The sequence below is a fragment of the Amycolatopsis sp. NPDC114503 genome, assembly GCF_055633655.1.
Map to the genome: position 1 here is coordinate 688,697 of NZ_JBVKDT010000002.1, position 227,032 is coordinate 915,728.

General features: G+C 69.7%; 205 protein-coding genes, 3 pseudogenes and 1 riboswitch (1 of these 209 only partly in view). Of the genes and pseudogenes, 93 read left to right on the forward strand and 115 right to left on the reverse strand.

All coding sequences use genetic code 11. The features are described from left to right. Positions 1-238: 238 nt before the first annotated feature. Together ACZ7OI_RS10970 and ACZ7OI_RS10975 are read right to left on the reverse strand one after the other, a co-directional pair. Positions 239-1,216, reverse strand: coding sequence for an arsenic resistance protein (locus ACZ7OI_RS10970; RefSeq protein WP_470263987.1), 978 nt, complete (start codon positions 1,214-1,216; stop codon positions 239-241). A gap of 136 nt (positions 1,217-1,352) precedes the next feature. Next, positions 1,353-1,895, reverse strand: a complete 543-nt coding sequence (locus ACZ7OI_RS10975) for a TetR family transcriptional regulator (protein ID WP_470263988.1) — start codon at positions 1,893-1,895, stop codon at positions 1,353-1,355. 48 nt (positions 1,896-1,943) lie between these two features. On the opposite strand from ACZ7OI_RS10975, the gene bioB reads away from it, so the two are divergent. From bioB to ACZ7OI_RS10990, 3 genes are all read left to right on the forward strand, one after another. Next, complete coding sequence (bioB, locus tag ACZ7OI_RS10980) at positions 1,944-3,002, forward strand: biotin synthase BioB (RefSeq protein ID WP_470263989.1); 1,059 nt, start codon at positions 1,944-1,946, stop codon at positions 3,000-3,002. Further along, the gene (locus tag ACZ7OI_RS10985) at positions 2,999-4,144 is read left to right on the forward strand and encodes an 8-amino-7-oxononanoate synthase (protein ID WP_470263990.1); all 1,146 of its coding nucleotides are present in this window, start codon (positions 2,999-3,001) and stop codon (positions 4,142-4,144) included. The genes bioB and ACZ7OI_RS10985 overlap by 4 nt, the downstream gene beginning before the upstream one ends. A 192-nt stretch (positions 4,145-4,336) precedes the next feature. Next, the gene (locus ACZ7OI_RS10990; protein WP_470263991.1) at positions 4,337-4,684 is read left to right on the forward strand and encodes a single stranded DNA-binding domain-containing protein; all 348 of its coding nucleotides are present in this window, start codon (positions 4,337-4,339) and stop codon (positions 4,682-4,684) included. A 62-nt stretch (positions 4,685-4,746) separates the two neighbouring features. On the opposite strand, the gene ACZ7OI_RS10995 is transcribed toward ACZ7OI_RS10990, so the two are convergent. After that, positions 4,747-5,226 (reverse strand): DoxX family protein, encoded by a 480-nt coding sequence (locus ACZ7OI_RS10995; protein WP_470263992.1) that lies wholly within the window; start codon positions 5,224-5,226, stop codon positions 4,747-4,749. 161 nt (positions 5,227-5,387) lie between these two features. Here ACZ7OI_RS10995 and ACZ7OI_RS11000 point away from each other — a divergent pair, with 161 nt between their 5' ends. The 3 genes from ACZ7OI_RS11000 to ACZ7OI_RS11010 all read left to right on the forward strand — a co-directional run bounded on the left by ACZ7OI_RS11000 (position 5,388) and on the right by ACZ7OI_RS11010 (position 7,655). Beyond that, positions 5,388-5,888, forward strand: a complete 501-nt coding sequence (locus tag ACZ7OI_RS11000; protein WP_470263993.1) for a COG4315 family predicted lipoprotein — start codon at positions 5,388-5,390, stop codon at positions 5,886-5,888. A gap of 143 nt (positions 5,889-6,031) precedes the next feature. Then, positions 6,032-7,234 carry an NAD(P)/FAD-dependent oxidoreductase gene (locus ACZ7OI_RS11005; protein WP_470263994.1) on the forward strand — a complete coding sequence of 401 codons (1,203 nt, stop codon included), beginning with the start codon at positions 6,032-6,034 and terminating at the stop codon, positions 7,232-7,234. Positions 7,235-7,295: 61 nt separating this feature from the next. Continuing rightward, on the forward strand, positions 7,296-7,655 hold the full coding sequence (locus tag ACZ7OI_RS11010) for a hypothetical protein (RefSeq protein ID WP_470263995.1): 360 nt from the start codon (positions 7,296-7,298) through the stop codon (positions 7,653-7,655). Here the strand turns inward: ACZ7OI_RS11010 and ACZ7OI_RS11015 are convergent. Then, on the reverse strand, positions 7,652-8,206 hold the full coding sequence (locus ACZ7OI_RS11015; RefSeq protein ID WP_470263996.1) for a TetR/AcrR family transcriptional regulator: 555 nt from the start codon (positions 8,204-8,206) through the stop codon (positions 7,652-7,654). The genes ACZ7OI_RS11010 and ACZ7OI_RS11015 overlap by 4 nt on opposite strands. A 65-nt stretch (positions 8,207-8,271) precedes the next feature. On the opposite strand from ACZ7OI_RS11015, the gene ACZ7OI_RS11020 reads away from it, so the two are divergent. After that, positions 8,272-8,730, forward strand: a complete 459-nt coding sequence (locus tag ACZ7OI_RS11020; protein WP_470263997.1) for a cupin domain-containing protein — start codon at positions 8,272-8,274, stop codon at positions 8,728-8,730. A 7-nt stretch (positions 8,731-8,737) separates the two neighbouring features. Here ACZ7OI_RS11020 and ACZ7OI_RS11025 read toward each other — a convergent pair whose 3' ends face one another. From ACZ7OI_RS11025 to ACZ7OI_RS11040, 4 genes are all read right to left on the reverse strand, one after another. Further along, a complete protein-coding gene (locus ACZ7OI_RS11025) occupies positions 8,738-9,511 on the reverse strand; it encodes a hypothetical protein (RefSeq protein ID WP_470263998.1) in 774 nt (257 codons plus the stop codon). 74 nt (positions 9,512-9,585) lie between these two features. Beyond that, entirely contained in the window at positions 9,586-9,819 is a 234-nt protein-coding gene (locus tag ACZ7OI_RS11030; RefSeq protein WP_470263999.1) for a hypothetical protein, read from the reverse strand. Between the two features lie 11 nt (positions 9,820-9,830). Then, a complete protein-coding gene (locus ACZ7OI_RS11035; protein WP_470264000.1) occupies positions 9,831-11,444 on the reverse strand; it encodes a hypothetical protein in 1,614 nt (537 codons plus the stop codon). Next, positions 11,437-11,676 carry a hypothetical protein gene (locus tag ACZ7OI_RS11040; protein WP_470264001.1) on the reverse strand — a complete coding sequence of 80 codons (240 nt, stop codon included), beginning with the start codon at positions 11,674-11,676 and terminating at the stop codon, positions 11,437-11,439. The genes ACZ7OI_RS11035 and ACZ7OI_RS11040 overlap by 8 nt, the downstream gene beginning before the upstream one ends. Positions 11,677-12,160: 484 nt before the next feature. Here ACZ7OI_RS11040 and ACZ7OI_RS11045 point away from each other — a divergent pair, with 484 nt between their 5' ends. Continuing rightward, positions 12,161-12,694, forward strand: a complete 534-nt coding sequence (locus ACZ7OI_RS11045) for a hypothetical protein (RefSeq protein WP_470264002.1) — start codon at positions 12,161-12,163, stop codon at positions 12,692-12,694. A 105-nt stretch (positions 12,695-12,799) separates the two neighbouring features. On the opposite strand, the gene ACZ7OI_RS11050 is transcribed toward ACZ7OI_RS11045, so the two are convergent. After that, positions 12,800-13,021, reverse strand: coding sequence for a hypothetical protein (locus tag ACZ7OI_RS11050; RefSeq protein ID WP_470264003.1), 222 nt, complete (start codon positions 13,019-13,021; stop codon positions 12,800-12,802). A 148-nt stretch (positions 13,022-13,169) separates the two neighbouring features. Here ACZ7OI_RS11050 and ACZ7OI_RS11055 point away from each other — a divergent pair, with 148 nt between their 5' ends. Genes ACZ7OI_RS11055 through ACZ7OI_RS11065 form a run of 3 tightly spaced genes read left to right on the forward strand, consistent with a single transcriptional unit; the run spans position 13,170 to position 15,168 of the window. Then, the gene (locus ACZ7OI_RS11055; protein WP_470264004.1) at positions 13,170-13,505 is read left to right on the forward strand and encodes a DUF3040 domain-containing protein; all 336 of its coding nucleotides are present in this window, start codon (positions 13,170-13,172) and stop codon (positions 13,503-13,505) included. Continuing rightward, the gene (locus ACZ7OI_RS11060) at positions 13,490-14,542 is read left to right on the forward strand and encodes an SDR family oxidoreductase (protein WP_470264005.1); all 1,053 of its coding nucleotides are present in this window, start codon (positions 13,490-13,492) and stop codon (positions 14,540-14,542) included. The genes ACZ7OI_RS11055 and ACZ7OI_RS11060 overlap by 16 nt, the downstream gene beginning before the upstream one ends. After that, a complete protein-coding gene (locus ACZ7OI_RS11065; protein WP_470264006.1) occupies positions 14,539-15,168 on the forward strand; it encodes a phosphoribosyltransferase in 630 nt (209 codons plus the stop codon). The genes ACZ7OI_RS11060 and ACZ7OI_RS11065 overlap by 4 nt, the downstream gene beginning before the upstream one ends. Here the strand turns inward: ACZ7OI_RS11065 and ACZ7OI_RS11070 are convergent, their stop codons facing one another. Both ACZ7OI_RS11070 and ACZ7OI_RS11075 read right to left on the reverse strand, forming a co-directional pair. After that, positions 15,169-16,164, reverse strand: coding sequence for an inorganic phosphate transporter (locus ACZ7OI_RS11070; RefSeq protein ID WP_470264007.1), 996 nt, complete (start codon positions 16,162-16,164; stop codon positions 15,169-15,171). Further along, complete coding sequence (locus ACZ7OI_RS11075; protein ID WP_470264008.1) at positions 16,165-16,779, reverse strand: DUF47 domain-containing protein; 615 nt, start codon at positions 16,777-16,779, stop codon at positions 16,165-16,167. Positions 16,780-16,881: 102 nt separating this feature from the next. On the opposite strand from ACZ7OI_RS11075, the gene ku reads away from it, so the two are divergent. Further along, on the forward strand, positions 16,882-17,781 hold the full coding sequence (gene ku, locus ACZ7OI_RS11080; RefSeq protein WP_470264009.1) for a non-homologous end joining protein Ku: 900 nt from the start codon (positions 16,882-16,884) through the stop codon (positions 17,779-17,781). Here ku and ACZ7OI_RS11085 read toward each other — a convergent pair. Continuing rightward, the gene (locus ACZ7OI_RS11085; RefSeq protein WP_470264010.1) at positions 17,778-19,730 is read right to left on the reverse strand and encodes an aconitate hydratase; all 1,953 of its coding nucleotides are present in this window, start codon (positions 19,728-19,730) and stop codon (positions 17,778-17,780) included. The two genes, ku and ACZ7OI_RS11085, sit on opposite strands and share 4 nt — an antisense overlap. Before the next feature lie 99 nt (positions 19,731-19,829). Between ACZ7OI_RS11085 and ACZ7OI_RS11090 the strand changes: the two genes are divergently transcribed. From ACZ7OI_RS11090 to ACZ7OI_RS11110, 5 genes are read left to right on the forward strand one after another with little or no spacing between them, the layout of a single operon-like run. Then, positions 19,830-20,165, forward strand: a complete 336-nt coding sequence (locus tag ACZ7OI_RS11090) for a plasmid stabilization protein (protein ID WP_470264011.1) — start codon at positions 19,830-19,832, stop codon at positions 20,163-20,165. A gap of 12 nt (positions 20,166-20,177) precedes the next feature. Next, positions 20,178-21,992: a glycoside hydrolase family 15 protein gene (locus tag ACZ7OI_RS11095; RefSeq protein WP_470264012.1), complete on the forward strand. Its 1,815-nt coding sequence runs from the start codon at positions 20,178-20,180 to the stop codon at positions 21,990-21,992. Between the two features lie 52 nt (positions 21,993-22,044). Beyond that, positions 22,045-23,838 (forward strand): thiamine pyrophosphate-requiring protein, encoded by a 1,794-nt coding sequence (locus tag ACZ7OI_RS11100; RefSeq protein ID WP_470264013.1) that lies wholly within the window; start codon positions 22,045-22,047, stop codon positions 23,836-23,838. After that, complete coding sequence (locus tag ACZ7OI_RS11105) at positions 23,835-24,947, forward strand: enolase C-terminal domain-like protein (protein ID WP_470264014.1); 1,113 nt, start codon at positions 23,835-23,837, stop codon at positions 24,945-24,947. Before ACZ7OI_RS11100 ends, ACZ7OI_RS11105 begins: the two co-directional genes overlap by 4 nt. After that, a complete protein-coding gene (locus tag ACZ7OI_RS11110) occupies positions 24,944-27,895 on the forward strand; it encodes an FAD-binding and (Fe-S)-binding domain-containing protein (RefSeq protein WP_470264015.1) in 2,952 nt (983 codons plus the stop codon). Before ACZ7OI_RS11105 ends, ACZ7OI_RS11110 begins: the two co-directional genes overlap by 4 nt. 56 nt (positions 27,896-27,951) lie before the next feature. On the opposite strand, the gene ACZ7OI_RS11115 is transcribed toward ACZ7OI_RS11110, so the two are convergent. Beyond that, positions 27,952-28,809 carry an SDR family oxidoreductase gene (locus ACZ7OI_RS11115; RefSeq protein WP_470264016.1) on the reverse strand — a complete coding sequence of 286 codons (858 nt, stop codon included), beginning with the start codon at positions 28,807-28,809 and terminating at the stop codon, positions 27,952-27,954. 359 nt (positions 28,810-29,168) lie between these two features. Between ACZ7OI_RS11115 and ACZ7OI_RS11120 the strand changes: the two genes are divergently transcribed. The 5 genes from ACZ7OI_RS11120 (at position 29,169) to ACZ7OI_RS11140 (ending at position 33,402) form a co-directional block, all read left to right on the forward strand. Further along, positions 29,169-29,579: a phage holin family protein gene (locus ACZ7OI_RS11120; RefSeq protein WP_470264017.1), complete on the forward strand. Its 411-nt coding sequence runs from the start codon at positions 29,169-29,171 to the stop codon at positions 29,577-29,579. After that, the gene (locus ACZ7OI_RS11125; protein WP_470264018.1) at positions 29,576-29,896 is read left to right on the forward strand and encodes a DUF3618 domain-containing protein; all 321 of its coding nucleotides are present in this window, start codon (positions 29,576-29,578) and stop codon (positions 29,894-29,896) included. The genes ACZ7OI_RS11120 and ACZ7OI_RS11125 overlap by 4 nt, the downstream gene beginning before the upstream one ends. Next, positions 29,890-30,168, forward strand: a complete 279-nt coding sequence (locus ACZ7OI_RS11130) for a DUF3040 domain-containing protein (protein ID WP_470264019.1) — start codon at positions 29,890-29,892, stop codon at positions 30,166-30,168. The genes ACZ7OI_RS11125 and ACZ7OI_RS11130 overlap by 7 nt, the downstream gene beginning before the upstream one ends. Before the next feature lie 82 nt (positions 30,169-30,250). Next, positions 30,251-32,041, forward strand: coding sequence for an APC family permease (locus ACZ7OI_RS11135; RefSeq protein WP_470264020.1), 1,791 nt, complete (start codon positions 30,251-30,253; stop codon positions 32,039-32,041). Positions 32,042-32,253: 212 nt separating this feature from the next. Beyond that, positions 32,254-33,402, forward strand: a complete 1,149-nt coding sequence (locus ACZ7OI_RS11140; protein ID WP_470264021.1) for a hypothetical protein — start codon at positions 32,254-32,256, stop codon at positions 33,400-33,402. A 60-nt stretch (positions 33,403-33,462) separates the two neighbouring features. On the opposite strand, the gene ACZ7OI_RS11145 is transcribed toward ACZ7OI_RS11140, so the two are convergent. Together ACZ7OI_RS11145 and ACZ7OI_RS11150 are read right to left on the reverse strand one after the other, a co-directional pair. Then, positions 33,463-33,831 (reverse strand): darcynin family protein, encoded by a 369-nt coding sequence (locus ACZ7OI_RS11145; RefSeq protein WP_470264022.1) that lies wholly within the window; start codon positions 33,829-33,831, stop codon positions 33,463-33,465. Positions 33,832-33,847: 16 nt separating this feature from the next. After that, positions 33,848-34,729: an NAD(P)H-binding protein gene (locus ACZ7OI_RS11150; protein ID WP_470264023.1), complete on the reverse strand. Its 882-nt coding sequence runs from the start codon at positions 34,727-34,729 to the stop codon at positions 33,848-33,850. Positions 34,730-34,842: 113 nt separating this feature from the next. Between ACZ7OI_RS11150 and ACZ7OI_RS11155 the strand changes: the two genes are divergently transcribed. Further along, a complete protein-coding gene (locus ACZ7OI_RS11155; protein WP_470264024.1) occupies positions 34,843-35,781 on the forward strand; it encodes a LysR family transcriptional regulator in 939 nt (312 codons plus the stop codon). Positions 35,782-36,082: 301 nt separating this feature from the next. Then, positions 36,083-36,715 (forward strand): SRPBCC family protein, encoded by a 633-nt coding sequence (locus ACZ7OI_RS11160; RefSeq protein ID WP_470264025.1) that lies wholly within the window; start codon positions 36,083-36,085, stop codon positions 36,713-36,715. A gap of 186 nt (positions 36,716-36,901) precedes the next feature. Here the strand turns inward: ACZ7OI_RS11160 and ACZ7OI_RS11165 are convergent, their stop codons facing one another. From ACZ7OI_RS11165 to ACZ7OI_RS11190, 6 genes are all read right to left on the reverse strand, one after another. Continuing rightward, the gene (locus ACZ7OI_RS11165; RefSeq protein WP_470264026.1) at positions 36,902-37,330 is read right to left on the reverse strand and encodes a MarR family winged helix-turn-helix transcriptional regulator; all 429 of its coding nucleotides are present in this window, start codon (positions 37,328-37,330) and stop codon (positions 36,902-36,904) included. Further along, positions 37,327-37,740: an SRPBCC family protein gene (locus tag ACZ7OI_RS11170; protein WP_470264027.1), complete on the reverse strand. Its 414-nt coding sequence runs from the start codon at positions 37,738-37,740 to the stop codon at positions 37,327-37,329. Before ACZ7OI_RS11170 ends, ACZ7OI_RS11165 begins: the two co-directional genes overlap by 4 nt. An 85-nt stretch (positions 37,741-37,825) precedes the next feature. Next, positions 37,826-38,236 carry a hypothetical protein gene (locus tag ACZ7OI_RS11175; protein ID WP_470264314.1) on the reverse strand — a complete coding sequence of 137 codons (411 nt, stop codon included), beginning with the start codon at positions 38,234-38,236 and terminating at the stop codon, positions 37,826-37,828. Positions 38,237-38,293: 57 nt separating this feature from the next. Further along, entirely contained in the window at positions 38,294-38,554 is a 261-nt protein-coding gene (locus ACZ7OI_RS11180) for a hypothetical protein (protein ID WP_470264028.1), read from the reverse strand. Between the two features lie 16 nt (positions 38,555-38,570). Further along, the gene (locus tag ACZ7OI_RS11185) at positions 38,571-39,740 is read right to left on the reverse strand and encodes an iron-containing alcohol dehydrogenase family protein (protein ID WP_470264029.1); all 1,170 of its coding nucleotides are present in this window, start codon (positions 39,738-39,740) and stop codon (positions 38,571-38,573) included. Continuing rightward, on the reverse strand, positions 39,737-40,837 hold the full coding sequence (locus ACZ7OI_RS11190; protein ID WP_470264030.1) for a mandelate racemase/muconate lactonizing enzyme family protein: 1,101 nt from the start codon (positions 40,835-40,837) through the stop codon (positions 39,737-39,739). Before ACZ7OI_RS11190 ends, ACZ7OI_RS11185 begins: the two co-directional genes overlap by 4 nt. Before the next feature lie 58 nt (positions 40,838-40,895). Between ACZ7OI_RS11190 and ACZ7OI_RS11195 the strand changes: the two genes are divergently transcribed. Further along, positions 40,896-41,696 (forward strand): IclR family transcriptional regulator, encoded by an 801-nt coding sequence (locus tag ACZ7OI_RS11195; protein ID WP_470264031.1) that lies wholly within the window; start codon positions 40,896-40,898, stop codon positions 41,694-41,696. Positions 41,697-41,769: 73 nt separating this feature from the next. Next, the gene (locus ACZ7OI_RS11200; protein ID WP_470264032.1) at positions 41,770-42,207 is read left to right on the forward strand and encodes a hypothetical protein; all 438 of its coding nucleotides are present in this window, start codon (positions 41,770-41,772) and stop codon (positions 42,205-42,207) included. A 785-nt stretch (positions 42,208-42,992) separates the two neighbouring features. Here the strand turns inward: ACZ7OI_RS11200 and ACZ7OI_RS11205 are convergent. From ACZ7OI_RS11205 to ACZ7OI_RS11225, 5 genes are read right to left on the reverse strand one after another with little or no spacing between them, the layout of a single operon-like run. Continuing rightward, a complete protein-coding gene (locus tag ACZ7OI_RS11205; protein WP_470264033.1) occupies positions 42,993-44,111 on the reverse strand; it encodes an acyl-CoA dehydrogenase family protein in 1,119 nt (372 codons plus the stop codon). A gap of 1 nt (position 44,112) precedes the next feature. After that, entirely contained in the window at positions 44,113-44,910 is a 798-nt protein-coding gene (locus ACZ7OI_RS11210) for an enoyl-CoA hydratase/isomerase family protein (protein ID WP_470264034.1), read from the reverse strand. Beyond that, positions 44,907-45,836, reverse strand: a complete 930-nt coding sequence (locus ACZ7OI_RS11215; RefSeq protein WP_470264035.1) for an acyl-CoA dehydrogenase family protein — start codon at positions 45,834-45,836, stop codon at positions 44,907-44,909. The genes ACZ7OI_RS11210 and ACZ7OI_RS11215 overlap by 4 nt, the downstream gene beginning before the upstream one ends. Next, positions 45,833-46,753, reverse strand: coding sequence for an acyl-CoA dehydrogenase family protein (locus ACZ7OI_RS11220; protein WP_470264036.1), 921 nt, complete (start codon positions 46,751-46,753; stop codon positions 45,833-45,835). Before ACZ7OI_RS11220 ends, ACZ7OI_RS11215 begins: the two co-directional genes overlap by 4 nt. Positions 46,754-46,755: 2 nt before the next feature. Next, positions 46,756-47,895, reverse strand: coding sequence for an acyl-CoA dehydrogenase family protein (locus ACZ7OI_RS11225; protein WP_470264037.1), 1,140 nt, complete (start codon positions 47,893-47,895; stop codon positions 46,756-46,758). 262 nt (positions 47,896-48,157) lie between these two features. Between ACZ7OI_RS11225 and ACZ7OI_RS11230 the strand changes: the two genes are divergently transcribed. Genes ACZ7OI_RS11230 through ACZ7OI_RS11245 form a run of 4 tightly spaced genes read left to right on the forward strand, consistent with a single transcriptional unit; the run spans position 48,158 to position 52,554 of the window. Then, positions 48,158-49,519, forward strand: coding sequence for an MFS transporter (locus ACZ7OI_RS11230; protein ID WP_470264038.1), 1,362 nt, complete (start codon positions 48,158-48,160; stop codon positions 49,517-49,519). After that, a complete protein-coding gene (locus ACZ7OI_RS11235) occupies positions 49,510-50,868 on the forward strand; it encodes an amidase (RefSeq protein WP_470264039.1) in 1,359 nt (452 codons plus the stop codon). The genes ACZ7OI_RS11230 and ACZ7OI_RS11235 overlap by 10 nt, the downstream gene beginning before the upstream one ends. Beyond that, positions 50,865-51,023 (forward strand): hypothetical protein, encoded by a 159-nt coding sequence (locus tag ACZ7OI_RS11240; RefSeq protein ID WP_470264040.1) that lies wholly within the window; start codon positions 50,865-50,867, stop codon positions 51,021-51,023. The genes ACZ7OI_RS11235 and ACZ7OI_RS11240 overlap by 4 nt, the downstream gene beginning before the upstream one ends. Positions 51,024-51,036: 13 nt before the next feature. Further along, positions 51,037-52,554: a class I adenylate-forming enzyme family protein gene (locus ACZ7OI_RS11245; RefSeq protein WP_470264041.1), complete on the forward strand. Its 1,518-nt coding sequence runs from the start codon at positions 51,037-51,039 to the stop codon at positions 52,552-52,554. 1 nt (position 52,555) lies between these two features. Here ACZ7OI_RS11245 and ACZ7OI_RS11250 read toward each other — a convergent pair whose 3' ends face one another. The 5 genes from ACZ7OI_RS11250 to ACZ7OI_RS11270 all read right to left on the reverse strand — a co-directional run bounded on the left by ACZ7OI_RS11250 (position 52,556) and on the right by ACZ7OI_RS11270 (position 57,330). Further along, on the reverse strand, positions 52,556-54,088 hold the full coding sequence (locus tag ACZ7OI_RS11250; RefSeq protein ID WP_470264042.1) for an AMP-binding protein: 1,533 nt from the start codon (positions 54,086-54,088) through the stop codon (positions 52,556-52,558). An 11-nt stretch (positions 54,089-54,099) separates the two neighbouring features. Beyond that, on the reverse strand, positions 54,100-54,972 hold the full coding sequence (locus ACZ7OI_RS11255) for a cyclase family protein (RefSeq protein WP_470264043.1): 873 nt from the start codon (positions 54,970-54,972) through the stop codon (positions 54,100-54,102). 29 nt (positions 54,973-55,001) lie between these two features. Beyond that, a complete protein-coding gene (locus ACZ7OI_RS11260; RefSeq protein ID WP_470264044.1) occupies positions 55,002-55,730 on the reverse strand; it encodes an SDR family NAD(P)-dependent oxidoreductase in 729 nt (242 codons plus the stop codon). Positions 55,731-55,818: 88 nt separating this feature from the next. Beyond that, positions 55,819-56,559, reverse strand: a complete 741-nt coding sequence (locus ACZ7OI_RS11265; RefSeq protein ID WP_470264045.1) for a FadR/GntR family transcriptional regulator — start codon at positions 56,557-56,559, stop codon at positions 55,819-55,821. 129 nt (positions 56,560-56,688) lie between these two features. Continuing rightward, positions 56,689-57,330 (reverse strand): TetR/AcrR family transcriptional regulator, encoded by a 642-nt coding sequence (locus tag ACZ7OI_RS11270; protein WP_470264046.1) that lies wholly within the window; start codon positions 57,328-57,330, stop codon positions 56,689-56,691. A 223-nt stretch (positions 57,331-57,553) separates the two neighbouring features. Between ACZ7OI_RS11270 and ACZ7OI_RS11275 the strand changes: the two genes are divergently transcribed. Genes ACZ7OI_RS11275 through ACZ7OI_RS11285 form a run of 3 tightly spaced genes read left to right on the forward strand, consistent with a single transcriptional unit; the run spans position 57,554 to position 59,771 of the window. Then, on the forward strand, positions 57,554-57,826 hold the full coding sequence (locus ACZ7OI_RS11275; protein ID WP_470264315.1) for a hypothetical protein: 273 nt from the start codon (positions 57,554-57,556) through the stop codon (positions 57,824-57,826). Next, positions 57,823-58,704, forward strand: coding sequence for an alpha/beta hydrolase (locus ACZ7OI_RS11280; RefSeq protein ID WP_470264047.1), 882 nt, complete (start codon positions 57,823-57,825; stop codon positions 58,702-58,704). Before ACZ7OI_RS11275 ends, ACZ7OI_RS11280 begins: the two co-directional genes overlap by 4 nt. Then, positions 58,701-59,771 (forward strand): saccharopine dehydrogenase family protein, encoded by a 1,071-nt coding sequence (locus ACZ7OI_RS11285; protein WP_470264048.1) that lies wholly within the window; start codon positions 58,701-58,703, stop codon positions 59,769-59,771. Before ACZ7OI_RS11280 ends, ACZ7OI_RS11285 begins: the two co-directional genes overlap by 4 nt. Before the next feature lie 157 nt (positions 59,772-59,928). Here ACZ7OI_RS11285 and ACZ7OI_RS11290 read toward each other — a convergent pair whose 3' ends face one another. The 4 genes from ACZ7OI_RS11290 to ACZ7OI_RS11305 form a co-directional block, all read right to left on the reverse strand. Beyond that, complete coding sequence (locus ACZ7OI_RS11290; RefSeq protein WP_470264049.1) at positions 59,929-62,226, reverse strand: FtsX-like permease family protein; 2,298 nt, start codon at positions 62,224-62,226, stop codon at positions 59,929-59,931. Beyond that, positions 62,223-62,912 (reverse strand): ABC transporter ATP-binding protein, encoded by a 690-nt coding sequence (locus ACZ7OI_RS11295; RefSeq protein WP_470264050.1) that lies wholly within the window; start codon positions 62,910-62,912, stop codon positions 62,223-62,225. The genes ACZ7OI_RS11290 and ACZ7OI_RS11295 overlap by 4 nt, the downstream gene beginning before the upstream one ends. Beyond that, positions 62,912-63,433, reverse strand: a complete 522-nt coding sequence (locus ACZ7OI_RS11300) for a PadR family transcriptional regulator (RefSeq protein ID WP_344264414.1) — start codon at positions 63,431-63,433, stop codon at positions 62,912-62,914. Before ACZ7OI_RS11300 ends, ACZ7OI_RS11295 begins: the two co-directional genes overlap by 1 nt. Before the next feature lie 140 nt (positions 63,434-63,573). Then, on the reverse strand, positions 63,574-64,446 hold the full coding sequence (locus ACZ7OI_RS11305) for a MurR/RpiR family transcriptional regulator (RefSeq protein ID WP_470264051.1): 873 nt from the start codon (positions 64,444-64,446) through the stop codon (positions 63,574-63,576). A 94-nt stretch (positions 64,447-64,540) separates the two neighbouring features. On the opposite strand from ACZ7OI_RS11305, the gene ACZ7OI_RS11310 reads away from it, so the two are divergent. From ACZ7OI_RS11310 to ACZ7OI_RS11335, 6 genes are all read left to right on the forward strand, one after another. Beyond that, positions 64,541-65,287: an amino acid ABC transporter ATP-binding protein gene (locus ACZ7OI_RS11310; RefSeq protein ID WP_470264052.1), complete on the forward strand. Its 747-nt coding sequence runs from the start codon at positions 64,541-64,543 to the stop codon at positions 65,285-65,287. Between the two features lie 14 nt (positions 65,288-65,301). Continuing rightward, on the forward strand, positions 65,302-66,222 hold the full coding sequence (locus ACZ7OI_RS11315; RefSeq protein ID WP_470264053.1) for a transporter substrate-binding domain-containing protein: 921 nt from the start codon (positions 65,302-65,304) through the stop codon (positions 66,220-66,222). A gap of 13 nt (positions 66,223-66,235) precedes the next feature. After that, positions 66,236-66,874 (forward strand): amino acid ABC transporter permease, encoded by a 639-nt coding sequence (locus tag ACZ7OI_RS11320; protein ID WP_470264054.1) that lies wholly within the window; start codon positions 66,236-66,238, stop codon positions 66,872-66,874. Beyond that, complete coding sequence (locus tag ACZ7OI_RS11325) at positions 66,871-67,683, forward strand: amino acid ABC transporter permease (protein ID WP_470264055.1); 813 nt, start codon at positions 66,871-66,873, stop codon at positions 67,681-67,683. The genes ACZ7OI_RS11320 and ACZ7OI_RS11325 overlap by 4 nt, the downstream gene beginning before the upstream one ends. Beyond that, positions 67,680-69,158, forward strand: a complete 1,479-nt coding sequence (locus tag ACZ7OI_RS11330) for a serine hydrolase domain-containing protein (protein ID WP_470264056.1) — start codon at positions 67,680-67,682, stop codon at positions 69,156-69,158. Before ACZ7OI_RS11325 ends, ACZ7OI_RS11330 begins: the two co-directional genes overlap by 4 nt. A 107-nt stretch (positions 69,159-69,265) precedes the next feature. Then, positions 69,266-69,556 (forward strand): DUF1918 domain-containing protein, encoded by a 291-nt coding sequence (locus tag ACZ7OI_RS11335; protein WP_470264057.1) that lies wholly within the window; start codon positions 69,266-69,268, stop codon positions 69,554-69,556. A gap of 303 nt (positions 69,557-69,859) precedes the next feature. Here ACZ7OI_RS11335 and ACZ7OI_RS11340 read toward each other — a convergent pair whose 3' ends face one another. The 9 genes from ACZ7OI_RS11340 to ACZ7OI_RS11380 all read right to left on the reverse strand — a co-directional run bounded on the left by ACZ7OI_RS11340 (position 69,860) and on the right by ACZ7OI_RS11380 (position 81,884). Further along, positions 69,860-72,232: an HAD-IC family P-type ATPase gene (locus ACZ7OI_RS11340; RefSeq protein WP_470264058.1), complete on the reverse strand. Its 2,373-nt coding sequence runs from the start codon at positions 72,230-72,232 to the stop codon at positions 69,860-69,862. A gap of 84 nt (positions 72,233-72,316) precedes the next feature. Then, positions 72,317-72,790, reverse strand: a complete 474-nt coding sequence (locus ACZ7OI_RS11345; RefSeq protein ID WP_470264059.1) for a nuclear transport factor 2 family protein — start codon at positions 72,788-72,790, stop codon at positions 72,317-72,319. After that, positions 72,775-73,527, reverse strand: coding sequence for a hypothetical protein (locus tag ACZ7OI_RS11350; protein WP_470264060.1), 753 nt, complete (start codon positions 73,525-73,527; stop codon positions 72,775-72,777). The genes ACZ7OI_RS11345 and ACZ7OI_RS11350 overlap by 16 nt, the downstream gene beginning before the upstream one ends. Before the next feature lie 63 nt (positions 73,528-73,590). Next, positions 73,591-73,785, reverse strand: coding sequence for a hypothetical protein (locus tag ACZ7OI_RS11355; RefSeq protein ID WP_470264061.1), 195 nt, complete (start codon positions 73,783-73,785; stop codon positions 73,591-73,593). A gap of 95 nt (positions 73,786-73,880) precedes the next feature. Next, the gene (locus ACZ7OI_RS11360; RefSeq protein WP_470264062.1) at positions 73,881-74,600 is read right to left on the reverse strand and encodes a DinB family protein; all 720 of its coding nucleotides are present in this window, start codon (positions 74,598-74,600) and stop codon (positions 73,881-73,883) included. A gap of 227 nt (positions 74,601-74,827) precedes the next feature. Next, the gene (locus ACZ7OI_RS11365; protein ID WP_470264063.1) at positions 74,828-75,493 is read right to left on the reverse strand and encodes a (2Fe-2S)-binding protein; all 666 of its coding nucleotides are present in this window, start codon (positions 75,491-75,493) and stop codon (positions 74,828-74,830) included. Beyond that, positions 75,490-76,329, reverse strand: coding sequence for a CbtA family protein (locus tag ACZ7OI_RS11370; RefSeq protein ID WP_470264064.1), 840 nt, complete (start codon positions 76,327-76,329; stop codon positions 75,490-75,492). Before ACZ7OI_RS11370 ends, ACZ7OI_RS11365 begins: the two co-directional genes overlap by 4 nt. A gap of 25 nt (positions 76,330-76,354) precedes the next feature. Continuing rightward, complete coding sequence (locus ACZ7OI_RS11375; RefSeq protein ID WP_009077103.1) at positions 76,355-76,564, reverse strand: CbtB domain-containing protein; 210 nt, start codon at positions 76,562-76,564, stop codon at positions 76,355-76,357. Between the two features lie 42 nt (positions 76,565-76,606). Beyond that, a riboswitch (adenosylcobalamin (AdoCbl) riboswitch) is annotated at positions 76,607-76,691 on the reverse strand. A 123-nt stretch (positions 76,692-76,814) separates the two neighbouring features. Next, positions 76,815-81,884 carry a leucine-rich repeat domain-containing protein gene (locus ACZ7OI_RS11380; protein ID WP_470264065.1) on the reverse strand — a complete coding sequence of 1,690 codons (5,070 nt, stop codon included), beginning with the start codon at positions 81,882-81,884 and terminating at the stop codon, positions 76,815-76,817. A gap of 114 nt (positions 81,885-81,998) precedes the next feature. Here ACZ7OI_RS11380 and ACZ7OI_RS11385 point away from each other — a divergent pair, with 114 nt between their 5' ends. Continuing rightward, entirely contained in the window at positions 81,999-83,627 is a 1,629-nt protein-coding gene (locus ACZ7OI_RS11385) for a GMC family oxidoreductase (RefSeq protein ID WP_470264066.1), read from the forward strand. Positions 83,628-83,643: 16 nt separating this feature from the next. Then, positions 83,644-85,218 carry a succinic semialdehyde dehydrogenase gene (locus tag ACZ7OI_RS11390; RefSeq protein ID WP_470264067.1) on the forward strand — a complete coding sequence of 525 codons (1,575 nt, stop codon included), beginning with the start codon at positions 83,644-83,646 and terminating at the stop codon, positions 85,216-85,218. On the opposite strand, the gene ACZ7OI_RS11395 is transcribed toward ACZ7OI_RS11390, so the two are convergent. Beyond that, positions 85,205-85,867: a TetR/AcrR family transcriptional regulator gene (locus tag ACZ7OI_RS11395; protein ID WP_470264068.1), complete on the reverse strand. Its 663-nt coding sequence runs from the start codon at positions 85,865-85,867 to the stop codon at positions 85,205-85,207. The genes ACZ7OI_RS11390 and ACZ7OI_RS11395 overlap by 14 nt on opposite strands. A gap of 84 nt (positions 85,868-85,951) precedes the next feature. On the opposite strand from ACZ7OI_RS11395, the gene ACZ7OI_RS11400 reads away from it, so the two are divergent. Beyond that, the gene (locus ACZ7OI_RS11400; RefSeq protein ID WP_470264069.1) at positions 85,952-87,448 is read left to right on the forward strand and encodes an acyl-CoA synthetase; all 1,497 of its coding nucleotides are present in this window, start codon (positions 85,952-85,954) and stop codon (positions 87,446-87,448) included. Positions 87,449-87,513: 65 nt separating this feature from the next. Here the strand turns inward: ACZ7OI_RS11400 and ACZ7OI_RS11405 are convergent, their stop codons facing one another. Continuing rightward, positions 87,514-90,081, reverse strand: a complete 2,568-nt coding sequence (locus tag ACZ7OI_RS11405) for a glutaminase domain-containing protein (RefSeq protein WP_470264070.1) — start codon at positions 90,079-90,081, stop codon at positions 87,514-87,516. A 240-nt stretch (positions 90,082-90,321) separates the two neighbouring features. Between ACZ7OI_RS11405 and ACZ7OI_RS11410 the strand changes: the two genes are divergently transcribed. Then, positions 90,322-90,762, forward strand: coding sequence for a MarR family winged helix-turn-helix transcriptional regulator (locus ACZ7OI_RS11410; RefSeq protein WP_470264071.1), 441 nt, complete (start codon positions 90,322-90,324; stop codon positions 90,760-90,762). A gap of 20 nt (positions 90,763-90,782) precedes the next feature. Continuing rightward, entirely contained in the window at positions 90,783-91,349 is a 567-nt protein-coding gene (locus ACZ7OI_RS11415; RefSeq protein WP_470264072.1) for an isochorismatase family protein, read from the forward strand. A gap of 412 nt (positions 91,350-91,761) precedes the next feature. Here ACZ7OI_RS11415 and ACZ7OI_RS11420 read toward each other — a convergent pair whose 3' ends face one another. Further along, positions 91,762-93,546, reverse strand: coding sequence for a gamma-glutamyltransferase family protein (locus ACZ7OI_RS11420; RefSeq protein ID WP_470264073.1), 1,785 nt, complete (start codon positions 93,544-93,546; stop codon positions 91,762-91,764). 71 nt (positions 93,547-93,617) lie between these two features. On the opposite strand from ACZ7OI_RS11420, the gene ACZ7OI_RS11425 reads away from it, so the two are divergent. Next, the gene (locus ACZ7OI_RS11425; RefSeq protein ID WP_470264074.1) at positions 93,618-94,517 is read left to right on the forward strand and encodes a LysR family transcriptional regulator; all 900 of its coding nucleotides are present in this window, start codon (positions 93,618-93,620) and stop codon (positions 94,515-94,517) included. Here the strand turns inward: ACZ7OI_RS11425 and ACZ7OI_RS11430 are convergent. The 5 genes from ACZ7OI_RS11430 to ACZ7OI_RS11450 all read right to left on the reverse strand — a co-directional run bounded on the left by ACZ7OI_RS11430 (position 94,460) and on the right by ACZ7OI_RS11450 (position 98,522). Beyond that, complete coding sequence (locus ACZ7OI_RS11430) at positions 94,460-94,897, reverse strand: lasso peptide biosynthesis B2 protein (protein ID WP_470264075.1); 438 nt, start codon at positions 94,895-94,897, stop codon at positions 94,460-94,462. The genes ACZ7OI_RS11425 and ACZ7OI_RS11430 overlap by 58 nt on opposite strands. Then, positions 94,894-95,145 carry a lasso peptide biosynthesis PqqD family chaperone gene (locus ACZ7OI_RS11435; protein ID WP_470264076.1) on the reverse strand — a complete coding sequence of 84 codons (252 nt, stop codon included), beginning with the start codon at positions 95,143-95,145 and terminating at the stop codon, positions 94,894-94,896. The genes ACZ7OI_RS11430 and ACZ7OI_RS11435 overlap by 4 nt, the downstream gene beginning before the upstream one ends. Then, entirely contained in the window at positions 95,129-96,934 is a 1,806-nt protein-coding gene (locus ACZ7OI_RS11440; protein ID WP_470264077.1) for an asparagine synthase-related protein, read from the reverse strand. The genes ACZ7OI_RS11435 and ACZ7OI_RS11440 overlap by 17 nt, the downstream gene beginning before the upstream one ends. Before the next feature lie 16 nt (positions 96,935-96,950). Further along, complete coding sequence (locus ACZ7OI_RS11445) at positions 96,951-97,088, reverse strand: lasso RiPP family leader peptide-containing protein (protein ID WP_470264078.1); 138 nt, start codon at positions 97,086-97,088, stop codon at positions 96,951-96,953. A gap of 162 nt (positions 97,089-97,250) precedes the next feature. After that, entirely contained in the window at positions 97,251-98,522 is a 1,272-nt protein-coding gene (locus ACZ7OI_RS11450; RefSeq protein WP_470264079.1) for a YbiU family protein, read from the reverse strand. Positions 98,523-98,623: 101 nt separating this feature from the next. On the opposite strand from ACZ7OI_RS11450, the gene ACZ7OI_RS11455 reads away from it, so the two are divergent. After that, the gene (locus ACZ7OI_RS11455; RefSeq protein WP_470264080.1) at positions 98,624-99,706 is read left to right on the forward strand and encodes an ROK family transcriptional regulator; all 1,083 of its coding nucleotides are present in this window, start codon (positions 98,624-98,626) and stop codon (positions 99,704-99,706) included. On the opposite strand, the gene ACZ7OI_RS11460 is transcribed toward ACZ7OI_RS11455, so the two are convergent. Then, the gene (locus ACZ7OI_RS11460) at positions 99,696-100,418 is read right to left on the reverse strand and encodes a S1 family peptidase (RefSeq protein ID WP_470264081.1); all 723 of its coding nucleotides are present in this window, start codon (positions 100,416-100,418) and stop codon (positions 99,696-99,698) included. The two genes, ACZ7OI_RS11455 and ACZ7OI_RS11460, sit on opposite strands and share 11 nt — an antisense overlap. Before the next feature lie 123 nt (positions 100,419-100,541). Then, positions 100,542-101,615, reverse strand: a complete 1,074-nt coding sequence (locus tag ACZ7OI_RS11465) for a hypothetical protein (RefSeq protein ID WP_470264082.1) — start codon at positions 101,613-101,615, stop codon at positions 100,542-100,544. Positions 101,616-101,719: 104 nt separating this feature from the next. Here ACZ7OI_RS11465 and ACZ7OI_RS11470 point away from each other — a divergent pair, with 104 nt between their 5' ends. Together ACZ7OI_RS11470 and ACZ7OI_RS11475 are read left to right on the forward strand one after the other, a co-directional pair. After that, entirely contained in the window at positions 101,720-102,037 is a 318-nt protein-coding gene (locus tag ACZ7OI_RS11470) for an ArsR/SmtB family transcription factor (protein WP_470264083.1), read from the forward strand. After that, positions 102,034-102,438, forward strand: coding sequence for an SRPBCC family protein (locus ACZ7OI_RS11475; RefSeq protein WP_470264084.1), 405 nt, complete (start codon positions 102,034-102,036; stop codon positions 102,436-102,438). The genes ACZ7OI_RS11470 and ACZ7OI_RS11475 overlap by 4 nt, the downstream gene beginning before the upstream one ends. Before the next feature lie 5 nt (positions 102,439-102,443). On the opposite strand, the gene ACZ7OI_RS11480 is transcribed toward ACZ7OI_RS11475, so the two are convergent. Together ACZ7OI_RS11480 and ACZ7OI_RS11485 are read right to left on the reverse strand one after the other, a co-directional pair. After that, positions 102,444-103,085, reverse strand: a complete 642-nt coding sequence (locus ACZ7OI_RS11480; protein WP_470264085.1) for a class I SAM-dependent methyltransferase — start codon at positions 103,083-103,085, stop codon at positions 102,444-102,446. 1 nt (position 103,086) lies between these two features. Further along, positions 103,087-104,484: an FAD-dependent monooxygenase gene (locus ACZ7OI_RS11485; protein ID WP_470264086.1), complete on the reverse strand. Its 1,398-nt coding sequence runs from the start codon at positions 104,482-104,484 to the stop codon at positions 103,087-103,089. A gap of 113 nt (positions 104,485-104,597) precedes the next feature. On the opposite strand from ACZ7OI_RS11485, the gene ACZ7OI_RS11490 reads away from it, so the two are divergent. From ACZ7OI_RS11490 to ACZ7OI_RS11500, 3 genes are all read left to right on the forward strand, one after another. Further along, positions 104,598-105,563: an Lrp/AsnC family transcriptional regulator gene (locus ACZ7OI_RS11490; protein ID WP_470264087.1), complete on the forward strand. Its 966-nt coding sequence runs from the start codon at positions 104,598-104,600 to the stop codon at positions 105,561-105,563. A gap of 136 nt (positions 105,564-105,699) precedes the next feature. Then, positions 105,700-107,763 (forward strand): phosphocholine-specific phospholipase C, encoded by a 2,064-nt coding sequence (locus ACZ7OI_RS11495; RefSeq protein WP_470264088.1) that lies wholly within the window; start codon positions 105,700-105,702, stop codon positions 107,761-107,763. A gap of 295 nt (positions 107,764-108,058) precedes the next feature. Continuing rightward, entirely contained in the window at positions 108,059-110,155 is a 2,097-nt protein-coding gene (locus ACZ7OI_RS11500) for a hypothetical protein (protein WP_470264089.1), read from the forward strand. A 25-nt stretch (positions 110,156-110,180) separates the two neighbouring features. Here ACZ7OI_RS11500 and ACZ7OI_RS11505 read toward each other — a convergent pair whose 3' ends face one another. From ACZ7OI_RS11505 to ACZ7OI_RS11525, 5 genes are all read right to left on the reverse strand, one after another. Beyond that, a complete protein-coding gene (locus tag ACZ7OI_RS11505; RefSeq protein WP_470264090.1) occupies positions 110,181-111,314 on the reverse strand; it encodes an MFS transporter in 1,134 nt (377 codons plus the stop codon). A 108-nt stretch (positions 111,315-111,422) separates the two neighbouring features. Then, the gene (locus ACZ7OI_RS11510; RefSeq protein WP_470264091.1) at positions 111,423-111,953 is read right to left on the reverse strand and encodes a Chromate resistance protein ChrB; all 531 of its coding nucleotides are present in this window, start codon (positions 111,951-111,953) and stop codon (positions 111,423-111,425) included. 20 nt (positions 111,954-111,973) lie between these two features. After that, positions 111,974-112,465: a TetR/AcrR family transcriptional regulator gene (locus ACZ7OI_RS11515; RefSeq protein WP_470264092.1), complete on the reverse strand. Its 492-nt coding sequence runs from the start codon at positions 112,463-112,465 to the stop codon at positions 111,974-111,976. A gap of 26 nt (positions 112,466-112,491) precedes the next feature. Then, positions 112,492-112,686, reverse strand: a complete 195-nt coding sequence (locus ACZ7OI_RS11520; RefSeq protein WP_470264093.1) for a hypothetical protein — start codon at positions 112,684-112,686, stop codon at positions 112,492-112,494. A 41-nt stretch (positions 112,687-112,727) separates the two neighbouring features. Next, positions 112,728-113,351: a class I SAM-dependent methyltransferase gene (locus tag ACZ7OI_RS11525; RefSeq protein WP_470264094.1), complete on the reverse strand. Its 624-nt coding sequence runs from the start codon at positions 113,349-113,351 to the stop codon at positions 112,728-112,730. A gap of 51 nt (positions 113,352-113,402) precedes the next feature. Between ACZ7OI_RS11525 and ACZ7OI_RS11530 the strand changes: the two genes are divergently transcribed. The 4 genes from ACZ7OI_RS11530 to ACZ7OI_RS11545 all read left to right on the forward strand — a co-directional run bounded on the left by ACZ7OI_RS11530 (position 113,403) and on the right by ACZ7OI_RS11545 (position 115,991). Further along, complete coding sequence (locus ACZ7OI_RS11530) at positions 113,403-114,161, forward strand: class I SAM-dependent methyltransferase (RefSeq protein WP_470264095.1); 759 nt, start codon at positions 113,403-113,405, stop codon at positions 114,159-114,161. 65 nt (positions 114,162-114,226) lie between these two features. Then, on the forward strand, positions 114,227-115,123 hold the full coding sequence (locus ACZ7OI_RS11535; protein WP_470264096.1) for an RNA polymerase sigma-70 factor: 897 nt from the start codon (positions 114,227-114,229) through the stop codon (positions 115,121-115,123). A 122-nt stretch (positions 115,124-115,245) separates the two neighbouring features. Next, the gene (locus ACZ7OI_RS11540; RefSeq protein ID WP_009077073.1) at positions 115,246-115,512 is read left to right on the forward strand and encodes a GlsB/YeaQ/YmgE family stress response membrane protein; all 267 of its coding nucleotides are present in this window, start codon (positions 115,246-115,248) and stop codon (positions 115,510-115,512) included. Positions 115,513-115,709: 197 nt separating this feature from the next. Continuing rightward, the gene (locus tag ACZ7OI_RS11545; protein ID WP_470264097.1) at positions 115,710-115,991 is read left to right on the forward strand and encodes a DUF3040 domain-containing protein; all 282 of its coding nucleotides are present in this window, start codon (positions 115,710-115,712) and stop codon (positions 115,989-115,991) included. A 31-nt stretch (positions 115,992-116,022) separates the two neighbouring features. Here the strand turns inward: ACZ7OI_RS11545 and ACZ7OI_RS11550 are convergent, their stop codons facing one another. From ACZ7OI_RS11550 to ACZ7OI_RS11560, 3 genes are all read right to left on the reverse strand, one after another. Next, the gene (locus ACZ7OI_RS11550; RefSeq protein WP_470264098.1) at positions 116,023-116,502 is read right to left on the reverse strand and encodes a hypothetical protein; all 480 of its coding nucleotides are present in this window, start codon (positions 116,500-116,502) and stop codon (positions 116,023-116,025) included. Between the two features lie 300 nt (positions 116,503-116,802). Then, positions 116,803-117,747, reverse strand: coding sequence for a hypothetical protein (locus ACZ7OI_RS11555; RefSeq protein WP_470264099.1), 945 nt, complete (start codon positions 117,745-117,747; stop codon positions 116,803-116,805). A gap of 407 nt (positions 117,748-118,154) precedes the next feature. Next, entirely contained in the window at positions 118,155-118,778 is a 624-nt protein-coding gene (locus tag ACZ7OI_RS11560; protein ID WP_470264100.1) for a superoxide dismutase, read from the reverse strand. Between the two features lie 213 nt (positions 118,779-118,991). Here ACZ7OI_RS11560 and ACZ7OI_RS11565 point away from each other — a divergent pair, with 213 nt between their 5' ends. After that, on the forward strand, positions 118,992-119,360 hold the full coding sequence (locus ACZ7OI_RS11565; protein ID WP_470264101.1) for a hypothetical protein: 369 nt from the start codon (positions 118,992-118,994) through the stop codon (positions 119,358-119,360). A gap of 57 nt (positions 119,361-119,417) precedes the next feature. Then, a complete protein-coding gene (locus ACZ7OI_RS11570) occupies positions 119,418-119,987 on the forward strand; it encodes a DUF305 domain-containing protein (protein WP_470264102.1) in 570 nt (189 codons plus the stop codon). 527 nt (positions 119,988-120,514) lie between these two features. Here ACZ7OI_RS11570 and ACZ7OI_RS11575 read toward each other — a convergent pair. Beyond that, positions 120,515-127,468 carry a COG1361 S-layer family protein gene (locus tag ACZ7OI_RS11575; RefSeq protein WP_470264103.1) on the reverse strand — a complete coding sequence of 2,318 codons (6,954 nt, stop codon included), beginning with the start codon at positions 127,466-127,468 and terminating at the stop codon, positions 120,515-120,517. Between ACZ7OI_RS11575 and ACZ7OI_RS11580 the strand changes: the two genes are divergently transcribed. Then, positions 127,434-127,973, forward strand: a complete 540-nt coding sequence (locus ACZ7OI_RS11580; protein ID WP_470264104.1) for a hypothetical protein — start codon at positions 127,434-127,436, stop codon at positions 127,971-127,973. The two genes, ACZ7OI_RS11575 and ACZ7OI_RS11580, sit on opposite strands and share 35 nt — an antisense overlap. Positions 127,974-128,434: 461 nt before the next feature. Here the strand turns inward: ACZ7OI_RS11580 and ACZ7OI_RS11585 are convergent, their stop codons facing one another. From ACZ7OI_RS11585 to ACZ7OI_RS11600, 4 genes and pseudogenes are all read right to left on the reverse strand, one after another. Beyond that, complete coding sequence (locus tag ACZ7OI_RS11585) at positions 128,435-128,596, reverse strand: DUF6307 family protein (RefSeq protein WP_470264316.1); 162 nt, start codon at positions 128,594-128,596, stop codon at positions 128,435-128,437. A gap of 60 nt (positions 128,597-128,656) precedes the next feature. Beyond that, a pseudogene (locus ACZ7OI_RS11590) lies at positions 128,657-128,776 on the reverse strand (RGCVC family protein); the annotation flags it as partial. After that, the gene (locus tag ACZ7OI_RS11595; protein ID WP_470264105.1) at positions 128,773-129,240 is read right to left on the reverse strand and encodes a DUF5994 family protein; all 468 of its coding nucleotides are present in this window, start codon (positions 129,238-129,240) and stop codon (positions 128,773-128,775) included. The pseudogene ACZ7OI_RS11590 and the gene ACZ7OI_RS11595, both read right to left, overlap by 4 nt. After that, on the reverse strand, positions 129,237-130,277 hold the full coding sequence (locus ACZ7OI_RS11600) for a fatty acid desaturase family protein (protein ID WP_470264106.1): 1,041 nt from the start codon (positions 130,275-130,277) through the stop codon (positions 129,237-129,239). Before ACZ7OI_RS11600 ends, ACZ7OI_RS11595 begins: the two co-directional genes overlap by 4 nt. A gap of 926 nt (positions 130,278-131,203) precedes the next feature. Between ACZ7OI_RS11600 and ACZ7OI_RS11605 the strand changes: the two genes are divergently transcribed. Together ACZ7OI_RS11605 and ACZ7OI_RS11610 are read left to right on the forward strand one after the other, a co-directional pair. Then, positions 131,204-131,632 carry a DUF5994 family protein gene (locus ACZ7OI_RS11605; protein ID WP_470264317.1) on the forward strand — a complete coding sequence of 143 codons (429 nt, stop codon included), beginning with the start codon at positions 131,204-131,206 and terminating at the stop codon, positions 131,630-131,632. Between the two features lie 152 nt (positions 131,633-131,784). After that, on the forward strand, positions 131,785-132,075 hold the full coding sequence (locus ACZ7OI_RS11610; protein ID WP_470264318.1) for a methyltransferase domain-containing protein: 291 nt from the start codon (positions 131,785-131,787) through the stop codon (positions 132,073-132,075). A 98-nt stretch (positions 132,076-132,173) separates the two neighbouring features. Here ACZ7OI_RS11610 and ACZ7OI_RS11615 read toward each other — a convergent pair whose 3' ends face one another. The 11 genes from ACZ7OI_RS11615 to ACZ7OI_RS11665 all read right to left on the reverse strand — a co-directional run bounded on the left by ACZ7OI_RS11615 (position 132,174) and on the right by ACZ7OI_RS11665 (position 142,992). Continuing rightward, entirely contained in the window at positions 132,174-132,839 is a 666-nt protein-coding gene (locus ACZ7OI_RS11615; RefSeq protein ID WP_470264107.1) for a DNA alkylation repair protein, read from the reverse strand. A gap of 218 nt (positions 132,840-133,057) precedes the next feature. Continuing rightward, positions 133,058-133,687, reverse strand: a complete 630-nt coding sequence (locus ACZ7OI_RS11620) for a flavin reductase family protein (protein WP_470264108.1) — start codon at positions 133,685-133,687, stop codon at positions 133,058-133,060. Positions 133,688-133,693: 6 nt separating this feature from the next. Next, complete coding sequence (locus tag ACZ7OI_RS11625) at positions 133,694-135,316, reverse strand: amidohydrolase (protein ID WP_470264109.1); 1,623 nt, start codon at positions 135,314-135,316, stop codon at positions 133,694-133,696. Further along, positions 135,313-136,338, reverse strand: a complete 1,026-nt coding sequence (locus ACZ7OI_RS11630; RefSeq protein WP_470264110.1) for an ABC transporter ATP-binding protein — start codon at positions 136,336-136,338, stop codon at positions 135,313-135,315. The genes ACZ7OI_RS11625 and ACZ7OI_RS11630 overlap by 4 nt, the downstream gene beginning before the upstream one ends. Further along, positions 136,335-137,153 (reverse strand): ABC transporter permease, encoded by an 819-nt coding sequence (locus ACZ7OI_RS11635; protein ID WP_470264111.1) that lies wholly within the window; start codon positions 137,151-137,153, stop codon positions 136,335-136,337. Before ACZ7OI_RS11635 ends, ACZ7OI_RS11630 begins: the two co-directional genes overlap by 4 nt. After that, the gene (locus ACZ7OI_RS11640; protein WP_470264319.1) at positions 137,146-138,027 is read right to left on the reverse strand and encodes an ABC transporter permease; all 882 of its coding nucleotides are present in this window, start codon (positions 138,025-138,027) and stop codon (positions 137,146-137,148) included. Before ACZ7OI_RS11640 ends, ACZ7OI_RS11635 begins: the two co-directional genes overlap by 8 nt. Beyond that, positions 138,024-139,064: an extracellular solute-binding protein gene (locus ACZ7OI_RS11645; RefSeq protein ID WP_470264112.1), complete on the reverse strand. Its 1,041-nt coding sequence runs from the start codon at positions 139,062-139,064 to the stop codon at positions 138,024-138,026. Before ACZ7OI_RS11645 ends, ACZ7OI_RS11640 begins: the two co-directional genes overlap by 4 nt. A gap of 11 nt (positions 139,065-139,075) precedes the next feature. Then, positions 139,076-140,353 carry an aminotransferase family protein gene (locus ACZ7OI_RS11650; protein WP_470264113.1) on the reverse strand — a complete coding sequence of 426 codons (1,278 nt, stop codon included), beginning with the start codon at positions 140,351-140,353 and terminating at the stop codon, positions 139,076-139,078. A 24-nt stretch (positions 140,354-140,377) separates the two neighbouring features. Then, the gene (locus tag ACZ7OI_RS11655) at positions 140,378-141,817 is read right to left on the reverse strand and encodes an aldehyde dehydrogenase family protein (protein WP_470264114.1); all 1,440 of its coding nucleotides are present in this window, start codon (positions 141,815-141,817) and stop codon (positions 140,378-140,380) included. 193 nt (positions 141,818-142,010) lie between these two features. After that, positions 142,011-142,553 (reverse strand): TetR/AcrR family transcriptional regulator, encoded by a 543-nt coding sequence (locus ACZ7OI_RS11660; protein ID WP_470264115.1) that lies wholly within the window; start codon positions 142,551-142,553, stop codon positions 142,011-142,013. Between the two features lie 157 nt (positions 142,554-142,710). Beyond that, the gene (locus ACZ7OI_RS11665) at positions 142,711-142,992 is read right to left on the reverse strand and encodes an alkylmercury lyase (protein ID WP_470264116.1); all 282 of its coding nucleotides are present in this window, start codon (positions 142,990-142,992) and stop codon (positions 142,711-142,713) included. A 179-nt stretch (positions 142,993-143,171) separates the two neighbouring features. Here ACZ7OI_RS11665 and ACZ7OI_RS11670 point away from each other — a divergent pair, with 179 nt between their 5' ends. Further along, positions 143,172-144,308, forward strand: coding sequence for an FAD-dependent oxidoreductase (locus ACZ7OI_RS11670; protein WP_470264117.1), 1,137 nt, complete (start codon positions 143,172-143,174; stop codon positions 144,306-144,308). Here ACZ7OI_RS11670 and ACZ7OI_RS11675 read toward each other — a convergent pair. The 4 genes from ACZ7OI_RS11675 to ACZ7OI_RS11690 are packed head-to-tail and all read right to left on the reverse strand — an operon-like array spanning position 144,295 to position 147,618. Further along, positions 144,295-145,233 (reverse strand): GNAT family N-acetyltransferase, encoded by a 939-nt coding sequence (locus ACZ7OI_RS11675; protein WP_470264118.1) that lies wholly within the window; start codon positions 145,231-145,233, stop codon positions 144,295-144,297. The two genes, ACZ7OI_RS11670 and ACZ7OI_RS11675, sit on opposite strands and share 14 nt — an antisense overlap. A gap of 12 nt (positions 145,234-145,245) precedes the next feature. Continuing rightward, complete coding sequence (gene cuyB / locus ACZ7OI_RS11680; protein ID WP_470264119.1) at positions 145,246-145,923, reverse strand: cysteate racemase; 678 nt, start codon at positions 145,921-145,923, stop codon at positions 145,246-145,248. Further along, positions 145,920-146,924, reverse strand: coding sequence for a D-cysteate sulfo-lyase (gene cuyA, locus ACZ7OI_RS11685; RefSeq protein ID WP_470264120.1), 1,005 nt, complete (start codon positions 146,922-146,924; stop codon positions 145,920-145,922). Before cuyA ends, cuyB begins: the two co-directional genes overlap by 4 nt. A 37-nt stretch (positions 146,925-146,961) precedes the next feature. Further along, positions 146,962-147,618, reverse strand: coding sequence for an IclR family transcriptional regulator (locus ACZ7OI_RS11690; protein ID WP_470264121.1), 657 nt, complete (start codon positions 147,616-147,618; stop codon positions 146,962-146,964). 151 nt (positions 147,619-147,769) lie between these two features. Here ACZ7OI_RS11690 and ACZ7OI_RS11695 point away from each other — a divergent pair, with 151 nt between their 5' ends. Then, entirely contained in the window at positions 147,770-149,650 is a 1,881-nt protein-coding gene (locus ACZ7OI_RS11695) for an FAD-binding monooxygenase (RefSeq protein WP_470264122.1), read from the forward strand. 94 nt (positions 149,651-149,744) lie between these two features. Here the strand turns inward: ACZ7OI_RS11695 and ACZ7OI_RS11700 are convergent, their stop codons facing one another. After that, positions 149,745-150,899 carry an epoxide hydrolase family protein gene (locus ACZ7OI_RS11700; RefSeq protein WP_470264123.1) on the reverse strand — a complete coding sequence of 385 codons (1,155 nt, stop codon included), beginning with the start codon at positions 150,897-150,899 and terminating at the stop codon, positions 149,745-149,747. Between the two features lie 83 nt (positions 150,900-150,982). On the opposite strand from ACZ7OI_RS11700, the gene ACZ7OI_RS11705 reads away from it, so the two are divergent. The 4 genes from ACZ7OI_RS11705 to ACZ7OI_RS11720 all read left to right on the forward strand — a co-directional run bounded on the left by ACZ7OI_RS11705 (position 150,983) and on the right by ACZ7OI_RS11720 (position 153,928). Next, a complete protein-coding gene (locus ACZ7OI_RS11705; RefSeq protein ID WP_470264124.1) occupies positions 150,983-151,558 on the forward strand; it encodes a CGNR zinc finger domain-containing protein in 576 nt (191 codons plus the stop codon). Positions 151,559-151,680: 122 nt separating this feature from the next. After that, a complete protein-coding gene (locus ACZ7OI_RS11710) occupies positions 151,681-152,478 on the forward strand; it encodes a helix-turn-helix domain-containing protein (RefSeq protein WP_470264125.1) in 798 nt (265 codons plus the stop codon). 32 nt (positions 152,479-152,510) lie between these two features. After that, the gene (locus ACZ7OI_RS11715; protein WP_470264126.1) at positions 152,511-153,626 is read left to right on the forward strand and encodes a WD40/YVTN/BNR-like repeat-containing protein; all 1,116 of its coding nucleotides are present in this window, start codon (positions 152,511-152,513) and stop codon (positions 153,624-153,626) included. After that, a complete protein-coding gene (locus ACZ7OI_RS11720) occupies positions 153,623-153,928 on the forward strand; it encodes a MoaD/ThiS family protein (RefSeq protein ID WP_275291770.1) in 306 nt (101 codons plus the stop codon). Before ACZ7OI_RS11715 ends, ACZ7OI_RS11720 begins: the two co-directional genes overlap by 4 nt. A gap of 681 nt (positions 153,929-154,609) precedes the next feature. Here ACZ7OI_RS11720 and ACZ7OI_RS11725 read toward each other — a convergent pair. After that, positions 154,610-154,894: pseudogene (locus ACZ7OI_RS11725) on the reverse strand (DUF3140 domain-containing protein). Between the two features lie 59 nt (positions 154,895-154,953). Beyond that, a complete protein-coding gene (locus ACZ7OI_RS11730) occupies positions 154,954-155,733 on the reverse strand; it encodes a FadR/GntR family transcriptional regulator (RefSeq protein WP_470264127.1) in 780 nt (259 codons plus the stop codon). 54 nt (positions 155,734-155,787) lie between these two features. Between ACZ7OI_RS11730 and ACZ7OI_RS11735 the strand changes: the two genes are divergently transcribed. Continuing rightward, positions 155,788-158,571: an FAD-binding and (Fe-S)-binding domain-containing protein gene (locus ACZ7OI_RS11735; protein WP_470264128.1), complete on the forward strand. Its 2,784-nt coding sequence runs from the start codon at positions 155,788-155,790 to the stop codon at positions 158,569-158,571. A gap of 9 nt (positions 158,572-158,580) precedes the next feature. Here the strand turns inward: ACZ7OI_RS11735 and ACZ7OI_RS11740 are convergent, their stop codons facing one another. Beyond that, complete coding sequence (locus ACZ7OI_RS11740) at positions 158,581-159,258, reverse strand: GntR family transcriptional regulator (protein ID WP_470264129.1); 678 nt, start codon at positions 159,256-159,258, stop codon at positions 158,581-158,583. A 230-nt stretch (positions 159,259-159,488) separates the two neighbouring features. Here ACZ7OI_RS11740 and ACZ7OI_RS11745 point away from each other — a divergent pair, with 230 nt between their 5' ends. After that, positions 159,489-160,364 (forward strand): HTD2 family dehydratase, encoded by an 876-nt coding sequence (locus ACZ7OI_RS11745; protein ID WP_470264130.1) that lies wholly within the window; start codon positions 159,489-159,491, stop codon positions 160,362-160,364. A gap of 73 nt (positions 160,365-160,437) precedes the next feature. After that, complete coding sequence (locus tag ACZ7OI_RS11750) at positions 160,438-161,250, forward strand: enoyl-CoA hydratase/isomerase family protein (protein WP_470235738.1); 813 nt, start codon at positions 160,438-160,440, stop codon at positions 161,248-161,250. 19 nt (positions 161,251-161,269) lie between these two features. On the opposite strand, the gene ACZ7OI_RS11755 is transcribed toward ACZ7OI_RS11750, so the two are convergent. Beyond that, a complete protein-coding gene (locus tag ACZ7OI_RS11755; protein WP_470264131.1) occupies positions 161,270-162,034 on the reverse strand; it encodes a GntR family transcriptional regulator in 765 nt (254 codons plus the stop codon). A gap of 90 nt (positions 162,035-162,124) precedes the next feature. On the opposite strand from ACZ7OI_RS11755, the gene iolC reads away from it, so the two are divergent. From iolC to ACZ7OI_RS11780, 5 genes are read left to right on the forward strand one after another with little or no spacing between them, the layout of a single operon-like run. Next, on the forward strand, positions 162,125-163,072 hold the full coding sequence (gene iolC, locus ACZ7OI_RS11760; RefSeq protein WP_470264132.1) for a 5-dehydro-2-deoxygluconokinase: 948 nt from the start codon (positions 162,125-162,127) through the stop codon (positions 163,070-163,072). Next, a complete protein-coding gene (locus ACZ7OI_RS11765) occupies positions 163,069-163,935 on the forward strand; it encodes a Cgl0159 family (beta/alpha)8-fold protein (protein ID WP_470264133.1) in 867 nt (288 codons plus the stop codon). Before iolC ends, ACZ7OI_RS11765 begins: the two co-directional genes overlap by 4 nt. Continuing rightward, positions 163,932-164,738: a 5-deoxy-glucuronate isomerase gene (gene iolB / locus ACZ7OI_RS11770; RefSeq protein ID WP_470264134.1), complete on the forward strand. Its 807-nt coding sequence runs from the start codon at positions 163,932-163,934 to the stop codon at positions 164,736-164,738. Before ACZ7OI_RS11765 ends, iolB begins: the two co-directional genes overlap by 4 nt. Next, positions 164,735-166,588 (forward strand): 3D-(3,5/4)-trihydroxycyclohexane-1,2-dione acylhydrolase (decyclizing), encoded by a 1,854-nt coding sequence (gene iolD, locus ACZ7OI_RS11775; RefSeq protein WP_470264135.1) that lies wholly within the window; start codon positions 164,735-164,737, stop codon positions 166,586-166,588. Before iolB ends, iolD begins: the two co-directional genes overlap by 4 nt. A 43-nt stretch (positions 166,589-166,631) precedes the next feature. After that, a complete protein-coding gene (locus tag ACZ7OI_RS11780; protein ID WP_470264136.1) occupies positions 166,632-167,978 on the forward strand; it encodes an MFS transporter in 1,347 nt (448 codons plus the stop codon). Here ACZ7OI_RS11780 and ACZ7OI_RS11785 read toward each other — a convergent pair. Next, positions 167,967-169,139 (reverse strand): DUF418 domain-containing protein, encoded by a 1,173-nt coding sequence (locus ACZ7OI_RS11785; RefSeq protein ID WP_470264137.1) that lies wholly within the window; start codon positions 169,137-169,139, stop codon positions 167,967-167,969. The genes ACZ7OI_RS11780 and ACZ7OI_RS11785 overlap by 12 nt on opposite strands. A gap of 153 nt (positions 169,140-169,292) precedes the next feature. On the opposite strand from ACZ7OI_RS11785, the gene ACZ7OI_RS11790 reads away from it, so the two are divergent. The 4 genes from ACZ7OI_RS11790 to ACZ7OI_RS11805 all read left to right on the forward strand — a co-directional run bounded on the left by ACZ7OI_RS11790 (position 169,293) and on the right by ACZ7OI_RS11805 (position 175,369). Further along, positions 169,293-169,832: a hypothetical protein gene (locus ACZ7OI_RS11790; RefSeq protein ID WP_470264138.1), complete on the forward strand. Its 540-nt coding sequence runs from the start codon at positions 169,293-169,295 to the stop codon at positions 169,830-169,832. Continuing rightward, positions 169,829-170,500, forward strand: a complete 672-nt coding sequence (cseB, locus tag ACZ7OI_RS11795) for a two-component system response regulator CseB (RefSeq protein ID WP_470264139.1) — start codon at positions 169,829-169,831, stop codon at positions 170,498-170,500. The genes ACZ7OI_RS11790 and cseB overlap by 4 nt, the downstream gene beginning before the upstream one ends. Then, entirely contained in the window at positions 170,497-171,699 is a 1,203-nt protein-coding gene (locus ACZ7OI_RS11800; RefSeq protein ID WP_470264140.1) for a sensor histidine kinase, read from the forward strand. The genes cseB and ACZ7OI_RS11800 overlap by 4 nt, the downstream gene beginning before the upstream one ends. A gap of 388 nt (positions 171,700-172,087) precedes the next feature. Continuing rightward, entirely contained in the window at positions 172,088-175,369 is a 3,282-nt protein-coding gene (locus ACZ7OI_RS11805) for a GH92 family glycosyl hydrolase (RefSeq protein ID WP_470264141.1), read from the forward strand. A 77-nt stretch (positions 175,370-175,446) separates the two neighbouring features. On the opposite strand, the gene ACZ7OI_RS11810 is transcribed toward ACZ7OI_RS11805, so the two are convergent. Continuing rightward, positions 175,447-177,462 (reverse strand): glycosyltransferase, encoded by a 2,016-nt coding sequence (locus tag ACZ7OI_RS11810; RefSeq protein ID WP_470264142.1) that lies wholly within the window; start codon positions 177,460-177,462, stop codon positions 175,447-175,449. Next, complete coding sequence (locus ACZ7OI_RS11815; RefSeq protein ID WP_470264143.1) at positions 177,459-178,079, reverse strand: DUF998 domain-containing protein; 621 nt, start codon at positions 178,077-178,079, stop codon at positions 177,459-177,461. The genes ACZ7OI_RS11810 and ACZ7OI_RS11815 overlap by 4 nt, the downstream gene beginning before the upstream one ends. A 383-nt stretch (positions 178,080-178,462) precedes the next feature. On the opposite strand from ACZ7OI_RS11815, the gene ACZ7OI_RS11820 reads away from it, so the two are divergent. Further along, the gene (locus ACZ7OI_RS11820) at positions 178,463-179,035 is read left to right on the forward strand and encodes an OmpA family protein (RefSeq protein WP_470264144.1); all 573 of its coding nucleotides are present in this window, start codon (positions 178,463-178,465) and stop codon (positions 179,033-179,035) included. Continuing rightward, positions 179,032-180,204 carry a polysaccharide pyruvyl transferase family protein gene (locus tag ACZ7OI_RS11825; RefSeq protein ID WP_470264145.1) on the forward strand — a complete coding sequence of 391 codons (1,173 nt, stop codon included), beginning with the start codon at positions 179,032-179,034 and terminating at the stop codon, positions 180,202-180,204. Before ACZ7OI_RS11820 ends, ACZ7OI_RS11825 begins: the two co-directional genes overlap by 4 nt. Here ACZ7OI_RS11825 and ACZ7OI_RS11830 read toward each other — a convergent pair. After that, a complete protein-coding gene (locus tag ACZ7OI_RS11830) occupies positions 180,197-181,513 on the reverse strand; it encodes an MFS transporter (RefSeq protein ID WP_470264146.1) in 1,317 nt (438 codons plus the stop codon). The two genes, ACZ7OI_RS11825 and ACZ7OI_RS11830, sit on opposite strands and share 8 nt — an antisense overlap. 145 nt (positions 181,514-181,658) lie before the next feature. Next, a complete protein-coding gene (locus ACZ7OI_RS11835) occupies positions 181,659-182,399 on the reverse strand; it encodes an IclR family transcriptional regulator (protein ID WP_470264147.1) in 741 nt (246 codons plus the stop codon). Positions 182,400-182,517: 118 nt separating this feature from the next. Here ACZ7OI_RS11835 and ACZ7OI_RS11840 point away from each other — a divergent pair, with 118 nt between their 5' ends. After that, positions 182,518-183,708, forward strand: coding sequence for an acyl-CoA dehydrogenase family protein (locus ACZ7OI_RS11840; protein WP_470264148.1), 1,191 nt, complete (start codon positions 182,518-182,520; stop codon positions 183,706-183,708). Further along, complete coding sequence (locus ACZ7OI_RS11845; protein WP_470264149.1) at positions 183,708-184,898, forward strand: CaiB/BaiF CoA transferase family protein; 1,191 nt, start codon at positions 183,708-183,710, stop codon at positions 184,896-184,898. Before ACZ7OI_RS11840 ends, ACZ7OI_RS11845 begins: the two co-directional genes overlap by 1 nt. Before the next feature lie 218 nt (positions 184,899-185,116). On the opposite strand, the gene ACZ7OI_RS11850 is transcribed toward ACZ7OI_RS11845, so the two are convergent. From ACZ7OI_RS11850 to ACZ7OI_RS11865, 4 genes are all read right to left on the reverse strand, one after another. Then, positions 185,117-185,326 (reverse strand): hypothetical protein, encoded by a 210-nt coding sequence (locus ACZ7OI_RS11850; protein ID WP_470264150.1) that lies wholly within the window; start codon positions 185,324-185,326, stop codon positions 185,117-185,119. A 6-nt stretch (positions 185,327-185,332) separates the two neighbouring features. Continuing rightward, positions 185,333-189,217: a Pls/PosA family non-ribosomal peptide synthetase gene (locus ACZ7OI_RS11855; RefSeq protein WP_470264151.1), complete on the reverse strand. Its 3,885-nt coding sequence runs from the start codon at positions 189,215-189,217 to the stop codon at positions 185,333-185,335. Positions 189,218-189,488: 271 nt separating this feature from the next. Beyond that, positions 189,489-190,922 (reverse strand): LCP family protein, encoded by a 1,434-nt coding sequence (locus ACZ7OI_RS11860; RefSeq protein ID WP_470264152.1) that lies wholly within the window; start codon positions 190,920-190,922, stop codon positions 189,489-189,491. A 134-nt stretch (positions 190,923-191,056) separates the two neighbouring features. Beyond that, the gene (locus ACZ7OI_RS11865) at positions 191,057-192,394 is read right to left on the reverse strand and encodes an MFS transporter (RefSeq protein ID WP_470264153.1); all 1,338 of its coding nucleotides are present in this window, start codon (positions 192,392-192,394) and stop codon (positions 191,057-191,059) included. A gap of 97 nt (positions 192,395-192,491) precedes the next feature. On the opposite strand from ACZ7OI_RS11865, the gene ACZ7OI_RS11870 reads away from it, so the two are divergent. The 10 genes from ACZ7OI_RS11870 (at position 192,492) to ACZ7OI_RS11915 (ending at position 200,990) form a co-directional block, all read left to right on the forward strand. Next, entirely contained in the window at positions 192,492-192,977 is a 486-nt protein-coding gene (locus tag ACZ7OI_RS11870; protein WP_093577102.1) for a MarR family winged helix-turn-helix transcriptional regulator, read from the forward strand. A gap of 61 nt (positions 192,978-193,038) precedes the next feature. Then, on the forward strand, positions 193,039-193,959 hold the full coding sequence (locus ACZ7OI_RS11875; RefSeq protein ID WP_470264154.1) for a hydroxymethylglutaryl-CoA lyase: 921 nt from the start codon (positions 193,039-193,041) through the stop codon (positions 193,957-193,959). Between the two features lie 21 nt (positions 193,960-193,980). Next, positions 193,981-194,697 (forward strand): enoyl-CoA hydratase/isomerase family protein, encoded by a 717-nt coding sequence (locus tag ACZ7OI_RS11880; RefSeq protein WP_470264155.1) that lies wholly within the window; start codon positions 193,981-193,983, stop codon positions 194,695-194,697. Then, positions 194,694-195,884, forward strand: a complete 1,191-nt coding sequence (locus ACZ7OI_RS11885; protein ID WP_470264156.1) for a CaiB/BaiF CoA transferase family protein — start codon at positions 194,694-194,696, stop codon at positions 195,882-195,884. Before ACZ7OI_RS11880 ends, ACZ7OI_RS11885 begins: the two co-directional genes overlap by 4 nt. Beyond that, positions 195,884-196,624, forward strand: coding sequence for an enoyl-CoA hydratase/isomerase family protein (locus ACZ7OI_RS11890; protein ID WP_470264157.1), 741 nt, complete (start codon positions 195,884-195,886; stop codon positions 196,622-196,624). Before ACZ7OI_RS11885 ends, ACZ7OI_RS11890 begins: the two co-directional genes overlap by 1 nt. After that, on the forward strand, positions 196,621-198,192 hold the full coding sequence (locus ACZ7OI_RS11895) for an AMP-binding protein (protein WP_470264158.1): 1,572 nt from the start codon (positions 196,621-196,623) through the stop codon (positions 198,190-198,192). The genes ACZ7OI_RS11890 and ACZ7OI_RS11895 overlap by 4 nt, the downstream gene beginning before the upstream one ends. Then, a complete protein-coding gene (locus ACZ7OI_RS11900) occupies positions 198,189-199,154 on the forward strand; it encodes an NAD(P)H-dependent flavin oxidoreductase (RefSeq protein ID WP_470264159.1) in 966 nt (321 codons plus the stop codon). The genes ACZ7OI_RS11895 and ACZ7OI_RS11900 overlap by 4 nt, the downstream gene beginning before the upstream one ends. A 53-nt stretch (positions 199,155-199,207) precedes the next feature. Further along, positions 199,208-199,807 (forward strand): SMI1/KNR4 family protein, encoded by a 600-nt coding sequence (locus ACZ7OI_RS11905; protein WP_470264160.1) that lies wholly within the window; start codon positions 199,208-199,210, stop codon positions 199,805-199,807. After that, entirely contained in the window at positions 199,804-200,403 is a 600-nt protein-coding gene (locus tag ACZ7OI_RS11910; protein WP_470264161.1) for an SMI1/KNR4 family protein, read from the forward strand. Before ACZ7OI_RS11905 ends, ACZ7OI_RS11910 begins: the two co-directional genes overlap by 4 nt. Continuing rightward, a complete protein-coding gene (locus ACZ7OI_RS11915; RefSeq protein ID WP_470264162.1) occupies positions 200,400-200,990 on the forward strand; it encodes an SMI1/KNR4 family protein in 591 nt (196 codons plus the stop codon). Before ACZ7OI_RS11910 ends, ACZ7OI_RS11915 begins: the two co-directional genes overlap by 4 nt. On the opposite strand, the gene ACZ7OI_RS11920 is transcribed toward ACZ7OI_RS11915, so the two are convergent. Together ACZ7OI_RS11920 and ACZ7OI_RS11925 are read right to left on the reverse strand one after the other, a co-directional pair. Next, positions 200,987-201,871, reverse strand: a complete 885-nt coding sequence (locus ACZ7OI_RS11920; RefSeq protein ID WP_470264163.1) for an SDR family oxidoreductase — start codon at positions 201,869-201,871, stop codon at positions 200,987-200,989. The two genes, ACZ7OI_RS11915 and ACZ7OI_RS11920, sit on opposite strands and share 4 nt — an antisense overlap. 31 nt (positions 201,872-201,902) lie before the next feature. Continuing rightward, positions 201,903-203,531: an AMP-binding protein gene (locus ACZ7OI_RS11925; protein WP_470264164.1), complete on the reverse strand. Its 1,629-nt coding sequence runs from the start codon at positions 203,529-203,531 to the stop codon at positions 201,903-201,905. A gap of 91 nt (positions 203,532-203,622) precedes the next feature. Between ACZ7OI_RS11925 and ACZ7OI_RS11930 the strand changes: the two genes are divergently transcribed. After that, complete coding sequence (locus ACZ7OI_RS11930; RefSeq protein ID WP_470264165.1) at positions 203,623-204,468, forward strand: LuxR C-terminal-related transcriptional regulator; 846 nt, start codon at positions 203,623-203,625, stop codon at positions 204,466-204,468. Here the strand turns inward: ACZ7OI_RS11930 and ACZ7OI_RS11935 are convergent. The 15 genes and pseudogenes from ACZ7OI_RS11935 to ACZ7OI_RS12005 form a co-directional block, all read right to left on the reverse strand. Continuing rightward, entirely contained in the window at positions 204,465-205,520 is a 1,056-nt protein-coding gene (locus ACZ7OI_RS11935) for a 3-deoxy-7-phosphoheptulonate synthase (RefSeq protein WP_470264166.1), read from the reverse strand. The two genes, ACZ7OI_RS11930 and ACZ7OI_RS11935, sit on opposite strands and share 4 nt — an antisense overlap. Further along, positions 205,521-206,831 (reverse strand): DHA2 family efflux MFS transporter permease subunit, encoded by a 1,311-nt coding sequence (locus ACZ7OI_RS11940; RefSeq protein WP_470264320.1) that lies wholly within the window; start codon positions 206,829-206,831, stop codon positions 205,521-205,523. Between the two features lie 41 nt (positions 206,832-206,872). Then, positions 206,873-216,712, reverse strand: coding sequence for an amino acid adenylation domain-containing protein (locus ACZ7OI_RS11945; RefSeq protein ID WP_470264167.1), 9,840 nt, complete (start codon positions 216,710-216,712; stop codon positions 206,873-206,875). Between the two features lie 16 nt (positions 216,713-216,728). After that, complete coding sequence (locus ACZ7OI_RS11950; protein ID WP_470264168.1) at positions 216,729-217,505, reverse strand: ABC transporter ATP-binding protein; 777 nt, start codon at positions 217,503-217,505, stop codon at positions 216,729-216,731. Next, positions 217,502-218,524: a FecCD family ABC transporter permease gene (locus ACZ7OI_RS11955; protein WP_470264169.1), complete on the reverse strand. Its 1,023-nt coding sequence runs from the start codon at positions 218,522-218,524 to the stop codon at positions 217,502-217,504. Before ACZ7OI_RS11955 ends, ACZ7OI_RS11950 begins: the two co-directional genes overlap by 4 nt. Then, positions 218,521-219,504 carry a FecCD family ABC transporter permease gene (locus tag ACZ7OI_RS11960; protein WP_470264170.1) on the reverse strand — a complete coding sequence of 328 codons (984 nt, stop codon included), beginning with the start codon at positions 219,502-219,504 and terminating at the stop codon, positions 218,521-218,523. The genes ACZ7OI_RS11955 and ACZ7OI_RS11960 overlap by 4 nt, the downstream gene beginning before the upstream one ends. Further along, positions 219,501-220,502 carry an ABC transporter substrate-binding protein gene (locus tag ACZ7OI_RS11965; protein WP_470264171.1) on the reverse strand — a complete coding sequence of 334 codons (1,002 nt, stop codon included), beginning with the start codon at positions 220,500-220,502 and terminating at the stop codon, positions 219,501-219,503. The genes ACZ7OI_RS11960 and ACZ7OI_RS11965 overlap by 4 nt, the downstream gene beginning before the upstream one ends. 27 nt (positions 220,503-220,529) lie before the next feature. Continuing rightward, positions 220,530-221,387, reverse strand: coding sequence for a siderophore-interacting protein (locus tag ACZ7OI_RS11970; protein WP_470264172.1), 858 nt, complete (start codon positions 221,385-221,387; stop codon positions 220,530-220,532). Next, positions 221,384-221,626, reverse strand: a complete 243-nt coding sequence (locus ACZ7OI_RS11975) for a phosphopantetheine-binding protein (protein ID WP_470264173.1) — start codon at positions 221,624-221,626, stop codon at positions 221,384-221,386. Before ACZ7OI_RS11975 ends, ACZ7OI_RS11970 begins: the two co-directional genes overlap by 4 nt. Continuing rightward, the gene (locus ACZ7OI_RS11980) at positions 221,623-222,285 is read right to left on the reverse strand and encodes an isochorismatase family protein (RefSeq protein WP_470264174.1); all 663 of its coding nucleotides are present in this window, start codon (positions 222,283-222,285) and stop codon (positions 221,623-221,625) included. Before ACZ7OI_RS11980 ends, ACZ7OI_RS11975 begins: the two co-directional genes overlap by 4 nt. 3 nt (positions 222,286-222,288) lie before the next feature. Then, positions 222,289-223,887: a (2,3-dihydroxybenzoyl)adenylate synthase gene (locus tag ACZ7OI_RS11985; RefSeq protein WP_470264175.1), complete on the reverse strand. Its 1,599-nt coding sequence runs from the start codon at positions 223,885-223,887 to the stop codon at positions 222,289-222,291. Beyond that, positions 223,884-225,233, reverse strand: coding sequence for an isochorismate synthase (locus tag ACZ7OI_RS11990; protein WP_470264176.1), 1,350 nt, complete (start codon positions 225,231-225,233; stop codon positions 223,884-223,886). Before ACZ7OI_RS11990 ends, ACZ7OI_RS11985 begins: the two co-directional genes overlap by 4 nt. A gap of 154 nt (positions 225,234-225,387) precedes the next feature. Next, the gene (locus ACZ7OI_RS11995; RefSeq protein WP_470264321.1) at positions 225,388-226,158 is read right to left on the reverse strand and encodes a 2,3-dihydro-2,3-dihydroxybenzoate dehydrogenase; all 771 of its coding nucleotides are present in this window, start codon (positions 226,156-226,158) and stop codon (positions 225,388-225,390) included. Between the two features lie 243 nt (positions 226,159-226,401). Next, a pseudogene (locus ACZ7OI_RS12000) lies at positions 226,402-226,560 on the reverse strand (SDR family NAD(P)-dependent oxidoreductase); the annotation flags it as partial. Between the two features lie 77 nt (positions 226,561-226,637). Continuing rightward, positions 226,638-227,032: the final stretch of a heavy metal translocating P-type ATPase gene (locus ACZ7OI_RS12005; protein ID WP_470264177.1), read on the reverse strand. 1,849 nt of this gene lie beyond the right edge of the window; 395 of the gene's 2,244 nt are visible here — the last part of the coding sequence; its start codon lies off the right edge, out of view; its stop codon occupies positions 226,638-226,640.

Below are 227,032 nucleotides of genomic sequence, written 5' to 3' on the forward strand. Positions count from 1 at the left end.
CCCCCTACCAAGAAGAGAAACGCGCAATCTGTTCAGTGCTCCGCGCCCCCCACCCCCCGAACACCCCCCCCCCCCCCCACCCACGCCGACTAAAGGCGATCCCGCACGCGACGGCGGAGCCGGCGCCATCAAACACAGTTCTGCCGCACTACCAGCCCCACCCCACCCCAGTCCACTAAGGACAGTCACCACAGCACACCCCTACTACCCACCCGCCAGAAACAGCCACCCGACCCCCCTACCTCCGCCCATCCAACGGCACCAACCAAGGCACCACCCGCACAAAACAAACCATCCCCACCACCTCCACCAACGTCTGCGCAACCACCACAACCACCACAACCGCAAACTCACCCGGCAACGCCAACACCACCGGAAGCACCACCAACGAGTTCCGCGTAGCCCCGGTGAACACAACCGCCCGCCCCGCAGCACCGTCCACCCGAAACAACCGCGCCACCCCAACCCCAGCGAACGCCATCACCCCCAGAAAAACCACATAAAACGGCACCACCGACACAACCGCCCCGAGCCCCCCGTTGAGCTTCGGCACCTGCGACGCGACAACCGTCCCCAACGTCGCCGCCATCAACGGCACCATCCCGCCCCCAGCCGCCCCGACGAACCGACCCCCACCCTCGCGCCGAGCCGCCCACCCTTGGGTCAGCCAGGCCAGCACCAACGGCATCACAATCAACACCAGAAACGCTTCAAGAAACGGCCCAACCCGCAAGACCCGCGCCAAATCCCCGCCGAGAAAAAGAAACAAGAACCCAGGCAAAAGAACCATCTGCGCAAGCAACAACAACGGCGTCACAGCAACCAGGCGACCGCTGCCCCCAGCCAAGCCACTGAACACGATCACGTAATCGACGCACGGAGCCAACAACACGAGCAGCATGCCCAGCCGCAGCCCCTGCCCCGCCGGGAAAAAGGGGAACATCGCCGCGACAACCACCGGCACCACGACGAAGTTCACCACCAGCACAGCGCCGAGAAACCGGCCGTCGCGCAGCGACCGCCCCAGTTCGGCGACAGGCACCTGCAGGAACGTGACGTACAACAGCACCGCCAGCACCGGATTGATCGCCGGCTCCAACCCCGGCCCGACCGCCGGGGCAAGCCAGCCGAGCAGCGCCCCGACGGCCAGCGCGCCGAGATAAATAGCGACCTGGTGCCGTTCCATCCGCGACACCAGACCGGATGATTGCGACAACAGACACGCTCCTCCGCGAAATCCAGGTACCGGACCAGCGTAACGATCGACCCGGAAAAGCAGGCTTCTTGACGAATCCTAACGCTGGCAAGACCCGTTCCACCCGCCGGAGAAAGAACGGCCCAGCACCGAACAATCAGCCGGACAGTCCACTAAGGATCGCATCGATCCCGAACCCGAACGCCTCGTCCGAATCCCCGCTGTGCGCCGGATCCTCCTCGACGATCCCCGCACGCACCAGCTCGGCGTGGTTCTGCTCCTCCGAGACAAAGCCGAGTACATAGTGGACAACCGTCCGCGCCGCCCACTCCGCGCGCCGCTCGTCGAACTTCCCGGTGAACAGCTGCCGCAACGCGTGCGTAGGCACCAGCAGATCCGGCCGATAGGCCTGCACGAACGACACCACCTCGGCGCCGTCGCGGACTTGCAGCAGCGCCGAGCGAAAACCCTCGGCCGCCTCGCGCGGGTCCTTCGCCACTCCCGGCAGCCCCTTCAGGATCCGCGCGGCGACGACGGCGAGCAGCTCCTGTTTGTTGGCGACGTGGTAGTACAGCGCGCCCGGCTGGACCCCCAGGTCGAGGGCCACCCGCCGCATCGACAAGCTGCTCAGCCCGGCTTCTCGCAGCAGCTCGTACGCCCGGTCGACGATCTGGTCTCGCGTCACCTTCACCCCTCTCATTCTGCCTGCCGCTTGCTTCGCGCCGAGCGGCCGCCTAGGATTTGACAGGTGTTCAAAACCTTCGACGACCTGGCCGACCGGCAGCTGGCCGGCGGCGTACTCGACCGAACTGACGCCCGCGCGGTGCTGGAAGCGCCGGACGAGGACGTGCTCGGCCTGGTCGCGGCTGCCGGGCGGCTGCGGCGCGCGCATTTCGGCAACCGGGTCAAGGTCAACTACCTCGTCAACCTGAAATCGGGCCTGTGCCCCGAGGACTGCGGGTACTGCTCGCAGCGGCTCGGGTCGTCCGCGCAGATCCTCAAGTACTCGTGGCTGTCCGCCGAGGAAACGGCGCGCCAGGCGAGCGCGGGCGTCCAAGGCGGGGCGTCGCGGGTGTGCCTGGTCGCGAGCGGGCGCGGGCCGAGCGACCGCGACGTCGACCGCGTCGCCCAGGCCGTCGAGGCGGTGAAGTCCGCCCACGCCGACGTGGAGGTGTGCGCGTGCCTCGGGCTGCTCAAGGACGGTCAGGCCGAGAAGCTGCGCGAAGCCGGCGTCGACGCCTATAACCACAACCTCAACACGAGCGAGTCGCGGTACTCCGAGATCTGCACGACGCACGGGTACGACGACCGGGTGGACACCGTCGAAAAGGCCAAGTCCGCCGGGCTTTCCGCGTGCTCCGGCCTGATCGTCGGCATGGGCGAGACCGACGACGAGCTGATCGACGCGATCTTCGCGCTGCGCGACATCGACAGCGATTCGATCCCGGTCAACTTCCTGATGCCGTTCGAGGGCACGCCGCTCGCCGGGACATGGGAGCTGAACCCGTTGCGCGCGCTGCGAATCCTCGCGCTGGCGCGATTCGCTTGCCCGGCAAAGGAAGTCCGGATGGCCGGCGGTCGCGAGATGCACCTGCGGTCGCTGCAGCCGGTCGCGCTGCACGCGGTGAACTCGCTGTTCCTCGGCGACTACCTCACCAGCGAAGGCCAGGCCGCGAAGGCCGACCTGGAGATGATCGCCGACGCCGGGTTCGAGGTTCTCGGCGCGGGCGAGCAGCAGCAGGCCGGGCACTCCGCGCCGTCCCTGCGGGAACGCGGCGCGGGCACCGCCGCCGCACCCAACGCGTGACCGCCGTGGTGTCGATGCACGACTGGCTGACCGCCGCCGAACGGGACCGGCGCGTCGCCGGTCTCGTCCGGCGGACCGATGATCGGCGGCATCCGCGAGCGTCCACATTGGACCTCGCGTCGAACGATTATCTGAGCCTCAGCACTGATCCGCGATTGCGCGCAGCCGCCGTCCGAGCCGTCGAGAAGTACGGCGCGGGCGCGGGCGCGTCGCGAGTCGTCACCGGCACCACGCCGTGTCACACCGAACTGGAACGCGAACTGGCCGCCCTCTCCGGACAACCGGCCGCGCTCGGGTTTTCCAGCGGCTACACGGCGAACATCGGCGTCATCACCGCACTCGGTTCGCCGGACACGTTGCTGATCACCGACGCGCACATCCACGCGTCGCTGATCGACGGCGCGCGGCTGTCCCGCTCCCCCGTCGCGATCTGCCCGCACGGCGACCTGGACGCGCTGGCGCATCTGCTGCGCGACCGGTCGCAGGAACGGGCGATCGTGGTGGTCGAATCGATCTATTCGGTGCTCGGCGATGCCACGGATCTTGTTCGCACCGCGGCATTGTGCGCTGAACACGACGCGTTCCTGGTGGTGGACGAAGCGCACAGCATCGGCGTCGCGGGCAACGGCCGGGGCGCGGTGCACGCGGCCGGTCTCGCGGGCGCACCGCACGTCGCGGTGACGGCCACCCTGTCGAAGGCATTGGGCGCGCAGGGCGGTGCGGTGCTGGGATCGCCGCTGCTGCGCGAACACCTGGTCAACACCGCGCGGACGTTCATCTTCGACACCGGCCTCGCCCCCGCCGCGGCGGCGAGTGCGGCGGAAGCGTGCCGGATCATCGCGGCCGAGCCTTCGCGCGTCGAGGAGTTGCACCGCGCCGCAGTCGCGATCGCCGACGCCGCAGGGGTTTCGCGGGCGCCTGGTGCGGTGCAGTCGATTCCCGCCGACTCGCCCGAGCAGGCCGTGGCCGCCGCGAACCTGCTGTACGAACGAGACATCGTCGTCGGCTGCTTCCGCCCGCCGAGCGTCCCGGACGGCATCTCCCGGCTCCGGCTGGTCGCACGCGCCGGGGTTGATTTGGACCGCGCTCAGGAGGCCGCGCGGCTCGCTGCCCTGTGGTCGCGTGCCGCGAGCATCGTCTGACCGATTCCTGGCTCCTCCGCGCTCAGGGAACGGATCTAGGACGAATCTAGGACGGCGGCTCTTAGCCTCGATTTCGCACCACGGCCCCGAAACGGGCCGTCCTGCACTGAGCGCGGCACGGGGGCTCGCACACTCCTCGGCGGCGCTTGCCCGGGAACCGACCCACCAAGCACACATCGTCAGGGGAGACACATGAATCTTGCCCGAAGACTGGCAACCGGAGCCATCCTCGCCACTGTCGGCGTCCTCGTTGCGACAACCCCGGCCGACGCCAAGGTCGTGAACTCCACGTGCAACCTCTCGAGCGTCGTCCGGGTCTATTTCGGCAACTCCGGCCACTCCTACTGCTACGTCTGGGACGGCGACAGGAACTCCAATGAAGGCTGGATGGACCTCCCGGGCGTCTATGCGGTGCACTCGGACAGCTATGAGGGATACTTGCGGGACAACCAAGGACACACCCACCCTTTCTACCGCGGCGCGACCAGCGACAGCTTTGGCACGGTGTGGGCGACCGGGATCTTCTTCACCGGCAACTGAGGTGAACAGGCCACGGCATCGGCAGCCCGCGTGCCGAGCATCTGAGGCACATTGACACGACGTCACAAAGGCGCGCGTTCGGCGGATCGCAGTCCGCCGGGCGCGCGCCTTTCGCTTGCCTCAGCGCCAGCCCCAGTCGCGCCCTTCCGGAACAACGCATCAAGCGCCAGCGCACCCGGCCCGGTGAAGGCCAGCAACAGAAACGCCCAGCAGAACATCGCCGCGGGCTCGCCGTGGTTCTGCAGCGGCAGCAACCCGTCCGGCTGGTGGACGACGAAGTACGCGTACGCCATCGAGCCCGACGCGACCAACGCCGCGACCCGGGTGCCCGCCCCGAAGGCCACCAAGAGGCCGCATCCGAGCTGGATCACCGCCGCGTACCAGGACGGCCACACGCCGACCGCGACCGTTCCGCCCTTCGGGCCGCCGCCGAAAATCCCGAACAGCGCCGCCGCGCCGTGGGCCGCGAAGAGCAGCCCGACGACGATCCGGAACAGGCCGAGCACGAACGGGACGGCCCGGTCGAGCACACGCTCTGGCATGGGTCCTCCTCGAAGAGTGACTAAGGTAAGGCTTGCCATACCGTACGGGGCGGGTCCGCCTCCGTCCAGACGCTGTGACGCTCGACAAACCCGGCTGAACCGTTCCGGCGCCGGCCTCGTGTCGGAGTAAGGGCATCACCCACGCACTGTTGGAGGCTGGGATGAAGGTCAAAACTCTGGCGACCCCAAGAACTTCCGGACTGCTGGCCGCACTGGTCGCGGCGGGCCTGCTCGCCGCGGCGTGCAGCAGCGGAACCACTAGCGGCAACGGAGGCGGGAGAGCAGCCGCACCACCCGCCGCGCCGACGCATTTGACCGACAGCAAAGGCGACACGATCTACCTGTTCGCCGCGGACCACGGCGGCCAGTCCGCCTGCGCCGCGAGCTGCGCAAGCTACTGGCCCCCGGTCGCCGCCGGCACCCCGCTCACCGGCCCGGCCCAGGGTGCCGTCGGCTCCATCACCCGGCCGGACGGGTCCAAGCAGGAAACGCTCGGCGGGCATCCGCTGTACCGGTACGTCGGCGACAAATCCGCCGGGCAGACCAACGGCCAGGGCCTGAACCTCAACGGCGGGCAATGGTGGATGGTCGCCTCGGACGGCGCGGCGGTCACCACTACCAGTTCCGCGCCGGCGGGCGGGTACGGCGGAGGCAGCTACTGAGCGGCGAGGTAACGCCCTTCCGGGTAGGCGCAGCCTCAAAGGGGTACCTCTGATCAGGGGAACTTGACCGAGCGGCTGAATAAGACCAAACTTCGCTAGTGATATAAGTACTCCCGTCGTCCCCGCATCGAAGGAGTTCTTCAGTGACCTCGCCGTTCGTCATCATCGGAGCAGGGCTGGCCGGAGCCAAGGCCGCGGAAGCGTTGCGCGACAAGGGTTTCGACGGGAAAATCATCATCGTCGGCGACGAGCGGCACCTTCCCTACGAGCGTCCGCCGCTGTCGAAGGACTACCTCGCGGGCAACGCCGAGGCCGAGAGCTTCCAGGTGCACGACGCCGCGTGGTACGCCGAAAAGAACGTCGAGCTGCGCCAGGGCGTCAAGGCGACCGCGATCGTGCGGGACGAGAAGCAGGTGACGCTCGACGACGGCACGAGCCTCGGCTACGACAAGCTCCTGCTGGCCACCGGCGCGAGCCCGCGCGTGCTGCCCGACACGGCGGGGATCCACTACCTGCGCCGGATCGAGGACTCCGACCGGCTCCGGGAACTGTTCGGCACCGCAGCCAAGCTGGTGGTCGTCGGCGGCGGCTGGATCGGGCTCGAAGCGACCGCCGCCGCGCGCCAGGCCGGAGTGGAGGTCACCGTCGTCGAGGCGCTCGAACTGCCGCTGATCACCGCGCTCGGCCCCGACGTCGCCCCGGTGTTCGCCGACTTGCACCGCGCGCACGGCGTCGACCTGCGGCTCGGCGTCCAGGTCGAGCACATTTCCAACGGCGGCCAGAGCAAGCGGATCCGCCTGAGCGACGGCAGCGTCCTCGAGGCGGACGCCGTGCTGGCCGGGATCGGCGCGAAGCCGAACGTCGAACTGGCCGAGGCGGCCGGCCTCCGCGTCGACAACGGCGTGGTGACCGACGCGAGCCTGCGCACGAGCGACCCGGACATCTTCGCCGCCGGCGACGTCGCGAACGCTTACCACCCGTTCCTGGGCAAGCACCTGCGCGTCGAGCACTGGGCGAACGCGCTCAACCAGCCCGCTGTGGCCGCCGCCGGGATGCTCGGCAAGGAGGAGTCGTACGACGAGCTGCCGTACTTCTTCACCGACCAGTACGACCTCGGCATGGAGTACCTGGGCACCATCGAGGGCCACGACCGCGTGGTGTTCCGCGGCGACGTGGCCGGGCGCGAGTTCATCGCCTTCTGGCTCAAGGAGAACCGCGTGCTGGCCGGGATGAACGTCAACGTCTGGGACGTCACAGACCCGATCAAGGCGCTCATCCGCTCCGGCAAGGCAGTGGACCCGGAGCGGCTGGCCGACCCCGGGGTTCCGCTGGAGGACCTCGCCTGATTTCGGTGCCGGCGGGCCGTTCCGGACTGGTTTCCGGGGCGGCCCGCTAGGCTTTCCCGCCGTGGCGACCGAAATCCTCTCCGCCGGGTGGGACTCCCCGTGTTACGTCGTCCAGACCTCGGCCTTCGACGCGAAGTTTCTCGTCGGCGGCGGCGAGAAACCGGACGAGGTGGACAATGTCGACGTCGAGGTCCACTACCCCGACGGTTCCCGGTGGAGCGCGACGATGTTCACCCTCGACGAGGTGGACCGGATCATGCGCCGCTGGGAACGCACCGGCGAGTGCGCCGGTGGCAGCTACTTCGCCGTTCCAGACGGGCTGATCGTCCGCGAACCCGGCGTGCGGAAGATGACCGCCGTGCTGATCGCGATGCACGACATCGGCGAACTGAACTCATACCTGGTGCGCTTGGACGACTAGTCCCGGGGCAGCAGCCCTTCCAACGCCAGCTCCAGAAACCGCCGCCAGTCCCCGCTCCCCGTGCGGACCACCGACGACAGACAGCCGACCAGCAGATACACGTCGCCCACCGTGCAGTCCGCGCGGAGCACCCCCGCCGCCTGGTCCGCCGCGATCGCCTGCGCCACCACGATTTCCAGCTCTGCCAAGGCGTCGCCACGCGGTTCGCTCCCCGCCGACCCGCGCGCCGCCTCGATGGCCGACGACAGCGCCCGGTCCCCGGACAGCACCTCGCCGACGTGCCGCAGATAGCGTTTGACCCCGGACTTCCCGTCGAGGCACCGCTTCCGCGCGTACTGCGCGATCTCGGCGAACCGCTGCTCCGCCAACGCTTCCACGAGCGCCCGGCGGTCCGGGAAATTCCGGTACACCGTCCCGACGCCCACCCCGGCGACCCGCGCGATCTCCGGCAGCTGGACGTCGTCGTGCTCGGCCAGCAGTGTGCGGGCCGCCTCCAGGACCCGTGCCCGGTTGCGTTCCGCGTCCGCCCTCGGCTTGCGCTCCGTTGACAACCGACGCCCTCCTCCGGCTAATCTGGAAACGGACTCCGCTTCCACTATGTCTGCGAGGATACCCCATGACGAAGAACCGCTTCCTGCTGCTGCAGCCCGGCGAGGCACGCCCGGGCCGGGTGCCGCTGCCGCCCGCGTTCGCGGTGAAGGCGATGACGGGCGACACCGAGGCCCGGTTTTCCCTGCTGGAGGTGACGCTGGCGCGAGACATCCCGCGCCACGTCCACCACGAGGCCGACGAATGCATTTACGTCCTCGAAGGCGAACTGGGCATCGACTTCGCCGACGAGACGCACGTCGCGACGAAGGGGATGTTCGTGCTGCTGCCGCACGGGGTCCCGCACGCGCTGCGGGCGGTTTCGGATCCGGCGCCGCGGTTGCTGCAGATCTCGTCGCCGGGCGGGTGGGAGCATTATCTGGAGGATCTGTTCGAGGCGGGTCCCGCGGTGCTGACAGACGGCGCGGTGGACCCGGTGAAGATCAATCCGGTGGCGGCTCGGTACTCGATCGCCTATGAGGAATAACCGACCGTCAGTGCTGCAGCACCGGCCAGACCGCCGCCGGATGGCAGTGCTCCGGGCACGCGAACAAGTACAACGCGTTGCCGAGGAACAACACATAGGCGTCAGAATAGGAGCTGTCCGGCTGTTCGGGCTGGCCGGGCCGCATCGCGAAACCGACGTCCTCCGGAATCCCGCCCAGGAATCGCATCTCGGCACCGCATGCGCAGCGGTGGCTTTCCGGATCCTGAAGCCAGCGCGGCAGCCCTCCGACTTTGAACTCGCTCCGGCCGACGCCCTGGGCGGCGAACAATTCGTCGTCGGTGGCGTACCGAGCGCGGGTCTCGTCCCGCCAGACGGTCTCCGTCTCGAACTCCGGACGGAGCACCAGCTCGGAGGCGGCGAGAAACGGTTCCTCCGCTTCGGCCGGGCCGGTCGGGTCCCGGTGCAGCATGATCCGCCAGAACGCGCCGGGGTGGCCGAAAATCCTCGGTTTTTCCCAGTACCGCTCCGGAAGCTGCTCCTGGCCGCCTTCGAGACAGGCCGCGTCGTTGTGCACCGGGCACTGGAACACGAGCAGGTGGTCGCCGCCGAACCGCGCGATGTCCGGCGGGACGTCCAGCTGGAAAAAGAACGTCATCCGCTCGCCGCAGTAGCAGTCCGGCCAGTTCTCGCCCTCGGGCAGGATCGGCCGGCCGCCGAAAGTGTTCCGCGTACCGGGACTCACCGGATCGCACAGGTTTTCCACCGCATACATCGGAAGTTCTGATCGGCGGACCACGGACGACGGCTCGAAGACAGTCACCGGATCAGCTTACGGTGCCGCGAAACTCCATAACCGGCGGCGGACACCGGCGGAAACCGGTGCCCGCCCGCTGTTCACGCCGTCCGCAGCCGCCGCCACTCCCACGCGGCCAGCCCCGCGAACAAAACCGTCGCCACGCAAGCGACCGCCGTGAGCAGCCACTCAGCCTCTCCGCCCCCGCCGTCGGGGGACGCGCCGGTCGTGCGCTCGATCCAGTCCGGAACCGCCAGCGTCAGCACCAGCACGACGGCACTGAGCGCGCCAAGCGCCGCCTCGGCCGCGATCCGGAACTTTCTTGCAGTGTTCACGAGAACCTCCCTCAGTACTTCGCCGCGTTGAGGCGCGTCCGCCAGGTGTTGCCCGCGCCGGCGTATTCGCCGTAGCTCCACACGGTCCGGGAATCCGAGGGATCCCGGCCGATGCCGAAGTAGTCGCCCCATCTGCCGCCGGTGTAGGCGCTCTGCCCGGCGATCACCGAGGCGCTGCCCTGCAACGTTCCCGGCGGGTCGGTGGCGAGGCGACCGGTCTGGCGGAAGTGGCCGTACTCGTCGTCCGCGGACCGGCCGAACGCCACGTGGGCGTTGCGGGAAATGTCGGTCTGGACCACCGGGAAGAAGTAGTGCCTGCGGGGCGCGCCGAACGCTCCTTGCTGCGTGATCGAGCGGCTGGGCACGTCGATCTCGTACCACTGCACCACCGACCGCGCCTCGGAGTCGCCCGGCCAGCTGTACGCGGAGGTGTGCGTCGTCCACAAACGCTGGGTCCGGCCCGCCGCCTGGAAGACCGCGTTGAGCAACCGGGTGTCGTTCGTGGCGATTCGCGTTGTCCCGCCGTCCTTTTGCACCGCGCCGGGCGGCAGGTTGTAGCTGCGGCAGCTGACCGCGGCCGAGGCGAGCGCCGGCGCGCCGCCGGACCACAGGCCGAGCGGGTTCGACAGCGTCCAGAGGGTCAGGCTCGATCCCGACGGGAACAGCGAGTTCACCAGGTAAGCCCGCGGATTCCCGCCTGCGCCTTGAAAATGGCAGCACGGCTGCACGGAAAACGCGGCGCTCCCGTCCGGGTTCTTCAGGCCCCAGAAGTCCCACCAGCGGATGGTGTGGCCGCCGCCCGCGCCGCCGCCGTACAGCTCCGCCTTGTTGAAGATCCGCAGTTTCGCGTAGGCGAACCCGCCGCCGAAGGCGAACTGGTTGGTGGACACGTAAATCGCCTGGGAGTCGAAGCCCAGCATCGGGTAGTCCGACCAGTTGCCGGTTCCGGTGGACCCGTTCGCGGTCGCGTCGGTGCTCCAGATCCAGTACCCGCCCGCGGGGTCGCCGGTCTGCGAGACGCCGAGCATGATCCACGAGCCCCGCGGGTTCGCGCGCCGGGCGGCGATGCAGACGATCCACCGGCCGCTGTAGTGGTCATACGCCAGCTTCGGGTCGAAAAGCTGTGCCCCGGCGGGCAGAACCGGGTTGAACATCGCGGTGAAATTCGCCCACCGGAACTGCTGCAGACCGGTCTTGTCGTACCCGACCAGGTCGACGTTGACCGCCGCCATCACCTGCTTCGGGCCGACCGCGACCGTGCAGTCCGGCGGCCGGAACGCGGTTTGCGAGACTCCCTCGAAACTCGCCGACGCCGCCGGGGCCCGTCCCTCGACGAACTCGTCCTCGGGCGGATTGTCCTCCGGCAGTTCCGCCGCCGCCTCCTCGTCGAGCTGCACGTCGGGCGCGTCCACTGGCGCCAGCGCCTCCGCGCCGTGCTCCCGCGCCCCGGTCTTCAGCTGGTCGTACTCCTCGACCGGCACCGGAAACCGTTGCGCGAACAACGGAGACCGCTCCGGCGACGGCGGTTCGGCGAGCAGTTCGCCGACCGTCAGATCCGCCATCTCCCGCGACGCGCCGCCGGCCGTTTCTCCGGCTTGGCCCTCGAGCACCTGTGCTTCAGGCATCACGGTGATCACCCTCTTCCTCCGCGGCCTCGTCGCCGGCCCGTGCCGGGGCGTCGGCCTCCTCCCGATCGCGGTGCCGCCGCGCGGCCGCCTTCAGCCGCTCCATCTCGGCTGCCGGAACCGGCATCCCGATCGGAATCTCGTATCCCGCTGCCGGTTCGGCGGGCGCGTTTTCGTCCGCCGGGCCGCTTTCCGCGCCCTCGCCGCGTCCCGCACCGGACCGTTCGCCCATCGCTCACCCCCGGGGAATCCGCCGGAAAAGATCCATTCCGGCGGCGTTCACGAAAAAGGTCGCACAAAAGCCGGAAACAGATACGGCACCCCGCAACCTTCAGCCGAACGGCGCAGCGGAAATCGATTTCACCATTTTTTCCCGAACTCCCGCCGAAGGCGCATAAAAACCGACCGGAAACAGTTTCCAAGAACCTTTCCAGGCGCCGGGAGCCTCCGGCCCACTCCTGCCCGGCATGCCCGAATGCTGGCGGATCAAGCACTTCAAGACCCGTTCGGCCAGGTTCGACCGGATTGCCCGGCATTGGCGGATCATCCCGCCGCCGCACCTCGGGAGCCCCTCGGATTTACGTCCACCTTGTGCATTTTGCCGTCCGTCAAGTTGAGCACCCGGTTAATTCTTCACGCATTCCTTCGAAGGTAGGTAGTGCGTTCACCCGGTCTCGGCGGACGCTGGCGCGACCGTGACCGAGGAGGAGATTTCCATGTCCCGACTTGCCCGTTTCGCCGCGTCGGCCACCGTTTTGGCCGGTTCGCTGACGCTGATCGCGCCAGCCGCGCACGCCGACGTCCCGCACACCCTCGCCGCCAAGTGCTCGCAGTCCTATCTCCCGCTGCCCGACCCGGCCTGCACGCCGGGCGCGACCAACCCGGACGTCACCCAGGACACCATCGACGACACGATCTGCGTTTCCGGCTGGACGGCCACCATCCGCCCGCCGACGAGCTACACCAACCAGCTCAAGAAGCAGGGCATCATCGACTACGGCTACTCCGACACCTCGCTCAGCTCGTACGAGGAGGACCACTTCCTGCCGCTCGAACTGGGCGGGGCGCCGAGGGACCCGAAGAACCTCTGGCCCGAACCGCACGACGGCGACCAGAACGCCTACAGCAAGGACTCCGTCGAGAACGCGGTCAAGAAAGCGGTCTGCGCGGGGAAGGCCACGCTGGCCGACGCGCAGCACGCGATGCTCACGAACTGGACTACCGCGGAGTCCGTGCTGGGCATCGACTGAGCCGGGATTCCGGCTGCCGCGCAACGTCCGTGAAGGGCTCCTTGAGGGAATCTGATTCCCTCAAGGAGCCCTTCACGGACCTTCACCGACTCCGCGACGGCAGTCCTAAGGGCGGCTTTCGGCGGGCCGCGAAAGCATCGCCAGCCGAGGACGTCGCGTCTCCCCCAGCCCCGGCCCCGGCCGATGAGCGCGGCACACCGTGCACACCACCGCGTGGCTGACCGGCGTCCCGTCTTCCTGGACCAGCCTGCCCACGTGCACCGCCTCGCGTCCGCACTGTCCACAAGGGACGGTCGCGCTTTCCGGGTCCACCAGCAGCCTGCTCATTTCGTGCTCCCTCCGAGGAGTTCTCCGGCGATTGCGCTCCCCCGCCCGGTTACCCTTCGCCCTCCCGGGCAAACCGGACGCTTCCGTCCTTCCGGTTTGCCCTGGCCGGAAGCGGGTAAGCCGTCGGTCAGGCGGAAGGGAGCAGGCGATGGCGCCACACCGGCAGCCGGATCCCCACCGGGCGCTGCGGTCGATGGAACGAGATCTTCTCGCCACCGACGCACTGTGGGTGCGCCGCGCCTTCGGCCGGTCGGCGTGGCCGCTGCGCCGGGCGTGGCCGGTGGCGTGCTGGACCCTCACCGCGATCGCGGCGGGGCTCGTGGCCTGCGGGATCGCCTTTCCGCCGGAGGTGCCGCTCGCGCTGCTCGGCTTCGTGCTGGCCGCGGTCGCGGTGTGCGGGCACGTCGCCCGCCAGGAGTGCCTGCGTCCGCCGACCCGCCGGACTCCCGGTCCGGGGAAAGGATTCCCATGCCGCCCGTCGTAGTCGTGACCGGGGCCAGCGCCGGAGTGGGCCGGGCCGTCGCGCGTGCTTACGGAAGCCGCGACGCGAAAGTCGCCCTGCTGGCGCGCGGCGAAAAGGGGCTCGCCGCCGCGGCGGAAGACGTCCGTGAAGCCGGCGGCACGCCGCTTGAGCAGCCGACGGACGTAGCCGATTTCGCCCAGGTCGACGCCGCCGCGACCCGTGTCGAGCGAGAACTGGGGCCGATCGACGTCTGGGTCAATGTCGCGTTCAGTTCGGTGTTCGCTCCGTTCGCTGACGTCAAACCCGAGGAGTACCGCAGGGTCACCGAAGTGACTTACCTCGGTTTCGTGCACGGCACAATGGCCGCGCTGGCCCGGATGAAACCGCGGAACGCGGGCACTGTCGTCCAGGTCGGCTCGGCGCTCGCGTATCGCGGAATCCCGTTGCAGAGCGCGTACTGCGGGGCCAAACACGCGATTCAGGGCTTCAATGAAGCGCTGCGCTGCGAACTTCTCCACGAGCGCAGCGCGATTCGCACGACCATGGTGCAATTGCCCGCGGTCAACACTCCGCAGTTCACCTGGCTGCTGTCCCGGCTGCCCGAGCACGCCCAGCCGGTTCCGCCGATCTACCAGCCCGAACTCGCCGCCCGCGCGGTGCTGCACGCCGCCGATCATCCGCGCCGCCGCGAGTACTGGGTCGGCACGAGCACCGCGGCGACGCTGCTGGCCAACGCCGTCGCGCCCGGGCTGCTCGACCGCTACCTCGCCCGCACCGGCTTCGGCGCGCAGCAGACCGGCCGGCCCCAGCCGCCGAGCCAGCCCGCGAACCTGTGGGAACCGGCGGACGGCCCGCGCGGGTACGACTACGGCGCGCACGGGGAATTCGACAAGCAGGCGAAAGCGCACGACGTCCAGCCGGTGCTGAGCCGCCGTCACGGTGCGGTGGCGGCCGGGCTGACCGCCGCCGTTCTCGCGGCCGGACAGCTGCTGCGCCGCACCCTCAAGTCCGGAAAGGACCGTCGATTCCGCTGGCGTGCGGGGAAAGGCCGCCGGTGAGACCGTTCCGGAACCGTGCCGAAGCGGGTGCCCGGCTCGCCGCCGCACTGGTCTGGCGGGAGTGGGCCGACCCGGTCGTCTTCGGGCTCGCCCGCGGCGGTCTTCCGGTTGCCGCACCCGTCGCCCGTGAACTGGACGCACCGCTGGAACTCCTGGTCGCCCGCAAGATCGGCGCACCGGGACAGCCGGAGCTCGGCCTCGGCGCCGTCGCGGCGGACGGGCCGCCGTTCTTCGACCGCGCCGGGCTTCGCGCACTCGGGCTGACGACCGGCGACATCGCCCATCTCGTCGACCACGCCCGCACCGAAGCCCGCGACCAGGTCCGCCGCTACCTCGGCAGTCGCGTCCCGCGCTCGCCGGCCGGGCGCGACGTGGTGGTGGTCGACGACGGCGTCGCCACCGGTGGGACCGCGATCGCCGCGCTGCGAACCCTTCGGTCGTACGCGCCGCTGCGGCTGGTCTTCGCCGCTCCGGTCGGCGCGCCGTCCGCGTTGGACAAGCTGGCTCGCGAGGCGGACGAGGTGGTGTGCCTCAGGGAGCCGGAAGACTTCCGCGCGGTCGGCGAATTCTACGCGGACTTCAGCCCGACCAGCGACGACGAAGTCCTCGCCCTCGTTCCCCGGTGATCAGCCGAACGCCGACAACAGCCAGAAAGCCAGCGCCGCGACCCCCGCCGCGGCCGGGAACGTGAGCACCCACCCCAGCACGATGTCGCGCGCGATCCCCCACCGCACCGCCGAAAGCCGCCGCGTCGCGCCGACCCCCATCACCGCCGCCGTGATCACGTGCGTGGTCGAAATCGGCGCCTTCACCGCGAAAGCAGTCAGGTACAACACCGAAGCCCCCACGGATTCCGCGACAAACCCGTGCGGCGGATCGAGCGGGAACACCCGGCGGCCGAGCGTCCGCATGATCCGCAGACCGCCCGAGCAAGTACCGAGCGACAACGCCCCGGCGCACACGAGCGTCACCCACAGAGGCACCGAAAACGTGTTCTGCTTCCCCGCCGCGATCAGCGCCAGGACGAGCACGCCCATCCCCTTCTGCGCGTCCTGCAACCCGTGCCCGAGCGCCAGCGCCGAAGCCGACACGATCTGCAGCCGCCGGAACACCCGGCCGCTGCGGTGCGGATTCGCCCGCCGCAGCAACCACAGCACCGCCACCATCGCCGCATACCCGAGCACCAGCCCGAGCAGCGGCGAAGCGACCATCGGCACCAGCACCTTCTCGACGATGCCCGTCCAGTGCACCGTGCTCGCCGCGGCCAGCGCGGCCCCGACCATGCCGCCGATCAGCGAATGCGACGACGAGGACGGCAGCCCGAAATACCAGGTCACCAGGTTCCACGCGATCGCGCCGACGAGCGCGGCGAGCACCACGGTCAGCGCGCCAGGACCGGCCGGGACGTCGATGATTCCTTTCGCGACAGTCGCGGCGATCCCGGTCGACAGCAGCGCTCCGGCCAGGTTCATCACCGCGGCCAGCACGAGCGCGGTGCGCAGCGGGAGCGCCCGCGTCGACACCGCGCTGGCGATCGCGTTGGCCGCGTCGTGGAAACCGTTGGTGTAGTCGAAGAAAATCGTCAGCGCCACGACCGCGACCAGCGCGGCGGTGCCGTCCACTCAGGACTCCTTGACCGCGATCGTCTGCACCACGTCCGCGACGTGCTCGAATCCGTCGGCCGCCAGTTCGAACTGTTCGACGACTTCCTTCGCCTTCATCACTTCGAGCGCGTCCGCCCCCGGCTGGAAGAGGTCGGCGAGCATCCGCCGGTAGGTGTGGTCCGCCTCGTTCTCCAGCGCGTTGATCTCGATCCAGTACGGCGAGAGCTCGCCGACCTTCGCCAGCCCCGGCATCGCTTCCGCGGTCAGCTCCGCGGCGCGGCACAGCACCCGCAGCATCCCCTTCGTGCCCGGCGGAAACTCCTCCAGCCGGTACAGCACCGCGAGGTCGGCGGCGGTGTCCAGGAAGTCCAGGACGTCGTCGATCCGCGCGGCCAGCGCCTGGATGTCCTCGCGGTCGAACGGCGTGACGAACGTGCTGTTCAGCTCGACCATGATGGTGTGGGTCAGGTCGTCGCCGGCGTGTTCGACCTCGTGCAGGCGGGCGGCGATCGCCTCCCGGTCCGGCGGCGCGGCCTCGGTGAGATCGCGCAGCAGCGCGGTGGCGGTGACGAGGTTGGCCGCCGCGTCCGCGAGCAGCTGGAAGAACTGGCTTCCGCGAGGTTTTATGCGCATCGGAGGATCAGTTACCCCGAATGCCGCACGCTTACACCGGCGCGGTGTGCCGATCGCCCGCACCGGGTACCCAGCGGGCAATCAGGGAGGAAGGAGCTGCCGATGCGTCCGGTGTGGCAGGGTGCGCTGTCGTTCGGGCTGGTGAACGTCCCGGTGCGGATGTACAAGGCGGTCGAGGACCACGCGGTGCACTTCACGCAGTTCCAGCGCGGGACGCGGGACCGCATCCGCTACCGGCGGGTGAACGAGCGGACCGGCGACGAGGTGCCCTACGACGACATCGTGCGCGGCCGGGAGGTCGGCGACGACGAGTACGTGCTGGTCGAGCAGGAGGAACTGGACGAGATCGCGCCAGGCCGCTCGCGCTCGCTCGAGGTGGAGAGCTTCGTGGACCTCGCCGACGTCGACCCGATGTACTTCGACCGCGCCTACTGGCTCGCCCCCGCCAAGGAGGAGGCGCAGCGCCCGTACGTGCTGCTGCTCGACGCACTCTCCCGCCGGGACAAGGCGGCCGTCGCGAAGTTCGTCTTCCACGGCCGCGAGCACCTCGCGCTCGCCCGCGCCGGAGACGGCGTGATCGTGCTCAACACGCTGCACTACGCCGCCGAGATGCGCAGCGCGGACGACGTGCCGCAGCTGCCCGCCAAGGCCAAGACCAACCAGAAGGAGCTGGACCTCGCGGTGAAGCTGATCGACGCGATGTCCGAGCCGTGGCGGCCGGAGGAGTTCCACGACACCTACCGCGAGCGGGTGGAGGAGCTGATCGAGGCGAAGAAGGCCGGGAACACCGTGACGCCCGCCGCGGAGCCGGAGCAGCCGACGAAGGTGGTCGACCTGATGGAGGCGCTGGCCAAGAGCGTGCGGGGCAGCCGTCGGCCGCGTACCCCGGATCTGTCGGAGCTGTCCAAGACGGAACTGCGGAAGCTGGCGAAGGAACGCGACGTCAAGGGCCGATCGAAGATGTCGCGCGCCGATCTGGAGGCCGCGCTGAAGGCGTCCTAGCTCAGCGCCCTCGCCAGCTGCGGGATTCGCCCGCCTGCCAGCAAGACGTCGACTTGGCGCGGCGACAACTGGTGTTTCGCGCGGTATTCCTCGTCCCGGGTCTGGTTCCGGACGGTGAACTCCGCCGTCTCGGCCAGCCGGTGCAGCCCGGACACGCACAGCACGTCGTCGCGCTGGATCTTCTCGCCGTCTTCCGGATCGGCGAATTCCAGCGGCAGCACCCCGAAGTTCACCAGGTTCTGCCAGTGGATCCGCGCGAACGACCGGGCCACAACCACCCGCAGGCCCAGGTACCGGGCAGTGATCGCGGCGTGCTCGCGCGACGAACCCTGGCCGTAGTTCTCCCCGGCCACCACGAAATGCGCCGGACTGCCGGCCGCGCGCTTCGGGTAGTCCTCGTCGATCCGGGTGAACGTGAACTCCGCCAGCTTCGGGATGTTCGAACGGAACGGCAGCGCGCGTGCGCCGGCGGGCGAGATCTCGTCGGTCGACACGTCGTCTCCGGCCTTCAGCAGGACCGGCCCCTCGATCTCGTCCGGCAGCGGCTCGAAGTCCGGCAACCCGGCGACGTTCGGGCCCTTCACCAGCTCCTCCCGCAAGGCCTCTTCGTCGGGCAACGGAGCGGTGAAGACGCGCGGGTCGGCCGCCGAGCGGGCTGGTCCGGAGACGCGCGGATGCGCCAGATGGTGAACGGTGGCGTAGTCGCGCGGATCGGTCAGCACGCCGGTCAGCGCCGACACCGCCGCGGTTTCCGGCGAACACAGCCAGACCGAATCGTCCGAGGTGCCGGACCGGCCGGGGAAGTTCCGCGGGAACGTGCGCAGCGAGTTCGTGCCGGGCGCGGGCGCCTGGCCCATCCCGATGCAGCCGAGGCAGCCTGCCTGGTGCACCCGCGCCCCGGCGGCGACGAGGTCGGTGAGGTGTCCGCTGCGGGCCAGTTCGACGAGGATCTGCCGCGAGGTCGGGTTGACGTCGAAGCTCACCGAATCGGCTGTCTGCCTGCCCCGGACCGTGGCCGCGGCGACCGCGAAGTCCCGGAACCCGGGGTTGGCCGACGAACCGAGCACCACCTGCGCCACCGGAGTGCCCGACACCTCGCGCACCGGCACCACGTTGCCCGGCGAAGACGGCTTCGCCACCAGCGGCTCCACAGTGGACAGATCGATCTCGTCTTCGATGTCGTAGGAAGCGTCGCGTCCGGCACGCAGGTCGCGGAAGTCGTGCTCGCGTCCCTCCGCTCGCAGGAACGCGCGGATCGCTTCGTCGGCCGGGAACACGGTTGCGGTCGCGCCCAGCTCAGCGCCCATGTTCGCGATCACGTGCCGGTCCATCGCGCTCAGACACGCGAGCCCCGGCCCGTGGTACTCGATGATCCGGTGCCGCCCGCCGCTCACGCCGTGCCGGCGCAGCATCTCCAGCACGACGTCCTTCGCCGACACCCACGGCGGCAGCTCGCCGCTCAGCCGGACACCCCAGATCTCCGGCATCCGCAGGTAGAGCGGTTCCCCCGCGATGGCCAGCGCCACCTCGAGGCCGCCGACGCCGACGGCGAGCATGCCCAGCGCCCCGGCCGCGCAGGTGTGCGAATCGGACCCGGCGAGGCTCTTGCCGGGTATTCCGAAGCGCTCCATGTGCGTCGGATGCGAAACCCCGTTGCCCGCTTTGGAGAACCACAGCCCGAACCGGCGGCACGCCGAACGCAGGTAAGCGTGGTCCTCGGCGTTCTTCTCGTCCGCCTGCAGCAGGTTGTGGTCGACGTACTGGACGCTCAGCTCGGTCCGCGCGCGGTCGAGCCCGAGCGCCTCAAGCTCCTGCATCACGAGCGTGCCCGTGGCGTCCTGGGTCAGCGTTTGATCGACCCGCAGGCCGATTTCGGTCCCTGGTTCGAGCCGGCCGGCGACCAGGTGGTCGGCCAGCAGCCGCCCGGCGAGAGTCTGTTCGCGTCCCACGCCTGGGCGGGTACCCGTTCCGGGCGCGGCGAACCGCCCATGTTTCCGCTGGGTCCACGCGGGCAATCCGGGGATCAAGAACGGCGGAAGGAGACTGGGATGCCGCAGCAGGCCTGGAGTTCGAAGCGCGAACGGCAGTACCAGCACATCGAGGAGTCGCAGGAGGAGCGCGGCGCGAGCAAGAAGCGCGCGAAGGAGATCGCCGCCCGCACGGTGAACAAGAACCGCGCGCAGTCGGGCGAATCGGACCGCGCGAGCAAGACCTCGGTGCGCGACAAATCGCCGCAGCAGCGCGGCGGGCACCGCTCCGGCAAGGGGCTGGGCCCTGGTGGTCCGACGCGCGACCAGTTGTACAACGAGGCCAAGCAGCGCAATATCCACGGCCGGTCCACGATGACGAAGAAGGAACTGGCGAAGGCGCTCGGGCGGGGCTGACTTTCCTCCGCGATGAACCAGCGCCCGATCGAGGACTACGCCCTGCTCGGCGACCTGCACACCGCGGCGTTGGTGTCACGGGACGGTGCGGTCGAGTGGCTCTGCCTGCCGCGCTTCGACTCCCCCGCGTGCTTCGCCGCGTTGCTGCACGACGAGCGCGCGGGGGTCTGGCAGCTCGGGCCCGCAGCGGGCGGACCGGCGACGCGCCGAGGTTACGTCGGGGATTCCCTGATCCTGGCCAGCGAATGGGAAAACTCCGACGGTGCCGTGCGGGTGCTGGACTTCATGCCGCCACGGGACGGGGCCGCTGATCTCGTGCGGATCGTCGAGGGGCTGCGCGGCCGGGTTCCGATGCGGAACTGTCTGCGGCCGCGGTTCGACTACGGCTCGGTGCGGCCGTGGGTCCGGCACGTCGACGGCCGTTTCGACGCAGTAGCGGGACCCGACGCGGTTCGGCTGACCACGCCGGTCGAGGTGTCGACCGAGGACGACGCCGAGTTCACCGTCGCCGAGGGCGAACGAGTGCCGTTCGTGCTCACCTACCACGCGTCCTACCGGGAGCGCCCCGATCCGGCGGACGCCGAGAAAGCGTTGGCGCACACCGAACGCTTCTGGGCGGACTGGATCGGCCGCTGCCAGTACGACGGCCGGTGGCCCGCCGCGGTGCGTCGGGCGCTGATCACGTTGAAAGCGCTGACCTACGAGCCGACCGGCGGCATTGTCGCCGCGCCGACGACGTCGCTGCCGGAAAAACTCGGCGGCGAACGCAACTGGGACTACCGCTACTGCTGGCTGCGCGACGCCACCTTCACCTTGCAAGCGCTTGTCGGCACCGGCTACCCCGACGAGGCGCGGGCGTGGCGCGAATGGCTGGTGCGCGCGGCGGCCGGAGATCCGTCCGAACTCCAGGTCCTTTATGGACTCGACGGTTCCCGCCGGGTGCCGGAGTCCACTCTGGACTGGCTGGACGGGTACGCCGGTTCCACTCCAGTCCGCATCGGGAACGCAGCCGCGGGCCAGATCCAGCTGGACGTATGGGGCGAAGCGCTCGACGGCCTGCATCTGGTCCGCGAGGCCGGGCTCCCGGTGACGCATCCGGCATGGGATCTGCAACGCGGGCTGCTCGATTTCCTCGAAGGCCATTGGGATCAGCCCGATCGGAGCCTTTGGGAAGTACGCGGCGAACCGCACCATTTCGTGCATTCCAAAGTAATGGCATGGGCAGGCATAGACCGCGCTGTCCGGACAGTGGAACGCCACCGGCTCGACGGCCCGGTCGACCGCTGGCGCGCGCTGCGCGACCGGATCCACGAGGAAGTCTGCCGCGAAGGTTTCGACGCCGACCGCAACACTTTCACCCAGTTCTACGGCTCGCGCGGTCTCGACGCCGCCTTACTGCTCATCCCCCGCGTCGGTTTCCTTCCCGGGAGCGATTCCCGCGTGCGCGGAACCGTCGACGCGGTGCGGAAAGAGCTGTCGCGAGAAGGATTCGTCCATCGTTACGACCCGGACGCCGACAATGGCCTCGGCGAATTGCGCGGCGGCGAAGGAGCGTTCCTCCCGTGCAGTTTCTGGCTCGCCGACGCCCTGCACGACACCGGCCGGACCGAGGAAGCCGTCGAGGTTTTCGAGCAGATGCTGGCGGTCCGCAACGATGTCGGGCTGCTGAGCGAGGAATACGACGTCGCCGCCGGGCGGCAGCTCGGGAACATACCGCAGGCCTTCAGCATGGTCGGGCTCGTCAACACCGCGCGCCACCTCGACGGCGCGGACACCACCACCACCAATGCCATCGGGCCCCAGCAGGGCCTGCGACGCGACGTGTAACGCCGCCGACCTCCGGGTAGCCGGGGAGGACTCAACGCACGGGAGGATTGCCATGACCGAGACCGTCGGCGACTACCTGCTCTCGCGGCTGCGCGATTGGGGCGTGGAGCAGGTGTTCGCGTACCCCGGGGACGGGATCAACGGTCTCGTCGCGTCCTTCGGCAAGGCGGACAACCAGCCGCGTTTCGTCCAGGCCCGGCACGAGGAGATGGCCGCCTTCTCCGCGGTCGGCTACGCGAAGTTCAGCGGGGCCGTCGGCGTGTGCATGGCGACGTCCGGGCCCGGCGCGATCCATCTGCTGAACGGGCTCTACGACGCGAAGCTCGACCACGTCCCGGTCGTCGCGATCGTCGGGCAGACCGCGCGCACCGCGATGGGCGGCAGCTACCAGCAGGAGGTCGAACTCCAGGCGCTGTACCGGGATGTCGCGAACGAGTACTGCATCGAGGTGAACGTCGCCGAGCAGCTGCCCAACGCGCTCGACCGCGCGTTCCGGGTGGCGCAGGCGTCCCGCACGCCGACCGCGCTGATCATCCCGGCGGACCTGCAGGAGGAGCCGTACGAGCCGCCGCAGCACGCGTTCAAGCAGATGCCGTCGAGCCCGCCCGGGACCGCGTGGCCGAATCCGGTGCCGCCCGAACCCGCCATCACCGAGGCGGCCGACGTGCTCAACGCCGGGGAGAAGGTCGCGATCCTCGTCGGTCAGGGCGCTCGCGGCGCGGCGGAGGAGGTGCGCGAGGTCGCGGACCTCACCGGAGCCGGCGTGGCGAAAGCGTTGCTGGGCAAGGATGTCCTCGCCGACGATCTGCCCTATGTGACCGGTGCGATCGGACTGCTCGGCACGCGGCCGAGCTACGAGATGATGCGCGACTGCGACACGCTGCTGATCGTCGGCTCGAACTTCCCCTACAGCCAGTTCCTGCCGGAGTACGGCCAGGCCCGCGCGGTGCAGATCGACCTCGACGGCCGGTTCATCGGCATGCGCTACCCCACCGAGGTCAACCTCGTCGGCGACGCCGCCGCGACCCTGCGCGCGCTGCTGCCGAAGCTGAACCGGACCGAAAACCGTTCGTGGCGCGAGAAAATCGAGAAGAACGTCGCCGACTGGTGGACCACAATGGACCAGCAGGCCGCCGTCGACGCGAAACCGGTCAACCCGATGCGGATCGTGCACGAGCTGTCGAAGCAGATCCCGGACAACGCGATGGTCACCGCCGATTCCGGCTCTTCGACGAATTGGTACGCGCGCAACCTCCGGATCCGCGACGGCATGCGCGCCACGCTGTCCGGCACGCTCGCCACGATGGGCCCCGGCGTGCCGTATGCGATCGGGGCCAAGTTCGCGCATCCCGACCGGCCGGCGATCGCGCTCGTCGGCGACGGCGCGATGCAGATGAACGGGCTGGCGGAGCTGATCACCATCGCCCGGTACCAGGGGCTGTGGCCGGATCCGCGGTGCATCGTCTGCGTGTTCCACAACAACGACCTCAACCAGGTCACGTGGGAGCTGCGCGCGATGGGCGGCGCGCCGAAGTTCGAGGAATCGCAGTCGCTGCCGGACGTCGACTACGCCGGTTTCGCCCGCAGCGTCGGCCTCGAAGGGATCAACGTCGACGACCCGGACGATCTCGCTTCGGCCTGGCGGACCGCGTTCGCCGCGGACCGGCCGACCGTGCTGGACGTGCGGTGCGACGCCGAGGTCCCGCCAATTCCTCCGCACGCGACTTTCGAGCAGATGAAATCGGTGACCGAGTCCGTGCTGAAGGGCGATCCGGAAGCGTTCCATCTGATGTTCCAGGGCGCGAAGACGAAGCTGCAGGAGTTCTTGCCCGGACGGTCGCGGTGACGGTCGCCGCCCCGCACATCGAACGAATCGACGCGCGCGCCTACCGGGTGCCGACTCCTTCTCCGGAGGCCGACGGCACGCTCGCCTGGGATTCCACGACGCTCGTCGTGGCCCGGGTGCGGGCCGGCGGCACCGACGGACTCGGCTGGACGTACGCCGATTTCTCCTGTGCCCCGCTGATCGAAGGCAAACTCGCCTCCGCGATCGCCGGAATGCCGGTCCTGGATCCGCCCGCGTGCTGGAGCGCGATGCAGCACGCGATCCGGAACCTCGGCCGCGGCGGTCTGGTCTCTTGTGCACTGTCCGCTGTGGACATCGCGATCTGGGACGCCGCCGCACGGCTGCTCGACGTTCCGCTGAGCCGCCTGCTCGGCCGGGTGCACGACGAGGTCGAGGTCTACGGCAGCGGCGGCTTCACCTCGCAGGACGACGACGAACTGGCCGCACAGCTGGAATACTGGGTCCGCAAACAGCGCATTCCGCGGGTGAAGATCAAGATCGGCGAGGCCTGGGGCAATGCGGTCGCCCGCGACATCGGCCGGATCCGGCTGGCGCGCGAGACGATCGGCGACGACGCCGCGCTGTACGTCGACGCGAACGGCGGCTACTCGGTCGGCCGGGCCCGCCGGATCGCCGACACGTTGCGCGAGTTCGGCGTGACCTGGTTCGAGGAGCCGGTGTCCAGCGACGATCTGCCCGGGCTCGCGCAGTTGCGCACGTCGGACGGGCCGGACATCGCGGCCGGCGAGTACGGCTACGACCTGCCGTACTTCGCCCGGATGCTGCCTTCGGTCGACTGCCTCCAGGTCGATGTGACGCGGTGCGGCGGCTACACGGAATGGCGCCGCGTCGCCGCGTTGGCCGCCGCGGCGAACCGCGAGGTGTCCGCGCACTGCGCTCCGAATCTGTCCGCGCACGCGGCCGCGGCGACCCCGAATTTCCGGCACATCGAATGGTTCGCCGACCACGACCGGATCGAACGGGAACTCTTCTACGGCGGCCTCGACCCCAGCGGCGGCCGGGTCGCCCCGTCGATGTCCATTGCCGGGCACGGGCTGCGGCTACACGCCGACGCTGCCGCCGAGTACGCGGTCAAGGAGGGCCGATGAGCACCGCCGAACTCCCCAATCCCGTTGTTCGCGTGCCGGAACCCGCCGAAATCGACCCCGAAGTCCTCGCCGCCGCCCTCCGCGAACGAGTCAAAGGCGAAGTCCGCTTCGACGACGGCAGCCGCGCCGCCTACTCCACCGACGCATCCAATTTCCGCCAAGTTCCCCTCGGCGTCGTCGTGCCGCGTTCTCCCGACGACGCCGTTGAAGCGCTGGCCGTAGCGAGGGATTTCGGCGCGCCCGTGCTCTCGCGCGGCGGCGGGACGAGCCTCGCCGGCCAGTGCACCAATACCGCCGTCGTGCTCGATTGGTCCAAGTACTGCTCCGAACTGGAATCCGTCGACACCGAGCGCCGCACCTGCGTCGTGCAGCCGGGAATCGTGCTGGACGACCTCAACCGCCAGCTCGCCGACACCAATCTCCGCTTCGGCCCCGAGCCGGCCACGCACATGAACTGCACCCTCGGCGGCATGATCGGCAACAATTCCTGCGGCGCGACCGCCCAGCGCACCGGCAAGGTCGTGGACAACGTCGTGCGCCTGGAGGTGCTGCTCGCCGATGGAACCCGGTTCTGGTGCGGCAAAACCAGCGACGACGAATACGCCGAAATCGAGCACCACGGCGACCGGCGCGCCGCGATCTACCGGCAGCTGCGGCGGCTGCGCGACGAATACGCCGACGAAATCCGCCGCCGTTTCCCGGACATCCCGCGCCGCGTGTCCGGCTACAACCTCGACTCGCTGCTGCCCGAACACGATTTCGACGTCGCCGGTCTGCTGGTCGGCAGCGAATCGACGCTGGTCACCGTGCTGCGTGCGGAACTGAAGCTGGTCCCGGTGCTGCCCGGGCGCGCGCTGGTCGTGCTCGGCTACCCGGACATCGCGACCGCCGCCGACGCGGTGCCGGACATCCTGCCGCACGAGCCGATCGCGCTCGAAGGCGTCGACCACCGGCTTCTCTACGACGAACGGCTGAAGCACCTCAACGAAAAGGCGCGCGAACAGCTGCCGCGCGGCCGGGCGTTCCTGATGGTCCAGTTCGGCGCGAAGACGCTTGAGGAAGCCGACAAGCAAGCTCGCGGGCTGCTCGACTCCATCGAGGACGCCGAGGTCGCTTTCCTCGACGATCCGGCGAAGGAAGCCGAACTCTGGCAGGTCCGCGAGGCCGGTCTCGGCGCGACCGCGCACGTCCCCGGCGAGGCGGACACCTTCGAGGGCTGGGAAGATTCCGCGGTAGCGCCGGAAAAACTCGGCGACTACCTGCGTCGGCTCGACGCGCTGTACGCGGAATTCGGCTACGCCGACGAAACCGGGCCGAGCCTGTACGGCCACTTCGGACAGGGCTGCGTGCACACGCGGATCCCGTTCGACCTCTACACCGCTTCGGGCGTCACGACCTACCGCCGGTTCATGGAACGGGCCGCCGACCTGGTCGCGGAGTTCGGCGGCTCGTTTTCCGGCGAGCACGGCGACGGGCAGAGCCGCGGCGAACTGCTGCCGCGCATGTTCGGCAACGACCTGGTCACCGCGTTCGGCCAGCTCAAGGCGATCTTCGACCCGGGCGACCGGATGAACCCCGGCAAGGTCGTCGCGCCGTACTCGCTGGACGAAAACCTGCGGCTCGGCGGCTCGTGGTCTCCCGCCGAGCCGCAGGACCTGTACTTCCGCTTCCCGAACGACGGCGGCTCGTTTTCTCAGGCGGCCAACCGCTGCGTCGGCGTCGGCCGCTGCCGTCAGTCCACTTCGGACAGCGGCGACGTGATGTGCCCGTCGTACCAGGTCACCGGCGAGGAGGAGCACTCCACGCGCGGCCGCGCCCGGCTGCTGTTCGAAATGCTCGACGGGCACCACGACGGCCCGATCTCCGACGGTTGGCGCTCCGCCGAGGTCCGCGACGCCCTAGACCTGTGTCTTTCCTGCAAGGGCTGCAAATCCGACTGTCCGGCCGATGTGGACATGGCCACCTACAAGGCGGAATTCCTCGCACATCACTACGAGGGCCGCCCGTGGAAACGACCGCGGTCGGACTACACGATGGGCTGGCTGCCGCTGGTCGCCCGGCTCGTCGGGAAAACCCGCACCGCGCGATGGGTGAACCTGCTGGGCAAAACCCGGTTCGCCACCCGGGTCGCCGGGGTCGAGGACCGGGAAATCCCCCGCTTCGCCCCGAAAACGCTGCCGCGATGGTTCGCCCGGCATCAACCCGCCGGCACCGGCGCGCGCGGCACCGTCATGCTCTGGCCGGACACCTTCACCTCCTACTTCCATCCGCACGTCGCCGAGGCCGCCGTGCGGGTCCTGGAAGACGCGGGCTGGCGGGTGACGCTGCCGGAGCCGTCCGTATGCTGCGGCCTGACCTGGATTTCCACCGGCCAGCTGGGAATAGCGAAGCGGGTGCTGACGCGCACCGTGCGCACGCTGGCCCCGCATCTGCGGGACGGCGGACTGGTGCTCGGCCTCGAACCCAGCTGCACCGCGGTGTTCCGCTCCGACGCGGCCGAGTTGTTCCCCGGCGACCAGGACGTCCGGCGGCTGCGGGACCAGACCGTGACGCTCGCGGAACTGCTGACCCGGCACTCCCCCGGGTACCGGCCGCCGCGGATTCCGGGGCACGCGCTGGCCCAGGTGCACTGTCATCAGCACGCGGTGCTGGGCTGGGACGCGGACCGCGCGCTGCTGCAGGCGGCCGGAGTGGAGGTCGAACGGCTGGATTCGGGATGCTGCGGCCTCGCCGGGAACTTCGGGTTCGAGCGGGGCCATCTGGAGGTCAGCAAGGCCTGCGCGGAACGAGTCCTGCTGCCCCGGGTTCGCGAGGCGGACCGGCGGACGGCGGTGCTGGCTGACGGTTTCAGCTGCCGCACCCAGCTGCACGAACTGGACAGCGGGGGCCGCGAGGGCCTTCACCTCGCCGAACTCCTCGCCGCCGGGCTCGCCTCGGGGAACCGGTAAAGGTCCGTGAAGGACTCCTTGAGGGAATCTAATTCCCTCAAGGAGTCCTTCACGGACTACCCGCCCGGAACCGTCTCGCCGCCCAAAGCCGCCAGCACCTCGCCGCTGTAATACGACGAAAGCCGGTTCGACGCGAGAAACACATACGACGGCGCGAGATCGTCCGGATGCGCGGCCCGCTGGAACGGTGCCTGCAGGCCGAATTTCTCCACCTTCTCCGGAGGGAACGTGGACGGGATGAGCGGTGTCCACACCGGACCCGGCGCGACGCAGTTCACCCGGATCCCGCGATCGGCCAGGGCCTGCGCCATCGCGTACGTCCAGGCGTGGATCGCGCCCTTCGTCGCCGAGTAGTCGATGAGGGTTTTGTTGCCGCGCAAGCCGTTCACCGAACCGGTGTTGATGATGACGTCGCCGTCGCCGAGATGCGGCAGCGCGGCGGCGGTCACCCGGAAGCAGCTGTGCAGGTTCACGTCGAACGTGCGCATCCACTGCTCTTCGGTCAGATCCTCGGGACGGTCGACCGGCCATTGCGTCGCCGCGTTGTTGACCAGGATGTCGAGTCCTTCCAATTCGGACAGCGTGTGGTCGACGATCTCCCGGCAATGGCTGGCGTCGGCGAGATCACCGGGAAGCAGCAAGCATTCCCGGCCCTCGGCGCGCACGCGATCGGCGGTGTACTCGGCGTCTTCGTGCTCATTGAGATAGGAGATCGCGACGTCCGCGCCTTCTTTCGCGAAGGCGATCGCGACCGCGCGGCCGATCCCGGAGTCGCCCCCGGTGATCAGCGCGCGTTGTCCGGCGAGCAGACCCCTGCCCTCGTAATCGGTCATCGAATCGCGCGGCTGCGGATCCATCTCCGCGGTGGTGCCCGGCGGTTCCTGCTGCTGCGGCGGTCGGATGCGGTCTGCCACGGGAGTCCTCCCCGGAAAGTCGGTGCCGTTGCTTCCCGGCTACCCCCCGCGCCGCGGTTCAATCACCCGAACGGCCGCGCAACCGTCCCCCTGCGACGGTTGCGCGGCCCCTCGCCCCCTGGTCCGCGCTGCGGCTGCGCGGCGGTTACCCCGATCCGCGGCAGGCAAACCCGGGGGCGATCAGCAATCCCCGGCTACCCGCGTATCCAGGCTTTACGCCTGCCCGGAGCTGTTCTCCCCGCCAAGCCGCAGCTGATCGACGCACTCCGCCAAGCACTGCCCCGCCGAAATCCGCACAACACTGATCCGTTTCGCCGTCCCCAAGCCGGGTAAGCCTCGAGCAGGAAGGGAGGAGAACTGTGCTGGAGGAAATGAACCGGACGCCCGCGGAGGAAAAATCCACCGCGGACCTCGCGGCTGATCTGACCGCTTCCCTCAAACGCCTGCTCCAAGACGAGTTCCGCCTGGCACTGGCCGAACTCCAGACGAAGGGCAAGCGTTTCGGCATCGGAGCCGGGCTCGTCGGGTTCGCCGGTGTGCTCGCGCTTCTCGGCGGCGCGACCCTGATCGCCGCGGCCGTGCTCGGCCTCGCGCTCGTGGTGCCCGGCTGGCTGGCCGCGCTGATCGTCGGCGGCGCGTTGCTGCTGGTCGCGGGCCTCGCCGCGCTGGTCGGCGGCAAGGAGGCGAGCCGCGCGGGCGGGCCGGTGCCGGAGGAGTCCGTGGACAGGGTGCGCGAGGACGTCGAGACGATGAAGCAGGTGCGGTCATGACCGAACGCAAGGTGGAAGAGGCCCGCGCGGACCGGGACGTCACCCGCGAGGAACTGGCCGAAACGCTGGACGCGCTGGGACACAAGCTGGACGTCCGCACGCGCGCCAGCGAGAAGGTGGACGAGACGATCGACCGGGCGGCCGCGCAGGTGGAGAAGACCGTTTCGACCCCGGCCGCGGAGAAGGTCCGCGCCGGCGCGGAGGCCGTCCGGAACAACCCGCTCCCGCTGTTCGCGGCGGTCTTCGGCGGGGTGTTCGTGCTCCGGTTCCTCCTCCGCCGCCGGCACGCGCACCGGAAGCAGGGCGGCGCATGCTGACCGACCGGGAACAGCGTGCTCTGAACGAAATCGAACGCGGTTTGGGCGAGACGGATCCGCGGCTCAGCGCGAAGCTGGACCGCGGATCCGGCCGTCCGCGCCGTCGCCGCTCCGCACTGGAGGTGCTGGCGACGATCACCAGCCTCGTGCTGATCGCGACCGGCGCGTTCGACACGCGGCCGGGCATGATCGTGGCCGGGGTGGTCGGGCTCGCGGTGCTCGTCGGCGGGCCGTTCGCGGTGCGCCACTGGAAGGCCGGGTCCTCGCGCTGACCCGCCGGGGGTTCGCTAGATCACTGTCAGGAAACCGTCAACGACTGCTGCTCCGCCGCCTCCGGAGGGCCAGCCTGACCGGGTGACCGCAACCCTGTCCCGCCCGGAAACGCCGCGAGCCACTGACCGGCACCGGCTTTCCGTCGTCGGCGGCCTCGCCGCGCTGTCCCTCGACGCGATGGCGTCGGTCGCCTACGGACCCGAGGCGATCGTGCTCGTCCTGGCCGTCGCCGGCGGCGCCGGACTCGGCTTCGCGCTGCCCGTCACGCTCGCGATCGCCGTCCTGCTCGCCGTGCTGACGTTGTCGTATCGCCAGGTCATCGCCGCGTTCCCGGACGGCGGCGGGGCCTACGGCGTCAGCCGCACCCACCTCGGCCGCCGCGCGTCCCTGGTCGCCGCAGCGTCGCTGATCGTCGACTACGTGCTGAATGTCGCGGTCTCCGTCGCCGCCGGGGTCGCCGCGCTGACGTCGGCGTTTCCCGCGTTGCTGCCCTGCAAACTCCTGCTCTGCCTCGGCGTGCTCGCGCTGATCACCGGTGTCAACCTCCGCGGCATCGCCGAGAGCGCGCGGGCGTTCATCGTGCCGACCGTGGTGTTCGTCGGCTCGATCCTCACCGTCGTGGTGGTCGGTCTCTTCCGCGACACTCCGGCCGCGAGCATCGCCAGCGGGCATCTCCCCAGTCTTCAGACGGTCGGAATCCTGTTGCTGCTCAAGGCTTTCGCGAACGGCTGCGCGGCACTGACCGGTGTCGAAGCGATCGCCAACGCCGTCCCGTCCTTCCGCAAGCCGCGCGTGCGCCGGGCGCAGCGGGCGGAGGTCGCGCTCGGCGGGCTGCTCGCGGTGATGCTGCTCGGGATCGCCGTGCTGATCGGGAAGTTCTCGATCCGCCCGGTCGACGGCGTGACCGTGCTGTCGCAGGTCACCGCCGCGTCGCTCGGGAACGGTTTCGGTTACTACGTAGTACAGTTCTCCACCGTGGTCCTGCTGGCGCTGGCTGCGAACACTTCCTTCGGCGGGCTTCCGGTGCTGGCGCAACTGCTCGCGAAACACAACAACCTGCCGCACGTTTTCGCCTTGCGTGCCGAACGCCAGGTGTACCGCTACGGCGTCGGTTTCCTCGCTGTCGCTTCCGCTTTGCTGCTGATTCTCGCGAACGGCGACATGAACACCCTGGTGCCGCTGTTCGCGATCGGCGTGTTCGTCGGTTTCACCCTTTCGCAGATCGGAATGGTGCGGCATTGGTTCGGCGCCCGCCCGCGCGGCTGGCGGGGAAAGGCCGCGCTCAACGGTTTCGGCGCGCTGCTCACCGGACTCGCGGCGATCGTCGTCACCGCGACGAAGTTCGGCGAAGGCGGCTGGCTGATCGTCCTCGCGCTGCCGGTGCTCGTGCTGGTGATGGAATGGGTCCACCGCAATTACCGGCACATCGGCGACCGTCTCGAACTCGGGCGCATCCCTCCCCCGCCGAGGCCCGACCGGTCGCTGGTGATCGTCCCGGTCCATACGGTGTCGCGGCTGACCCGCGACGCGCTCTCCGCCGCGCTGTCTCTCGGCGAGCACGTCGAGGCCGTGCACGTGACGCATCCCGAGGAGGAAGCATCCGCGCGCGAGTTCGTCGAAGCGTGGGAACGGTGGCGCCCGGACGTCACGCTGGTCCAGCTGCACGACGAACGCCGCCGCCTCGGCGAGCCGATCGCGGAGCACCTCCGGCGGCACGACGGATGCCACGTTTTCGTCCTGGTCGCGGAGGTCGAGCCGGAGCACTTCTGGCAGCGCGTCCTGCAGAACCGCCGCGGCGCGGTACTGGCCCGGGTGCTGCGCCGCCGCTCCGACGCGGTCGTCTGCCGGATGCGGTTCCGGGTCAAGGCTTGACCGAGCCCATTTCGTCCCGTTTTCCCGAATGCCCGTTTTCCCGGAGCCGGCGGGGCGTTGCCCGATAGTACTTTCGGCCGATGTCCGCAGGGCGAAAACCCGCCGAAAGGCGTGGGCCATCCCGGGGGACTTTCCCTCGCCCCGGTTCCGGCGCCCAAGATCGTCTTAGGGTTGGGCGTACTTCGTGATCTTGAAACCGGAATGAGGGGCCCATGCGGAAACGGACCAGGATTCTCGGCAGAACGCTCGCGGCGGCAGGCGCCCTCGCCGCGCTGACGGCGGCCACCGCCGTGCCGGCGATCGCGGCGCCGCAGGCGAAAGCGGCCGAACCCACGTCGGTCGAGCAGGACATCGCGCAGCTGTACCAGGACGTCGAGGACCTCTACAACGGGCTGCCCGCGAACGCGCTGCGCGGCGTCGACCCGCTGTTCGACTCGCCGGTCAAGCGGCCGGGCCAGCAGGCGCACGCCGCGCAGGGGCCGATCCCGGGCTGCACCGAGGGATCGCTGCTGACGTATGCGAACAAGCTCGCTTCCACGCTGACCCCGACCGAGGGCCAGGCGCTCAGCGCGCTGAGCGCGATCGGCCAGCTCTACACCCAGGCCGTCGCCAGCGACAAGACCCCGCAGGTCTTCGGCACCGACGGCCAGTACACGCCGCGGGCCGGCTCGACGATCGACAAGCTGCGCGGGTTCTGGGACATCGAGAGCTGGAACATCCAGCTGGTCGCCTGGAAGGGCACCGACCTGGGCAGCCAGGACCGCACGACGCAGACGTTCAAACTCGGCCTCGACCCGAAGCGGGCCGCCGAGGCGGGCGCGCTCGCGGTCAAGGTGCTCTACGAGGTCCCGGCCCTGCAGGGCGGCCGCCACCCGCTGCTGACCCTGAACGCGTTCTCCGCCCCGGCCGACAGCCTCGGCGGCAAGCGCGTCATGCTCGGCGACGGCCTGCTCGACGTGGTCAACCACCTCGGCTTCGACGACGTGTCGGTGGAAGCGGTCGTCGGCCACGAGTACGGCCACCAGGTCGACTTCGCGCACAACAACTACCCGCGCAACGAGTCCAGCGAAATGGGCCCGGACGCGTACGGCGGCTACTTCGTCGCGCACGCCAAGGGCGAGGCCTGGAATGCCCGCACCCAGCAGGAGGTCACCTACCTCGACGCCTCCATCGGCGACTGCTTCCACAGCCACGGCACCCCCGACCAGCGCAAGGCCGCCGGCGCGTGGGGCGAGAAGCAGGCCGTGAGCCAGAACAACCCGAACCGGATCATCCCGTCCGCGAAGATGATCGAGAAGTTCCAGAAGGAATACCCGAAGCTGATGCCGCCCGCCACGGCGGCGCTCGCCGCGGCGCACTGATCGCCCTTGCCGGGGAAAGGCCCCGTCTCCGCTTTCCGGGAGACGGGGCCTTTCGCGTCCTCAGGTGGCGATGGTGGCCAACGGGTCCAGACCATACGTGCGCGCGTAGCCGTTCTCGGTGCCGACGAGCAGGTCGACGACCTCGAAATACCGGTCCCAGAAAGGAGTTTCCCGCAGCGCGTCGATCAAAAGCTGGTACGCCTGGTGATCATCGGCTTCCCAGACCCAGACGTCGGTGACGCGTGCGGAGTAGAACTCGGTGTCGTAGAAGCGCGACCGGACTCCGGCGGTTTTCGCCTCGATCGCCGGGACGACCTGAGTGGCGAAGGCGTCGGCCCGTTCCTGCGGCGTCAGGGCAAGCCATTCCGGCGTGGTCTTGACGAGCAGGAACGCGGTGACCGGTGGTTCCTTTGTTTCCTTTGTGGACATTGCGGATCCTTGTCGGTCAGGCTTCGAAGGCGGGCTTGAGGGTTTCGGCGCACCACTGTTCGAAAGCGGTCGGAGACGCGGTTTCCGCGGTGCGCGTGACGCCGGCGTCGAGGCCGTTGTCCTTGGCGTGCTTCATGTCCGCGATGCCGTGGACGAAGGCTTCGTTGAGGCCGTATCCGATCAGCGTGGTGCGCAGGTCGTCCAGCGACTCGCGCTCGTAGCGGACCGGAAAGCCCAGCTGCTCGGTCATGATCCGGGCCGCGTCGCGGGGAGACAAGTCCTCCGGCCCCAGAACCGGGACGTCGGCGAAACCGGTCCACGACCGGTCCCGCAACAGCCGGGCGGCGACCGCGGCGATGTCCGCGACGGCGACGAGCGGGGCTTTGCGGTCCGGGTCCAGAACGTCGGCGTAGACGCCCTTCTCCCGGATCGAGTCGACCTCCTCCAGAAAATTCTCGAAGAAAGACGGATTGGCCAGCGCCCGATACGCGACGCCGGTTCCCGCGATCAGCTCGTCCATCGCGAGCGACGCGGTGACAAGCCCCGCCTGATCGGCGACCGCGGTGCCACGGCCGAGCGCCGAGACACCGACGACGTGCCCGACGCCGTGCGCGGCAAGCGCTTTCGCGGCCGGGCCGGTGAAGCCGCTCCAGCCGTCCGCCGGAGTCCGCGACGAATCCGGCGGGACAACCCAGAAAACGGCGTCCGCGCCCGCGAAGGCCCGGTCGACGACCTCGGCGTCGCCGTGCGAACCGACGACGACCTCGACGCGCTCGCGCACCGAATCCGGGAGCCGGGCCGGGTCGCGGACGATCACCCGCAGATCCTCGCCCGCGTCGGACAGCAGGTTCAGCACCCGGCTGCCGATGTTCCCGGTGGGGGCAGTGATGACGATCATGAAAACCTCGTGGATTAGGACCGATGGGTACGCCCTCGATCCTGCTGAGCGCGGCGGTGATGCCACAATGGGAACTTTGGCACGCAATCCTTGCCTGAAATGGAATTACCCTGGTGAACAGCCTGAACCCGGCGCTCGACGCCAACCTCGCCGTCGCCTTGGACGCCCTGCTGACCGAGCAGAGCGTCACCCGGGCCGCCGCGCGCCTGCACACTTCGCCGGCCGCGATGAGCCGCACGCTCGCCCGGCTGCGGCGCATCCTGCAAGACCCGCTGCTGGTCCGCGCCGGACAAGCGATGGTCCCCACGCCGCGCGCCCAGTCCCTGCGCGAGGAGGCCGCCGCCGTGGTGCACAGCCTGGGCGCGCTGCTGAGCCCCGGCACCGTCGTCGACCCGGCGACCCTGCGCTCGACCTTCACGATCCAAACCGCCGACCTGGTCGGCGCCGCTCTGGCCGTCGGACTCCTGCGACTCACCCGGGAGGAAGCCCCCGGCATCTCCCTGCGAGTCCGGGCCGAGGAATGGGAAGCCGGTTCCGCCCTCCGCGACGGACGGCTCGATCTCGAGGTCGGCTCCATCGACCACGTCGACCCCGAAACGCAGGTCGAGGAGCTGCTCACCCTGCGCATGGTGGCCGCCGTCCGCCCCGGCCACCCCCTGGCTTCGGCCCCCTTGACCCCGGCCCGTCTGGCGGCGGCCGACCACGTCGCAGTCAGCCGCCGCGGCCGGTTCACCGGCCCCCTCGACACCGCACTGGCCGAACACGACCTCCGCCGCCGCGTCGCGATAGTCCTGCCGAGCCACCTGGCCGCGATGGCCCTCGCCGCGCGCAGCGACGTCGTCTGCCTGATCCCCGCGTCGCTCCCCGGCGAACCTCCGTCGCCGCTCACCGCCGACGCCACCGCGCTCGGCCTGCGCCTTCTCGACATCCCGGTTCCGTTGCCTCCCTTGACGATCGGCATGGCGTGGCATCCGCGCCAGTCCGCCGACGGAGCACACCGCTGGCTCCGCGACGCGGTGCGGCGGACTCTTCGCGCGAGCCCACGTCCGTGAGGGGAAGCCTGATTCCCTCAGGGTTCCCCTCACGGCTGTTTCCGCCGGTACCAGCGAGACGTCCACCGCGCCCTGCTCACGATCGAGGTCCGCGGAACCGGGCCCGTGGTCGTCGCGGAGTACCGCGCGGAAAGCCGGACGTCGGTGCGATCTCAACCAGCCTGCGCCCACACCGGGGTGCTGGCCTCCGCAGCGCCGACGCGATAGTTAATGCCCTTCACTTTTCCTATTGACGTTCACCGACACGCGGCGATAGGGTTTCACCATAGTTAATGGCATTAACCATCAAGAGGAGAAGCCCATGCGCAGCACCGACCCGGCCGTCTCGCCCGCCCCTCGTCGCCGAGGCCCGCGAACCGCCGTGCTCGCAGTCCCGCTGACTGTCGCCGCCGTCCTCGGAGCCGCACCCGCCCGAGCCGCCACCCCCGGCCCCGTTTCCCTGACCTGCCAAGGCAAAGGCGTCGACCAGGCCGCGAAAGCCCGGCACCGGGCCGAAATCCTCGTCCACGCACCGCTGCGCGCGATCTGGGACCTGCAGACCGACGTGGAAGCCTGGACGTCCTGGCAGAAACCCGCCGCCCCGATGACCGTGCGACGCCTGGACCCCGGTCCGCTGCGCAAGCACTCGCGGTTCCAGGCGACCGTCCACGTGCCCACGACTCCCCCGAGCACCGTGGTCATCAGCTCCACCGTCCAGCAACTCCAGCGCGGCAAGTGCGTCCGCTGGACCGGCCCCGCCGACAGCACCGGCTACCACATCGACGGCGTCCACGTCTGGACGTTCACCCCCGTCCGCGGCGGCGTTCTCGTCCGCACCGAGGAAAGCCACTCCGGCCCGCAAGCCGACCCGACCTCCGACATGGGCCTCGAAACCTGGCTGACCGACCTCAAGACCGCCGCCGAAACCTGTCCTGACCGACCGCACGCGAACTGAACCGACACCACCGCGGACCGGGCTGAACAACACCCGCCGCGCCACCGTTGCGGACCTCAGCAGGACATTGCCCGAGTTGCCGAACCCCGCGGTTTTCCGCGGCAACGGACCCGTTCGGCCATCGCGGCGAAGATCGCCCCGCCTCCGTCCAGCCCGCGCCCGGCCGGGGCGGGAGGCGGCGCAAGATCACTCCGCGTCAAGCACCGACTTCAACGTCCGCAGCAACGGCCCGGCCTCGGCGCCGAACATCTCCACGTCCACCCGCTCCACCTCGGTCACCGCCCGACCGGCCAGATCGCGGCCCTTTTCGGTCAACCGCACCAGTTTCGCGCGCGTGTCGCCGGAGTCGACCGTCCTCGTCACCAGTCCGGCCGCCTCCAGCCGCGCGATCACCTGGGACGTCATCTTGATATCGGTGCCCGCCCGCGCGGCCAGTTCCTGCTGCCGCGGGGGCGCGCCGTGCGTTTCCATCCACCAGCAGCACGCGAGCAGCACGAACTGGACGTGCGTGAGACCCAAGGGGTCGAGCGTCTGCCGAATTCGCCGCTGCCACGCCAAAGTCACGTGCCACAGCAGGAAACCCGGACTGTCGCCCGGGCCCGCGAACCGCGTCATCGCGCCGACCGCTCCGCGCTGGCCAGCAAATCGCTCATGGCGACCGGGAAATCCTCGCTGATCTGCGGCCCCAGCTCCGGACCCGCCGCCCCCTCGATCTCCAAGCGGTGCGTGACGCGCGTGCCGCCGCCCGAGAGCGGGGCGAGCGTGTGCCGGAAGCGCAGCACCATCTCGCCGAATCGCGTTTCGTCCTCGTAAATCTCGTTCTCGGCCAATTCCGTGATGCGCGAACGGAAGGTGTCCTGTCCCTGCGGCGTGACCGACAGTTCGGTCCCCTTCTCGAACGGCCCGTGCAGTTCGAACCGGTCGCTGCGCTCGCTCAGCGGCGTGCCGCTGTGCAGGGCCCGCAACGCCGCCCACACCGCCTCCGGACTCGCCCCGGTCTCCGCGCTGTAGTCAGTGGTCCACATGAGTCTTCCTCCCAGTTAGTCTTCGCAGAGACTATCTTCGCGCAGACTAAATGGCAAGCCCTTCCCCGACAGCCGAACGCGGCGGTCAGGCGGAGTCCAGCCCCAGCACAGCCTCGTCATACTGCGCTCGGTCGAACCGGAACGGCCCGAACCCGCGATAGTCCCGCGCCCGCCGGTGCGGTTGCGCGAACGAATCCCAGACGACCTCGGCACCGGTCACCGTGATGCGCGCCAGCAGCGGCCAGCAGCCCCAGTCCCCGCACGCGCAGGCGAGCAACGGCGTTTTGCCTTCCTCGAAGTCGAGGCCGTGGAAATGCTCCGTCATCGTGCCGTCGTAATGGCCCAGGATCAGGCCGCCGTAAGCATCCCCGGCCGGGGACATGCCTTCGGCGAGTTCGAACCGGTCGACCAGGTCGGTGAGCGCGACGTCGTCGACGTAGGGCACCGCGACCGGGCCGCCCCGTTCACCGGGCGGACGGAACTCGAAGCGAAGCATGGCCACCACCCGAATTATCCCCGACGCTCACGCCGGGTCTCGTCCGGCTCCCGCCGCTCAGCCCAGTATGGCGATCGCACCGGACGGGGCCGCGCCAATGAACGCGATCTGCAGCAGCACGTACAGAATCCCGGTGAGCACGGCGTTGCGGTCCTTGTCGAGCCTCTCCAGCCAGGAGGCAGATAATTCGCGGCATAATGGACCACCGCGAGCACCTCGATCGCCGACGCCGCCCGAATGCGGGAACAACGAGCCCAATTCGGCGTAAGTCATCCCGATCAGCACGAACGTTGCGACACAACGGCATTCGCGAGCCATGCCCAATATCGCCGGGCTACCAAGTTGCGCGGAGAATCCCCGTGACGTCCGCCGCCGAGACCTCGCGCGGGGTGTTCGCCAGCACCCCGTCCGCCAGGGTGTCGGCCACCAGGTCCGGCAGGTCTCCTTCGCCGATGCCGAATTCGCGCAGCCGCCCGGACAGTCCGACCTCCGCGACCAGCCGTTCGATCGCGGCGATCGTCGCGTCCGCGTTGTGCGCGAACGATTTCCGCGCGTCGGCGACGCCCAGCGGCTCCGCCAATCGTGCCAACCGTTCCTCCCGCACCGCGCGGTTGAACCGCAGGCATTCGCCCAGCACCAGAGCCAAAGCCTGGCCGTGCGGCAGATCGAACCGGCCGCCCAGCGAGTGACCGACACCGTGCACCAGGCCGAGTCCGGTCGTCCGCATCGCCAGGCCCGCCGTGTGCGCGGCCAGCATCAGATTCGCCCGTGCCGCCAGATCTCCGCCGGAGGAAACCGCGCGCCGCAAGTTCTCCGCGACCAAGCGGACGGCTTGCAGGTCCAGACCATCCGCCCACGGATTCGGCCGGGCGGAAAGAAAGGACTCCACCGCATGGGTCAGGCAGTCGATTCCGGCGGCGGCGGTCGCGCGAGGCGGCAGGCTCAGCGTGAGCGCCGGGTCGAGAAGCGCATACCGGGCAAGGCAAGTCGGGCCGCCCAGATAGCACTTGCGCTGCCGCGAAAGGTCCGTGATGACGCCGAGGTCGTTGCACTCCGAGCCGGTGCCGGACGTGGTCGGGATCGCCACGATCGGCAACGCGGGCGCCAACTCCGTCGAATCCTCGGTGCTCCAGCTCAATTCGGCGGCCGGACGGTCGTTGACCGCAGCGAGCGCGATCGCCTTCGCAGCGTCCAAAGCGGACCCGCCGCCCAAAGAAATCACTGCCTGCGCACCGGATGCCCGCACGAAGGCACCGCCCGCGTCGACGTCGTCGGTGGTCGGATTCGGGTGCACCTCGGAGAAAACCTCGACCGCCAAACCGTCTCGCCGCACCAGCTCCGCCGTCTGCTCCGGCAGCGGCGTCGCGACCAGTCCGCGGTCGCTGACCAGCACGACTTTCCGCACTCCGATCGTCCGGACCAATCGCGGCAATTCCCCGACCGCGCCGGCGGCGAAGGTGGCGGCCGGATAAGGGCCGATTTCCACGGCCGGGATCTCTGTCATGACTTCCTCCCGAACCGTTCCTCGTCGACGTCGGCGCCCAGCCCCGGCTCGGAAGGCACGTGCAGCAGGCCGTCCGCGTCGATGTCCAGCGGCGCGGCGAGCAGGAAATCGCGCCGCCGCGGCGTCCACACCGGTGGGTCGTAAGGGAATTCGAGGTACGGTCCCCCGCCCACCCCCGCCGTCACGTGCAGGTTCGCGAGCAGGCCGAGGCCGTTCGACCAGGTGTGCGGCGTGAAGAGCCGGTTGCGCGCCAGCACCAGCTCGGCGAGAGTCCGGCCGCGCAGCATTCCGGCGGCGAGCGCGACGTCCGGCTGGTAGACGTCGAGGGCGTCGGATTCCACCAGGTCCAGCAGTTCGCTGAAGGTCCGGACCATTTCTCCCCCGGCGACGCGAATCCCGGTGTCCCGCACCGCGCGCAGGCCGGGCCGGTCGTCCAGCGGCAGCGGTTCTTCGAGCCAGAACACGTCCAGTTCGCGCAGCGCCTCCGCGAACCGCCGGACCGCCGCCGGGTCGAGCGAAGGCCGCACGTCGCCGGGCATCCGCCACGCCTGGTTCAGGTCGGCCATGAGCGTCATCTCCGGCCCGACCGCCTCCCGCGCCGCCCGCATAGTGGCGATTCCACCGGCGAAATCGTCCGCGGCCAGCCGGATCTTCGCCGCCCGGAACCCTTGGTCACGGATGCCGAGCAGCACCTCGGCCCGCTGCTTCGCGGGCAGGATCCGGCCGGTCGACGCGTACGCCGGAATCGCGTCCGCCGCGCCGCCGAACAGCGTCGCGACCGGGACGCCGAGCACCTTCCCGATGACATCCCACAGCGCGATCTCCAGCGGCCAGTAGCGCCCGGCGTGGAACGCGATGGTCTCCAGAGCCCGCACGTGCCTGCTGATCGCCATCGGATCCTGGCCGAGGAACAGCTCCGCGTACGGCTCGAAGCCGGCCATCGTGTCGCCGGAGCCGTAGCCGACCACGCCCTCGTCGGTCACGACCTTGACCACCGTCGCGTCGAACCGGGTGCGCGGAACCGGATCCCACGCCGCGTCGAACGGCGGATCGAGCGGCAGCGTCCCGGGCAGCAGCTGGATGTCGGCGATCTTCACACTCCGGACGGTAATCGCGGATTGACGCTCGCCCAATCGTTGTTGCACAGTCCTCAACATGGCGAACCAGCGCACCTACGGTTCGGGTCTGGTCCGCGACGTCGACCTGCTCGAAGTCCTCGCACTGCCGGAAGCGCGCGACGGGCTCGGCGTGTCCCGCGTCGCCGAACTGTCCGGCCGGGACAAGGCACAGGTCTCGCGGGCCCTCGCGACGCTCGCCGACGCCGGCCTGGTGTCGCGCGACGAACACACCCGCGCGTACCGGCCGGGATGGCGGCTGTTCGCGTTGGCCACGCACGCCACCGAAACGCACCTCGCGCACCTGGCCGCGCCCTTTCTGCGCACGATCGTGGCGCGGCTGAACGAAACAACGCATTTGTGCGTCCTGCGCGCCGGCCAGGTGTTCACCCTCCGAAGCGAACTCGCGTCCCACGCCTTTCGCGGACTCGGCTGGGAAGGCGTCGGCGTCGACCCGTTCACGACCTCACCCGGACGGGTGCTCTTGAGCGAATGGGACGAGGAAACCGTCGGGCAATGGTGGCGGACTTTCGCCGGTGCCGCCGCGCACCCGCTCCCCGACCTTCCCGGCGTCGCCGAGGAACCGCCGCCGCTCACCCTCGGCCAGTTGACGGCGAAGCTGGCGGGGATCCGGAAACGCGGCTACGAAACGGTGGACGAGGAGTTCGAGCCGGGCTTGGTCGGCGTGTCCGCGCCGGTGTACGGCTTCCGCGGCGACATTGTCGCGGCAGTCAACGTGTCCGCGCCGAAATCGCGCCTCGGCGGACGACTGCCCGCCGCGGGCCGGTTCGCCCGCACCGTCGCCGACCGGATCTCCGCCGCGCTCGGCGCCCCTCGCTGAACCGCGACCTGCAAGGCCCCGCACCGTTCATTTATGCTTCGCGAAATCGTCGTTTTCCCGGCAGGTGGTCGCCATGTACGAAATCCCGCCCACTGCGGCCATGCAACGCTGGTCGGTTTCGGTCGACGGGACCAGCGCGATCTTCGCCTGCGCGCCGTGGCTCGAGGACCACACCGCCGACCGGGTGCTGCCGCGCGTGTGGCCGGGCCGCGGACTGGGCGTCAGCGACACCGACGCCGCCGGTTTCGCCGCCGCGATCGCCGAGACGATGAAGGCCCCGAACTACTGGATCGCCAGCCACGCCGCGGCGCGCGCCTGGCAGGACCAGCCGTGGTCCCCCGCCCGCCGCGACCAGGACGACGGGTTCGTGTACTTCGCCGGGCCGTGCGGGGACGCCGGTGCCGCGGTGGGCTACCGCCCGGCTTATCACCTGCCGCTCGCTTTGCGCGACTTGCGAGGGCTGCGAATCCGGCTGGCGGCTTACCTGCGCGGGGCGCGGGTGCTGAGCTGAGCCGAGCCGAGCCGATCAGGCTGGGCTTTCGCCGGGCGGGGCAGCTGCCGTTCGTTTCGGGGGATCGCATGCGGCGTGGGTGCCTTGCGATCGCCGAAGCCGTCCGACCGCTGCTCGTGAACCGGCGGCCGGACCATGTCCTGCTGCGCGATCGACTCATGCATAAAGCGCCGCCCGGCTGCCACTCGCCCCAGCGGCTGCAGGTCCGTTCGGCGAGCGCCTCCACGGCGCACTTGCCCGGAGCCAGCCAGGGTTCCCTGCGAACGAAAGCACGCCGGGGCGCCGCCCGATCGGTTGCCGTGACCACAGCCCCGCCCCGGAAGGGGCGACTCGATCTCCTGGCAGCAGCCGGCCGCCACCCCCGCCCGGCCCGGATTCCGCCCTCAAAAAGATCAACTCGGCCTCCCGGCGGCAGCCGCCCCCACGCACAATCCCCGCCGACCGGCTGCCACCAGCCCACCCGGATTCCGCCCTCACACGGTCAGCTCGAACTCCCGGCGGCAGCCGCTCCCACGCATAATCCCCGCCGACCGGCTGCCACCAGCCCGCCCGGATTCCGCCCTCAAACGGTCAGCTCGAACTTCCGGCGGCAGCCGCACCATGCATAATCCCCGGCCCCGCCCGCCGAGATCGGCAGCCGCCCCAACCTCACGTCCGCACGGACCAACCCGGCCCCCGCCCAGCAGCCAACCCAGCCAAACCCGGCCACCCCGCAGCCGACCCAGCCAAACCCGGCCACCTCGCAGCCAACTGCCCTCGACTCCCCACCAGCCACCGACCCCGCCTCAAGCAGGCAACCCGAACTCCTGCCGCCCGATCAACCCCCGCATCACCTCCGTAGTCCCGCCCCCGATCGTCTCCAGGATCGACTGCCGCCACAAAAACTCCGTATCCGTCCCCGCCACCAGCGCATCCGCCCCGCCGAACTCCACCCCCGCCCGGGCGATGTCCTGGGCCAGCACGGTGCCCGCCAGCTTGTGATACGCCGCCGGAACAGCCGCCGGTTCTCCCCGGATCACCTCGCCCAGCAGGGCCAGCGCCAGCGCGTCGACCTCCGCGAGCCGCACCGCCAGCTCCCCGACCCGCCGTCGCACCACCGGGTCCTCGGCGACCCCGGCCTGGTCCAGCGCGGCCGTCAAGTCGTGCAGGTCCCGGCGCAACCGCTTCGGCGGGAATTGCACATGCCGCTCCACCGCGAGCGCCGACGCGACCACCTGCCACGCCTCGTTCTCCGCGCCGACCCGATCGGCGACCGGGACCCGCACGCGATCGAACCGGACCTCGTTCAGCCGTCCGCCGTCGAGGGTCGGGATGGGCGACACGGTGATCCCGGGGCTGTCCAGCGGGACGATCAGCACGCTCAGCCCCCGCGAACGGCTGTCCGGAGCCCCGGTCCGGCACAGCAGCCAGACGCAGTCCGACCAGTGCGCATTGGACGTCCAGCACTTGGCCCCGTCGACCACGTAATGGTCGCCCTCGCGACGGGCCTTCGTGCGCACGGCGGCAAGGTCCGAGCCCGCGTCGGGTTCGGAGTAGCCGAGGCAGAAGTTGAGCCGGCCGCGGCGCAGGTCGGCGAGGTATCGCTCGCGCTGCTCGTCGGTGCCGTGCGTCATCAGGGCTTTGGCCACCAGGCCCGGGCCCATCGGCGGGCGCGCCACCCGCGCGTAGGCCATCTCGTCCCAGAGGATGAACTCATAAGCGGGCGACCGTCCGCCGCCGCCGAACTCGACCGGCCAGGACAGCGACAGCCAGCCCCGGTCGCCCAGTGCGCGGTAGACCCGGCGGACGCCTTCCGCGGTGTCCTTGCCGCGATGGAAGTACCCGTCGGTGTCCCGGTACTCCCACAGGAACTCGAGGACCTCCGCCCGGAACGCCTCTTCCTCAGCGGTGAAGCCGAAATCCATCTCACTGCTCCCCGGTCGTCCATTTGGGCTCGCGGCCTTCGGCGAACGCGCGCGGGCCTTCTTTCGCGTCCGGATGCGCCCAGTGCATGCGCAGCAGCGACCAGCCGTATTCGCACGCCTGCCCGTACCCCATTTCCAGCGAATTCCAGACCGCCTGCTTCGACAGCGACACCGCCTCCGGCGAGTTCCGCGCGATCGCCTGCGCCATCTCCTCGGCGTCGGCCATCAGATCGTCCGAAGTGGACAGTTCGTCGACAAGCCCGAGCTGGTACGCGCGCTGGGCGGGCATCTGGTAGCTCTTGCCCATCAGCGTCATCCGCAGCGCCGACCCGAGCGGAAGCCGTTTGGCCAGCCCGATGTTCTCCATCGCGCCCACGAGACCGACGTTCACGTGCGTGTCCATGAAAGCCGCGTGATCGGCCGCGAGCACGATGTCCGCGTCGACCACGAAGTGCAGCCCGGCCCCGGCGACCAGCCCGTTGACCGCGCTGATCACCGGCTTCCACACCCGGTTCTGCCGCGGCGACCAGAACACCTCGTCGCTCAGCGGCCCGTTCCCGGTGCTCATCCCGCCGCGCCCGGCGACCGCGTGCACGTCGGCCCCGGTGCAGAAATGCCGCTCCCCTGCCCCGATCACGATCGCCGCGCGGATCCACGGGTCGTCGCGGACCTCGGCCCACATCTCGCGGATCACCGGCATCATCGACCCGGTCAGCGAGTTGCCCCGGTGCGGGCGGTTGAGCGTGAGGCAGGCGACGTGGTCGCGCTTTTCGAACAGCACCTCGGGCGCGTCGCTCATCGTTCCTGGCCTTTCCGGCGGTATTTCGCCGCTACCTTGTCCGCGCACCCCGGCCGCAGTGCCTGGTGCCTGATCCGCTGCGAAAGCGGCCCGATCGGTCCCTCCGCGGAGTACCCGATCGCGCCGAACGTCTGATGCGCGACTTCCGCCGCCTCGACCGCCGCCCGTCCGCCCGAACACCGCGCCGCGGCCGCCAGCGCGGTCCCGTCGGGATGCTCGTCGTCGAGTGCGAGCGCCGCCATCGTGGTGAGCTTTTCCGCCGCAGTGAGGGAAAGCCCGGCGTTCACGAGAGGATGCGCCACGGCCTGGAATGTCCCGATCGGACGTCCGAATTGGACTCGCGTGCGCGCGTGTTCGACGGCGAGGTCGAGCAACCGCCGTCCCGCACCGCTCAAGTACGCAGCCGCCGCGATGTCCGACAGCGCCGTCGCCGCCTCGACGCGTTCCAGCGGGTGAACCCGGGTCAGCGCAACACGACCCCATTGTTCGCCGCCCAGCACCTCGACCGGTTCGACCGAACCAGCCTCGGCAAGCCAGGCGCCAGCACCGTCCGTTTCAACGAAAACGCCCGCCACCGGAGCCCACGGCATCAAGGGCGGCGCACCGACCGAGGCCACGCAACTCCCGTCCGCGACCTGGACCGACAGCTCCGGCGGCAGCACCTGGGCCGCGAACACCGTCTCCGCCAACGGCCCAGGCGCGGCGGCCCGGCCGAGTTCCGTACAAGCAAAAGCTATGTCGCCCGCTCCACCGCCCTCGCCCGGCACAGCCAGCGAGAGCACTCCGAGCGAAGCCAACCCGCGCCAGAACTCCGCCGGGAACGCGCCGGAGCGCCAAACCTCGTCCGTACAGTGCGTCCGGCAGAAACTCCGGACCACCTCGGCCAGCGCCCGCTGTTCCTCGGTGGGCGTCAACGCGACACTCATGCCGTCGCCCACCGTGCTTCGGCGGCGGCCCGGCTCGGCGTCCGCCAACTGCCCAGTTCCGCGCGCAACGCCTGCAGCCTGAGCGTCCACAAGTGCAGGTCGTGTTCCGCGGTCAACCCGATCGCGCCCATGATCTGGTGGGTTTCCCTGGTCACTCGGCCGAGCGCGGACATCGTGTGCGTCGCGGCGACCGCGGCGGCTTCAGCCGGAGCCCCGGCGAACGCGGCCTCGTACACCAGCCAGCGCGCGCCTTCCACCAGCACGTTCACCTCGGCCAGCCGGTGCTGCAGCGCCTGGAACGAACCGAGCGAACGGCGGAACACCTTGCGGTCCTTGGCATAGGCGACCGCGATGTCGGAGGCTCGGCGCATCATGCCGACCGCCTCCGCGGACACGCCGACCCGCCACCAGTTCGCCATCGTCGCGGCGCTCCCGGGAGCCAGTTCCTCCCGGACCCCGGCGACCACCCGGGCGAGCGGGTAGCCGCAGGCCGACGGAACCCGTTCAGCCGCGCCAGAATCGAGGTCGGCGGCGAAACACCGGTCACCGTCCGCGAGCAGCATCCGCGTCGCCTCGCCGCCGTAGCGCACCGGACCCGGATCACCCGCCGCGAGCACCACCGGCCCGGCCGGGCGGTCGAGGCCGAGGGCGGGCAGCACCAGCAGGTGCGGCACCGCGCTGACCGCTCCGAGTTCGGCGGCGATCGTCTCCGCCGCCAGGGTCGCGTCGAGCGGACCGGCGTCCTCCGCGGCGAACAGGTCGAGAAAACCGTCGCGCCGCAACGCTTCTTCGAGGTTCCAGTCGTATTCGCCGCCAGCCGCCAGCTCACGGCTGCGTTCCGGTCCGGCGTGCCGGGCCAGCAGAGTGCCGAGCGCGTCGAGCACCGCGCGCTGGGTCGAGGTCGGTTCGAAATCCACGGCTAGTCCTTCGGCAGTTCGAGGATGAGACGGCTGATCAGATTGAGCTGCACCTCGTAGCTGCCCGCGGCGATGCCCGCGCCGAGAGAGTTGCGGAACTGGGCGTCGCCCAGCGCTCCTTCGACGAGCGCTTCGCTGCCCAGCACGTCCAGCGCGAGGTCTCCCACCGCGCGTTCGGCCTGCACCATCGCGGCGCGCGCCTGATACGCCATCGGCGACGGTTCCTTGGCTTTCGCCCGCTCGTCGATCACCCGGTACACCAGGACGCGCGCCGCCTCGCATGCTGCCCGCGCGCGGCCGAACTGCTCCTGGATCCCCGGGTCGGCGAGTTTCCCCGACGCGCGGACCTCGGCGGCCAGCCGGTCCAGCACCAGCGCCGCCCGCGCGTACCGGGGCGCGCCGACGCGTTCGTAGGCGAGCGTGCGCCGGACGATTTCCCATCCCTTGTTCTCCTCCCCGAGCAGGCAGTCCGCCGGAATCCGGGCGTCGGTCAGGAAGAGCTCGTTGAAGGAATGATCGCCCACGAACCCCGGGATGCGCCGGACCTGCGTGCCCGAGGTGTTCAGCGGGAGCAGGAAGACCGAGATGCCGTCGCGGCCGTCGGCGGCCGATCCGGTGCGCGCGAGCAGGAAGCAGTAGTCGGCGACGTTGGCGTAGGACGTCCAGATCTTCTGTCCGTTGAGGACATAGCTGTCGCCGTCGCGCACCGCCTTCGTCCGCAGGGCGGCCAGGTCGGTGCCCGCCTCGGGTTCGGAGAAGCCCTGGCACCAGTAGACCTCGCCGCGCGCGATCGGCGGCAGCAGCTTCCGCCGCTGGTCCTCGGTGCCGTACTTGATGATCGCCGGCCCGACCCAGTTGACGTTCATGTACTGCGGCCCGCGCGGCTCCCCGCGCCGCCACATCTCCTCGCCGAGCACGAAATGCTGCCACGCGCCCTGCCCGCCGCCTCCGTACTCGTGCGGCCAGTGCGGCGTGAGCCAGCCCTTTTCGGCCAGCCTGCCGACGAACCCGCGCGAAAAATCGCTGTAGACGGCGCTGCCGAGGCCGGTCTCGGACCGGTCCCATCCCGCCAGCTCGCGGTCGAGGAAGTCCCCGAGTTCGCGCCGGAACGCGACGTCGGCCTGATCCCACGCGAACTCCATCAGCGTCCCTCCGGCCCGCGGCGCCGTCGCTCGTCCAGTCGGTGCACGTCGCCGACTCCTTCCACCTCGTTCGATAAATAAAGGATACTCAATTAGCTCCACTACGCAACCATGCGCGGGACACGAAGCTCTCTCACTGCACCAAAGTCGCCGGTCATGGCCGTGGTAACGGAATCGCATCCGGAGGGCGCGCCTCTTGCACTCCGGCCACCTATCAGTATCCTCAACTCGGTCGCCCACCGCCCCTTCTCCGGAGGTCCCGATGGTCTCGCCAGAACCCCAGCCGCCCGCCCCCGGCGGCGCCGCGTCCCCCGAACTGCGCAAGGTGACGATGTCCAGCCTGCTGGGCACCGTGATCGAGTACTACGACTTCCTGATCTACAGTTCGATCGCCGCGCTCGTGTTCGGGCCGCTGTTCTTCCCGTCGCTGAACTCCTCGACCTCCACCATCGCCGCGTTCGGCACCCTCGCCGCCGGGTATGTCGCGCGGCCGCTCGGCGGGCTCGTCTTCGGCCACTTCGGCGACCGGCTCGGCCGGAAGTCGATGCTGATGGTGACCATGACGCTGATGGGCGCGGCCAGCTTCCTCATCGGCGTGCTGCCGACCTACAGCTCGATCGGCATCGCCGCGCCGCTGCTGCTCGTCTTCCTCCGCGTGGTGCAAGGGATCGCGGTCGGCGGCGAATGGGGCGGCGCGGCGCTGATGGTCGTCGAGCACGCGAGCGCGCGCCGGCGCGGACTGTGGGCGGGCATCATGCAACTCGGGTCGCCGCTCGGGTCGTTCCTGGCGACGCTCGTGTTCGCGCTGGTGAGCCTGCTGCCGAAACCCGCGCTGTTCTCGTGGGGCTGGCGGCTGCCGTTCCTGCTCAGCGCGCTGCTGCTGATGATCGGCCTGTACGTGCGGCTGCGGGTGTCGGAGAGCCCGGTCTTCCGCGAGCAGGCGGCGAAGTCGGGCGACAAGAAGCCGGCCGTCCCGGTGCTGCAGGTGCTGCGCCGCCCGCGCGCGCTCATCCTCGCCTGCGCGGCCGGGATCGGGCCGTTCGCCCTGACCGCGCTGGTCAGCTCGCACAGCATCGCCTACGCCAAAACCCTCGGCTACGACGTGTCCGACGTCGCCCGCGCGCTCCTGTTCGTCGCGGGCGTCGGGATCATCTGCATCCCGACCTTCTCCGCGTGGTCGGACCGGGTCGGGCGGCGGACGGTGAGCCTGATCGGCGCCGTCGGCACGATCCTCTACGCGATTCCGTTGTACGCCATGGTCACCAGCGGCTCAGTGCTGTGGCTGACGGTCGGCCTCATGGGCGCGCAGGTGCTGCAGAACCTGATGTACGCGCCGCTCGCGCCGATGCTGTCGGAAATGTTCGGCACCGAGGTGCGCTACACCGGGGTTTCGCTGGGATATCAGCTGGCCAGCCTGATCGGAGCCGGGTTCACGCCGCTGATCGCGAGCAGCCTGGTCGCCGGGTTCGGCGGGTCGAGCCTGCCGCTGAGCGCCATCGCGGGCATCGGGGCGGTGATCACCATCGTGGCGATCTGGCGGATCTCGGAAACCCGCGGCAGCGACCTCACCGCAGCGTCCGAATCGGACTCCCCTTCCGCCGAACCGGCCGCGCGATGGTCCTGAGCATCGCCGAAGCCGCGGTGGCCCTCCGGACCGGGAGGACCACCGCGGCGGCGTTGGCCGAATCCGCGTTCGCCGCCGCCGACAAGCACGACGCCGCACTGGGCATCTACCTCTCGCGGTTCGACGGACCGGCACGGGCGGCCGCGGAACGCGCCGACGCTGAGCTGGCGGCTGGTCTCGACCGCGGGCCGCTGCACGGAATCCCGGTGGCGGTAAAGGATCTTCTCGCCACTGACGAGGGTGAGACGACCGCGCAAAGCCAGGTGCTCGACCGCGCGTGGGGCAAGCGCGGCGACGGACCGGCGGTCGCCCGCTTGCGTGCCGCGGGCGCGGTGCTCACCGGGAAGACGACCACAATGGAGTTCGGGATCGGGGCGCCGGACCGGACGAAGCCGTTCCCGCTCCCGCGCAACCCCTGGCGTCCCACGCACTACACCGGCGGATCCAGCTCCGGCAGCGCGAGCGCGGTCGCCGCGGGCCTGGTGTTCGGCAGCCTCGGCACCGACACCGCGGGCAGCATCCGCTACCCCGCCGCGCTGTGCGGAGTCACCGGGCTCAAACCGACCTACGGCCGGGTGCCGAAGAACGGCTGCGTCCCGCTCGCGCCCGGCTTCGACCACGTCGGCCCGCTCGCCCGCAGCGCGGAGGACTGCGCGATCCTTCTGACCGTGCTCGCCGGGTCCGATCCCGGAGATCCGTCCTCGGCCGACCGGCCTTTCGAGGACTGCCGCAGCGGGCTGACCGGTTCGCTGTCCGGGCTGCGGATCGGGGTGGTGCCGCACGCCGAGGCCGGTGTTTTCGAGCAGGCAGTGGCTGTCCTGCGCGACGCGGGCGCGCACACGAGGCCAGTCGAACTGCCGTACTACACGGAACTGAAGACAGTGACCAAATTCGGTCTCGCCGCGGAGGCTTTCGCTTGGCACCGAACGAATCTCCAGCACCGGTGGTCCGATTACGGTGCTTCCACGCGGATGGCGATCGCGAAAGGCGCGCTGGTCTCCGCCGCTGATTACGTGCAGCTGCAACGGGTTCGACGAGCCGGACAGGTGAAGCTCGCACAGCTGTTCACCGAAGTCGATCTGGTAGTGACGCCGACCGCCACCCGCGGCGCGCCCGAGATCGCTGAGCTGAGCACGTCCGGGATGGCCGAAACCGCGCTCACCTCCTACTGGAACGCGGCAGGCAATCCAGCTTTGTCGGTCCCGATGGGCTTCACCGGCGACGGGCTGCCGCTCGGCCTGCAGATAGCCGGACGGCCGTTCGACGAAGCCACCGTGCTCGCCGCCGGATACGCCTACCAGCAACGGACCAGCTGGCACCGCCAGACGCCGCGGGAGCGCGTCCGATGACGGTCGCGGCTCTGCTCGCCGCGGCCGGGCTGTCCCCGGCTCCAGCCGAGATCGCCCGGCTGGAGGCCGACTATCCCGCCTGGGCAGCCGAACTCTCCGCACTGGACGAGGCACTATACGAGGAGCCCGCCCCGATCTTCCGGGCGGAGCTGTGAAGGAGGAACGACCGTGGGCAACGACCTGACGCTGCCGAGCTGGCTGCGGACGATCGGCGGGCAACCGCACGGCGCGCACCGGCGAGCCCTGGCCGACGAGCACGGCGAACTCACCTTCGCCGAACTGGTCGCCGCCATGGACGCTACCGCCGCCGCGCTGCGCGAGTCCGGGGCCAAGCCGGGCGACCGGATCGTCACCGCGATGGAGCCGTCGGTCCCGCACACGGTCGCGATCCTCGGCGCGCTGGCCGCCGGAATGGTGGCCGCGCCGTTGAACATCCGGCTGACCGCGCCGGAAGCTCGCGCCTACCTCAGCGCCCTCGAACCCACCGCGCTGGTCGCCGACCCCACGTACGCTCCGCTCGCCCGGGAAACCGGGTACCGCGTCATCGAACTGCCCTCGGCGAACCAGCCCGCGCCGATCGCGCGACGCCTGGCACCGCTGCACAATCCCGGCGGCGAACCGACCGCCCCGGACGAGGACGACTACGCGATCATCTTCGGCACCGGCGGCACCACCGGCAGTCCGAAGGGTGCCGTGCACACCCACCGCAGCCTGTGGTTGTGGCTGAACACCTGCGCACACGGCAATCCGCGCGTCCCCTCCGACGTCGAGCTGCTCTTCTCGCCGTTTTTCCACATCACGCTCGGCACGAACCTGCTGACGCCGTTGTTCGCCGGCGGCGAGGTCTGGATCCACCGGCGCTTCGATCCCGCCGCCGCGCTCGCCGCGATCGACCAGGGGGCCAGCAGGCTCATGGGCGCGCCGACGATGTTCGCCGCGCTGCGCGCCCGGCCCGAGTACGCGTCGGCACGCCGGGAGAACGTCACCGCGATCCGCTTCGGCTCCGCCCCGTCCACCGGCGATTTCGTGCGGGATCTGCTGCGCGACTTCCCGAACGCCCGCATCCGGGCCGGTTTCGGCGCGACCGAATTCGGCTCGGTGATGGGATTCGACCACGACGACCTGCTGGCCGGACGCTTCGCCGGGGTCGGAAGGCCGCTGCCGGGCGCGACCGTGCGGATCCTCGACGCCGACGGCCGCGAAGCCGCGCCCGGTGTCGTCGGCGACCTGGTTGTGTCGTGCCCGTGGCAGACGCATGGCTACTACGGCCTCGCTTCCGAAACGGCCTCGACTTTCCAGGCTGACGGTGTCCACATTGGAGACCTCGCGTCGCGAAGCGAGGACGGCTGGGTGACCATCGCGGGCCGCCGCAAGGAAATGATCATCAGCGGTGGGGAGAATGTCTATCCGCGCGAGGTGGAGGAGGTCGTGCTCCGGCACCCGGATGTCGCCGACGCGATCGTGTACGGGATGCCGGACGAGCACTGGGGAGAACGGGTCGAGGCGAGCGTCGTCGCGGTGGCGGGCCGGACTGTCGAGCCGGCCGCGCTGCGGGAGTACTGCCGCGCGGAACTGGCGGGGTACAAGATCCCGAAGACGGTCCGGCTGATCGCCGCGGTGCCGCTCACCGCGAACAACAAACCGGACCGCCGCCAAGCCCGCGCCGACGCTCTCGACCAGGGCTGAGTCACTCCGCCAGTTTGCGCAGCTCCGCCTTGCGGATCTTCCCCGTCGACGTCTTCGGCAACTCCGCGAACCGGATGTCCCTTGGCACCTTGAAATGCGCCAGCCGCTCCCGCAACCACCCGATCAAGTCCACATCGGACACCTCGGCTCCGTCGCGGAGGCGGACGAACGCGACCGGCACCTCGCCCCACTTCGGATCCGCCTTCGCGACCACCGCCGCCTCCGCGACCGCCTCATGGTCCAGCAGCGCGTTCTCGACCTCAATCGACGCGATGTTCTCCCCGCCGCTGATAATCACGTCCTTGAGCCGGTCGCGAACCTCCACATACCCGTCCGGATGCCGCACCGCCACATCCCCCGTATGCAACCAGCCGCCGGCGAACGCCGCCTCAGTCGCTTGTGGATTGTCGAGATACCCTGCCATCACCGTATTCGAGCGGATCACCAGCTCGCCCAGGGTCTCCCCGTCCGCGGGAACGTCCTCGAACTCCGGAGTCACCACCCGCGCCGATTCGACGTTCACCGTCCGAACCCCTTGCCTGGCCATCATTTTCGCCCGCTTCTCCGGTCCGAGCTCCTGCCACTCCGGCCGGGGAACGCACATCAGCGAAGGCCCGTACGTCTCCGTCATCCCGTACAGGTGAGTCACCTCGATCCCGATCCCGGCCATCGCCGCGATCGCAGCCGGCGACGGCGGCGCTCCCCCGACCGCGAACTGCACCCGCTGCGCGAACCGCGCCCCGACGCTCGCCTGCACCAGCGTGTCGAGCACCACCGGCGCACCGCTGAGATGCGTCACCGCTTCCTGCTCGATGAGTTCGAACGCCCGCGCCGCGTCCACTTTCCGGAGCGTGACGTGCCGTGCTCCCGCCGCGGTGACTGCCCAGGTGTAGCACCAGCCGTTGCAGTGGAACATCGGAAGCGTCCACAGATAGCGCGAACTTGCTTGCAGGCCAGTGGAAACGACCTGGCCGAGCGCGTTGAGGTACGCGCCGCGATGCGTGTAGACCACGCCTTTCGGACCGGCCGTGGTGCCCGAGGTGAAGTTGACCGCCAGCGGCTGACGTTCGTCGCTCGGCAGCCGCAACGGCACCGGATCCGCCGTGCGCAGCCAATCCTCGTAATCCTCGCCGATCACCACTACTGCCCGCAATTCAGGCGTTCGCTCGAGAACCCGCGCGGCCAGCGACTGGTCGACGATGAGCACCTTCGCGCCGGAAAGCCGCAGCAGCTGCGCGTATTCGTCCGGCGAGAGACGCGTATTGAGCGCCACCAAAGCACATCCGGCCCCAGGCACGCCGTAATGCGCTTCCAGCAACGGAACATCGTTGGGGGCCAGCACCGCGACCCGGTCGCCCTCGTCGAGTCCTAGCTCCCGCAAGCGTCCGGCCAGCCGCTCCGCGCGGTCCGCGAGCCGCGCCCACGTCATGCGTTCCCCGGCGTCGGTGACCACGCCGATCCCGTCGCCGTCGAGGTCGACCGTGCGCCGCAGGAAACTCAGGGGGCTGAGCGGCACGTCGTTGGCGAATTCCATCTCGGTTCCCTTCACACGACAGCGATCGGGCGCAGCGGCGAACCGGTCCCGCCCCGCAGCGTCAGCGGCAGCGCGACGAAGAGGAACGTGACGACGCCGTCCGCCGCCAGGTCCTCGCAGTTCACCCATTCCATGATGTGCACCCCGTGCCGCTGCAGCAAAAGCACGTGCACCGGCAGCGGATTGCCCGGCACCGGCGACGGCCGGACCTCGAACGACATCGTGTCCGCGCCGACGTACCGCACGCCCTTCGACACCAGCCACTGCGCCCCGTCCACGCCGACGCCGCTGCCGCCGCTGCGCTCGGCGATCCGCGCGGTGTCCGGCCAGAACTTCATCTGCCCGGTCCGCACGAGCACGATGTCCGACCCGGCGATCGTGACGCCGCCCGCCTCCGCCGCCTGCCGGAGATGGTCTTCCCCGACGGCGAAATGCGGTGGCAGGACGTCAAGACCGAGCACCTTCGGGATGTCCAGCAGAACGCCGCGGCCGATGATCGGCCCGAGCTCGGACGCGTCGCCGCGCAGCGCGCCGTAGTCGCCGAGCCCGTTGTTCGCCGAGGTTCCACCGTGCCACTCGTCCTCGCTGCCGCACGTGACGTGACAAAGCGCGTCGATGTGCGTTCCGGTGTGCAGGCTGCCGGAGACGAGTTCGGACACGTAGCCGAACTCGACGTCGTTCGTGCCGGGCGAGTCGAACGGGAACCGGCCTTCGGCGCGCTGGCCCTGCGGGGAGTTGTAGGTGACGACTTCCAGCTGCGGGTTGCCCGCGAACGTCGGCATGTGCCGCCACCAGCCGGTCGACAGGTCGTACACCGAGCCGGTCGCGGGCAGGCCGAGGCTGCGCACGAGGCCGGCGTCGGGCGGGGTGCTTCGGGAACTCATGAACACTTCCTTGTGCCAGAGGGGAAAGATCAGACGGTGACGGACAGCCCGGCGTCCACCGGGACGACCGCGCCGGTAATCCCCGCGGCCGACGGGGAAGCCAGGAACAACACGGCGGCGGCCACCTCGGCGGGCTGCACGGCTCGCCCGCGCGGCGTGCGGCCCACCATGCGCCTGCCCGTCTCCGAGGGCAAGAACTCCTTCATCCGCGGCGTTTCCACCAGGCCGGGCGCGATCGCGTTCACCCGCACCCCGAACGGCGCCTCCGCGGCGAGATACCTGGTGTAGCCGAGCACGCCCGCCTTCGCCGCGGAGTACCAGCTCACGCCGCCGCCGATCACCGTGCCCGCGATCGACGCGACGTTCACGACCGCGTCCGCCCGCTCCCGCACCCGGTCGAGCCAGGACGTCGTGACCAGTTCGACGAGCCCGAGCACGCCGACCACACCGTCCGCGAACGGCCGCGGCCGCTGGCTCGACGGACCGGCGTTGTTGACCAGCATTCCCGGCGTGCGCCACGCCAGCGTGCGGTCGAGTGCCGCGGCGACCGACGCTGGGTCTCCGGCGTCTGCCCCGACGGGCAGCACCTCGCCGCCCGACTCCTGGGCGAGGCTGGTCACCGCCGCGAGGTCGAGGTCCCACGCGGCCACCGCGACTCCCAGTTCGGCCGCGCCGAGCGCGATCGCGCGACCGATCCCGCTGCCCGCGCCGGTGACCAGGACACAGCTTCCGGTTTCAAAACCCATGGTGGTCAGCATCAATACAGTATACTCTTTTGCCGAACCTGAAGCCAGAATTCTGCAGCGCTGCCGATAAGGGATGAAAGAGTGTACTCTGCGAGACGGGTCAGGCTTCCGGCCGCAGCAGCGCGGCGATGGCCTGCAGGTGCCTGCGCATCCGGTGCTGACCCAGCGGAGCGTCCCCGGCGACGAGGGCCGCCACGATCGCTTCGTGCGCCTCGTGCGATTCGCGGGCCGCGTCGCGGTGTTCGCCGCCGGACGATTCGGCGTCCCATTCCCGCTGCACGATGTCCTGATCGAGTTGCGCGAGGACTTCCACGAACAATGTGATCGCCGGGTTTCCGGCGAGTTCGGCGATAACGCGGTGCAGATTGCGCGCGTGCCCCCGGGTGAATCCCTGCTCGATGAGTTCGCGTTCGGATTCGAGCGCTTCTTTCAGCCGGACGATTCCCGATTCCGTGAGATTCTCCGCGGCCAGCGCGATGCCCGCTACCTCGAGCGCGGTCCGCGCCTCCATCAGCTGACGGCGGCTCACCTCAGCGTGGCGCAGGTACACCCGCGCCGCGTTGCGCACGACGCCCGGATCCGGTTCTGTCACCACGAGTCCGCCGCCGGGACCGCGGCGCATCGACGCCATCTGCTGGTGCTCGACCAGCCGCACCGCCTCGCGGAACACCGCCCGGCTGACGCCGTACCGCTCGATCAGCTCCGTTTCCGAGCCGAGCACCGATCCGACGCGCCACCCGTCGTCGATGATGTCTTTTTCGATCTGCTCCGACACCTTTTCCGCCAGCCGCCGATTGCCGCCTTTTTCCCCGGCCGGCGTGGCGTTCTTCTTGCTGGTCATCGGTCGACCCCTGTCGGTGCGCGTGCGGCGAATCGGTAATCACGTGGGCCGCGCCAGTCTATACCACGGCGGATTTCCGGCGGGGACGCGGCAAACCACATTTCCCGCGTCCGACGCCTCCGGTATCCCTCAGCCGAGATACGGCGCCAGCATCGCTCGGGCCAGCCGGCGCGCGGTCGCCGCCGCGTGCGCGGCATCGCCCTCGACCAGGCCGAGCAGCGGGTCCAGCCCCTCGACGTGCGGGGCCAGCGCCAGATGCGGCAAAACCAGCAGCATCAACGACAGCACGATCTCGACGTCGGTGTCCGCGCGCAGCTGCCCCGCCGCCACCGCGCGTTCGACCAGCGGCCGCAGCACCGCCAGGTAGTGGCTGTTGACCGCCTCGCGCACCGGCGTGCGGGCGACCGGATCGGGTTCGAGGTTGGCCGCCGCGGTCATCGCGCGCTCGAGCGGATGATCGTAGAAATACCGCACCCACGCGTCGAGCAGCAGGTCGAGCGAACCGGCGAAATCCTTGTCCCACGGGAGCTTCGCGATCTCGGCCTCCATGGCCGCGCGGATCCGCACGCTCGCCAGCTCGGCGAGGTGGACGTACATGTCGGCCTTGTCGGCGAAGTACTGGAAAAGGCTGCCCTTCGACACGCCGGCCTCGCGGCAGATCGTGTTGAGGCTGCCGCCGCTGAAACCGCGCGCCGCGAACTCCGCCTCCGCCGCCGCCAGCACGGCCGCCCGCCGTTTCTCCGGCAGCCGCTCCCACGTTCCCGTCGGCACCGCCGACCTCCTCTTCTTGACTCTCCCCGCCCTCCGATCGTACTCTATGACCAGTGGTCATGTGACCAGTGGTCATAAGGAGGAGAGCGCATGCCCGCGAACAGCTTCCGGGTCTGCGTCGTCGGTACGGGCTCATCCGGGATCGCAGGGAAAGAATGGCTCCCCTCGGCACTGCGCTGGCCGATCGCCCGCCGGTTGACGGCCGCCGGGTCGCTGCTGACAGCTGCTCGGCGCGATCATGCCGATCACGGAACGGCAAGCCCTCTTGATCGCCGACCATCCGCAAGACCGCTACCGCCTGCCCGGCGCAACCGAGACGGAGCGCGAAATCGACACCCACCGACGCCGGATTTCGCGGCGTTACCTCGCGTCCAAACGGCACACCATCCAGGTTGACTACGACGACTACATGCGCGACCTTCGGCTCGAACGGCGTCACACCCCCGCCGACCGCCTGATGGCCAGCGCCGAAGCCCGAAAGGAGATCCCGGCATGAACGTGTCCTTCCCGGTCGACGGCGACCAGTGCGCGGCCACGCTTTATCTTCCAGCCAACGAAAACCCTCCGGTGACAGTGATGGCGCACGGGCTCGGAGCGGTCCGCGAAATGGGGCTGGCCGCCTACGCCGAACGCTTCACCGCTGCTGGATATGCGTGTCTCGTGTTCGATCACCGGCATTTCGGCGACAGCGAGGGCACTCCGCGCCACCTGCTGTCCCCACGGAAACAACTCGCCGATTGGTCCGCCGCAATCGCCTACGCCAGAACGCTCCCCCAGGTCGACGGCGACCGCGTTATCGCCTGGGGCACGTCCTTCGGCGGCGGGCACGTGCTCGCCACCGCCGCGAGCCGCCCGGCCGGGCTCGTCGCCGCGATCGCGCAATGCCCGTTCACCGACGGCATCTCTTCCGCGCTGGCCATGCATCCGGCCAGCGCGGCGAAGGCCACGGTCGCCGCCGCGCGGGATGTCGTCGGGCACTGGCTCGGGCGGCCGCCGCATCTGATCGCCACCGCCGGACCTCAGCGGGGCACCGCGCTGATGACTGCGCCGGACGCCGAGCCGGGGTATCTTGCGCTAGTGCCGCCGGGCAGCGATTTCCGCAACGAGGTCGCGGCCCGGGCGGTGTTCGACATTCTGCGGTATCGGCCGGGTCGAGGTGCCGGGAGGATCGAGGTGCCGACGTTGTTCGCGGTGTGCGAGAAGGATTCCGTCGCTCCTGCCGGACCCACGCTGCGGTACGCCGCCCGTGCGCCGCGCGGCGAGGTCCGGACTTATCCGGACGGGCATTTCGCCGTCTACCAAGGCGATCCGTTCGAGCGGGTGGTCGCGGATCAGCTCGACTTCCTTCGCCGGCACGTCCCGGTGACGGCATGACCGGGCGGATCGTGGTCTTCGGCGCGACCGGCTACACCGGCGGCCTGGTCCTGGAATCGCTGGTGCGGCGCGGGGTGCGGCCAGTTCTCGCCGGACGCAATCGGGCCGCGCTGGAGGCTCTTGCGTCAGGCCGCGGCGACCTGGAGATCGCAGTCGCGGACGTCGACGACCCCGCGAGCCTTCGCTCGCTGGCCGGGCCCGGCGACGTTCTGATCGCCACCGTCGGCCCGTTCGACCGGATCGGCCACGCGGCCGCGCAGGCCGCCGCCGACTCCGGAGCGCACTATCTCGACTCCACCGGCGAGGTCGGTTTCGTTCGCGCTCTCCGCGCACGACACCATGAGCGAGCGGCGGAAACGGGCGCGGCGATGGTCCCGGCCTTCGGTTACGACTACGTTCCCGGGATCCTGGCCGGCGCACTGGCCGCGCAGGAAGCCGGTGCTGACGTGCGCACGCTGGAGATCGGATATTTCGCGACCGGGCCGCTCTATCGCGGGTTGAGCCAAGGCACTCGCGCGACCATGCGCGACGGCCTGACCTTGCCGTCGCTGCGCTGGCGGGGGCGGCGACTGGTCGAGGAACGAACCGGCAACCGAGTGCGGGCGTTTTCCGTCCGGGGACGGTCCAAGTCGGCTTTTCTGGTTTCCGGAACCGAAGTGCTGTTCCTGCCGGGGAACTTCCCGTCGCTCGACGAGGTGACTGTCTACAATGGATGGTTCCCCGCCTTGAGCCGGGCGATGCCCGCGGTTTCCGCGCTCGCCGCTGTCGCAGGACCGGTGATGCAGGCTGCGAGCGGGCTGATCAAGGGGCCGTCCGGAGGACCGGACGCCGCCGCGCGAGCGAAGACTGGCGCACAGGTCGTCGCAGTCGCCGATTCCCGGGTCGAGGTGCGACTCGAAGGGCCGAATGCGTACACGCTCACCGGGGAATTGCTTGCGTGGGCCGCGATTCGGTTGAGCGCCGACGGCCCGGCAACACCAGGCGTGGTGGGCCCGGTGGACGCGTTCGGGCTGGAGCCCCTCCTGGACGGATGTGCGGAGCTGGGGTTGGTACGCCAGGAGTCCTGAGCGACAACGCCATGCCGCGAAGATCCCTCCGGGACCTCGGCGAAGTGTTCTCGCTGCGCCAAGACGCCACTGACCGCCCACGAAAACCGGGAGGGCTCCTTGAGGGAATCCCATCCCCCTCAAGAAGCCCTCCACGGACTGCCCCGCACCCCCGGGTCTACTCCGAGCGCAACGTGTCCAACCGCGTCACCTGGCGCAGCAGCGGCAACGTCAACGCCGTCACCAGCAGCACCGCACCGACCGCGGCGCCGGCCAGCCCGGCCAGGACCGCGCCGTCCACCATCATCGGCATTTTCGCCAGCCGCAGGATCGGAGCCGTCAAGCCCAGCCCCGCCCCGACGGCCAGCACCACCCCGACGACCACCGGAACCGCCGTCTGCCACAGGGATCCCCGAGCCAGCACGCCGATCGGCACGCCGGACGCGGACAGCGCCGCCAGCGGACGCCGTCGCTCGCTGATCTGCTCGATCGACAGCATCAGCAGGCTCATCGCCGCCACCGCCAGCACGAAGAGCGACGCCGTCAGCAGCACCGCGCGGAAGCTCGCCAGCATCCGGTCGTCGCGGCCGGTGTAGTCGGACATGAAGTCCGTCTTGCCGACCTCGGCCTTCCACGCCAGCGATCGCAAGGCGGGCGCGACCCGGTCGGTCAGCGCGTCGACTCCGCCGGGGCCCTCGACGAACAGTTGCAGGTGCCCCTCCGGCGCCTTGGTCTCGCCGAGCGCGCCGGGCGTCACCAGCAGTTCGCTGGACGACACCTTCGCGCCGTTGGCCGAGGGCACCACCCGGATGTTGTCCGGAGCCGTCCACTTCGGACCGGGGACCTCGTTGCCCTTGCGGTAGCCGGTCATCTGCAACTCGCCCTTGGGAGCGGGCTGGGACGACGAGCCCGCGACATAGAAGACGTCGCCGTCCGCGCAGGTGCCGATGTTCGCCTGCGTCTTCAGCGCCACGCAGTCCCCGAGAGTCCCGAAGACCTGCTGTTCACCGGACCTGAACTGGATGGACTCGGCGCTGTGCACGCCGGTCACCCCGGGCACCCCGGTCAGCCGCTGCCGGACCTCGGCCTCGTGCGCGGCCGTCGTGTCCACCCGCACCGGCGCGGCCGCGACGCCGTCCGGCGCTTGGTACGCCCTCGACGTGCGGTTGGTCATCGACGTGAGCACGCCCTGGATCAGGATCGTCCCGGCCAGCACCACGACCAGCCCGGACACCACCCGGCTGGCGGTGCCGCTGTCGAGCTGCAGCCGCCGCACCGCGAGCTGCCACGACGGCGGGCCGCCCTGCAGCCGTTCCACGATCCGTTCGACCAGCCACGGCAGCAACGCCGCGACGCCGATGAGCAGGAACACGCTGCCCACCGCGAGCGCCATCGCCGCGGCCTGGTCCCCCGACCCCGGCGACACGACGAGCGTCCCGAGCAGGAACACCGCGCCGATCCCGGTGATCGTCCAGCGCCACCACATCCGCCGCCGCACCGGTTTGCCCTGGCGGACCACGCCGAGCGGTTCGACGATCGTCCGGCGCAGGCCGAACAGCGCCGAGCCGACCGCGAGGCCGGGCACCAGCAACACGATCACCAGCAACGAAATCCACGACGGCGTGAAATCGTCGGCGAACACGCGCAGGCCGAACGGCAGCCAGTTCCCGATGAACGGACGCAGCGCGTAGAACAGCGCACCGCCCGCCACGAGCCCGATCACCGCGCCGACCAGCGATTCCGCCGCCGCGACCCGCTTGATCTGCCGGGCGTCCACCCCGATCAGCCGGAGCGCGGCGAGCCGCCGTTCGCGTTGCGCCGCGCCCATTCGCGACGCGGTGGTCACGAAGATCAGCAACGGCAGCAGCAGCACCGCGGCGATCGGCGCGATGACCATCCACATCACCAACGGCAGGGTGAACCCCTCCCGAGGCTTGCCGTAGGCGTAAACGCTGCTGGCGTTCTCGCCCTCGGCCTTGATCTCCGCGGCGGTCGACCCGTAGTACGCCGTCAGGTCGGCGGCGTCGCTGACCCCTGGCTCGGCGATCTGGCCGACCACGTTCCCCGGCAGCCGCGCCTTGATCAACGAGCCCTCGGCCGAGTTCAGCTTCTCCGCCAGCGCCGGCGACACGATCACCTCGCCCGGCGCGGGCAGCCGGGAAAGCCCCGGCGGCACCGGGGAGTTCTCCCCGGTCGCCGCGACGGCGGTCAGCTGGAGGAAGTCCTCGCCTGCCGACGGGTACCAGCGGTAGGTCGCCAGCGGCGCGATCCCCTCGCGCGGCGAGGTGTCCTGCTTGATCGCCGCCGCCCGGTCCGCCCGGGCGTCCACGAGGTGGCTCACCGAGGCGGCGGGCAGGAGCACGGCGACCGCGAGCGCGATCCCGAACGCGGTCATCGCGAGCCGCAGGAGCGCCGAACCGGACATCCGGCCGCCCCCGACGGCCAGCCGGAGTCCCAGCAGCAGATCCCGCATCATGCGACCAGCTCCCGGTCGACCGTGCGCCCGTCCCGCACCACGATCTCGCGGTCGGAGTACGCCGCGACCCGCGGTTCGTGGGTCACCAGCACCACCGCGGCGTGCGTTTCCCGCGCCGCCTGGGTGAGCATCTGCATGACCTTCTCGCCGTTGAGCGAGTCGAGCGCGCCGGTCGGCTCGTCGGCGAAGACGACCTTCGGCCCGGTCACGAGCGCCCGCGCCACCGCGACCCGCTGCGCCTGCCCGCCGGAGACGTCGCCCGGACGGCGCTTCGCCAGGTTGTCGACCTCGAGCCGGGCGAGCCATTCGGTCGCCTTGGCCTCGGCGGGCCCCCGCTTCGCCCCGGTCAGCCGCAGCGGAAGCGCGACGTTCTCGAGGCAGGTCAGCTCGGGGACGAGCTGGCCGAACTGGAACACGAAGCCGAATTCGGTGCGCCGCAACGCGCTCCGGCCCTTGTCGTCCATCGCGACGAGGTCCTGGCCGCCGTAGGTGATGACGCCCGAATCCGGCCGGACGATCCCGGCGAGACAGTGCAGCAGCGTCGATTTCCCCGAACCGGACGAGCCCATGATCGCGAGCACTTCCCCCGCCGAGACGGCCAGCGCCGCCCCGTCGAGCGCCCGCGTCTGGCCGAACGACTTGTGCAGCCCGTTGCCTGCGAGCAACGGAGTTCCCGGCCTGGTCATCAGCGCACCGCCTTCTCGAGTTCGCCGAGCCGGGCCGCGGTGAGCTCGAGCCACCGCAGGTCCGCCTCGAGATGGAAGAGCGCGTGGTCGCAGATCAGCTGATCGGCGAGGTCGCCCTCGTACTTCCGCTTCGTGAGCGAGCGCATCACCTTGAGGTGCTCGCTGCGCTGGACGTCGAGCACGTCGGTGGCGTCGCGGCCGGACAGCAGCGCGAGGACCACCTTCGTGTACAGCGTGTTCTGCAGGTACGGCTCCGGGTTTTCCGGAGTGCCCAGCCACGTCTCGACGTCGGTGACCCCGGCGTCGGTGATCGTGTAGCGCTTGCGCTCGGGCCCTTCTCCGCTCTCGACCCCCGCGACCTCGACCATGCCGTTGCGCAGCAGGCGCGACAGCGTCGAGTAGACCTGGCCGTACGCGAGCGGGCGGTCGTGCCCGAACTGCTCGTCGTACGCCCGTTTCAGGTCGTACCCGTGTCTCGGCCCCGACTCGAGCAACCCGAGCAAGGTATGTGAAACCGACATTCCCCTGTTCCTCCCTTGACCCCGGAATCCCGGGGGTGAAGATCACTATACAGCAGGGGTATACGCGACGTGTATACCACCGCAGAATAGTGCGTTAGAGCAGGTCAGAGAGTTTCTGTCGGCGCGTCGGCGGGGAGCGGCTACTTCCGCTCGCCGAGGTCCGCCCGGAGGCGCGTCAGGAGGTCCGCGGTCGTCTTCGCGCGGCCTGGCTCCCGGCTCGCGATGGTGTGCGCGAGGATGTCGGTCACGATCGAGGCGGTCAGGGTTTCGCCGGTGAATTTCGTCGGGGAGTCCGGCGCCGGCAGCACTACGCGGACCCGGGCTTCGAGGTCCGCCGGCAGCTGGCTCGTCACGAGCACTACCGCCGCGCCGACCTCCTCCGCGTAGCGCAGGATCAGCTCGACATCGCGGTTCTGCCGGGCCGGGACGTACACGAGCACCGCGTCGTCGGCGCCCAACGGGAGCAAGGCGTCCGCGAGCCGGAAGCCCGTGTCGTCGCAATGCCGGGTCACCAGCCCGCGGCGGGCGAGCCGGAAAGCGGCGTACTCAGCGCACACCGACGACAACCCGAGCCCCCAGGTGAACACCATCCGCGCGTCAAGCAGCAGTTGCGCCGCCTCCTCGACCGCCTCCGGCGCAAGCTGCCGCTGCATTTCCTGCAGCCGTTCCGCGCTGTCGGCCATCACCCGGTCGATCTGGCGCGACCCGGTGGACCCGAGGTTCTCGATAGCCGCGCTCAGCCGGACAGTCGGCTCGGTGCGTGCGGTGAACGTCTGGCCGAGGTGGCGCTTCAGCTCCGGCAGCCCCGAATAGCCGAGCGCTTTCGCGGTGCGGACGACGGTCGCGTCACTGGTCCCGGCCGCCGCGCCGAGGTCGCCCGCCGAGGAGAACAGGACCTCGTTCGGGTTGGCCAGCATGAACCGGGCGACCTGGCGTTCCGCGGGCTTGAGGTCGTCGAGCCGGGCGCGGACGTGGTCGTCGAAGTGGTCGCCGCCGAGATAAGTAGTGGACATGACACCCTTGACTGGACGTAGTGGCTACTACAAGATGCCGGAAGGTTCTCCGTTGTGTAGTGAACCCTACCTGCCGGCTCGACGAGGAGCACTCATGAGGACAGATCAGCCCCTGGTACGGCTGCGCGGCGTCGGCAAGTCGTTCGGATCGGCCCGGGTGCTGACCGGGATCGACCTCGACGTCCGGCGCGGCGAAGTCGTCGTGGTCATCGGCCCGTCCGGGTCCGGGAAATCGACGCTGTGCCGCTGCGTCAACCGGCTCGAGACCGCGGACGAGGGCTCGATCGAAATCGAGGGCCGCCCGCTGCCCGCCGAGGGCGCGGACCTCGCCCGGCTGCGCGCCGACGTCGGCATGGTGTTCCAGTCCTTCAATCTCTTCGCGCACAAAACGGTGCGGGAGAACGTGATGCTCGGCCCGGTCCGCGTGCGCGGGCTCAGCCGCGCCGAGGCGCACGAACGCGCCGACGAACTGCTGGAGCGGGTAGGCGTCGGCGCGCACGGCGACAAATACCCGGCGCAGCTGTCCGGCGGTCAGCAGCAGCGGGTCGCGATCGCCCGCGCGCTGGCGATGGAACCGCGCGTGCTGCTGTTCGACGAACCGACCAGCGCGCTCGACCCCGAGATGATCCACGAGGTCCTCGACGTGATGACCGCGCTCGCCACCGACGGCATGACCATGATCGTGGTGACCCACGAGATGGGCTTCGCCCGCAAGGCCGCCGACCGCGTCGTGTTCATGGCTGAGGGCCGCATCGCCGAATCCGCCGCGCCGGACGCCTTCTTCGGCTCGCCGCAGACCGAACGCGCCCGTGATTTCCTCGCCCGCGTGCTCAGCCACTGAGCCTGGAGGCCCTCATGTCCGCTCTCCTCTCCCGCCGGACCGCGCTGCTCGCCGCCGGCGCGATCCCGTTGCTCGCGTCCTGCAGCGGCGGCACCACCCGCACCGCGGGCAATCCCGCCTACGCCACGCTCGACCAAGCCGACGCCGTCGCGCGCGGCCCCGTCGGCACCGACCTGCCGGAAACGCCGACGCTGCGCCGGATCCGCGCCCAAGGCGTGCTGCGGCAGTCCGGTTCGGTGACCACGCCCGGGTTCGGCATGATGAACCCGGCGACCGGCAAGATCACCGGGTTCGACATCGGAATCGCCCAGCTGCTGGCCAAATACCTGCTCGGCACGCCCGAGGTGGACACCGTCACCGGCGGCGCCGACACGCGCGAAGCGATCCTGCAGAACCAATCCGTCGATGTCGCCGTCTGTACTTACACGATCAGCAAAAGCCGGGCGCGGCTCGTTTCCTTCGCCGGGCCGTACTACGTCGCGCGCTCCGGCATCGTCGTCGGCGCCGACGGTCCGCAGGTCACCGCCGTCCGCGACCTGGCGGGCAAAGACGTCGCGGTACAGCCTGGCGCGGCGCAGGAAGCGCTGCGGAAGGCGTGTCCGCAGGCGCGCGCGGTGGTGTTCGAGGAGTCGAGCCAGTGCGCCGCCGCGGTACGGCAAGGCCGGGTCCAGGCGTGGTCGGCGAACACCGCGATCCTGCTCGGCAAAGCGGCGGTCGACGCGCGGCTGCGGATGACGCCCGCGACGTACGGCAGCAGCCCGTTCGGCATCGGGCTGCCGAAGGACGATCCGGTGTTCAAGCAGATCGTCGTCGGGTTCCTGCGGCGCATCGCCGCCGACGGGAGCTGGCGGCGGCTGTGGGAACAGACCGTCGGCCCGCTCGTGTCCGGCCCCTCCCCCGAGCCGCCTCTGCCCGGCTCAGTCCCCGGCTCCTGAAGGGAGATCGCCCGTGCTTTCCGGTCATGCTGGGGAAATCCTCGGCGGTTTCACCACCACATTGCTGCTCACCGCGTGCGCCTTTCCGCTCGCGCTCGTCCTCGGCTGCGTCGTCGCGATCTGCCGGATCAGCCCGGTCCGGCCGCTGCGCATCGCCGGCCGGCTTTACGTCGATCTCCTCCGAAACTCGCCCCTGCTGCTCATCGCCGTACTGCTCATCTTCGGGCTGCCGGACGCTGGCGTACTGATTCCGCTGTTCTGGTGTCTCGTGCTCGCGCTCGGCCTCTACTTCGCCGCGTACGTCTGCGAGACCATTCGCTCGGGCATCCGCGCGGTGGATCGGGGGCAGGTCGAGGCAGCCAGGGCGATCGGGCTGCCGTTCCGCCGGGTCGTGCTGGATGTCCTGCTGCCGCAAGCGTTTCGGGCGATGGTGCAGCCGCTGGGCACGATCCTGATCAACGTCGCGCTCGGATCGGCGCTCGGCGCCGCCGTCGGTGTGGACGAACTGACCCTCGAAACCCGCTCGTTCAACCTCGAGACCGCCGAGCCGATCCTGGCCTTCGCCGTCGCGGCCTGCGGGTATCTCGTGATCAACCTGGCCGTCAGCGGGGTCGTGCGGCTCGTCGAGCGAAAGGTCCGGGTGCTCCGGTGAACGACGACATCCTCTTCGACGCGCTCGGCCCGAAGGCCAAAGCCCGGCTGCGCACCGTGTCGATCCTGTGCGGACTCGTGCTGCTCGGACTGCTGACCCTCGTCTTGGTCCGGCTCGGTGCGTCCGGCCAGCTCGATCCGGCCCGCTGGGCGATCCTGGCCGACGGCGCGATGCTGCGATTCCTTTTGCAGGGCTTGGCGATGACGCTGCTGGTCGGCCTGGTGTCCACCGTGCTGTCGGTCGCGATCGGCGTAGTGCTCGCGCTCGGCCGGTTGAGCCGGAAGCGGTGGCTGAGCTGGCCGTCGGCCACCGTGATCGAGTTCTTCCGCGCGATGCCGCTGCTGCTGATCCTGTTCTTCTTCATGTTCGGGCTGCCGCTCCTCGGCGTCCGGGTGCCGATCTTCTGGCAGCTGGTGCTGGCGATCGTCGCGCACGCCGGCGCGATTTTCGCCGAGATCGTGCGGGCCGGGATCCTCGCGGTGGGCCGAGGGCAGAGCGAGGCCGGGCACGCGATCGGCCTGCGGTACTGGGAGACCATGACGTTCGTCGTGCTCCCGCAGGCGGCCCGCGCGCTCGCGCCCGCGCTGATCAGCCAGACCGTGCGGGTGCTCAAGGAATCCAGCCTCGGCTACGTCGTCGGCATCGCCGAACTGCTGAACAACGGCAAGGTGCTCGGCGAGTTCAGCGGCGATTTCATCCAGGCGTACGTCGGGGCCGGGCTGCTCTACATCGTCGTCAACATCGCACTCTCGCGGGTCGCCGAACGGCTCGCGAACCGCAAGAAAACACTCGTCCGGGAGCCTTCGTGACCTCTGCTTTCCCCTCTGCCGCCCCGTCCGAAGCATGCCTCGACGCCCAAGGCGTGCGCGGTTTCCTGCAGCGGCTGACCGCCGACGGGATCTCGCTCGACAGTCTCCTGGTGTACCGGTCGGGCAAACTGGCGTTCGAGCACTACTGGTGGCCGTATCGCGCGGACCGTCCACATACGACACATTCGGCAACGAAGTCCTTTGTCGGCACGGCGATCGGGCTCGCGCTCGACGAAGGTTTGCTCCGGCTCGACGATCATCTGGTTTCGTTCTTTCCGGAACTCACGCCGTCCGACGCTTCGGAGCACCTGCGCGCGATCACCGTCGAAGACCTGCTGACCATGCGGACCGGACACCGCGTCGGCCTGTCCGGCAAAACCTGGCGGCTTCTGAAGACCAGCTGGGTGCGGGAATACCTGCGCACCCCTGTGGATCTGCCGCCGGGCAAGGCATTCACCTACTCCAGCGCGACGTCGCACATGCTGTCCGCCATCGTGCAGCGGACGTCCGGCCACTCAGTGTTCGACTACCTGCAGCCGCGGCTGTTCGAACCGCTCGGTTTCGCCGGGCACAGCTGGGACACCGACCCGGAAGGCATCTGCTCCGGCGGAAACGGCCTCAGCCTGCGCAGCATCGACTTCCTGAAATGGGGCGTGCTGCACCTGCACGACGGACTCTGGCAGGGCGACCGGATCCTGCCGGCGGGCTGGGTGCGCGAGGCCACGGCATGGCACGTCCAGCACGCCGACGCCGGAAACTGGAACGGCACCGAATTCGTCCCGGTTTCCTCGGCCGACAGCGACGAACGCCCGGAAGGCTACGGCTACCAACTGTGGTTAGACGCCGACGGCGGATACCGAGCGTCCGGAATGTTCGGCCAGGACGTCTTCGTACTCCCCCAACACGACGCGGTGATCACCACGACCGGCAGCATCACACACGGCAAGCACCGATTGCTGTCCGGCCTGGTGCACGACCTGCTCGTACCCGCATTCGACGGCACTCCGTCCACTATGGCCGACGCATCGTTGGCTGCCGACCTCGCCACTGCGGCCGCCCCCGCACTTTCACCGACCACCGTTGAGCTTGACGGCCATCGGTACCGCTGCGAGTCCAATGAGGACGGACTCTCGGAGATCTCGTTCACTGTGGACGAAGATGTCCTCATGGTGACTTTGGCCGACGCCCGCGGACGCCATTCAGTCCGCTGTGGACTGTCCACTTGGGTCGAGTCAGACACCGGCGTCAGCACCTGGCAGCTGCACCACTCCTACCAGGCCGAATCGACGCGCGTCCTCGCCGCCGCTCAGTGGCGTACTCTGCAAGAGCTGGTACTGGAGTGGTACTTCGTAGAATCACCGTTCCATGACACGGTCACGATCGAGTTCGTCGACGGGGATTTGCACTGGCACCGCCGCACCAATGTCAACAGCGGCCCGACCGAACGTCCAGTAGTCACGGCGAAGCTCGTCTGACGGCGTACGAAAGTCACCTGCTTACACCTGATCGGACCACTCCGAGGTTTCACCTCACGCGCAGCGAGGTATCGCTCCAGTCGTCGCTATCCGGGACAGGAGGAACCATGCACGCACAACGCGGAGATTGGCTGATAGTAAAGGGAATCCACGTCGACGTACCGGAGCACCGAGGCCGCATCGTGGCCGTAGGCTCGCCGGAAGGCGACCCGCCGTTCACCGTCCGCTGGGAAGGCGCAGACCACGACTCGACCGTCTTCCCGGGCCCCGACGCGATCGTGCTAACCGACGCCGAACTGGCCGCCCAAAACGCACACGACCGCGAACGCTCCGCACATCTGGGAGCGCTGCAGCAAACGCAAGCAGCAGTCCATGAGGGGAACCCTGACGGACGCTGATTCCCCCGGGTTCCCCTCACGACCACCACCAGGCCGCAGGGGACCCCTTCACGTACTCAGATTCCCTCAAGGAGCCCTTCACAGCCCGCCCGCAAACCGCCACCAACGCCCCCCACCCATCGAGGCACCCAGCCCCTCCCCGCACCCCGATACGAAGCTCCCCTGCGGTTCGGGGGTGCTTGTCAAGGCATCTTTCCCGCCTTGACAAGCACCCCCGAACCGTCAGCACAATCAAGCTTCGGGGTGCCCCACGCAACGCACCCACGCGCAATGTCGCCGCCAGGCGACGAGCCGCCCAGCAACCTACCTCCCGATCCGATTCCCCACCCACCGCCCAATCTCGATCAGCCCCACCCCCGCCACCGCACAACACACCGCAGTCAGCGTGTACCCCGCATTACTAGGATCCAGCTCAAAAGTCTCCCGAGTCCAAGGCAGCAGAAACATCAACGCCGAAACCACCGCCATAGTCCCCACCAACGCAGCCTTCCACCACGTATAAGGCCGCGCGACAACCGCCAATACCCACAACGCCAACGCCATCAACGTCATCAACGCCGTAGTACTCGCCTGCACCTGCGCGACATGGCTAGTCGCGCTCCCAGGATGAACCAGGATGTACGACACAAACGACGCCACCCCGATCACGACCCCCGCCGGAACCGCCATCCGCAGCACCCGTCCGACGAACCCACTCCGCGCACGATCATTATTAGGCGCCAACGACAACACGAACGCAGGCAGACCGATCGTAAACCAGCCAACGATCGTCACATGCCGGGGCAGGAACGGATACGGCATCGCATCCAGCCCGATCAACCCAGGCACCCCGACGATCAACGCCAGCAACACCGAATACACGGTCTTGGTGAGGAACAAATTCGCGACGCGTTCAATATTCCCGATCACCCGACGGCCTTCGCCGACAACATACGGCAGAGTCGCGAAAGCATTGTCCAGCAACACGATCTGCGCAACAGACCGCGTCGCCGGACTGCCCGCGCCCATCGCGACCCCGACGTCGGAGTCCTTCAACGCGAGAACGTCGTTGACCCCGTCCCCAGTCATCGCGACGGTATGCCCACGAGCCTGCAACGCCGCGACCATCGCCCGTTTCTGCGCGGGCGTCGCGCGGCCGAACACCGCGGTCTCTTCAAGCTGCGAAGCCAGCTCCCCGGGGTCCTCGGACAGCGTCCGCGCGTCGACCGGAGCCTCGCCGCCGGGCAGCTCCAGCACACGGGCCACGCCGCCGACCGACACCGCGTTGTCGCCCGAAATCAGCTTCACCGCAACGCCTTGGGCGGCGAAGTAGTCCAGCGTCTCGCGGGCGTCGCCGCGGATCTTCTGCTCCAGCACGGCCAGCGCGACCGGCGTGACCTTGCCCGGACCGTCCGGCGCGTCGACGGCGTTCGCCGCGCGGCCGAGCAACAGCACCCGCAGGCCCTGCGCGCCGATCCGTTCCGCTTCCGCGCGCTCCTCCGATTCGGCGGGCAGCAGCACGTCCGGCGCGCCGAGCACCCAGTCGCCGTGCTCGCCGAACGCCGCGCCGCTCCATTTCCGCGCCGACGAGAACGGCACCACGGCGGTCGCCGTCCAGTCCGGCGCGGCCGGGCAGCCCTCGGCGATCGCGGCCAGGCTGGCGTTCGGGCGCGGGTCGGCGGCGGCGAGCGCGGCCAGCACCGTCTCCGGAGCCTCGCCCGCCTCGTGCAGCCGCCGCAGCTCCGACAGCCGCATCGTGTTCTCGGTGAGCGTGCCGGTCTTGTCCGCGCAGACGACGTCCACGCGGGCCAGCCCCTCGATCGCGGGCAGCTCGTTGACCAGGCATTGCCTGCGGCCCAGCCGGATCACGCCGACCGCGAACGCGACCGACGTCAGCAGGATCAGCCCCTCCGGGACCATCGGGACGAGCGCCGCGACCATCCCGCGCAGTGCGGCGGGCAGCGCCTGCGAACCGGAAAGCGCGTTGTAGATCGACAGCGCGCCGGCCGGGATCAGCAGGTACGTGATGACCTTGAGGATCTTGTTGATCCCGTTCCGCAGCTCCGAATCGACCAGCGTGAACCGGCCCGCCTCCTCGGCCAGCTTCGCCGCGTACGCCTCCGAGCCGACCTTCGTCGCCCGGTACGCGCCGTTCCCGGCCACCACGAAACTGCCGGACATGATCGGGTCGCCCGCGTGTTTCACCACCGGGTCCGATTCGCCGGTGAGCAGCGATTCGTCGACCTCGAGCGCGTCCGCGGACAGCACCTCGCCGTCGACCACGACCTGGTCGCCCGCGCCGATCTCGATCACGTCGTCGGCGACGACCTCCTCCGGGGCCAGCTCGCTGCTCGTCCCGTCGCGGCGCACGCGCGGGCGCACCTGGCCGACGATCGCGAGCCGGTCCAGCGTCCGCTTGGCCCGCAGCTCCTGCACGATGCCGACGACGCTGTTCGCCACGATCACCCCGGCGAACAGCCCGTCCAGCAGGAAACCGGTCGAGAAGATGATGACCGCGAGCACCGCGAAGATCGCGTTGATCCGGGTGAAGACATTCGCCCGGACGATGTCCCACGCGCTGCGGCTCGTGCGCGAGGGCACGTCGTTGGTCCGTCCCGCGGCGACCCGCTCGGCCACCTCGGCCGCGGTGAGCCCGCGCGTGCTGTCCTGCGTGAGCAGGCCGTCTTCCCCTGGCATGAGCTCGACCTTACGCAGTTTTCGGGCAACCCCGTCGCGTCCCCGCCCCGGACGGGTCCGCCCGTTCGGGTGACTCGGCGCAGGTCACCGGCCGAGGCGGGACGCGCGGATCTCCCTCGTTCCGATCAGATCGAGGTGCACCTCGCGGCGGGCGAACCGCCATTCGCCGCCGATCTTCGCGTAGCGGTCGAGATAGCGCAGATGCCACACCGCGTCGGCGAAGCGTCCGTCGCGCGGGGTGATGTGGTGGGCGACGCAGGCGATCCTTCCGCGGGCGGTCGCGGGGTCGTCGCCGGGATCGAAGACCGCACCGGTGATGCTGTGCGCGGTCAGCGGCACCTCGTCCAGGACCGACAAAGCCGCTGCGACGCCTTCGGGACCGCGATGCTCCTGCACCGGGCCGAAATCGCGAGGCGGGTCTGGCAGCACGAGCACGCCGTCATCGCCGAACAGCCGGGCGACTCCGGCGAAATCGCGCTCGTCGACGCGGGCGGCGTAACGGTGCACGAGATCGTGCAGCGCCGCCCACTCCTCGACCGGAATCACCAGTCCTGCCACGGGACGATCGTGCGAACCGGTCCGGACAGCAGCACCCGCTCCGCTTCCGGATGCGGCGCGGGCTCCCCTTCCTGCTCCCGTTCGGCGATTCCGCGGCTCACCTCCACCGGATCCTCGTCCAGGTACAGCAGCCGGACCCGCAGCGAACCCGGCTCGCGTTCCTCTTCGGAGCCGATCTTCAGCGTCGAATGCTGCTGCCTGCCGAGGAAGGAGAACGTCCAGGCTCCGGCGACGCCCGGGCAGGTCAGCAGGTCCGGAATCCGGCTCCGGTCCTGCCAGGCGAATTGCGCGTGCGCTTCGCCGCCGTGCGTTTCGGCCAGCTCGGTGACCGTGACGTGCAGGCCGCGGTTCGGCCGGAACGGCAGCGCGTCCGCGGACAGCCGGACGCGCGGCGCGACGTAGCCGAGCACCGGCGTGAAGAACCCCAGCAACGGCCGCCGCACGCCGGGGATCAGCGGTCCGCGGCCCCATTGGAACGAGTCCTCGCCGAGCTTGCGCCACTGCGCCACGCTTTGCTCGTACGGCGGGCGGAACCAGTACATCGCCACGTAGTCGACGCCGGCCAGCTCCGGGCTCGCGGCGCCGTCGCCGGTCCAGGCCCAGCGGTCGCCGTGCGCGACGCCGGGGAGGCGCAGGTTCTCCGGCAGGTGGTCGAGCTGATGCCACTCGTTGTACTCGCGTTTCCGCGCGGCGTCGGCCAGCGCGACGAAGGAGAAAAACGCTCGTTCGGAGAACACCGGGCCGACCTTACGAACAACGGCGCCGCGGCGGCCGCGATCGTCTCGGCGACCGGGACGGGTTCAGCTCAGCCACTGCTTCGGAGGCGGGTACACATACCGCGCGATGGTGGTGCTCACCCAGCCGATGCAGAAGCCGCCGAACACCGGCAGCACGACCTGCACCTCGTGCTTGCCGCGGAGCAGGCCGACGAGCAGGAAGACCAGCGCCCACGCGACGAGCAGCCCGGCGCTGTAGGTCCAGTAGTTCCTCCGCATGGCAAACCTCCCGACACTCTCCTTCGCCAGTGTTCCCCGCGCAGATCTCGATCGCAGGCCCATTGAGGCGGTCTCGGCAAGCTCGAGGTCAGGCCCTACTCCGCGTCCTGGGCCTCGATCAGGCCGAGGTCGCGGACGCAGAAGCCGTGGTGCTCGAAGGTCTCATTGAGCACCGTGCGAAGGCACTGCCGCACGGAGCGGCCCCGGGCGTACGGCGGCCAGACATCGTCGTCGGGCACCGGCGCTGGTGCGGCGAGCTGCGCGGCGGTGACCTCGTCGAGCCAGGCCTCAAGCTCGGCTTCCTGTGCGGCACGCACGCGCACGATCTCGTCAAGGGACGGATCGAGCGAGCGGTCCAGCCCGTGCGCTTCGCGGTAGGGCTCGGCATCCGGCCCGATGCCCATCGGCGTGAACAGCTCCGTCGAGCCAAGACAGCAGCGGCGGAACCACGAGTCGTGGACGAAGACCAGGTGGCGCATCGTCTGTACCGCCGACCACTCGTCGTTCACGCTCCGGCGCTCGATGCCGGGCGTACGCCGGATGCGCTCGACGGTGGCGGCCCAGCCGGCCCGGAGCTGACGCGCTGCCTCGCGCAGATCGGCAGGGTCCTCGGAGCGGACCAGCACCCGCACCGGATGCCGCCGGTCCAGCTCCGCCTCGACGTACTCGCCGACCTCGACCCCGTTCACCACGAGGTTGGAGACGAGCCCGTCGATCACAGCGTCCTGCATGACGACGCCGATCAGGCGCGCCCCGGTCAGATCGCACTCGCGGAACTCCGCGCCGTTCAGGTCCTCGTCGACATACCGTTTCATGCTCCGCATCCTAGGTCCGGGCACCGACAAAAACGGGTTCCCCGGCTTGCCGGAGGATCTTCCTGGCTGCTCGTCCGCGCCGTCGCCTCCGCCGCGCCTGTCACCGCCGCTCCCCGACGCCCCGCTGGATCTCACGCAGTTCACGACCAGCCCCTGCGGCCTGATGACCTCTCACCAGCTGGCCATGTTCTTCGTCGACAATCAGGCCAATCGAGCCCCGTGACCGGTCAGGCCAGCACGCAGTCCCCGCATTTCGGACCGTCGCGATCCGGCGTCGCGCGATAGAACAGGCAGCAGCTGCGACGCCGAAACCGACCGTCCTCCCGAGTCGCAGTACCGGCAAGCTCCGGCAATTCCTCCAGCGCGGCAACGATTCCGGCGACCCGATCAGTCCACTCTGGACGCTCGGACCGCAACACCGTCACCGCCCCGTTCAGCGCCGAAGCCACATTCCCCCGCCGGACATTCTCCGCCAGCGAGAACTGCGCCATCGCCTTGTCCAACCGCGCCAACGGACCGCGCAGCACCCGTTCCGCAAAGGCAGCGACCACATCGGACTCAACCGGCGGATTCTCCGTCAAGGACAACGGAAACGCACCGCCGAGTTTCGGCTGCCACCAAGCCGTCGAGTAGTCCGGAACCGCGCCTGCCCCGACAGCTTGGCCTAACGCGGGCGAGATGAGCCGCGCCGCGAGCCCGAGATGCGCGATCGACGCCGCGACCCGCACTTCGACGAAATCGCCGCCGAGCACGGCCCGGTTCTGCGCGATCCGTTCGCGCAGAACCGGGCCGTCGTCGAGGACTTCGGACAGCGGACGCCACGGCGAGGCCGGTTCCTCGGCCGAATGCGTGTCGACGGCGAAGAACGGGCCCAGTCCGGTCAGCGGGTTCACGCCTCGACGGTAACCGCGCGCCCGCGGTCGAGCACGCGTTCGGCGAGCGGGCCGAACACGAGCGCGATGGTCGCCCAGAGGATGACCTGCGCCAGCACCGAGTAGAGCCGGAATCCGACGAGCGTGTCGGCGGGGAATCCGGGGTACACGATCTGGCCGTCCGGACCCTTGAGCGGCAGCGGGGTTTCGCTGGTCTGCGGGCCGTACTCGGCGACGTTGCTGGCCAGCGACCCGAGCGACGGCAGCAGCGCCATCAGGAGCGCGGACAGCACGACGAACCCGGCGCCCGCGACGAGGGTCGCGTTCCAGTTGCCCAGCTTCGGCGCGAGCCGTTTGCCCACGACGACGGCCGCGACCAGGAAGACCACCGACGCGACGACCATCGTCAGGTAGAGCCCGGTGCGCGCGCCGATGGTGGCCTCGTGCCCGACCGCCGGCGGGTTGGCCGGGTATTTCAGGAACGGCACGAGGTACAGCGACAGGAAACCGGCCCCGGCCACGAGCACCGCCAGCACCCGCGCGCGGATCCGGCCGACGCGGCCCAGCAGCACGGTGTAGGTCACCGCGAACAGCAGGCCCATCGCGACCCCGAAGAGCACCATGCCGAGCCCGATGCCGAGGTTGCCCTGCACCGCACGGCTGAAGATCTCGTGGCCCTCGTGCTCGGTCGGCACGCCGGCGGCCTTGTCGAGCGCCATCTGCGCCTCGTCGCGGCCGGATTCGTAGTCGATGGCCGCCTGGGTCAGCGGTTCGGCGAAGACCCGGGCGAAGACGAACGCCAGCAATCCGCCCAGCGCTCCGGCGAGGAGGCCGCGCAGAATCAGCTTGTTCTGCATTGTTCGGTTGTCCGTTCCGGGCGCGTCAGTGGCAGGGGAAGCCGAGGAAGTGCCGCGCGTCGTGGACGAACTCGTGCACGTGGGTGTCGCTGCCGAAGATCGAGACCGCGCCCTGGTCGACGCCGATGAAGTAGTACAGCAGCAGCGCGCCGACGATGGTGGCGCCGAGCAGCAAAGCGGCTTTCGACACGGGCAAGACGACCGGGGTGGACCGGTCGGCCGGAATGGTGGCCATGGCTCTCCTTCGGGATGACGCGTCCCTTGCGGGTGGACCTGACGACGGCTCCTCGACCTGACTTGCCCGGGATGGGCACACAGTGGCGCGACCGTGCCGGAATCTCACCGGCTTCGGGAAGCCGTCGCGCGAGCAGCACGGTACGGCGGTGTCCGGCCGGTCGTCAATCGACCGAGGGTCCGACGTGTCGCTTATCGCCTGGTTTGCCCAGCCGGTGTGCGCGGGGTCGCACCGAACGGAGCAAGGCCGCTCACGCGGGGTTGCGGTAGAAGGCCAGGTGCTCGGGGCACAGGTAAAGCGTCAGTCCCTCCGGCGTGTCGTAGCGCGACAGGCCGCCCCATTCCTCGTCCGGGTCGAGTTTGCCGAGCATCGCCTTCAGCGCGCGGAAGTCCGCGTCGGTCTTCGCGTGCGGCTCCGGAAGGTCGTCGTCGGACCGGTCCGCACCGGGCAGCACGCGCTCGCGGTGCAGGTCCTTCGGCAGCTGCGCGGCCAGCTCCTTCATCAGGTCGGTGTCGGATTTCAGCTGCTCGTTCAGCACGCCGGCAGCGACCCCGAGCGCCGGCCCGGCCAGCGGCGCGGCGTGTTTGAGCACCCGGATGAGATGCTCCAGGTACGGCCCGAGCTTCACGAACCACTCGTGCGGCTGCGAAACCGGGTAGACGCCCTTGTCGCCGTCCAGCCGATGCCAGGCGCCGGGTTCCTCGCAATAGAGGTGGATCTCGTACGGCGAGCCGGTGATCCGCCGCCGCCCGGCCGGGACGACCGCGAACACGCTGGGGCAGCGGGCTTCCTGCTGGTGCTGCGCGAGCCGTTGCAGGCGAAGGAACATCCGCTGGTGGTAATCGCTCTGCTCCTCCAGCCGCTCGCCGAACTGCTCGACGGTCCGGGTCAGCTGCTCCATGGACGCGCGCGTCGAATCGCGCTCGGCCGGCGAGAGGCCGAACAGCAGCTCCGGCACCGAAACCTGCTCGCCGGAGCGATGGCATTCGATCTCGTGCTTGGGCGGCGTGCGCTCCAGCCGGGCGCGGAGGTTCTCGTAGTCGAACAGCTCCGGGCAGTCCGGCTCGCACCGGCACGGCACGCGGCGCGTGATGTCCAGGCCGGGAAAGCGTTCCAGGGTCAGGTTGAGGCCCTCGTCCAGCACCATGAAGAACCCGACCGGCGACGGCCCGCGCACGGTCAGCTCGACGGTGTTGTGCTGGCGATCCGCGCTGACGAGCGCGAGATGGCGGCCGTCGCGGTGGCCGAGCAGCGCGCCGGTGCGCCAATGCACGTCGCGGCTGAACCGGTGCGACCGTGCGATGAACCAGGTCGGAATGCCCGGCGGCATGGTGTTGAGCCGGTAGATGACCTTGATCTGCTGGGAATTCTCCCGCGCGGCCGCCCATTGCGGTTCGTAGTCCGGCGGATTCCACTGCAGCCGCTCGACGACCAGGCTGAGGTCTCCCCCGCCGCTCGACTCGACGCGGTAGGACAGGTCGTATTTGTCCATCATGCCGAGGAAATGGTCGCGGATCCCCTTGTCGAGGTCGTGCCACAGCGCGGTCAGGTGTTCCCTCGTGAGCAGCCCGTGCTTTTCGGCGACCTCGTCGCTGTCCAGGACGCGGCTGATGTAGTCGTTGACCCACGACGGCCGCAGCACGACCGTTTCCTGCAATTCGGGATCCTCCGGGTAATAAAGGATGTCGCCGAGTTCGTGCAGCGCCCGCGCGATGAACCGGCTCGGCTCAGCACCGGTGACCCCGGCTTTAGCCATGCTCTGCCACATCCGGCCGACGGTGATGTGGTTCTCCTGGGTCTGCCGCACCGCGTCCGCGGCGGCCAGCCACGACGTCGGCCATTCCGAACCCATGAGCGGCAATTCCGCCGCATGCCGTGCGAGAAGGTCGCGGAGTTCTCCGACACCGTCGCGTGTCGCGTTGTCCACGTGCACACTCGCGACGATTCTCAGGTATTTCGCCCGCAATTCGGCGAGCGGCAGATCCACCGGACGGCCGTGAATGTGCGTGGCCACCAGAACGATCGGCGATTCCGGCGCGCGGGCAGTGATAATGTCGAGCCAGTAGTGGAGTTTGCCTTGTTCCCAGCCCAGTCGCGAATTCCACAGGAGGACGAAGAGGGAACGGTTGGTGAGGAAGAACTGATGGGTGGCGTGGTAGATCTGCTGGCCGCCGAAATCCCAGGTGCTCAGGCGCATCCGGACGTCGCGGCCCGGATGGTCCAGTTCGAGGTCCCGGACGAGGAGGCCGTGCGTGGAGGGTTCATCGGGGTCGTGCGCGTCTTCGGCGAGGGCCCGGACAAGGGAGGTTTTGCCTACGCCGCCTTCGCCTACTACGAGGAGTTTCGAGACCCATTGGGCGGTGCTTCCGCGCTCGCATTCACGGAGGAATTCGAGGACGGATTCGGAACCGCTGGCGGTGATTTCCGGGGGCGGGCTGATGAAGGGGTTTCCGGAGACGCTGAGGGTGGCGAGGTTGGGGAGTTCGGCGAGGGCGGAGGGGAGACTGCGGAGGTGGTTGTCGGAGAGGAGGAGGGTGGTGAGGCGGGTCAGGTGCGGGAGAGTTTCGGGGAGGGCGGTGAGTTGGTTGCCGCGGACGTCCAGGCTTTGAAGACCAGCGACGTGTCCCAGGGACTCCGGGAGTTCGGTCAGCGAGTTCTCCGCCACGGACAAATTGCTCAGGCTCACGAGCTTGTCGAGATGCGCCGGGAGGGCGCGCAGCTGATTGACCGACAGGTCGAGCATTTCGAGGCTGGCCAGGTCGGTCAGGCTGTCCGGCAGGTCCGCGAGATCGTTCCGCCCGGCTCGCAGCCACCTGAGCTTGGCGAGAGCGCCGATCTTCGCCGGAAGCGCGCGTAGCTGGTTGCCTCCCAAGGACAAGCTGGTGAGAGCCGTCAACTCGCTCAGCCACTCAGGCACCGCGGCGAGTTCGTTGTTGCTGACTTCGAGAAATCGCAATCTCGTGAGCTGAGCCAACGTGTCCGGCAGCTCGCCGAGCGAACACCGGGCGAGGTACAGACTGCGAAGCCCGGCCAGCCCGCCGAAGTCGAAAGCGGTCAAGTCCAGCGGGTTCCCGTCGGCCGAGAGGTAGCGCAACCCGCCGAAGTCCTCCAGCCACGAGGGCAGCTCGGTGATCCCGATGTCGTCGAACTCGAGCATGACGAGACCGGTCAGCTCGCCCACCACGTCCGGCAGCCGGTTCAGCGGATTCGCGCTGATCCGCAGATCGGTCAACGCCTGGCACGAACCCAGCCACTGCGGCAGTTCGGCGATCTGGTTGTTCCGCACGGAAAGCGACATCAGGTGTTTCAGCCCGGCGAGCTCCGCGGGGAGGACGGCCAGCTTGTTGTTGTCCAGCCGCACGTCGGTCAAGCTCTCGAGTTCCGGAAACCAGCCGGGAAGCTCCGCGATCCGGTTGCCGCTCAGGTCCAGTCCGTCGAGCCGACGCAAGCCGCGCACGCAGCCGGGCACCGCGTCGAGGTCGCAGCGAGCCAGGTCCAGCCTCGTCAGCGCCGGGAAATCGCCCAGCCATTCCGGCACCCCGCTGAGACGGTTGTCCCCCAGCGACAGCTCGCGAAGGTCGGAGCACTGGCGCACCCAGCTCGGCACCTCCGCGATCCGATTGACGAGAACGGAAAGAACGCGCAGATTGACGAGCGGGCCGGGCAGCTGTGCCAGCCGGTTGAAGTTCATCCGCAGTTCGGTCAGCCCGGTCAGGCGGCCGAAAGAACCGGGAAGGTCCGGCAACTGGTTCGAGGACAGCTGGAGGATCTGCAGCGACGTCAGGTCCCCGAACCAGTCGGGCAGCTCTTTCAGCCCGCAATTGCCGAGGCTCAGCTCGGTCAGCTCGGTCGCCCGCAGCCACGACGGCAGCTCGGCCAGCGGCAAGGAGTCGAGGTGCAGCGTGGTGAGCTGGGCCAGCTCGCCCAGCCAGTCCGGCAGTTCGGCGAGCTGGGTGTTGTCGAGCCTGAGCTGCACGAGGCTCTCGAGCCGAGCCAACCAGCCCGGCAGCTCGCGCAGCGGATTGTCGTTCAACCACAGGACTTCGAGCCCGCGCAACCCGTTCAGCCACTGCGGCAGCTCGGTGAGACCGCATCCGCCGGCGCCGAGCGTGACCAGTCCGGTCAGCTCGCCGAGCCACCCGGGAAGTCCGCGCAGCAGGTTGTTGCCCAGATACAGCCGACGGAGATCGCGCAGGCCGCGCAACGACTCCGGCAGCTCGGCCAAGCGGTTGTCGTTGATCCACAAGGCTTTCAGCGCGGTCAGCTCGCCGAGCCACTCCGGCAGCCCGGTCAATTCGTTCCGGTCGACGTACAGCCCCGTCAGGCCGGTGCAGCCGCGGACCCATCCGGGCACCTCGCCCAGCGCGAGGTCGCTCAGGGCCAGCGTCGTCAGCCCGGTCAGGGTCGCCAGGTGGTCGGGCAGCTCCGGGAGCGGGTTCGACGCGAGGCGCAGTTCCCGGAGCCCGGACGGCAGCCGCGGCACCGTGCGCAGCCGGTTCCGCGCGACGTTCAGCACGGTCAGCTTCTCCAGGCCGCCGATCCAGTCCGGCAGCTCGGCCACCTGGTTTCCGTCCAGGTCGAGCCGGGTGAGGCGGTCCAGCCCGGCGACCCACCCGGGAACCTCGGCCAGGCGCAAACGGACCAGGCTGAGTTCCGTCAGCCCGTTCGCTTCGCCCAGCCAAGCGGGCACCTCGGCCAGCGGGTTGTCGTCGAGGTACAGCTCGACGAGCGGCAGGCCACGCATCCAGTGCGGCAGCTCGGTCAGCAGGTTGTCATGCAGGTACAGCTTCGCCAGGCCGGGGATCTCGCCGAGCCAGCCCGGGAGGCTCTCGAGCCTATTGCCGTCCAGATCGAGCCGGACCAGGTTCGGCAAGCCGCGCACCCACTCCGGGACGCTGGCCAGCCCGCAGCTGCCCAGGTCCAGCATCCGCAGGCTGGTGATCCCGCCGAGCCACTCCGGCGGCTCGACGGGGTTCCCGCTGACGAACAGCTCGGCCAGCTCCAGCCCGGCCATTGATCGAGGCAGTTCGACGAGCCGGTTCTCGTTCACCTCGAGGCTGCGGAGACCGGCCATCGTCCCCAGCCACTCCGGCAACCGCACCAGGCGGTTGCGGCGGAGGTCCAGCTCCCGCACCGGAAGCCCCGCGAGCCATTCCGGCAGCTCGCGCAAGAAGTTGCCCTCCAGCACCAGCTTCTCGAGGCCGCCGATCTCCGCCACCCTGGGCGGGACCTCCGTCAGCTGCAGCCCCCGCAGATCCAGCGTCGTCTCCTCGGCGGCGAGCGCGGCGTCGATGCGGCGGTTCGCGTCCTCGGTCCCCATGGGGCAAGTCAATCAGGTTCGCGCGCGAAGCGTTGCGCGTCCGGCGGGAAAGCTATACCGTGCCTGAACTAGAACAGGTTATAGTTTCGGCGGTGCGCGGGACGAGGAGCGGACATGGCAGCCAGGGTGGCCCGGAGCAACGAAGCCGACTACGTGGTCGTCGGGTCGGGCAGCTCGGGAGCTGCCGTCGCCGGACGGCTTGCGGAGTCCGGGGCCAGCGTGATCGTGCTCGAAGCGGGCAAGAGCGACGAGCAGCTGCTGTTGCGCAAGCCGGGGCTGGTCGCCCCGCTGCACGCGGTGCCCCAGCTGAAGCGGACGAGCGACTGGGGGTTCTACTCCGTCCCGCAGAAACATGTTCTCGATCGGCGCATGCCGGTGCCGCGCGGGAAGGTGCTCGGCGGCTCCAGTTCGGTCAACGGGATGGTCTACGTCCGCGGCAACCGGGCGAATTTCGACTCCTGGGCGGCCGAGGGCAACACCGGCTGGGACGCCGACAGCGTCAACGCCGCGTACAAGCGCATGGAGGACTTCGAGGACGGCGAGAACGCCTTCCGCGGCGCGGGCGGGCCGATCAAGATCACCCGCAACAAGATCCCGCAGGAAGGCACGCTGCAGTTCCTCGACGCGACGGCCGACGCGATCGGCTGCGAGATCATCGACGACTACAACGGCGAGTCGCAGGAAGGCGTCAGCCGGATGCAGCAGAACGCTGCCGACGGCCTCCGCTACAGCGCCTCGCGCGGCTATCTGCACCACCTCGCGCCCCGGACGCTCGAGATCCAGTCCCGCGTGTTCGTGCGGAAAGTGGTGGTCGAGAACGGCCGCGCGACCGGGGTCGAGGTGACCGACGCAGGCGGCAAGCACCGCACGATCCGGGCGGGCAAGGAGGTCATCCTCGCCGCCGGGTTCGTCGGGTCGCCGCAGCTGCTGATGCTGTCCGGGATCGGGCACGCCGAGCATCTCAAGGAGCACGGCATCGACGTGCTCGCGGATCTGCCGGTCGGCGACAACCTGCACGACCACATGTTCCACGCGCTGACGTTCCAGGTGTCGTCGTGCAAGAACAAGGGCACCGCGCCGTATTTCGCCCGCGGGATGGCCCGCGAGCTGCTCAAGCCGGGTTCGACGTTCCTGGCGAACTCGGTGTTCGAGGCGCTCGCGTTCCTCAAGACGTCGCAAGCCGACACGGTGCCGGACCTGCAGCTGCACCTGCTGCCGTGGGCGTACGTTTCGCCGAACCAGGACGCGCCGATCCGGCATGCAGTCGACAAGCGGCCGGCGCTGACCGTCCTCACCACGCTCATCTACCCGAAGAGCCGCGGCACGATCCGGCTCGCCTCGGCGGATCCGGCCGCGACGCCGCTCATCGACCCCCAGTACCTCGCGGACCCGGCCGACCTCGAAGTCCTCGGCGAGGGGTCCGAGATGGTGCGCGAGATCTTCGCGTCGGGGGCGTTCAAGGGTTCCGTCAACGAGGAGATCCACCCGGGCAAGCACCTGCGCGGCCAGGAATTGCGCGACGCGATCCTCAACCGCGCGACGTCGGTGTACCACGGTGTCGGCACCTGCCGGATGGGTGTGGACGACCTGGCCGTCGTCGGACCGGACCTCAAGGTGCGCGGCGTGGACGGGCTGCGGGTCTGCGACGCCTCGATCATGCCGTCGATCACCGGCGGCAACACCAACGCGCCCTGCATCATGATCGGCGAAATGGGCGCGCAGCTGGTTCTTTCCGGCAACTGAGAAGGAGCGGAAGACCATGACCCTCACCCCGGTCCGGCCCACTCGCCCGGCCTCGGCGACCGACGAGTTCCTCCGGCAGCTCGTCGCGCGCGTGCCGGGCTCGGGCGGCGCGGTGTGGCCGCTCACCGAGGTCTACACCGGCGACGTCCTGGTGGATCTGCCGCAGTCGACGCCCGCTGACATCGAGCAGGCGTTCGCCACCGCGCGGGCGGCACAGGCGAAATGGGCCGCGACGCCGGTCAAGCAGCGGCTCGCGGTGTTCCGGCGGGCGCATTCGCTCTTCATCGACCGCGCGCGGACGATCGCCGACCTGATCCAGGTCGAAAGCGGCAAGAACCGGCGGATGGCGATCGAGGAAACGTGCGATCCGCCGATGATCATGAGCCATTACCTGCGGCGGGCGCCGAAACTGCTGGCTCCGACGCGGCGCGGCGGACCGGTGCCGCTGGTGTCGTCGTCGACCGAGATCCGGGTGCCCAAGGGCGTCGTCGGCATCATCGCGCCGTGGAATTTCCCTTTCGCCACCGGTATTTCCGATGCCGTTCCGGCGCTGATGGCGGGCAACGCGGTGGTGTTGAAGCCGGACAACAAGACCGCCCTTTCGCCGCTGTACGGCGTGCAGTTGCTGGAAGAAGCCGGGTTGCCGAAGGGCCTGTTCCAGGTCGTGTGCGGCGAGGGTCCGGACGTCGGCCCGACCCTGATCGGCCAGGCCAACTACGTGATGTTCACCGGATCCACCGCGACTGGCAAGGTGATCGGCGAACAGGCGGGCCGGAACCTGATCGGCTGCTGTCTCGAACTCGGCGGCAAAAACCCGATGATCGTGCTGCCGGACGCCGATCTCGCCGACGCCGCGGCGGGCGCGGTGTTCGGCGCGTTCGGCAACACCGGGCAGATCTGCATGCACATCGAGCGGATCTACCTGCCGGAATCGCGCTACGAGGAATTCAAGGAAGCCTTTGTCGCCAAGGCTTCTTCGTTGGACGTACGGGCGGCTTACGATTTCGGGCCGGAAATGGGATCGCTGGTTTCGGTGGACCACCTGAACCGGGTAAAGTCCCATGTGGACGATGCGGTTTCCCAGGGAGCCACCGTACTGTGCGGCGGACGTCCCCGCCCGGACCTGGGCCCGGCGTTCTTCGAGCCGACCATCCTGGAAGGCGTTACGAAGGACATGCTGTGCGGGGTCACCGAAACCTTCGGTCCCGTGGTGGCGTTGCACCGGTACCGGACGGTGGACGAGGCCGTCGAGCTGGCGAATGACACCGACTACGGGCTGAACGCTTCGGTGTGGGGCAAGGATCTTCGCGCGGCTTCCGCGGTGGCTGCTCGGTTGGAGACGGGCAACGTCAACGTGAACGACAGTCTGGCGACGGCGTATGCCGCCAAGGGAACGCCCTCTGGTGGGGTGAAGACGTCCGGAGTCGGTGCCCGGCACGGGGATCAGGGGCTGTTGAAGTACACCGATGTGCAGAACCTGGCAGTGTTGAAGAAGCCGGTGATGAGCCCTCGGCCGGGACAGAAGTACGAGAAGTACGTGGAAGGAATGCTGTCCGGGCTGAAGATGATGCGGCGGTTCAGGATCCGGTAACGTCCGCAATGGACTGACGCACGACCCGGGTCACCTTTCCGTCCGCTTCGGTCAGCGCGCTGAGCCGGGCCCGTCGCGTCAACAGCCCGCCCAGGACCAGATCGACCAGCTGCGCGCCCACCTGCTCCGCGGACACCGGGCCCTCCGGGTCGAACCACGTCCACGCCCATTGCGCCGAGCCGAAGATCAGCAGGCTCTGCACCTCGACGTCGCACGAGCGGAACTCCCCCGCCGCGACCCCTTCGGACAACACCGCCCGGACCAGATCGAGGTATTCCGCGCGCATCCGGCGACCCTCAGCCATCGCCTCGTGGTCGGCGAGCCGGACGACCTCGCGCTGGAACGCGACGGTCGCCTCCCGGTCCACCACCTGGTACAGCACGAACGCCTGCAGCAGCCCGGCCAGTTGCTGGGTCGGCGTCGCGAGGCGCTCGCGGATCAGCGCGGCCTCGGCGAGCCTGCGGCGCATGTACGACTCGTGCAGCGCGGCGAGCAGCCGGTCCTTCGTGCCGAAGTGGTGCACGATCGTGCCCTTCGACAGCCCCAGCTCGGCGGCGATGTCGGAGAAGTTCGCGGCGTCGTATCCGCGTTCGGCGACGTAGCGGGTGAACGTCGCCAGGATGTCCCCGGCGCGGCCTTTGGGTGGCATCGGCCCACTGTAACCGAAAGTTTGACCACTGACCGTCCGTACGGTTACCTTCGTCGGGGTCCCCGGCGACGAAGGAGTCACGGCATGGCATCGAGCTTGGCGCACTGGATTGCCCGGCGCAGCACCGTCACCCCGGAGTCGATCGCCCTCGTGGCCGCGGAGACCGGAGAACGGATCACGTACGCCGACCTCGAACAGCGGGTCGCGCGGCGGGCGGCGGCGCTGCGCGGGCTGGGCGTGCGCAAGGGCGACCGGGTGGCCTTGCTGGGGTTGAATTCCACCGGCTACCTCGAAACGCTCTTCGCGGTCGCCTGGCTCGGCGCGATCACGCTGCCGATCAATTTCCGGCTCGCGGCGGCCGAAATCGAATACCTTCTCGACGACGCCCGGCCAGTGGTCGTGGTGCACGACGACACCTTTGCCGCGCTCGCCCGGGAAGCCTCCGGCGGTCGAATGCTGGTCGACAACAGCGAACTGTCCCAAGAGGACCGCGTCGAACCCGAACCGACCGGGCCGGACGACGTCGCGGTGCTGATGTACACCTCCGGCACCACCGGACGGCCCAAGGGCGCCATGCTCACCCACGGCAATCTGGAGGCGAACGCGATCAACGTGCTCACCTCCGGGGAAGGCCTGCTCCCGTCCGACATCACGCTGACGGTCGCCCCGCTTTTCCACATCGGCGGGCTGGCGCTGTTCACCCTGCCGTTGCTGTACGCGGGCGGCACCGTGGTGGTCGCCGGGAAGTTCGATCCACAAGAGACACTCGCGCTGATCGAGCAGGAGAAGGCCACCGTCCATTTCATGGTGCCCGCGATGTGGGCGGCGATGACGCAGGTCCCGGACTTCGATTCCTACGACCTTTCCCGCTTGCGCTACCTGTTGTGCGGCGGTGCGCCGTGCCCGTTGCCGGTGATCGAGTTCTACGAGGGCAAGGGATTGACCTTTGTCGAGGGTTTCGGGATGACCGAACTCTCCCCCGCCGCGCTGGTGCTGGAATCGGCGTTCGTGCGCTCGCACGCCGGGTCCGTCGGACGGCCCTTCCTGCACGTCGAGGCGCGGATCGTGGACGAACGCGACGACGACGTCCCCACCGGAACGGTCGGCGAACTGGTCCTGCGCGGCCCGAACGTCTTCGCCGGCTACTGGGGCCTGCCCGAAGCGAGCGCCGAAACCCTGCGCGGCGGCTGGTTCCACTCCGGTGACCTCGCCCGCTGCGACGCGGACGGCTTCGTGACTTTGGTGGACCGCAAGAAGGACATGATCATTTCCGGCGGGGAGAATGTCTATCCGATCGAGGTCGAGCAAGTCCTGCACCGGCATCCGGGCATCGCCGACGTCGCGGTGATCGGCGCGCCGGATCCGCAGTGGGGAGAAACCGTGGTGGCGGTGGTCGTTCCGGCCGACGACTCGCTCGACGGGGACGCGGTGATCGCCTATTGCCGGGAGCGGATCGCCGCTTTCAAGTGTCCCCGCCGAGTCGAGGTGGTCGCCGAGCTTCCTCGCAATGCCACGGGGAAGTTGCTCAAGCGCGAACTCCGCGCGCGATACACCGGCTCCGGCGAATCGGTTTCCCGGTAGTACGCAAGGGGAACCCTCAGGGAATCAGCGTCCGTCAGGGTTCCCCTCACGGCACGTCACCGAGCTCAGATGAACCGCCACAGATGGTCCGGTGTCCCGTTGTCGTCCCACTGCGTCACCTGCGCACCGTCCGCAGTGGACTGCTGGTCCACCGCCATCACCTTTCCGCTGTGGACATTCACCAGCTTCCACCACCCGCCGCCGGCGTCCACGATGCGCCACAGGTGATCCGGCGTTCCGTTGTCCTGGAACTGCTGCACGTGCGCGCCGTTGTCGAGGCTTTGATTGTGCACCGCGAGGACCTTGCCGCTGTTGCGGTTCATGATCCGCACTGTCCCGTCACCGCTGTCCACGACCGTCCACACGTGATCGACCGTGCCGTTGTCCTGCCACTGCGTCACGTCAGCAGCGTCCGAAAGCGACATATCCTGCACCGCAAGCAGTTTTCCGGACCGCTGGTTCTGAATCCGCCGCCACGAAGTCGCCGAGGCAGCCGGGCGCGGCAGCAAAGCCAGGTACCCAGCGGCGACCGGACGGGCCTGGAAACCGGACTGCCTGGCATCAGCGACGAAGTACCAGTCCGAGAACGGAACCCTCGAACCGGTGGTGTTGGCGAAACTGTAGACGCCTTCGATGAGCGTCGCACGGATGTCAGTGTGGTCGGTCAGCCAGGCGGCCGTCCACAGTTCCCAATCGGCCTTCGTGTAGTCGTGGCGCGGGTCCAGCGGGACGCCGTGCGCGCCCCGCTTTGACTGGTACCAGGCGGCTTCCCGCGCGGCAGTGCCGAGCGGAACCAGGTCGAGGCCCAGCAATCGGTCCGCGAAACCGTTGTACTTCAGGCTCCACGTGCCCGGCTGGTCATACGCCATCCGCAGGTGCGAACCGTCATCGGCCAGCGTCGTCCACTGGCTGATGTAAGAACGCGAAATCGAGCGGTACCGCGAGGCGTCGGCGGAATTGCCGGCGACATCGGCGAGAACGGCCATCGCGCCGACGCCGACGATGCCCTTCAACGCGAGGTTGGCGCTGTGCGCGATCCAGCCGGTGAAGTCGTCGGTCTGGTTCTGGTTCCCCGGGTCGAGAGTGTTTCCGACCAGGTATTCCGCCCATTGCCGCAGGATTCCGTAGTGCGCGTTGACGAACGCCTTCGCCGCCGCGGAATCCAGGCGCTGCGCCACGGCGGCGGACATGATCAGCATGTTGGCCGATTCCTCGACCGGCATGCTCTCCTCGTTGCCGTCGTTGTGCCCGGCCGCGTTCGGATAGGACGCGCCGATGTCGTGTTCCGAGAACGTCATCGGCCAGCCGCCGTGTTCGGCGTAGTCGAGGACCGGTTCCAGCAGCAGCCGCACGAAGTCCGGCGAGAAGTGGAGGTATCCGGGCAGCGCGGGGTAGATCACGTCCACTGTGGACACGTTGCCGCTGGACGAGATCTCCTTCAGGAACGCCCACGGCGAGCCGTTCCGGTCGACCAGTTCGGTGCCGCCGAACGCCTGCCGCAAGGCGAGCGCGCAGATCGCCGCGTAGTGGTCGCCCGTGCCGCCCCCGCCGGCCGCGGCGGACGCTTCGTTGTCGATCCGCTGGTCCAGAGCGATACCGGCGGCGAGCGCGGCCGGGTAGTCGGCGTGGAACCACGCGACCATGTCCTGCCACGACGACCAGTAGTGCGTCCACCACGGCGCCAGCTGCGCGCCGAGGTAGCTGACCGCGGGCGTGCGGACGTGTCCGATGGCCACCACCAGCGGATCGGCCGCCGCGCCCGGCTGGATCGTGCCGATGTCTTTGGCGAACGCGAGAACCGGCCAGCGGTCGCTGATCGCCCGCGGCTGGTCCGGATCGCTGGTCCCGGGCAGTGCTCCCCCGTTTGCGGACGTCGCGCGCACGACAGTGTCCTGCCCGATCTGCCAGCTCACGCCAGACGAAGGCGCCGCGACCACGAGCGAACCCCAGCGCGGCTGGTCGTGCCCGTCCTCGGCGAGCACACCGGGCGAAGCGGCCTGGACGCTCAGCGACGTGATGCCGCCGGATTCCTGCCGCTGCCAGCCGACCGGCGTGCCCGAATCCCATTGCAGCCACTCGGCCGACGTGTCGAAATGCAGCGAAACGGCGTGCGCCCGGCCGTCGGTGCTCGCGGCGGCGATAGTGACGTACCCGAACGGCACGCACTGGCGCTGGAGGTTGCCGGGATCCACCGGCGAGAAGAAGGTGACCGTGAGGGTCACGCCGCCGCCGGAGAGTTCGTAGATCGAGCGGGTTGCGGTGACCTGCAAGGAGTTCTGCGACATCGGCGTCAAGCTCGGGCCGGACGGCAGCTGCGGCGCACCGGCGAACACGTACGCGCTGCCGTCGATCCGGGCGATCCCGCACAGCGCGGTGATGTGCCCGGTCCAGAACGTGGACCAGGTGCCGGGCAGGTTGTCCGCGGCCTGCCAGGTCGAGAGGTACGGCGAACGCACGACGAGCGGGGTCGCGGGCGGGCGCAACGGGTTCAGCGTGCCCGCCGGGGCGGCCGAGGCGGTGGACTGGACCAGTTCCGGAGCGCACCAGAGCGCGGCGGCCGCGGCCGCGCCGGTGCCCGCCCAGCGCAGGGCGTCGCGGCGGCTGACTTCGCGGGGACGTTCGGAGGAGGACATCGACAGCTTCTTTCGGTCAGATGCCGGACACGGGAGAGAAGAAACCGAGCGACCTCAGTGTCGCACCGCGATACAACGTTGTAAATCTGCCGAAAGCACTGACTGGAAGTGTCTGATTCCGGACAGAATTTGTCAGTGCGGGAGGCCTTCCGGCCCGGCGACGGCGTCCGCGCGGATCCGCCGTGCCGCCGTCCTCGTCGGCTCATTTGCTTATGTAAGATAACTATGTAACATAGCAATATGCGGGACGACGAGATCGAGCGGTTGCGCACCCAGGTCAAGCTGCTGCAGCGCCGGCTGCGCCGGGAAGGCATGCCGGTCAACGGCCTTACGCTCACCGCCCTCACCGTCCTCGGCGCGATCGCGCGGTCGCCCGAGGACGCGCAACCGCGTCTGCTGGCCGAGCAGTTGACGATGAGCAGCCCGAACGTGTCCGCGGCACTGCGCGAGCTGGCCGCGGACAACCTCATCGCCCGCGCGAAAGATCCGGACGACGCGCGCAAGGTCCGCATCGTCCTGACCGACCACGGCCGGGAGGTCGTCGCCCGCAGCCGGCGCGAGCGCGATTCCTGGCTGGGGCGGGCCGTCACGGCCTTGCTCGACGGCGAGGAGCAGCGGGTGCTCCTCGCCGCGGGCGAGCTGATGGAGCGCCTGGCCGGTTACGAACCGCCGCACCCCTGAACCACCCGAGGAGATCTCTCATGCCCTTGAGCACCATCGACCCCGCCTGCGCACTGGTCGTCGTCGACCTGCAGAAGGGGCTCACCGCCCATCCGGAAGTCGAGAAGATCCTCGGCAACGCCGCCGCCCTCGCCGCGGAGTTCCGCGCGTGCGCCCTGCCGGTCGTCCTGGTCACCGTCGACGGCAGCGCTCCCGGGCGCACCGACCACCAGCGAAACGGAGAGACCCAGGCGCCGCGTCCAGCCGGGTGGGCCGAACCCGCCCCCGAACTCGATCGCGAGCCCGGGGACATCCACGTCGCGAAGAAGCGGTGGGGCGCCTTCACCGGCACCGATCTGCACCGGCTCCTGCAAGACCGGGGCGTCACCCAGACCGTGCTCGCGGGGGTCGCCACCAGCATCGGCGTCGAGTCCACCGCCCGCGCCGCCCACGAGCACGGCTACCACGTCGTGCTCGCGACCGACGCCATGGCCGACCTCGACGCCGAGGCGCACCGGCACAGCCTCGAACGGATCTTCCCGCGGCTGGGCGAAACCGCCGCCACCGCCGACATCCTCGCCGCGCTGCGCACCCGCCGGAACGACTGACCGAGGAGGAGCACATGCGGGTGGTCCAGGTCGACGAACTCCCGCCCCAGAAACGGGGGCCGGACCGGCACCCCGTGCGCCCGGCACGTCCTGACCCGCGACAACTTCTCGATGATCGTCTACTACCAGAACGGGAGCTTCCGCTCTCCGCGCCACCACCACAATTTCGAGCAGTTCCGCTACCAGATCCGCGGCTAGGCCGAATTCGCGCAGAACAGGCGCACGGGGGCGTACTACGGGGCCCAGTCCGGCCCGCCGCACACGGTCGCCGTCACGCAGTTCGCGGACGCGCGTCGTTCGCCGCTGGGCAACGCACCGAAATCGTGCTCATGGGGTTGCCCAGCCTCGCCGACATCGCCTAGCAGCCGCCGGAGAGCTGAGCCCCTCCCCCGCGCTGTCCGGACAGCGCGGGTCACCGCCCGGCCGCGTACCCCTGTTCCCCGCGCGAATTCGCCGCCGCCGAAAGCACCCCGGTCTCAGGATCCTTCGCCACCGCGCACAACCGGCCCTCCGACCACGGCTCCCCCACCGTCACGTCGTGCCCCCGGCTCTCCAACGCGGCGATGACCTCCGCGCCGATCCGCGATTCCACCGTCACGCTGCCCGCCGCCATGCCGCGCGGGTAGAACGAACTCGGGAAGCTGTCGGTGTGCCAGTTCGGGGCGTCGATCGCGCCCTGCAGGTCGAGCCCGCCGCGGACCTTCCCGCGCAGCGCCGTGCCGAGGAAGAAGTGGAAGTTCCACTGGTCCTGCTGATCGCCGCCGGGCGTGCCGAACGCCATCACCGGCACGCCGTCGCGCAGCGCGAGCGACGGCGAAAGCGTGGTGCGCGGCCGTTTGCCCGGCGCGAGCGAGTTCGGCAGGCCCGGGTCGAGCCACGCCATCTGCAGCCGGGTGCCCAGCGGGAAACCCAGCTCCGGCACCACCGGGTTGGACTGCAGCCAGCCGCCGCTCGGGGTCGCGGCGATCATGTTGCCCCAGCGGTCGACCACGTCGAGGTGGCACGTGTCGCCCCGGGTCAGGCCGTCCTTCGCGACGGTCGGCTCCCCCGCCCCGATCGCCGACGCGGTGACCCCGCCGTCCGCGACGTACTGCGCGTGCCTGCTCAACCGAGGCGTGCGCCCTTCCGGGCTGCCCGGACGCAGGTCGAAAGAAGCGCGGTCGCCGATCAGCTTGCGCCGGACTTCCGTGTACTCCGGGGAAAGCAGCGCCTCGATGGGCACTTCCGCGCTGTCGCCGTACCAGGCTTCACGGTCGGCCATCGCGAGCTTCGTGCCCTCGATGAGCCGGTGGTAGTACTCCGGCGTCGCGTACTCCAGCTCGTCCGGGAGGAGCGCGAGCTGCTGCAGAAACGCCGGGCCTTGGCTCCACAGCCCGGGTTTCGCGACAGTCCAGCCGTTCCAGGTGTGGGTGACCGGATCCTCGTAGGCCGGGCGGAACGCGGCGATGTCGTCGGCGGTGAGCGTGCCCGCGTGCCGTTCGCCGGAAGAATCCATCGCCGGTTTCGCGGCGAAGGCGGCGAGTGCTTCGGCGACAAACCCTTCGCGCCATGCCTTCCGTGCCGCCTCGATCTGCGCTTCCCGATCGCTTCCAGCGGCCCCCGCTTCCGCGATCAGCCGACGCCAAGTCTCGGCGAGAGCGGGATTCTTGAGCAGCCCACCGGGTTTCGGCGCGACCCCGCCGGGCAAGTACAGCTCGGCCGACGTCGCCCATTCGTTCTCGAACAGCTCGCGGACGGTCTCCACCGTCGCGCCGACGCGCTCGACCGCCGGATGGCCGTCCGCCGCGTAGTGAATGGCGTACTTGAGGACCTCGCGCAGCGACTTCGTCCCGTGGTCGTGCAGCAGAAGCAGCCACGCCTCGACCGCACCGGGCACCGCGGCGGCGAGCGGGCCGGTGCCGGGGACGAGGTCCAGGCCGAGCGACGTGTAGTGCTCGATCGTCGCGCCGGCCGGCGCGGGCCCCTGCCCGCACAGCACCTTCGGCGCGCCGCCCGCCGGGGCGAGGATCATCGGCACCTCGCCGCCGGGGCCGTTGAGGTGCGGCTCGACGACGTGCAGCACGAACGCGCCCGCAACCGCGGCGTCGTAGGCGTTGCCGCCGTCTTCGAGGACCGCCATCGCGGCCGCCGAGGCGAGCCAGTGGGTGGACGACACCATGCCGAAGGTGCCCTGCAACGTCGGGCGCGTCTGGACCATGGCCTTATCGTCGCGCGCGGGCCGGAGGTACGTCAAAGACATCTGAGACACCGGTCCGATAGCGTATCGCTATGGAACGCCGTCAGCTGGAGTACTTCGTCGCGATCGCCGAGCACGGCGGGTTCACGCACGCGGCGCGGGCGTTGCGGGTGGCGCAGCCGTCGTTGTCTCGGGCGATCGCGAAGCTGGAACAGGACCTCGGCGTCGAACTGTTCCACCGGGTCGGGCGCAACGCGGTGCTGTCGAACGCCGGCGAACTGCTGGCCGGACGCGCCCGGCTGGTGCTGCGCGACCTCGACGCCCTGCGTGCCGCCGCGCGGATGGCGGGCGACGGACCGGCCGGACGGATCGACGTCGCGGCCACGTCGTCGTCCGCGCTGGAGCCGGTGATCAGCATCATCGCCGAGATGCGCACGCGGTATCCGGGCGTTCTGGTCAGCACGTCGGCGGCGTTGTCGGCGGCCGAGGTGGTCGCGATGGTGGTGCAGGGCCGCTGCGAGGCCGGGGTGTGCGGGAGCGCGGAACGCCCGGTCGGGCCGGGTCTGGTCGCGCATCACCTGCGGGACGAGGAACTGCTGCTGGTCGCCCCGCCGGGCACGGAGATCGGTTCGGGCGGGGTCGTCGAGCGGGCCGAACTCAGCGGCATGCAGTTCGTCGTCACCACGTCGGCGACCGCGGTGCGCGGGTTCTTCGACCGGCTCGCGGCGAGCGTGCCGGATCTGTCGATCGCGGCCGAGGTGGGCGACCGGAGCGTCGTGCTGCCGATGGTGCTGCGCGGGATTGGCGCGAGCTTGATGCCGGACGGCTGGGCGGATCTCGCCCGCCGGGCCGGTGCCGAGGTGCTCCGGTTCGCGCCGCCGGAGACGCTCCCGCAGTGGTTGATATATCGGACCGGGCCGATTGCCGCGGCAACTCAGGCGTTCGTGGACATCACGCTCGCCTCTGGCGGGACCGACAGCATCGGTGCGTAGTGGCCGTCCGGATACGGCTCCCCTACCGCGCGGCCGTCCGCTTCGATCCACGCGTGCGCGGCGAACGGGCTCGTCCGCACTCCGGTGCACCAAGTCGGCCAAGAACCCCTGAGGCGACACAAAAGCGCGGCGGCGATCGAACGTTGGAGACAGCCTTGTCCGGCACAGCGAAGGCTGACGGAAACGACGTCTGAGCGGGCTGCGGCTGCCTCGTCGGCAGTAGCTGCTCGAGCATCGCGGCGGGCGAATTCCAGTACACGGCGCAGCTTCGCCGGACGCAGCTGAGCTAGCGGGCGGGCGAGCGCGACGGCGAGCAGCGGCACCGGGCGGCGGTGAAGTGGCAGGCGGACGCGCGTGGCGAGCGCGACCGGCGCGGTCATGCCGTCACCAACCCGGCGGACTGCAACTGCTCAAGCACCGCGGTCACGTCCTTCCGCGTCACGGCTTCGTCGACCCCGTGCAGCGTAGCCAGCTCCGACGCGATGCCCTCCGGTTCGCTGCCGTCGAGAAGCCCATGCAGCACAATGCTTCCGGTGGCGTTGAGCTGCCAGTACCGGCCGGTGGTCAGGTGCAGCAGGACAGTGCCGTCCGGGGTGTCGGTGGCGGTGACGTCAGGGTGCAAGCGCATCGTGCCTCCTCGAGGTTGAGCGGTCGGCGGCGCGAAGCCACATCTCGCATCCGATGAGCGGTTCCAGAGCGGCGACCACACGGTAATCCCGCTGCGGCGAAAGGACCGCGGCCCGCAGCCGGTCCCGGTCGAGCAGCCCGCGCGCGGCCAGTGCGGAATCCTCGAACAGCCGCAGGATCGCGGTCTGGTTGCGGCGCAGCCCTTCCCGGACGTCCGCGCCGAACTCGCCCTTGGTGGCCCGGCCGAGCACGACTTCCGGCACGATCCCCCGCATCGCCTCGGCCAGCAGCGGTTTGTAACGGCCCGGACTGGCGTGCTCGTGCCGCCGGACGCGCAGGACGGCTTCCACGACCCGGTCGTCGAAGAACGGCAGCCGCAACTCGACCCCCGCCTCGGCGTAGAGACCGGCCGTCAAGCGGTACTGCGCGGCGGCGGACCGGAGGACGAGCACAGCCTGGTGCTCGCCGGGGTCGCGGCCGAGCGGTCGAGCTTCGTTCGCGGTGCGGTGCAAGGCTTTCCGGGCCAAGTCCAGACCGGCGTCGGTGACCCACGGCTGGGCCCGCAGCGGCGCGACGCCCCAGCCGAGCACCGGCCGGCGTGCCGAACCGACCGGATCCGAGAGGTGCTCTGCCTGCTGCCGCCACCAGCCCGCGACGGTGCCCGGCCGGAGAAGTCCCGCCATCGTCCCGAAAAGCGGCCAGCGCCGTAGTGCGGCGTGTGCCCGGACATGGCTTAGCGCGGTAACCGGCCGACGGCGGAGCAGTTGGTGCAAGTACCCGGGCAGCGGGCTGAACAGCTCGTCCCCGCCGTGTCCGGCGAGATGCAGTTCGGACCCGCGCGCCGCGATGGCTTCGGCGCTGTACCGGATCCGGGCCGCGGACCGGGTGAACGCGTACGGTTCGTCGGCGTCGACCGGCCGTTCCGGATCGGCGAAGACGGAGGGAAGTTCGTGCTGCGGGACGATCAGGTGCTCGGCCCGGTCCAGCGCGGCGATGGACCGGGCGGCGAACTCCGCGTCGTCGTTGCCCGCCTCCGCCTCGGCCCAGCGGAAGGTCAGCAGCTCCGGATTCTCCCGGGCAGCAAGGAAACACAGCGACGTCGAATCCATGCCGCCGGAAAGATCAGCGGATACGGGTCCGGATCGGACAGTCTCGGCAAGTGCGGCCCGTACTCCCTCCGCGCCGCGGGCCAGCGGCTCGCGAGCGGCTGGTGGACGCCACCACTGCTTCTCCTGCACCCGTCCGTCTGTCCATAAAAGACAGTTTCCCGGCTTCACCGCCGAAACCTTGGTGTACAACGATCGTTCGTTCAACGGCGGCGGAAGATGCAGCCCGCACGACGCCCGTGCAGCAAGCACCTCCTCGTCCACTGAGGACTCCAGCAGATCGGCAAGCAGATCAGCGCGATCCGCGGCGACCGGCACGCCGTCGAGCCGGCAATGGAACACCCGCCGCAATCCGGTTGCGGTGCCTTGCACCCGAACCGCACCGTCCACAGTGGCCACCAGGTGGAACGACCCGGTCAGCGCGGCGGCGACCCGGTCGACGTCCGCCAGCGACGACACCCGGGCAGCCAGCGCACCGAGCCGGACGGCGGTGACCGGGGAATGCCCGATCACCGCCAGCCGCACCGGCCCGGCTGTCCCCACCGCCACCTCGGCGCGACGCCATCGGCCGACGAGCCACGGCCGCCCGGACGCGTGGGCGTGCACCTGCGCGCCCGCCCACGGCCGCCGGATCCCCGCCGCGGCGGGGAGATCGGGCAGCACCAAGAATCCCGGCGTGCTCATCGGCTGCGCTCCCGGCTCAGGAGGCGAAGTAGCCCATCGTGTCCGACAGGTAGCCGCTGAAGCCGAGGGTGTCCTCGCTGAACTCGCCGACCTCGGCCAGCGCGGGCGGCGTGTATTCGGGCAATTCGCGAACCTGCTTGTCCTGAACGTCCATGATGCCTCCGATGTTCGGCTCCGGCAGCCGCTGCGACCGCCGTCCCCGACACTGGCACGCACCGCCCGGCCGCGGCAGGCGGGAGTTCCCGTGCGTACCAACAGCTTTACCTCGCAGTACCGGACTCGCCCGGCCCGCTGGCCCGAATGGACTAGACCACTTTCACCTAATGCCGAGCCCGCGCCGCCCGGTCTCGTTCAGCTGCCCGGGCGCGAACCGGTCCGGCCACGAACGCTCGTAATGCTCGGCCGGGAAGTCCGACGGACTGGACCCCGACTCGAACGCCTCGCGCACCGACCCGGCGTACGCCTCGTTGCGCGGGCACCACGGCGCGGCCGGGATGTACATGACGTTGCCCCAGCCCCGCTGGTTCTCCACCGGCGCGACGCTGTGGATCAGATCGCAGTGCCACCACACGGAATCGCCTGCCCGCACGTCCGGGATGCCACTGGAAGCCCGCAGCAGCAACGAATGCCATTTCTCGCTCGCCGGGAACACCTGATTCACCGTGACGCCGCACATGTCGTCGTCGGGCACGTCGGCCAGCAGCGGACGCAGCATCAGATAGCCCATCGCCTCCGGAATCGGCACTGTGTGCAGCACGCCCTGGTCGTGTTCCATGTCCGACAGCGCGGTCCAGCCCTGGAAAGTGCGGAACACCGAGCACATCGTCGAGCCCTCGAACTGCGGCCCGGCCGTGCGATGCGCGGCGTCCCACGGATCGTAGGACTCGACGGTGCCGTCGAACAGATGCCGGAACGCGCGCTGGTACGCCTCGGTCATCCAGAGGTCCAGCGTGCCCGGGTCGAGATGGGAGCCGAGACCGCCGGAATCCGCGCCCGGCGGACGGCGGCGGATGCGGTCCGGATACAGCGAATCCCGGCCGGGGTCGAACCACCGGACGCCGTCGGATTCGGATTTCCACTGTGCGTTGAGGAACGCCTGCACGCGCGCCATCCGGTCACTCTGCCGCGCCTCCATTTGCGCCGCTGACCAGTAGATCGGGTAGATCTCCGGCCGCGAGCCGACGGTGCCGAAGAAATCGTCGCCGGGACCGCGGTAGTGCTCGAAGAACCGGTTGCCCTCGACGTAGCCGACAATCCCCGCGTCCCAGGCCAGCGCCTGCTCGCGCGGGAAATGACCGCGCACCACAAGACAGCCGCGCCGCCGAAGCCGAGCCAGGTCTTCTTCGGAAACCTTGCCCGCCTCGATGTCGGCGTAGTCCAGCACCGGCCAGACCGTCTCGCCACGCGCTTTCGCCGCCTCGATCTCCTCGACCGCGGCAGCGACGCGGGCCTCGACCACCGCGAACACCTCTTCCACGGTGCGCCCGGACGCCTCGATCCGCGCCCGCAGCGCGGCTTTGATCTCGCGAATCGCGGCCGGGAGGTCGTCCGGCGTCGTCTCCCAGTGCGGCAACGGGGGCAGCTGCACAGCGCTCGCTCCATTCAGGAAGGGCTCCTTACTGAATCGACGGTAAGGCACCCGCACCGATTCAGGCAACACTCCTGACTAAAACGGCTACACTCGCGCCGATGACCCCGGCCAAGCCCTCCCTCGACCTGCTCCGGTCGCTGACCGACGAGCACGTCCTGCGGGCTCTCCTCGCGCAGCGGCAGCTCACGCGCGCGCAAATCGCCGCCCACACCGGCATTTCCAAGCCCGCGGTCGGCGACAGCGTCGCGCGGCTCGCCGAGGCCGGGCTGCTCCGCGACACCGGCGAACGCACCACCGGCCGCGGCCGCGTCGGCACCTATTACGCGCTGGCCGACGACCTCGGCACGGCGCTGGTCGTGAGCATCGCCCACGAGGGCGCGGTCGCCGAAGCCGTCGACGTTTTCGGCGAGGTGCTCGCCCGGCACGTCGAAGACCTCGGCCGACCCGTGCGTCCGCGGAAGGTCGCTCACGCCCTCCGCAAGGCTGCGACACAGGTCGCCGACGACGCCGGACCGCTCCGGCTCGCGGTCGTCAGCGCCGCCGATCCGGTCGACCGCGCCACCGGGAAACTGGTCCACCTGCCCGATTCCCCGTTCCTGCTCGGGGAACTCTCCCCCGCCGACGTCCTCGCCCCGCTCGTCACCGGCCCGGTCACGGTCGACAACGACGTGAACTGGGCCGCCCGCACCGAACAGGCCGCCGACGATTTCGCCTACCTCTTCCTCGGCGAAGGGCTCGGCTGCGCGGTGGTCTCCGACGGCGAAGTGCGTCGGGGACACGCCGGCTTCGCCGGGGAAATCGCGCACGTCCTCACGCGCGGCGCGGACGGTCAGGCGCTCGCCTTCATCGACGTCTTCGCGGATCTCGGGGTGCGCCAACCGGATTCGACTACGATCGACGTCGCCGCCCTGCGGTGCGCGATCAAATCCGACGACGTCCTCGACACTCTCGCCGAGGCGATCTGCGGCGTGCTCCTGGCTTTGGTGACGGTGTCCGACCCGGAACTCATCGTCCTGGGCGGCCCCTGGGGGCCCGCCGTGCTCGACGCGGTGTCCGACCGGTTCGCGCGACTCCCGCGCAATGTCCCGCTCCGCGCCCCGCGCGCCACAGACTCCCCCTCCCTCGCCGGCGCGCGCGACGAGGCCGTGCGGGCTCTGCGGAGCGCCGTTCTCAGCCCTTGATGGTCTTCTTGATCCAGTCCAGCTGACCGAACACATCCCCGTCGGCCGCGACGCTGCTGCGGTCGGATTTGCTGGTGACGCCCACGATCGTGTCGCGATCAGCGGTCGACATGACCGGACCGCCGGAGTCGCCGCCCGCCGTGACGCCGTTCGTGGTCAGCGCGCAGAAATCGGTGCCGCCGGAGATGGTCATGCCTTCACAGCGCTGGTCGTCGGGGTCGATGACCTTCGCGTCCACCTGTTTGAGCACGTCGGACTGGCAGCTGTTCTCGTCGCCGGTGCAGGTCGCGCCCCAGCCGAGCTGGCGAACCGTCTCGCCCGGGCGCACCGGCCCGGCGGTCGGCAGCTTCGCCGGGGTGATGTTCATCGGGGCGACCTTGATCAGCATGAGATCGGCCAGCGTGTGGTTGTTGCGGCTGCCCGGCACCGGCCTGACCACGGTGCCGAGCCGCTGGTCGAGATTGCCGACTCGGAACTCGATCCGGGAGTCCGCGATGGGCTCGGCGGCTTCGGTGAAGCAGTGGTCAGCGCCGATGATCCACTCGCGACTGATCGCCGTGGCGGTGCACTCGGGCTTGCCGTCGACGAGCATCCGCACCGCCCACGGCCCGTAGCTGGAGACCGAACCTCCGATCACGGCCGACGCAGGAGCCGCCACGGCGACAGCCAGGGCAGCAGCTGGAGCCAAAACGGCCAGCGGGCGGAGCAACATGGCGAGGACATCCCTTCGGCGGCTGGCGTTACAACATCAAGACGCCGCAGCTGGAGGGGGGTTGCGCCTCGCGAGTGTTAATTCCGGTTAGAACCGGCACAGGCACTCACGAGGCGCCCGGATTCAGGACTTGTCCGCGGCCTGGGCCACGAAAATCCCCGTCTCCAAGAATGCCCGCCACTCAGCGGGAGACTGGCTGTCCATCGCCCGCCGAGCCGCCGCCTGGACCTGGCTGCCCGGCGTCGAGCGGGTCCAGATTTCCCGGACCAGCGGTCCCTCCTCGAGGTACCTGGCGTAGCTGGCCTCGACGCCCACGACCGCGGCCGCGCGCACCTTGATCTCGTTCACTTTGTCCTTGGCCGCGGCCTCGAAGATGCCGGTGTCGATGAACGCCCGCCGCTGCTCCGGCGTCTCGCAGGAGTAGGCAGCCATCCACACCTCGGAACCGTAAGGCGCATGACGCGCGTAGATGTGCCAGACGAACTGATCGTCCGTCAACTGCGCGGCCAGCGCCACATCCATGCCCACTGCGGTGGCCGCCTTCACCCGTGCGTCGCGGAGTTTCTTCTCCGCGGCTTCCTTCTCCGCAGCCTCCTTCGCGGCCTCCACGTCGCGCTCATGCTCGACAAAGATGCCGTGCAGGATGAATTCCTTCTTTTCCGCCAGAGTCCCCTTGACAGCGGCAGCCGCGGCCGCCTTCACGAACGAATCCCTGGGGGCGTGCTCCCACAACGCGAAGACGAAGTTCGGATCTTCCTGGCTCAGCAGCATCCGAGTCAGCTCGAAACCGAGGAGTGCGGCAGCGGGCTGCCGTTCCGTACGCCGGACCTCGTACAGCGCCTCCCGGTCCAGATCCTTTTGGTGTGCCTCGTAAATCCGGGCAGTGAGGAAGAGCGACGTCGACCCGTGGCTGTAGGCGTAGTACGCCTCCCACTGGACTTCCTCCGCGACGTCGCCCTGCCGTTGCGCGGCCAGATAGATCTCGTGCACGAAGTCGAGTTCGCTGAGCCGCAGCAGTTCCGGAGTGATCGCGAGCCCGACGACAGCGGCCGCGTTCGTGCGCACCTCCTCCGGAGTCTGTGCCACGACAGCAGCCGGAGCCGCCGTCGCCACAGCCGGAGCGATGGCCCCGGTCGCCGCGGTCATCGCGGCGAGGACGACAGCGGCCGCCAGTCTTCGAACTCGGGAATTCGACATAAGCGTCATAGTGGGTGAATATCTCCCGCACGACGAACGTTACCGATCATGGTCCGGGGTCCCGCTGATTGACATGTCGGAAACTTCCGACGTAACGTAGCGTCATGCCCGACGACGTCTTCATCGCTCTCGCCAGTCCCGTCCGCCGGCGTCTGCTCGAGATCCTGGCGGACGGCCCGCACACAGCGGGCGACCTCGCGGCGCGGTTCGAGCTGAGCCGCCCGGCGGTGGCCGAGCACCTCAAGGTGCTGCGGGACGCCGCCTTGGTCCGCGACGAACCCGTGGGGCGACAACGTTTTTACCACCTGGAAAGCGACCCGCTGGAGCAGGTCGGCGAATGGCTGCACCCGTTCGAACGGTTCTGGCGCAGCCGCTTGCGCACTATGGCCGACCTGCTGGAAAACGAGGAGGAAACCCCGTGACGTACGCCCGCATCGGCAGCATCTCGGTCGATCAGTTCATCGCCGCCGCCCCGGAGAAGGTCTGGCGCGCGCTCACCGACCCCGAACTGCACGCGAAGTGGTGGGCGCCCGGCGACATCGGCCTGGACGTCGGCCGCGAATTCCGTTTGGAGATGCCCGGATTCGGCTCGATCCCTTGCCGCGTAACCGAATCCGAGCCGCCGTCGAAGTTCGTCTACACCTTCAACGGCGACTGGACCCTCACCTGGACGCTCGTCGCCGAAGGCCAGGGCACCCGGCTCCTGCTGAACCACTCCGGCTTCGACCTCGACGACAAACGCCAGGCGGACGCGTACGAGCGGATGGGCCCCGGCTGGCGCGACGGCGTCCTGCCGCGACTGGCGAAGCTGGACCTCGGCTGACCCCCTCAGGCTGGACGGCGAGCGTAGACCACCGCTTGCGGCACCTCGCTGTCCAGCTCCTCCACCCATTCCGCCTCGACAGTGAACCCCGCCCCGCGCAACCACTCCGACACCCGCGCGGGCTGTCGGCGATGGACGTACAGCTGCATCGCATGCCCGCCGTAACCCTGCGTCTTCAACCGGGCGACGTCGCCGACGTGGAAGCCGATCGCGACCGGCGCCCCGGGCCGCAGCACGCGGTGGAACTCCGCGATCGCCGTGGGCACCTCCTCGTCCGGGACGTGGATCAGAGACCACCACGACAGCAGACCGGCCACCGAGGCGTCGGGCAACGGGAGCGCGGTCATCGAACCGACCGCGAACCGCAGCCCCGGATGGTCCCGCCGGGCCACCTCGATCATGCCGGGCGAGAGGTCGAGGCCGAACGCTTCGAGGCCAAGGCTGTTCAGATGCGCGGTGACGTGCCCGGTACCGCAGCCGACGTCGGCCACCGGGCCGGTTCCGTGCACCCGCGAGGCGAACAAGCCCAATGTCATTCGCAGAGAAGGACTTTGGGCGATCGAGTCGCGCAATCGCTCGGCGTAGCTGTCGGCGACGGTGTCGTACGAGGTCCGGATGTCGGTCAGCCAGGTCTGCACGACGGCCACGCTAGCTCACCGGCGCACCGAACCACTGGCGAAGCGCGGACTCCAGACCCTCCGGATCACCGGCCCACGCAACATATCCGTCCGGCCGGACCAGCTTCGCCTCGGCACCAGCCTCAACGCGGTGCACCCGATCCGCCCAGCGCCGCGCGAGATCGCCGAATCGTCCTTCGGGATCCACGAGGACACCGCGTCCGGCCCGCAGTTCCGGACCGAGATCGTGCGCGGGAAGCCCGACCAGCGGGTGGTCTTCGCTGCCCGGAACGGCGTAGCGGAATCCCATGCCGGACAACATGTCGTCCAGCAGGTACTGGACTTCGGGCAACTGCACCAGTTCGGTGAACAATGACCGGGCCGCGGCCGAATCGGGGCCGTCGTCGAGAAGCAGCGACTGTGCTTGGACGTTGCGCAGCACCGCCGCGCCGGCCGGGTGCCGTTCCGCGTGATAGCTGTCCAGCAGCCCCTCCGGCGCGGTGCCGCGAACCGCCGCGGCGAGCTTCCAGCCGAGGTTCATCGCGTCCTGGATTCCGGCGTTCATGCCTTGCGCGCCAAGGGGAAGGTGCACGTGCGCGGCGTCGCCCGCCAGGAAGACGCGGCCGTGCCGGTACTGCTCGGCCTGCAAGGCGGCGTTCGTGATCCGGCGCGCGTACCGGAGTTCGAGCAGTTCCACCCGGTCGCCGAAAACCGTCTTCAGCCCGGTGCGGATCTCGTCCTCGGTGACCGGGATGTCCCGTTCCAGCGACCAGCCTGGCCCGCCGAAGGTGAGACGGCGCAGCGGGCGGCCTTCGGCGTCGACGCCCAGCGGGAACACCTGCGCGCGGTAGCCCTCCGGGGTGATCGTGGTCATCGGGACCTCGGCGCTCAGCCGCACGTCGGCGGCCACCGTCGTCGCGGTTCCTGGACGACCAGAGAACTCCGCGCCCAGCAGCTTGCGGACCGTGCTGCGTCCGCCGTCGGCGGCGACCAGGTACTGGGACCGGATCGCGGTGCCGTCGGCGAAGGTCGCGGTGACGCCTTCCGCGTCCTGTTCCAGCCCGGTCAGCTCATGGTTCCGGAGGACGCGGATTCCTTCCGCCGCAAGGTGTTTCTCCAGGAAGCCTTCGATCACCACCTGCGGGACCGACCGCCACGGGAACCGGTGCCGCCTGCGCACCAGCGGCAGCAGATTGCCGGCGAAATGCGCGGTGCCGACCGGGTAGTCGCCGGTGGCCAGCAACGGTTCGAGCAGGCCGCGCTGGTCGAACGCTTCTTGCGTGCGGGACTGCAGCCCGCCCGCCTTGGACAGTTCGCTGGCCTTCGGCAGCCGGTCCGCCAGCACGCAGGACACTCCGGCGAGCCGCAGTTCGTTCGCCATCGTCATCCCGGTCGGACCGGCGCCGACGACGAGCACCTCGGCAGTCATGATCTCTCCCTCGTGGTTCGGTGTGTTCGGAACCGACTCTCGACCCGGCACCGGCGGGCGAGCCAGAAAGCGACACGTTTACGGCGGATTCCGACGTGAGTACTCTCGGGTCGGTGGATTCCGACTACGACGACCTCGACCGGCAGCTGGTGCACGCCCTGCAGGTCGACCCGAGGGCCCCGTTCAGCACGATCGCCGAAGCGCTCGGCGTGTCGGATCGCACCATCGCGCGCCGCTACGCCCGGCTGCGGTCGGCCGGAGCGGTCCGGGTCGTCGGCGGCGTCAACGAGACAGCTTCCGGCGCGGTGCAATGGTTCCTGCGTGTCCGATGCGCGCCTGCTGCGGCGGGCGCGGTCGCCGAGGCTCTCGCGCGGCGGCCGGACACCGCTTGGGTGAGCCTGACGTCCGGCGGCACCGAAATCACCTGCACCGTCCGCATCGAAAACGACGCCGACAGCGAAACGTTGCTGCTGGCCAAACTCCCCCGCACCCCGCGCGTCGAGGGCGTCACCGCGCATTCGGTACTGCACGCGTTCTACGGCGGCCCGGACAGTCTGGTCGCCAAACTCGGCGTGCTGGACGACGCCACCGTCACCCGCTTGCGCCCGCCGCCGCTCCCCCGCCGCCCAGGCCCGGCGACGCTCGACGACGGCGACCGCAAACTCCTCGCCGCGCTGGCCGCCGACGGCCGCGCCGGGTTCGAACAACTCGCCGCCGAGACCGGCTGGTCCCCGACCACAGTCCGCCGCCGCATGGCGGAACTGCGCGAACGGGATGTGCTGTACTTCGACCTTGACGTCGATTGGCGGTTGCACGGCAAGGGAATCCGGACACTGCTGTGGCTTTCGGTCGCACCGTCGGCACTGGAGGAGACCGGCGTCGCGCTCGCAGCGCACCCGGAAGTCGCGTACGCCGCGGCGACCACCGGCCCGACCAACCTGTACGCGACAGCGGTGTGCGGCAGCCAGCAGGAGCTGTACCGCTACCTCACCACCAGCGTCGCCGCGCTCCCTGCGGTCACCCACGTGGAAACGGCACCGGTGATCAAAACGGTGAAACGGGTAGCGAACCGACTGTGACGCAGTACGAACGGGCGCCCTCCCGGTCAGCGGTTGACAGCGCGGCGAGGATCCGTCAATGATTCGTTCGGCTTTTCCCGGTGGGAAATTCCCGAACGCGTCCGCGAACTGTCCCCCACTTTTCGAGGAGACATCGATGTCATCGGTCAGCCGCCGCAGATTCATGCAGCTCGCCGCCGCCACCGCCGCCGGCACGGCCTTGCCCGCGAGCATCGCGCGGGCGGCTTCGGTGCCGGCCGCCGTACGCACCGGCACTCTCGCGGACGTCGAGCACGTTGTCGTGCTGATGCAGGAAAACCGGTCGTTCGACCACTATTTCGGGACCCTCAACGGCGTCCGCGGCTTCGGCGACCCGCGCCCGGTTTCCCTGCCGAGCGGGAAACCCGTGTGGAACCAGGCCGACGCGAGCGGCGCCGAAACCCTGCCGTTCCGGCCCGCCGAGGACAACCTCGGCCTCACCTTCATCGAGGACCTCAACCACGACTGGAACGGCACGCACACCGCGTGGAGCACCGGCCGCTGGGACCAGTGGATCCCGGCGAAAACCCGCACCACGATGGCGTATCTGACGCGCAAGGACATCCCGTTCCACTACGCGCTGGCCGACGCGTTCACCATCTGCGACGGCTACCACTGTTCGATGCTGTCCTCGACCGACCCGAACCGGTATTACATGTACACCGGCTGGACCGGGAATGACGGTTCCGGCAACGGACCGGTGCTGGGCAATGAAGAAGCCGGCTACGGCTGGACCAGTTTCCCGGAAATCCTGGAAAAAGCCGGGGTTTCGTGGAAGATCTACCAGGACATCGGCGACGGTCTCGACAAGGACCACGGCTGGGGCTGGACCAAAGACCCGTATATCGGCAATTACGGCGACAACTCGCTGCTTTACCTGACCCAGTACCAGAAATCGGCCCAGGGCAGCCCGCTCTACGACAAGGCGCGCACCGGCACGCACGCCACCGCGGGCGACGGTTTCTTCGACCACCTCACCGCGGACGTCAAAGCGAACCGGCTGCCGCAGGTTTCCTGGATCGTGGCCCCGGAGGCGTACTGCGAACATCCGGCGTGGCCCGCCAATTACGGCGCCTGGTATGTCTCCGGAGTACTCGACGCGCTCACGTCGAATCCGGACGTGTGGAGCAAAACCGTCCTGCTCATCACTTACGACGAGAACGACGGTTTCTTCGACCATGTCGTCCCGCCGTATCCGCCGCGCGACGCGAACTGGGGCAAGTCGACGGCGAGCGTCGCCGGAGAATGGTACGAAGGCGGCGCGGCGGCGTCCTACACCAAATCCATGCCGTACGGCCTCGGCCCGCGCGTGCCGCTGCTGGCCGTCTCGCCGTGGAGCACCGGCGGCTGGGTCTGCTCGCAGACCTTCGACCACACCTCGCTGATCCAGTTCGTGGAAAAGCGCTTCGGCGTGCACAACCCGAACATTTCGCCGTGGCGCCGGGCGGTCTGCGGAGACCTCACGTCGGCGTTCGACTTCACCGGAGCCGCCAGCGGCGTCCCGTCCCTGCCCGGCACCGGCGACTACCAACCGCCCGCCGACCACAGCACCCCGCCGACCTATCACCCGGTGCCGCCCGCGAACGGCTCGCTCCCGAAGCAGGAACCCGGCGCCCGCAAAGCCCGCGCCCTGCCGTACGACCTGGCCGCGGACACCGAAGCCCGCGACGGCCGGATGTACTTCACCTTCACCAACCTCGGCGACGCCGGAGCCGGGTTCCACGTGACGTCCCGGATGCGTTCCGACGGACCGTGGCCCTACACCGTCGAAGGCCACAAGTCGGTCACCGACAGCTGGCATTTGCCGAGCGGCGCGGGAGATTGGTACCAGTACTCGGTTTTCGGCCCGAACGGCTGGCTCCGCGAACAGGCCGGAACGATCGGCGGCCTGGGACCGGAGGTCACCGCCCGGCACGACGCCGGCTATGTGACGGTCACGTTCACGAACCCGAGCAGCCGCACGGTCACCTTCACCGGCGTCGACGCTTACGCGCCGACCGAGGCTTACCAGTACACGCTGGCCCCCGGGACTTCACGGGCAGTGCCGAAGTGGGGCGTGGCCAACGGCTGGTACGACATCACGGTCAAAGCGGATCACGACGGGCAGTACGTCCGGCGCTTCGCGGGCCACGCCGAAACCGGCCAAGCCTCGACCAGCGACCCAGCCATCGCCACCAGCTGACGAAGAGGCAGCCGGTATCTTCGAGTGAATGAGCCGGCACGACAACCAGGTGGATCACAGCCACATCCACGGACACCTGGTCCAAGTCGGGCAGGTGCACGGAGATGTCACCGTGGCCGGGGTCCAGCGCGGACGTCCTGCTGTGACCCCGGTGCGCGACGCCGATCCGGTACTGCTCGGCGTGCACCGTCCGATCTGGTTCGACACCGATCCGTCGATGCCGAGCTACGTTCTGCGGGACGCGGACCCGCAGCTGCGCGCCCACCTTGTAGCCGCAGCCGCCTCCGGCGGTTTTGTGCTGCTGGTCGGCGGTTCGTCAGTGGGCAAGACGCGGATGCTGTTCGAAGCGCTGCGCGCGGTCGTGCCTGACTGGCCGATCGCGCACCCGGCTCCGGACCACGAGGTCGCTCATCTCGAACAGACTGTGTTGTGGCTGGACGAACTCCAGCAGTACCTCGACGGCAAAGACGGACTCACCGCCGCGACGGTCCGGGCCATGCTCGCGCGAAAGGTGATCATCGTGGCCACGCTGTGGCCGCACTACTACCGCGACTACACCGACACTCACGAGTCCGTCGCCACCGACCAGTTCCGGTTCGAGCGGGAGCTGCTCAAGCTCGCCACCGTGGTCCGCCTGGGAACGGCCTTCACTGCTGCCGAAACCGAACGCGCGCAGACGGTCTCGAAGCGCGACGAACGGCTGCGGCACGCACTCACGTCAGGGGACTTCGGGCCGGCTCAGATCCTCGCAGCCGCACCGCAGATCGTGCACCGCTGGGAGGTCGCCGGATGCTACGCGCGCGCCATTCTGACCGCGGCGATCGACTGTACGTTGCTGGGAGCCCAGACACCGATTCCGACCGACCTGCTCCGCGCTGCCGCGCCCGCGTACTGCACCCCCGCCGAACGCGCCAGCGCACCGCCGGATTGGTTCGACGAGGCCGTCGCCTACGCCAGTCGGTCATTGCTCGGTTCCACCTCCCCGTTGATCCCGGCCGGGTCGGAGATGGGCAAAGTGGACGGCTATCGGGTAGCCGACTACCTCGTCCAGCACGTCGAGAAAACGCGACGCGGCTCCCTGCCGCCGAGCACGTTCTGGGCGGCATGCGCGGCGCACTTGGTCAACGCCAACGACCTGGGCCGGATCGGGAAAGCCGCGGCAGACCGGCAGCGTCGAGCAGCCGCACTGCCGCTGTTGGAGCGAGCCGCGCAGGCCGGTGCGGTCACAGCGATGCGCGTTCTTGCCGAGGCGTACCGGGCGATTGGCGACAAGGCCGAAGCGCGTCGCGTCGCCGATCAGCTTTCAGCGTCGCCAGACCCCGGTGCTGATCTTGAGCGCCTTCTGCTCGCGGGGTGGGACTTCGAAGAAATCGCCGAGCTCGCCGAAGAAGGCAACGAATACGCCATCGGCCATCTCATCGAATACGGAGACCCCGAACTCGCGATCGACCTGCTCCTCGTCCACCACGGCCTCGAAGAGGACTGGGCATGCGAGAAGCTCGCCGAGCTGTACGAAGAGGTCGACGAGACCGACAGAGCGATCGAAGTGCTGAAAATTCTCGTCGCACGCGGCAACCAAGGCTCCGTCATGTCTCTTGCCGGGCTCCTTGAACAGCAGAAGCGGGTTGAAGACCTGATGGATCTGACCGAGCAAGGGTACTTCGACGCAGCGATCGGCCTGGCGAACGTTCTGCGCGAACGCGGCGACGAGAGCTGGGCGATGGACGTGCTGTACGAGTTCGCCGGCGAAGGCAGCGCCGACGTCGACTGGGTGCTGTCGGATTGGCTCAGGGAGCGCGATGATCTGGAAGGGCTGCTCGAACTGGCAGATTCGGGCGTCAGTTCCGCTGCGGACGAAGCAGCAAAAGTTCTGCTCCGCCGAGGCGAACGAGCGCGAGCCCTGGCCCTGCTGCGATCCTCGGGAAGTGAGCACGTACTAGTCAGCGTATTGACTGAACTGGGCGAACTGGACGAGCTCAGGTCCTTGGTCGAGGACGGCCACACGCTGGCCGCAGGTGCACTCGCCGAATACCATCTTGCGCGAGGCGAAGTCGATGATGCCCTTCACTACGACGAGCTAGACGAACTGGGGATCGACGGCGACGCCATCGTGGCTGCGCTCGTGAAAAGCGGGCAAGAAGAGCGTGCAGTGGCGTGGCTCCGCGAGAAGTGCGAGCCGGGAGAGACGTACTGGACTTTCCGACTCGCGGACCTGCTGAAAAAGCTCGGCCGGGCAGAAGAGCTGAAGGCACGGATCGACCGGGGAGAGAGCCCCGCAGCGCTTCGCTTCCATGAACTCCTGCTCGAACAGGGCAAAGCGGAGGACGCCGCACGGTTCCGTCGGTTTGGGCTCACCGCAGCAGGAGAAATCGCTAGGCCGGACATGCAGTGACTGCTCTTCCCAGAGAGCACCAGCCTCACCGAATCTTCGCCACCACCAGGCTGACGGCTGCCAGCACCACCGCCAGCCCGCCAAACCCCGCGCCCAGCGTCGCCGCCGACGCGATCGCGCCCACCAGCAACGGCCCTCCCGCATCACCCAGCTCACGGCCGACTTCCGCCGCGCCCATGGTCTGCCCCAGCCGTTCCTTGGGCGCGGCGCCGGCCAGATGCGCGAACCCGATCGGCGTCGCCACCCCGACCCCGAGCCCGATCGCGACCGCCGCGGCCAGCACCCCCGCGATCCCCGGGACCAGCGCCCCCAGCGCCAACCCGGCGGCAGTCAGCAGCAATCCGCCGGCCATCCCGGGCCCGTCGGGAATCCGCCCCGCGTCCCGGAGACGGCCGGCCCACGGCTGCACCAGCGCGGAACACAACGCCAGCACCGACACCGCCGCACCGGTCGCGACCGTGCCGAGCCCGCTCGCCGCCCCGGTCACCGGCAGGAAGCCGATGCCGGCCGCGAGCGCCGCGGTCGTGCCGGCCAGCACCGCGGTCGGCCGCACGAACCCAGGCTCGGCAAGTCGGCGGGCAAGGCCGAGCACGGTCTGCCGCCGACGCGGCAACGGTTCCGGCGAGGGCACCGCCAGCGCCGCCCACCCCGCGACGACGAAGGCCAGCACCGCGAGAGTGCCGAACAGCAAGGAAAACCCGCCCAGCATGATCAGCACGCCGCCGAGCAACGGGCCGAGCGTGTACCCGACGCTCTTCCAAGCACCGTAACCGCCGAACGCCCGCCCCTGCCGTTTCTCCGGCGACAACCGCGCGACGAGCGCCCCGGCCGCGGGCGAGAAGGCCGCCGCGGCCGCGCCCTGACCGAACCGGGCCAGCCCGACCGCCGCCGGATTCCCCGCGACGACAAAGGCCGCCGACGCGAGCGCGAACGCCAGCAACCCGCCGAGCAGCACCGGCCGCGGCCCGATCCGGTCGGCCAGCGACCCGAACACCGGCTTGAGCACAACCTCGGCCCCGTCGTAGACCGCGAGCAGCAATCCCAGGGTCAGCAAGGAATCGCCGTGGGTGTAGGCGCCCAGGCTGGCGGCGATGCTGTGCGCACCGAACGCGGTGACGAAACCGGCGGCGTACAGCGGACGCAGCTCAGCGGAATTCATGCGAAACCCTCACCTCTGCTGCGGGAACCGAAAACCGCCCGGCCCACTCGGCGGACAGCCACCTCCGCCGCGGCCGAAACCAACCGCGTTCAAACCCACACGAAGCCCTCACATCTGGTGCAGGGCCTCGAAAACCCGCTCGGTGTACTCGGCAAGCCGCTCCGCGCAATGCTTCAGCCGCTGCTCCGCCTCCCCGGCCGAAGGCGCGCCGAACACGTCCCGGGCCTTCAGATCCCGGTACCAGCGCCGCAGCCGCTCGAGGCTTTGCTCTTCCTCCTCCAGCTCAGCCATCGTGAACTTGCCGATCCGGATTTCCTTGTCGATCTCGGCGTCGAACTTCCCGCAGTCGGCCAGGAATTCCGCCCACTCCTCTTCCCGCTCGGCGGTGAACAGCTCGACCAGCCGCGAACCGTCCCGTTCGGCGGCGTCGAGCGTGATCACCTCGCCCTCGCCGCGTTCGGCCAGCTCGGCGACCCGCGCGACGCCGCCGGCGAACCCGGGCACGTCCGGCACCGCCCAGGCGCCCTGCCCGAGCGACAACGCGCCGACCCGGCGCAGCTCGCGCCACACGGCGACCCGATGCCGCGACGGTCCGGACGGCACGCGCACCACCAGCACCAGCCACTTGTCGTCCGCCACAGCGCTGAATGTATCACGTGTTACATCAGCCGAGGTAGCGAAGTCAGGAACGCGCCGACCGTCCGGTCCACCAGCTCGCGACGGTCCGCCAACGGCAGCGAGAGGCACTGCAGAGTCACGCCGTCGATCATCGCGAACACCTGCGCCGCGACGTCCTCGGACAGCCCGGCGTTGACATACCACTGCCGCAGCTCGCGATCGAGCTTCGCGTTTTCCTTCCGCAGCACCGGATCCACCACGGCCGCCGCCGCGTACGCGAGCCACACCCGCGCGCGCCGCGAGCGCGGTTCGTCCACCGGCAGCCACAGTTCGACATAACCGGCGATCGTTTTCGGTTGCGCCGCCTCGATTTCCGCCAGGAACTGCTCGCCCGCGTACTCGAAACCGGCGCGCACGAGGTCGTTCTTCGTCCGGTAGTAATACTGCACCTGCGCCGGAGAAACCCCCGCCACGGCGGCGACCGTGCGCACGCTCAGCGCGCCGATTCCCTGCTCTGCCAACACCTCCAGCACAGCATCGAGCACATGGGCGGCCCGCTTCACCGCCGGGACGCCCCCGCGCGCGCCCGCCACGCGACGGCGATCAACTCGAGAATCCCGATCACTCCCACCACCACGCCGACTTGCCGCAGCCCGACCACCGGCGTCTCGACGTCGTGGAACGCGAAATACAACACCGCGCCGACGACCGCCATCAGCACGCCGACCGCGACGTGCCCCCCTGTGCTCTTCATCCGAACCCTCCTATACGAACGTACAATACGACCGTACAGGACTAGCCCGCCTTCCGCGCAACCAAGCGCTCGACAATCCCAGCCTTGCTCCGCTCCGCCCGCTCCACCACGAACCCAGCCTCCGCCAGCAACAGCAGCGGCCGACGGGTCAAGTAGTCCCCCAGCTGCCAGACAGTCAGCTTCTCCGCCAGCCGCTGCACAGCAAGAACAAACCATCGATCGCTGCCGACGTGGTCCAGCAGCAACAGTCGCCCGTCCGGCCGCAGCACCCGGTGCATCTCCGCGATCGCGACGCGTTCGTCCGGGACTCCGCACAGGCCCAGCGTGCAGACGACCGTGTCGAACGAGCTGTCCGCGAACGGGAGGGACTGCGCGTCGGCCTCGGTCAGTGTCGCCTCGCGCCCGATCGCAGCGGCCCGGCGGCGCGCGAGGTCCAGCATCAACGGGCTGAGGTCGATCCCGGTCAAGCGCACGTCCGACGGGTACAGCGGCAGATTCCGGCCGGTCCCGACGGCGACTTCCAGCACCTCCCCCGAAGCCTGCCCGCACACCCACTCGCGGCCGTCGGCGAGCAGCGCCCGCTCGACCCACGCGATGTCGCGGTCGTACCGCGGCGCGGCCTCGTCCCACGTCCGCCGCAACCAGTCCGGTCCCCGCTCCGCCATCGTCGCGAACTCCTCTCCGTCCGAGGTCCTGTCCCAGTACCCTCGCATCCCATGGGGGACTTCGACTACGACGCGGAACTGCGCCGCTACGACCGGCACCTGCGCGAGGCCTCCGACGTCCGGCCGGACGACCACGTCCTCGACATCGGCTGCGGCGCCGGGCAGACCACTCGCGCCGCCGCTCAGCGCGCGATCCGCGGCAGCGCGCTGGGAGTCGACCTGTCCGCCCCGATGCTCGCCCGCGCCGAGCGAGCGGCCTCGGACGTGCCCAACGTCCGGTTCGCCCGGGCGGACGCACAGGTCCATCCGTTCCCGCCGGCCGCGTTCACGCTCGGGCTGAGCCGGTTCGGCACGATGTTCTTCGACGATCCGGCCGCCGCGTTCGCCAACATCGCCCGCGCGCTGCGGCCCGGGGCGCGCCTCGTGCAACTCGTTTGGCAGGAGCGGCGGCGTCAGGAATGGGTCACCGCGATCCACCGCGCGCTCGCCGAGGCCGATCCGCCGGACGGCACCGCGCCCGGCGACGCCTTCTCCCTCGCCGATCCCGCGACTGTCCGAAGTGTCCTCACCGCGAGCGGATTCGCCGACGTCGAACTGGCCGACGTGCGCGAACCGGTCTGGTACGGCCCCGATCCGTCCACAGCGCTCGACGCGGTGCTCAAGCTGCACGAAGCGAGCGACCTGCTCGCCGCCCGCAGCGAGAAAGACCGAGCCCTCGCCCGGCTGCGCGCCGAACTGACGAAGCACCACGACCGCGACGGCGTCTGGTTTGACGCACGAGCGTGGCTGGTCACCGCCCGCCGGGCCTGATGTCACAAACTCCCGGCGGCGGGCGTCCTATGGGCGATCGTCCCCAGAACGCGAAGGAGCCACCCATGACAGCGCCCGGCGATGCGAGCCCGGACCTCGCCACCGAGACCTTCCTCGCCCACCGGAACCTGCTGTTCACCGTGGCTTACGAGATGCTCGGCTCGGCTGCCGACGCCGAGGACGTGCTGCAGGAAACCTGGCTGAAGTGGGCGGGCGTCAATCTCGGCGAGATCCGCGAACACCGCGCTTACCTGGTCCGGATCACCACCCGCCAGGCGCTGACCCGGCTGCGCACGCTCGGCAGGCGCAAGGAGTCCTACATCGGGACCTGGCTGCCCGAACCGCTGCTCACCGCGCCGGACGTCGCCGAGGACGCCGAACTGGCCGACAGCGTGTCGACGGCGATGCTGCTGGTGCTCGAAACGCTGCGGCCGACCGAGCGCGCGGTGTTCGTGCTGCGCGAGGTATTCGACGTGCCCTACGACGAAATCGCCGAAGCGGTCGGCAAAACCCCGGCCGCGGTGCGCCAGATCGGGCACCGGGCGCGGTCGCACGTGTCCGCCCGCCGTCCGCGCGGCGACGTCTCGCCCGCCGAGACCCGCGGCGCGCTCGACGCGTTCCGGAGGGCCGTCGAGACCGGCGACCTGCAGGGACTGCTCGACCTGCTCGCCCCGGACGTCGTCTTCCTCGGCGACGGCGGCGGCGTGAAGCAGGCGGTGCCGCGGCCGATCGTCGGCGCGGACAAGGTCGCGCGGCTGCTGACCGCCGGCGGGGCCCAGATCCCCGCGCCGCTGCGCCCGACGGTGGTCAACGGGCATCCGGCGCTGGTGCTGACGCTCGACGGCGAGGTCGACACCGTGCTCACGCTGCGCATCGACGACGGCAAGATCACCGGCCTGTACGCGGTGCGGAATCCGGCGAAGCTGTCGCACATGGACTCCGAAACCGCCCTTCGCCGCTGACTCGGGCCGGTGCTACGCACGGTAGCTCCGACGCTGGCGCGCGCCACCCGGACGGACCATGCCATCCTGGTCCCGCCAGGGGCGGCCCGCCGGGCCGCCGCCGTACCGAGGAGAGGACCGACGTGGGCGTTGTCAGCTGGATCGTGCTGGGCCTGATCGCCGGGTTGATCGCGAAGGCCCTCATGCCGGGCAAGGACCCGGGCGGCTGCATCATCACCATCCTGCTCGGGATCGGAGGCGCGTTCGTGGGCGGCTGGATCGGCAAAACGCTGTTCCACACCCAGCTCGGGACGTTCTTCGACCTGCGCACGTGGGGTCTCGCGGTGCTCGGCGCGCTGGTCATCCTGACCGGCTACCGGCTCATCGTGGGCGGCCGCCGCCGAGACTGATCCCCGGGGCGGCCCGCTTGCCGGGCGCGGCGGGCCGCCCTCGCTTCGCGGATCCCGAAAGGATTTCGCACCTCTCGGCCGCCGCTCGCGGTCTCACCCGCGCGAGGCGTCGAATTGAACGCGACCCCGGTTTCCGGCCGTGTTTCGTGGCAGAATCAGCGCAGAAGTTTCGGCCAGGTCGACGGGCGGAGCGGACGATGGCGCTGCGCGACCACGAACAACATCAGCTGGACGAGATCGAACGGCGCCTCGCCCAGGAAAGTCCGCGCCTTGCCCGCCGGTTCGAGAAGTTCCGCCCGATGCCGGCGATCACCTTCGCCGCGGCCGCGCTCGGCGTGCTCAGCGTGTTCCTCACCGGCCTGGTCACGCTCGTGGTGGGCTTCGGCATGGGCTCCGCCCCGCCGATCGCGGTGGGCGCGGTGCTCACGACGGCGATCCCGCTGGCGATCATCTGGTTCTACCGCTGCCACTGGCGCTGACGCCCGCCCCGGCGTGGCGGGGAAAGCATCGTCAGGCGGCGGCGCGCCCGCGCGCGAAACGGCGGAACAGCGCGAATCCCGCGATCGCGGTGACCAGTTCCCAGGCGATCGTGGTGATCACCGAGACCGACAGGATGTCGATCCGGTCCGGGGACGACGACCGGAGCTGCCCTCGCGCGTCCACGCGGACGCGGGTCAGGCCGCGAGCCGCCGGGTCGGAGCGCAGCGGGATGTTGGCTTCCTCGGTGCCGCCGTCCGGGGCGGTCCACGTGACGCGCCGGGTGTCGGGCATCGCGGCGCCCTCGGTCCCGCGCAGCGCGCCGGACTCGGGCGCGACGGCGGCGACGACGGACCGGCCGGGCGCGCGGTCGATCGCCGCGGCGCCCTGGCGGTGGATCCACAGGCCCAGCCAGACCCCGGCCACCGCCGAGACCGCGACGGCCGCGGCCAGGAGCGGAACGAGGAACACCCGGCCGCGCGGCGCGGGCGCGCGGAAACCACCAGAAGCCATGCCACGAGAATGCCGCGAAAACCGGGAGCACGGCAGGGTTTGCGGACAAATGTGCCCAAGTCGCAGGAAAAGACGCCCGCGACGGGCAAGAGACGCCCGATTTCACCCGTTCTTTTCACTCATTCGTGGGTAACGCCACACGGAAGCAACCCTGACGCGACAAGCGGCTCGAGAGCGCCGGGTTCACCGCCGCGCAGCCGTGTTCCATTCCGCACCGGCCGGATCGCCCGCGCCGCGTCGTTTTGTGCCGCCGCCTTCCGCCAGTACGGCGGATTCTTCCGGGCGCGCACTCATTCCGCGTTACCCGCCGGACGCGCTCAGCAATGCCTGTCCGGTGGCCGTCACCGCGTGCCGCACTGTGTTCCCGTCCTGTTGACTCTCCACCAATCCCGCGCGACGGAGAACGCCTGCGTGCTTGCCCGCCGCCACCGGGGTCACGCCGATTTCGCCGGCCAGCTCGGCCGTCGACAGCGGAACGGCCAGCGCGTGCAGCGCGCGGGCCCGAGTGGTGCCGAGCAGGTCCGGCAGCGGATCCTGCTCGGCGTCGCTCGCCGGAATCGCGCGCTCCCCGGGCAGCCCCCAGACCGCCTGCGGCTCTGGTCCGGTCGCCGGATCCGTTTCCACGACCCGGAAATAGGCCGGGATCACGAGCAAGCCTCCGAAGTAGACACTGCGGTCCGCGGCCGGTTCGCCGGACGGCTCCGGGCCCTCCCAGCGGATCTGCGCCGCGGCCCGTCCGTTGCCGGCGGACGGCCAAATCGGAGCCTGCCGAGCCGTGCCGTACGACGTGAGCGCCGACTCGAGCAGGGCGCGGGCGCCGTCGGCCAGCTCCCCGACCCACGAGGGCGCGGCCCCGTGCACGAAAAACGTCTGGAGATCGGCGCGCAGCCTCGTTTTCGGGACGTGCACGAGGCCGTCTCCCGCGACCGGGCCGATCTGCCGCCGCTCCGGCTGTCTCAGCGCCCCCGCGTGCCGTACGGCCGGTTCGCCGCGGCTCCCGCCGGGCGGCAGCGCCTTCATCGCCCGGGCGGTGATCTGCAGCGCGGACCCCGGACGGGGCTGCGGAAGCAGGCCCTCTCTGCGAAGTTGCTTGCGGGCGCGGGCGGACCAGACCCGCAGCCCGCTCGCCGGACGGCGGCTCTGCAGCGCCGTGAGGCTCAGCACCAGTTCCCACAGCGGATCGGGGCCGGTGCGCCGCCTCGTCCGGCCGAAATCGTCGTCGGTGAAATGAATGCGCAACGCCATGTGCTCCCCCTGCCCCCCGACATGGTTGCGCTTCCAGAGTGCCGCGCCCGTCCGCCGCTGTCCAGGCGCGTTTTCCGTTCGGGGAAAGAACCCACCGAATGCGAGCGAATCTCGCTGAACCAGGTGGTCCGTCTACGGACAGTTCGCGGCGGAACCGCGAAAGCGAGACAAATCGTCTCGCCGGACCGGGCGCATTCGCCGGACGCGCCCCGTGCACGCGCGGATGCCGCCGGATCCGGGCCGTGCGAGCCGCCTGTCCGGTGCGCGCGATGCGCCGACGGACCAGCAGTTCCCGACATTTGCCGCAGCGATTTCCCCCGCCCGGGCGACTATTTCCGCTACGAAATGCGAAACGGGGCCCGGCCGCGTGGGCCGGCCCCCGTTTCCGGTGCCTCAGTGCGCCGGTCTCAGCCGAGCAGGAGGCCGTTGCCGCCGGCGACGGCGTTGTCGAAGCGCTTGCTGATCTCGGCCCAGTTGAAGATGTTCCACAGGGCGTTGACGTAGTCCGGCTTCACGTTCTTGTAGTCCAGGTAGAACGCGTGCTCCCACACGTCGACCAGCAGGATCGGCACGGTCGGCAGGATCAGGTTGTTGTGGTGGTCGCGCAGCTGCTGGGTGATCAGCGTCTTGCCGATCGGGTCCCACGACAGCGCGCCCCACCCGTTGCCCTGGATCGTCGTCGACACCGCGGTGAACTGGGCCTTGAACTTGTCGAACGACCCGAACGCCTCGTCGATCGCCGCCGCCAGCTCCCCGGTCGGCTTGTCCCCGCCCTCCGGAGAGAGGATCTTCCACCACACCACGTGGTTGGCGTGCCCGGCCAGGTTGAACGCCAGCGTCGTCTCCAGGCCCACGATCGACCCGAAATCGCCCGCCTCGCGCGCGGCGGCGAGCTTGTCCAGCGTGTCGTTCGCGCCCTTCACATAAGCGGCGTGGTGCTTGCTGTGGTGCAGCTCGTTGATCTCGCCGGAGATGTGCGGTGCGAGGGCACTGTAGTCGTAATCGAGTTCGGGCAGCTCGTACCGGGCCATGGGGCCCTCCTTCTGTCTTCGACATCAAGTCTTGCCCCCTCGAACCTAGTAGCACACCCGCGTCCCGGGCGAGCGGGGGCAGCCTCGGCGCCACGGGCTGGAACCTGCTTGAGTGAAGGTTCAACTTCCAGTACTGGGCCCTCCGCCGACCACTCAGCGTGACCGGTTTGTCCGCCCCGCGCCGGTTCCCCCGTGCCCGGTAGAGTCGGTCCCATGACGGCGTCCCGGCTCGGCAGCGTGCAGCGGGTGCTGCTGCTGTTCGCGCTGGCGCTCGGCATCGCCGTGATGCACCACGTGCCTTCCCCCGGACACTCCATGCCGAGCCAAGTGTCCGTCGTCGCGTCGCACGACGCAGCGCCCGCCGCGGACTCCGGCATGCCCGCCGGCGAACACTCGATGCTGCACCTCTGCCTGGCGGTCCTGTACGCGGCCGGCGCGCTCGTCCTGGGCCTGCTGGCCTTCCGCCGCTACACCGCCGTCAAAGCGGTTTTCGACGGCACGCGCGGCTCCCCCGCCGCTGACCGGCCGCCCGACAGACGAGGCCGGATCGTCCTGACTTCTCTCTGTGTGCTGCGCACCTGATCGACAGCTTCCGCTCCGGTCTTTTTCGCAGTTTTCCTTTTGAGAGAAGGTTTTTTCATGCGCAAAATCTTTTTCAGCGGCGCCGTGCTGGCCGCTTCGCTCCTGCTCGGTGCTTGCGGCAGCCCGGAATCCCCTGCTCCTCCGGCGCAGGCGGGGCACAATGCCGCTGATGTCACGTTCGCCCAGCAGATGATCCCGCACCACCAGCAGGCGCTGGAGATGGCGAAAATGGTGCCGTCGCGCAGCAGCAACCCGAAGGTCGTCGACCTGGCCGGCCGGATCGACCGGGCGCAGGACCCGGAAATCCGCCAGATGCAAGGCTGGCTGACCGCCTGGGGCGCGGCGCCCGCCAGCCATTCCATGCCCGGCGGCCACGACATGTCCGGCGACCACTCGATGACCGGCATGATGTCGGATGCCGACATGAAAAGCCTGGACGCCGCGAAGGGCCCGGAATTCGACCGGTCGTGGCTGGACATGATGGTGAAGCACCACCAGGGCGCGGTCGAGATGTCGAAGACGGAACTGGCCCAGGGCGCGGATGCCGGGGCGAAGGCCCTGGCGCAGCGGATTATCGACGCGCAGCAGGCGGAGATCGCTGAGATGCAGGGGTTGGCGAAGGGCTGATCCGGTGGGGCGCCGGGGTCGCTTGCGCGGCTCCGGTGCCTTGCTTCAGGCATGGGGCGCCGCGGCCTCGGGCGGCTCCGGCGCCTTGCTTCAAGCATGGGGCGCCGCGGCCTCGGGCGGCTCCGGCGCCTTGCTTCAAGCGTGGCGCTGGCAGTCCTCTCCGAGCAGGGTCCCGCTGCGCTGACGAAGCTCTCGCGGGCGAGCCGGTTCCCGCCGCCTCACCCAGGAGGATTCTGGCGAAGGCGGGCGCAGGGCTGACCCGACGGTCCCCACCGCCAGCTCGCCTGGGCCCTCCGCCGACTCTCGTGGCGGAACTCGTCCGCGCGCTCCCCCGGCGTCCGGCTCGCCGTATCAGCCGGAGCAGCATCCGGCCGATGCGCGGCGACCTCCGCCATCGCCGAGCTGCAGCCACAGCAACTCGCGCCAGCACACGGCTCCAGCGCCACCAGACCAGCTGGCCTGCGGCAAAAGCGTCGACCGCAGCTGGGCCTGCTCTCAACGCAGCAGGCCCAGCCATCACCAGCCCGTCAGCGTTGGGACCTTCGGCGGCGCGAGATCAGCAGCAGCGCCCCTCCGCCCGCGAGCAGGGCGATCGCCACGATTCCCACCGGGATCAGCACCACGCCGGTCCACGCCAGGGGCGGGTTCGGCGGCGAGGGCTGGACCGGCGGCGTCGGCGGGACTGTCGGCGGGGTCGGCGGCGTCGGCGGGGTCTTCGTGAGCGGCGTGGTCGTCTTGCACCGCGGGTCGACGGAGCCGTCCGGGCAGTTGGAGCCGGGCGTCGTCGAGGAAATGACGTTGCGCAGGCTCTGCCCGTCGCCGATCGGGGTCTTGACCTTCACGCTGTAGGTGACCGTCGCGGTCGCGCCGACCGCCAGGTCGCCGGTCCACGTCAACCGAGGCGCCGTGTAGCTCGTCGAGCCGGTCGAAGCGGTCGCGTCGTTGTTGTAGGAGGCGTTGCCGAGGACGCCGGTCAGGTCGTCGGCGAAGGTCGCGTCCTTCAGCGCGGTCTGGCCGGTGTTCGTCGCGGTGACGGTGTAAGTGACCTGGTCACCCGCCTTGGCCTCGGCGACGCTCGCCTTCTTGGCCAGGATCAGCCCCGCGACCGGCGTCGTCGTCCCGCACCTCGGATCCTTCGAGCCCGGCGGGCAGTTCGTGCCGGGAGTATCCGAGGTGACGACGTTCGCCAGCGTGTGATCGCCCTTGACGGGGTTGTTCACGGTGACGCTGTAGGTGACCGTCGCGGTAGCACCGATCGGGAGATCGCCAGTCCACGTCAACCGAGGAGCCGCGTAGGTCACCGAGCCGATCGACGCCGAAGCGTCGTTGCCGTAAGCGGCGTCGTCGAGGACCTTCGACAGATCGTCGGTGAAGGTCGCTCCCGTTTGGACGGTCTGGCCGGTGTTCTTCACCGTCACCGTATAAGTGACCTTGTCCCCTGGCTTGACGTCCTTCTTATCCGCGACCTTGGTGATGTCCAAGCCCGCGACGGGAGTCGTGGTGCCACAACGCGGATCCGTCGACCCCGGCGGGCAGTTCCCGCCCGGAGTATCCGACGTCACCACGTTCGCCAGCTTGAAATCGCCCTTGACCGGGTTGTTCACGGTGACGCTGTAGCTGACTGCCGAGGTCGCGCCGACCGGCAGATCACCGGTCCAGGTCAGCCGAGGCGCGGCATAGACCACCGAGCCGATCGAGGCTGCCGCGTCCCCGTCGTAGGCGGCGTCGTCGAGAACCTTCGACAGATCGTCGGTGAACGTCGCGCCGGGCAACGGAGTCTGGCCGGTGTTCGTCACGGTCACGGTGTAAGTGACCTTGTCGCCCGGCTTCGCGTCCTTCTTGTCCGCCACCTTGCTGATCGTGATTCCGGACACCGGCGTCGTGGTGCCACAGCTCGGATCCGTCGAGCCCGGCGGGCAGTTCCCGCCCGGAGTGTCCGACGTGACGACGTTCTTCAACTGGTGATCGCCCTTGACCGGATTCGCCACTGTGACGCTGTACGTGACCGTCGCCGTAGCACCGATCGGGAGATCGCCAGTCCACGTCAACCGAGGAGCCGCGTAGGTCACCGAGCCAATCGAAGCCGAAGCATCGTTGCCGTAAGCGGCATCGTCCAGCACCTTCGAGAGATCGTCGGTGAAGGTCGCTCCCGTTTGGACGGTCTGGCCGGTGTTCTTCACCGTCACCGTATAAGTGACCTTGTCCCCTGGCTTGACGTCCTTCTTATCCGCGACCTTCGAGATGCCCAAACCCGCAACCGGGGTCGTCGTCCCACAACGCGGATCCGTCGATCCCGGCGGGCAGTTCCCGCCCGGCGTATCCGACGTCACCACGTTCGCCAGCTTGAAATCACCCTTGACCGGGTTGTTCACCGTCACGCTGTACGTGACTGTCGCCGTCGCGCCGACCGGCAGATCACCGGTCCAGGTCAACCGAGGCGCGGCATACGTGACCGAGCCGACCGAAGCCGAAGCGTCGTTGCCGTAAGCAGCATCGTCGAGGACCTTCGACAGATCGTCCGTGAACGTCGCTCCCGTTTGGACAGTCTGACCGGTGTTCCGCACCGTCACCGTATAAGTGACCTTGTCCCCCGGCTTCGCATCCTTCTTGTCCACGACCTTCGAGATGTCCAAACCCGCAACCGGAGTCGTCGTCCCACAACGCGGATCCGTCGACCCCGGCAGGCAATTCGACCCCGGAGTCTCGGAGGTGACCACGTTCGTCAACCGATGATCGCCCTTGACCGGATTCGCCACCGTGACGCTGTACGTCACCGTCACCGAAGCACCGACCGCCACGTCTCCGGTCCACGTCAACCGAGGCGCGGCGTACGTCACCACACCCGCAGAGGCCGTCGCGTCGCCGTCGTAGGCAGCGTCGTCCAAGACCTTCGACAAGTCGTCAGTGAAAGTCGCACCGGACAACGGAGTCTGGCCCGTGTTCACCACAGTCACCGTGTAGGTGACCTTGTCCCCCGGCTTCGCCGACGACTTGTCCGCCACCTTGCTGATCGCGATCCCGGACACCGGCGTCGTCGTCCCGCAACGCGGATCCGTCGACCCCGGCGGGCAGTTCCCGCCCGGAGTCTCCGACGTGACGACGTTCGTCAGCCGGTGATCGCCGCCAGCCGGATTGTGCACGGTGACGCTGTAAGTCACGGTCGCCGAAGCGCCGATCGGGAGGTCGCCGGTCCACGTCAACCGAGGCGCGGCATACGTCACCGTGCCGGTCGAAGCCGAAGCATCGTTGCCGTAAGCGGCATCGTCGAGCACCTTCGACAAGTCGTCGGTGAAAGTCGCGCCGGGCAACGGCGTCTTGCCGGTATTGGTGACAGTCACGGTGTACGTGACCTTGTCGCCCGGGTTCGCGGACTGCTTGTCGACCTTCTTCTCGATCGTCAACCCCGGCAGCGGCGTCAGGGTCGTGCACTTCGGGTCCGTCGACCCGGGTTCGCAGTTGCCGGGCACGGGAGTGCTGACCGTATTGCGCAACTGGTGGTCGCCGGAGATCGGGTTGTGCACGGTGACGCTGTACGTCACCGTCGCCGAAGCACCGACCGGCAGATCGCCCGTCCACGTCAAATGCGGTGCCGTGTAACCGGTCGAGCCCACCGAGGAAGACGCGTCGTTGTTGTAGGAGGCGTCGTCCAGCACCTGCGACAGATCATCGGTGAAGCTCGCGTCCGGCAGCGGAACCTGGCCGGTGTTGGTCACCTTCACCGTGTAAGTGACCTTGTCGCCCGGGTTCGCGGTCTGCTTGTCCACGGTCTTGGCGATCGTCAGTTCCTTGCCCGGCGTCGTGGTCGAGCACGACGGATCGGTGGAACCCGGCGGGCAGTTGGTGCCGGGTGTCGACGACGTGACGACGTTGTGGAGCTTCTTGTCCCCGGGGTCCGGGTTCTTCACTGTGACGCTGTACTTCACCGTCGTCGAACCGCCGATCGGAAGATCACCAGTCCACGTCAGTTTCGGTGCAGTATAAGAGACCTGTGCCGCCGGAGTGGCATCGTTGTTGTAGACGGCGTCGTCCAGCACCTGCGACAGGTCATCGGTGAAAGTCGCGCCGGGCAACGGAGTTTGGCCGGTGTTGGTGACGGTGATCGTGTAAGTCACCTTGTCTCCGGGCACGACCTGCTCGCGGTCGGCGGACTTGGCGATCCGCATCCCGGACACCGGCGTCGTGGTGCCGCACCGGGGATCGGTAGATCCGGCCGCACAGTTGCTGCCTGGCGTCGTGGAGGTGATCCCGTTGATCAGTTTATGGTCGCCGGTAACAGGATTCTTCACGGTGACGCTGTAGGTGACCGTCGCCGAACCGCCTACCGGGAGGTCGCCGGTCCACGTCAGTTTCGGTGCGGTGTAGGAGACCTGTGCCGCCGGAGTGGCATCGTTGTTGTAGGTCGCGTCGTCCAGGACCTTCGAGAGATCGTCCGTGAAAGTCGCGCCGGACAACGGAGTCTGGCCAGTGTTCCGGACGGTCACGGTGTACCGGACCGGATCGCCGGGATTGGCACTGGTCTTGTCGACGGTCTTGACGAATTCGATCCCGGACACCGGCGTCGTGGTCGAGCACGCCGGGTCGGTCGAACCCGCGACGCAGTTGTTGCCCGGCGTCGTGGAGGTGATCGTGTTGATCAGTTTATGGTCGCCGGCAACAGGATTCTTCACCGTGACGCTGTAGGTGATCGTCGCCGAAGCACCCACCGGCAGATCGCCCGTCCAGGTCAGCCGCGGCGCGGCGTAAGCCACCGAGCCCACCGACGCCGACGCATCGTTGCCGTAGGTCGCGTCGTCCAGGACCTTCGAGAGATCGTCGGTGAAAGTCGCGCCGGACAACGGAGTTTGGCCGGTGTTCGCGACGACGACGGTGTACGTCACCTGGTCGCCGGGGTTCGCGGACTGTTTGTCGGCCTTCTTCTCGATCCGCATCCCGGACACCGGCGTCGTCGTCGAACAAGCCGGGTCGGTCGAGCCCGCGGCACAGTTGTTGCCCGGAGTGGTCGAGGTGATCGCGTTGACCAGCTTGTGGTCTCCGGTGTCGGGATTGTTGACCTTCACCGAATACGTCACCGTCGCGGTGCTGCCGACGGGCAGGTCACCGGTCCACGTCAGCCGCGGAGCCGCATAACTCACCGAACCAACCGAAGCCGACGCATCGCCGTTGTAGGCCGCGTCGTCCAGCACCTTCGAGAGATCGTCCGTGAAAGTCGCGCCGGACAAGGGAGTCTGGCCGGTGTTCGCGACAGTCACGGTGTACTTCACGGTGTCGCCGGGCTTGGCGCTGGCCGGATCGGCGGTCTTGCTGATCCGAATCCCGGATACAGGAGTCGTGGTGCCGCACCGAGGATCGGTCGACCCGGCCGCGCAATTGCTGCCCGGAGTCGTCGACGTGACGACGTTGCTCAGCTTGTGGTCGCCGGGATCGGGATTCTTCACCGTGACGCTGTAGGTGATCGTCGCCGAAGCGCCGACTGCCAGATCGCCGGTCCAAGTCAGTTTCGGTGCGGCGTAAGAGATCTGAGCGGCGGGAGCGGCGTCATTGTTGTAGACGGCGTCGTCGAGAACCTTCGACAGGTCGTCAGTGAACGTCGCGCCGCGAGCCGCGACCTGGCCGGTGTTGCGCACGACCACGGTGTACTTCACCGTGTCGCCGGGGTTCGCCGAAGCCTTGTCGGCCGTCTTGGCGATCTCGATCTTCGGGCCGGGCACGACGGTCTCCGCGCAGGAGGCCGTGGCGTCGTCCGCGCACTGCCGGTCCGGCGGGACGGTCGGCGGCGGGCCTTCGGTCACCTTGGCGCGGTTGATCAGCGTGGTGCCGATGGTCGCGTCGTTGATCCGGACGTGCACGGTCATCGTCACCCGGCTGCCCACCGGGATCTCAGCGGCGTGCCATTCCAGCGGGCCGGTGCCGGCGACGGTGCCGCTCGTGGTGTCCGCGCTGACGAACGTCGTGCCGGGCGGGAGCGTGTCGGTGACGGTGGTGGCCGGGACCGGGATATTGCCGGTGTTGTCCAGCGTGACGGTGTAGGTCAGCTGGTCGCCGGGCAGCGCGTTCGCCTTGTCCACGACCTTGGCCAGCGTGTACTCCGGCACCGCGACGACGTTGCGGACGGTGTTGCTGGTCCTGCTCTGTTCGCGGCCGGTCTGCTTGCCCTGGAAGACCACCGAGGCGGTGTTGTCGAGGCGGGTGCCGGCTGCGACGGTCGGCGAAACGGTGACCCGGAAGCCGATGTGCGTGCTCTGCCCCGGCGCCAGGTCGGGCAGCTTGCAGGTGACAACTTGCCCGGCCGCCGAGCACCTCGGGTCCGAACCGGCCACATAGGACACTCCGGCAGGCAGCGTGTCGGTGACGACCACGCCGGTCGCGGTGTCGAGGTTGGTGGTGCTGCCGTCGGGGTTCCGGTTGGCGACGTCCAGCCCGTAGGAGATCTCGCCGCCGCGCGCGACCCAGCCGGGCGGACGCTCCTGGAGGTTGCCCTCGGGATCGTTGGACTTGACGATCTGCAGGTTGGGCTCGTTGGCTTCGGTCATCAGCCAGACGGTCTGCGGGTACAGCGCGTCGCCGGTGGTCCCGACCTTCAGCTGCGCCCGGTCCGAACCCGCGGGCAGTTTGCCGGTGACGTCGACTGTGCGCGCGTCGTAGCCGAAGTTGTTGGCCGGGTTCGGAGTGCGGTCGGTGATATTGCTGCCGGTGCCGTTCGAGGCGACGCGGTCGATCCGGCTGCTGAAGGCGTTGTTCGTGCTGGTGCCGCCGGGCGCGGGCAGCGTCAGGCGCTGCAGCGACGAGGAGTCCCGGCCGAATTCGAGGTAGTCGCCGGAGATGTTGGCGTCGCCGTCGCCGACGACAACCCCGAGCGTGGACGACGGCGCGTGGTCGCCCGGGGTCCGGATGCCGTTCAAGTCGATGGTCGTGGCGGTGGGGCTGCCGCCAGCCCGGACCACGTCGAAACCGTCCCAGACCTGCAGGTAGCGCAGCGGCTCGCTGGCCAGTTCGTAGGCCACCACCAGCGACCAGCCGCCCCAGCAGCCGAGGTTGCTGGCGCTGTTCGCGGAGTTGCCGCGGCACGCCTGGAGGTCGGCCACCGTGTAGGAGCCGCCGCCGGCCTGTTTGACCAGCCCGGTGACGTCTTTGACGCCCGCGTGCGCGGTGATCTGCGGGAAGCCGCTGCCCAGCGCGTCGAACCAGTCGTAGGTGTCGGCGGTCAGCCGCTGGTAGGAGGTGGAGCCGGGGGCTTTGAACGCGACCTGGTTCGCGCGGGAGGCGTCGCCGGAGTCGGCGTTCGAGGAGACCGGGTTGACCTGCCAGTAGAGCCGGGCCGACAGCACGCTCGCCCCGGGCGGGATGGTCAGGTTCGCGCTCGAGGCGGTGTTGCCCGGCGCCGCCGGGTCGCTCTTGACCCAGTAGCCGTACGCGGAGTTGTTCGCGGTCTCCCCGCAGGTCGTGGGGGTGGTGCTGCAGCTGACGACCGAGTTCGACGCCATCGTGATCGCGCCGTGGGCGACCGTCGAGAAGGCCGGGTCGGGGCCGATTTTGCGCGGCGTGCCCAGCCCTCGCGGCTCGACCGCCCTCGGCTGCGGGGCGGCCGGTGCCGAGGTGGCTGACGCCGAGGTGGACGGTGCTGCGGCCGGAGCTGCGGTGGCTGACGCCGCGGTCGACAGTGCTGCGGTGGTGGGCGTCGCGGGGGCGGGTGCCGTCGAGCTGTCCGGTGCGGGAGCCGCTGCGCTGACCGGCGCCGGGGACGGGGCAGCCGTGCTGGTGCTGGGCGGCAAAGTCGCACCCATCGCCGGCGCGGCGCTCGCGACGCCCAGGGCGAAAACCACCGCCAGAGCCGCGGCAGCGCGCTTCCCGCGGGAGCGCATGAATCCGGAACGACGGGGCATCACAGAAACTCCCACGGGGGTGGACGGAATTGTCGAGCTGCTACCCGCGTTCATCGACACTTGTCAGGAAATTGGTACCGCGCCCTCACCCGCACTGGGGAGTTGAAAGGCAGATAATCACCACATAGGGGGAACCCAGGCAGGTCAAAACCGGTGCTGAGGTCCGTGAGCCGCACAACGCGCCCGATTCCCGGGCCGATCCGCGACGCCCTGAGGGGGTGTCGTCATTCTCGCCGGTTTTCCGGCGAAACAGCAACGCGAAACCGTGTCGGATACGGCATTCGCGCGGCGCGGAGTTCCGGCGGTTTTCCGGGGAAAGCCCGGCGGAATCGCGGCCGCCGGAGGTCGTTCCGGCGAAGGCGTCCGGGGAAGTTCGATTCAGGAAACGCCGGGCGGCGCCGCACATTCGCGCGGGGGCAACCGACGAGACGGGAGCTGGCGCTCGGAGACGTGCGCTCGACGAGAAGCCGCTTCACCGGCTCGCGGAAACCGCGGGAGCCCGGCCTCCCCGGCAGTCGCGCCGGGGGTCCGCTGGATCCGGCCGCGACGACCGGGTCCAGCGGGTTCTCATCGCCGCAATTTCTCCGGCGCTTCGTCGATCAGGTGCAGCAGCCGCACCGCGAGGTCCTGGCAGGCGGTGCCGGTCAGGCCGGTGTCCTCCTCCAGTACGGCTCGAACGGAGGCGATGCGCTGGTCGTATCGCGACACGTAGCTGATTTCGTCGGGCATGATGCGGTCCTCTTTCCTGGCTTTCCGGGTTGTTGCGAGGGTTTCGGCGGAGCACGCGCAGCGGCGGTGCAAGCCGCCCGAGGCGGTCGCGGCGCAGAAGCGGCTCGCGATCTCGTCGTGCGAGTCGTTTTCGTGGGGGCAGACCGCGCAGTTCCCGGCCGCCGGCAGCACGGGCGTCACGAGGTGCTCTGCAGGGGATCAGCCGTCTCGGCCCCGGACGGAACGCCGTTGCCGGAGAGGATTTCCGCGGAGGTGGCGGTGGAATCGCCGTCCGAGGCCGACCGGAGCACGGCGCGGGCGATCCCGCCGGGCACCTCCGGACGGATCACCAGCAGGTGCACCCGCCGGGACTCCGTGCCGATCACCGTGATCATGTCCGGGTCGGTCGACCGGAAGCCCTCCAACCGCACGGTCCGGCCGCCGAGGCGCACCTTGCGCTCGGCCAGCCCCCACGCCTCCAGGTGATATCCCACCCGGGTGACCGGTCCTACCCGCTGTTCGAGACGGAACACCAGCGACGGCAGCTCCCTCTCCAGCTCCGCCGAACGCGGCCACCAGCCTCCGTCGACCTTGCTGCGGCGCGCGCCCGCCGGCTTCATCTCGACGCGTGCTTCGGCCGGGCGCGGTCTGCCGTCGGCCGTCATCGGGCGACGCTTCCGGCTCGCGACGCTGCCCGAAGCGGAGTCCCGACCCGGTGCAAATGCCGCAGGACGTCCGCGTAGGTGCGGAACAGGCCGCCCTGGCTGTAGCTGATCCCGCGCGCGAGGCAGAAGTCCCGCACCAGCGGCTGTGCCCTGTGCAGGGTCGCCATCGGGATGCTGGGGAAAAGGTGGTGCTCGATCTGGTAGTTCAGCCCGCCCAGCGCGTATGTCATCCACCGGCCGCCGCGGACGTTGTGCGAAGTCAGCACCTGGCGGCGGAGGAAGTCCAGGCGGTGCCCGGGTTCCAGGTGCGGCATCGCCTTGTGGTTGGGCGCGAACGAGCATCCCATGTAGACACCCCAGGCAGCGTGGTGCACCACCACGAAAACGGCGGCGATTCCCGGCGGCAGCAAGAGAAACACGGCCGTGAGATAGGCGGCGAGGTGGACGACGAGCAGGGTCGCGTCGAGCCGCGGGGCCTTGGTCCCGCCGTCGCGGACGGCTTTGATCCCCGACCAGTGCAGGTCGACGCCTTCCAGCAGCAGCAAGGGAAAGAACAGGAACGCCTGGTATTTCGCCATCCAGCGCAGGAAACCCGCCTTCGCGCCGCCTTGACGGGTGCTGAACGCCAGCGCGGGAATGTCGATGTCCGGGTCGGCTTCTTCGAGGTTCGGATTCGCGTGGTGGCGGGTGTGCTTGCCGACCCACCAGCCGTAGCTCAGCCCGACCAGCGCGGCCAGCGCCGTGCCCGCCGCGTCGTTCGCGCGGCGGCCGCGGAAGATCTGCTTGTGCCCGGCGTCGTGGCCGAGAAAGGAGAGCTGGGTGTAGGCCACGGCCAGCAGCGCCGCCGTGCCGAGCTGCCACCAGCCTGCCGCGACGAGCGCGAGCAGCACCCACGCCCCGCCGAACGCCAGCAGCGCGATCCCTCCGCGCACCAGATAATGCACCGGACGGCGGCGGAACAGCCCGGCCTCCTTCACGAGCGCCGAAAGTTCGGCGAACTCGCTTCCGTGCCCCGGCCCCGCCGTCAGTCTGTCCATTTTCCAGCTCCGCATCGGATGGTGTGCCGGACGACCGCGGTGGTTCGACAGCAGTGAAAGCCCGGGGTGTCCCGGTGCCGGTGGTGTGGGAAGGTCCCGCTCTCCTCGGTCGGCGGCAGCAGTGACAGCCCAATCGCACAACCGAGGTCCAGGGTCTTGCCGCTGAGCCTACACCCCGCGGGAGCCGCGCAGGGCGTTCCGGCCTTGCCCGGCAAAAGGAACTTTCCTCGGGCGCCGGCCCAGGCCCATTCGAGTGCTCTCGCCGGTTCCGGCGGTTCGGCACGGCGACGCGGAATTCCCTTGCGACCACACGATCTTCCGCGAATTCTGGCCGATTCGCCGGTTCGGCCGCTCCGCTTCGAGCGCACGGCGGCGCGCCCGGCGCGGCCAAGGGTGTACGCTCGGTGGTGTCCGAGAACATCTCGTGCGCCGACAGTCCCGGTCCCTCGCGGCCAGGGCGAACGCATGCCCTGTCGTCGGGCCCACGGCACACCACCGTCACCCCTCGCGGCCTGTCAGCCGCCGAGCTGCCCTTGCTTCGGTCGCCTCCGCGACATCAGCCAGTGGCGCCCTCTCGGGAGGGCGGTGGTGCGACGTGGACCATCCGCCCGGTTCCTCTGTTCCGCCGCGGTTTTTCGCCGCTCTGAAAGGAAAACTCATCACTGCCGCAGTCAGCCAGCCGATCTTCAGCCATCCCGTCGACGAAAGCCCGCGTCCCGGCGCCCTCGTCCGGCCGCAGGACACGCGCTACGGAGGCCTGTTCCGCCAGCCCGCCGTCTCGCCCGCCGAGCGAGCGGATTCGCAGCCGCTCCGGGAACGAACTCAGTCGCGGCGCCACCGTCGCTGACCCGCGCTCGTCCCGCCGGAGGTCTCCGGAGAGGAGTTCCGCGATGACCTCAGTCCCGCACCATCCCTCCGTGAGCCCCATGGTCGAGTCCGCCGAGATCGGAATCCGCTTGCGGCTCAAGCGATCCGACGCGGTGAAGGGCTGTTTCGACGGCGCGTGGCGGCCGCTCTCCCTCGATCCCGTCGCGGAATTCAGCGCACTGGTCGCCGCGCTCTCCGGCCGTTACGGACCGGTCGACCGGATCGGATTCAACCCCGCCGCCTGGGATCTCGCGCCCGCGCATCTGGCGCACGGACCGGATCTGGTGCGGCTGTCCGGGTTTTTCGGTCTCCAGCAGCACACCGTCGTGGTGATCGGGCCCCGCATCCGGCGCCTGACTCTCTTGGTCATCCCGCCGGAAACCAGCGACGCCGCCGCCGAGCGCGCACTGACCGCGGCCTCGGCGTCCGACAGCATCGACACCGCCCTGGAGATACTGCGCCGCGCCGACGCCCCGGCCCGCACTTAGGCCCGTTCTTTTCTGGTTCATTCGAAGACATGACTTTCTGGGTTCCGCGGCCGGGCGAAATCGACTATTACGCCCACGTCGCGGAAGCCGGACGCGACTGCAAACGCCAAGTGCTGGCCGAGTCGAGGGTCGACCGGGCGCGGGCGGACCGGATGGTCCAGCACGTCGCCGATCCTGCGGCGGCTTTCGCTGAGCTGCACCGGGTTCTGCGACCCGGCGGACTGGCGTGTGTGGCAGAGCCTGATTGGGACGGTGTGGTGGTCGATCCCCGAGACCTCGCGACGAGCCGGGCGTTCAACCGGTTTGTGTGTTCGACGATGGTCCGGAACGCGACAGTCGGCCGTTCCTTGCCGCGCTTGGCGTCGGGCTGGAACTGCTCGATGTTTCGGTCGCTACGCCGGTGTTCCGCGATTTCGAAGCGGCGGACAAGATTCTCGGGTTGAGCCGGAACACCGAGCGCGGTGCAAGCGGGTCAGCTGGACCGGGCTGCCTGCGATCAGTGGCGGCAGCGCTCGCTTCAGGGCCGTTTTCGGGATTTTCGCTAAGCCTGCCGCTTGACCATTTCCGCGATCCACACCGGCGCGTACGGCGAGGTGCAATTCGGCGGCGTCGGGTAGTCCTTGAGCACGCCCAGCCGCTCCCCGATGCCGATCGCGCGCGGGCGGAGGTCGGGATTTTCGATGCCGATCTGCGCGAGGCAGTGGTTCATCGCCCACTGCAACCGGTCCGGGGCGGCCTTCATCTCGGCTTCGATGACGTCGAGCAGCCCGGGAAGGTCGAGCCCGCCGGGTTTCTTGGCGACACGGTCGACGGTCAGCGCCCAGCCCGCGCTCGCGACTACCGGGTCGGGGTCTTCGAGCCAGGCCACGCGGAGTTCCTCGGCGTAACGGCTTTTCTTGACGATGTTCGTGACGAGCCAGTCGTGGACCTTGGGTTTGCCCGCCTCGCGCAGCATGGTGTCGAGGTCGTCGCGGTCGAACTGCTTCGGCCTGGCGACGAGGAGAGCGAGCAGGCGGGCGTTGGTGTCGCCGGTCCGCCAGAGTTCGCGGGCGAGGTCGGGCTGGGCTTTGAGCTCTTTCGCGAGGGCACGGAGTTTGCCGAGGTTGACGCTGTGGTCGTCGCCATGGTTCTCGTTGACGGCCCGGATCTTGGGGTCGTCGAACTCCGCCAAGCGGGCTAGGACCCCGGAAAGGGTTGCGTCGGCCACGGGAACCTCCCTGCTCGGATGCGGACGGGGTCGAGGCTACGCGAAATGCGACGAGAGGTGCGGTAACGCCCACGGGACGTCGCAGCGCAGGTGCGCCGAGCCAGCTCCGCCCGGAACCTGCTCCGTCAACACCGGCAGTCCCGGCCGCATCAACACCGGTGACCAGCGCGCCCGAAGACCTCCGGAGAAATCCAGCACCAATACCTCTGCCGGCAGGGCTACCTGCCCAAGTCAGAGTGCTGATCCCCGGCCAGAAGCTCCTCCGGAGCGGGGATCGGCGCCCGCACCCAGTTGTCCACCCGGGTGAAGGTCGCGCCGCCCATGCGGCCCACCGGCCGGTACACCTCCTGGTCCAGCCGTCCGTCCGCGCGCAGCAGCCGGTCGTCCACCGCGACCCCGACCACCTCGCCGAACACCAGGTGCGAGCCCCGGAACTCCTCGATCTTCACCAGCGTGCACTCCAGGCTCGGGCCCGCCCCGGCGGGGTGCGGGACGGCGATCCGCACCCCGGGCGTCCACGACAACCCGACCTGTTCCGCTTCGTCCACCGAAGAGTCCACTGTGGACGCAGTGCGCGCGACGAGTTCTTCCTGACCGCTCAACGCGATCGTGATCGCGAACTCGCCCCGGGCCTCGATATTGGCCAGAGTGTCTTTCGGCGCTTCCGAAATCGAGAAAAGGACCGTCGGCGGGTCCATCGTCAGCGGAGCGAAGTAGCTGAACGGCGCGAGGTTCCGCACGCCCGCGCCGTCCACTGTGCTCACCCACGCGATCGGCCGCGGGACGACGGCGTTCTTCACCATCCACACGAAAGCGCCGCGATCGGCGTCGGTATTGCTGCTGTACACGAACCCTCACTCCGCCACTACACGTCCTCCGAGCACGGTCAATTCCGACCGTACGCTCAGCAACTCCTCGTCCGCAGCAGTGACCGGATCGTGGGCGAAAACCGCCAGGTCGGCGAGGGAACCGACGCTGAGAGTGCCCTTGAAACCCTCCGCGTGTTCCAGCCAGGCGGGGCCGGTGGTCCACAGCCGGAGCGCTTCCTCCCTGGTCAGCGGGTCGGCCACGACAGAGTACGCGTTCGGCCCGGGCGAGCCGGTGAAGGTCGCGACGCCGCGGCGCCAGTCCGGGACGGTCACCGGTGCGTCCGAGCTGTCGGCGACCACTACGCCGTGGTCCAGCAGAGCGCGCGCGGGGAAAGCGTCTGCCCACCGAGACTCGCCCAGGACACGGACCATCGACGGGCCGCTGTAGGTCCGCATCAGCGAACTGGTGATCACGCCGATGCCGGAGCGCGCCAGGCGGGAGAGCACCGCAGCGGACAGGAAGGTGCCGTGGATCAGGGCGTGTCGTGCGTCCGGCCACGGGTCGGCTGCCTGCGCCGCCTCGATCGCGTCGACTACCGCGTCCGCGGCGCGGTCCCCGGTCACGTGGACCTGCACCCGTACCCGTCGCACGTGGGCGACCAGGATCAGTTCGTGCAGTTCCCGCACTCGCGCGTCGTCGTCCGGGCCGAAGGTGACCAGGCTTCCGTGCTCGCCGGACGGGTACGGCGAGTGCATCCACGCGGTGCAGTGCGTCGGCACGCCGTCGGCGAACAGTTTGATGCCGCCGATCCGCAGCAGATCGTCCCCGACAGCGAAGTCCGTCTCGTCCAGCAGCCGCGCCAGCGAGGCGGCGGACGTCGTCGGCGACGGCCAGTTCCAGTGCAGCAGCGCGGTGATCCGCATCCGGAGGCGGCCGGCGGCGTGCAGGTCCCGGTAGTCCTGCCACAGCTCGGGCGGGACGATCGGGTCGGTCACGCTGGTCATCCCGAGGGCGTTCAGCCGCTCCATGCCGCGCACGATCGCGTCCAGCCGGACGGAACGGCTCGGCTGCGGCACCAGCGAGGCGACCAGTTCCTGCGCGCTTTCCACGAGAACCCCGGTCGGCTCGCCGACGGAGTCCCGCACGATCTCCCCGGCTTCCGGATCCGGCGTCGCGGCGGTGATTCCTGCCCGTTCCAGCGCCGCGCTGTTCGCCCAAACCTCGTGTGACGACGCGTGATGCAGCACCGTCGGCTGGGCGCCAGTCACACTGTCGAGCCAGGACCGAGTCGGCACCGCACGGCCGTCCGCGAACTCGGCGATCGTCGTTTCCCGCCAGCCGCGGCCGACGATCCACTCCCCCGGCGGAGCGCCGGCCAGCGCGCGAGCCACTGAGTCCAAAGAGGACGCGGCGGAAAGGTCCACACAGAACTCCGGGCCGGCGGCGGCGTGGAAGGCCAGGTGCAGATGGGCGTCGTTCAGTCCGGGAAGGACAGTCCGGCCCGCCAGCTCGATGACCCGCGCCTCCGGTGCCGCCGCGGCGGAAACCGTCTCGTCGTCGCCGACCGCGGCGATCCGGCCGTCCGAAACCAGCACCGCGGAAGCGGTCCCGGCCACCGGATCGAACGTCCGGACCACGCCGCCGCGCAACAGCAAATCCTCAGTCATACCGCCGCCAATTCCGGAACGCCGCCGCTCGGCACCACGGCCTGATGCTCCGGATGCCAGGCCACGATCACCTCGTCCCCCGGCCGGTGCTCGTGCGCGACCCCGGCCGACAGCACCGCGCAACCGCGCGCACCGTCGGAATACCGCAACCAGATCCGGGTGTGATCGCCGACGTACACGATGTCGGTCACCTGCGCGCTCGCTCGCTGGTGTCCACTCGGGACTGGATCCGCCGAAGTGTGCAGTGTCAACCGTTCCGGCCGTACGATCGTCACCTCCCCCGGCGTGAGCGACAACGCGTTGGACTCCCCGACGAACTGCGCGACGAACAACGTTTCCGGCCGCTCGTACAGTTCCTCCGGCGTGTCGACCTGTTCGATCCGGCCGTCGTTGAAGACCGCGATCCGGTCCGACAGCGTGAGCGCTTCCTGCTGATCGTGCGTCACGAAGAGGAACGTCATCCCCAATTCCCGGTGCATCCGCGCGATTTCCCGCTGCAGCTGGTCGCGCAGCTTCTTGTCCAGTGCCCCCAGCGGCTCGTCCATCAGCAGGGCCCGCGGTTCGTACACCACTGCTCGCGCGAGAGCGACGCGCTGCTGCTGACCGCCGGAGAGCTGGCGCGGCAACCGATCCCGCACCGCCGACAGCCCGACCAGCTCCAGCACTTCGTCCACTCGCCGGGAGATCTCGGCCTTCGGCACCTTGCGCTGAGTGAGTCCAAAAGCGACATTGCGTGCCACCGACATGTGCGGGAACAGCGCGTACTGCTGGAAAACCACGCCCAGATTCCGCCGGTGCGGTTTGAGCCGCGAGATCTCCTGACCGTCCACAGTGATCGATCCGGACGTGAGCGGCGTGAACCCGGCGATCATCGACAGCATGGTCGTCTTGCCCGAACCGGACGGGCCGAGGAAGGTCATGAACTCGCCGTCGGCGATGTGCAGCGAGACGTCGTCCACGGCGGGCCGGTCGACGCCGGGGTACGCCTTCGTCACGTGTGCGGTCGCGATTCCGTCAGTCATGATTGCTCTTTTCGGCGCAGAACGGCGGGGACGAACAGCAGGATGGTGGTGAACACGACGATCAGGCTCGACGCGGCGGCGATCGTCGGGTCGATTTCCAGCACGATCGATTCGTACATCTTCACCGGCAGCGTCTTGATCGCGGGCGTCTGCAGGAACAACGCGACCACGACCTCGTCGAACGACGTCGCGAAGGCGAACACGAAGCCGGACAGCACACCGGGCGCGATGATCGGGAGCACGACCTTGCGCAGCGTCGCGAACCGCGGCGCGCCGAGGCTGGCCGCGGCTTTCTCCATGATCGGGTCGTACCCGGCCAGGCTGGTCTGCACCGACGTGAGCACGAACGGCAACCCCAGCACCGCGTGCGCCAGGACGAAACCGAGCATCGTGCCGTTCAGTTGCCAGCGCAGGAAAACCCCGTAGATCGCGACCGCGACGACGATGCCGGGCAGAATCATCGGCGCCATCAGCAGCTGCCGGACGACTCCCCTGCCCCGGCGCATCCGGTCCAACGCGAGCGCGGCCGCCACGCCGAGCACGGTCGCCAGCGCCGCCGCGAGCACCCCGACCTGGACCGAATTCGCCAGCGCGGCCAGCCATTGCTTGCTGGTGAAGAACTCCGCGTACCAGTGCCACGACCAGTCCTTCGGCGGGAACTCGAACGTCGAGCCCGCGCCGAAGCTCATCGGGATCACCACGAGCGTCGGCGCGACCAGCACGAACGCGACGAGCACGACCCACACGCGCAGGCCCCAGCCGAGGCTCCGCTGCCGCACCGCGGCGGCCCTGCTGATAGACGGATTGTCAGCCACGGCCGGCACCTCCAGCCGCACTGGTGCCCACCGGCGCGGCCACGCGGCCGAGCACAGCGAGCACCACCAGCGTGACGACCAGCAGGATCGTCCCGAGCGCACCGGCGCCCGCGAAGTCGAGCAGATCGTTGACCTGGGTGCCGATCACCTGCGCGACCAGCGCCTGCTGCGGCGTGCCGAGCAGCGCCGGGGTGATGTAGAAGCCCAGCGACATGATGAAAACCACCGACACCCCGGCCAGCACGCCCGGCATCGACAGCGGCACGTACACCCGCAGGAACGCCACCGGACGCCGCGCGCCGAGGCTGCCCGCAGCGTGCAGCAAGCTGCGGTCGATGCTGAGCATCGAGCTTTGCAGCGGCAGCACCATGAACGGCAGCATCACCTGCACCATCGCGACGGTCACGCCGGCCACCGAACCCAGCAACACGACCCCGTCGATGCCGATCGCCGACAGCGCCTTCTGGATGACGCCGCCGCGCTGTTCGAGCACGTACCAGGCGAAGTTGCGCGCCATCAGGCTCGTCCAGAACGGCATCAGGACCAGCAGCGTCAGCACCGACCGGGCGCGACGGCCGACGAGTGTCATCGCGTAGGCGTAGGGATAGGCGATGACGAGCGTGGCCGCGGTGATGATCAGCGCGGTCCGCAAAGTCCGCAGCATCACGCGGATCTGCACCTCGTCGCCGAGCACCGCCAGGTAGTTGCCGACTCCGAACGACGGCTCGGTGAAGCTCCGCCACAGGATCACGGCCAGCGGGTAGAAGAAGAACACCAGCACCACCGCCGCCGCAGGGAGCAGCAGCCACGAAGTCCGCCGTCTCTCGGGCCCGGCCTGCGGCAAAGCCGGGGGCCGGGTCGCCACGGCGGTCATCCGGTCGTCCAATCCGACCACGCCTTCACCAGCGCGGGCCGGTTCGCCGCCCAATAACGCACGTTGCTGAGCACTCGCAAGTCCTCCTTGCCCTCGCCCCAGATGTCGAGCTGGCGGCCGATCTCCGAACGGGCGGCGGGGGCGGCCGTGTTGGCCGGTCCCACGCCCGCCCGCGCGGCGAAGTCCGCCGCTTGCGCCGGTTGCGAGGCGAAGCGGATGAGCTTCTTCGCCTCCTCGGCGCGTGCCGTCCCCTTCGGCACCACCAGGACATCCCAGGTCACCGGGACTGGGATGTCAGGCACCACTTTCCAGTTCGTCGCACCGGCCTTGAGCAGCGAAAACGCCCGTGCGCTGACGATCAGCGCCATGTCCGCCTGACCGCCGGCCATGCGCTGCTGCTGGTCGCCGTACGTGCTGGTGATCGACAGCTGCGGCCGGATCCGGTCGTACATCCGCAGCGCGCGGCGCATGTCGAGCGGGTACAGCTTGTCCCTCGGCACGCCGTCGGCCAGCAGCGCGGCCTCGATGGTGCCGACGCTCGGGTCTCCGCCGTAGATGATGCGGCGGCCGGGAAACTGCTTCGGGTCGAAGAAATCCGCGAGTTTCGCCGGCGGATTCTTGCCGTAGACCTTCGAGTCGTACATCAGCATCATGCCGAAGAACGCGTCCGGCACCCCGCAATCGGTGAGCGAGCCCTCCGGGAATCCGGCGGCCTGCGCTCCCATGTCGACGGGCTCGAGCAGGCTCCCGCACACGGCGGCGGCAGCGGACGCGTCGGTGTCGACGACGTCCCAGGTCACCTTCCCCGCCTCGACCATCGCCTTCAGCTTGGCGTTGCTCGACGGGCCGTCGATGGTGACGGTAGTCCCGGTCTGCTTCTCGTACGGGTCAAGCCACGCGGCTCGCTGGCCCGCCTGGTACGCGCCTTGGCCGTAGGAGGCGAACACGAGCGAGTTCGGGCCGCCCTCGGAGATCGCGCAGCCGGCAGTGGTGAGCAGAAGCGCGGCGGACAGCAGCGTCGGTATCCGGCGTCTCATGGCTCCTCCGTTCAGCTCGCCGCGGCCGCGACGTGCTTGCACAGCACGTCGGCCAAAGTGTCGATCTGGTCCTCGGTGATCACCAGCGGCGGGGACAGCACGATGCTCGTCCCGGACGCGCGGACCACCACGCCGTCCGCGCGGCAGCCCGCCTGCACCGGCGCGGTGGGCTGGTCGGCGAACTCGATGCCGAGCATCAGTCCGACGCCGCGGACCTCGCGCACGTGCGGCAGCTCGGCGAGCGGATCGAGCCGCGCGCGCAGCCGGGCGCCGAGGACAGTGGCGCGTTCGAGCAGGTTCTCCTTTTCGATGATGTCCAGGTTCGCCAACGCGACCGCGGAGCCGACCGGGTGGCCGTTGTAGGTGAAACCGTGCAGGAACGTCGCGCCTTCAGCGAGTTCGAGCACCCTCCGTCCGATAAGGACCGCACCCATCGGGATGTACCCGCTGGTGAGCCCCTTCGCGGTGACGATCATGTCCGGTTCGACGCCGAAGTGCTCGCTGCCGAACCAGTGCCCGGTGCGGCCGAACGCGGTCACGATCTCGTCGACGATCAGGAGAATCCCGTGCCGCCGCAGCACTTCCTGCACGCGCGGCCAATAGCCCTCCGGCGGCGGCACCATCCCGCCGACGCCGAGCACCGGTTCCCCGATGAACGCCGCGATCCGATGTGGACCGATCTCCTCGATGCGTTTTTCCAGCTCCGCCACCAGCAGGTCAGTCGCGTGTGGACCGTGTTCGAGGCCGTGCGGTTTGCCCAGCCATTCGACGTCCGGCAGCAGCGGTCCGTACCCGGCCCGCAGGCCCTCGATCCCGGTCGCGGCCAGCGACGCGCCGCCCATGCCGTGGTAACCGCCGTGCCGCGCCAGCACCACAGTGCGTTCCGGCGAACCGGCGTGGTGGAAGGCGAGGCGGGCGAGTTTGATCGCGGTTTCGTTGCCTTCTGACCCGCCGTTGGTGAGGAAAACGCGCTCCAGACCCGCCGGGGCGAGCGACAGCAGGCGTTCAGCGAGGCGGATCGACGGCTCGTTGGAGTAGTCGCCGAAGGACGAGTAGAACTCCAGCTTGCGGATCTGCTCGGCGGCGACGTCGGCGAGTTCGGCGCGGCCGTGGCCGACCGGGCACTGCCACAGGCCGCAGGTGCCGTCGATGTACTGATTGCCTTCGGTGTCCCACAGCAGCGCGCCTTCGCCGCGGTCGAGGACCAGCGGTTCGGCCGGGGCTCCGATGACGGTGTGCGGATGGATGAGGGTGCGCCGGTCGGCGACGGCGAGGTCAGCGGTGGTCAAGGCGGATTCCTTTCGGGGAGCGGTTCAGAACCGCAGAGCGACGGCTTTGGTCTCGGTGTAGGCGTCGATTCCTTCGGCCCCGCCTTCACGTTCCTGGCCGGAGTTCTTCTGGCCGCCGAACGGAAGTTCCGGGCGCACGGGTGCCGGGTCGTTGACGCCGAACACGCCGAAGTCGAGCCGGTCGAGCGTGCGCCAGATGCGGCGAAGATCGGTGCCGAACACATAGGCGGCGAGGCCGTAATCGGTGGCGTTGGCCAATTCCACGGCTTCGTCGTCGGTGCGGAAAGCGGCGACGGCGAGTACGGGGCCGAACGTTTCCTCGTGGCTGATGAGCATGTCCGGCGTGACGTCGACCAGCACGGTCGGCTCGAAGAAATGGCCTGGCAGCGCGGAATCCGTCCACCGGTTGCCGCCGACGAGCACGCGCGCGCCCTTGCCGACGGCGTCCGCGACCTGGTTCTCCACCTTCGCCAGCCCGGCTTCGTCGATCAGCGGCCCGATGGCGGTGCCCTCGGCGTCGCCCCGGCCGACTTTCAGTGCGGCGGTTTTCTTTTCGATCAAGGAAAGCAGGTCGTCACGGATGCTTTCGTGGACGTACAGCCGGTTCACCGCCGTGCAGCTTTGCCCGGCATTGAAGAACTTCCCGGCGACAACGCCCGCGGCAGCGGCTTCGAGATCGGCGTCCTCGAACACGATCGCCGGCGAATGCCCGCCCATTTCGAGCGACGTGCGGCGAAGAATGTCGCCGGTCTGACGCAGCAGCCCCAGCCCTACTTCCGTGGAACCGGTGAAGCTGACCTTGCGCAGGCGGCGGTCGGCCAGCAGTGCGCCGACGAGTTCGGCGGGCCGCGTGGTGGTCAGCGACTGCAGCACTCCGTGGGGCAATCCGGTGTCCTGCACGATCTCCAGCAGCGCGGTGGCGATCAACGGGGTTTGCTCAGCCGGTTTGGCGATGACCGGACAGCCCGCCGCGAGCGCGAGCCCGACCTTGCGGATCAGCATGCTGGCCGGGAAGTTCCACGGCGTGATCGCGAGCACCGGGCCGACCGGCGCGCGCAGCACGAGGCCCGGACCGGCCGCGTTCGCCGGGGTGACCCGCCCGTACGCGCGGCGGCCCTCCTCGGCGGCCCACTCCAGCATCCGGGCCGCTCCGGCCAGTTCGCCGTTCGCTTCGGCGAGCGGTTTCCCGTTCTCGCGGCTGAGCAACGCGGCGAGTTCGCTGTGCCGCGCCCGGATTCCGGCGGCCGCGGCGCGGAGGTGGCCGCTGCGGGTCTCCGGGTCGGTGTCCGCCCAGCCCCGGGCGGCTTGCGCGGCCGAGGCCAGCGCGTCCCGCGCCTGGCCGGGCCCCGCGTCGGAGGCCTGGCCGAGGACGGCGAGGCTCGCGGGGTCGACGACGTCGAACGTCGCCGGGGCGGACTGCCAGCGGCCGTCGATCAGCAAGGTCGCGGCGGCGGTGTCGGGCATCGGTACGCCTTTCGGGTCGGCGGGTTCGGGGATGCGCCGAGTCTGACCCCTCGGTGTTGATTAAGTCAACACCTGGACGGCGGCGAAATTCCGGAAAGGACAGTGTGGAGTCGTTGCGGCACAACGTCTTCGGGAAACACTTCTGCCCCGGCGACGTCGTGCGCGGCCGGGGTGCGGGTGTGGTCGGGTTCGGCTAACGCGCGGCCGCGAGCAGGCCGCGCAGGGCTTCGAGCGCCGGGCCCGGATCGACGTCCGGGTCCGCCACCTGGTGCAAGAACATTCCGTCGAGGGCGTAGAAGACGAGCTGGGCCAGCCCGCCGTCGGCCGACAATTCCTTGCCGACCGCGGCGAGATAGCCGTCGTAGAGCCGCCGGACGATCGGCCGCAATTCGGGCCGCCGCGCCGATTCCACGACCAGCTGATACTGGAACACTTGCAGGTCCGCGCTGTCCCGGAACCGCTGGCGCACCTCGGGACCGTCCGCGTAGACGCCGGTGCGGGCGCCGATCAGGCCGTTCTCCGCGCTTTCCTCCAGCACGAGGTCCAAAGAGGACTGGAGGAGGTCGTCGATCGAGGAGAAGTGGTGCTGGACCGCGCCGGTGGTGCAGCCCGCCGCGCGGGCGACGGCGCGGTAAGTGAGGCCGCGCAGCCCTTCCGAAGCGACCACGCCGACCGCCGCCCGGCGCAGGGCGAGCTTCATCCCGGTCGGGTCGTCCGGACTTCCGGACCTGCTCATCCGCACCTCCTCGGCAACACTCGGGCCGATGCTACATTACATCTGTAATGTTGCCTAGCACGGCTTGTCCCGTACCGGAATCCGGTTGCCGCTGACGAAAGACGGCGGATTCCGGTCGGTTTATTACCGCACTGTCCTCAACGGACGCTGCCGATGCTCAGCCCCGGCCCGTCAACGCGGCCAGCACCCGCTCGCGGGTCGGCAGGTCGAGCCGGCACGCGTCCCCCGCGACCGACCCGGCCGTCCCCATCACGTCGACCCCGTCGACCAGGATCGTCGGCGAGCGATAGCGGCCGACGCGTTCGACGACCGCCGCGTCGAGGCCGCTCTCGGCGAGGCAGCCGGCCACCAGCGACCGGGCCGCCTCGGCGTTCGGGCAGTCCGGGGCGGTCAGCAGTTCCACCCGGATCCCGCGGATCTCCGGCCCGATCGCGCACATGTGTCCAGCCTAGGCGGAAATCGGTCCTTGACAATCCGCTTCCGGAAAAAGCTAAGGTGACCGAGGACGTCGAAAGCCACAGCCCGGTAGGTAGTCCGGGCGGCGCGCAGCGCTCGTACCCGCACCTCTCCGGTGCGTCCAGCACGTCCCCTTGTGCCGTATTCGGAAGGGGAATCGCTGTGCCCGGAAAACTTCGCGTCCTGATCATCGGCGCCGGCGTCGGCGGACTCGCGCTCGCCCAGGGATTGCACCGCGCCGGGGTTGCCGTCACAGTCTGCGAACGTGATATCTCAACGGTCGGCCGGTTGCAGGGGTACCGCCTGCGGATCGACGCGAACGGCCTCGACGCGCTCGACCGGCTGCTCCCTGCGAGGCTCAGCCGGGCAGTGTGGGATGCCAGTTCAACGCCCTCGCGTACCAATTACCTCGACGGGACACCGCCAGCGGAGCCGGTGGAGCGCAATGTCTCGATCAACCGGCTCACGCTGCGCGAAATCCTCTTGCACGGGCTGGACGACGTCGTCCAGTTCGGCCGCGAGTGCACCGGATACCACGTGGACGACACCGTCACCGCGACGTTCGCCGACGGATCGACCGCGTCCGCCGACGTCTTGGTCGCCGCCGACGGCGTGAATTCCGTGATACGACGGCAATACCTGCCGCATGCGCGCGTGGTCGACACCGGCATCCGCATCATGTACGGCCGCTTCCCGCTCACCCGCGAGACCGCCGAGCTCATCCCCGACGAGTGGTTCGGCATCTACCACGGGCTCTCCGGCCCGGACAACCAGCACATCGGGATCGCGCCGGTCCACTCCCGGCGTCCCGCACCGCTGCCCGGTCTCACCGACACCAGCGACTACGTGATGTGTCTCCTCGCCGCCCGCACCGAACTGCTGCCGTACTCCGACGACGAACTCCGCGCCGCCACCGGGCTCGAGTTGCGGGACATGACGGTTTCCTTGGCCCGCCAGTGGAATCCGAAGGCGAGCGAACTGCTGTCCCTCGCCGATCCGGAGACGCTGTTCCCCGTCTTCATGCGCACCAGCGTGCCGATCGAGCCGTGGCCGACCACGTCGGTGACCCTGCTCGGCGACGCGATCCACGCGATGAGCCCAGCGGTCGGTGTCGGCGCGAACACCGCCCTGCGCGACGCCGAACTGCTCGCCGCGAAGCTCGCCGAGGCCGGCACCGACCTCCTTCCGGCACTGCGGGAGTACGAAACGGCCATGATCGGCTACGGCTTCGACGCGGTCCGGACGTCCGCGAAGTTCGGGGCGACGCGGATGGGGCAGCCCCCGCTCACGCAGGCTTGAGCAGCGGCACATCCCGGCAAATCTCGCTGAACCCGACGCTGTAATACAACCCTCGCGCCGACGGATGTCCAGGCGCGCCAAGGCAAGCGACCGTCGCGTGAGTGGCCCCGGCCGCCCGCGCGCGGTCCATGCCGTGCAGCAGCATCGCGCGGCCCAGCCCGAGCCGCCGGTAGTCCGGGTGGGTGCCGACCGGCTCGAATTCGGCGGTCTTGTTCGCCTCGTCGAGCCACATGATCGTGGACGCCGCCATCGTCCCGTCCGGTGCTTCGACCAGGATGTGCAGGTCGCCGCGGTAGGCCGGGGTAGCACGGACGCCCTCGTAGCTTTCCGGCGTGTACGCGGTGACGCCCCAGGCGTCCACGTGAGCCTGGACAGCCGCCTCCGGTCCGGCCTCGGCGGCGGTGCGGAAGCGGAATCCGTCCGGCAGCACCGGCGTTTCGAGCACCTCGAGGTCGCGTTCGTTCAGCTGTGTCCAGGATCCGGTGTCGCCGCGGCTGTCCGGATCGGGCCCGTAGCCGTGCGCTGCCCAGCGTTCGAGGCCGAACTTGTCCGCCGCGCCGGGAAGCACGGTGCGTTCGAGGCCGTCCGCGGTGGCGTCGAACCAGTCGATCACCTCGTCGACCAGCGCCGCGTGATCCGGATGGACCTGATATGCCAGATAAGCGCCGGTGACGTCTTTGACTGAGCCGTCGTTGAGCCGCACGCTCCGGGGCAGCTGCGCCCAGCCCCACGCGACGAGGTCGTCGCCGGCGAACCAGAGCCGGCGAACCCAGCTCGCGCCTTGCGCGGCATGCCCTTTGCCCCAGTTCCAAGCCAGCTCGCCGTAGGCCGCGTCGCTGTTGACGAGGTCCTGGCGGATGGCGGTGACCCGCTGCGCGAGCTCCTGCATGCGAAGCACGTCGGCGGCGGTCAGCAGATCAGTCATAGTCGGACTTTGTCAGGCCGACGGACGGGCGTCGACCGGTTTTCCGCCGCAGGCGCGGATCACCGCGTCGGCGAGCAGGTCCGTCGGATCGAGCACCCCGGACGCCTGCCTTGTCGCCAGTGGAAGTTCCGTGCACGCCAGCACGGTCAGCGGCACATCGACATCACCCAGCGCCCGGTCGAGATGCGCCGCACCGCTCGCCAGGTCGCCGCGCTTCACCGCCGCAACCGCCGCGTCGACGTCCCGCTGCCCTGCTTCGGACGGCAGCACCCATTCGATCCCGGGCACGCCCCGTGGATACAGCCCGGCGGCGATCGTCCCGCGAGTGCCGAGCAGCCCGACCGGACCCGTGCGTCCGGCGAGGAATTTCGCCGTTTCCGCGATCATGTCCACAAAGGGCATTCCGCTGTCCGCGGCCAGCTTCGAGAGGAAGAAGTGCGCGGTGTGGCACGGCATCGCGACGACCGTCGCGCCGAGCTCGCGGAGTTTTTCCGTCCCGGCAAGCAAAGCCGGATAAGGATCGGTGCTCCCGTCGAGGACGGCGGCGACCCGGTCCGGCACCGTCGGGTCCGCCCAGATCGCCACCCGCAGATGGTCCTGGTCGCGTTCCGCGGCCGTGCGCGCGATGAGTTTCGCGTAGAACTCCGCGGTCGCCGCCGGACCCATGCCGCCGAGGATGCCCGCGATCACTGGAAGGCCGACCGATACCCGAACAGCCCCACCGCACCGCCGGTGTGCACGAACACGACGGTGTCGGTCGCGGCGAACCGGCCTTCTGCGATCTCGCCGAGCAGGCCGGCGAACCCCTTCCCCGAGTACACCGGATCCAGCAGGATTCCTTCGGTCTCGGCGAGCAGCCGCACCGCGTCCACCATGGACTGAGTCGGCACGCCGTAGCCCTCGCCGACCCAGCGGTCGTCCACCAGCACGTCGTCGCGGGAAACCTCGGTGCCGATCAGCTCCGCGGTCCGGGCGGCCAGCCCGTGCACCGCGTCGATCTGCCGCGCTTCCGGCTGCCGCACGCTGACGCCGAGCACCCGCGCGGGACTGTGCACCGCGCGCAACCCGGCGACCAGCCCGGCTTGAGTGCCGGTGCTGCCGGTCGCGTGCACGACCCAGTCGACCGGAACCCGCGCGGCGTCCAGCTCCAGCGCGCACTGGACGTACCCGAGCGCGCCGATCGGATTCGACCCGCCGCCCGGGATCACGTACGGCCGCTGCCCCTGCGCGCGCAGTTTCTCGGCGACCGTTTCCATCGCCGCTGACATATCAGTTCCAGCCGGTACGCGGTCCACGATCTCCGCGCCGAGCAGTTCGTCGAGCAGCACGTTGCCGGAGTTCTCGTACTCCTCGTCGCGCACCTGGCGTTGTTCCAGCAGCAACTTGCAGCTCAGCCCGGCACGCGCGGCGGCCGCCGCGGTCTGCCGGGCGTGGTTGGACTGCGTCGCGCCCTGGGTGATCAGCGTGTCGGCGCCCTGTGCGAGCGCGTCGCCGACGAGGAACTCCAGCTTGCGCGTCTTGTTGCCGCCGGTGGCCAATCCGGTGCAGTCGTCGCGTTTGATCCAGAGGTCCGGTACGTCCCGATGGCGTGCGCGCAGCCGCGCGGTGAGCCGTTCCAGCGGTTCGAGCGGCGTCGGGAAGTGTCCGAGCGGGAAGCGGGCGAAGCGCGTCGTCTGTACCACGGACGCCATCGTGCTTCCCAGGCCCGGCCGCTGTCCACCGCGTCCATTACGGATGCAGTTCGGCCCGGATCGCCTGCGCCGCCTCCGCCAGCCGCGCGCCGATCCCAGAGATATCAGCCGGACCGGTCAGATACACCACGGCCAGCGCCGCCGGATGCTGCCCGGGCACCGCGAGCGGCACCGCGATCGACGACAGCCCGGGGATCACCTCGTCATGGCTGGTTTCGTACGGCGCTTTCTCCCCGCGCAACTGCCGCAGGATCGCGCGACCCGGTGCGCCGTCGGTGATCGGATGCCGGCTGCCGGGCCGCTGCGCCACCGCCGCCGTCGCCTGTCGCGGTTCGACGCTGGCCAGCGTGACCACGGAATCCTCGCCGTCGAGCGTCGCGAGGAACGCCGTCATGCCCAGTTCGTTCGCGAGCACGGTCAGCTCGGGCAACGCGGTCGACTGGAGATCGCGGGAAACGTTGCGCGCCAACGCCGCCAGCCTCGCCCCCAGCTCCAGCTCGCCGTTGGCGCCGCGCACGACCAGTCCGTGGTCTTCGAGCGTGCGCACGATGCGATAGGTGATGGACCGGTGCAGCCCGAGCCGCGCCGCCAGCTCGCCGATCGACAGCGGCGCGTCGGCCTCGGCGAGAACTTCCAGCGCGGTGAGCCCGCGCGACAACGTCTGCGACCCGGCCGCTTGCTTGGCTTCCGTCACGACTCGGTCCTTCCCCGCGGGGTCTTGTGCACCGGAGCGGCCCACCTTAGCATCGATGTACTCAATAATTGAACAACGAGTTCTATTATCGAACACGGTCCCCTTGGCGCTTCACCGTGCTCCCGGTGCTCACAGCGAAGTGAGGAAACTTATGCAGTTCCACCACCACGGCTACGTTTCCGGCGAACCGCGCGTCCTGCCCGCCGCCGGAACCGGAATCGACCGGCCCGCGGAACTGCCGGACGAGGTCGACGTGCTGATCGTGGGCACCGGTCCCGCGGGCATGATCACCGCCGCGCAGCTGTCCCGGTACCCGAACGTCGCCACGCGCATCGTCGAACGCCGCGGCGGACGGCTCGAAGTCGGCCAGGCGGACGGGATCCAGGCGCGGAGCGTCGAAACGTTCCAGGCGTTCGGCTTCGCGAACCGGATCGTCGAGGAGGCGTACCGGATCACCACGATGTCCTTCTGGAAGCCCGATCCCGCCGACCCGAAGCGCATCGTCCGGTCGTCGCGCGTGCCCGACGACCCCACCGGGATCAGCGAGTTCCCGCACCTCATCGTGAACCAGGCCCGGGTGCAGGACTATTTCGCCGAGTACATGGCGAACTCGCCGAGCCGGACGACTCCCGATTTCGGCCTGGAATTCCAGTCGCTGACCATTGCCGAGGGCGACGAATATCCAGCGGCCGTCACGCTGCGCCATACCGTCGGCCCGCGCGCCGGCGAGGATCGCGTCGTCCGAGCCAAATACGTGGTCGGCTGCGACGGCGCACGCAGCGCGGTGCGCGAGTCGATCGGCCGGGAACTCGTCGGAGACCAGGCTTTGCACGCGTGGGGCGTGATGGACGTCCTCGCCGTCACCGATTTCCCGGACATCCGCACGAAATGCGCCATCCAGTCCCACGACGGCGGCAACATCCTGCTGATCCCCCGCGAAGGCGGCGCGCTGTTCCGGATGTACGTCGACCTGGGCGAGGTGTCCGAGGACGACCACGGAGCCGTCCGGAAGACGACCATCGACCAGATCATCGCGCGCGCCAACGCGATCATGCGTCCCTACACTGTGGACGTCAAGAATGTGGCGTGGCACAGCGTGTACGAGGTCGGCCACCGTCTCACCGACAAATTCGACGACGTCCCCGTCGGCGACAATCGCCTGCCGCGTGTCTTCATCACCGGCGACGCCTGCCACACGCACAGCGCGAAAGCCGGACAGGGCATGAATGTCTCGATGCAGGACGGGTTCAACCTCGGCTGGAAACTAGGCCACGTCCTGGACGGCCGCGGTCCGGCTTCGCTGCTGGCCACTTACTCCGCGGAACGCCAGCTGATCGCGAAAAACCTCATCGACTTCGACAAGGAATGGTCGACGCTCATGGCGACCCGGCCGGAAGACCTGGCCGATCCGGCGGAACTGGAAGAGTTCTACGTCAAGACTTTCGAGTTCCCGTCCGGTTTCATGACGTGCTACCAGCCTTCGGTGCTCATCGCCTCGCCGGAGCACCAGGATCTGGCGACCGGGTTCCCGATCGGCAAACGCTTCAAGTCTGCTCCCGCCATGCGGGTCTGCGACGCGAATCTGGTCCACTTAGGACACCATGCGCAAGCCGACGGCCGTTGGCGCATCTACGTTTTCGCCCCCGCCTCGGCTGCTTCGCCTGCCTCGTTGACCGGATTCGCCGAATGGCTGGGCAGCTCACCGGACTCCCCCGTGATCGCCCACACCCCGAAGAACCTGGACTCCGACGCCTGGTTCGACGTCAAGGTGATCTACCCCGGACCGTACGAGGACATCGATCTCGGCGAGGTCCCGGAGGTCTTCTTGCCGCGAACCGGCCCCTTCGACCTGATCGACTACGAGAAGGTCTACGCGGCAGACCCGGCGGACGACATTTTCGCCGCGCGCGGCATTTCACCCGACGGCGCGGTCGTGGTGGTCCGGCCGGACCAGTACGTGGCGAACGTTCTCCCCCTCACGGCCACCGCGGAACTAGCCGCATTCTTCGCGCCCATTTTCGCTGCGGAATAGCCGTGAGGGGAACTCTGAGGGAATCAGGGTTCCCCTCACAGACGGCCACGCGACCGGGACTCCCGCAAGCCGGGCAGCTGACCGCCGCCATGTGTCACCCCCGCAGCACCGCGGCAAGCCCCTCCCGCAGATCCCGGACGAAATACCCCGGCACCTCCAGCGACGGGAAATGCCCGCCCCGTTCCGGCTCCCGCCAGCGGACGATCTGCCGGAACCGCTCCCGCGCCCAAGGACGCGGGGTTTTCTCGGTATCGCGGGGATACATGGTGACGGCCGCCGGAACGTCCACCCGGAGCTCCGGATCCAGCGAATTGTGGCTCTCGTAATAGATCCGGGCCGCCGACACACCGGTCCGGGTCAGCCAGTACAACGTGACGTCGTCGAGCACGCGATCGCGCGAGATTGTCTCAAATGGACTGTCCTCAGTGTCCGACCACTCCGCGAACTTGTCCACGAGCCAGGCAAGCAGCCCGACCGGCGAGTCGACGAGCGAGTACCCGATGGTCTGCGGCCTAGTGGCCTGCTGCTTCGCATACGCCGCACGATGACGCCAGAAATGACGGGTCTCCTCGGTCCACCTTCGCTCTTCCGCCGTCAGCCCGTCCGTCGGCAATCCGGGCGGCCCTTCCGCGAACAATGTGTGGACACCCAGAACCCTCTCCGGAAACCGGCCAGCGAGAACCGTGGTGATGTTGCCGCCCCAGTCACCGCCGTGAGCCAAGAATTCGCGGTACCCGAGCCTCGCCATCAGCTCTGCCCACGCGGCCGCGATCTTTTCCGTCCCCCACCCGGTAGTCGTCGGTTTGTCGCTGTACCCGAAGCCCGGCAAGGACGGAGTCACGACGTGAAACGCCGGAGCGCCGGCGTCGTCCGGATCCGCCAATTCGTCCACCACATCGACGAACTCCGCGACGCTGCCCGGCCACCCGTGCGTCAGGATCAGCGGAGTCGCGTCCGCGCGCGGGGACCGGCGGTGCAGGAAATGGATTCCCAGGCCGTCGATGACGGTGCGGAACTGGCCGATCCGGTCAAGACGCTCCTCGAACGCCCGCCAGTCGTACTCGGTGCGCCAGTAGTTCACGAGATCGACGAGGTCAGCGAGCGGAACGCCCTGATCCCATCGGCGGCGGCCGCGCACCGTCTCGGCCTCCGGAAGCCTCGCCGCGGCTAGCCGAGCCCGCAGATCGTCGAGGTCAGCGTCGGTCGCACGGGCTTCGAAAGCGTGTACTTCGCTGGTCAGAGCGGTCATGAGTCCTCCTCGGTCGGTTTGGAACCGGCTAAGACGGTTCTAGCAGCCGCCCACGTCCCAGCGCAACCGGCTAAGCTGGTTCCATGCCTTCCGCGTTCCCCGAATTCCGCCTCGGCACCGTGCTCGCGACGAGCTTCACCGCGACCCTCACGGAGCGCCGCGGCGACGCCGTCGAGCGCATTCCGACACCTCAGCGGCTCGCCGATTGGCTGGCGGTGAGCGGTCTCGCCGTGGACTCCTGCACCGCTGACCAGCTCGAACTCGCCAAGGAACTGCGGGAGTCGATCCACGCCGCCGCGACCGCGGCCGCACTCCACGAGGCCCTCCCCGCGTCCGCCGTCCAGGTCATCAACGACCGCAGCGCTCAGGGCCAGGCCTCAGCCGTCCTGACGCCCGACGGCGAGCGGCGCTGGCAACTCGGCTCAGCCACCGCTGTCGAAGACGCCCTCGGCGTGATCGCCGCCGACGCGATCAGCATCATCTCGGGCGAACGCGACGGAAAACTGGCCTTGTGTGCCTCGCCGACCTGCCAAGCCGCTTTCTTCGACACCAGCCAAAGCCGCACCCGTCGCTGGTGCGAGATGAACACGTGCGGGAACCGGCAGAAGAAGGCGCGCTTCAACGCCAACCAGCGCAAGGGCGGCAAAGCAGCGGAGTGACCCCCGGAATGTGAGCAACCACCGCGGCCCCCGCGCGGCCGTCATCGACCGGGAAGACGGCTGACGCCCGGAATTGTCGGTCCCCCGATTTACCATGGCGGCACATCCGAGGAGGTGTGCACATGCGGGACGCCGTGCTCGAGGCGGCGAGGTTCCTGGCCGCCGGACGCACCCGGCCGCTCACGCTCGAGGACGTGGCCGACCACGTCCGGTACAGCCCGTTCCACCTGGCGCGCGCGTTCGAGCGGGAGATCGGCCTGCCGCCGGGGAAATTCCTTGCCGCGCAACGGTTCCAGCTCGCCAAGGAGCTGCTGCTGGACACCGGCGAGAAGGTGGTCGACATCTGCCACGAGGTCGGGTTCTCCGCGCCGGGCACCTTCACCACGCGCTTCACCGCGGCGGTCGGGGTGAGCCCGCACCGGTTCCGGCAGCTGCCCGGCCTCCTCGCCGAGCACCCGCCGGAACCGGTGCGGGTGGCGGGCCCGGACTGCACTGGCGGGGCCGTCACCGGCCGCGCGCTGCTGAGCCCGGCCGCGGTCGCCGTGCTCGACGGGGCGCCGGCGGTGTACGTCGGGCTGTTCGCCGGGTCGTCAGCGCGCGGTGTCCCGGTCAGCGGTTCGTTGCTCGGGCCGGACCTGCAGTTCACGCTCGTCGACGTCCCGCCGGGCACCTACCGGCTGCTGGCCTGCGCGCTGCCGTCGGCCGGCGATCCGCGCGCGCAGCTCGCGCCGAGCGTGCAGGCGGTCGGCTCGGCCGCGCGCCCGGTGCGGATCCGGGCCGGGCCGGCGCCGCTGCGCCAGGACGTCCGGCTGGACGTCGCGCCCGCGTGGTCGCCTCCGGTGCTGGTCGCGCTGCCGCCGCTGGCCTCGGAGGGAGCGCAAGAATGGAGAGGCGGGTCCCGGCTGGCGAGATTAGGTTGAACCAGGTCACAGCCGGTTGTCAGGGAGAAAGCATGCCTGGAGTTCGAGTATTGGTCGGCACCCGCAAGGGCGCGTTCATCCTCACCTCGGACGAGGGCCGCACGCGCTGGGAGGTCGACGGCCCGCACTTCGGCGGCTGGGAGGTCTACCACCTCGCCGGCTCGCCCGCGGACCCGGACCGGCTGTACGCGTCGCAGTCCACGTCGTGGTTCGGGCAGCTGATCCAGCGCTCCGACGACGGCGGGAAGACCTGGAACCAGGTCGACCACGAGTTCGTCTACGAGGGCGGGGCGGGCGAGCACCTCTGGTACGACGGAACGCCGAAGCCGTGGGAGTTCACCCGGATCTGGCACCTGGAGCCGTCGCTGACCGATCCCGACACGGTGTACGCGGGCGCGCAGGACGCGGCGCTGTACCGCAGCACCGACGGCGGGAAGAGCTGGCGGGAGCTGACCGGGCTGCGCAAGCACACGTCCGGGCCGGGCTGGCAGCCGGGCGCGGGCGGGCTGTGCCTGCACACGATCATCCTCGACCCGAAGAACTCGAAGCGGATGTTCGCCGCGATCTCCGCCGCGGGCGCGTTCCGCAGCGACGACAGCGGCGAAACCTGGCAGCCGATCAACCGCGGCCTGCACTCCGACGGCATCCCGGACCCGGACGCCGAGGTCGGCCACTGCGTGCACCGCATCGCGCTGCACCCGTCGCGGCCGGACGTGCTGTTCATGCAGAAGCACTGGGACGTGATGCGCTCGGACGACGCGGGCGAGCACTGGCGCGAGATCAGCGGAAACCTGCCGAGCGACTTCGGTTTCCCGATCGCGGTGCACCCGCACGAACCGGAAACGGTGTACGTGGTCCCGATCCGCAGCGATTCGGAGCACTATCCGCCGGAGGGGAAGCTGCGCGTGTACCGCAGCCGCACCGGCGGCGACGAATGGGAACCGCTCACCAACGGCCTGCCGCAAGAAAACTGCTACGTCAACATCCTGCGCGACGCGATGGCCGTCGACTCCCTCGACGAGGCCGGCATCTACTTCGGCACCACCGGCGGCCAGGTCTACGCCTCGAACGACGCGGGCGAAAGCTGGGCCCCGATCGTGCGCGACCTGCCCGCGGTGTGCTCGGTCGAGGTGCAGACCCTGCGATGACCACCGTCGTCCGCGTCAAGCTGCCCACACACCTGCGCCGCCTGGCGAAGGTCGAAGGAGAGATCCAGCTGCCGGTCGAGGACCCGCCGACGCGGGACGCCCTGCTGGACGCACTGGAACACGCCTACCCCCAGCTGCGCGGCACAGTCCGCGACACGACCACCGGCAAACGCCGGGCGTTCGTCCGGTTCTTCGCCTGCGAGGAAGACCTGTCGAACACCGCCCCGGACACCGCCCTGCCCGCCCCGGTCCTGTCCGGAGCCGAACCGTTCCTGATCATCGGAGCCATGGCGGGCGGCTGACCACGAACCACCGGCCGAGGGGAAGAACCCCGGGCCTCGGTGCGTCCCGGGGGCGCACCGAGGCCCGGGGCTTACATCGGACCGGACTTCGCCGGGTGTCTGGTGCCGGACCGGACTTTGCCGGGCGGACTTTGCCGGACTTCGCCGGGCCGGACTTCGCGGAACCGGACTTCGCCAGGTCTCTGATGCCAGGCCGGACTTCGCCGGGCGAACTTTGCCGGGCCGGATTTCGCCGCTGGACCGGACTTCGCCGGACCTCCGGTGCCGGAGCCAGGCCACCGGAGCGGGCGTGGCGGAGCACTCGCGCCAAGGCCACATGCCGAAGCCGCTCCCGCCAAGACTGAGCGGGGTCGCACCGCGCCGGGCCTCTCCCGACAACGGTGCCGCTCGCGCTGGCCAGTGCCGCGAGGCCGCGCGCGCCGGGCTCAACCCCGCCGGGCGCTCCACTCTGGCAGCGGGTACCTGCCCACTGTGGCGTTCGGTGCATCCCACGCACCGAACTTGACAGCGGGACGTCCCCACCGAGGCCGAGGCTCTCTCACCAGGGCAAATCTCGCTAGAGCAGCTCTCGCCAAGCCCGACGACCCGCCTCCGCGGACCCGGCGGTCACCCCGTCTCGCCAACCCGGCGGGCGACCCGCCTCCGCCAACCCCGGCGATCACCCCGTCGAACCCGGCCACCTCAATCCCGCACCGGCTTCACCGGATCGTGCCCCAGCGACATCAGCCCCTGCCGCCATCCCGCATCCCCAGCGACCGGCTCCAAGTCGTCCCGCCGCGAGGCGTGCACCCGGTCCACCACATCGCGCATCACCTCGACGTCGCTCTTGTTCACATCCGACCGGCGTTTGCCCAGGATCGACAGCACCTGACGGCCGGTCGCGGGCCCCGCCTGGTCCGGCAGGGGCTCCGTCTCAGTTCCGGCTTCCCGGGTGCGCAGTCAGTCGGCCAGTTCCCGCGAGGTCATGTTCACCACCCGGTGGAATTCCGTCCACGGGTCATCGTCCACGTGCGCGGCCACCTCGATCACCTCCCGGAGTCGTCGGCAGGCCGGTTACCCGGACCGCGAGACGGCAAACCCGGCAGCTTCGAGTCCACATAGGACCGGGCCTGGGCGGTGATTCGTGCCAGGGCGGCACATCCTGGCTCCGAAGCACCTGCCCGGACCGCCGACGCGATGGTCCGGTGGTCTTCCCACGACCGGGAAAGGTCGCCGTGTTCGGTGAGTTCCTCCAGGAGCCGGTCGGCCATCAGGCGGCGCAGCGGGACGCGGATCGCGAGCATGCTGCGCAGCAGGATCCGGTTGTGCGCGGCTTCGGCCAGTGCGACGTGGAACTCCGCATCCGCCGCCAGGAAACGGTCCCGGTCAGTCAAAACTACCGCCATCCGGTCGACCAAACCCGTCAAAACCGCCAGTTCGGCGGCGGTCCGGCGGCGGGCGGCCAAGGCGATGACGGTCGACTCGATCGCTTCCCTGGCCTCGACCAGCTCTCGATACTCCGCCGCGTCCGAAGCGCCCAGCTGCCATGGGACGAACCGGGCCGCCGAAGGTTCCAGTACGAACGTTCCGACTCCCTGGCGCGTCTCGACCCAGCCGCGCGCCTGCAGCGTCCGGACTGCTTCCCGGACGGTCAGCATCGACACCCCGGCCGAGGCCGCGAAGTGCCGCAGCGACGGGAGCGCGGTCCCGGGAGGCCATTCGCCGCCGAGGATTTTGCGGGTCATCTCTTCGACCAGCGAGTCCACCACGCTCACCCGCCGCACCCTGGCCAGCTCCGGCGGCGGCCCCCTCCGTCCCGAGGTCATCGCGCCAGCGTACGGATTGACGGCACTGTTTCAAACACCTAAATTCAGGCCGGGATGCCCACCGAAAACGATCTGCTCGCCGACCTCCGCGCGAATGTCCGCGGCGAGGTGCACGCCGACGTCCGCCGTCGCGCCGAGTACTCCGCGGACGCGTCCAATTACCGTGTCGTCCCGCAGGTCGTCGTGCTGCCGAAAGAGACCGGCGACGTTCTCGCGACCCTCGAGATCGCCCGCCGCCACGGCGTTCCGCTGACCAGTCGCGGCGGGGGCACGTCGGTCGCGGGCAACGCGATCGGGCCGGGCGTGGTCATCGACTTTTCGCGGCATCTCCGCCGCATTGTCGACCTCGACCCGCAAGCGCGGACCGCGGTCGTCCAGCCCGGCGTCGTCCTCGCCGACCTGCAGCGCGCCGCCGCGCCGCACGGGCTGCGCTTCGGTCCCGATCCGTCCACGCACGCCCGCGCGACGCTCGGCGGCATGATCGGCAACAACGCCTGCGGGCCGCACGCGATCGCCTACGGCCGGACCGCCGACAACGTCCGCGAGCTGAGCGTGGTCGACGGCACCGGACGCCAGTTCACCGCGGGCCGGTCCGACGCGATGCCGGGGCTCGCCGAGCTGATCGAGACCCGGCTCAGCTTGCTGCGCACCGAATTCGGCCGGTTCAGCCGTCAGGTCTCCGGCTACTCGCTCGAACACCTGCTGCCGGAAAACGGCCGGTCGCTCGCCCGTGCGCTGGTCGGCACGGAGGGCACCCTGGCGGTCACGCTGGAAGCGACCGTCGATCTGGTCGACATCTCCCCCGCGCGGCTGCTCGTCGTGCTCGGCTACCCGGACATGGCGACGGCCGGCGACGTCGTGCCCGGGCTGCTGCCGCACCGGCCGCTGGCCGTCGAAGGGCTCGACGCGCGACTGGTCGACCTGGTGCGCCACCACCGCGGCGACGTGCCCGCGCTCCCGGACGGCGGCGGCTGGCTGATGATCGAGGTCGGCGGCGAGACGGAAGCCGAGGCCCGCCACCATGCCGGGCGTCTCGTCAAGGATTCCCAGGCGCTCGACCACGTCGTGCTGGCCCAAGGCGCTGAGGCCGCCGCGATGTGGCGGATCCGCGAGGACGGAGCCGGGTTGGCGGGCCGGACTCCCGCCGGCGAGCAGGCGTGGCCAGGCTGGGAGGACGCCGCCGTCCCGCCCGAACGGCTCGGCGCGTATCTGCGGGATTTCGACGCTCTCCTGGACGAATTCGGCCTCGAAGGACTCCCCTACGGCCACTTCGGCGACGGGTGTGTGCACGTCCGGCTCGGTCTGCCGCTCGAACGCGACGCGTCGGTGTTCCGCGCGTTCATGACGGCCGCCGCGGATCTGGTCGTCGGCTACGGCGGCTCGTTCTCCGGCGAGCACGGCGACGGCCGGGCGCGCGGCGAGCTGCTGCCGGAGATGTACTCGGCCGAAACGATCGAACTGTTCGGCGCGGTCAAAAACCTCTTCGACCCCGACGACCTGCTCAACCCGGGCGTGGTCGTCCGGCCGCACCCGCTCGACGCCGATCTTCGCCGCCCGCAAGCACGTCCGCTCCCGGTCGTCGCGGGCGGATTCTCCTTCGCGCACGACGGCGGAGACTTCACCCGCGCCGTGCACCGCTGCGTCGGAGTCGGGAAATGCCGCGCCGACAACCGTGCGGCCGGCGGTTTCATGTGTCCGTCCTATCTCGCCACTCGCGACGAGAAGGACAGCACTCGCGGCCGCGCCCGCGTGCTGCAGGAGGTCGCGAACGGCACGCTGGTGTCGGGCTGGTCGGACGACGCGGTGCACGAGTCGCTTGATCTTTGCTTGTCCTGCAAGGCCTGCGGCAGCGACTGTCCGGCCGGAGTGGACCTGGCGCAGTACAAGTCCGAAGCCCTGCACCGGAAATACCGGCACAAGATCCGCCCCGTTTCGCATTACACGCTGGGCCGGCTGCCGGACTGGATCCGCCTGCTGCACCGGATCCCGGTGCTCGGCCCGCTCGTCGTCAACGCCCTGATGTCGCTCCGCCCGATCGAGAAGCTCCTTTTAGCACTGTCCGGAGTGGACACCCGCCGCCGGGCGCCGAGGTTCGCCCGCCGCTCGTTCACCCGGTCCCGGCGAAGGATTCGCGAGCAGGGACCGGAAGTTGTGCTGTGGGCGGATTCCTTTTCGGACGGCATGGACACCGAGGTCGCCGAAGCGGTCGCGGCCGTGCTCGCCGACGCCGGGCACCGCGTGCTCGTCCCGCCGCGGCGGCCGTGCTGCGGGCTCACCTGGATCACCACCGGCCAGCTCGACACCGCCCGCCGGAAGCTCCGCGACCTCGTGCACACGCTGCGCCCGTACGCGCAGGCCGGGCTCCCGATCGTCGGCGTCGAGCCGTCGTGCACCGCCGTCCTGCGGTCCGATCTGCTGGACCTGTTCCCCGACGATCCGGACGCGAAAACGGTCTCCGCCGCGGTCACGACGCTCTCCGAACTCCTCGCCAAAACCGACGGCTGGCAGGCACCCGACCTCTCCGGCGTCGCAGTGGTCGCACAGCCGCATTGCCACCACCACTCGGTGATGGGCTTCGAAGCCGACCGAGCCCTGCTCGCCTCCACCGGCGCGGACCTGCGGACTCTCGCCGGATGCTGCGGCCTGGCCGGGAACTTCGGCATGGAACGCGGCCACTACGACGTTTCCGTCGCGGTGGCGGAGAACGCGCTGCTTCCGGCATTGCGGGACAACCCGGACGCGGTGTTCCTCGCCGACGGTTTCTCCTGCCGGACGCAAGCCGATCAGCTGGCCGGAGTGCGCGGCGTCCACTTGGCACAGTTGCTGAAGCGGCGCTGACGCCCGGAGTCAGTTGTCCCAGAAGCCTTGCTTCTCCAGCAAGGCGACCGCGCGCTCGCCGCCGTCCGAGAAGTGTTTCTCCACAATGGACCGAGCCCGCGAAGCCGACCGGGCGCTGAGCGCGTTCAGGATCTTCCGGTGGTCGTCGTGCGCCTTGTCCGGCCAGTCCTCGTGCGCCTCGTAGAACCCGTGCGACACCGTTTTCGCCAGGATGCCCAGGATCGAGACCAGACGGCGGGAATCGGCGGCGTAGTTGATCCTGCGGTGGAACTCGAAATTCAGCCGTTCCTGTTCGGCCCGGTCCACTCCGGACTCCATCCGGTCCGCCAGATCGTGCAGCGCCTGCAGGCTTTCCGGCGAAAGGTTCTTCGCCGCGCGCTCGGCGGCCAGGCCGGAAACGAGGCCGAACACGCGGTAGTGGTCGCGGATGTCGTCGCGCGTCATCCGCGCCACGAACGCGCCGCGGCGGGCGATGTGCTCCACCACGCCCTCGTGGTCGAGGGTGATCAACGCTTCCCGGATCGGCAGCTTGCTGATCCCGAGCTCGTCGGCCAGCGCCTCCTGGTCGATCTTCGCCCCGGCGCGCAGCTGGCCGGAGAAGACCCGTCGCCGGATCTCGTGCGCGGCCAGCGCTTTCAGGTTCGCCGGACCGCTGCGGCGCAGTCCCGCGCCCGTGGTTTCGGGCATCGCCCCGGCCTCCCCTGTGGCGGATGGTTGTCCAGATAAAGTATTACATAAGCCGTTCTGCTCAAGACCCCGTCACCGGCTGCCTCACCCGGCTGTTCGCAAGCGGCCAGATGCTGCGTAAACCCGACCGGACAGCTCCTCGCGCCCGCACTGAGCCGAGCCGGACACCGGCTCGTTCCTGATAAAGTATTCAGCTGACTGCCTCGCCCGAAACCAGATCCGAGGAACCCATGTCCGAACCGGAAGCCTGGGAACCGTACGCCGTCACCAGCGAAGAAGTGCTCGACCCCGGCCCGGTCGCCGCGCTGGCGGCGTTGTTCGACAACGGGCTTCCCGCGCCGGGGGAAGGCGACGATCTGCCGCCGCTGTGGCATTGGGTCGCGCTCAGCCGTTGGCCGGTGTCGTCGCGGCTGGGTCTCGACGGCCACCCGGCGCGCGACGGCTTCCTGCCCCCGGTCGGCCTGCCGCGGCGGATGTTCGCCGGCGGCGAGGTCGTGGTGCACCGCGCGCCGAAAATCGGCGAGACCGTACATCGAAAATCCATTGTGGACTCTTTCGCCGAAAAGCCCGGCCGTTCCGGGAAACTAGTGCTCGTCCAGGTGCGCACGGAACTGTCCGGAATGGACGGAACGCCGTACGTCGAGGAGCGCCAGGACCTGCTCTACCGCGAGGCAGGCCCTCCCGCCCCACCAGCGGTCCCGGAAACCGCCGCCGCACTGGAGCCGGTGGGGTCGCCGTTCCGCCGCACCGACGGGCAGACCTGGGAGTTCGCCACCGATCCGACGCTGCTGATGCGGTTCTCCGCGGCCACCGCGAACGCGCACCGCATCCACTACGACTGGCCGTATGCCACCAGGATCGAGGGCTATCCCGGCCTGGTCGTGCACGGGCCGTTGATGTCGCTGGCGCTGGCCGAGGTGCTGCGGCTCGACTCCCCTGCTTCCCGGGTGCGCCGGATCAGCCACCGCAACCAGGCTCCGCTGTTCTGCGGACAGCCCGCGCAACTGCGGGCGAGCCCCGGCGCCCGTTCGGTCACGCTCGATCTGCTCGGCCCCTCCGGCTTGAGCACCAGCCTCGCCGTCGAACTGTCCGAGGAAGGCACATGACACCAGCCCTGGCGGCAGCGTCCGAACCGATGGCAAGGTGACGCAGGTGTTCCGGACGACGGAGGGAAGCTGAATGAGCCGCTACGCGCAGTTCGAGAACCTGCGGGTCGACGGACCGGACGAGGACGGCGTCATCGAGCTCGTCCTCGACGCGCCGCACCTCAACGCGGTCAGCGAGGACGCGCACGGCGAACTCGCCGACATCTGGCGCGAATTCGACCGCGACCCCGAGGTCAAGGCCGTCCTGCTGCGCGGCGAGGGCAAGGGCTTCTCCGCGGGCGGCTCGTTCGACCTGGTCGAGAAGCTGGCGAACGACTTCGAGGCCCGTTCGCGCACCATGCGCGAGGCCCGCGACCTGGTCTACAACGTCATCGACTGCTCGAAGCCGACCGTCTCCGCGATCCACGGCCCGGCCGTCGGCGCGGGTCTGGTCGCCGGGCTGCTGTCGGATATCTCGGTGGCCGCCGCCAATGCGAAGATCATCGACGGCCACACCCGCCTCGGCGTCGCGGCGGGCGACCACGCGGCGGTGTGCTGGCCGCTGCTGTGCGGGATGGCGAAGGCCAAGTACTACCTGATGACGTGCCGTCCGATGACCGGCGCGGAGGCTGAGCGGATCGGGCTCGTGTCGCTGTGCGTCGAGGAGGAGGCCGGACTCCTGCCCACCGCGCGGGAGATCGCGCACGAACTCGCGAACGGCGCGCCGAACGCGATCCGCTGGACGAAGCAGAGCCTCAACCTCTGGTACCGGCAGCTCGCGGGCGCGATCTTCGACTCCTCGCTGGCGCTGGAGTTCTACGGTTTCGCCGGTCCCGAGGTTCGCGAAGGGCTCGCCTCGCACCGAGAGCGGCGGAAGCCGGACTTCAGCCGGGTGCACGAGTCCTAAGGAGACGGTCGAACCATTTCTACTGTGGACCGTGCGTCAGCGGGAGATTGAACGAATACCGCGACGCCCGGTAAACGTGCCAGCCGTACTCGACCACCCGGCCCGTTTCGTCGTACGTCGTGCGCTGCATGGTCAGCAACGCCGCCCCTGGCGTTTCCTCCAGCAGCTCCGCGTCTTCCTCAGTCGCCAGCCGCGCGCCGATGCTCTGCTGCGCTGAATGCAATCGGATCCCGGCCCGCCGCAGCAGCCGGTACAGGCCGTCCGAGCGCAATTCGTCGTCATCGACGTCGAGGACGCCGTCCGGGAGGCAGTTGTTCATGATCGCCAGCGGTTCGCCGCCGGCGGAGCGGATTCGCTTCAGCCGGCGGACCTGCTGCAGCTCGGGAGCCTCCAGTAGCGCGGCGGTCTCGGCGTCGGCCGGTTCCACGCGGTTGACCAGCACCTGCGACGACGGCGTCTCGCCCAGCCCGGCGAGGTCGTCGAACAGGCTGCTCAGCCGCAGCGGCCGGGCGACCTTCGTGCGCACCACCTGGGTGCCGACGCCGCGTTTGCGCACCAGCAGCCCCTGGTTCACCAGCGACTGGATGGCCTGCCGCACCGTCGGCCTCGACAGCCGCAGCCCCGCCGCGAGGTCGAGTTCGTTCGCCAGCCGGGAGCCCGCGGGGAGGCGGCCGTCGTCGATCGCGGCGTGCAATTGGCGCGCGACCTGGAAGTACAGCGGCTCGGGGCTCGCCGGGTCCACCGCGATCCCGCGGACCGGGTCCCAGGCCGGACTGGTGTTCATCGCCGCAGCCTACTCCGCGTATGTCCATATGTCTTGACAAAGTCCTCGGGCACGGGGCACGGTCGGAGCACACCCTGCGAGGAGGACGCGATGACCACGGGGTTCGACCTCGTCACGATGGGCCGGATCGGGGTGGACCTCTATCCGCTGCAGACCGGCGTCGGCCTGGAGGACGTCACCTCGTTCGGCAAATACCTCGGCGGCAGCGCGACCAACGTCGCGGTCGCCGCCGCCCGGTACGGCCGGGCAAGCGCGGTGATCACCAAGACCGGCGACGACCCGTTCGGCCGGTTCCTTCGCCGCGCGCTCGCCGGGTACGGCGTGGACGACCGGTTCGTCGGCGCCTCGCCGCGCCTGCCGACGCCGGTCACGTTCTGCGAGGTCTTCCCTCCGGACGATTTCCCGCTCTACTTCTACCGTTTCCCGAAGGCGCCGGACCTCGACATCGCTGCCGACGAACTGGATTTCGACGCGATCCGTTCGGCGAAAGTCTTCTGGGCGACCGTGACCGGGCTGTCGCAGGAACCGAGCCGCTCGGCCACGCTCGCCGCGCTGGAAGCCCGTGGCCGCAAGGGAATCACAGTGCTCGACCTTGACTATCGGCCGATGTTCTGGGAGTCCCGCGAGCAGGCGCGCGAATGGGTCGGCAAGGCGCTGGGACACGCGACGGTCGCGGTCGGCAACCTCGACGAATGCGATACCGCGGTGGCTGTGCGCGAGCCTCGCGAAGCGGCGAAAGCCTTGCGGGACAAAGGTATCTCACTCGCGGTGGTGAAGCAGGGACCGAAGGGCGTGCTCGCGGTGGACGACACCGGCGAGGTGGAAGTGCCGCCGGTTCCGGTGGAGGTCGTCAACGGTCTCGGCGCGGGTGACGCGTTCGGCGGCGCGTTGGTGCACGGACTGTTGTCCGGCTGGGGCATCGAGCGGATCATGCGGTTCGCGAACGCCGCGGGCGCGCACGTCGCCGGGGAACTCGCCTGTTCGGACGCGATGCCGACGGAAGACCAGGTACTGCGCAGGCTCGGAGGGGCGGAATGAATACCGTCGAGAGGATCGTCGCCAAACGGGTGCACGATCCGGACGCGATCGCCGAGGCCGCAGCCGCGCGGATCCGGGCGAAATCGCCGTTCAACGACAAGGGCGCGGCGATGATCATCGCCGCCGATCATCCCGCCCGGGGCGCGAACGCGGTCGGCGCGGATCCGCTGGCGATGGCCGATCGCGGCGAGTTGCTGGAACGGTTGTGTCTCGCGCTGGACCGCCCGGGCGTCACCGGCGTGCTCGCGACCCCGGACGTGATCGACGATCTGCTGCTGCTCGGCGTGCTGGACGGCAAAACGGTCCTCGGGTCGATGAACCGCACCGGACTGGCCGGGTCGAGTTTCGAGATCGACGACCGGTTCGCCTGCTACGACGCGGAAACCATCGCCCGGATGCGGTTCGACGGCGGAAAGATGCTCACCCGGATCTGCCTGACTGATCCGGCGACGCCGAGCGTCCTGGAGAACACCGCGAAGGCCATCGACTCGCTCGCCGAGCGGAAGCTGCTCGCGATGGTCGAGCCGTTCCTGTCCGGATGGGTCGACGGGAAGATCAAGAACGACCTCTCGCCCGAGGCGGTCATCCGGTCCGTCACGATCGCGTCCGGCCTGGGCCGCTCGTCGGCCTACACCTGGCTGAAGCTGCCGGTGGTCGCCGAGATGGAGCGGGTGCTGGCCGCCTCGACGCTGCCCGCCGTGCTGCTCGGCGGCGAGGTGACCGACCCGGACGCGGCGTTCGCTTCCTGGCAGGAGGCGCTCGCGCTGCCGACGGTGCAGGGTTTGGTGGTCGGGCGGTCGTTGCTCTATCCGCACGACGGCGACGTGGCCAAGGCGGTCGATACGGCGGTGGGGTTGTTGTGAGCCAGTTCAGTCTCGAAATCACTCCCGAATCGGCCGGATGGGGCTACTCCGGCCTCCGCGTGCTGGAGCTCGACGGCACCGAGACTTTCTCTACCGGCGATGCGGAAACGCTCGTGCTCCCCTTGTCCGGCAGCTGCTCGGTCTCGGTGGAGGGCGAGACGTTCGAGCTGGCCGGTCGCACCAGCGTGTTCGACGCGGTCACCGATTTCGCTTACCTGCCAAGGGATGCCGAAGCTGTAGTGACCGGTCGTGGCCGGTTCGCCCTGCCCTCGGCGAAGACTTCGAAGCGGCTGCCCGCGCGATACGGGCCCGCGTCCGGCGTACCAACCGAACTGCGCGGCGCGGGAAACTGCAGCCGCCAGGTCAACAACTACTGCCTCCCGCACACTTTCGACGCCGACCAGCTCCTCGTCTGCGAAGTGCTTACGCCGGGAGGAAACTGGTCGTCATACCCGCCGCACAAGCACGACGAGGCACGTGAGGGCGAAAGCGAGCTCGAAGAGATCTACTACTTCGAGGTCGCCGGCGGCGGGATGGGCTACCAGCGCGTCTACGGCACTGACGAGCGCCCGATCGACCTGCTGGAAGAGGTCCGCAGCGGCGACGTCGTGCTGATCCCGCACGGCTGGCACGGGCCGTCGATGGCCGCGCCCGGCTACGACCTGTACTACCTCAACGTGATGGCCGGTCCCGGCCCCGAACGGGCGTGGCTGATCTGCGACGACCCCGCTCACGCGTGGGTGCGCCGGACCTGGGAATCCCAAGACGTCGACCCCCGGCTGCCGTTCGGAGGCCCGCGATGAGGCTGACCACCGCGCAAGCTCTGGTGCGATTCCTGGCCAACCAGTACTCCGAACGCGACGGCGTCGAACACCGGCTGATCCCCGGCTGCTTCGGGATTTTCGGCCACGGCAACGTCGCCGGACTCGGCCAAGCGCTTTTGCAAGCCCCCGACGCACTCCCCTACTACCTCGCGCGCAACGAGCAAGGCCAGGTGCACGCCGCGACCGCGTTCGCGAAAATGCGCAACCGGCTCCAGACGTTCGCCTGCACCGCGTCCACCGGCCCCGGATCGACGAACATGATCACCGGAGCCGCGCTGGCCACCACGAACCGGCTACCCGTGTTGCTGCTGCCGAGTGACGTTTTCGCTGGCCGGAGGCCGGATCCGGTGCTGCAGCAACTGGAAGATCCGCGCTGCGGCGACGTCTCGGTGAACGACGCCTTCCGTCCGGTGTCCAAGTACTTCGACCGGATCACCCGGCCCGAACAGCTGATCCCGGCCGCCCTCGCCGCGATGCGCGTGCTGACCGATCCGGTGGAGACAGGCGCCGTCACGCTCGCGCTGCCGCAAGACGTCCAGGCCGAAGCCTTCGACTGGCCGGAGGAATTCTTCCGCCGCCGCGTCTGGCACGTCGATCGTCCGGTTCCCGTTCCGGAAGCGCTCGACCGCGCGGTGGAACTGCTGCGCGCCGCCAAAGCACCGCTGATCGTCGCTGGCGGCGGCGTCGTGTACTCCGAGGCTCGGGAGGAACTACGCGCTTTCGCCGACGCCACCGGGATCCCCGTCTCCGACACCCACGCGGGCAAGGGTGCGGTGCCGTGGGACCACCCGTGCGCGGTCGGCGGTCTCGGCTCCACCGGCACCTCCGCCGCGAACGCGCTGGCCGCGGAAGCCGACGTCGTACTGGGAATCGGCACCAGGTACAGCGATTTCACCACCGCCTCGCACACCGTCTTCGGCAACCCGGACGTGCGGTTCGTGAACCTGAACGTCGCCCGGTTCGACGCCGCCAAACACTCCGCCGAAATGGTGGTCGCCGACGCCCGGCGCGGCCTGGAAGCCTTGTCGACCGCGCTGTCCGGCTGGCAGGTCGCCGACGCCCGCCGCGCGCGGACCCGGCAGCTCGCCGGCGACTGGAACCGCGCTGCTGACGCCTGCTTCGACCTCGGTCACGCTCCCCTGCCCGCGCAAACAGAGATTCTCGGCGCGCTCAACGCCGCGCTCGACGACCGGGACGTCGTCGTCAATGCCGCCGGTTCGATGCCCGGCGACCTGCAGATGCTGTGGCGGGCACGCGATCCCAAGGCGTACCACGTGGAATACGCGTATTCCTGTATGGGATATGAGATCGCCGCGGGCGTCGGGGTGAAGCTGGCCGCGCCGGACCGCGAGGTCGTCGTGCTGGTCGGCGACGGTTCGTATCTGATGATGGCGCAGGAAATCGTCACGCTGATCGCCGAACGGCTCAAGGTGATCATCGTGCTGGTGCAGAACCACGGGTTCGCTTCGATCGGGTCGCTGTCGGAATCGCTGGGCTCGCAACGGTTCGGCACGGCTTACCGCTATCGCGCCGAGAATGGCCTGCTGGAGGGCGACGTACTTCCGGTCGACCTCGCGGCCAACGCGGCCAGCCTCGGCGCGACGGTGCTTCGTGCGTCCACTGTGGACGAGTTCCGGGCGGCTTTGAAGCAGGCCAAGGCGAATCCGGTGACGACAGTAGTGCACGTGGAGACCGATCCACTCGCACCTAATCCGCCTGGTTCGGCGTGGTGGGACGTGCCGGTGAGCGAGGTGTCCGATTTGGACTCTACGCGCGCGGCTTACGAGACCTACGTGGAAGAGAAGCGGAACCAACGACCGTACCTCTGACGCTTCGGCCCACACCGAACCATTCCCGGGACACCCTGGTCCCGTGACCGCAACAATCTCCGCACGCAGGCAACGGCTGGCGCTGATCGCGCTGTGCCTGCCCTTCTTCATCGTCCAGCTCGACGCGACCGTGGTGAACGTCGCCGTCGAAGCGATCCGGCGCGACCTCGGCGGCGGGCTGGGCGGCGAGCAATGGGTGATCGCGAGCTACACCATCGCGCTGGCCGCGGGCATGCTCACCGCGGGCTCGCTCGGCGACCGCTGCGGCTCGCGGCGGGTGTGCGTGCTGGGGACCGTCGTGTTCGGCGTCGGGTCCGCGCTGTGTTCGCTGGCCCCGACCATTTCAGTGCTGATCGTCGCGCGCACGCTGCAGGGTGTCGGTGCGGCCGCGTTGTTGCCGTGCTCGCTCGCGCTGATCGTCCGCCAATTCCCCGAACCGCGAGCGCGAGCGCACGCACTCGGCCTGTGGGGCGGCATCGCGGCCATCGGCCTCGCGACCGGCCCGGTGGCCGGCGGCGTGCTCATCGCGCTGGCCGACTGGCGGGCGATCTTCTGGGTCAACGTCCCGGTCGCCGCCCTCGCCATCACGCTGACCTGCCGTTATGTCGTCGAGTCGCCGCAGCGGAACCGTCGCCTCGATCCGTACGGGCTCGTCCTCGGCACCGTCGCCCTGTCCGCGCTCGCCGGCGGGCTGATCCAGGTCGGCCGGTCGAGCTGGGCCGGCCCGCTGATCGCCGCCGGCCTGCTGACCGGACTCGCGTTCCTCCTGGTCGAGCGACGCCGGCGCGATCCGGTGCTGCCGTTGGCGATCTTCTCGTCCCGCCCGTTCTCCGCCGCGAGCGCCGCCGGGCTGCTCTTCAATTTCTGCCTCTACGGCACCCTGCTCTGCCTGTCGCTGTTCCTCCAGGGCCCGCTCCGTCAGTCCGCCTACGCGACCGGCATGCTGACGCTCCCGCTCACCATCGCGATCGGCCTCGGAGCCACCGCCAGCGGACGGCTCACCGCGCGTTTCGGCCCCCGCGTCCCGATGCTGACCGGCTTCAGCCTCGCCTGCCTCGGCGCGATCCTGCTGGCCACGGCTGATTCGTTGCCGCTGGTGGTGGCGGGCGGAGTGGTGCTGTGCTGCTGCTCGATCGCGATGCCCGCGATGACGTCGGTTGCGATGTCGACACCGCCCGAGGAGCACACCGGGCTGGCCAGCGGAGTCCTGAACACCGCCCGCCAGACCGGAGGTGCTTTGGGCACCGCGGTGCTCGGCACGCTGCTCACCGCGGGCTCGACGATGTCGCTGAGCGTCCCGCTGACCGTGGTCGCCCTCGGTTACGCCGCCGCGGTCGGGTGCACCCTGCTGGCCACCCGACCGCGGGAACTGGCGGCCTTACCTCGCTGATCCTGCAGGCACGAGCAGCGTCGCCCGGTGCACCAGCCACTCCAGCGGGCCGCGGCGCCGCCAATGCCGCCATGCCACCGACGCGGCCAGCATCACCGCGACCACCGTCACCAGGAACACGAAGGAGTACGGCTTCGGCACCAGCTTCAAGACCGCGAAATGTGCCGCATACCAGGTAAAAGCCATCCCGCCGGCGGCGGCGAGCGGCCACAGCGCACGACGGCCGGACGGCCGGTCCAAGGCGATCAGCAGTCCGCCCAGCAGCACCATCGCGACGCCGATCATGAGCACGATGCCGAGCGGGCTGGTGGCGTACAGCGATCCGTCCGGCGGCATGGCCAGGAGCACCTGCCACGGCATCCCGGGCGGCGGGGTCGTCGCGATCGCGTCGGCTCCGCCCAGCGGATAGGTGGCGATCCACGAACCGAGGATCGACGCGGCGGCGAGCACGAAACCGGTGTACAGCAAGCGAATCCGGACCTGGTGCGCGCGCAGGTCGAGGCGGCCGATCGCCATTCCCGCCAACGCCAGCGGCAGGCCGTACGCGACCTGAAAACCGCCGCCGAAGAGCACCATCCCCTTCAGGAACTCGCCCCATTGTTCGGGATGCCCGAAGATCGCGAGCCCGCTCGCCGTTTCGGACCCGGACCTCAGCCAGCCGGAATGGTCGTTGAACACCCAGAATGCGTAAAGCGTCATCGCGGGCACGGCGATTCCGGACAGAACGAACAACGTCCGCGCGCGCAGCCGGGTCAGCGGCAGCAGAAGCAGAAGGATCACCGAGTAGTACCCGATCACCGACATGCCGTACTCGTCGATCGCGAGGCTGAGCAGGAACAACGCCACCGCCCGGACCGCGAGCCTGCCGCGGGCGCGCCACCGCTCGGTCCCGCCGTACGGGGTCGCGCCGCCGGTCATCAACGCCGCGGACAGCCCGAACAGCAGCACGAACAGGCTCATCGCCCGGGAAGACGTCTGCACGTTCAGCCACGTCAAGATCCCCGGGGCGGCCTGGGGCGGGCCGCCGTGCAGCCAGCCGCTCGCGAAGAAATGCTCGATGAACACTCCGACGATCGCCAGCGCCCGGACCGCGTCCACGCCCAGCAACCGTCCCTTCGGCACCCGCGTTTCCGCCGGGTCCCGCACCGCTTCCGTCCTCATCGGACTCCTCCCTGGTCGATTCCCCGCCACGGTAGGAACGGCGGATCACCGGCCGCCGGGAATCGCGTTGCGGCGGCCCGGAGGAAACCCATCGGTCTGGTAACAGCGCTCCCCGAGCAGCGCGCGGAAGGCAAAATGGCTACTGTGCAAAGCATGCGGAGAACAGCGGTCGCGGCGATTGCGTTGCTCTCGCTCACCGCTTGCTCCGATGTGGACGGTGTGCGCGTCGCCGGCCCGGCCCCGCCGGCGGTCGCCGCTCCGGTGCCTGCGGACAACCCGCGCGGCCCGACCGTGGACGCGGTCGCGCTGCTGCGCGCGGACCCGACGGTCAGCGCCAGGACGAAGGCGGCGCTGCGACCGTGTCCGTACGGTCCGACCGCCGGGTCGTATCCCGTCAGCACCGCGTACCACGAGCTGACCGGCGAGGTCGACGTCGTGGTGAACGTCTACCCGTGCGGCGCGGTCGGCGCCCCGGGCACCGGCAGCAGCGGCGCGACGGGCGTGCCGGTCGGCGCGTACCTCGGCGGCTACGTCTACACGATCGGCGGGAAGCAGCTGTTCAGGCTGGAGAACTCCGGCGCCATGCTGACCGTGCTCGACGGGCAGCTGGCCACGATGGCGGCGACCGGGCCGAACAACGGGGTCGCGCGCTACCGCTGGACCGGCAAAGGTTTCTCGCCGGAGGGGACATGACGCAGGTACTGCTCGTCGAGGACGACGACGTGATCCGGGAAGCGACGCAGCTCGCGCTCGAACGCGCCGGCTTCCGGGTCTCGACGGCCGCGGACGGGCTCGCCGGGCTCGACCGGTTCCGCGCGCAGCCGCCGGACGTGGCGTTGCTCGACGTGATGCTGCCCGGGCTCAACGGCGTCAGCCTGTGCCGGCGGATCCGCGAGGAAAGCCGCACGCCGGTGCTGATGGTCTCCGCCCGCGACGACGCGGTCGACGTCGTGCTCGGCCTCGAAGCCGGCGCCGACGATTACGTCACCAAGCCGTTCGACACCGCGGTCCTGATCGCGCGGATCCAGGCGGTGCTGCGGCGAAGCGGCTGGTCCGGGCCCGAGGAGGACGCGTTCGTCCGCTTCGGCGACCTCGAAATCGACCGGGCCGGGCTCGACGTGCGCCGGGCCGGCCAGCCGGTGGACCTGACGCCGACCGAACTGAGGCTGCTGCTGCGTTTCGCCGAATCGCCCGGCATCGTGCTCAGCCGGGACACGCTGCTGGCGAGCGTCTGGGATTACGCGTGGGGCGGCGATACGCGAGTGGTCGACGTCCACGTGCAACGGCTGCGCGTGAAGATCGGGCAGGAGCGGCTGCAGACCGTGCGGGGCTTCGGGTACAAGCTCCGCGCCGAGCCATGAAACTCTTCCCGGCCACGTTGCGGTGGCGGCTGACCGCGGCGGTGACTCTCGTGTCGGCCGCGGTCGCGCTGACGCTGAGTTTGCTGGTGCACCAGCAATTCGCGCGCACGCAAGCCGAACAGGCGCGGCATGCGCAGGACGAATGGATCCAGCTGCTGTTGCGCAACCCCGGTGTCGACGGCCAGTTCGACGATCCGACACTGCCCGCTCCCCTGCGCGACGCCGTCCGCGGCGGCAACCGAGCGACCTATTTGGACGGACCGGTTTTGTGGGCTGCCGCCGAAACCGGCGGACACGTCGTCTCGGTGCGGACCAGTTACGCGTCGCAAACGCAGGCACTGGCCACTTTGGACAGAGAGTTGCTGGCCGGTTCCGCTGTCGTCACCGTCGCGGGGGCGCTGCTGGGCGTCGTGCTCGGCGCGGGGATGGCGCGACGGCTCCGGCGGGCCGCCGACGCCGCCCGGGACGTCGCGAACGGCGCTCCGGCCAGGGTGCGCGACGCGATCGGCCCGCGCCCGCGCGACGAAACGGCCGATCTCGCCCAGGCTGTCGACGCGATGGCGGACGCGTTGCAGGCACGGCTGGCCGCCGAGCAACGGGTGACCGCGGACATCGCGCACGAACTGCGGACTCCGGTGACCGGTTTGGTGACCGCCGCCGAACTGCTGCCGCCCGGACGTCCGGCGGAGCTGGTCCGCGACCGGGTCGCCGCGCTGCGGTCGCTGGTGGAGGACGTGCTGGAGGTGGCCCGGCTGGACACGGCGGCCGAGCGGGCGGACCTGGCGGAGATCGACCTCGCGGAGTTCGTCCGGCGGCGGGTGCCGGACGCGGCGGCCCCGGTCGCGGTCCAGGTGCGGACGGATCCCCGGCGGCTGGAACGGATCCTGGCGAACCTGCTGTCGAACGCGGCCAAGCACGGGGCCGCGCCGGTGACGGTGCGGGTGGACGGCCGGTGTGTGGTGGTCAGCGATCGGGGGCCGGGGTATCCGGAGGTGCTGCTCCGGGAGGGGCCCGCGCGGTTCCGGACCGGTACGGACGCGCGCGGGGGCGGGCACGGGCTGGGGTTGACGATCGCGGTCGCGCAGGCGCGGGTGCTGGGAGCGGAGCTGGAGTTCGGGAATCTTCCGGAGGGCGGGGCGAGGGCGGTGCTGCGGTTGCCGGAGCGGCCGGTCCGCGAGGGGGACTCTGGGGGGCTTTGATTCCGTGAGGGGAACCCTGACAGACGCTGATTCCGTGAGGGGAACCTTGAGGGACGCTGAGTCCGTGAAGGGAACCCCCACAGACACCGAGTCCGTGAAAGTTCGGTTCGCGGCTTCCTGGTGCTGACGGGCAGAGTCTGGGAATGCTCCCCTCACAGCCTCCCGGAACCGACGGGCGAAGTCCGTGGCTCCCCTCACGGCTTCGGTGCCAGTGAGCGAGGTCTGGGAAAGCTCCCCTCACAAGCCTCGGACAGGGAACGCGGGCCGGAAGCTGTCCCGTTGTCGGCCTTCTCAAACCCCCTCCGGGATGACAAGCTGCTCACCAGCCGGTCGCCTCCGCACCGGCTCGCACGATGACAACGTTGTCAGCCCTGGAGGTAGCGCGTCCATGTGGTCGCAGAAGAGACGGGTGGCCGCGGTCGCGGCGGCGGGCTTCGTGGTGGCCGGGCTGGTGTCCGGCACGACCGGCGCCGCCGCGAGCACGAGCGCAAGCGCGGCCACGGCGGATCCGGTGTCTCTGGTCAACCCGTTCGTCGGCACGCAGAACTTCGGCAACACCTTCCCCGGAGCCAGCGCGCCCTTCGGCATGGTCCAGGTCAGCCCGGACACCGGCGGCCAGGGCGGCTACGACTACCAGCAGAACTCGATCTACGGCTTCAGCCAAACCCACCTCTCCGGCGTCGGCTGCGGCGTGATGGGCGAGCTGCCGGTCATGCCGACCACGGGCGCTGTCGATTCCGTCGACAAGAACGCCTACAAATCCGAGTACAGCCACGACGACGAGAAGGCCGAACCCGGCTATTACCGCGTCGGGTTGAAGAAGTACGGCGTCGACGCCGAGCTCACCGCCACCCCGCGCACCGGCTGGCAGCGGTACACCTTCCCGTCGACCGGCCAGGCCAACGTGCTGTTCAACACCGGCCAGGCGAACCAGTCCGTGAAGGATTCCGAGATTCACGTCGTCGGCGACCGGACCCTCGAGGGTCGCGTGCGCGCGGGCGGGTTCTGCGCCGGGCACGACGAGCACACCGTCTACTTCACCGCGACTTTCGACCGGCCGTTCGCCTCCTACGGCACCTGGCGCGGCAACACCCGCACCGCGGGCAGCCGCGACGCCGCGGGCACCGGCGGCAACGGCGCGTGGGTCAGCTTCGACGCTGCCACCGACCACGACGTCGTCCTGAAAGTCGGGCTCTCCTACACCGGTCTCGCCGGCGCGCGGGACAACCTCGCCCAAGAAACCAGCGACAGCTACGACTTCGACGCCACCCGCACCGCATTGCGCAAGCAGTGGGCGGACCGGCTCGGCGCGATCAAGATCAGCGGCGGCAGCACCGAACGGCAGACCGCCTTCTACACCTCGCTTTATCACGCGCAGCTGCACCCGAACCTGGCTGGCGACATCAGCGGCGACTACGCCGGTTTCGACGGCAAAGTCCACCGCGCCAACGGTTACACGCCGTATCAGAACTTCTCCCTTTGGGACACTTATCGCCCGCAGAACCAGCTGCTCGAAATGCTGGAACCGCAGATGGCCCGGGATGTCGCGCTGTCCGTGCTGTCGATCGGACGCGACGGCGGCTGGCTGCCCAGATGGGCGCTGGCGGGCAGCGAAACGAACATCATGACCGGCGACCCCGTGACGCCGTTCCTCGTCGAGGCCTGGTCGAAGGGCTTGCTGGCCGGTCACGAGGACGAGGCGTACGGGCTGCTCAAGAAGAACGCGACGAGCACGCCACCCGCTGATTCGCCCTACAACGGGCGCTCCGGCGTGAATTACTACAACGACCGCGGGTACATCCCGAGCGGGCTCACGCTCGGCAAGGACTGCGCGGCCAAGGGCGGCGACAACGACTGCGAGCATCCGACCTCGGCGACGATGGAGTATTCCGCCGCCGACGCCGCGCTCGCGTTGATGGCCAAGGGGTTGGGCCACCAGGCCGACGCGCGCATGTTCGCCGACCGCGGCCAGTGGTACCGCAACGTCTGGAACGCCGCCGACAAGCAGTTCCGTCCGCGCACCGCCGACGGCACCTGGCTCACGCCGTACAACCCGGTCGACGCCGACCACCAGTTCCACGAGGGCGGCGCCTACCAGTACCAGTGGCTCGTCCCGCAGGATCCGGCCGGGCTCACCGCGCTGATGGGCGGCAAGCAGGCGACCGAAAAGCGGCTCGACTCCTTCTTCGCCTACGACAACCTGCTCAAGGACCCGGCGGGCACCGCGCGCAAGGACTGGATCGCCAGCCCCTACGACTACTACGCCAAGGCCACCTACAACCCCAACAACGAACCCGACCTGCTGTCCCCGTACATGTACAACTGGGTCGGCGCGCCGGCGAAAACCGCGACCGTCGTCCGCGCGGCGATGACGTTGTTCACCACCGGCCCGGACGGCATGACCGGCAACGACGACCTCGGCACGATGTCCGCCTGGTACGTCTTCTCCTCGCTCGGCCTGTACCCGACGATGAGCGGCGCGAACTTCCTCGCCGTGTCCAGTCCGCAATTCGAATCGGCGACTGTTCGGATCGGACAGTACGAGGGCAAGCAAGGCGGCACGCTCACCGTCACTGCTCCGGGCGCGAGCGACGCGAACCGTTACGTGCAAAGCGTTTCGCTCAACGGCCGGGACGTCCGGCAGACCTGGCTCGACTGGTCCGCGGTCGCGCACGGCGGCAAGCTCGCCTACCAGGTCGGCGCGACGCCGTCGAACTGGGGAACGCAGCCGGGCACGGAACCGCCGTCGGTGAACAAGGCCGCCGGCGATTTGCGCCGGCACGTGGACGCCACTCTGCGGCCGAGTTCCGTCGTGCTGCCACAGCAATCCGAAGCGCAGACTGTCCACTTGAACCTCGACGTCCTCGGTCAGAACCCTGGTGCGCAGCCGGTCTTCGTGACGTCGTCGGCACCGTCCGGCTGGCGAGTGCAGACCGATCCGCTGCAGTTGTTGTGGTCCTTCCAGCTGCCGGCGCAGAAGACCGCGCCGGTCACGGTGACCATTCCGGCGAACACCCCCGTCGGTACGTATTCGGTGCAGCTCAAGGCATCCGGGCCGGGAGCGAATGCTGTCACCCGCACCGCGAGCATCGAGGTGCGGGAACCGACGGTGTGCGCGACGACGTCCGGGACCCAGTGCGCGGTCGATCTCAGTCACGACCGCAATCACGACGGCACCGCTACCGTCGCAGCATCCACGGAGGGCAACTTCGACGGCAGCGGCTGGAGTTACGACGCCGACCTGATGCCGCCAACGGGCACCTTCGTCCATAATGGAGTTGTCTACACGGCACCCAATCCCGCTGGGACTGCGGCGAACTTCGTCGAAGCACGTGGGCAATCGCTGCTGCTGCCCGCCGGAAAGCACCAGGCAGTCCAGCTGATCGGCTCGTCGCACAACGGCCCGGTGTCTACCTCGCTGACCGTGCACTACAGCGACGGATCCAGCGCGGATCTCCCGGTGACGTTCGGCGACTGGGCCGGTTCGACCCCGTCCGGCACGACCGTCGTGCTCGACATGGCGCACCGGATCAAGGCGGGCAGCGGCGTCGACGGTCCGCCGGTGCGACTGTTCGGCATCGCCTCCACAGTGGACGGCGCCAAGACCGTCCAGTCGGTGAGCCTGCCGAACGATCCGCGCGTGCAGCTCTACGCGATCACCCTGGCCTGAGAGCACAGCTCGGCCGGGTTCGCCGGATCCCTCCCCTTCGTCCGGCGAACCCGGCCATCCCCCTCATCCCCCAAGCCTCAGGCGGCCGCGGGCACCGCCGCGACCCGGCCCATCGCCTCGGCGTAGCAGGCCTCGAACGAATCCAAAGTGGACTCCAGAGCGTGCCCGGCGATCATCTTGCCGCTCGCCGCCCCCATCCGCGCCAGTGTCGCCGGATCGGCGACGACCGCGTGCAGCCGCTCGGCCAGCTCCCCTACGTTGCCCGGCTCGAACAGCCAGCCGTTGTATCCCGGACGGCACAGGTGCGGCAACGCCATCGCGTCCGCGACCACCACCGGCTTCCCGGCCGCCATCGCTTCCATCGTCGCGAGGCTCTGCAGTTCGGCGATGCCCGGCATGCAGAAGAGATCCGCGGCCGCGTAGGCGTCCAGCAAGTCCTCTTCGGACACAAACCCGCGGAACCGCACCCGGTCGGCGATCCCCAACTCGTCCGCCAGTTTTTCCCAATCCGCGCGGCACGAACCGTCGCCGACGATCTCCGCGCGCAGTCCGGGCAGCAGCGCGACCGCACGCAACAGCTGGTCGACGCGCTTTTCTTCGTCCAGCCGTCCGACGAACAGCACCGTCGGACCGTCGGACGTCCGCGAAACCTGCCGCAACCGGTAACGGTCGATGTCGATGCCGCACGACACCGGGATGGCCCGCGACGGGAAACCGTTGTCGTGCAACAGTTCCACCGCACGCGGCGTCGGCGCGGTCACTACCCGGGCGGAAGAGAACACTCGCGTCAGGTCACGCCACGCCCACCGCGAAGCCGCGCCGCGCAGCCACGTCGGCACCCGCACGTGGCCGAACAGGTTCTCCGGCATGAAGTGGTTCGTCGCGACCGCCCGGACGCCCATCGAGGCGGCGTGCTTCAGCACGTACCGGCCGACCACGAAATGCGCCTGGACGTGCACAAGGTCGGGCTGCAGCTCCTCCAGCAGTGCAGAGACGTCCTTGCTCACCTCCCACGGCAGGCCGATCCGGAAGGTCCGGTGGAACGGGGTGCGGTGCGAGCGGACGCGGTGCACCACGACGTCGCCGTCTCTTTCGGTGCTCGCCGGGCCGTCCGGGGCGACGCTGATCACGTGCACCTCGTGCCCCCGGCCGGCGAGGCCGGCGGAAAGCCTGTAGGCGAACTGCGCCGCGCCGTTGACGTCCGGCGGATAGGTTTCCGCGGCGACCACGATGCGCAAAGCCCGGTCGTCGTTCACAGGGTGCTCCGATCTGGTGGAATGGGCAGGAGAAGAACTGCTGCGGCTCAACACGGCGACGCCGCCGACCGCCAGGACCGCGGCGGTCAGCGCGACCGCGGTCGCCGCGGCGTCGAGGTGGGTGGCTTCGCCGAGCACCCCGGCGCCGAGACCCACCGCGACCAGCGGATCCACGACGGTCAGACACGCGACGGCAAGGTGCGGCGGACCGCACCGGTAGGACAGCTGCACGAGCCAGCCGCCGGCCAGCAGCGCCGTCACCATCGCGGCGACCGACACCGCGGTGCTGAAATCGACGGCGCCCTCTTGGACTTCGAGGGAAACCGCTCGCATCAACACCGAAACGAAGCCGTAGGCAGCGCCTCCGGCCGCGCCGAAACACAGTCCGCGGATCGACGGCCGGGAAGAAATCGCGCCGATCAACGTCAGCAGCGCCACGCCCCCCAGCACCAGCAACGCCGCGCGCGTTTGCGCGTCGGCGCCGACCGCGGTGCTCGTGGTGCTGCCCGCGGCGACGGTCACGAACGTCCCGACGCCGAGCATGGTGACCGCGACCGCGGGCAGATCCCGCCGCCGCCGGTCGAGAATCGCGGTGATCGCCACGGCAATGACCCCGACCGGCTGCACGACGGTCAGCGGAGCCATCCCCAGCGCGACCGCGTGCACGCCCGCCCCCGAACCGAGCAGAGCGAGCCCGCCGAGCCAGCGCGGCGCCCGGATCAGCTCCCCGATCCGAGGCCGGCCGAGCAGCCCGGTGACGACGCCGTGCTGCAGAAGTGCGCCGGCGGAAAAGAAAACCGCGCCGAGCACGGCAAGCACGATGGCGATGATCGTCATGAGGACACCTCGGCTCGGGCCATCGCGGTGACGGCGAAAAGCTGTGCGTAGAGCAGGGCGTACAGCACGCGTTCGAACAACCCCAGGAATTCGGGCACGGACTGCTCCAGCAATGGCGCGTGGGCCAGCAGAAACGCGAGCGAAGCGGCACCGGACGCCAGCGAAAGCCAGCGCACCGCCTTCGCGTCCGGCCGCCGGCGCGCCAGCAACCATCCCGCCAGCGGCAGGCACACGAACATCGCCGCGCCGGCATATCGGTGCACCGCACCGGAAAACGACGTTTCGACGCCGGTCGGATCGGTCGGGAAGAAGGTCGCGACGACCAGTCCGGCCGCCCACAACGCGATCAGCACCGATTCCAGGCCGTGTTTCGGCAATCCCTGCCTGAGCAGCGCGTGCCGGACCGCCAGCGACGCGCCGGCCAGCCCGAGCGAAGCCGCCGCCAGGAGCACCGCCCCGCCGGGAGGGAAGACGTAGTCGCTGATGACGTCGCGGACCGGGTCGATCGCGCCCGCCGCCACCACGTGCAGCAGGAGGATCGGCACCAGCGAAAAAGCCAAGGCCGCGGCGGCGATGACGGGCGCCGTCGCCCTGGCTTTCCGCGTTATGAGGGTCACATCGATCAGCATGCTGGCGGCTCTGACGGCTCGGCATCGGGGAACACCCTGAGATGCACCCCTGGAATCCGCAGCCGGTCGGGGCCAGGCGCGCGTGCGGTCCGCCGCCGGCGGAGCTGAACGAAATGTCTCACCGCGCGCCGAATAGGACGTTATACACCGACCGCGGCACCGCCGTTCCGACTGTCCTTTGTGGACTTTCCGGGTCCCTCACCCGGGTGGATGTCGACCTTCCCGGGCGGGGCGGCGGGCAGCCGCCCCCGCCCTGCTGACGGCGCGAAACCGCACGGCGCCTCGCCGCGTTCGCCGGGCGGGCCGCGGTTGCCGCCGCCCGGGCCCCGTGTTCAGATCCCGGCGAACCCAGCCGAAGGAGCGCAATTCCCATGCAGAGGGCACTCGTCAAGGCGGTCGTCGGGGCCGCAGCCGTCGTCGCGCTGGTCAGCGCGTGCGGGTCGGGCGGATCGAACGACTCGTCCGGATCCGGAGCGTCCGGGCAGAACTCCGCGCAGGCCAGCGGGGCCGCGCAGTCCGGCGAGGCCGGCGCGTCCGGTCAGAACGGCGCGTCAGGTCAGAACGGCGCGCCCGGCCAGAACGGAGCCGCCGGGCAGAACGGCCCGGCCGCGCAGGCGGTCACCGCCGCGATCCAGCAGGCTTCGCAGGCCTCGCCGATCAAATTCGAGCCGGAGAAGGCGGAACTCACCAGCCAGGCCAAGGAAGGCCTCTCCGCGATCGCGAAAGCCATGCAGGGCAACGATGTCAAGCTGAAGGTCGAGACCCACGCCGGCTACCCGGACGCGGAAAAGGCGAAGAAGCTTTCCGAGGAGCGCGCACAGGCGATCTCGACCGCGCTCGAAGGCGACGGCGTCGCCAAGGACCGCGTGCAGGCCGAGCCAAGCGGAAGCGAGAAGGCTCAGGGCGAACAGGCGTTGGACACGCAGCTCAGCGTCGCTTCGTGACCCGAGCCCCGTCCCCCCGCCGGCATTACCTGGTCGGGCCGAGCGGCTATCCGAACTTCGGCGACGAACTGATCGCCGCGGCTTGGATTCGCCGCCTGGCCCGCACCGAACCGGACGCCGAAGTCTGGCTCGACACGCATTCGCCGGGACCGGCCCAGCATTTGTTCGGCGACCTGCATCCGCGTTTGCGCTGTACGGACACCTTGTGGCGGCTGTGCGGCGAAGCGCCGTCGGACGATCCGTGGGAAGTCGCGTCCTGGGTACAGGCAGCGGTGCACGATCCCGGTCGTGCACCGCGCTGGGACGCGGGGATCGAACTGCTCGGCCGGCTCGACGTCGTGCATTTGATCGGCGGCGGTTACGTCAACGCGCTGTGGCCCCGGCACCTGGGATTGGTCGCCGGGGCCGCCGCGGCGGCACAGCGTTCCGGAGCCCGTTCGGCGATGACCGGACAGGGCTTCGTCCCGTTTTCTCCGGGCGCTGCCGGGTTGCTGCGCGCGCTCGCCGAGCGGTTCGACGTCGTCGACGTCCGCGATGATCCGTCCGCCGAACTCCTGCACGGCGTCGCGGGCGTCGAACGGACCTGCGACGACGTCTTCCTCGATCCGCGTCCGCCGACGACGCCCACATCGCGGGAGTTCGTCCTGTGCGTGCAGTCGGACATCGGCGCCGAGCGGCCGTCCGTGCTCGCGGCGCAGGTGCTCGACCTGGTGCGCGCGTGGCGGCTTCCGCCGGGCGAACTCGCTGTGATGGAAGGGATTCCGCGCGTCGACCGCGAGGTTTTCGCGTTGCTGGAACACGAACTTCCCGGCGCGGAATTCCACCCGTTCCGCGACGTGTGGCAGCGCGGCCTTCCTCTCGCGCCAGGGCAGACGTGGATTTCCAGCCGTTTCCACCTGCACCTGGTCGCCGCCGCGGCGGGCGCGACCGGCGTGGCGATCGACGTGTCGCCGGAGTACTACACCACGAAGCACCGGAGCCTGATCGACCTCGGTTCCGGCTGGACGCTCGTGCCCGCCGGCGCCGAAAAGCCGCCGGAACGCCCTTCCGGCACCGGGTTTCCGGCGCACGTCCTGCATCACTGCGCGAACCTGAAGCGCTCGGTCGCCGAAGCCGTGTACGGCCCGGAGTTGCCCAAGACCCGCACCCGGTGGCCGCGGCTCAGTTGAGCGCGCCGCGGCTCTGATCGGCGAGCGCCCCGAGCCCGATGCACAACGCGCCCGCGACGAACAGCAGCGAAACACCCCAGGTCGCGTGGGTCGCGGACGCTTCCACGATCGCCAGCGCGGCCAGCGGCGCGAGCCCGCCGGACACCGCTCCCCCGACCTCGCGGCCGGTGCCGAGACCGGTCGAGCGGACTTCGGCCGGGAACTGCTTGGCCAGGAACGCGCCCTGCGCCGACAGCATCGCCGGGACCACGATGCCGGTCGCCAGCACGAGGCCGAGCCAGATGAACCAGCTGGTGCCGGTGTCGAGCAACCAGAAGAACGGGAACGCCAGCAATCCGGTCGCCACCGCGCCGGCGACCACGACCTTTTTCGCCCCGATCCGGTCGCTGACCCAGCCGGCGATCGGCACGGTCACGATCGCCATCCCGCTCGCGATGCTGATCCCCAGCGCGCCGATATTCGCTGGTACACCACGGAAATTGGTCAGGTAGGCCAGCGAGAAGGTCTTGAACACGTAGCTGACGCCGTTGTAGCCGATGGTGATCACCATGACCACCGTCAACGCGCGCCAGTCGCTGCGGAACAGCTTCACCAGCGGCCGGTTCGCCCAGCCGCGCGGGCGGTTTTTCTTGCTCCGCACCAGGTTCTCGAACTCCGGCGTCTCCGGCACCCGGCGGCGCACCCACAGTCCGACGCCGACGAGCAGGAAGCTGGCCAGGAACGGGATCCGCCAGCCGAAGCCGTGCAGGAATTCTTTGTCCAAAGTGGTCAGTCCGGCGACGGCGAGCGAGGAGACGAGCAGCCCGACGTTCACGCCGAGCGCCGGCCACGAACCTTGCCGCCCGCGTTTGCGCGGATCGGCGTGCTCGTAAGCGACCGCGATCGCGCCGCCGAATTCCGCCCCCGCGCCCAGTCCTTGCAACAGCCGCAGCACCACCAGCAGCACCGGCGCGAGAAGCCCGGCGCTCGCGTAACTGGGCAGCAGCCCGATCCCCGCCGAGGAAACGCCCATCAGCACGAACGTCCACGACAGCACCTTCTTGCGGCCGATCCGGTCGCCGAGCGCGCCGAACACGATGCCGCCGATCGGCCGGGCCAGGAACCCGACGGCGAAGGTCGCGACCGAGGCCATGGTCGCCGCGGCGTCGTTGCCGGGCGGGAAGAAGACGTGGCCGAACACGAGCGCGGCCATCGACGCGTAGAGATAGAAATCGAACCACTCGAGCGCGGAGCCGACGATCACCGCCAGCCCGACCCCGCGCGGGGCTTTCCGGGTCGTTCCGACGTTGTCGTGCACAACACTGGGCATGGTCCTGCTCTCCGGAACTGGGGCACAGGCGAGCGGAAGCCAGCCGGCGCGCGCCGTTGCGTGCGTATTTGGGAACGCTTGATGCGTATATCCGGATGCTAAGAGACCGCGAACACACCGGTCAAGGGTCTTCGGGAATTCGGGCTCAGCCCTGGCGCGCGGCTTCCCAGCGCTTCACGACCGCCGCCGTGATGTCGCCCAGCGCGTCGCCGATCTCGGGCAGGCGTTCGGAAATCCGCGTGGTCGGGCCCGCCACCGCGATCGCCGCGACGACCTCGCCGTCGACCAGGATCGGCCGCGCCGCCGCGCTCACGTCGGGCAGCGTTTCGCCGCGGTTGAGCGCGACACCCTTGGCGCGGACAGTGTCGAGTTCCTCCATCGCGGCCCGCACGCGCTCGGCATCCGGGAGGACCGACTTCAGGTACGCCTCGCGCCGGCGCGCCGACCAGTACGCGAGGAAGATCTTGCCCGCGCTCGGCGGGTACAGCGGCCGCCGGGTGCGCAGCGGCGCGGAGTAGCGGATCGGCTGCTCGGACTCGACCGCGTCCACGTAGATCAGCGAATCCCCGACCGCGGCGCCGAGCATCACCGTCTCGCCGAACCGGCGGCGCAGCTCCTCCAGGGCGGGCCGGGCCGCGGTCGCGATGCCGGGCAGGCCGCCGGTGAGCAGGTTCCCCAGCGCGGGGCCGAGCCGGTAGCTGCCGTCGGCCTCGACGAGGTAGCCGGTCGACACCAGCCCTTTGACCAGGCCGAACACCGAGGATTTCGGTGCGTCGAGAGCCACTGAGAGCTCGTGCAGCCGCATCCCGGGCTGCCGCGCGACGCACTCCAGGATGCTGGTGACCCGCCCGACGGTCCGGTGGGCCTTGGCAGTCGACTCGGTCACGGCAGCCTCCCCTGCGTTCGTAGATACGAACCCTATCTCGACCTCCACCCCGGACGACGCTTGACCCGAGGCGCGCGTCGCCTTACGTTGAACGTATATCCGAACTCAGCGTTCTTATATGCGCATGATGGAGAGCAGCACTGTGGACTTCCAGCTGACCCGAGACCAGGAGGACATCCGGCGCGCCGTGCGCGAGCTGGCCGCCCGGTTCCCCGACGAATACTGGGCCGAGCGCGACGAACGCGCCGAGTTCCCGCGCGAGTTCTACGACGCGTTCGCCTCGGCGGGCTGGCTCGGCATGGCGATCCCGGAGCAGTACGGCGGCGGCGGGCTCGGCATTCTCGAAGCCGCGCTGCTGCTGGAAGAAGTGGCCGCGTCCGGGGCCGGGATGAACGGGTGCAGCACGATGCACCTGACGATCTTCGGGCTGAACACGATCGTCAAGCACGGCAGCGAGCAGATGCGCCAGGAGATCCTGCCCGGCGCGGTCGACGGATCGCTGCACGTCTGCTTCGGCGTGACCGAGCCGGACGCGGGCACCGACACCACGCGCATCTCCACGTTCGCCCGCCGCGACGGCGATTCCTACGTCGTGAACGGCCGCAAGGTCTGGATCACCAAGGCGGGCCAGTCGCAGAAAATGGTGCTGATCGCCCGCACGACACCGCGCGACGAGGTGGAGAAGCCGACCGACGGCATGTCGCTGTTCGTCGTGGACATCGAGTCCGACGCGGTGCAGCTTCGCGCGATCCCCAAGCTCGGCCGCAACGCGGTGTCGTCCTACGAAGTGCTGATCGACGGTCTGCGAGTGCCGGAGTCGGCGCGCGTCGGCGAGGAGGGCAAGGGCTTCCGGTACCTGCTCGACGGCCTCAACCCGGAACGCATCCTGCTCGCGCACGAGGCGCTCGGCATCGGCCGGGCGGCGCTGCGGCGCGCGGTCCGGTACGCCGGGGAACGGCAGGTGTTCGGGCGTCCGATCGGGCAGAACCAGGGGCTGGCGTTCCCGCTGGCCGAGGCCGCGACCCGGCTCGACGCGGCGGAGCTGATGGCGCGCAACGCCGCCTGGCGCTACGACAACGGCCTGCCGGCGGGCAAGGAGGCGAACATGGCGAAATGGCTGTGCGCGGACGCCGGGTTCCAGGCCGCCGACCAGGCGATCCAGACCCACGGCGGGATGGGGTACGCGCGGGAGTACCACGTGGAGCGCTACTTCCGGGAGGCGCGGCTGCTGCGGCTCGCGCCGATCAGCCAGGAGATGGTGCTGAACTACGTGTCCCAGCACGTGCTCGGGCTGCCGAGGTCGTACTGATGGGCGCGCTCGACGGGCTGCGGGTGCTGGACCTGTCGCGGGTGCTGGCCGGGCCGTACTGCACGCAGATGCTGGCCGACCACGGGGCCGAGGTGATCAAGGTCGAATCGCCCGCCGGGGACGAGACGCGGGGCTGGGGGCCGCCGTTCCTCGAGGAAGGGACCAGCGCGTACTACGCGAATCTCAACCGGGGCAAGAAGAACATCGTGCTCGATCTGTCCGGTCCGGACGGTCGCTCGCTGCTCGGCACGCTGCTGGCGGGCGCGGACGTCGTGGTGGAGAACTTCAAGGCGGGCACGCTCGCGCGCTGGGGCTGGCCGGACGAGACGATCCGGGCGGAGTATCCGGCGCTGATCCATTGCCGGATCACGGGTTTCGGCACCGACGGGCCGCTCGGCGGACTGCCGGGGTACGACGCGGTGCTGCAGGCGTACGGCGGGCTGATGAGCGTGAACGGCGAGGCCGACGGGCCGCCGTTGCGGATCGGGGTGCCGGTCGTCGACGTGGTGACCGGGGTGCTCGGGTTCTCCGGGATCCTGCTGGCGCTGCACGAGCGGGAGCGGTCCAGGCTCGGGCAGCTGGTGGATTGTTCGTTGCTGGACACGGTGATCAGCTTGCTGCATCCGCATTCCGCCGCCTGGCTCGCCGACGGCGCGGTGCCGCGGCGGACGGGTTCGGCGCATCCGTCGATCGCACCGTACGAGACGTTTTCGACGGCGGACGGGCTGTTCTTCGTCGGGGCCGGGAACGACCGGCAGTTCGCGGCGCTTGCCGAGGTGCTCGGCGCGCCCGGTCTGGCGGCCGATCCGCGGTTTGCTTGCAATGCCGACCGGGTTCGCAATGCGGGTGCGTTGCGGGCTGAGCTGAGTGTCCTGATCGGACAGTACAAACGGGAATCCTTGGCCGAGATGTTGCTGGCGAAGGGAGTTCCGGCGTCTCCGGTGCACGACATCGCGGAGGCGATGAACGCTCCGCAGGTGCGGCACCGGGAAATGGTGGTGGAGCGGGAGGGGTATCGCGGGGTCGGGGTGCCGGTGAAGCTCGGCCGCACGCCGGGCAGCGCCGCTGATTCGCCTCGGGCACCAGGGGCGGATACGCGGGAAGTCCTTGCTGCGGCGGGGCTTTCCGGCGCGGAGGTCGATGCCGCTCTCGAGAACGGAGCGGCGCACACCGACCTTCCGCGAAGCTAGCCCTCTCGCGGGTGCCTGCCGACTGGGCACCCCATGAGACTTCAGGACCCGGCGTGCCCCGGTGCACGACTACGGCACCGGGAATGCTGGTCGAGCGGGACGGGTATCGCGGGGTCGGGGTGCCGGTGAAGCTCGGGGTGCGCCGCTGAGTCGCCGCGGTCACCGGGGCGGCTACGCGGGAAGTCCTCGCTGCGGCGGGATGTTTCGGCAGCTCGGGTTCACCGGCGATGCCATGGCTGGGCTTTGAGCCAGGTCAGGTATTCGTCGAAGATCGCCGCTGTACCGCCGCGCTCGGCCCGCTTCTCGAACGTGCAGTAGTCGTGATAGCTGCCGTCCAGTCCGTCGAGCCCCGGGTGCCCACGGATGTCGCCGAACAGTTTCCGGTAGTCCATGGCCAGTGGGCGGCTCTGCTGGGCAGAACCGCCCACCGGGCTTCACCGCCAGGGACGGACCGGAGTGCCCCGCCACCGGGTGCGCGGCGGAACCGTCTCCCCCGCCATCACCAGCGACCCCGACCCCACCGTCGCGCCGTCGGAAACCCCGCTGCCCGGCAGCTGGAACGCGCGCGGGCCCAGCGTCGCGCCAGGACCGAGGCGGACCGGGTCCAGCCGCATGACGCGGTCGTGGAACAGGTGTGTCTGCAGGACGCAGCCGCGGTTCACCACGGCGCCGTCGCCGAGGCGGATGAGATCCGTTTCCGGCAGCCAGTAGCTTTCGCACCAGACGCCGCGGCCGATGCGGGCGCCGAGGGTCCGCAGCCACCAGTTCAGCACCGGCGTGCCGAGGAACGATCCGGCGAACCACGGGACCGCAAGGGTCTCGACGAAGGTGTCGTACAGCTCGTTCCGCCACACGAACGCGCTCCACAACGGATGCCGCCCCGGACGGAACCGGCCGACCAGCGTCCATTTCATCAGCGTCGTCAGCAACGCGGCGAAGAGGCCGGCCGCGACGAACACCGCGGGTGCGACGGCGGCGGCGACCCAGAAGCCGTCCGCGATGTCCACTCCGGCCAGGACCGTGGACACGGCGAGTCCGAGGACGCCCGCGATGAGCAGCGGCGCGATCCGGCAGGACTCGACCAACGCGCGCGCCAGCTTCAACCGGCGCGGCGGCGCGAATGTGCGGGCGGGGTCGACCGTGTCCGCAGTGCGCCGCAGCTCCAACGCGGGCCGGCCGAGCCAGGACGTGCCGTCGGGGACCTCTGCCGGAGTGTCGGACAGGACGCCGACGAGCGAGCCTGAGCCGAGCTTCCGGTCCGGGCCGACGACCGCGGAGTTGCCGACGAACGCGCGCTCCCCGACCTCGGAAACGCCCAGCCGGACCCAGCCGCGGTCGAGTTCGTACGGTGCGGCGAGGACGTCGTCGGCGAGGAACGCGCCGTCTCGCACCCGAAGCAGCGACGGCAGACTGAGCACAGTGGACAGTTCGACGCCGCGGCCGATCCGCGCGCCCAGCAGCCGCATCCAGACCGGGGTCGCCAGCGCGGCGTAGAGCGGGAACAGCTGCCGCCGCGCGATTTCCAGCAGTTCGTGCACGAACCAGGCCGCCCAGCCCGCTCGGCTCAGCACCGGATAGGTTCCCGGCCGCACGGCCAGGCTGGCGAACCGCACGAGCAGGACGATCGTCAAGGCGTACAAGACGATTCCGGCGAAGACGAGCAGCGGCGTCCACGGCAGGATCGCGAGCGCGGCGGTGCGCGGGTCGTCCGCCGCCGGGACCAGCAGCAGCGCGACCACGATCAGCGGAATCGCGGTGACGAACATGAACAGCGACCGCACCGTGCCACCGAGCGCGAACGCCAGCGAGTACCGCTTCGCTCGCGGTGCCGCCGCGATCGGCCGCGACGGGCGCTCGCCCGCCGGTCCGGCCGGAGAACCTCCCCAGACCGCGCCGTCCGGCACGCGGGTGTCGAGCGTCGAGCCCGGCAACAGCACCGACCCGGCGCCGAGATCCGTGCCCGGCAGCAGCGTGCTGCGACCGCCGACCCGGGCGCCGGCGCCGACCCGGACGCGGCCGATCCGCAGCACCGAACCGTCCAGCCACCACCCGGCGAGGTCCGCCTCGGGCTCGATCGCGCATCCGTCGCCGAAGTCGGCGAGACCGCCCACCGGCGGCGGAGAGTGCAGGTCGACGCCCCGGCCGACCCGATTGCCGAGCAACCGGGCATAGGGCGCGGCAAGCGGCGTCCCGGCAACGCCCGGCGGACCGGCCACCGCAGCGAACCGTTCGGCGGTCCACAGTCGCATGTGGACGATGCCGCCGCGGCGGTACTCCCCTGGCGCGAGCTTTCCGCGCAGCAACCGCACACCTCCGGCGGCGAGCAGCATCCGCCCCGGCGGGCTCAGCAGCACCAGCCACGCGGGGATGAGGATCCACCACGACATCCGCGGCAGCCATTGCAAGGGCAGCACCAGAGCGACCAGCGAGCCGAGCAGCGAGACCGAAAGCAGCCACCGCATTCCGGACAGGGCCAGCAAAACGAGTTGGACCCCGGCCTGCCACCAGCCGGTGCCCCGAGCCGCGGGAATCTGCGGCTCCTCCACGGCGACAGTTTCGACCGGCTCCCCTGCGAGACGCTCGTACAGCTCGCGCGGCGTCGGGCAGGAGTACACATCGGAGACTGCTGCGGTCGGATGCCGTTCGCGCAGCACGGAAACGAGCCGCGCGGCGGTCACGCTCGAGCCGCCGAGGTCGAAGAAGTCGTCGTCCGGTCCGGCGGCGGTTCCGAGGTGTTCGCTCCACACCTGCAACAGCCACGCCAATCTCGGATCGGACGGAACCACCGGCGCGGCGGTCGGTTCCTCCAGCGGCCACGGCAATGCGTCGCGGTCGAGCTTGCCCGAAGCGCGCACCGGCAGATCCGGCACCAACGCCAGCCGTGGCACCAAAGCCGCGGGCAGCCGGTCCCGCAGAAGACTGCGCGCGGCGGTGCGATCGAGGCTCTCGCCTTCCGGCACCACGTAACCGACCAGCACCTGCGCGCCGCTGTCCGTGCGCCGCACCACCGTCGCCGCCGCGGCGACACCCGGCAGCGCCCGCAGCGCGGCGTCGATCTCGCCCAGTTCGACGCGCCGTCCGCCGATCTTGACCTGGCCGTCCGCGCGGCCGACGAACTCCAGCCCCTCCGGCACCGCGCGCACCAGGTCGCCGCTGCGGTAGGCGCGGCTCCAGCCGAGACCCGGCAACGGCACGAACTTCTGCGCGTCCTTCGCCGCGTCGAGGTACCGGGCGAGACCGACGCCGCCGATCACCAGCTCGCCGCTGCGGCCCCACGGCACCGGGATGCCCGCCGGGTCCTCCGGGTCGACGACCGCGAGCTCCCAGCCGTCGAGCGGCAGCCCGATCCGCACCGGATCGCCCGCGCGCAGCCGCTGCGCACACGCGACGACCGTGGTTTCCGTTGGGCCGTAAGTGTTCCAGATCTCCCGGTGGCCGTCGTCGAAGCGCGTCACCACCTCCGGCGGGCACGCTTCGCCGCCGAGGATGAGCAACCGGACACCGGCCAGAGTGTCCACTGGCCACAGTGCGGCGAGCGTCGGCACCGTCGACACGACCGTCACGCCGCGTTCGACCAGCCACGGCCCGAGATCCGCTCCCGCGCGAACGAGCGAGCGCGGAGCCGGTACGAGGCACGCGCCGTGCCGCCACGCCAGCCACATCTCCTCGCACGACGCGTCGAAAGCGACACTCAGCCCGGCCAGCACGCGGTCGCCCGGGCCGAGCGGCCGTGCCCGGCAGAACAACCGGGCTTCAGCGTCCACAAAGGCCGCGGCCGCGCGATGCGTGACCGCGACGCCTTTCGGTTTGCCGGTGGAACCGGAGGTGAAGATGATCCAGGCGTCGTCCTGCGGCTGCGGACGGACTCGCGGCCACTGCGGTCCGCGCGAGGGAGGCAATCCCGCGTCGCTGAGGACAAGGCTCACCTGGGCCTCGGTCCACACTGTCCCGGCACGATCGGCCGGATCGTCGGCGTCGACCGGGACATAGGCCGCGCCGGTGGAGAGAACGGCGAGAATGCTGCGGTACAGCGCGGCCGTGCCGGAAGTCATCCGGATGCCGACCCGGTCGCCCGGCATGACCCCGGCGGCGCGAAGGCGTCCGGCGAGTTCTTCGACCTGTGCGGCGAAATCGCGGTACGTCGCCCGCTCCGCGCCGTCGTCCAGCGCGAGCGCGTGCGGGTGCCGGCGCACCGTTTCGGCGAAAATGTCGTAAAGCGTGCGCGCGGCAGGCGTCGGACCCGCCCGGTAAACCGCCGTCGCCTCTTCGGCGAGCCTCTCGGGCGCGACTGTGCGCACCCGATCCGCGTCCAGCGTCACAGGAAAACCTCTTTCCGGAAGAACAGGACTCACGAAACCGGCCGATCGCCACTCAACAATGGGCGGCGTGAGGCCGGGCTGAAGCAGCAGTGCCGTTCTCGGGCACTGAAATCGGAACAAGATCAGATTTCGGGCAATCCCCCGGCCGCGGCTGTGCGGCTCGTCACCCGATCCCGGACATTAGCGGGCACATCGCCGCCGACGTCACTCGGGAGAGTTAATTTCGGAATTCGTTCTCAACGGGTTCACAGGATCGTTGTGCTTCTCCCGTTCACCGCACGCACGGCACCCCGCCTCCGGACAATTCGTCGGCGGGCGAAACCGGGGAGACCGGCACCGGGTCCACCTGGTCGGCCTTTTCCCGGAAATCCGAGCCGAGCACCAGTTTCAGCTCCCCCGCGGCCAGCGCGCCGTCGTAGCCCACGGCGTACCCGCCGCCGAGCGCGGCCACGAGTTTCGCCGCCGACGCGGAATCCCCGCGCCCGTAACGGACCACGGTGCGGTGCGTGTGCCGCGCGCTGGACGTCCGCCCGGCGCGGTATCCCCGCGACGGGAGCGCCTTCAGCACCCGGGCGGCCGCGCCCTCACGGCCGCTCGCGTTCACCACGTCGACCGCGGGGCCGGCCGTCGCGGCGGGCGGCGGCGGGACCGTCCGGCCGAGCAGCCGGGCCGCGGCGGCGCGGATCTTCACCGGATCGACGATGTTGACGTCTTCGCCCCGTGCGTCTTTTTCGAACCTTTCGACCGGAAGCGACGCCAGCGTCAGATCCCCGCCGGCGAACGTTTCCGCCTGCCGGGCCAGCGCATTGAGGTCGAGTCCGGAATCGATCGCGATGTTCTGTTTCGCGACCGAAACCAGCTCCCCGAGTTTCACCGGGTCGCCGAACACCCGGCCTTCTTTCAGCTGATGCGCCAGCGAAACGAGAAACGCTTGCTGCCGCCGTTCCCGGTCCAGGTCGGTGAACTCGCGCGCCGGATCGTGTCCCTGGCGCACGAACGCGAGCGCCTGCGCCGCGGAAATCCGCTGCTGCCCGGCCGGGAAATCCGCTCCCGAATAACTGTCGTGCGTGCTTTCGGCCAAACACACCGTGATCGGCTGCACGACCTGAGCCAGCTGGAAGAACGCGACAAGGGTGACTTCGACGAAATGGTCCACCGCGACCCCTCCGAGGAACTGGCGCACCGTCGCGACTTCTGCCGCGCGGCCGGCGTCCCGGGACCTCTGTTCGCGAGCCGCCTTCTCGGTGACGCCTTGCGCGGCAAGAAGTTTGGATTGCGCGGCGAACGCGTACCCGTAAGCCTCCTTGATCCTGCCCTTGCACACCCCGTCCGGGCAGCCGGCGAGGTCGGTGTAGTCGTCGCGCGGGATCGAGATGACCGTCGGATGCCCGCCGTCGGCCGGGACGTGCAGCAGCATCAGGACGTCGGTGTTGTACCCGCCGACGCTCTGGTCCCCCGCGTGCACTTGCTCGTACAGCTCGGCGGGCAGCGGTTCGCCCCGCTCGTCGAGCCGCGAATCGAGTCCCATGACGAGGATGTTCGTGTCCCCGCCCGGGCGGGCCTGCCCGTCGAGCGCGGTGGACGTGGTGACCCCGGACAGCAGCGCGCGCAGTTCGGCCCATCCGTAGGCGGCCCCGCCCAGCAGGACGGCGACCAGCGCGACCACGCCGATCCGCTCGGCCCAGTGCCCGTTCGCGCGCTCCATCGCTCACCGCCCCTCCCTCCGGCGGCACCCGGTCTACTCCGGGGTTCCTGTGAGAGCGATGAGAAAGCAGGCCGTCCGGGCAGCCCGCCGAGGTCGAACGGGCCGCCGCGTGCGAAACGGCACACTTTGGAGGGTCAGCGGCGCCGTTCGCGGAGATCGCCGGGCCGGACGCCGACGAGCAGCACCACGACGGCGAGCAGGACAATGCCCGCGCTGATCTGCAGCCCCAGCGACAGGCTCCCGGTCGCGGATTCGATGAACCCGAGCAGCGACGGCGAAGCGGCCGCGGCGAACGATCCCATCGACGTCACCACCGCGATGCCGGTGGCCGCCGCCCGGTCGTTGAGGTAGATCGACGGGATCGAATAGAACACCGTCAGCCCCGAGTAGTGCGCGGCCGCCATCACCGCGAGCAACAGGATGATCACCACGACGCTGCCGCCGGACACCGAGATCGCCAGCATCGCGAATGCCGCCACGATCCAGCTCGTCGCCGCGTGCCAGCGCCGCTCCAGGGTGCGGTCGGAGTGCCTGCCGACCAGCAGCATCACCACGATGCCGAGCAGCGGCGGGATCGCCGAGAAGTAGCCGAGGTTCAGGACGTTGCCGACCCCGGCGTTGGCGATGATCCGCGGTGTCCAGTACGAGACGGCGTTCGCCAGCGTGTACGCGCCGCACGCGCAGAGGCCGAGAATCCAGACCTTCGGGTCGCGCAGGGCAAGCAGCAGGCCGCTGTGCTTCTCGGTCGCCGGGCCTTTGTCGCGGCGATCCGCTTCGAGGTCGGCGCGCACGGCCGCCTTCTGTTCCGGGGTGAGCCACTTCGCCTGCTCCGGGCCGTCGGTGACGAAGAGCAGCACGAGCCCGGCCAACAGGATCGGCGGAATGCCCTCGATCAGGAACAGCCACTGCCAGTCCGCGAGCCCGCCGACGCCGCCGAGCGAGTGCATGATCCAGCCGGACATCACCGAGCCGAGCGCGCCGGACACCGGAATGCCGATGAAGAACACAGCTGTCATCCGCGTCCGCCGCGACGACGGGAACCACAGCGACAGCAGATACAACGCTCCGGGGAAGAACCCGGCTTCGGCGACGCCGAGCAGGAAGCGCGCGGCGTAGAACATGATCTCGTTGTGCACGAACAGGGTCACCACGGTCATCACGCCCCAGGTGGCCATGATCCGCGCGAGGGTCTTGCGCGCGCCGATGCGGGCGAGCAGCGCGTTGCTGGGGACCTCGAAGAGGATGAAGCCGACGAAGAACAGCGTGACGCCGAGCCCGTACACCGCGGGACCGAAGCCGAGATCCCGTTTGAGACCCTGCTGCGCGATGCCGATGTTGGTGCGGTCGATGTAGCTCACGACGTAACACAGCACCAGCAACGGCATGACGCGCCGGGCGATCGTGCGATAGGTCGCTTCGCGGTCGACAGCGGCGGTTGCCGGAGCGCCGGTGACAGCGGATGGTTCGGCCACGGCTGAGACTCCTTCGTCCGGATCGGGCGAGTGGCAGTCTCCGCATCGAGTGTTGAGTTTGTCAACACACATCGGGTAACGGCTACGATGCACGGCCATGGCCGAACGCGCAGACGGACACGACCTGGTCCCCATCTCCGGACTGCTGTCCTACCGGCTCTCGCGCACGTCGTCGGCGATGTCGCGCAGCGCCGCGGTGCGCTACCGGCGGGACTTCGGCGTGAGCCTCGGCGAATGGCGCGCGATCGCGCTCATCGCGGCCGACCCCACGCTCACGCTCAACCGGCTCGCGCGCCGCGCCGGACTGGACAAAGCGCAGATGAGCCGCGTGGTCAGCCGGCTGACCGACCGCGGGCTGGTGAACCGCACGGCCGGGTCCGGGCGCACGTCGCAGCTGGCGCTGACCGCCGAGGGCACCAGGGTGTACCGCGGCCTGATCACCGCCGCCAACGAGCGCGACGCGGACTTCCTCGCCACCCTGACCGGCGAAGAGGCCCGGGTGCTCGACCGCGCGCTGGACAAGCTGGCCGAGCACGCGCTGGCCGTCGAGGAGAGTGAGCGGGCTCACCCGGCCGCCGAGTAGTGTTGACTTTATCAACACCCTCGCGTAGTTCTGGAACCACCGACGAGGAGGTGGGCCCAGGATGTCCGACGCCGTCACGATCTGCGAGTGCTTCGCCCGCGACGGGCTGCAGCACGAGCCGGAGCCCGTGCCGACCGCGACGAAGATCGCACTGCTGAACTCCTTCGCGCGCACCGGTTTCCGCCGGATCGAGGCGACCAGCTACAGCCATCCCGCGCGGGTGCCCGGCTTCTCCGACGCCTCCGAGGTGCTCGCCGGGATCGACCGGAGCCCCGGCGTCGCGTTCAAGGCGACCTGCCCGAACCCTCGGGCCGTCGAACGCGCGCTCGCCGACCTCGAAGCCGGGCACGGCGCCGAGGAACTGAGCCTGCTGGTGTCGGCCACCGAGGCGCACACCGAACGGAACCTGCGCACCACGCGCGCCGGGCAGTGGGAGCGCGTGACCGAGATGGTCAAGCTCGCCGACGGGCGGTTTCGCCTGGTCGGCGTGGTGTCGGTGGCGTTCGGCTGCCCGTTCGAGGGCAAGGTCGACCCGGGCCGGGTGGCCGAAGACGTCGCGCGATTCGCCGATCTCGGCGCGAGCCTGGTGACCCTCGGCGACACCACCGGCGTCGCGACCCCGGGCTCGGTGCGCGCGCTCTACACCCGGCTCTCGCGGGAAAACCCGGGGCTGCCGCTGGTCGCGCATCTGCACAACACGCGCGGAACGGGGATCGCGAACGCCGTCGCCGCTCTGGAAGCCGGGTGCCGGCACTTCGATTCCGCGATGGGCGGCGTCGGCGGGCATCCGGCGAAGATCGGTTACGGGGCCGGGCTCACCGGCAACGTGTGCACAGAGGACTTGGCCAGTTTGTTCGCCGCGATGGGCGTCGACACCGGCCTCGATCTCGACCAGCTCGCCGCGGCGTCCGCGGCCTGCGAGGAAGCGCTCGGCCGACCGTTGCACAGCATGGTCGCCCGCGCCGGCTTCGCGTCCGCCTGACTTTTCTTTGGGGAGAAACCTGTGCTGCTGACCGAAAACCACGACGCCGTCCGCGTCCTTACGCTGAACCGGCCGGACAAGCTCAACGCGCTCGACACCGCGCTCACTCGCGCGCTTGACACCGCTTTGGACGAAGCCGGCCGGGACCCGAGCGTCCGCGCGGTCGTTTTGACGGGAGCTGGGCGCGGCTTTTGCGCCGGTGCCGATTTGAACGAGTTCTCGTCGCTCACCCCGGACCAGCCGGAGGCCGTTCTCGAACGCGCCGCGCTCACCGCCCGCCTGCAGACGCGCATGCAGCAGCTGCCGGTCCCGGTGGTCAGCGCGGTGCGCGGGGCGGCCGTCGGCGGCGGTGCCGGGCTGGCGATCGGGGCGGACCTGGTGGTCGCCGGGTCGGACCTGAAGTTCGGGTATCCCGAGCTGAAGCATTCGATCGTGCCCGCGCTGGTGATGACCGGGCTGGTCCGGCACCTGGGCCGCAAGCTCGCGTTCGAGCTGGTCAGCACCGGCCGGCTGCTCACCGCCGCGGAAGCCTCGTCGTACGGGCTGGTGAACCAGGTCGTCGAGCCTTCCGAGATCGTGCCCGCCGCGCTCGCGATCGCGCAGCGCTGGACCTCGGTCGAACCCCGCGCGCTCGCCGCGGCCAAGGACCTCTTCTACCGGGTCGCGGACCTGCCGACGGACGCCGCGATGCGCGCCGGCCAGGACGTCAACGCGCTGATGCGCGGGTTCCGGGCATGACCGGGCCGCTCGCCGGGGTCACTGTGCTGGACCTTTCCCGGGTCCTCGCCGCGCCGCTGGCCACTCAGATCCTCGCCGAACTCGGCGCGACCGTGATCAAGGTCGAACGTCCCGGCTCCGGCGACGAAACGCGCGGCTTCGAACCCCGGCTGCCGCACGGCGAAAGCGCGTACTTCTTCGCCTTCAACCGGGGCAAGCAATCGGTCACTGTGGACTTGAAGGACCCGCGCGGACGCGATGTCGTCCGGAAGCTGGCCGCGCGCGCCGACGTCGTCGTGGAGAACTTTCTGCCCGGAACTCTCGACCGGCTCGGTCTCGGCTACGCCGAACTGTCCGCGGAAAACCCCGGCCTCGTGCTGGTGTCCGCGACCGGCTTCGGCCAGACCGGACCGGACGCGCACCGCAAGGGGTACGACACGGTGTTTCAGGCGTTGTCCGGCGTGATGGCGATGACCGGCGATCCCGCTGGTCCGCCCGCGAAAACCGGCGTGCCGGTGGCGGATCTGACGTCCGGGCTGTGGGTGGTGATCGCCGTGCTGACCGGGCTCGCCGGGCGTTCGTCCGACGGTCGCGGCAGGCACCTCGACGTGGCGATGATGGACGTCCAGCTCAGCCTGCACGCCCTGAACGCCGCCCGGCTGTTCGCGCTCGGCGAGGACCCCGTCCGCACCGGAACCGAACATCCGGGGCGAGTGCCGTCGGCGGCGTTTCAGGCCGGGGACGGCGAATGGCTCCATATCAGCGGTAGCGACCAGCATTGGACGCCACTGTGCACGGTGCTCGGATTGTCCACTTTGGCCATTGATCCTTCGTTGCAGCACAACGCGGGCCGGGTCGAACACCGCGCGCGTGTCATGAAGGCTCTGCGCGGCGCGATCGCCCAGCACGACCGGGACCAGTTGGTCAAAGAACTGCAGGCCGCCGATGTCCCCGCTGGCGCGGTGCGTTCGGTCCGCGAGGCACTGGCCGATCCACACGCCATCGCGCGAGGCGTCGTCGGCGAGTTCACGCATCCCGTCGAAGGCTCGTTCCCGGCGCTGCGCACGCCGTTGCGCGAGACTGCCGGAGACGCCCCGGCACCGGGAACGCCGCCGGTGCTCGGAGCGGACACTGACGTCGTGCTGCGCGACTTGGCGGGGCTGTCGGACGGCGAGATCGAGGGCCTGCGGGCCGCGGGAGTGATCTGATGAACGAACGCGTGACGCTGGACGTCACCGACGGAATCGCCCGCGTCGAACTGGCCCGCCCGTCGGCACGGAATGCCGTGGACCTCGCGATGTGCCACGCCCTGAAGGAAGCCTTCGACGCCGTTGATATCTCAGAGGCCCGGGTTGTGCTGCTCAGCGGTGCCGGTCCGGTTTTCTGCGCCGGTGCCGATTTGAAGGAACGGACGGGCAAGGACACCGCTTGGGTCCGCCGTCGCCGCGTGGCGTCCTTCGCGGCCTATGCGGCGATCGAGGCCTGTCGCTGCCCTGTTGTCGCGCTGGTGCACGGCGCCGTCGTCGGCTCCGGCGGCGAGATCACCCTCGCCGCCGATTTCGCTCTTGCCGCCTCGGGCACCGTTTTCCGTTTCCCCGAACCACATTGGGGCACCGTCGGCGCTACGCAACGGCTCCAGCGGGCCATCGGCAAACGCCGGGCGAAGGAATTGTTGTTCACCAATACGCCTCTGTCCGCTGTGGACGCTGCCTCGCTCGGCCTGGTCAACCGCGTCGTCCCCGATCTGGCCGCCGCCGGAGCCGAGGTCGCCGCCGCCATCGCCGCCGCTCCGCCCGGCGCGATCGCCCTGACCAAACGGGCCGTCGACCTGGGTTCGGAAACTGACCTGGACCGCGGCATCCGGATCGAAATGTCCGCCATCGAACAGAACCTCGCCGACGGCAGCTGGCGCGACGGCGTCGCCCGGTTCACTGGAGAGACCCGATGACCGACCTGCGCACCGCCTGCCCGCTCACCGTCCAGGACGCTCTTGCGCGGGCCGCCCTTCTCGCTCCTGAGGTCGAAGCCGTCGTCACTGCCGACGCGCGGATCACCTACCGGGAACTGGCTCTTCAGGTGGCCCAGGTGCGCGGCGCTCTCGCCGCCGCGGGAATCGGCCGAGGCTCCCGGGTCGGGCTTTGCCTGGGCAACACTCCCGAGTGGGTCACGCTGTTCCTGGCTTTGGGTTCGCTGGGTGCGCTGGTCGTCCCCGTCAACACTCGCTTCACCGCGGACGAGGTGCACTACACGCTGGCCCATTCCGGCGTCAGCACTTTGTTCGCCGCCGAGCGCGTCTTGAACGTCGACTTCCCCGCGCTGTTCTCTGACGCCGGCATTGAACCCGGCTGCGCGACTCTGCCTTCTTTGAAGCGGATCATCATCCTGGGCCAGGACAGCTGGGCCGATTTCCTGGCCGCTGGCTCGCCTGCGGAACCCGTTGCCACGCCGGACGATCTCCTTCTCGTGCAATACACCTCCGGCACGACGTCGCGCCCCAAGGGCGTCCTCCTGACCCACCGCAGCATGTGCGCCGATGCCTTCTTCTCCGGTGCCCGCCTGGGTTTGCGCCCCGGCGACCGATTCCACTCGGCACGCCCGTTCTTCCACGTCGCCGGAAGCACCCTTTCCGTGCTGGCTTCCCTCCAGCACGCCACCACCTTGGTGACCATGCCGAAGTTCGAACCAGCAGAAGCGTTGCGGCTGCTGGAAACCGAACGATGCACCCACTTCTCCGGCAACGACACCATCGCCCTGCTCCTGCTCAACCACCCCGACCTCCCGCACCGCAGCCTTTCCCTGCGCGGCGCGTGGGTCGCCGCGTCGCCGACGGTCGTGCGCCGGGTGATCGACGAACTCGGCGCGCGCGAATGCGTTGCCGGGTACGGACTTTCCGAAGCCTCCCCCAATGTCGCCCAATCCGCGTGGTGGGAACCGGAAGACGTCCGCGCCTCCGGTGCCATGGCTCCTGAGCCGGGTGTCGAAATCCGCATCCGGTCCCTGGACGACACCCGCGACTGCGAACCCGGCGAACCCGGCTCCGTCCTGGTCCGCGGCTGGAACGTCATGCAAGGCTATCTCGACGACCCCGTGCGCACCGCCGAAACGATCGACGCCGACGGCTGGCTGTCCACCGGAGACGTCGGCCTGCTCGACGACTCCGGACGGTTCCATTTCACCGGCCGCACCAAGGAAATCATCCGGGTCGGCGGAGAGAACGTGGCCCCCGCCGACGTCGAAGACGTCCTTCACCGCCATCCCGCCGTCCGCCAGGCCGCGGTCGTCGGAGTCCCCGACGAGCGCTTGATCGAAGTGCCCTTCGCCTTTGTCGTCCTGACTGCGCCGGGCATTTCGGAAGAAGACCTGCTCTTGTGGGCGAAAGAACGGTTGGCCGGGTTCAAAGTCCCACGGCACCTGCGCATTGTGGACGGTTTCGAGGCCATCGGCATGACCGCCAGTGCCAAGGTGCAGAAGAACCAACTGGCTCGCTATGCCCGAGCTTTGCTGGAGAACTCATGATGCGGCTGCGTACGTCTGTCACCGAGTTGCTGGGCCTTGACCTGCCCATCATCCAGGCCGGGATGTCGTGGGCTTCGTCGTCCTCGGCTTTGCCCTTGGCTGTGTCGAATGCTGGCGGTCTGGGCGTCGTCGCCGCCGGTCCGATGCGCCTGCCCGATCTGGCCCGGGTGCTGGACGAAATGGCCGCCGGCACCGATCGTCCGTGGGCCGTGAACCTGCCCCTCTACCGGGCTGGTGCCGACGAGGTCATCGACCTGCTGCTCTCGCGCCGCCCTCCTGTGCTGATCGCCTCCCAGGGCGGCCCACGACGGTATCTGGACCGGTTCCACGCCGTCGGGACCCGGTGCCTGCACGTTGTGGCCGGGGTGTCGCATGCTTTGAAGGCTTCCTCCGCTGGCGTCGACGGATTGGTGGTAGTCGGTGCTGAGGCTGGCGGACATCCACCGCCGGGGATGGTCACCACTCAGGTCTTGGTGCGTGCCGTGGTCTCGGCAGTGCCGTCGATTCCGGTGATCGCCTCCGGTGGGGTCGCCGATGGTGCCGGGCTGGCCGCGATGCTGGCCCTGGGCGCGGGCGCGGCCCAGTTCGGGACCCGATTCCTGGCGAGTTCCGAGGCGACTGTGCATCGGTCTTATCAGGAGGCAGTGCTCGCCGCTGGCGTCGACGACACCCGGACGGTTGGTCGAGGCTTGGGCGTGATCCGCGCACTGGCGAACGATTTCACTACGCAGATGTCCGAGCTGGAGGCTTCCGGAGCCGAGGAGTCTTTGCGGCGGAAGGTTTTTCAGGCTTCGTCGCTGAAGGACGCGGCGTTGGACGGTGATGTCGCTACGGGGAAGGTGGAGGCCGGTCAGTCGGCCGGGCTGATCACGGAAGTCCTTCCGGCAGCGGAGATAGTCGCGCGGATTACGGCGGAGTACGCGGCGGTGGTGGGTCGCCTGCCTCAGCTCGAGGAGTCTTGATTGGTCCGTTCAGCGCAATCCTTCCGGTGATCGAATTCCGGTAGGATGCGCAGGTGAGCCAATCGATCGAGGAGATCGTCGCCATCACCGGGTGGACCGGAGGCATCCGGCCGGGCCGGGACTGGAGCACCGTCGAGCAGGACATCGGCACGGCGCTTCCGGACGACTACAAGGAATTGTTCTCCCTGTTCCCGTCCGGTGCTTTCTGCGACGCGATCGTCATGGCCAATCCGATCGACGCGCGCACGGACTATCCGAGGTTCCTCCGGGAGGACGTCTTCGAAATCCTGGAAATCCTGGCCGACGACAGGCTGGAATACCTGAACGACACAAGCTACCGGCTCTTCCCCGACGAAGGCGGGCTCCTGCCCTGGGGCGGCGACGGGCAGGGCGGGATGTTCTGCTGGATCACCGAACCGGCAGACCCGAACCGGTGGCGAATCGCCTACTACAGCCGGGGCATGGACGAGTGGCGCGAACACCCCGGGCCGATCACCGAGGTCCTCCGGGAAGCCCTGACCACCACCGGCGACGACAACAACATCCTCGGGTGGCCGCCCGAAGACCTGCCGCGGCTCTTCCGCGTGCCGTCCACCCACCTGGGCGACGGGCGATGGCTTCCCCACGCCGAGTACCGGCAGACCGCGTCATGAACCACCCGCGAAGACACTCGATCGGCGAACTCGCCCGGATCTCCGGCTGGACCGGAGAAATCCGCCAAGGCCGGGACTGGGCCGAGGTCGAACGTAAACTCGGGACCACCCTGCCCGACGACTACAAGGCGATGCTTTCCCGCTTCCCCTCAGGCTCCTTCCGCGGCGCCGTCGCTTTCGAGAACCCCATCGACGCCCGCGTCGACGTGGAGGAATTCGTCCGAGACAGGGTATGGAGAGTTGTCGAAACCCTCAGCGACGAGAGCCTGGGGTACCTGCGCGACACCGGCTACGCGCCGTTCCCCGAGTTCGCCGGGCTCCTCCCCTGGGGCAGGGATCTTCACGGCGGCATCTTCTGCTGGCTGACCGAGCCCGCCGACCCGAACCAGTGGCTGATCGCCTACTACAGCAGAGACTTCGACGAATGGTTCGAACACGACGGCGGCGTCGTCGAGATGATCTGGGAAGTCCTCACCCGCCCCGGCGGCGACAATCTCCTCCGCCGTCCCCTGGACGACGAAGAACCGGTCTTTCGCGTTCCCTCCACCTACGCCGGAGAACGGCGCGGCTGGATCCCGAACGTGGAGTACCGGTGACCGCACGACGCTCGATCGACGAGATCGCCCGGATCTCGGGCTGGACCGGAGGAATCCGCCAGGGCCGGGATTGGGCCGAGGTCGAACAAGCCGTCGGGATCAAGTTCCCCGACGACTACAAGGCCCTGATGTCCCGGTTCCCGTCAGGCTGCTTCCGCGGCGTGGTGAACTTCAACAATCCCATCGACGCCCGCATAGACCTGGCCAAGTTCGTCCGCGACAACATCCGCGGCGTGCTCGAGTCTTTCGACTCCCCGTGGGGAGATTTCTTGGAGGGCACGAACTACCGGCTGTTCCCCGAGCCCGGCGGCCTCCTCCCCTGGGCCAACGACACCGGCGGCGGCGTGTTCTTCTGGCGGACCGGCTCCGAAGACCCGAACCGCTGGCCCGTGGTGTTCTGGGACCGCGGCACGTTCGAATGGAACGAGCAGCCCGGCGGAATGGTCGAGGTCATCTGGGAAGTCCTCGCCCGCACTGGCGCGGACAACATCCTCCGCATGGACCTCGGCTACGAGGAGCCGACCTTCCGGGTCCCGTCGACCCATCTGGGAGACGGCAAATGGCTGCCCCACGAGGAATACCGCTAACGCCAGCTGTCCGGCTGCCGCCCGTCCACATCCGTCACCCCGTATTCCCTCGCCAGCTCCGCCGAACTCACCGACCGCTGATTCCACCGGTCCCGCAACGGATCCGCCGCCATCGCCGCCACCCCACGCCCCACATACCGGGGCGATTCCGACTCAGCGAACCCCGGCGGAGCCCCAGCCTCCAACGCCGACCGCCAGTTCCCCTCGCTCACCCCGTAAGCGTCGAGCATCATCTCCGACCGCAGCCACCCCGGCGTCACCGCGACGGCCGCGGCTCCATGCTCAGCGAGCTCATGCCCCTGCGAAAACGCCAGCCGATTCACCGAAGCCTTGGCCAGGTCGTAAAACACCGAAATCCGGTAGCGCGACGCATTGTGCGCCAAGGTCCCGTCGGTCACCTCGACCACCAGCCCGCCAGGCTCGCGGATCAGCAGCGGCAGCAGGAAATGCGACGTCACCAGATGCGTCTCCACGCCCAGCCGCAGAATCCGCAGCCCCGCGTCGAGGTCGTGCTCCCACACCGGCGTATTCCAGTCCGCCGGACCGCCCTTGAGCCGCTCGGCGCCCCAGATGTCGTTGACCAGCAAGTGAAGCCGGCCGTATTCGGACTCGACGAAAGAGGCCAGCCGCCGGACGTCGTCGTGGTCCAGATGATCCGCGACCACTGGGACGCCAACCCCGCCGAGCTGGGATACCAGCGAAGCGGTCTCTTCGACGGTCTCCGGCCGGTGGTAGTCAGAGCGCCTGAGTCCGAGACGGCTGCTGCGCCCAGTACAGATCACCGTCGCCCCGGCCTCGCCGAGCGCGGCGGCGATTCCCCGCCCGGCACCGCGGGTCGCCCCCGCGACGAGGGCGACCCGGCCGTGCAGATCAGGCGGCATCGGGCCAGTGTGCCACCGGCCGCCGCAAAACTCAGCTCGAAGCGGTGCTCAGTTCCCGGCCCCGCAACGCGAATCGCTGGATCTTGCCGCTCGGCGTCTTCGGCAGTTCCGCCACGAAGTGGATCCGCCGCGGGTAAACGTGGGCGGCCAGACGGGTTTTGACCGTCTGCTTCAGCTCGTCGACCAGCTCGTCCGACTCCTCGACGCCGGGGTTCAGCACGACGTAGGCCACCACCAATTCCCCGCGCAATTCGTCCGGCGCACCGATCACCGCGGCTTCCGCGACGGCCTCGTGCTGCGTCAGCGCGCTTTCCACCTCGAACGGCCCGATTCGGTAGCCCGCCATGAGAATGACGTCGTCGTCGCGGGAGCCGAAAGTCAGGTAACCGTCGCGGTCGCGGGCGGCGATGTCGCCGGTGTAGTACCAGCGGCCGTCGGCGCTGAAGCGTTCCGCGGTCCGCTCGGGGGCGTCGCGGTAGCCGGAGAACGGCATCAGCGGGCTGGCGGACATGTCGATCGCGACGCGCCCGGTCTCGCCGGCCTCCGCGATCTCGTCGCTGCCCGCCTTCAGGACCTCGACGGCGAACCCGGGCAGCGGCCGGCCCATCGACCCGGTTTTGACCGGCGCGATCAGGGCCGGATGCCAGGCGTTGCCGACGACCATGCCGGTTTCGGTCTGGCCGTAGTGGTCGCGCACGGGACAGCCGAGCACCTCCTCGGCCCAGGTCACGACGTCCGGCGTCAGCGGCTCCCCGGCCGACGAGCAGTGCCGCAGCCGCAGACCGGCCGGCACCGGCAGGCCCGAGCTGCGCAGCGCGCGGTACACCGTGGGGCCGGCGGTGAAGTTGGTGACGCCGAAGCGTTCGAGCACCTGCCAGGTCAGTTCGGGGCTGAACCCGGCGTGCAGCAGCAGGCTGCGCCGTCCGGTCGCGAGCGGGCCGAGCAAGGCGAAGTACAGCCCGTACGCCCAGCCGGGGTCGGCGGCGTTCCAGAAGACGTCCTCGTCGGTCTGGTCGAGGCCGAACTGCTGGTAGGAGTGGATGCCGGCGAGTCCGCGCAGCGGCACCGGCACCGCCTTCGGAGTGCCGGTCGTACCGGAGGTGAAGATCTCGACCAGCGTGCCGTCGCCGCCGACCGCGACCGGGTCGGGCAGCGGGTGCGGCTCGTCCAGCAGCGCGGCGAAGGACAGATCGCCGCCGGACGCTTCGCCGGTCGTCACGACGATCCGCGACGGGTCGGCGGGCAGGTCCTCGCTCGGGTCGAGCTTGGCGCGCTGACCAGCGTCGACGACGACCACGCGGGTCCCGTTGCCGACGATCCGCTGTGCGATCGCGGGCGGGGCGAACGCGGTGAACAACGGCACGTGGACCGCGCCGAGCCGCCAGATCGCGAGCAGCGCGGTGACCAGTTCGGCGGACTTGCCCATGAGCGTCGCGACCCGGTCGCCGGGCCGCACGCCGTGCGCGGCCAGCGCGGCGGCGAACCGGGCGGAAGCGGCCTCGAGCTGGCCGTACGTGAGGTCGCGGCTGCTGAGATCGGCCTCGACGAGGGTGAACGCGACGGCGTCGGCGGGATGGCGTCCGCACAGCACATGGGTCGCGTCCGCGTCCGGCGCGGCGTAGGTCTGCAGCAGGTCGAAGGTGGTCCGCTCAGGGCTCACAGCGTGCTCCACGGTCGTCGTTGGCCGGTGTCGGCGGTACTATCACCGCACGTCAGCAGGCCCACTACCCCCGAAAAGGGGTGACGCCCCGATGCCCGTCACCGATCCCGGCCCGGCCGAGGACGTCGCGGAGGTCCGTCGCGCGCTGGTACGGCTGCGCGCAGCCGCGCAGGTCCCGCTGTCCTTCGGCGGCGTGGTCAGCGACGGACGCCGGCTGCGGATGACCGAGCTGGTCGGGAACTCGACGACGTCGCTGCTCGGCCTGGTCGTCGCGGAGGGCAAGGGCCTCGGCGGACGCGCGATCGGCGTGCGGAAACCGGTGGTGCTGCCGGACTACTACACCAGCGAAGCGATCAGCCACCACTTCGACCGCGCGGTGCAGGCCGAGGGCGTGCGCTCGGTGATGGCGGTGCCGGTGATCGTGTCCCGGACCGTCCGAGCGGTCCTCTACGGCGCAGTCCGCGAACACGTCCGGTTCGGCGACCGCTCGGTCTCCGCGATGGTCGAAGTGGCCCGTGACCTGGAACAGGAGCTGGCGATCCGCGCCGAGGTGCGCCGGCGGCTGGAGCTGCTGGCCCCCGCCCCGGACGTCGCGTCCGGCGAGCCGGCCGACCGCGAAACGGTCCGGGAAAGCCACGCCGAACTCCGCCGCATCGCCGCCTCCCTCGACGACCCGGACCTGCGCGATCGCCTCGACGCCATCTGCCGCTCACTCGCCGGCGGCGTCCCGGAAGGCCCGCAACCGACGCTGTCGGCACGAGAGCTGGACGTCCTGGCCGGAGCCGCGGCCGGGCAAACGAACTCGGACATCGCCGAGGCGCTCGGGCTGGGTCCGGAGACGGTGAAGAGCTACCTGCGCAACGCGATGCGGAAGCTCGACGCGAAGACCCGCCTCCAGGCCGTCAACGCCGCCCGCCGAGCAAACCTGCTGCCTTAGCCGTCCGTGAGGGTGGCCCTCAGGGAATCAGATTCCGTCAGGGTTCCCCTCACGACCTTCCCGCGACCCGCCCGGCGGGCCAGTGCCAGCGACTCCAGCAACGGGACAGTCCGCTCCCACCCGAGGCAAGGGTCCGTCCGGCTCACCGCCGGATCAGCGGGCACCCGCTCCGGATCCTGTGCCCCGTCCCGCAAATACGACTCGATCATCACCCCGGCGATCGCGGCCCCGTCCCGGATCTGCGCCGCCAAGTCGGCGACCACCCCCGGCTGCCGGTTGTGGTCCTTCCCGCTGTTCCCGTGCGCGGCATCGACCACGGCTCTTCGCGGCAGCCCCGCGTCACCCAGCAATCCCATCGCCTCGGCGACCGACGCCGCGTCGTAATTCGGCGCCGGGCCTCCGCGAAGAACCAGATGCGCGTCCGGATTTCCGCTGCTGCGCAACGTTTTCATCCGCCCGTCCACGCCCAGCCCCGGGAACGCGTGCGCCGCCCCCGCAGCGCGAATGGCATCCACCGCAGGCCCCAAGCGCCCGGACACGCAATTCTTCATCCCCACCGGCATCGGCAACCAGGAAGCCAACTGCCGATGCGGCTGGCTGGCCACCGTCCGCGCCCCGATCGCGCCCCAGCTCACCGTGTCCGCGACATACGGCGCCAGCACCGGATCCACGAATTCATACGCCAACGGCAACCCGGTCGCCGCCGCGTCGAGCAGGAACTGCCTGCCCAGCCGGACGCCGGCGGCGAGATCGCCTTTGCCGTCCAGCGTCGGATCCGGCAAGAACCCGGTCCAGCCGGTCACGGACCGCGGTTTTTCCAGATACGCGCGCAAAACCACTACGAGATCGTCCGAATACCGCGCCGCCGCCCCAGCCAGCAACCCGGCGTATTCCAGCGCCGCCTCCGGATCGTGCACCGAGCACGGCCCGACGATCACCAGCAACCGCGGATCGCGCCGGGCCAGCACCGCCGAGACCGTTTCGCGGTGCCGCGCGATGTCCGGCGCGACTCCGGCGGTCACCTCCACCGGGCTGGGCAACGTGTCCTGCATTTACCGGCTCCTTTCCTTAGGCAGCTTCGCCGCCCCGGCAGCCGCCACCACGACCAGACCGAGCACCCACCAGAACGTGTCCGCGAAGGCCGCCGCGACGTCGGCGCCCCTTGCGGCCAAACGGTTTTGCAACACCAGTGCGAGAACAGCGGTCCCGACCGAACCGCCCAGGGTGTTCAGCAAATTCAGCGCGCCAGCCGCTTTCGGCAGCTGCGTCTTCTCAAGACTTCGGTACACCAACGCGAGCACCGGCGCGCTGATCATCGCCGCCCCGAATCCCCGCAGCAACAAGGAAATGACCACTACGACATCCGGAAGTTCCGGACCCAGCTGCGTGAACGCCGCCGTTCCCAGCACGACCAAGCCGATCCCGGACAACACCAGCGTCCGCGGAGCCGCTCGGTCCACCATGCGATGCACCAGCACCGAACCCGCAGCAGCACCGATTCCCTGCGGTACCAAAAGCAATCCGGTTTCCCACGCGTCCAATCCCGCGCCGCGCCGCAGATACAACGGCAGAAGGAACATCGTGCCGAACACCGAAGCGCCCAGCACGACCAACGCCAACGCGGCGGCTCCGAACGGCGGCCGGGTGAACAATCGCGGGTCCAGCAACGGCGCCCGCACCCGCAACCCGTGCCGGACAAACGCAGCCAGCATCAGCAAACCCGCCACGACCGCCGCCGAGGAAAGCAGCTTCGGGTATCCGTCGGAGAATCCGGTCAGACCGAAAACGACCGCGGCCAGTCCGGGTGAAAGCAAAGCCGCGCCACGGAAATCGAACGGCTCGCGCGGATCGGCCGGCGCGTCGGCGGCGACATACCGCAGTCCGAGCACCACCGCGACGACTCCGACCGGCAGGTTGACGTAAAACAGCCAAGGCCAGTCCGCGACGGTGAGGATCGTCCCGCTCGCGAGCGGGCCCAGCACCGGCGACAGCAACGGCACCACGCCGACGACGCTGATCAGCCGCCCGATCCGCTCCGGTCCGGCCGCCCGCGCCAGCAACGCCTGCCCCGTCGGCGGAAGCAGACCGCCCGCCAGCCCTTGCAGCACCCGGAACGCCACCAGCATCGGCAGCGAACCCGCGAGCCCGCACAACAGCGACGCCAGCACGAACACGACCACGGCGGTCAGCCACGTCCGCCGCCCGCCGAACCGCGCGGCCAGCCAGCCGGACGCGGGCACCGCGGCCACCACCGCCAGCAGATACGCCGTGGTGACCCATTGGACCTCGGCGACCGACGCGTCGAAGCGCTGCGCCAGCGTTTCCACGCCGACCGAGACGATCGTGCTGTCGAGCGTCGCCATGAACGTGCCCAGCACGAGCACGAACGCGGTCCGCCACAGGTTCACCGCAGCCACTCGCCCGCGTCCTCGTCCAGCCGAGAGGGAAGCTCGGCCAGGCGCCGCAGCAGGTCCGCGACCAGCGTCCGGGCTTCCGCGGCCGGCAGAATCCCGGCCTGGTAGCCGAATACGCCGGACCAGCCGCCCGCGAGTTCGGGAACGACGGTCACCGTCATCGGGTAGTGCGTGCGTTCGCGGAAGCGGGTCCCGGTGATCGTCAGCCCGGGAGCCGGTTCGCGCAGCTTCGCCGGGTCCACCGGATAGTTCTCGAACACGACGAGGCTGTCGAACAGCTGGCCCTGCCCGGTCAGCGCGCACAGCTCCGTCAGGCCGACGTGCTGATGCGCCAGCAATTCCTGGTTCCGGGATTGGGTTTGCGCGAGTGTCTCCGCCACCGTTCCGGTGAAACGAACCCGCACCGGCACGGTGTTGGCGAGCAGCCCGAGGATCTCCTCGACACCGTCCACTTCGGACGTCCGGCCGGAAACCATCGCCCCGAACGCGACATCGGCAACCCCGGCGCGCGCGGCGAGCACTGCCGCCCACGCGCCCTGTAGCAACGTTCCAGCGGTAACCCCGTGCTTGGCACCGGCCCGAGTCAAGGCGGAAACCAGCTGGGCGTCCACAGTGAACAGTTCCGGTTCGACGGCCGCGGGCGGTCCGCTCAGGAGCTTCCGCGACGGCAGATCCACCAGTTCCGTCCGCCACGCATGTCCGCTGACCGCATGGTCCCGCGCCGCGAGCCATCGCGTGTACCGCGACACCGGCACCGCCTCCGGCAGCGAATCACCGGAGTACCCGGCGAACAACTCGCCCAGGATCCGCGGCGCCGACCAGCCGTCGGACAGCAGATGATGGCTGGTCAGCACGAGTTCGTGCCGATCAGGGCCGTGCCGGAGCACGGTGACCCGCAGCAACGGCCCCGCGACGAGATCGAACGGCTCGGCCAGGTCTTCCGCAAGCAGCTGCTCGACGTTCGCAGCCGCTTCGAGCACTCGGAAGCCGACCTGCGGCTCCGTCGGCAGCACTTGCACCTCGTGCCCGGCCGGGAAGACCGCGCCCAGGTTCGGATGCCGTCGCGCCAACGCGTTCGCCGCCGCCTCCAACGCGCGTACGTCCAGGCCTCCGGCCAGCGAGAACGCCGCCTGCACCGGGTACGGATCCTCGTCCGCCGCCCGAGATTCGCGCAGGATCAGCTCCTGCAGCGGCGTCAACGGCAGCAGCTCGCCAGCCGGAACCGCAGCGGCCAGCGCAGCGAGTTCCTCCTGAAACGCCGTGCCCAGCGCCGCGACCTCGTCCGCGCTGAACTCCGAAGACGGCCAGGTGAACCGCACCGCCAGCCGATCGTCGCGCACCATCGCGTTCACCATCAGCGCGTGCCCGAGCGGTCCGCCGGCGGAGCCGAGCGGATCGGCGTCCGGCGGACGCTGCCAGGGAGTCTCCGCCTGCGGTGCCGCCTCGAACCGGCCGAGGTAGTTCCAGCTGACGTCCGCGCCGGTCGACGTTCCGCCGAGGATTCCGAATCCGAGCCCGTCGCCGGCGGCGCGGAGCTGATCGCGGACCGCGGCGATCGCCGTCTCGCCCGCGGGCGGTGTGATCCGCGCCGGGTACATCGCGGTGAACCAGCCGACCGTGCGAGACAGATCGATGGCTCCGGCGAAGTCCGGCGTGTGGTCCGGACGGCCGTGGCTCTCCAGCGCGACGAGCAACTCCGAACCGCGCCAGGCCCGGTAAGCCCGCGCGAAAGCGGTGAGCAGCACCGTGTCCGGACCGGTCCGGTACGCGCCCGGCAACGTCGTCAGCACCGCCTGCGTGGTCTCCTCCGACACCTCGATCTCGTGGTGCCGCGCAGTTCCGCGCACGGGACGGGATGATGCCGAAACCCGTTGCCAGTGCGAGCTTTCCACCTGCCGCGCAGGCTTGGCCGCGACCAACGCGCGCGCCCAGCCGAGGAACGACGGCCCGCGATCCGGCAGCTTGTGGCCGAGATACGCCTGCTCAAGGTCGTCGAGAAGAATCCGCCACGACACCGCGTCCACCACGAGGTGGTGTGCGACCAGCGCGAGCCGCCCCGGACGCGCAGGCCCGGCGTCCACCCACACCGCACGCAGCATCGGGCCGGTCCGCGGGTCCATTGTGGACCGGACCGCCGCGATCTGCTCGTCCAGCAGCGCCCGCAGATCCGCGTTTTCGCCCGCTGGAACGACCATCAGCACGTCCGCCCCGGTGACCGTGCCAGGTTCCGGAACGCGCAGCACCTCGCCGGCCAAGTGCGACCGCAGCACGTCGTGCCGTTCGAGCACCGCGTCCAGCGCCGCCCGCCATTTCGGCACGTCACCGCCGGACGGCACGCACACCTCGACCCACTGACAGAACCCGTCCGCGTCCGAACCAGCGCGCTCCAGCAGGTCACGCATGACGGGCGTCAGCGGCGCGTCTCCGACCGCGGGAGTGAGATCCGGCGACACCACCACGGTTTTGTCGCTGCACCGGGCCGCGATCCCGGCGATCGTGCCGCCCTCGAAAACGTCCCGCGCGGTCAGGTGCAGGCCCTCCCGCCGGGCACGCGCGACCAGCCGGAGCGACGCGATGCTGTCGCCACCAGCGTCGAGGAACCCGTCGTCGATAGTGACGTCCGGGCCGAGCAGCTCCCGAACCACCTGCAGCAGCACGGTTTCCGCCTCGGTCGCCGGTTGGCGAGCAGCGGCGACGTTGCGCGGCCCAGGCGCGGGCAGCGCGGCCCGGTCGAGCTTGCCGCTGGGCCCGAGCGGCAGCCGCTCCAGCGAGAGCACCGCCGACGGCACCATGTGCGCGGGCAGTTCGGCGGCCAGATACTCGCGCAGCGCGGCCGGATCCGGGTCCGCGCCGTCGACCGGCACGACGTAGCCGACCAGCCGCCGGTCCCCCGGCCGGTCCTCGCGCACGAGCACGACCGCGGCCCGCACGTCCGGATGCCGCGCCAGCGCCGATTCGATCTCGCCCGGCTCGATCCGGAACCCGCGCAGCTTCACCTGGTGGTCGGCACGGCCGAGGAAGACCAATTGGCCGTCCGGCCGCCAGCGCACGAGGTCGCCGGTGCGGTACATGCGGTCGCCGGGCGCGCCGAACGGGTCGGCCACGAACCGCTCCGCGGTCTGCCCCGGCCGGTTCACGTACCCGCGCGCGAGCTTCGGCCCGGCGAGATACAGCTCGCCGGTGACGCCGGTCCCGACCGGCCGCAGCCCCGCGTCCAGCACGTACGCCCGCACCTGCGGGTCCGGCCGTCCGATCGGCAGCGGCCCGGGGTCGTCGGCGGAGTACACCCAGGTGACGGAGTTGATCGTGACCTCGGTCGGGCCGTAGGCGTTGAACAGCGCGCGCCGGTCGCCCCAGCGGCGCGCCAGCTCCGGGTCGAGCCGTTCGGCGCCGACCACGAAGAACACCTCCGGGCCGACCGTCGCGTCGTCCGGCATCGCGGACAGGAACGACGGCAACAGGTTCAGCCCGGTGACGCGGTGTTCGGCGGCATAGGCGAGCAGGTCGTCGCCCGAGCCGCGGACCTCCTCCGGCGCGATCACCGAGGTGCCGCCGGACAGCAGCGGGAGGAAGAACTGCCAGTACGACACGTCGAAGCTCGTGGACGCGAAGTGCAGGTACCGCTCGCCATGGCGGATGCCGACGATGTCCTCCTGCAGCGCGACCAGGCTCGGAAGGCCGCGGTGGGTGATCGCGACGCCCTTGGGTTTTCCGGTGGTGCCGGACGTGTAGATCACGTACGCCAGCGAGTCCGGCCGGGGAAGCACGTCGTCCCAAGCAGACGGTCCATTGAGGATCTGCGGGTCGATGACCGGAATGCCGAAGCCAGGGTCCGAAGTGGACACCACAGCGGCGGGCGCGCTGTCTTTTACCAGATGCGCCAAGCGTTCCGCGGGATAGGAGGGATCCATCGGAATATGGACCGCACCGGCCTTGAGCACGCCGAACAGCGCGACGACCAAGTCGATGTCCCGTTCCAGCAGCACCGCGACCGGGTCCTGTTCCCGCACTCCGGCGGCCCGCAAGGCGAGCGCGAGCTGGTTCGCCTTCTGGTTCAGTTCCGCATAGGTCAGGCGGCGATCCCGGCACACCACGGCTTCGGCGTCGGGAGTTTCCCGTACCCAGCGGGCGAATTCCTCCAGACAGGTACCGGCGTCCCGCCGTGGCTCCGGCCCAGTTCCCTGGCTCAGCAGCGCGGCTTCCTCTTCGGTACCGAGAGAACGCAGCCGCGCGACCGGTTGCTGCGGGTCGGCCACGATCTCGTGCAGCAGCGTCGTCAGCCAGCGGCCGTATGCCTGCACGGTCGGCTCGTCGAAGGCGTTCGGCTGGTAGCCGAGGCCGATCGAGATCTCGTCGCCGGGCAGCACGATCACCGTCAGCGGGTAATGCGTCGCGTCGGTGATGTCGACGCCGGCGAGGTCGAGCCCGGGCGCGAGCGGTTCGCGTTCCCGGCTGGAGAGCGGGAAGTTCTCCATCACCAGCATCGTGTCGAACAGATCGCCGACGCCCGCCGCGCGCTGGATGTCCGGCAGGCCGAGGTGATGGTGGTCGGTGAGCCGCGCGTTCTCGTCCTGCACGCGCGCCAGCACCTCCGCGGCCGGATCGGACGCCGCGAACGCCACGCGCACCGGAATGGTCGTGCCGAGCTGGCCGATCATCGCTTCCACGCCGGGAACGTCGGACGGCCGTCCGGACACCGGGCAGCCGAAGACCACGTCCTGGCGTCCGGTGAGCCGCGCCAGCAGAACGCCCCACGCGGTTTGGAACACCACCGTTGGCGTCACGCCGCGTTCTCGGGCGAAGACGCGCAGCTGCTCGCTGAACTCCGCGCCGAGTCCCACCCAGATCCGCTGTGGACGGTCCGAAGCGGACTCCGTGGTCGCCGGGGCGAGCCGGGTTCCTTCTTCCAGGCCGGCCAACGCAGTCTGCCAGGCCTCGACGGCCGCGTCGTGGTCGCGGGCGGCCAGCACGCGGTGGTACTCCGTGAGCGACGGCGCGACCGGAGCGGCCGGTCCGCCGTCCAGCTCGGCGTAGGTGGCCAGCAGGGCGCGGCCGACGAGCGGCATCGACCAGCCGTCGAGCAGCGCGTGATGGATCGTCAGCACCAGCCGGTGTTCGGCCGGGCCGAGGGTGAGCAGCAGAAACCGGATCAGCGGCGGCACCGCCGGGTCGAACGGCCTGGCCAGCTCGGACGCGCACTCGTCGTCGGCGTTCTCCGGGTGCTCGACGTGCCGCCAGTCCAGATGCACGTCGGCAGGCACGACCTGCACGACCTCGCCCGCCGCTGTCGTGTGCAGGTGAACGCGCAGCGCCGGGTGCCGCCGCAACAGCTCCTCGGCGGCGGCCCGCATCCGGTGCGGATCGAGCTGTCCTTCGAGCCGGGTGACCGCCTGCACGGTGTAGACGTCCGGCCCGCCCCGGGTCAGCGTGTGGAACGAAAGCCCGGCCTGCAATGGCGTCGCGGGCAGGACGTCGGCGAGCGGACCCTGCTGTTCGAGGGCGTCGATGTCGTCCTGTGCGATCGTGACCAGCGGAAGATCCGACGGAGTGAGCCCGCCGGCGTTCTCCCGCGCATGTGCCGCCAACGCGGCCAGCGCCGCCGCCCACGCTTCCTGCAGGCGTTCGACCTCCTCCGGCGGCAGAACCCGGCTGGCAGCGGTCCATTCGACGGCGATCCGCGGAGTTTCTTCCTCGCGGACGAAGCAGTTCAGCGCCAGGATCTGTTCCAGCGCCTTCGCGGGCGGCTCGATGACGGCGAACGGATCCTCGTCCGGCAGCTTCCATCCGCCGGACAGCGGAGTGAACCGGCCGAGGTAGTTGAGCAGCACGTCCGGCATTTCCGGCGCGAACTCAGCACCGGGATCGAGGTACCGGAGGACGCCGAAGCCGACCCCGCCGTCCGGCACCGCGCGACGGGCTTCCTTTACCGCGCGCAGCAACCGGTCGAGTGTGTCCACACCGGACAGTTCGATGTGGACCGGGTACTCGGCGGTGAACCAGCCGACGGTGCGGGCGAGGTCCAGCCCTTCGCGGCCGTGGCCTTCCATCGTGACGGTCAACGCGTCTTCGTCGCCGCGCAGCGTCAGCACGAGCGCAGCGAGCAGCACCTCGTCGACGCCGGCACGATAGGCCGCGGGCAGGGTCGTGAGGATCGCCGTGCTTTCCTCTTCGGTGGCGACGGTGACCGAACGATGTGCGGTGGCAACAGTGTCGAGCGCCGGGTCGAGCTTGCTCTTCTGTGTCGACCGCCAGTACTCCAGCTCCCCGCGACACGTACCGCTCGCGCCCTGCTCAGCGAGCGTCAAGGCATGGCGTCGCCAGGAAGTGCGCACCGGCTCCAGGACCCCGCCCTCGCAGGCCGTCTGCAGATCAGGGAGCAGGATGCGCCAGGAAACCCCGTCGATGGCCAGGTGGTGCACGACAATCACCAGCTGGTCCCCCACCAGCGCGACGCGCAGCATCTCCCCGGCGCGCGGGTCCAATTCGGACGCCAGTCGTTCCGCCACTTCAGCCGGATTCCCCGTCGCCTTGCTGACCGACGCCTCAACGGCTCCCCGAGGGCGGACCACCAACGAGCCATCGGATTCGACGCGAAGCCGCAACACGTCGTGGTGATCCAGAATCGCCTGAACGCCTTCGCGCAACCCCGGCACCGGACCGTTCACTCGGAGCACTGTCCACTGTGCATACCCGACGATCGCGTCCAGATCCGGATTCAGGTCGAACAACGTCCGCACGATCGGCGGCGCCGGAACCTCGCCGATCGGCTCGTCCGGCTCGCTGTCCGGTTCGGACAGATTCCGGCTCGCCGCCGCCAGTGCCGCGAAGCTGCGCCGCGCCAGCAAATCGCGCGGCCGGAGGTCGAGTCCGTGCGCCCGCAACCGGCTGCTCACGCTGATCGCCGTGATGCTGTCGCCGCCGAGGGCGAAGAAATCATCGTCGACCGCGACCCGCTCCACGCCGATCACCTCGGCGATCGCGGCGCACAGCAACCGTTCCCGCTCGGTCTGCGGCTCGCGTCCGCCGTCTGCCGCCGCAGGCGCGGGCAGCGCGGCCCGGTCGAGTTTCCCGTTGCTGGTCACCGGAAGCTCGTCCAGCACCACGATCGCCGCCGGAACCATCGCCTCCGGCAACCGCTGCGCGAGCGTCGCGCGCACGTCGTCCGCCACCAGCCCGGCACCCACGACATACCCGATCAGCCGCGGCCCGCGCACCGCCGCCGCGGCCGCCCGCACCCCCGGCACCGCACCCAGCGCGCCCTCGACCTCGCCCAATTCCACGCGGTGGCCGCGAATCTTGACCTGTCCGTCGCGCCGCCCCAGGTACTCCAGCCCCCGGCCAGGCACCCAGCGCACGACGTCGCCGGTGCGGTACATCCGCTCCCCCGGCGGCCCGAACGGATCGGCGACGAACCGCTCGGCCGTCCCGCCCGGACGGCCGAGGTAACCACGAGCCAAATGCGGCCCGGCGAGGTACAGCTCTCCGCGGCTTCCCGGAAGCACCGGCCGCAGCGCGGCGTCGAGCACGTACGCCCGAGTCCCGGGCACCGCGAATCCGATCACCGGTTCGTCCCCGGTGATCGGCGCGCTGGCACCGTCCACAGTGGCCTCAGTCGGGCCGTAGATGTTGCGCGCCCGGATACCGGACGAAGCGATCCTCTGCCACAACGCCGGAGGCGTCGCCTCGCCGCCGAGCACCAGCAGCGCCGGATTGAGCGAACCCGCGTCCAGCAACGGCGCGGCCATCGACGGCGTGGTGTCGATGACGTCGATCCGGTCGCGCACGAAAGCAGCGTGCAGCGCGTCGACGTCGCGCGCGGTTTCCGTGTCGTAGACGTGCAATTCGTGCCCGCACAGCATCCACAGCAGCTGCTCGATCGCCGAATCGAAGGCGAACGAATACGTGTGCGCCACGCGGAGCCGCCGCCCCCGCGCGGTCTCGGCGACGGTGGTAGCGCGATGGTTCCGCAGCAACGTCTCCAGCCCCCCGGACCGGACCAGCACTCCCTTGGGCTGCCCGGTGGAGCCCGAGGTGAAGATGACGTACGCGAGGTGTTCCGGGTGCCGGTCCGCTGGCTCCCCCGCCGAATACCCGGCGATCTCTTCCCGGACCGACGGATCGTCCAACCGGAGCTGCGGCACCCCGGGCAGCAGATCCGAGTCCGTCACAGCGAGCTTCGGAGTCACCTCGGCGACCAGCGAGCGCAACCGTTCCGCCGGATGAGCCAGGTCCAGCGGCAGGAACGCGGCCCCCGCGTCGAGAACCGCCAGCAGCGCCACCACCAGATCGACCGACCGGGGCAACGCCAGCGCCACCACGTCGTCCGCTCCGACGCCGCGCGCCCGCAGCGCCCGCGCCAGCCGATGCGCCCGGTCCCGCACCTCGTCGCCAGTCAGCCGCTCGTCGCCGCAGACCAGCGCGGTCTGCCCGTCGAGCCCTTCCAAGAGCCCTTCTTCCGGCGCGGCGACAGCGGGTGTCGACCATTCGGCGAGCAAGGCGTCGACGTCCGGAACCAGGTCCACCCCGCCGACCACCGGAGCGTCCGCCCGAGTGAACGCGGAGATCAACGCCTTCAACGCCGCGAGCTGCGCATCGACTCCAGCCTGATCCTGCGACCGCGCGTCGACCTCGAACCCCAGCAACAGCCCGCCGCCGGCCGTCGGCAGCACGCTGAGCCCCATGTCCTCCGGCGGCCCGCCCGCGACGTTCCGCATCGTCCCGCGCGCCTCGCCGAACGCCAGCTCCAGGTCGAACGCCTTGAGGTTGATCCCGCGTCCGTGCAGCAGCGCTCCCGCGCCCGGCACCGCCAGGTCCTGCGGCAGGTTCTCGCCCCGGTACCGCTGGTGCGCGCGCATTTCCCGCAACGCCTCCGCGACCCGCGCGGTCAGCTCCTCCGGCCGGTCGCCCGGCTGCACGCGGACCCGCAACGGCAGCACGTTGACTGCCATCGCCGGAGTACGCAACGCCGCTCCGAACCGGCACATCAACGGCACCGCGAACACGACGTCCGCCGTCCCGAGCATCCGGTGCAGGAACGCCGCATAACACGCGATCAGCGCATCGCCCCAGGTCGTCCCGGCGCGCTTCCCCAGCTCGCCAAGACCGGCGACCTCGTCCGCGGCGAGTTCGGCGCGCGCGGTGAACGTCGCTTCCGGCAGCCCGGCCGCGCTCGCGTCCTCGGCCAGCTCCGGCATCGGCGTGAACCGATCGCACCAGTACGCGCGGTCCTGCGTGAACCGTTCGCTCATCCGGTACGCACGGTCGGCGTCCACCAGATCAGCGAACCGGCCGAACGTCGAGGGCGGCACGTCTTCGCCTCGCACCGCCGCGGTGTAGCGGGCGGCCGTGCGCCGGGCGAGCATCGCGGCGGTGTACCCGTCGAACACCAAATGGTGGCCCAGCTGGGTAAACCACACTTCGGTGTCGGAAAGCCGGAGGATCAGGTGCGAGAACAACGCCCGGTCCAGCATCCCGCGACACGCCTCCGCCACCCGCCGCCGCTCCGCCGCGACCCGTGCGTGCGCCGCCGCCAAGGGGTCGGATTCCCCTTGCAGGTCAACGACTTCCGGCAACGGCACCGGCTCGGCGGACACGGTTTGCCGAGGGCCGTCCGGGGTGTCGAGCACCCGCAGGCGAAGGCTTTCGGCTTCCTCGGCGGTCGCCCGGATCGCCTCGGCCAGCGCCGCGACGTCGACCGGTTCGCCGGAGATCGCGGCGATTTCCACGACGTCGCCGACGAGGTAGTACGGCGAATCCGGTTCCAGCCGCTGCGCGTTCCAGATGCCCAGCTGGGCGCTGGTCAGCTCGAGGGCGGCAAGTGCGGTGCTCAACAGGTGACTCCTGGGGTCAGAGCGACGGCACGACCATCGGCGTGCCGGTGACCGGATCGGGCACCACGACGCTCGGCAGGTCGAAGACTTCCTTGATCAGCGCGGCGTCCACGACGTCGCCGGGCGCGCCCTCGGCCACGATCCGGCCGTCGCGCATCGCGACCACGTGATCGGCGTAGCGGCAGGCCTGGTTGATGTCGTGCAGCACCGCGATCACCGTGGCGCCCTCGTCGCGCAGCCGTTTCAGCAGCTCCAGCACCTGGTACTGGTGCGCGATGTCGAGGAACGACGTCGGCTCGTCGAGCAGCAGGTACGGCGTGCGCTGCGCGAGCACGACCGCGATCCACACCCGCTGCCGCTGCCCGCCGGACAGCTCCTGCACCGGACGGTCGGCCAGCCCGGCGACCCCGGCCGCGGTCATCGCGCTGACCACGGCGGTCTCGTCCTCCTCCGACCACGACGACAGCAGCGACTGGTGCGGGAACCTCCCGCGCGCGACCAGCTGCCGGACGCGGACGTCCTCCGGCGCGGACGGATCCTGCGGCAGGAAGCCGAGTTCCCGCGCCAGCGCCTTGGCCGGATACGCCCCGACCTCGCGGCCGTCGAAGGTCACGCCGCCGGCGGACGGACGGAGCAGCCGGACGAACGCGCGCAGCAATGTCGATTTGCCGCACGCGTTCGGGCCGACCACGGCGGTGAACGCGCGGTCGGGCACGTCGAGCCGCAACTGCGTCGAGACGACGCGGTCGCCGTAGCGCAGGGTGAGATCCCGCGCGGTCAAGCGGGCGGTCACTTCCGCCGCACCTCCTTGGTGAGCAGCCAGATCAGGTAGCAGCCGCCGATCGCCGTGCTGACCACGCCGACCGGCAGCGACACCGGGGCGAGCAGCATCTGCGCGGCGAGATCGGCGCCCGCGAGCAGCACCGCGCCGGTCAGCGCGGCTGGCAGCAACGGAATGCCGGGCGCGCGGGCGAGCCGCCTGCCGATCTGCGGGGCGGCGAGCGCGACGAACGCGATCGGCCCGGCCACCGCGGTGACCGTCGCCGTGCAGGCGACGCCGATCACGACCAGTTGCAGCCGCAGGGATTCGTGCCGGACGCCGGTCGTCACCGCGAGTTCCGTGCCGAGCGCCGCCTGGTGCAGCGCGGGTGCGCGGGTCAGCAGCACCGCGAACAGCACAGCCAGCACCCCGAACGGCACCGCGACGTCGCTCCAGCCGATGCCGTTGAGCGAACCGGCGCTCCAGCCGACCGCCGCGATCGCGACTTCCAGGTCGGCACGAAGCACGATCCAGGAGTTCAACGCGGTCAGCATGGCGTTGATCGCGATCCCGATGACGATCAACCGCAACCCGGACCGGCTGCCGCCCATCGACAGCAGATACACCGCGGCCGCGGTGACCAGCCCGCCGAGCACCGACGCGAACGTCAGCTGCGCCGGCGACCCGGACAGCACGGTCATCGCGATCAGCGCGCCGGTGTAGGCCCCGGAATCGAGGCCGATTACGTCCGGGCTGCCCAGCGGATTCCGCGTGACGTTCTGGAAAATCGCCCCGGCCAACCCGAGCGCAGCACCGAACACGAGCCCGGCTGCCACGCGTGGCAGCCGCCATTCACGGATCACCACGCCGGGCCCACCGCCAGACCCGCCGAGCGCGGCGAACACCCGCGCCGGACTCGCCCACGCCGCGCCGTAACAAAGCCCCAGCAACGCAAGCCCGGCGAGAACGATACCGAGCACGACGACGAGGACGACGGTGCGGCGCTCGACCTTGAACGACAATCGCCCGCGGCGGAACACGAACGCGGTCACAGCGCGGCCGTCCCGTACTTGCGGACCGCCCAGATCAGCACCGGACCGCCGACGAACGCCGTCACGATCGCGACCGGCACCTCGCCGGTCGGCAGCAGCACACGCGAGCCGATGTCCGACACCAGCAGCAGAATCGGGCCCAGCACCACCGCGAAAGCGGTCAGCCATGGCACCGAAGCGCCCGCCGCGCGGCGGGCGAGATGCGGCACGATCAGCCCGACGAACAGGATCGGCCCGGCCACCGCCGTCGCCGCTCCGGCCAGCAAAGTGATCAGCAACAGGGTCACCGCACGGATTCGGGCCACACGCGCGCCAAGAGTGTGCGCGACGGTGTCGCCCAGCGCGAGCGCGTTCAGCTGACGGCTCAACAGAAACGCGGCGACCACGCTCGCCGCGATCACGATCAACGGCACCGTCAGCGGAGCCTGTTCCCGCCCGGCCAGCGAACCGACCGCCCAGAAGCGGTACCGGTCGAAGGTGTCCGGCAGCAGCAGCCGCAGCCCGAGCGAAACGCCGCTGAGCACGAAGGTCAGCGCGGTGCCGGTCAGCACCATCCGCAACGGCGACCGCCGGCCGACCGCGTACACCAGCAGGGTCGCCAGCACCGCGCCGAGCACGGCGAACAACAGCTCCCCCGACGCCGAAGCGGCGATGCCGAGCGCGGAACCGATCGTGATGGCGAACCCGGCCCCGGCGGTGACGCCGAGCACGCCGGGTTCGGCCAACGGGTTGCGCGACAACACCTGGACGAGCACCCCGGCCACCGCCAGCGCCGCGCCGACACCGACCGCCAGCAGCGCACGCGGTGCCCGGACGTCGCGCACCACCGCCTGATCGGCCGGATCGCCGCGGCCGAAAATGGCCTGGAGCACCTCCGCCGGCGCGATGCCGTGCGCCCCGACGCCCACGCTGACCACGGCCACCGCCGCCAGCAGGACGACGGCGGCGGCCAGCAGCGCGGTCCGGCTGCGCGCGGTCACTTCTTCAGCAGCGGCGCGAACGCCTGGTCCACCGCGTCCAGCGTCTTCATCGCCGCCCGGTAGGTGGCCGCTTCGGTGTAGCGGAAGGCGAACGTCTTGCCCGCCTTCACCGCGGGAAGTTCCTTCCACAGCGGCGAATCGAGCACGTACTTCACCGCGGGCGGCACCGAGCCGTCCGGCTTCACCGAGTAGGTGATCGCGTCCGCCTGCGCGAACGCGGTCGGCAGTTCCTCGATCGACGGGTACTCGCTGACGTCCTTCGAACCGCCGCCCTTGACCTTCACCTGGCCGAAGTAGTTCGCGCCGATGTCCTGCGCGACGTTGGTGCCCCAGGAATCCTTGAACTCGCGCTGGAAGTTGCCCTTCGCGACCTCGCCGTACGCGCCGACGTGCCCCAGTTTCAGCTGCGGCAGCACGGCTTTGTACTTCTCCTTGAGCTGGTTCGCTTTCGCCTCGTACTCCTGGCGCGCGGCGTCGAACCCGGCCAGCGCGCCCGCCGCGTCGGACTGCTTGCGCGAAAGCTCCCGCCACGCCGACGGCACCGACGGCCCGATCGCCACGACCGGCGCGATCTCCTGCAGCCGCTTGACGTCGATGTCCGCGAGCACCGGCTTCGGCACGCCGATCACGATCAGGTCCGGATCGGCCTGCGCGATGGCCTCGTAGTTCGTCTCGGCGGCCTGCTCGCCCGCGACCTTGGGCAGCTCGTCGTACTTCTTGCGGTCCTCGGCCGTCATCATCGGCAGGCCGCGCTTCCACGTCGAGATCCCGACGAGCGGAGCCTTCGCCTCGAGCAGCGCCGGAACCGCGTAGCCGGTCGCGATCACGCGCTTCGGCTTGACCGGGATCTTGATCTCGCCGTTGTCGGCGGCGAACGCGCGGGTCGGGGCGTCGCTCCCGCCGCTGCTCTGCGCGTCGCCGGAACCGCAGCCGGCGACGACGGTGAGGGCGACCGCGAGGGCAGCGGCGGCGAGACGGGTCTTTCTGATGGCGGTCATGCGAGGGTCCTTGCTGTTGCTGATGGATCAGTGGTCGTGCTCGTCGTCGAAGTCCGCGACGCCGCGTTTCCAGTAGCCGGTCACGTCGTAGTCCTCGCGGGCGAGCCCGAGGTCGTCGCGCAGCCACCGGCGCAGCGGCTTGATCGCGCCCGCTTCTCCGGCGATCCACGCGTAAAGCCGTTCGCCTTCGGGCACTTCGACTTCGCGCACGGCGTCGGCGAGAAGCTCGACACTGCCGGGTGCGACGCCGGTGCCGCGGTGCAGCCAATGGACTTCGACGCCGTCCGGCGCGTCGAGGTCGATCTCCTCGCTCGCGTCGGCGACCTCGGCGAACGCCCAGCCCACCGCCGTCCGCGGCAGTTCCTCCAGCCAGCGCGCGAGAGCGGGCAGCGCGGTGATGTCGCCGGCGAGCAGGTAGCGGTCGTAGTTGTGCGGCACGATGAGCCCGCCCGGCGGACCGGCGACATGCACGGCCTCGCCCGGCCGCACCGCGCGCGCCCAGTCCGAGCCGAGACCGCCGTCGTGCAGGGCGACGTCGAGGTCCAGCTCACCGGACGCCGGGTCGTAGCGGCGGACGGTGTACTCGCGCGAAACCGGCGACGGCTTCGGCCAGCGGAGCATGTCCCCGTTCGCCTCGGGCAGCCGCAGCTCGCCGTCCGCGTCCGGGAAGAGGATCTTCACGTGCTCGTCCGGCGAATGCGCCTCGAACCCGGTCGTGCCCGGCCCGCCGAGGGTGACGCGCAGCAGCCCGGCGCCGACCGCGCTGGTCCGCACGACCTCCGCACGCCGGATCCGGATGGGGTACGGCACTTTTTCGGCCTGGCGGCCCGCGCGGACCTCCGCGATCCGGGCGGTGTGACGGTGCCGGTGCTCGTCCCGGCTCACTGCGCGCCGCCGGTCAGCAGCTTCGTCCAGTGCCCGAGCCGCGGGTCCTCGGCGAGGTCGGCGAATTCCAGCTGCGCCGCGCCCGCGCCGCGCCACTTCTCGACGAGGCTCATGATCCGCATCGAATCGAGGCCGAGATCGGCGAGATCGGTGTCCGGGGTCAGCTCGTCGAGACCGCAGCCGAGCAGTTCGGCGACGTCCGCGTTGATCTGGTCGGCAGTCAGTCCGGGGGTGCTCATCGAGGTGCTCCTGCGGGAATCGGCGCCGACAGCGCGGCGAGCGCGTCGGCGGTGGTGGTGACGACACCGCAGCGTTGCGCGACGTACTCGCACGCCTGGTCGTGCCGGGAGCGGTCGAAGTCCGCGACCGCATCGCTGATCAGGAACGGCCGGACGTCGCGCATGAACGCCTCGACCGCCGTGGTCTGGCAGCCGATGTGCGCGTAGACGCCGGTGATCAGCAGCTGGTCGCGGTCGCCGAGCTGCTCGCGGAAAGTGCTGCGCTGGAAGGCGCTGTACCGCCATTTGTCCAGCACGGTGTCGCCCGGTCGCGGGGCCAGCTCGTCGACGATGTCCGCGGCGCGCGGGTCGTCGTCGATCACCGCGCCGATGCCGTCGCCCCAGAACTCGGTGAGCAGCCCGCGATCGGCGGCGGGCTGCCTGCCCGGCTGCGCGGTGTAGAACACCGGAATGCCGTAGCTGCGCGCCTTCTCGGCGAGCTCCGCGATGTTCGCGACCATCTCCGGAATCGGCGAACCCTCGTACGGGGCAAGGAAATACCGCTGGACGTCGTGCACGAGCAGGGCCGACCGCGCCGGGTCGGGCCGCCAGTCGACCCGCCCCTCGGGCAGCTCCGCCGCCGTCGGCAGCGGGTACGCCCGGATTTTCGGCAGGGACACGCCTCACCTCTCCTTCGCCAGGGCGGCCAGCGCCGCCCGCAGTTCGCGTTTGCTGGTCTTGCCCACGCCGGTGACCGGGAACTCCCCGACCACCTCCACCAGATCCGGCACCTTGAACGCGGCCACCCCGCGCCCGCGCACGAACCGGCGCAGTTCCGCCGCACTCGGCTGCTTTCCGTCCACCGGAACGACATACGCGCAGGTCCGCTCGCCGAGGTACTCGTCCGGCACCGCGACGACGGCCGCGTCCAGCACGCCCGGATGCGCCATCAGGTGGTTCTCGACCTCTTCCGCCGCGACCTTCTCGCCGCCCCGGTTGATCTGCTCCTTCGCCCGCCCGACGACCTCTAGATGCCCTGATTCCCTTTGCCGCACCAAATCGCCCGTGCGGTAAAAGCCGTCCTCGGTGAACGCGGTCTTGTTGTGCTCGGCCGCGTGGTAATAACCGCGGATCGTGTACGGCCCGCGCGTGAGCAGCGCGCCGATTTCGCCCGGCTCGACGAGATCGTCCGACGCCGCCAGCGGATCGTCCGGATTCACGACGCGCACCTCGTCGTCCGGCGAGATCGGCCGCCCCTGGGTGCTGAGCACGAGATCGTCGGGATCGTCCAGCCGGGTGTAGCAGACCAGTCCCTCGGCCATGCCGAACACCTGCTGCAGCCGGCACCCCAGCGCCGGACCGATGCGTTCGGCGAGTTCCCGGCCGCATTTCGCGCCGCCGACGAGCAGAACGTCCAAAGAGGACAGATCCCGTCCGGTGCGCGCCGCCGCCTGCACCCAAGCCGCCGCCAACGGCGGGACGACCCCGCTGATCGTGACCCCTTCGGCCTCGATCAGCCGGAACGCCGTGTCGGCGTCCGGCCGCGGCGCCATTACCGTGGCCGCACCCGCATGCAACGCGCCGAGCAACCCCGGTGAGCTGAGCGGGAAATTATGCGCGACAGGAAGAGCCGCGAGATACACGCTTTCTTTCTTCAGCCCGCAAATGCGCGCGCTCTCCCGCACGCTGTACAGATAATCGTCGTGCGTACGCGGAATCAGCTTCGGCAGCCCCGTACTTCCGCCGGACAGCTGGAGAAACGCCATGCCCTCCGGATCCGGATCCGGCAGCTCGCGCGGTTCGGTCGCCGCCAGCTCCGCGAACTCCGGCTCGCCGACGACGAAGACCTTCCGCTCCTGCGCAACCTCACGCGCCATTTTCGCGTGATCGTGTCCCGCGTGCTCCGTGACGGTGAGGATCGCTCGTGCGTCGCTCTGTTCCGCGAAATGCCGCAACTCGCTGTCGCGGTGCGCGGGCAACGCGAACACCGGCACCGCCCCGGCCCGCCACAGTCCAAAAACGACAGACACGAACTCCGGAATGTTCGGCAGCTGCACGACCACCCGGTCGCCCTGCTCGATCCCGCTGGCGACGAACCCACTCGCCAGCCGATGCGCCCGCTCGTCCAGCTCGGCGAACGTCCACCGCTGATCCTCGCCGACCACCGCGGTCCGGTCCGCATACGCTTCCTTGAGCGAGGTCAGCAACGCCCCGAACGTCTGCCCCCGCCAATACCCGCTGGCCCGATACCTCGCCGCGGTTTCCTCCGGCCACAGGTTCACGCGACCCCCTCCGCGCCCAGCGCGCGCAGCAGCGTCCCGAACTTCGCGCTGGTCTCGGCCAGTTCCGCCGCCGGATCAGACCCAGCGACGACGCCCGCCCCCGCGAACAGCCGCGCGGTCTTGCCGGACACCTCGGCACACCGGATCGTGACCACCCATTCGCCGTCCCCGGCGAGGTCGGTCCAGCCGACCAGCCCCGCGTAATACCCGCGGTCCTCAGGCTCCAGCCGGGCGATCGTGTCGCGCGCCAGCCCGACCGGCACGCCGCACACCGCAGGCGTCGGATGCAGGGCTTCGGCCAGCTCCAACGACGACGGCCCGCCCGGCCCGACCCGCCCGGTGATCCGGGTGGAAAGGTGCCACATCGTAGGCGTGCCCATTACGTCTGGCTCTTCCGGAACGTCCAGGTCGGTGCAGTAGCGCCCCAGCACCTCCGCCACCTGCGCGGCGACGAGGGCGTGTTCGTTGAGGTCCTTTTCGGACACTCGCAGCTCGGCAATCGCTTGCGCGTCCCGCACCGGGTCACCCGTGCGCCGTCGCGACCCCGCAAGCGGATTCGCTGTCACGACGTCACCCTTGCGCGACACCAGCAACTCCGGACTGGCCCCGACGAGCGTCCGCGGCGCCGGATCCCCCGGGGCGCTGACGTCAACGGCGAAGGCGTGCGCCGCAGGGTCCGCCACGACGAGGTTGCGGAGCAGCTGCTGGACCGAGACGCCTTGCTGCCCAACGAGATCCAGCGCTCGAGCGAGGACGACCTTCTCGAGTTCCCCGTCAGCGATGAGCCCGACCGCCCGACGGACGCTTTCGGCGTAAACCTCGGGAGCCGGTTGAGGAACGACAGTCCAGGGGGTTGAGTTCGACGTTTTGGCACCGGCTAGGCCTGAACTGCCCCGCGCGTCGGCCGGATTTCCGCCGGATTCCGTTTCGCTCGAACGCCCGCCATCCTGCTTCGCGTGACTGTTTCCGCCGGTTTCCGCCGCGCTCGAACGCCCACCAGCCTGCTTCGCACCGCTGCCTGAGTCCGCGGCCAGCGCACCCCCGCCGCCCGGAGCCTCGGCCCGGCGCACCACCGCGGGCACGATCAGGCTGCTCCCGGAATCCGGCCGAAACCCGATCGCTCCCACCACAACCGGATCGGCGACCCCCGCCAGCACCGCCGCTTCCAACGCCTCAGCAGCCGCCGCGGCCCGGTTGCCAGGTGTGCCGCGGACGCACGAATGCACGCCGTCGGCGAGCAGCACCCCGCGGGCCGACGAGTAGTAGAACGACCCCGGCAGGTACGCGGCCAGGAGATCCGCCGCCCGGTGGACCGGCCGCGGACGGGCCGGAGCAGGTGAGGACACGAGGTGAATTCCCTTTCGCACACGCGCAGGCGGCCGAGCCGCCCCGTCTGTTCCCTGACACAAGGCCCAGACCTTGACTGTTCGGTTAGCCTAACCTAATGGACACTAACGTATCCGGACGAAAAGGAAAAGCCGCCCGGCGGGTCGACCCGGGTCACGCGCGAAGCGTGGCCCCGCCGTCGACGTAGAGGTTCTGCATGGTGATGTGCCGCGCCCGGTCGGACGCGAGGAACAACACCGCGTCCGCGACATCGGCCGGGTCGGCGATCCGCCCGAGCGGAATCCCGACGCGGAATTCCGCCGGATTCCCCGCGATCACGCGAGCTTCGCCGGAGTCGTCCGTCCACAGCAGACGTTGCATGTCAGTGTCCGTCGACCCCGGCGAGACGATATTGCACCGAATCCCCGACCCGGCGAGCTCCAGCCCGAGGCAGCGGGTGAGCATGGTCGCCGCCGCCTTCGAAGCCGCGTAAGCCGCCATCCCGGTCCGCGGGACGCCAGCCGCGTTCGACCCCACGGTCACGAGCGCCCCACTCCCCCTCGGCTGCATCCGCCGGGAGATCTCGCGCAGGACAGTGAAAACCCCGGTCGAGTTGACCGCGAACGTCGCCGCCCAGTCCTCGTCGCTGGTCTCGCCGACCGTCCCGGGCCGCAACACTCCCGCGACAGACACCCCGATCCCGATGGGGCCCAGCTCCCGCTCGACGTCCGCCACGACCCGCGCGACCGCCTCGGGATCCCCGACGTTCGCCACGAACGGCACCACCTGCCCGGCTCCACCGCCTGGCGACGCCCCACTCCGCGAAGACGGCGCGCCAGCACCCGCCGACGCGCTCTCCCTCGCAGAGCTAGAGACATCGCCGCCTACGGACGTCCCCGCCGCAGCGTCCTCCGAAAGCCGCTCACCATCACGACCCTCCGGCATCCCTGCGGCAGAACCCCGCGCGGCACCGCCAGGCGTCAGTGAAGCTGCCCCGGCGTTTGGCCCATCCGACTCCGCACCGAAGCCCCGCACAGCATCGCCACGCGTCCCCGAAGCCGCCCCGGCATCCGCCTCATCCGGCCCCGCCCCAACGCCCCGCGCAGCACCGCCAAGCGCCCCGCCACCCGAGACTCCCCCGGCATCCGCCCGAGCCAGCCCCGCGCCGTAGTCCCGCGCGGCGACCTCCCGCAACCCCTCCTCGTCAATGTCGACCGCGGCCACCACGGCACCGGCGCGGGCGAGCGCCTCGACGACGGCCGCCCCGATCCCGCGCGCACCGCCGGTGACCAGCGCGACCCGCCCCTCGATCCCGGCTTCCGCGTCCCGCGTCACCGCGCACCTCACCCTCCGTCGCCGACTGATTAGGCAAACCTAACCTAATCGAGTGAGCGACGGCCAGGGTGATCCCGCCCACCTCCGGCTCAGCGGCCGGGCGCGAAATTCCGCAGCCGCAAGCTATTGGCCACCACCAGCACCGACGACAGCGACATCGCCGCCCCCGCGATCAGCGGATTCAGCAGCCCGCACGCGGCGAGCGGCAACGCGGCCACGTTGTACCCGAACGCCCAGACGAGATTGCCGCGGATCGTGCGCAATGTCCGCTGAGCGAGACGGATCGCGTCCGGCAGCACCGACAGATCGTCACGGACCAGGATGATGTCGGCAGAACGCAAAGCCAGATCGGTTCCCTCCGCGACGGCCAGCCCGAGATCAGCGGTCGCCAGCGCCGGAGCGTCGTTCACTCCGTCGCCGACCATCGCGACCCGATGTCCCTTGCGCTGCAACGCGGACACCGCCGCGGCCTTCTCGCTCGGCA

Coding starts and splice junctions, on each gene's coding strand:
- ACZ7OI_RS10975 (WP_470263988.1), bottom strand. CDS start 1,895: ATGAGAGGGGTGAAGGTGACGCGAGACCAGATCGTCGACCGGGCGTAC.
- ACZ7OI_RS10990 (WP_470263991.1), top strand. CDS start 4,337: ATGAATCTTGCCCGAAGACTGGCAACCGGAGCCATCCTCGCCACTGTC.
- ACZ7OI_RS10995 (WP_470263992.1), bottom strand. CDS start 5,226: ATGCCAGAGCGTGTGCTCGACCGGGCCGTCCCGTTCGTGCTCGGCCTG.
- ACZ7OI_RS11000 (WP_470263993.1), top strand. CDS start 5,388: ATGAAGGTCAAAACTCTGGCGACCCCAAGAACTTCCGGACTGCTGGCC.
- ACZ7OI_RS11020 (WP_470263997.1), top strand. CDS start 8,272: ATGACGAAGAACCGCTTCCTGCTGCTGCAGCCCGGCGAGGCACGCCCG.
- ACZ7OI_RS11035 (WP_470264000.1), bottom strand. CDS start 11,444: ATGCCTGAAGCACAGGTGCTCGAGGGCCAAGCCGGAGAAACGGCCGGC.
- ACZ7OI_RS11040 (WP_470264001.1), bottom strand. CDS start 11,676: ATGGGCGAACGGTCCGGTGCGGGACGCGGCGAGGGCGCGGAAAGCGGC.
- ACZ7OI_RS11045 (WP_470264002.1), top strand. CDS start 12,161: ATGTCCCGACTTGCCCGTTTCGCCGCGTCGGCCACCGTTTTGGCCGGT.
- ACZ7OI_RS11050 (WP_470264003.1), bottom strand. CDS start 13,021: ATGAGCAGGCTGCTGGTGGACCCGGAAAGCGCGACCGTCCCTTGTGGA.
- ACZ7OI_RS11055 (WP_470264004.1), top strand. CDS start 13,170: ATGGCGCCACACCGGCAGCCGGATCCCCACCGGGCGCTGCGGTCGATG.
- ACZ7OI_RS11060 (WP_470264005.1), top strand. CDS start 13,490: ATGCCGCCCGTCGTAGTCGTGACCGGGGCCAGCGCCGGAGTGGGCCGG.
- ACZ7OI_RS11075 (WP_470264008.1), bottom strand. CDS start 16,779: ATGCGCATAAAACCTCGCGGAAGCCAGTTCTTCCAGCTGCTCGCGGAC.
- ku (WP_470264009.1), top strand. CDS start 16,882: ATGCGTCCGGTGTGGCAGGGTGCGCTGTCGTTCGGGCTGGTGAACGTC.
- ACZ7OI_RS11090 (WP_470264011.1), top strand. CDS start 19,830: ATGCCGCAGCAGGCCTGGAGTTCGAAGCGCGAACGGCAGTACCAGCAC.
- ACZ7OI_RS11095 (WP_470264012.1), top strand. CDS start 20,178: ATGAACCAGCGCCCGATCGAGGACTACGCCCTGCTCGGCGACCTGCAC.
- ACZ7OI_RS11100 (WP_470264013.1), top strand. CDS start 22,045: ATGACCGAGACCGTCGGCGACTACCTGCTCTCGCGGCTGCGCGATTGG.
- ACZ7OI_RS11110 (WP_470264015.1), top strand. CDS start 24,944: ATGAGCACCGCCGAACTCCCCAATCCCGTTGTTCGCGTGCCGGAACCC.
- ACZ7OI_RS11125 (WP_470264018.1), top strand. CDS start 29,576: ATGACCGAACGCAAGGTGGAAGAGGCCCGCGCGGACCGGGACGTCACC.
- ACZ7OI_RS11130 (WP_470264019.1), top strand. CDS start 29,890: ATGCTGACCGACCGGGAACAGCGTGCTCTGAACGAAATCGAACGCGGT.
- ACZ7OI_RS11140 (WP_470264021.1), top strand. CDS start 32,254: ATGCGGAAACGGACCAGGATTCTCGGCAGAACGCTCGCGGCGGCAGGC.
- ACZ7OI_RS11145 (WP_470264022.1), bottom strand. CDS start 33,831: ATGTCCACAAAGGAAACAAAGGAACCACCGGTCACCGCGTTCCTGCTC.
- ACZ7OI_RS11150 (WP_470264023.1), bottom strand. CDS start 34,729: ATGATCGTCATCACTGCCCCCACCGGGAACATCGGCAGCCGGGTGCTG.
- ACZ7OI_RS11160 (WP_470264025.1), top strand. CDS start 36,083: ATGCGCAGCACCGACCCGGCCGTCTCGCCCGCCCCTCGTCGCCGAGGC.
- ACZ7OI_RS11165 (WP_470264026.1), bottom strand. CDS start 37,330: ATGACGCGGTTCGCGGGCCCGGGCGACAGTCCGGGTTTCCTGCTGTGG.
- ACZ7OI_RS11170 (WP_470264027.1), bottom strand. CDS start 37,740: ATGTGGACCACTGACTACAGCGCGGAGACCGGGGCGAGTCCGGAGGCG.
- ACZ7OI_RS11175 (WP_470264314.1), bottom strand. CDS start 38,236: ATGCTTCGCTTCGAGTTCCGTCCGCCCGGTGAACGGGGCGGCCCGGTC.
- ACZ7OI_RS11180 (WP_470264028.1), bottom strand. CDS start 38,554: ATGGCTCGCGAATGCCGTTGTGTCGCAACGTTCGTGCTGATCGGGATG.
- ACZ7OI_RS11185 (WP_470264029.1), bottom strand. CDS start 39,740: ATGACAGAGATCCCGGCCGTGGAAATCGGCCCTTATCCGGCCGCCACC.
- ACZ7OI_RS11195 (WP_470264031.1), top strand. CDS start 40,896: ATGGCGAACCAGCGCACCTACGGTTCGGGTCTGGTCCGCGACGTCGAC.
- ACZ7OI_RS11200 (WP_470264032.1), top strand. CDS start 41,770: ATGTACGAAATCCCGCCCACTGCGGCCATGCAACGCTGGTCGGTTTCG.
- ACZ7OI_RS11205 (WP_470264033.1), bottom strand. CDS start 44,111: ATGGATTTCGGCTTCACCGCTGAGGAAGAGGCGTTCCGGGCGGAGGTC.
- ACZ7OI_RS11210 (WP_470264034.1), bottom strand. CDS start 44,910: ATGAGCGACGCGCCCGAGGTGCTGTTCGAAAAGCGCGACCACGTCGCC.
- ACZ7OI_RS11215 (WP_470264035.1), bottom strand. CDS start 45,836: ATGAGTGTCGCGTTGACGCCCACCGAGGAACAGCGGGCGCTGGCCGAG.
- ACZ7OI_RS11225 (WP_470264037.1), bottom strand. CDS start 47,895: ATGGAGTTCGCGTGGGATCAGGCCGACGTCGCGTTCCGGCGCGAACTC.
- ACZ7OI_RS11230 (WP_470264038.1), top strand. CDS start 48,158: ATGGTCTCGCCAGAACCCCAGCCGCCCGCCCCCGGCGGCGCCGCGTCC.
- ACZ7OI_RS11235 (WP_470264039.1), top strand. CDS start 49,510: ATGGTCCTGAGCATCGCCGAAGCCGCGGTGGCCCTCCGGACCGGGAGG.
- ACZ7OI_RS11240 (WP_470264040.1), top strand. CDS start 50,865: ATGACGGTCGCGGCTCTGCTCGCCGCGGCCGGGCTGTCCCCGGCTCCA.
- ACZ7OI_RS11250 (WP_470264042.1), bottom strand. CDS start 54,088: ATGGAATTCGCCAACGACGTGCCGCTCAGCCCCCTGAGTTTCCTGCGG.
- ACZ7OI_RS11255 (WP_470264043.1), bottom strand. CDS start 54,972: ATGAGTTCCCGAAGCACCCCGCCCGACGCCGGCCTCGTGCGCAGCCTC.
- ACZ7OI_RS11260 (WP_470264044.1), bottom strand. CDS start 55,730: ATGCTGACCACCATGGGTTTTGAAACCGGAAGCTGTGTCCTGGTCACC.
- ACZ7OI_RS11265 (WP_470264045.1), bottom strand. CDS start 56,559: ATGACCAGCAAGAAGAACGCCACGCCGGCCGGGGAAAAAGGCGGCAAT.
- ACZ7OI_RS11280 (WP_470264047.1), top strand. CDS start 57,823: ATGAACGTGTCCTTCCCGGTCGACGGCGACCAGTGCGCGGCCACGCTT.
- ACZ7OI_RS11285 (WP_470264048.1), top strand. CDS start 58,701: ATGACCGGGCGGATCGTGGTCTTCGGCGCGACCGGCTACACCGGCGGC.
- ACZ7OI_RS11290 (WP_470264049.1), bottom strand. CDS start 62,226: ATGATGCGGGATCTGCTGCTGGGACTCCGGCTGGCCGTCGGGGGCGGC.
- ACZ7OI_RS11295 (WP_470264050.1), bottom strand. CDS start 62,912: ATGACCAGGCCGGGAACTCCGTTGCTCGCAGGCAACGGGCTGCACAAG.
- ACZ7OI_RS11300 (WP_344264414.1), bottom strand. CDS start 63,433: ATGTCGGTTTCACATACCTTGCTCGGGTTGCTCGAGTCGGGGCCGAGA.
- ACZ7OI_RS11305 (WP_470264051.1), bottom strand. CDS start 64,446: ATGTCCACTACTTATCTCGGCGGCGACCACTTCGACGACCACGTCCGC.
- ACZ7OI_RS11310 (WP_470264052.1), top strand. CDS start 64,541: ATGAGGACAGATCAGCCCCTGGTACGGCTGCGCGGCGTCGGCAAGTCG.
- ACZ7OI_RS11315 (WP_470264053.1), top strand. CDS start 65,302: ATGTCCGCTCTCCTCTCCCGCCGGACCGCGCTGCTCGCCGCCGGCGCG.
- ACZ7OI_RS11335 (WP_470264057.1), top strand. CDS start 69,266: ATGCACGCACAACGCGGAGATTGGCTGATAGTAAAGGGAATCCACGTC.
- ACZ7OI_RS11340 (WP_470264058.1), bottom strand. CDS start 72,232: ATGCCAGGGGAAGACGGCCTGCTCACGCAGGACAGCACGCGCGGGCTC.
- ACZ7OI_RS11355 (WP_470264061.1), bottom strand. CDS start 73,785: ATGCGGAGGAACTACTGGACCTACAGCGCCGGGCTGCTCGTCGCGTGG.
- ACZ7OI_RS11360 (WP_470264062.1), bottom strand. CDS start 74,600: ATGAAACGGTATGTCGACGAGGACCTGAACGGCGCGGAGTTCCGCGAG.
- ACZ7OI_RS11370 (WP_470264064.1), bottom strand. CDS start 76,329: ATGCAGAACAAGCTGATTCTGCGCGGCCTCCTCGCCGGAGCGCTGGGC.
- ACZ7OI_RS11375 (WP_009077103.1), bottom strand. CDS start 76,564: ATGGCCACCATTCCGGCCGACCGGTCCACCCCGGTCGTCTTGCCCGTG.
- ACZ7OI_RS11380 (WP_470264065.1), bottom strand. CDS start 81,884: ATGGGGACCGAGGACGCGAACCGCCGCATCGACGCCGCGCTCGCCGCC.
- ACZ7OI_RS11385 (WP_470264066.1), top strand. CDS start 81,999: ATGGCAGCCAGGGTGGCCCGGAGCAACGAAGCCGACTACGTGGTCGTC.
- ACZ7OI_RS11390 (WP_470264067.1), top strand. CDS start 83,644: ATGACCCTCACCCCGGTCCGGCCCACTCGCCCGGCCTCGGCGACCGAC.
- ACZ7OI_RS11395 (WP_470264068.1), bottom strand. CDS start 85,867: ATGCCACCCAAAGGCCGCGCCGGGGACATCCTGGCGACGTTCACCCGC.
- ACZ7OI_RS11400 (WP_470264069.1), top strand. CDS start 85,952: ATGGCATCGAGCTTGGCGCACTGGATTGCCCGGCGCAGCACCGTCACC.
- ACZ7OI_RS11405 (WP_470264070.1), bottom strand. CDS start 90,081: ATGTCCTCCTCCGAACGTCCCCGCGAAGTCAGCCGCCGCGACGCCCTG.
- ACZ7OI_RS11410 (WP_470264071.1), top strand. CDS start 90,322: ATGCGGGACGACGAGATCGAGCGGTTGCGCACCCAGGTCAAGCTGCTG.
- ACZ7OI_RS11415 (WP_470264072.1), top strand. CDS start 90,783: ATGCCCTTGAGCACCATCGACCCCGCCTGCGCACTGGTCGTCGTCGAC.
- ACZ7OI_RS11420 (WP_470264073.1), bottom strand. CDS start 93,546: ATGGTCCAGACGCGCCCGACGTTGCAGGGCACCTTCGGCATGGTGTCG.
- ACZ7OI_RS11425 (WP_470264074.1), top strand. CDS start 93,618: ATGGAACGCCGTCAGCTGGAGTACTTCGTCGCGATCGCCGAGCACGGC.
- ACZ7OI_RS11430 (WP_470264075.1), bottom strand. CDS start 94,897: ATGACCGCGCCGGTCGCGCTCGCCACGCGCGTCCGCCTGCCACTTCAC.
- ACZ7OI_RS11435 (WP_470264076.1), bottom strand. CDS start 95,145: ATGCGCTTGCACCCTGACGTCACCGCCACCGACACCCCGGACGGCACT.
- ACZ7OI_RS11440 (WP_470264077.1), bottom strand. CDS start 96,934: ATGAGCACGCCGGGATTCTTGGTGCTGCCCGATCTCCCCGCCGCGGCG.
- ACZ7OI_RS11445 (WP_470264078.1), bottom strand. CDS start 97,088: ATGGACGTTCAGGACAAGCAGGTTCGCGAATTGCCCGAATACACGCCG.
- ACZ7OI_RS11455 (WP_470264080.1), top strand. CDS start 98,624: ATGACCCCGGCCAAGCCCTCCCTCGACCTGCTCCGGTCGCTGACCGAC.
- ACZ7OI_RS11460 (WP_470264081.1), bottom strand. CDS start 100,418: ATGTTGCTCCGCCCGCTGGCCGTTTTGGCTCCAGCTGCTGCCCTGGCT.
- ACZ7OI_RS11465 (WP_470264082.1), bottom strand. CDS start 101,615: ATGTCGAATTCCCGAGTTCGAAGACTGGCGGCCGCTGTCGTCCTCGCC.
- ACZ7OI_RS11470 (WP_470264083.1), top strand. CDS start 101,720: ATGCCCGACGACGTCTTCATCGCTCTCGCCAGTCCCGTCCGCCGGCGT.
- ACZ7OI_RS11485 (WP_470264086.1), bottom strand. CDS start 104,484: ATGACTGCCGAGGTGCTCGTCGTCGGCGCCGGTCCGACCGGGATGACG.
- ACZ7OI_RS11495 (WP_470264088.1), top strand. CDS start 105,700: ATGTCATCGGTCAGCCGCCGCAGATTCATGCAGCTCGCCGCCGCCACC.
- ACZ7OI_RS11505 (WP_470264090.1), bottom strand. CDS start 111,314: ATGAATTCCGCTGAGCTGCGTCCGCTGTACGCCGCCGGTTTCGTCACC.
- ACZ7OI_RS11520 (WP_470264093.1), bottom strand. CDS start 112,686: ATGAAGAGCACAGGGGGGCACGTCGCGGTCGGCGTGCTGATGGCGGTC.
- ACZ7OI_RS11525 (WP_470264094.1), bottom strand. CDS start 113,351: ATGGCGGAGCGGGGACCGGACTGGTTGCGGCGGACGTGGGACGAGGCC.
- ACZ7OI_RS11530 (WP_470264095.1), top strand. CDS start 113,403: ATGGGGGACTTCGACTACGACGCGGAACTGCGCCGCTACGACCGGCAC.
- ACZ7OI_RS11535 (WP_470264096.1), top strand. CDS start 114,227: ATGACAGCGCCCGGCGATGCGAGCCCGGACCTCGCCACCGAGACCTTC.
- ACZ7OI_RS11545 (WP_470264097.1), top strand. CDS start 115,710: ATGGCGCTGCGCGACCACGAACAACATCAGCTGGACGAGATCGAACGG.
- ACZ7OI_RS11550 (WP_470264098.1), bottom strand. CDS start 116,502: ATGGCTTCTGGTGGTTTCCGCGCGCCCGCGCCGCGCGGCCGGGTGTTC.
- ACZ7OI_RS11555 (WP_470264099.1), bottom strand. CDS start 117,747: ATGGCGTTGCGCATTCATTTCACCGACGACGATTTCGGCCGGACGAGG.
- ACZ7OI_RS11560 (WP_470264100.1), bottom strand. CDS start 118,778: ATGGCCCGGTACGAGCTGCCCGAACTCGATTACGACTACAGTGCCCTC.
- ACZ7OI_RS11565 (WP_470264101.1), top strand. CDS start 118,992: ATGACGGCGTCCCGGCTCGGCAGCGTGCAGCGGGTGCTGCTGCTGTTC.
- ACZ7OI_RS11570 (WP_470264102.1), top strand. CDS start 119,418: ATGCGCAAAATCTTTTTCAGCGGCGCCGTGCTGGCCGCTTCGCTCCTG.
- ACZ7OI_RS11575 (WP_470264103.1), bottom strand. CDS start 127,468: ATGGCGTCGAACTCGGTCGTCAGCTGCAGCACCACCCCCACGACCTGC.
- ACZ7OI_RS11585 (WP_470264316.1), bottom strand. CDS start 128,596: ATGCCCGACGAAATCAGCTACGTGTCGCGATACGACCAGCGCATCGCC.
- ACZ7OI_RS11595 (WP_470264105.1), bottom strand. CDS start 129,240: ATGACGGCCGACGGCAGACCGCGCCCGGCCGAAGCACGCGTCGAGATG.
- ACZ7OI_RS11600 (WP_470264106.1), bottom strand. CDS start 130,277: ATGGACAGACTGACGGCGGGGCCGGGGCACGGAAGCGAGTTCGCCGAA.
- ACZ7OI_RS11605 (WP_470264317.1), top strand. CDS start 131,204: ATGGTCGAGTCCGCCGAGATCGGAATCCGCTTGCGGCTCAAGCGATCC.
- ACZ7OI_RS11610 (WP_470264318.1), top strand. CDS start 131,785: ATGGTCCAGCACGTCGCCGATCCTGCGGCGGCTTTCGCTGAGCTGCAC.
- ACZ7OI_RS11625 (WP_470264109.1), bottom strand. CDS start 135,316: ATGACTGAGGATTTGCTGTTGCGCGGCGGCGTGGTCCGGACGTTCGAT.
- ACZ7OI_RS11630 (WP_470264110.1), bottom strand. CDS start 136,338: ATGACTGACGGAATCGCGACCGCACACGTGACGAAGGCGTACCCCGGC.
- ACZ7OI_RS11640 (WP_470264319.1), bottom strand. CDS start 138,027: ATGACCGCCGTGGCGACCCGGCCCCCGGCTTTGCCGCAGGCCGGGCCC.
- ACZ7OI_RS11645 (WP_470264112.1), bottom strand. CDS start 139,064: ATGAGACGCCGGATACCGACGCTGCTGTCCGCCGCGCTTCTGCTCACC.
- ACZ7OI_RS11655 (WP_470264114.1), bottom strand. CDS start 141,817: ATGCCCGACACCGCCGCCGCGACCTTGCTGATCGACGGCCGCTGGCAG.
- ACZ7OI_RS11660 (WP_470264115.1), bottom strand. CDS start 142,553: ATGAGCAGGTCCGGAAGTCCGGACGACCCGACCGGGATGAAGCTCGCC.
- ACZ7OI_RS11665 (WP_470264116.1), bottom strand. CDS start 142,992: ATGTGCGCGATCGGGCCGGAGATCCGCGGGATCCGGGTGGAACTGCTG.
- ACZ7OI_RS11675 (WP_470264118.1), bottom strand. CDS start 145,233: ATGACTGATCTGCTGACCGCCGCCGACGTGCTTCGCATGCAGGAGCTC.
- cuyA (WP_470264120.1), bottom strand. CDS start 146,924: ATGGCGTCCGTGGTACAGACGACGCGCTTCGCCCGCTTCCCGCTCGGA.
- ACZ7OI_RS11695 (WP_470264122.1), top strand. CDS start 147,770: ATGCAGTTCCACCACCACGGCTACGTTTCCGGCGAACCGCGCGTCCTG.
- ACZ7OI_RS11700 (WP_470264123.1), bottom strand. CDS start 150,899: ATGACCGCTCTGACCAGCGAAGTACACGCTTTCGAAGCCCGTGCGACC.
- ACZ7OI_RS11705 (WP_470264124.1), top strand. CDS start 150,983: ATGCCTTCCGCGTTCCCCGAATTCCGCCTCGGCACCGTGCTCGCGACG.
- ACZ7OI_RS11710 (WP_470264125.1), top strand. CDS start 151,681: ATGCGGGACGCCGTGCTCGAGGCGGCGAGGTTCCTGGCCGCCGGACGC.
- ACZ7OI_RS11715 (WP_470264126.1), top strand. CDS start 152,511: ATGCCTGGAGTTCGAGTATTGGTCGGCACCCGCAAGGGCGCGTTCATC.
- ACZ7OI_RS11720 (WP_275291770.1), top strand. CDS start 153,623: ATGACCACCGTCGTCCGCGTCAAGCTGCCCACACACCTGCGCCGCCTG.
- ACZ7OI_RS11730 (WP_470264127.1), bottom strand. CDS start 155,733: ATGACCTCGGGACGGAGGGGGCCGCCGCCGGAGCTGGCCAGGGTGCGG.
- ACZ7OI_RS11735 (WP_470264128.1), top strand. CDS start 155,788: ATGCCCACCGAAAACGATCTGCTCGCCGACCTCCGCGCGAATGTCCGC.
- ACZ7OI_RS11740 (WP_470264129.1), bottom strand. CDS start 159,258: ATGCCCGAAACCACGGGCGCGGGACTGCGCCGCAGCGGTCCGGCGAAC.
- ACZ7OI_RS11745 (WP_470264130.1), top strand. CDS start 159,489: ATGTCCGAACCGGAAGCCTGGGAACCGTACGCCGTCACCAGCGAAGAA.
- ACZ7OI_RS11750 (WP_470235738.1), top strand. CDS start 160,438: ATGAGCCGCTACGCGCAGTTCGAGAACCTGCGGGTCGACGGACCGGAC.
- ACZ7OI_RS11755 (WP_470264131.1), bottom strand. CDS start 162,034: ATGAACACCAGTCCGGCCTGGGACCCGGTCCGCGGGATCGCGGTGGAC.
- iolC (WP_470264132.1), top strand. CDS start 162,125: ATGACCACGGGGTTCGACCTCGTCACGATGGGCCGGATCGGGGTGGAC.
- ACZ7OI_RS11765 (WP_470264133.1), top strand. CDS start 163,069: ATGAATACCGTCGAGAGGATCGTCGCCAAACGGGTGCACGATCCGGAC.
- iolD (WP_470264135.1), top strand. CDS start 164,735: ATGAGGCTGACCACCGCGCAAGCTCTGGTGCGATTCCTGGCCAACCAG.
- ACZ7OI_RS11785 (WP_470264137.1), bottom strand. CDS start 169,139: ATGAGGACGGAAGCGGTGCGGGACCCGGCGGAAACGCGGGTGCCGAAG.
- ACZ7OI_RS11790 (WP_470264138.1), top strand. CDS start 169,293: ATGCGGAGAACAGCGGTCGCGGCGATTGCGTTGCTCTCGCTCACCGCT.
- cseB (WP_470264139.1), top strand. CDS start 169,829: ATGACGCAGGTACTGCTCGTCGAGGACGACGACGTGATCCGGGAAGCG.
- ACZ7OI_RS11800 (WP_470264140.1), top strand. CDS start 170,497: ATGAAACTCTTCCCGGCCACGTTGCGGTGGCGGCTGACCGCGGCGGTG.
- ACZ7OI_RS11805 (WP_470264141.1), top strand. CDS start 172,088: ATGTGGTCGCAGAAGAGACGGGTGGCCGCGGTCGCGGCGGCGGGCTTC.
- ACZ7OI_RS11810 (WP_470264142.1), bottom strand. CDS start 177,462: ATGACGATCATCGCCATCGTGCTTGCCGTGCTCGGCGCGGTTTTCTTT.
- ACZ7OI_RS11820 (WP_470264144.1), top strand. CDS start 178,463: ATGCAGAGGGCACTCGTCAAGGCGGTCGTCGGGGCCGCAGCCGTCGTC.
- ACZ7OI_RS11830 (WP_470264146.1), bottom strand. CDS start 181,513: ATGCCCAGTGTTGTGCACGACAACGTCGGAACGACCCGGAAAGCCCCG.
- ACZ7OI_RS11840 (WP_470264148.1), top strand. CDS start 182,518: ATGCGCATGATGGAGAGCAGCACTGTGGACTTCCAGCTGACCCGAGAC.
- ACZ7OI_RS11845 (WP_470264149.1), top strand. CDS start 183,708: ATGGGCGCGCTCGACGGGCTGCGGGTGCTGGACCTGTCGCGGGTGCTG.
- ACZ7OI_RS11860 (WP_470264152.1), bottom strand. CDS start 190,922: ATGGAGCGCGCGAACGGGCACTGGGCCGAGCGGATCGGCGTGGTCGCG.
- ACZ7OI_RS11870 (WP_093577102.1), top strand. CDS start 192,492: ATGGCCGAACGCGCAGACGGACACGACCTGGTCCCCATCTCCGGACTG.
- ACZ7OI_RS11875 (WP_470264154.1), top strand. CDS start 193,039: ATGTCCGACGCCGTCACGATCTGCGAGTGCTTCGCCCGCGACGGGCTG.
- ACZ7OI_RS11885 (WP_470264156.1), top strand. CDS start 194,694: ATGACCGGGCCGCTCGCCGGGGTCACTGTGCTGGACCTTTCCCGGGTC.
- ACZ7OI_RS11890 (WP_470264157.1), top strand. CDS start 195,884: ATGAACGAACGCGTGACGCTGGACGTCACCGACGGAATCGCCCGCGTC.
- ACZ7OI_RS11895 (WP_470264158.1), top strand. CDS start 196,621: ATGACCGACCTGCGCACCGCCTGCCCGCTCACCGTCCAGGACGCTCTT.
- ACZ7OI_RS11900 (WP_470264159.1), top strand. CDS start 198,189: ATGATGCGGCTGCGTACGTCTGTCACCGAGTTGCTGGGCCTTGACCTG.
- ACZ7OI_RS11910 (WP_470264161.1), top strand. CDS start 199,804: ATGAACCACCCGCGAAGACACTCGATCGGCGAACTCGCCCGGATCTCC.
- ACZ7OI_RS11920 (WP_470264163.1), bottom strand. CDS start 201,871: ATGCCGCCTGATCTGCACGGCCGGGTCGCCCTCGTCGCGGGGGCGACC.
- ACZ7OI_RS11930 (WP_470264165.1), top strand. CDS start 203,623: ATGCCCGTCACCGATCCCGGCCCGGCCGAGGACGTCGCGGAGGTCCGT.
- ACZ7OI_RS11935 (WP_470264166.1), bottom strand. CDS start 205,520: ATGCAGGACACGTTGCCCAGCCCGGTGGAGGTGACCGCCGGAGTCGCG.
- ACZ7OI_RS11940 (WP_470264320.1), bottom strand. CDS start 206,831: ATGGCGACGCTCGACAGCACGATCGTCTCGGTCGGCGTGGAAACGCTG.
- ACZ7OI_RS11965 (WP_470264171.1), bottom strand. CDS start 220,502: ATGACCGCCATCAGAAAGACCCGTCTCGCCGCCGCTGCCCTCGCGGTC.
- ACZ7OI_RS11975 (WP_470264173.1), bottom strand. CDS start 221,626: ATGAGCACCCCCGGACTGACTGCCGACCAGATCAACGCGGACGTCGCC.
- ACZ7OI_RS11995 (WP_470264321.1), bottom strand. CDS start 226,158: ATGCCGGAGGGTCGTGATGGTGAGCGGCTTTCGGAGGACGCTGCGGCG.